Source organism: Vibrio gigantis (genome assembly GCF_024347515.1).
Taxonomy (GTDB): domain Bacteria; phylum Pseudomonadota; class Gammaproteobacteria; order Enterobacterales; family Vibrionaceae; genus Vibrio; species Vibrio gigantis.
In genome coordinates this window covers 1211097-1441782 of the sequence record NZ_AP025493.1, presented here as the reverse complement: position 1 = coordinate 1441782, position 230686 = coordinate 1211097, and the positions used below count along the sequence as shown (strand labels likewise).

Here is a 230686-nt window from a genome sequence, read left to right as displayed (position 1 = left end):
CAATGTTGACGAGTAAGATGCAAACAATGAAAACGAAAACAGAACTCGAAAAAATGCTATCCGGCGAGGTTTTTGATGGCGCAGACGATGAAATAGACCAAATGCGCACTCATGCTAGCAAGGCACTGTCAGATTTCAATCACTGTACAGATGCGTCTCAGCAGCCAAGCCTGCAAGCCAACCTGTTTGGTAAGGTAGGAAGCAGCATTGTCCGCCCTCCCTTTCACTGTGAGTTTGGTAAAACCATCGAGATTGGTGACGACACCTTCATCAACATGAATGTGGTGATGCTTGACGGCTCCAACATCAAAATAGGCAACAATGTATTGGTTGGGCCAAGTGTCCAGTTTTACACGGCCTCTCACTCGCTAAGCCACCTCAGTCGTCGTAAGTGGGAAACGTTTTGTCTACCTATCACAATCGAAGATGATGTCTGGATTGGTGGAAACTCTGTGATTAACCAAGGCGTGACGATTGGCGCTCGCTCTGTTATCGCAGCGAGCTCTGTGGTCAACAGTGATGTGCCTCCAGACTGCTTATACGGCGGCACACCAGCAAAGCTGATTCGACACTTGAATGCTGAACAGACAAACGACAACAGCTAGCGTCAGACTCGTAGCAACAAGCGAGACTATAGACAATAAAAAGGCGATGTTTATGATTCAACATCGCCTTTTTTTAATCGCTCTCTTCCCGGCTTTCAAATGGACTTTGATCCATGGCTTTTTCATACTCACTTTGCGGGGCATTCAAATACGTCGTTTTAACGAACTTCTCCCAATCAGAAAACAGGGACTCTAGCGGCTGTTCAGTAAGTTTTGAAACATCACCGTTGCTCTTAATAAGGTCTACAAACGCCCTGTTCCCCCATGAATGCTCAATAAACTCCCCTATCGTATAACCAACCTCATAAATCGCCGAACTGGTGTTAGGGTTAATGTATAGCTCCTGAATCAGCCCATCGAAACGGCGATTGATGGCATTTCTGTTACTCAAGTGAAACCAATAGTCTTCAGACTTGTAGATAGCGATAGCCTCCCACAGCCAACGCGGATTATTCGCAAAGTTGGGATTTACTTGCAACGTCAGCAAATGTACAAACTCATGCAAAGCGGTTTTATGAATTTCACCGCCAAAATAGAGCAGCCTGATTTCATTACTTTTAGGCTCGATATACCCGGTAGAAAACGCATATCGGTATCCAATACTTCGTTCTTGCTCGTCTAAATAAGCCTTTTGATCACGCCACACTCTAATGGTCACTGTCGGTATAGAATCAAGTTCGAACGTTTTCATCAAAGGAACTCGATTGAGCAACAGGGTGTTATGAATGCTTGGAATAACAGAGGGCGACGTTCCATTATAAAGGACATATTTAAACTGCCCTTTGTCTGATTCGTAGCAATCATCACACGTCTGCTCACCACGAATTTGAAGTACGGCAGCAACCACTAAAACCAGCACCGACAATGTTAAAAACAAAAATGTAACGATGGATTTAGATGGGTATCTTTTCATTTTCTACATCCTCAAGTTAAGAGATATTTCACCCAGTAGTCAGAGGTTCAAATTGACGCCAAGCGCTCGTAAACTATTTTCACACTGAACGGCATCTACAAACTGAATACCAGCCATACCCACGGCTTTCGCCCCTTCTACGTTATAAGGCATATCATCAATGAAGACCGTTTCTGAAGCCTCGAGATCATTGTTATTCAACAGCGCGCGGTAGATTTCGGGCTGTGGCTTGAGCATGCCAAGTTCAGCAGAAACCGCCGCACCATCAAATAACGGCCAAAATTCGTAGGTATTTTTTAGGTACTCAACAATCTCAACTACGTTGTCGGTAAGGGCGTAAACACCATAACCTGCAGACTTTACTCGCTTGATGAGATCGACAGTTCCATGCAGTAAGATCTGCGTTTTCTTAACGTAATAAAACAAGCGGTCACACTCTAATGGAGATAAATCGAGTTCTTGTTGATAACGAAGCTTAGCCTCATTTTCGGTCAAAAACCCTTTATTCAAATCCAGCCAAATAGCACTTTGAAAGATTGAACGCGCGCGAGTTTCCAGGTCGGCGATGCTTCCAAACGTAAGGTGAGTAATTTCTAAAGGTGACCAACGCACAATGACATTACCCACATCAAACACGACATTTTTGATTTGATTCGAACTCATACCTTACTCCTGAAATAGCCACGCAAAATAGAAACAACACAAACATTAAGTGCCGCACGTTAAAGTTCATAATATTGATTTACAAAATGAGGAGTGAAATCACAATATGTCACCGAGTAAACACAAAAAAGGCCATCATAAAGATGGCCTTTCTCAGTATTTTGTAAGCTTAAGTCATTAACACAAGTCAGCTTCAGACGACAAAATGGTGGGTGCGCCCGCAGAAGCATTCGAACGATAGATCACAACGCAAGTTTCGTTTTCTTGTGCATTTTCAAACGAATAGACAATGACTTCATTTGGAATAGCCTCAGTATGAGCACCTAGCTGCTTCCAATCGCTATTATCACTACTAAGCCCTTGAACCGCTGTTCCAATACCGCTTTCTGAAGCAGTTGGATAACCAAAATCGATTTCAACGCCATCCACTGTTGTGACTTGTCCACTTGAAGCTGGTAAATTTTCAACACCGGCTACAGCAGCTTTACCGTAAACAATTGCTGCAGCGCCTTCCATCGAACCTCTAAGCCCTTTTAACGCTGCCGCTCTGGCATCGGATTGAAGTCCTAAAAATTTTGGTGCTGCTACCACAGATAAAATGCCAAGGATCACAATAGCTACCACTAGCTCAATCAGAGTAAATCCACTTATTCTTTTCATAGTTAACATTTGAAGTTATAGAATGAGAGACAGTATATATTGAAGGGTTATGAATTTATACCATCAAGCATACCTTTATTACTCTTTCTCCACTGGTGCGGTGTTATTCCGTTCGCTCGCTTAAACGCTCTTATAAATTGTGAGGCATCTGCGTATCCCAAGTGAAGCGCAATATCTGAGACCGAATAATCTTGCTCAGCCATAACGCGCTTGGCGAATTCAAAAGACAAAGCCTCTTTGATGGTTCGGAAGGTCGTCCCCTCTTCACTAAGCGCCCTTTGGATTGTGCGCTTACCAATTCGGTTTATCTGACCAAACATCACCAAATCTACATCTACTCGGCCGATATAAGGAAGTAATGCTTGTGTCACCTTGAAGGCAGAAGTCGTAGCCGCTGACAGCGCTTTGATAGAACAATCTAGATCAATGGGGTTATACGAAATGCACGTCTCAGTTTGACCTAAGTACTGTGGCGTTTCCGTTTGTATTCTCAACTCATTTAACGTGCTCGCTGACACTGAAACTAAGTCGTAACGAATCGGCTTATCAATATCCGTCTGCTGAGCTTTAAAATAGGCGTGGCTATAAACGATCAAAAACAGTTCGGCTTCAATACAATTAAGCGAGCTATTAGATACTAGAAATGAAAGCTTTAATGACTGTGGAGACGATTCGACTGACCATTGTTCAAACGGGAAAAGGGAGAGAAAACCTTGATCTGATAGGTTGGAAAAATCGAGTTCAAGAGCAGCTCGTTGAGCGCTCTCCAACAACGAAGAAACAAATACATCAGATGGTAATACCTTCCTCAACCCCCCTAAGAACTGAGTAAACACATTGAACGAGACATATTGAGCAGGTGAGGTATCCATTGAGAATGGCATGCTCACTTGAACAGCGAGTGCTTCTATTCCGGCATAATCGAGCTCTAATGCCTTACCTTCTCGCAAGCACTGCTGAAAATGACTCACTACACTCTTCGCAATCAACGGTAACTCAAGCATCAGTTCACGATTCCTTTGTCTCGATTAAAACAGGTTAAATCCACAACTCAACCCCATGTCGACATCAATTTCTTCATCAATACTAGCTCTAAGCTCTGTGGCACAAAATGCACATTTTACTTTTCTAGCTTAGCTACTATTACCTCAAGTTAACAAGAGGCGCTTTAAGTTTTTAGCATTAAGGCAAAATCACAATTCAGGACGTAACGCTTTGATTACAAAGTATGACAGGGTTATCAATTTTAAATAACTCGACGATACCGTCAGGGTCTACTATTAAATCTAGGCATAAATATAAATGGACTTAAGCCCGTAATTGAGAGGTTTTCATGTTTAAAAAGATAACGTTAGTAGCAGCAAGCATTGCAATGAGTGTTGGTGTTGCACAGGCAAGTGTTGAGAGTAAGACCTGGCCTGCATCAGACAAGGCTAAAACATTTGTCCAAGACACCATTGTCATTGGTATGCTCGCGAGCCCTTATGGTGCAGGCTGGCAAGATGAGCAACAACTATTGGATTACTTCCAAGATGCTCGTGATGCAGGTATTACAGGGCATGAATACACTATTACCGCTGCTGACCACAACTTTGATGACTTCTTGTTTCACCATCATAAACACCGCTCTGCGATGGCAAAACAACCTGACAATTTCATCATCGCGCATTCTAATAATGACATTGAAAAAGCGCACACTGAAGGCAAAACCGCCGTGCTTTGGAACAGCCAAACTGCAACGATTTTGGAAGAAGATGTCACTAAGATGGCGATTCTAAAAGACATGGGCTTAAAAAGCATGATTTTGGCGTATAACGACATTTTCAGAACAGGTTCAGGACAGTTAGCAGCATTTAACGGTAGAGATATTGGCCTAACACCTTGGGGAGAGTCTGTTATTGATTCGATGGTCGAGTATCAGGTCATTCTCGATCTCAGCCACACAGGCTCAAAGACAGCAAATGACGCGATGGATTACATGGAAGAGAAGTATCCTGGGACCCCATTTGTTTACACGCACTCAGTGCCTGCCGGGCTTTATAAGAGTGAGCCCGATGCAACGCCACAAGGTTGCTACCGTGCTATTCCCGATGATGAAGCGATACGCGCGGCTAAATCAGGTGGTTACATTGCTCCAACCTTCACTGAATGGATGATGGATGGCGTGTGGCCTGAAGATATATCTCCTGTTCAAGCCGCGGATATGATCGATTACTACGTGAAATTGGTGGGCGTTGACCACGTAGGTATCGCAACTGATGATATGTTCTCTACAGCAATGGTTGTGGATTTCGCAACCAAGAACGCGAAAATGTACGACGATGGCGGCTACATGATTGAAGCGTTCAACAAAGGTGCTACCGGTAATGGTGAGTTATCGAAGATCCTAGCGGCGATTACTGATGAACTATGGAAACGTGGTTACAGCAACGATGATCTTGCTAAGATCTACGGCGGCAACAAGATGCGAGTTTACGCTCAAGTATCTGAAGGCGCAGACCCTGACGAATTCCAAAAAGAGTATGCAAAACGCCTTAAAGAACTCACCAATTTAAGAAATGAAAACTTAGCCATGTAGCTCGCGACTAAGAAAGCTCAAACATTCAAAGCACATCCTATTGGATGTGCTTTTTTCTTATCTGCTTGCAGACAATTTCGCCCTTCCCCCCTTCCGCCTATCAAGCCAAGAGAGAGAAACGTGAGATACCAAGTAAATTAAAGATCGAGTAATAAATAGGACAAATATATAGGAAGTTTAGGAAATAACTATATAATATGATTACGCTTCAATAATTACACTCTCCATTTAACTAACCTCCTTACTCCTTATAACAATATTTTTACTGGTCATCTCCTCAATAAAATACCAGTCAATCACGAATACTTTGTGATATCAATCTAGACTAAATTCCCAAGTACAACTTATTGATACTTCCCACCCAACAAATTAATCTCTCGTAAGAAAATTTTTACTAAAAACCACCATGAACTTAATTTTACGCATCAAAACAATTATACTCACCCCCATACTGATAATGAGTTAAACGTTAGTAATATTGAGTAAAACTTGTTCAATCAACAACAAATAAAATTTGCAAAACTCAACTCATAGTTAATATTGAAAATATTTGGAACCAAAATCACAAGAGTAGGATTCTCTTGAATTTATTATCAGGGATGCTGACAAAAATAGAACAGGCATTGTTAGATGAATAATTCTGCAACGTATTTACTTGCTGCTTTACGAGAAAAAATCAAAGAGAAGGGGATTTGTTATTCCGATCTCTCTGCTGGGATGGGAATTCCTCTCTCAACCATAAAAAGACAACTGCACAACACGTCTTTAGGGCTGGATAAAATACTCTCGTACGCGACTCATTTAGATACTGACTTAGTAGAATTATCTATGCGAGGCAAACAGTTACAGCAAGAGAACGAACAGTTTATTACTGATATAAATAGTGAAATATTCCATCAATATCCGTACTTGTTTGATTTTTTGTATCTATTGCGACGAAAAAAATGGTCACCACAAGATATTGCCAATAAATATCAACTGAGCCATACGTCTGTAGCCATATATTTTCGAGCATTAGAAATGATGGACTACGTTGAATTAAAAGGCGAAGACCAATACCGCTTCAAAGATCAAGGCCGTTTTATTTTTGAAGAAGGATCTAAGCTTGATACGTTGTTCGCTAAGCGCTTTCGAGATGAAGTATTCAGCCATGATGTGCGCCCTCCGATCTGTATAGGACGTATTGCTATTACTGAAGAGCAAGAAGAGAAGCTGGCGAACGAGGTGTACAACAAACTGATTGAGTTTGATGTACAAAACAAGAATGGAGAAGGCAGTGAACGGCTCAGAAATGTGTTAATGACCTACACACCAGGCAATCAGATATTTCTTTCTGATACGATTCCAAATATTGACGGTGAATTATTAAAAGCCATATCGATGGCAAACGAATAATGATTAACACGCACTAATAAGAAATTATATTTTATTGAGAAAGAATCTAGTCGTAATCCATCAAGGCTAAAATATTATTCAATAATTAATAACTTGTTATTTAAACAAGTTGAATAAATAAAGAAAAGACGCAAATAACGCTCTTTTCTCATACCAATAAGTGAAATAAATAAGGCTGAATCTTCTTCACGAAACTCGGCAGGGCATGTCTCGACCTTTTTTCGCCTGATCAGATTCAAAAACCAATAAATGAAGGATATAACATGCAGTTTAAAACGTCTTTATGTGCGATTGCTGTCGGGGTTGCTCTAACACTAAGCGGATGCAACAGTAGTGATAATAGCTCGAATGTGGATGCTCCACTTAAAGCAACCGAATTCCACAACACCATCGATCGTGCAGGTGTACCTGTGGCATTACGTGATTTACACGGCGGCCACCTGCGCTACATTCCAATGTTCGATAACGGCTCATGGCATGGCCACACGTTAGACACCAAAGGTGGTGAAATCACGCTAGGTGGTACAGCGCTATTGACCGAAGAATACGTATCATTCATGGCTGCACGTTTCGACCGTTTGGCTCTGACTGTCGACGGCCAGCCAATGCCGCTAGAACTGACAAACGCATACTCACAACCAGGTGCGTTGATTCAAACGTATACAGGCGATAACGGTATCGAAGCCGAGCTAGAAATGCGTTTTGTGACTAATCGTACTTCTCTTGTAAAAACCACCATCAAAAACCCAAATAAGCTAGATATTCAAGGTGAATGGGATGGTGAGTTGATGCAAAACTATCGTGCGGATGATGGCACGGCCTACAAGAATGAAGACAGCACAGTCCGTAGTGTTGAAGAAGCTTACCCAACTTACTCCCGTGAAATTGCAGCGACAGACAGTGGTGTAGAAATCTCTTTTGGCGCAGTTCGTGATTCATGGTCATTGTTGACATCTGGCGATTCAAAGTTCGAAGTGACGCGTTCTATCAAACCAGAAACTTCTACCATCAATGATGACAAAAAAGGGTTCGTGCAAACGGCCTCTCTAGGTGATGGCGAAGAGATCACGTTATACACGGCTTACACTCACGTTCAAAACACCAAAGAACAAGCGTCTGAGTTTGCAAAACTGGATAAAGTGATGGCCGATCCAAAAGGTTACATGCACGATTCAGCAATGCGTTGGGAAGAATACCTAGAAAACGGTCTCACCAACGATGCGGCTTCAAAAGAGCATGAGTTCGTTGCAGTAAAAGCAATGGAAACATTGAACGCGAACTGGCGTGGAGCTGCGGGTGCGATTGACCACGACACGGTAACCCCTTCCGTTACTGCTCCTTACTTCTCGGGCAACATGACATGGCCGTGGGATACATGGAAGCAAGCTTACGCAATGTCTCACTTCAACCCAGATGTAGCGATGGAAAACATTCGTACTGTATTCCAATACCAAGTGCAGTCTGATGATCCAGTCCGCCCTTGGGATGAAGGCTACCTACTTGATGTCGTGACTTACAACCTACCAGCAGAACGTTGGGAAGGCATGTCTGCGGAATACAAAAAAGTGTTCCCTCAAGCGACCGATGGCCTGAACTGGAACGAGCGTAATACTAAGCCATCACTGGCTGCATGGGCTGTTTGGGAAGTGTATACGGCACTGAAAGACGAACATAACCGTCCCGAAGAAGCACAGAAGTGGCTAGAAGAAATGTATCCGAAGCTAGTGGCATTCCACGATTGGTGGTTACGCGCTCGTGATACCAACAAGAACGGAATACCGGAATATGGCGCAGCGAAAGATCCAATTCATACCGTTTTCGAAGATGATGTGAATAACGGTTCTTGGGGACCAGATGCGTCTGTGGACGACATGAAGTTCCAATATAAAGACGAAGCGAATGGCGATACGTGGATCAAAGAAACGAGTATCGAGAAGTACAATGAATTACTGACTTCTGGTGAGTACACCGCGATGAGCATACCTGCGAAAGTTGCAGCGGGTTGGGAGTCAGGTCGTGATAACGCAGGCGTATTCGGCTTTATCGACACTATCGATAACCTACAAGGATTATCTGAACAACCGACACAAGAAAAAGCGGAAGAGATAGACCAAATGGGTCGCTACGCGCACGACACCAATGGCTTTGATAACACGTACAATATTGCAATGGGCGCAGACGGTTCGGTGGTGACCTACCTTGATAATTCGGTTGTGAACATGAACAAACTGGCCCTGGCGAAGAAAGACTGGGAGGTGAAGTTCAACGAAAACACGGATGATTCAAACAGCTTATCTGGTTACTCATTGATGCAAGAATCGGTAGACCAAGCGTCTTACTGGTACTCAGACAACTTATACCTATCGCAAATCGCCGATGTACTGGGTAAAGCAGACAAAGCGGCTGAGTTTGCAGAAAAAGCAGCGGACACCAAAGAGTACATCAACCGTTGTATGTACGATGAGTCAACGGGCTTCTACTACGATATCGAAGTGGTGCCAAATGGACTCCCTAACCAATGTGCAGGTCCGGTATTGGTGAAACGCGGTATGGGGCCTGAAGGTTGGTCACCGCTATTCAACAATGCAGCGACGCAAGAACACGCAGACAAAGTCGTGGAGAACATGCTAAATACCAGCAAGTTTAACTCACCTAAGATTCCGCTAGGTACGGCATCAATGGACAACCCAGCTTACGGCCCAGACATTTACTGGCGTGGTCGCGTGTGGCTGGATCAGTTCTACTTTGGTGTACGCGGTATGGACAACTATGGATACGGTGTAGAAGCGCGTCAAATGGTCGACAAGCTATTCCAAAATGCGCAAGGCCTAACAGAGGCGACCCCGATTCAGGAGAACTACAACCCAGAAACGGGCGAGGTTCAGGGCGCGAATAACTTCTCTTGGAGTGCCGCGCACCTTTACATGCTGTACAACGGTTTCGTGGGTAAATAACAGCGACTAATACACTAAGGTTGGCCGTTGCAGGTGACCCCCCTAGCACCTGCAATCGCTTAATCCACTTCATATTAGGCTCAATAAAATCAAGCCTACAGTGATCACTCCAATCAAAAAGCCACAGCAAATGCTGTGGCTTTTCTTTTATCGGGTTGAATCAATACCGCTAACTGTCCGTCGTCGTTAATGGTCTTTTCCCATCACATGCTCCTTTTTCAAGGTCGTATAGCGGGCTGGCTCCATGGCTGCTCCATCGGTGGTCTTCCCGAGCCAGTTTTCTATATTGAGTCGGCGTGACACCAATGTATGTTTGGAAGGTTTCATAGAATCGGCTACTTGAATTGAAGCCCACTGTGAGTGAGATATCGAGAATGGTTCTATCCGTATCGCTCAGCAAAGCACGTGCATGATTGATACGCATCGCAGTAATGTACTGCTTGATGGTCATCTGCATCGTTCTCTGAAACACATTCATCGCATAGTTGCTATGTAATCCAATATGTTCAGCGATATCTTTAACGGTCAATGGTTGATTATGGTGAGTGGCTATGTATTCCAACATTTGGCTTACATAGAATTGGGAATGTTTCGACACCCCTTTCTTGGTCGACTTATCCTGTCGATTTACCAGCAATTGTTGCCAGCCATCAAGGCAAATCCGTTTAAGCATTAGGCCAATTTCATCCATAGCCAATTGTTGGCGACTTTCTGACGAATGCTTTATCTCTTGTTCCCAGCGTGAGATTTCAAATTCACTGATCAACGAACAAGAATTCGATTGCAACACACTACCGTGAGTTATCTGATTCACTAAATCTCGACTGAGAGCCCATGACATAAAATGGTGAATCGGGATATTGATGATCCCCATATTATGGCATTGACCCGGATTCGTGAGTCGATGAGGCACAGATGCCCAAAACAAGCCAATCGATCCGCTTTTAACCACGACGGGGCTTCCGTTAATTATGTACTCCACATCATCGCCAAAAGGAATATTCACCTCAATTTGACCATGCCAATGATAACCAGGCATGGAATGAGGCGCTCTCAGTTCGATATCGATTTTCTCATAGGAAGAATAGAGGGAGAGCGGGCTTACCGATACGGTCTCGGACGAGTACTTGTCTAAAGTGATGATTCTCACCGTATCTGGGGCTGGTTGGGGCATGTCTCGCTCCTTAGGAAATCGTATACCAGACTTTTATCAGCTCCTCGATAATAAAACTCAGAAGGCGATCATAGAGCAGTAATAGCCCATTTCATAAGATCAGAACTCTGTGATTAGAGTTCAAACCTTGAGTGTAAAACTGACTTCATTGCACAACACCTCTCCTTAAAACCCAAGAAATTATCCCATTTCCTAAGATTTCCATTCACTAATTTAAAAATATTAGAAAACAGGAGAGCTATTAAGTTATCTGAGACGAATCGACATGGGTTCTAGGTGTAATTTATCAGCATCAACAAAGAACTCAGAGAGATAAAGGATTCCACTATGCAAAGCCCTAAAATCACATTCATTGGTGCAGGCTCCACCATTTTTGTAAAAAACATTCTTGGTGATGTTTTCCACCGTTCAGCTTTAAAAAATGCTCATGTCGCGTTAATGGACATTGATGAGGTTCGATTGGAAGAGTCTCATCTTGTCGTCAGTAAATTGATGGAATCATCCGGTGCGACTGGCTCGATTTCATGCCATTTAAATCAAAAAGAGGCACTGCAAGGCGCAGATTTTGTTGTCATTGCCTTTCAAATCGGTGGCTACGAGCCATGCACTGTCACAGATTTTGAAGTGTGTAAACGCCACGGTCTTGAACAAACAATTGCTGACACACTTGGCCCAGGTGGCATTATGCGTTCGCTTCGCACGATCCCGCACCTTTGGAGTGTCTGTGAAGACATGACTGAGGTTTGCCCGAACGCCACCATGCTCAACTATGTTAACCCAATGGCAATGAACACATGGGCGATGTACGAGAAATACCCGAACATTAAACAAGTGGGTTTATGTCACTCTGTACAAGGCACAGCTGAAGAGCTCGCACGAGACCTAGACTTAGATTACGCAGACCTTCGCTACACCTGTGCAGGCATCAACCACATGGCTTACTACCTCACACTTGAGAAGAAAACAGAAAGCGGTGAGTACGTTGATGTTTATCCAGACCTACTTGAAGCTTTTGAGAGTGGCAAAGCGCCTAAACCGGGCATCTATCACAATGGTCGCTGCACCAACTTAGTTCGCTATGAGATGTTTAAGAAGCTTGGTTACTTCGTGACAGAGTCTTCTGAACATTTTTCTGAATACACCCCCTACTTTATCAAGCCAAATCGTCCAGATTTAATCGAACGTTATAAAGTGCCACTCGATGAATACCCTAAACGTTGTGTCGAACAAATTGCAGATTGGAAGCGCGACCTTCAAGAGTTTAAAACAGCCGACAAGATCACCGTTGAGGAGTCTCACGAATACGCCAGCACCATCATGAACTCTATCTGGACAGGTATACCGAGCGTCATTTATGGAAACGTTAAAAACGAAGCCTTAATCGACAATTTACCTCAAGGTTGCTGTGTTGAAGTCGCCTGTTTAGTTGATGCTAATGGTGTTCAACCAATCAAAGCAGGGCGTCTACCAAACCACTTAGCTGCATTGATGCAAACCAACATTAATGTTCAGACTCTACTCACAGAAGCGATTCTCACCGAAAACCGTGACCGTATTTATCATGCTGCAATGCTTGACCCTCATACCGCGGCAGTACTTGGAATAGAAGAAATATACGCGCTGGTTGATGACTTGATTGCAGCACATGAAGGCTGGTTACCGGAGTGGGTTAATAAGTAATTTCATACTAATAAAAATACAATAACGTGAATATTAACGCCTTCTCAAAGAGGAGGCGTAAGGAGTGGCAATGAGTATATCTATGAATACCAAGCTAAGTTATGGCTTTGGGGCATTTGGTAAAGACTTCGCAATCACCATCGTCTACATGTATCTGATGTTTTACTACACGGATGTTGTCGGTATCTCTGCCGCAACAGTCGGAACCATTTTCCTCGTCGCACGCATCTGGGACGCGGTCAATGACCCCATCATGGGCTGGCTGGTCAACAATACGCGTACCCGTTGGGGAAAGTTCAAACCTTGGATCTTGATTGGCACACTCGCTAACTCTGTGGTTCTACTAATGGTGTTCAGTGCACACTACATCGAAGGTCCGTGGCTCATCGTATACGCCGCTGTGACTTACATCCTTTGGGGCATGACTTACACATTAATGGATATTCCTTTTTGGTCACTGGTTCCTACACTCACCCTAGACAAACGTGAACGTGAAGAGCTTGTGCCATACCCTCGATTTTTCGCGAGTCTTGCGTGGATAGTAACCGCTGCCATTGCAATGCCTTTTGTGAACTACGTAGGTGGGGACGATAAAGGATTCGGATTCCAGATTTTCACCCTCTTGTTGATCGCTTGTTTCTTAGTCTCTACTTTCATTACTTTGCGCAATGTAAAAGAGCGCTATTCAACGGCTAACCTCGACACAACACAACCGGAAGAAAAGGTTTCACTGAAAAAACTTCTGTCGCTTATCTACAAAAACGACCAGTTAACTAGCGTTTTGTGTATGGCGTTGTCTTATAACCTCGCGACCAACATTATTACCGCCTTTGCTGTTTACTACTTCACTTATGTTGTTGGTAATGAAGAACTCTTCCCTTACTACATGGCTTATGCGGGTATTGCCAACCTCATCACACTGGTGTTGTTCCCTAAACTTGCCCAGATGTTTTCACGCCGAGTTCTGTGGGCATGTGCATCCACTTTCCCTATCTTAGGCAGTGCGGTACTCATCTACGTTGGCATGTATGACACACAAAGCATTCTCCTGATATCAACGGCAGGCGTATTCTTACAAATCGGTACTGCTCTGTTCTGGGTACTTAACGTCATTATGGTTGCAGATACGGTTGATTACGGTGAATTTAAGCTAGGTGCTCGTTGTGAAAGTATCGCCTACTCCGTGCAAACTTTGGTCGTAAAAGCAGGCTCGGCATTTGCCGCTTTCTTTATCGGTATCGCGCTCACTGCCGTTGACTATGTGCCTAACGTAACGCAAAGCCCTGAAACAGTATTCGGCATGCAATGCATCATGGTCGGCCTACCTGCTTTCTTCTTTGCCATTGCGTTAATCATCTACTTCCGCTTCTACAAACTGAACGGTGCCTATCACCAAAAGATTCAAGATCACTTAACAGAGAAATACGACCACATTACAAACGAAGGCTCAAATAAAGGCGAAAACCACAAGCCAACAGAACCAGCACAAGTCGTTTAGCATCAAGTCACATCAAACAGTTCGCTTATACAATTAAAAGCACATACAACAAAGCCACAGTACATGCTGTGGCTTTTCTTTTGAAAATGTGATTAACCACAGCTCAAGAGCTTAAATTTATTAACTAATCCATAGCTAACTAGCTCATTGTTCAAGTAGCCAGTAGCTGACAGGGTTATCAGGGCATTGATAAGGTCCACACTCAACGAACGTAGCAAGGGCATTGAGCGCAACGACGACGATTGCCAATAAGCACGCAATACGCCCTAGATTACTCATTTTGTATGGTTCTTGAGACTCTGCCTTATTGGTCAGTATCAAAATAACAGAGACAGCAAATATAGTCGCAGTGAACAACACAAAAGCCCAAGTGTAGTAGTGCATCCCAAAGATAGGGCTACCGTAACCAGGAGTTCCGGGAATAACATGAAGGGAGACCTGCCTTAGCGATGTAGCAACACCGTACAAGGCACCAATCAGAATAACACCATAGTGGCGAGATTGAGGCCCATAAACCACATTCAACATGAAGCCAAACGCGACCATCACAAAGCCAATACGTTGCAATAAGCATAACGGGCAAGGCAACTCGTTAAGAGCAAACTGAAGAATAAAGCCGATCAACAGCACAGCTGTCATCCCTAGCAGCCCAAGAGTATTCAAGAGAGTTAACTGATTTCGATTCATGTTAACTCCTTACAATAAAATTGATAGTGGATCGGTGGCATGGTGGTTAAACCAATACAAACCAAGGATCACTGAGCTAGCAAAAAAGCCATAAGCAGCAGTCTTCTTGTCGAAAAAGGCGCATAGCATCGCCACAAGTAACAACAAAAACAGTAAAGACATCATAAGAGGTATTTCCTTTCTATTTATCCTGTTCATTCAGATTGAACGTCATAATGAATATCCACACCGATGCTCTTAGTCATTCAACTTCGGTAAATCTATGGATTACGAATTGAAAATCATCAACTTAATAGTTGTAAGTAAGGCCCAAGCTGTCAAGTTTGAAGCCACGCACTAAGTGCATACCGGCACGTTAAAGCACCTAACAAACCGATGAAGTTCGTTGATGTTGATGTTGATGTTGATGTCAGGCAGGCAGGGTTGGCGAATATATGAATGAAGTTAAGCTTGGGGAGTACTAGGGCTATTTTTACTGCTCCCAAAAGCAAAAAACCTAGCGAAAGGTCGCTAGGTTTCAAATATAAAATGAGGTAATACAAGCTCACTTCAGCGGATCATTGTCCGGTAATGCTTTATGAAGCCATAGTGCTAAACGCTTCTTGATGTTCGCGCCATCCAACTTACTTTCAGGCAAAGGCGTGATCTGGTTAACTTCGACTAAGAACAAATATACAGCTTTAACTTTTATCGGTTGAGATGAATTTGGCAAATCAAAACCTTGTAATTTTGCCATCTTAAAACCGACCTCGACTGCTTTTTTTACCAGTTTATCTTCATTAATGATCTTCGCGGTTTTCGACATATCATCTCCATAACCTTTATCGAACGAACATTAAGTATACCAAACAGAATCGCGGACAAGATTGCCGCGATCTCAATTCGAAAACTCTATTTGATAAATAAAACGAATCACCTATCTAAAGCCAATTTCAATCTGATTAATATTTTTTTGATGAATAGCAATAAGCAAACGATTTCTTAATAAAAGAATCAATAAATGAGATCCTCAGTCAAGAAACTAAAAACCGAACAATTTTTGACTTATCATTCCAAAGAATACGGAATACTATGATTCTCATTAAAATGATACACATTCTATAAGATACCAATAAGCTTCTGTTATTTAATCAGTTTTATACTAAAACGACTCAGATCATATTTACAGAAACCTGTAACAAAATATTATTTACAAAACACTCACTAAGAAAATAGAATAAACCCACTAATATTATACTGGTGTTAAAAATGCGTTACCTATGGGCTTCATTCTGTCATAAAAACCCAATTCCCGGACGAATCGTTCATATCTTTGTTATGTTGGTAGCGTTAGCTTCTATCGTTGTTCCATTGATTTCAAAAGACGCGACTACGATCTTAGTTTCACTATGTATCGCTTTAGTCTGTTTCGTGCTGTTTGTCTTCTTTGCTCTTGCCGACAAAATGCGTTCAGGTATGCACTAATTCGCTATACATCCGCCAAGCATTCTCTTTTCTAAACTTCATTATAAAATGCTGGTTATCAGATACGGAAAAGCCCAAAGTTATTAGCTTTGGGCTTTTCTTCTAGCGACTGTGGTTGATTACAACCGAGTGATACGACAACCGAGTCTTACAGCGTCATATGCAGAATTGGAAATGGTTTTCCCATATCATCAAGTGGTGAGCGTGATTCAATGTTGAACCCCATGTGCTGATAGAAACCTACCGCTTGGGGATTTTGTTCATTCACGTCAACTTTGGTGGCAGCTAACTGCTCAATCGCATGTTGCAACAACACCGTACCTATTCCCTGCCCTCGAACTTCATTCAAAACAAAAAGCATTTCAACCTTTGCTTGATGGACACCCACGAAACCAACAATCGAACCACTTTCATTTTTCACGCATTTCAAAGAAACCGCAGGGAACGCATGTTCCATGATGATGGGTTTAAAAAACTCAATATCTTCTTCTGTAATAAAGTCATGAGTTGCTCGGACTGAATTCTCCCAAACCTTAAGCATTTCTGCATAATCTTCAGGAAGCACATTTTCTATAGTCATAATTTTCTCTAGATTGAACTGAATATAAACATGTGCAGCCGCGAGCCCGTAGTTTAGCAGTGGTTAGAAAAACAAAACAACCGTCTTCCCTATGCGATTTACTGATTTCACAAGTTCTATCAGTCAGGCATTACCACAATACCCATAGTTTCAAGCAGTTGCTCTTGTTGCCAAGCGACAATTTTAATGCCCGATGTGTCGACCTTACGAGGATCTAACCCCTCCAATTCAGCGTGGCACAAGTTTGCTCCCTGCATACTGAACTGTCCCCATACATCTTCAGAGAATACTCCTCGGCTCAGATCCGACTCCTTCAATGACGCTCCTGCAAGGTAAGTCCCTATCCAACGGTTCTCAAACAGCTCACATTTTTCTAAACAAGTCTGTTCAAAGTTAGCATAAGACAAGTTACAGCCTGTGATATACGCAGAGCAAAAGTACATACGATTACTCACCTGGTTGGCAAAGTTCGTTCTCGTAAAGTTAGCCCCTTTCAAGTCACATTCACGTAGCTCAATCCCATAGCAATTGGCGTTAGTAAAATTCGCCATGGCGAGCTGGCAGTTCTGAAAACTTGCATCACGCAAATCTGCGATACCAAAGTGGCACCCTTCGATATCACCTTGCTCAATGAACTTACAATTGATAAAGGTCGTGTCACGTAGGTTACAACGCCTAAAGTCACAGCGAATGAAGGTACATGCTGTGAAAGTCATATCGGACAAATCTTGTTGAGAGAAATTGTGGTGATGATAAGTACTGTTATTAGTGTCCATTTAGCCCCCTGAAGAAAGTAAGCTAAGACTACCACTGAGATCTTTAGAAAACATCAAAATAAAAACCAACAAAAACAGCAACTTAAAATACCTGTTTTTAGCCAATTTAAGGCACCAAATAAGCAATTTAAGCAGGCTGTTTCCAGTTAATAGAACGCGCTTATTTTGAAAAAAGTTTCGCCCTCTGAAGGCGCTTACAGAAAGAAAAGGTAATGAGACGAGTTAGGCCTATTAAGGATGTAAGCCTACTCCTCTAGACTGGACGGTTGGTATGCTTCTCGCTACACTGTTTGTCATTCTCGGCATAAAGAGTAAGACCAATGAAAGACATGCGACAAGCTATGCTCGATGCAGGGTTTAGCCTTATTAATGAACACGGGTTCGCAGGCGTTGGCTTGATGAAAATCATCAACCAGGCAGAAGGTACTAAAGGTTCGTTTTACCATTACTTCAAATCTAAAGAACACTTCGGTGAAATTCTGCTGACTAACTACTTTGATGAGCATTTAACTAAGCTTGATGACTTTTTAAGTGATGAGTCACTTTCTCGTCGTGACCGTGTAAAAGCCTATTTTGACTTTTGGTGCGCATCGAAACTGACTAAAGACTTCAATATCCAGTGTCTTGTCGTCAAACTCGCTGGTGAAGTCTCAGGTTCAGAAAACCCATTGCAATCGACGATGGCGGAAGGAGCAGAGAAGATCATCCTACGTATGGCAAAGCTGTTCGAAGAAGGCAATCAAGCGGGTGATTTCGATATCGTAGAACCTGAAACGCTATCACGAACACTTTATGGTCTCTGGTTAGGATCAACCTTAATGGCGGCGATGCAAAGAAACCGTTCGATTCTCAGCAATGCGATGGAAGAAACTTTACTCGCACTGAGTTCAAAGGACTAATCAACGACAATGCTCAAAGGCTCGCATATTCCGCGAGCTTTTTTGTTTCTAGGCTCAAGGAACACTCTGCTTCGTTTTATCGACGGATAAATCACCTTGTACGCGGCAGCATTCCATTGGCTTTCAAAAGGGCATGAAGTGTAGGGTCGATATGTTTGAAAAACTTAAGCCAACCTTCACACAGGTAATTTAACCCAGCCTCACCGTCACGACTGGTAATGATTCGGTTCTTGGGGCACTCACCATGGCAAGCAAATTTAAACTCACAGGTTTGGCACTGTTTAGGTAGTGACTTTTGCTTCGCGAACCCAAAGGTTTGTTGAGCAGGTGAAAACGCCAATGTTGATAATGGTTTGTCGTGGATGTTACCCAACTTGAATTCTGGGTAAACATAATGGTCGCATGAATACACATCGCCATTGGGTTCAACCGCTAACCCCTTCCCACAAATTTCACTCAAGGTACACATGGTGCTGTCTCTTCCCATCCAAACACCGACAAAATTTTCAAAGTAAGGGATAAGTACTCGACCAAAATCATACTCGAACCACTCATCAAAAACGGCTTTAAGAAACTCTCCCCACTGTAAAAAACCAACACTCCAAGATTCGACCTCTCCCGAAACCGGAATGATCGCTTGCTGATGGGAAAGCCATTGGTTATTAGTGTGCGCTTCTCGTTTATCTACGACAGGAATGAACTGAAGCTGCTTTGAGCCCACTTCGTCACGTAGAAAACGATAAACCTCTATTGGGTGTTGGCTCGTTACATCGTTCACACAGGTTAAGGTTGCAAACTCAACGCCATGCTTCTTTAGAAAACCAATCCCTCGCATGGTTTGAGAGAAGGTCCCCTTGCCCGCTCGGTTGGTGCGGTAGTGATTATGCAAATGCTCGGGGCCATCAATGCTCACACCAATAATGAAGTGATTCTGCTTAAAAAATTCACACCATTCATCATTAAGTAAAGTGCCGTTGGTTTGCAGGTCATTACTGATTTTGCTGTAGCTTGGGCAATACTTGTTTTGCAGTTCGACCACCTTTCTAAAGTACTCAATCCCCAGTAAGGTAGGCTCGCCACCATGCCAAGAGAAGATAATTTCTGAAGTGTTTTGGCCTTCGATGTACTGCTTGATATACCGCTCTAGAAGTTCCTCATCCATCACATATTGAGTGCCCTTCAGGTATTCAAGCAGCTGTTGCTTTTCCAAGTAATAACAGTAGGTGCAACTGATATTGCATACCGCCCCAATCGGTTTTGCCAACGCTTGAAGCTTGCTGTGTGCTTTACCGTTGAATTGAGGAATAGCGCTTAGATTTGATAATGATAGTGCCGTCATGAAAAGTACCTCGATGTAAAAGTTATTGTATTTGCTAAAACAATCAGTAGTTCCTTTACACGGTATCTAGCGGCCAACTCAGCTTTATCGCGCTAAGTTGGCCAACTAATTCATTTCCCCTATTTCACGTTCTCAAACGGATTCCACGCTTCATCAACGGGCACAATATTTTGTGCTTTTTCGTACTCTTGATACTCAGCGACCATCTCATGGAACAGGTCAGGCAATTGCTCTCTCAAGTCGTGCTGTTCAGCAGGATCTTTCTTGGTGTTGTATAGATGCCACTCGCTATCACCACCCATGCCGGTAGAGATTCGAATGATCTTATAATCACCTTTGAGTAGAATCCCGCTGCCAAACAGTTCGAACGGAATCGAGTTATCTGAACTGTGAACCTTTGGTGTCTCTCCTTTGAAGTAAGGCACTAAGCTCACACCACTCATCGGGGCCACTTCTCTGCCCTGATACTCCGTTCCTGGGTGTTGTACCTCAGCAATTTCAAGAATGGTGGCAGCGATGTCTTTTACTTGTGACAAGTCATCAGTTTGAGTTCCCGGCTCCAATGCTTGCTCTCCCTCTAAGACAGCTTTCGCAGGTTTAACGATGAACGGAACTCGGATACCCCCTTCCGCGGTATAGGCTTTGTACCAAGACAAACCACCGGTAGACGCACTCGCCCACTCAGGACCAAGTGACACACTAGAGTTTGCTTTACCTAAGTTTTCAGTCGAGTTATCAAAGTGATGCGCCGTCCATGTTCGAATCAGATCACTGATATTTTCACCGGTAATATCTGCAGCTTCTGGGCCGTTATCTGCGAGATACATGATGTAGGTATTGTCGTATTCCCCGATCTCTTTTAGGTAATCGACAATTTGGCCAACTTGCTGGTCTTGCATTTCCATCATGCCCATCGCGACAGCCATTTTCTTGCCGTACCATTTTTGCTCTTTCTCAGAGAGTGAATCCCAAGGACGGCTTAATGAATTACGACCTGAAATATCCGCATCTTTAGGAATCACGCCCATCTCTTTCATACGTTGAAAACGGTCTTCTCGAACCGAGTCCCAACCATGCTCGACGTAATAATCAACCTTGTCTTGATATGCGGATTCTGGTGCTTGCAGTGGAAGATGAATTCCGGTGAATGGGACGTAGGCAAAGAAAGGCTTGCCGTCGTCTTTTTTGCTGTCGATCATCTTGATGATCTCGTTGGTATAAACCTGATCTGAGTATTCGCCTTTATATTTATCTTCGACGACTTCACCATTACGGTATGTTGGCTCAACTTCAACGCCTGGAATTTCACCTTTTTGAAGCGCATCAGCTGTCGCTGCATTTTTGGCAGGGAACATCATATCTCGATTAAAATGATTCGATCCGCCAGCTAAAATGCCATAACTTTCCGAGAAACCTCGGTCATCAGGTAAAAAACCATCTTCATGACCTAAATGCCATTTACCTGATAAGTAGGTGTTATAGCCATTGTCTTTTAGTAACGTAGCCACCGTTACGCCCTTTTTGGTGAGATAGCCTTCATAACCCGGCTTACCAATAGCCCCCGGATACACAGCGTAATCAAAGGTACCTAACCCAACTTCATGACTATTGGCACCAGTAAGCATCATTGAACGAGTCACTGATGAGGTTGGTGAAGCGTGAAAGTTAGTGAATTTCACCCCCTCTTCGGCCAACGCCATCAAATTAGGTGTATCGACTTCTGAACCATAAGGCTGGGTATCAGCAAAGCCAACATCATCGCCGACAATAACCACAATGTTCGGTTTTTCAGATTCGGCGGCAAAGACTGCGCTGCTTGCTGCTGCCATTGCGGTGAACAACACGGATTTCTTGAATGTCTGCATAAGACGTTCTCCAATTTCTAAGATTAACTTTTTCTGCAATTAATACAGGTTAGGATTTGAATTAGTGCGCGGCTTGAGACATCCAATGTAATAAGTCGAGCGCAGGGTCATAATCTTGAGCGGCTGCCATACCAATCCAGGTGACGGCTTCCGCTTGGCTCACTTCAACGCCACTACCAGAGAAATACATCAGGCCAAGCTGAGTTTGGGCTTCAGGGCTCCCCTGACTTGCTGCAGCATCGAACCACTCCGCCGCTTTATCATCGTTCTGTTCGACGCCCTCTCCGCTTAGGTATCGATAGGCAACAGAAAGTTGAGCGTCTAATTGACCTTGGTAAGCTTCATCCAACAATTGCACGACATCTTGATGCTGCTGCGATTGAGCTAAAACAACCTCACTCTCAAAGCTCTGTTTTCCAGCACTCGCTTTGGCAAACAGAAGGGCGGCCAAAACACTCGCCAGAGTCACGGTAGTAAAACGTTTATTGAACATTTATTTCCTCCTCGGGAATAAAGGTCACAACGTCCCTGTTGAATGAGTTAGGTGAAAAGTAGGAATGGCACGATGATGCACAAGCTCGATAGCAATACGTTTTCAATCTTCATGGTGAGTCCTCGGTGTACAATTAATGACTAAATCTTCTCAGCAACTAACTAGATGGATTTTTCTATAATCTGCTCAATCACTTGCTTTGAAATTGGGTAAAACTGGAAGCAGATATCTTTTTCAATCGCTTGGGCAATATTGCTCTTCTCTTGCGCGTCAAACTCCCAATGACTAAAGCGTTTCATCGCTCCAACACGGGTTTGGAAATCGTTTAAAAAGCCCAACACTCTCTGATAAATCATCTCGTCTGTACCCGTGCAATCAATCGAGAACGCTTGAGCTAATTTGAATGCATTTGGCATATAGAATTCAGGCAGAGCTTCAATCACAACCGGCATCAGTACCGTGTTGGCATCGCCATGAGGGATATGGCTAATCGCACCAAATGCATGAGCACAGTTGTGGATTGGGATACCGCCCAATGAAGAGTAGAACGCAGAGATCGCCATCGTACTCGCTTGAAGAAGATTGCCGCGTGCCGTGAGATTTTCAGGTTTCTCAAGTGCCACGGGTAAGTTTTCAACAATCAGTTTTGCAGCTTGGATGCCGTAAGCATCAGTAAAAGAATTGCTCATTGGCGAAACAATCGCTTCAACCGCATGAGTAAGTGCATCCATCGCAGTGGAGCGAGTAAGGTGAGCAGGTAATTTGGTCGTAACTGTAGGATCAAGAATCGCAATGTCAGCTTCTAAACCAGACGCCACCAAACTTGCCTTAATGTTTTCATGCTCGTTGTAAAAAACAGCAATTGGAGAAGCTTCCGCGCCAGTTCCCGCGGTTGTCGGTACGGCAATATGAGGAACTCGAATGTCTTCGTTGTTTGGCCACACTTCCATAAAGCCACCACCTGCAATCACAGTGCGGATATCATCGATCTGTTTATGAAGTGCGTATTTCACGCCTTTAGAAGCATCAATCACGCTGCCCCCACCCACAGACAAAATAGCGTCTGCATTCAAGTTGTTCGCAAACTCAATCGCAGAGTTAATGTTGTCGCACGTCGCATCTGGTGCAATATCGGTATACACACCGACGAGCTGCGCCGCATCTTGGCTAGCTTCCGGATTAACAAACAGTGCCGAGAATTGCTCAACGAAGCCCAATGATTCCAATCCCTTATCAGAAAAAAGCACGACGCGTTTTGCGCCTAATCGAGAGAATAAAGATGGGATATTTTCGATCCCGTTCTCTTGAGCGTGAACAATGGTTTTCAGTTGAAAGTTAAAATTATTGGTTGTCATGGTGTTTACCTCATTTCTATTTGATGACTAAACAATAACCAATACAAACCGGTCGGTCTAGGCCGCAAATGTCAAAGATATGTCAATTAAGATCCTTGAAGATCAATTTCGCACATACAAAAAAACCCGCAAATGCGGGCTTAGAAATATTTGATTCAATGAGTTAAACAACCGAGGTTAACGCAAGTGAGCGGGCACCTTGGTTTTGTCTCGATTGAGGTAGTAGTAGAGATAAACCAAAGAGTAGATGGTCACAAACGCATCAAGCGCAAATACACCACTCCAACCGTAGAACCACTCATAGTCATTAATACAAACGTTGTATAAGAAGATGCCAACAAACATCGACTTCTCAAACGCGCTGTAAATCATGGTCGAAGTACGTAATGACTTGTACTTGGCAGAGAACATCAATAGCACGCCAATACAACCAACCATTACACCCCAGTGCTGATAAGTACCTAACAGATACTCTTTGTTTTCCATCATGATCTCGTTGTAGGAAAACAGTGTCTGCATACTCCAGTCCGGTGCCAAAAAAGTGGAAAAAGCAGTGGCGGTCAACAACCCGGTGATCATCAAATACGACTTCATGGTTCTTTCAAAAAAACGTTCTAACATAAGTAACCTCTTAAATAATTTCTAAAATGAATAGCGTAATATCAGGTGTGATTTACTTGCCTAGCATGTTCATCACAGCCGTCTTTAATTCGTTGTCTTCTTTTGAAAACAGATGCTTAACGCGATGATCTAAGCCGGTTTCCAATACTGTTTTAGCGTGAGAGAAGGTGATAAACCCTTCTTTGCCGTGATAATTGCCCTGCCCTGATTCGCCAATGCCACCAAACGGCGCATCGTCGACCGCCAAATGAAAGACACAGTCGTTGATACACATCCCTCCCGAATGCACTTGATGCTTCACTTGAGACTGGAGGCTAGAGTTAAAGCTCATCAAGTACAGAGCTAAAGGCCTTGGTTTGCTATTGATGATCTGAAATGCTTCATCAATGTTTCGATAAGTGATCAACGGCAGTAACGGACCGAAAATCTCTTCGTTCATCACCTTAGAAGACAAGCTGGGTTCAACGATCAAGTGCGTCACTAATCGATGAGTATCTAGGTCCATAGCATCGTCATGGCACGCAACAATTCGTGTTCCTGCTTGCTGTTCGTCATTCAATAGGCCGACAATACGGTCACATTGGCGAGGGTTAATCAAAGAGGTCAAATTCTCGGAATAGATCCCTTCATCAAACAACAGTTGGTACTGTTTTTTGTACTCAAGAATAAACGCCTCGAGCTTATCTTCAGGAAGTAATACGTAATCCGGAGCAACGCACACTTGACCGTTATTGAGGCTCTTGCCATAAATGATTCGCTCAACAGCAATATCAACTGGCATATCTTCAGCCACAATCACCGGTGACTTACCACCAAGTTCAAGCGTGACAGGGGTTAACGTGTCAGCCGCAGACTTCATCACCTGACGTCCTACTTGAGTTGAACCCGTAAACAAAAGGTGGTCGAACGGCAGCGCAGAAAACGCAGCAGCAATTTCAACCTCACCTTCAACTAAACACACCTCATCGGCATTGAAGACTTCATCCAATAACTGTCTTAAAACGTGGTTGGTTGCTGGCGTAAATTCGCTCATCTTTATCATCGCGCGATTGCCCGCAGCCAACGCTGAGATCAGCGGACCAACCGACAACATGATAGGGAAATTCCACGGAGTAATAATTCCCACCACACCTTTTGGTTGATAAACCACTTCAACACGAGAAGTTGAAAGTAAAGGGCCGGAATGGCGAATGGAAGATGTCGACCAATGCGGCAAACACTCGATGGTGTGATCAATATTTCCTAAGCAAGGGAGTATGTCGGCCATCAAAGTATCTTGTCGGCTGCGGTGACCATAGTCCTCACTTACAGCGACACACAAACGGTCTGTGTAATCGATAAGAGCAGATTTCAGCGCAAGCAACTGTTCTCTTCTCACCGACACAGTGGGCATCGGATCATCTGCAAAAGCGTCCTGCATACTCTTCAACGTCGCTGTCATTTGTGTAGCCGTCAATTCATGTTTCATACATCACCTCGTGGTTAAGAGATGCACACAATAATACACAACAAACCGGTCGGTCTAGTGTTGTTTTGTCAGAGAATCGTCAATGCTGTCTGAAAGAAATGGCTAGATATTGAATAAATAAGAGATAGTAAATTTGAAAAAGTGGGAAGCAGAAAAGGATAAAGAAAAGACAAATCAGGCTGACATAACCAGAGAAATGGGGAGTAACAGGATCAAAAATGGCCGCTCAAAGCGACCATTAAATATCGTTATAATCAATTGTTTTTAAAACAATTAATTTATTGTTCTCATTAGCTTTTAGCTACGTTAGCAATGCCTTCAAGTTGCAGAACTGGAGCAGCGTCGATGTCTTCCGCATTCATCATTGACGACACGCGTTGCATCGAAGAAAGCAGTAAGCTTTGCTCCCACGGCTCCAAGTTTTGGAATTTTTTTACGAAGTTATCTTGCAGCGGCGGTGGCGCGTTGTTAAGCAATTCTTGGCCTTTATCAGTCAGATTTGCGTGTACTTTGCGTCGATCAGATTCACTGCGCACTCGTTGTACATAGCCATTCAGTTCCAAACGATCGATGATCGTCGTTGTGGTGGCTTGGCTTACATTGGTTTGGTTCGACAACTCTTTGATCGTCACATTACCCATTTCTTGGATTGCTCTCATTAAAATTAATTGAGGGCCAGTCAGACCATACTCTTTACTCAGCTTCTTCGAGTGTAAATCGATAGCGCGAATAATTTGTCGAATAGCGACTAGGATTTCGTCATGTTTGTCCAAGATACAGACCTTTGTACTAATATACTGTGAGTGATTTTACAGCGTCGAAGCTATGATATGTCCTGATTTATTAAGTCAGGCGCGCTCGAATTACACTGTAAATTGATAAATTACTTCATTGATTTTTCCGCATTGTACTGATGTTCATACTATTCTCAATCTTTTATATGCCTCTTAATTTGCGCGTGGCAACACTTTTACTCAAAGAGTGTCAATATTAAGGCTTATATCGGCTAACAAAGTAGAAAAACAGAAACATAGTAGGCAAATAAAAAGGCTGAATAGTCAAATAGGTAGCAAGCCCACTGCCGTCTCACTACCGATTTTCATTGCTTAGAGAACAAAATATCTCAACTCAAATTTTTAGGCGGCATTATTGAGCTGAAAGTTTCCCGTAAGTGCATTATAAAACTCGCTGTTATCTAGGATCCCAACCAATTTATTGTCTTCAACTAACAAAATAGGATGATTGCTGATCTGCTTAAGCTTAATTGCGTCACGCATGCCAATCTCTGGACTTGCCACTACCACACTCGACGCGTTGATCGCAGTTAGGTCGTCAGACTCGCCCCACTCTACAAGAGCCAATGTTGATTCACCTTTTACAGATAAAACACCTTCACTCTGTTCAATCCAGAGATCTTTTGAATCGCAGATCTGCCAGCTATCGTTATCTTGTGTCAGTGAACCAAGAGGCTGCATCAATGATCGGCCTTTAAGCACGTTCAATGGATTGGTGTGAGCGACAAAGTCCTTCACGTATTCCGTTTTAGGTGTGAGTACGATCTCTTCAGGTTTGCCATGTTGAATCAGTTTACCTGACTCCATAATCGCAATGTTATTACCGATTTTCAGAGCCTCATCCAGATCGTGGCTCACGAAAAGAATCGTTTTATTGAGCTTATTTTGCAAAGTGATCAGTTCATCTTGAAGCTGCGCGCGAATCAGTGGATCAAGCGCTGAAAACGGTTCATCCATCAAGAGAATATCAGTGTCCATCGCAAACGCTCTCGCCAAGCCAACACGTTGCTGCATGCCACCAGAGAGCTCATGAGGATATTTAGTTTCCCATTCCGCTAGGCCAACCATCTCCAGTTGCTCGCGAGCTTTAGCACGACGAACATCTTTAGCAACTCCTTGCATTTCAAGGCCAAACGCCACGTTATCCAGTACATTTAACCAAGGCATCAGGGCAAATTTTTGAAATACCATGGAAACGCGATGAGTACGAAGGTGACGCAGTGTCGCTTCATCGCATTGCTCACCTAAATCAACCAGCTTGTCTCCATCTTTGATCGCTAGCGTGCCACGACTGATTTCATTCAATCCGTTTACTGCACGAAGCAAAGAAGATTTACCCGAACCAGACAAACCCATCAATACACAGATTTCGCCTTCTTTAACCGTCAGCGACACATTGTCTACGCCGACGACTTGGCCGGTTTCATCAATAATCTCCTGACGAGTTTTACCTTGGTCAAGTAACTCAAGCGCTTGGTTAGGCTTGTCACCAAACACCACATCAAGGTTTTTAATGGTGATAGCGTCCTGCTCTAGAGACATAGCTTTATTTTCTTGAGACATAATCAAGCTTCCTTCTGGTTCGGTGTTTTGCACAAGCGGTCAAGGATGATTGCCACTAAAACAATCGCTAATCCGGCTTCAAAACCTTGTGAAATATTCACTGTGTTTAGCGCTCGAACAACAGGTTTACCAAGGCCGTCAGCACCTACAAGCGCCGCAATAACCACCATAGAAAGCGATAACATAATACACTGAGTGACACCTGCCATAATGCTTGGCAGAGCCGCCGGTAATTCAACTTTAAGTAGTAACTTCATGCGGCTAGCACCAAAGGCTTTACCCGCTTCAATCAACTCTTCAGGTACTTTTGTTACACCTAAGTAGGTCAGACGGATTGGAGCCGCTATCGCAAAGATAATCGTGGATATCAGACCCGGAACGATGCCTAAACCAAATAGAACCAATGTCGGGATAAGGTACACAAAAGTTGGGACCGTCTGCATCAAATCGAGAACCGGTCGAAGTAAGGTATACAACCAAGGACGATGAGCAGCCATGATGCCAACCGGCACGCCAATTAATACGGAAATCGTTGTCGCCGCAAAGACGAGAACAAAGGTTTCCAGCATTTCTTGCCAATAGCCAAGGTTGAGGATGGTCAGCAGCGCCGCGACAACAAAGACCACCAGCGACAATTTACGGTGTAAATACCAAGCAAGAGCAGCGGTGATAACAATTGGTAGCGCTGGCGGCATCCACTTAAATACATCGACTAAAAATAGAATAACGGTTTCTAAGAAGATAGAAATAGCATCAAAAAAGCCTGCTGCATTGATTGTTAACCAGTCAACACCAGCTTCCATCCATTGTCCGACAGGGATTTTGTTTTCCGTAATAAAATTCACAATATTGCCTTTTATTATGGGTGGGCTACTTCAAACCAATCGATAAATTGGCAAGCCCACCTTTTTTATTTATAGAGCTTTGATAAATAGATCGATAGCTAGGTAAAACTAAGCTTTTACTTGCTTTAAGTATTCAGTAACGGCTTGCGTCGCTGATTCACCTTTATGCGTTTTTACGTTATCTAACCAAGCTTCAACTTGCTGTGGGTTGTCGTTTAACCACTGTTGCGCCGCTTTTTCAGGCTTTACGTTTTGGTTGAGGATGTCTTCCATTAATTGGTTTTCCATCTCTAACGTAAACTCTAGGTTTTGTAGAAGCTGACCAACGTTTGAACATTCTGATAGGTAGTTTGAACGAACATTGGTGTAAACATTCGCACCGCCGTAGTTCGGGCCAAAGAAGTCGTCACCACCAGAAAGGTATTCCATCTCAACGTTGCTGTTCATTGGGTGCGGAGCCCAACCAAGATAAACGATCCATTGGCTACGACGTGCTGCGCGTGATACTTGAGACACCATGCCCGCTTCACTTGATTCCACTAGGCTGAAATCTTTCAAACCAAACGCGTCAGAATCAATCATTGATTGGATTAGGCGGTTACCATCGTTACCAGGTTCAATGCCGTAGATGCGGTCTTTAAACTTATCGGCATGCTTTGCTAGGTCTGAGAAGCTTTTAACCCCCGCGTCATACACGTATTTAGGTACAGCTAGCGTGTATTTCGCACCTTCAAGGTTGGCACGAACGGTTTCAACCGTACCCGCTTCACGATACTTAGCAATATCGCCTTCCATGGTTGGCATCCAGTTACCTAGGAATACATCAATGTCGCCATTGGCCATAGAAGAGTAAGTTACGGGTACTGAAAGCAGGTCTGTTTTGGTTTTGTAGCCAAGACCTTTCAGTAACTCAGAAGTGACTGCCGTCGTTGCGGTGATGTCAGTCCAACCGACATCGGCAAAGCGCACGTTTTCACATTGCTGTGGCTCAACAGAAGCGTTAGCCGCAAATGCAAATGAGCTGATAGCGAGTGTTGTTAACGTTTTTGTCGCCACGTTCTGAATATTTAGAGTCGTCATAATGGTTCCTTTTGATCTTTCCTTTTTCTGCTCTATCTCAAATGGATAGCGGCAGTACTGCTGACTTTTGACTTATGATTGGTGTTACTATTTTTGTTATTTTTTAAGCAGCAACAGAGGCTTAAGCTTCTCTCACTGGCTTATTGATTCTTTGTTTTTCTTCCCATTCAGGTGCAATCCATACAGGAACGTCTTGTTCTTTGAGCATTGGCTTACCCAAAATCAAATCGGAAGCACGCTCAGCGACCATGATGGTTGGCGCGTTTAAGTTTCCATTTGGAATGGTTGGGAAAACAGACGAGTCGACAACACGTAGATTATCAATGCCACGAACACGACACTCTTCATCAAGTACCGCCATTGGGTCGTGATCTGAACCCATTTTGCAGCCACAAGAAGGGTGATAAGCACTTTCAACGTTCTGCTTAACCCACTCGTCAATCGCTTCATCAGAGGTTACGTTCAAGCCCGGCTGAATCTCTTCACCACGGTAAACATCCATCGCAGGTTGCGACAGAATTTCACGCGTCAGACGAATACAATCACGCCAATCTTGACGATCTTGCTCAGTCGAGATGTAATTAAAAATGATCTCTGGCTTGGCATGCGGATCAGCCGAAGTGATCGCAACCGTACCGCGACTCTCTGGCTTGTTAGGTCCAACGTGTACTTGAAAACCGTGGCCATCAAAGGCCGCTTGGCCGTCGTAACGCATCGCTGCCGGTAGGAAATGGTATTGAATATTTGGCCACTTCAGTCCTTTGCGAGAACGAATAAACGCGCACGATTCAAAATGATTGGTTGCACCCAAGCCTTTACGAGTCAGAATCCATTCCGCGCCAATCATGCCCTTGCTGACTAAGCCAAGTTTGCTGTTAAGCGTGATAGGTTCGTTACAGTGGTATTGGAAGTACACTTCTAAGTGATCTTGCAGGTTTTCACCGACACCATTCAGTTCGTGTTTCAGCTCAACACCTGCCTTTTCAAGCACCGCTTTAGGACCGATACCAGAAAGCTGCAGCAGTTGAACCGAACCAATAGAGCCCGCGGAAGAGATCACTTCCTTGTTCGCCATAGCAGTTTGGATATTGCCTGACTTTTCAAACTCAACGCCAACGGCTTTCTTACTTTGGTCGGGTTGAACCTCGATCAAGAACTTACGAGCCACAATGCCTTTTTTCAAAGTAAGGTTTGGGCGCTTCAATGCACGACGTAGATAAGCGTTAGAGGTTGAGGCTCTAACACCTTTATCTACCGTCATGTGCATAATGCCGAAGCCTTCTTGCTGGTATCCGTTGTAGTCTTGAGTTTCTGGGTACCCAGCGTCTTTACCTGCATCGATGAACGCTTGGTAAAGTGGGTTGAGCTCCATATCGTTACCGTTACAAGTGCCTACAGGACCGTTATCGCCACGATATTCGTCACCACCCTTGCTCCACGACTCAGCACGGCGGAAGTAAGGCAAACACGCTTGGTAATTCCAACCGGCAGCGCCCTCTTCTTCCCATTGGTCGAAGTCACAAGCGTGGCCTCGCACATAAACCATGCCATTGATTGATGAACTGCCACCTAATACCTTGCCACGTGGGCAATGCAGTTCACGTCCATCAAGGCCCGGTTCTTGCTCTGTTTCAAATTGCCAAGCGTACTTTTCAGTATTCATTGGGTAAGAAAGTGCGGTTGGCATCTGGATAAAAATGCTCTTATCCGTGCCACCAGCTTCCAGTAATAAAACGCTATGTTCACCGCTTTCCGTTAGCCTATCCGCTAACACACAGCCGGCCGAACCCGCGCCGACGATAATATAATCGTAGCGTTGTTCCATGTTATCTATTCCCTGAGATGAGTCAGTGGGGCTAGCTACTTTAAGCTAGCCCATTAAATTGAATGTTACGCGTTAGGCATAAGGGCTGGCGTAGTCGCCAAGTTCAATGAGAATGCTCTTAGTCTGCGTATAGTGGAGTAGAGTCTCTGGTCCATTTTCACGGCCAATACCCGAAAGTTTGTAGCCACCAACAGGCATTTCTGCTGGTGAGTCACCCCACGTGTTCACCCAGCAAATACCCGCCTGCATTTGATGAATTACACGGTGAGCGCGAGAGAGGTTTTGCGTGAATACACCAGCAGCAAGGCCGTATTTGGTGTCATTAGCACGACGAATCACATCGTCTTCGTCAGTAAACTTCATTACCGACATCACAGGGCCAAAGATCTCTTGTTGAACATGAGGCATGTGGTCTTCGCATTCCACAAACACGGTTGGGATAACAAAGTTGCCGTTTTCAAGACCGTTGTCTGTCACTTGATAACCGCCCGTCAGCAGGGTTGCACCTGACTGTTTAGCTAGCTCAATCGCTTCAAGGACTTTTGAAAGGTGTTCTTTAGAAATCAACGCTCCGATCTGAGTTTCCATATCCATTGGGTTACCAATGATCAGTTTCTCAGTGCGTGTTTTAAGTTGGTCAATGAATGCGTCATAAATATTTTCGTGTACATAAACACGAGTACCATTGGTACACACTTCGCCTTGAGTGTAGAAGTTCGCGACCATCGAAGCGGAAACTGCATCATCCAATTTAGCGTCATCAAACACGATCATCGGTGACTTGCCACCTAGCTCCATAGTGACTGATTTCAGCGTTTTAGCGCTGTCAGCCATCACGGCTTTACCGGTACCGGTTTCACCCGTAAACGAGACTTTCGCGATATCTGGATGAGCCGTTAGCATTTGGCCCACACGGTAGTCACCTTGAACTACGTTGAACACGCCATCTGGAAGGCCAGCTTCGGTAAAGATTTCAGCAAGCTTTAGAGCTGTGAGAGGGGTTTCTTCAGACGGTTTGAAGATCATCGAGTTACCCGCGGCAAGTGCCGGAGCCGATTTCCACATCGCGATTTGAATTGGGTAGTTCCACGCGCCAATGCCTGCACAGATGCCAAGTGGTTCACGACGTGTGTAGAAGAATTGAGATTCGCTGAGCGGCTGTTGGTCACCTTGCAGCGTTGGAGCCAAGCCAGCAAAGTATTCAATAACATCAGCGCCAGATGCCACATCCACTTCAATCGCTTCTTGTAACGGCTTGCCCGTATCAACAACCTCAAGCTTTGCAAGGTCTTCATTTCGAGCTCTAAGTATTTCTACTGCCTTCAAAAGAATACGGCTGCGTTCCACAGCTGTCATTGCTGACCATACCGCAAACCCGCGCTTCGCAGATTCAATAGCATTGTCGACATCCGCTGAAGATGCTTGGCCTAACGTCGCGATAGGTTCACCGTTTGCAGGGTTAATGCTATCAAAGGTTTCACCAGAGGTTGCTTTAACCGCTGCGCCATCGATGTATAACGAGTTCATTTCCATTTGAGATTCTGACTTAATTATTGTTATTAGACTCTACTGGTCTATATGTGAGTATTGGGTGTAGATAGTGGTCGTTCTAGGTCTAGCGCTACCACTGCGATCTATCTGCTGTGACACGAATAGAACGTAAGTTGTTTATCTAGATAATCATTGATGATGGCACGCGCCTTTTTAGCATCGATACCATCAGGGTTTAGTGTGCCTCTGAGCCACAAACCATCGATTAGAGATGCGATCCCGTGAGCAACGAGATCCGCTTGTTCATGATTCAAAATGCCTTTCAACTCAAGGCGTAAGTGTGAAAGCAAACGTTTTTCATTCACGCGCTGGAGTCTTTTTAGTTTCTGGTCATGCATGGAATATGACCAAAATGCCAACCACGTCTTCGCGACCTTATTTTCTGCTTGATAACCTTCAAAGTTACCATCAATGATCGCATTAATTCTCTGCTGGTGAGCATCAGCAGGGAGCGCTTTGAGAGCAGTGGTAATGGTATTGGAGAGTTGGCGAAGGATTTCACGCATGGTCTCTTCAAGCAGGCCGTGCTTGCCACCAAAATAGTGATTAATAATGCCAGTGGAGACTCCCGCTTCTTTGCTGATCAACGCAATACTCGCGGCATGCAAACCCACTCGATCAATCACCGTCATGGTGGCTTGAACAAGCTGTGGTTTACGTATGTCAGGCATCCCAACCTTCGGCATTTCTTAGTCCTTTTATTTTTTATTGAACGTTCAGTTAAATATAAAATGACAGAAATTTAGTTAGGGTTCAAATGATTATTTAAAACAAATTCGTAACAACACACCATTCAAAAGGTCAAAACCCATCAAAAACAATAAGTTAAATATCATTTAGAGCACTAACGAAAACAATTAAAGATTTGAGGTGTGATAGTTATTGGTCAAATGTTTTTTATTGATTAGAACAAATATCAACCAATCATCTTATGTACCGAAACAAGGAGATACACAACTAACAAGCACCTTTATTTGTCTAGAAGAAGGTAGAGTTGATGAAGCGTAAAAATGAAAATCAGATATAACGAGAGCACCATAATCAAGTTAGGTGCTCTCATTTTTATTGCCAATTTTGAGATAATAAAACGTGGTTAGTTCAACTAAAAAGCCAAGTGGTAACTGTTGCTCGACTGATCGAGTTTGATGACCCAATTTTGCTCAAATTCACTGCTACTCATTGGCACCCAACGCGCATAAATTTGTTCCCAATTACCATTCACCTCTAACTCCACCACATCAGTGTGCGTTGGGTACACGGTTGTAATTCTAGAAAGAGGATCAGCCACCACATCACCGTTGCTCATCACATGCGCAGCTTTGGCGTACAAATGCAGTGCCCCCGAAGTTGTTCCGGTATAGTCCATCGACAAACTGATCTTCTCACCGACATCAAACGAAAATCCCTCTTGGGCGACGATATCTGCTGTACTGGTTATCGCTGCGACCGCTGGCGAAGCACTCGAGTTACCACCGCCGCCACCGCCACCTCCTCCACCGCCACAGGCACTGATGACTAATGAGAGAGATGTTAGGGTAATTAATTTGTTTATATTATTCATGGGGCTCTCCTACTCATCCGTTGCTGAAATAACTTTATTGGTGACTGATGCCTTGTACCATTCACCATCCGTCTCACCACTGCTGGTTACCCATGTAGGAAACGACAGATAAGCATCACTAATATCAATATACTCGATGGGGTGATCCCATTCGTCACGAATGTTAATGACCCAAGGCATGTTGTTGCTTGTTTTGAAAGATTCAGAGCCTGATGAGTTATCGTCATGAATGTTAAACAAGGCGTTATTCATATCACTGGTACCAGAAAACGGCTTGAGATGAGTTTGCCACGTCATACCAGGAGGAGTACCAACGAAATCACCGTGATATGTATGCTCAGAAGCAAAAATAAATGAATCGTAAGGTGGGTATCCGATGCCATCTCGAGAGACAGGATTAGTAAATTCAACAGACAGTTGATAGCTCAAAGCTCCAGCATTTTGCTGTGCTGCACAAGCGCTTTGAGTTCGATAAAATTCGCAGCTCTCATCAATTTCACCCAAGGTTTCTAAATCGAGTTTCAAATTTTCTGAGACAATTAGAACTGTTTCACTGTCGTCAGCTTTCAATATGGTGTGTTCAACAGCAACGCCGTTTCTCGTTAGCGTAGTAGAGGCAACATTACCAGGAAGCACATTGGGTAGCTGTACAGCGTAACCGTTCGAGTACCCAGCCCCCATTGCCTGTAACGTGTAATCAATCGTGATAGTTTTCAGTTCTCTTTGACCATTTAAAAGCTCTGTCACTCGGTAGCGCCATACAACGTCATTAAAATCGTAATCGCCTTTAAGAGGCCAATTATCCTCGAATGCGAGAGTAGCAAAAGTGTCTGAACTTGGATAAACCGATGTCACCGTCACATCATCATTGTTTTCTTGAACAAGCACTTCGTACTTAGAGTCTGTTGTGCCATCTTCATTAACACCATCAATAGCTTCGAATGGTGTCACCTCTACCGTAAAGATCAGATCATTAAAATCATTGTCTCCGCTAGGTCGGTAAATATCCTCAAAGCCAATCACTAGGAATTCATTCTCTGTATCGAGAAACGCAACATTGTGCCTTCTATTCTCAGCGGTTGCTTCAGGGTTAATTGCAGGGTAGCTATAAAAAGGCGTCCCCCAACTACTAAGGCTGTCAATATTGTTATAAGACCCCGACCACCCCCAACCATTAGAAATGATGAAGAAGGCCAGTGTTTGGCCAGCGGTAAGTTCAACACTTAAATCGATGGTGTCGCCCTCTTGCATCTCACCTGCACTCGCAACTGAAGTATTAGGAAACACAATCACATGTGCATTAATGTCATCTTTGGTGACCGGTGGATTGTTTGTATCAAATACGAAGTAACCAAGGGAGTTTCGATAACCAGCCCCTTCATTCAAGAAAGTGATTTTCGCCAATGCGTACTCCGCACCGTTCAACTCATCGTCAATATCAATACTCGAATAACGCTCGGGCGCAATAAATGCGCTGTTCACCGTACTTCCTTCAGGGAGCATCGAATACACATTGCTTAAGACATCTTGTGGGAGTGAATCAGCTATCGAATAAGTAATGTTGGGTTTACCTTTCGCTGAATAATTGGAGGCATCCGCACCAGATTCAAAGGTAAGATCAGCGGTAGTCAGTGCCATCGCAGCACAGGGGATTAGGCAACTAGGTAGTATGACTGAATTCCAATTTCTCATTATATTCCCTCTTTTAACTAGCCATAAGCGAGTAGAAAGGAATAGAGCAAATATAGTGCCGAAAATTAATTATTATTTAACAGTCAGTTAGGTGAATCTAAAAAGCCTTTCTCATATTGAGAATGAAGTTGATATAAAAGCCGCTATTTATATAACGGCTTAATCTTTAGATGGACAAAAGCTTCAAGAGAGCAATTTAAAGCGACTTGTTACCTTATAGCTTTTAGCTAATGATTTTGTTAGCTAATAACCGGCATCGATTGCCATGTCCTTTGGTGCAACATTTCACACCCAGATTCAGTAATAACGATGTTCTCCTCGTGCACCATCATACGATTTTTCGCAAATGCCATGCCCGGCTCAAGCGTTAGCACCATACCGGGTTTTAAGATCACATCACCGTTAGGGACATGTGATGGCCATTCGGTTAACTGCATACCCAACCCGTGCCCCATACGACCCACATCGTTGCCGAGTGCACCATTCTTTTCAAGCACCGACCACATGGCTTGCCACACGTCTCCGGTTGTTCGTCCCGGTTCAGCAATCGCTAGCCCTGCTTCTGTCGACTGATATACCGCGTCATAAGCCGCTATTGTATCTGGCTGCGCATATCCAAACGCATAGTTCCGGTCAAAGTCGCTAAAGTAGCCATCAAAGTTAGCACCCGTATCGATGATCAAAACATCTCCTTCAGAGAGCACGCGATCGGTTGGTCCCATGATGATGTTGTCATAACCACCTTGGCCGGATGCCGAGATCAGATAAGGACATGCATCAGCGCCCAAGCGTAGCACCTCTAAATGCATTGCTTTACACGCCTGTCGCTCTGTCATGCCTATTGTTAAATTTTGGCGAAGATACTCAAAACCCGCCGCCGTGACTTGGCACGCAAAGCGTACTTTATCGATTTCGGCTTGAGATTTAACACTGCGCAGATCGCGAATCATCAGCGACACATCCACCACACTATGTTGGCTTAGTTTCTGCTGTAACAATGCATAGTTAGTGGCTGGCATACGCAGATGTGTTTCTGGGCCGATCATCGAACCGATTCGACGAGAACCTTTGGAGACTTCAGATAGCGTAGCCGCTAGCAAAGAGATACCGTCGTCTTCTGGCCTTGGTGATGGCCAACTGCGCACATCGTCAATCCATGTATCATCAAAGCCAGCGACACCAATCTCTGGCACCACAGCGATAGGCTTACCAAACGCAGGCACAACCAAAAACCAAGGTCGAGTTGGGCTTTCCCAAAACTGCGATTTGAAGCCACTGAAGTAGCGAAATTCAGGCTCAGTAGTAAAAAATGCGGCATCGATGTTTTGAGCACGAAGCCGTTTTTGCAACTCAACGGTGCGCAGCTCTAATTCTGCTGATTCAAACCCTCTCTGTGGAGGTGTTAGCGGCAATATACTCATATCTCTATCCTTGATTGAATAACGGGTAGCTAGGCGTATTAATTGAATAAAATGTCTCTTGGTAACAGAGCGATACTTGGGAAGAAAATTAGCAATGCAGACATCAATATCAAGATAAGGAAAAACGGCAGTGTTCCGCGGATGACTTCCATATAAGGTCGCTCGAAAATCGCAATTGCGGTAAAGATGTCACAACCGAATGGCGGCGTTGCAGAACCTATCGCCATTTGTAACGTCACCATCACACCGACCAAGATTGGGTCGATACCTGCTGCATCAACAATCGGCATAAAGATCGGCGTTAAAATTAGCAAAACCACCAAAGAGTCCACAAACATGCAGCCGACAAAGAAAGTCAGTGCGATGACAAACAGAATGAATTCAGGTGAAGCATCTTCTAAATTAAGAGGAGCCAATAATTCCTGAGGAATTTGTTCAAACGAGATATACCAAGAGAACGCCTGACCGACACCCACCAGCACAAACACAACCGCGGTAATCAAGCCGGTATTTAACGCTGCATCACAGATGTCTTTTACGCCAAGTTTGCGATAGAAAATGCACTCAACGATGATTGCATACAACACTGCAAATGAGGCTGCTTCGGTAGGTGTGACTACGCCAGAATAGATACCACCGATGATCAAAGCGGGGAAACCAAGAGGAAGAATCGCTTTCTTAATCGCTTCAATGCGTTCTACAGTATTGGCTTTTTCAACCAAAGAGATGGTGTCACTGTGTTTCACGCTATAGGCATAGCTGTATAGGGAGAACAAGGTCGCGAGCACTAAACCTGGGCCGATACCTGCAATGAATAGCTCACCTACACTGGCATTGGCTAAGGTGCCGTAAAGAATCAGACCGATACTAGGTGGGATAAGAAACGCGATGTCACTGGCATTGATGATCAGAGCCATCACAAAACTGTCTTTGTACCCTGCTTGCAACAATTTCGGACGCATGATTTGACCAACCGACACCACGGTGGCTTGGGTCGAACCAGAAACAGATCCAAATAGAGTACAGCTAATGCAGGTGGTAATCGGCAGCCCGCCACGCAGATGCCCTACAAACGCTTGAATCAGACCCAGTAAGTTATACGCTGTGTGACCACGCGTCATAATATCCGCAGCCAAGATGAACATCGGCACCGCAATCAGTGCGTTAGGTGAGATACCTGTCACCATCTGCTGAATCAATACGCCGGGCTCAACCTGAGAGAAATGAATCAAGCCAATCAAAGCCCCAACCGCTAACGGCACAATCATAGGGAAGCTCAAAAACAGTAGAATCACCATCACAGAGACAAGGGTAAATGTAATGACATAAATATCTAATTCGCCCGCAATAATGTCCGAGAAAAACTGTGCAACATCGCTCATTCGAACTCACCTACTTTTGTATTTCTATTTTCAATCACGTCAAATGACACGTAGATATCTTTGTGCAGCAGGTTCATCAAGAAACTCATGCTGTATTGCAATCCGGCGATGAAAAAGCCGATAGGGATGATTGCGTATACCCAAAACACAGGGAATTGAAGAGCTGGGCTTAATCGATTGATGTCTTTCAACTCTTTGACGTAGAAGAACGCGTGGTAGGTGAGATAGAACATCAACATGGCAGTGAGTAGCGCAATAATGGTTGTGAGAACTTTTTGAGCTTTTGTGCTTAGTGAATCGTAGACCGCAGTCATGCGTATATTTCGCCCTTGGCGCACTGCATAAGCGAAGCCAATAAAGGTCACAGACACAATCAGAAATTGATTGAGCTCTTCTGAAAAAAACAGGCTTTTGTTAAAAGCATACCGACCAATCGCATTGGCCGTAGAGTTAATCATCATCGTAAGAATGGCGGTCATGATCAAAAAGCGCTCTAGCTTTTCCGTCACAACACTGATTTTATGTAGCAGTTCTTTCATAACAGGCAGTGCTCCATACTTCGTTCAGTGACAGGGGTCCAGTGCCACAAATTGGAGAAGGTGGGAATAAGCTACCCGCCGCCAATGAACAGCGGATAGCATTCATCCTTACTAACGCTTTTTATTGCGTTGCTGAAGCAGCCTTCACTTCACCTAGGATTTCTTCGAGAATGTTTTTCGCACCCTCACGAGCTTCACTCTGCTGACCTGCTGGGTAGGCATTTGCCACTACGTCATAGTAGGTGGTGTGCAGTTTTTGGCTGAGTGTTTTAAAACGCTCACGCTCTTCATCCGTCAACACAACCACTTGCATGCTTGGACGCTCTTTCAGGATCTTGTCCATGTTCTCTTTGTTGATGCGGATCTGGTAGTCATAAGCAGCTTGATCTGCGGCTTTGATCGCTTTGTCGACCATCGCTTGCTTCTCCTCTGACAAACCGTTGTACCACTTGCTGTTGGTCGAAACGGTGCTCACATAAGGTTGCTGACCTGGGAACATCAAGTAGTCTTGAACTTCATGCCACTTCGCGTTGTAGATGAAGTAGATAGGGTTAACCATGCTATCGATAGTCTTAAGTTGCAGTGAACCGTACACTTCACCCCAAGAAAGAGGAGTAGGTGTTGCACCAAACGCTTTGTAGGTTTCAACAGGAATGGTTGAAGTGAAAGTACGGATTTTCTGGTTAGCAAAGTCCTCAGGTGTACGGATAGGTTTGTTACCACCCCACACCATTTCGCCTTCCGACATCATCGACAATAGCTTTAGGTTTACGCTCTCAAACTTGGGTGCCAACTTGTTGTAAATGGTTGGGCTTTCCGTTAAGACCTTATGCGTAATCGCTTCGTTAGTACCCAGCACATAAGGTAAGCTCACTGCCTGAACCTCGGGAACATAAGACCCTAAGTGACCCGCACCTACAGACACGAATTGAATGGTGCCTTTAGCGGCCAATTCTACGATGTCGTTCTCTGTACCCAATTGTCCGTAGTAATAGATGCGAACACGGATATCGCCATCAGATTCCTTCTTAATCACTTCCGCAAATTTTTGCGCATAGATGTCTTGAACGTCTGTTTTGTCCTCTTCTGAAGCAAACTTCCATGTTTCGGCATGAACGCCAAAAACCATGCTCAAACTTAGCAGTGCTACGCCTAATCGTTTCATCCTGTCTTTCCTTTTATTATCCTAATTTCACGCTGATGACTTTGGCCAATTCACGCGCTTCAGTATTGGCTGTATCGACAATAAACTCCGTTTAAAGTCAGCCATCTTGCAGTGCCAAATGCGTCACTGCTGAATCTGTTTCTCTACTTGTTGCTTCTAATTGAGCCGTTTCTAAATTGATCTTGCTAAACGGTCGTTCACCAACTGAATCCAGTAGCTCGCACCGAGCTTTAAGATGCCGTCGTTAAAGTCGTATTTTGGGTTATGCAATGCGCAGCCACCGACCGATTCCGTGCCATTACCCAACAGCACATAACAGCCCGGTTTAACGCGTAACATGCTTGAGAAATCTTCCGAAATTGTCAGTGGATCGCAGGCGTCATTAACGTTCTCGACACCAAGCACCTTCTGCGCGGCGGCAACCGAATATTGGGTTTGTTGCTCACTATTGATGGTTGGGTAGAAGGTATTAATAAACTCAAATTCGTAGGTCGCACCTGCAGCCTGACAAATGCCCGCCACGATTCGCTCCATACTTTGCTTGATTCGGTCGAGAGAAGATTCAGTAAAACAACGGCAATCTCCCTTAATAATCACTTGGGTTGGGATAACGTTAACCGTACCGTCTGTAATAAACTCAGTTGCTGAAACCACAGCGGTATCGTGAATCGCGCTAAGATTGCGAGAGACAATGGTTTGCAGACCAAGGATTACTTGCGAGCCAACGACTAGAGGATCGACACCTTGATGCGGCAGAGCGGCATGCCCACCCACACCGTTGATCGTGATCTCAAAGCTGCTCTCACTGGCCATTAATGATCCAGGACGAACCATCAATTCACCTTCCGCTAAACCGGGAAAGTTATGTACGCCATACACTTCATCAATCGAAAATCGCTCAAACAGGCCATCATCAATCATCGCTTGTGCGCCGCAGCCATGCTCTTCATCGGGTTGAAAAATGAAATACACCGTGCCATCGAAGGTTGGGTTCCCTGCCAATAGGTTTTCGGCTAAATAACTTGCTGCGCCAAGCAGCATTGCAGAGTGTCCATCGTGGCCACAAGCGTGCATCTTTCCATCGTGTTGTGAGCAATGTGCGAAGCTGTTTTGTTCATGAATATGCAGAGCATCCATATCAGCTCTTAGGCCAATACTTGCTTCATTTGATCCCGAACGAAGTATCCCCACTAATCCTGTTTTACCGATGTTACGCACCACCTCTATTCCAAAACTGTGTAGTTGATTGGCGATGAAATCAGAGGTGAGATTCACGTCAAAGCCGCATTCAGGAAAGCGATGTAAGTGTTGACGCCATTCCGTCATGCTTTGAATAAGCTGCGAAGACAGTTGGTCTGGTTTTATCGAGAAAGTAGACGACATAGTAGTGATCCCAAAGTGTAATTCTTTGTATTAACGTTAAATGTAGAGTTAGCTTGGCTGCTGAATGTAAACGTGAAGCAAGCAGCTTTAATCAAAGGTCGTTACAACGACTGTGACCTTCGGCAATTATCTGAGGGTGGTTGAAAGTGATGCTCTAACAACATACCGAAGCCTTTGATAGGCGTGGGGTAATTCATCAACTGAAGCGAGTGCCAAGCCAATACCTGATTGCTGCTAACAACGGGCTTATCTAATTCCGCTTCAATGGTCTCGATGACTGATGCAGCTCGTAATGCAGTACAAGAGATAAACAGTAAATCGGCGTTCGGATCACAGACTTCAATCGCGGCTTGTTTAATGTCCTGTGGTGAAATGAACGTCATCGCGGTGTCATCTTCAAAGCCGAAGCCAGCAATGCTCAAAACCTCAATGCCTTGCGACTCAAAAAATGCGGCCACGTCTTGATTCACAGCTTCGGTATAAGGCGTTAATACCGAGATGCGCTTAGCTTTAAAGCTATCGAAAGCCGCTAAGGCAGCGGTCACAGGATTCGTTATCGCAGCGTTTGGGCGAGACTGATGAATAAGCTGGGTAATTCGCTCGCTTCCGATAACCACCGTGCCAGAGGTACATGCATAAATCACAACATCCAACTCTGTGCCCGGTAAGATAGTATCGGCACAATCGGCAATTCCCGGCTCCATTCTGCGTAAATTATCAATGGTCAAAGGATTGTAATTTCGAACACGGCTAGTAAAAGATTGCACATCACTTGGGTACAGTTGGGCGAGATCTCGCTCAATATTAAAGTCAGTTGCTAACGCGATCACACCGACGCGTCCTGCTGGTGCTAATGCTTCTAATTCAGACTGTAAAGTAGCGATTCCAGATCTCATACTTACCGATTCCTTGAACTCATTAAGTGTTAATAAAATGTGCATTCACAACTAACATCTTTGCCAATTGACTCTTTACATTTTGTTTACAAGGTTAATAATGCCTCGATAAGTTTAAGGATTATCATCAAATAACGTATTTATTGTGCAGAAATTCCGCATTTTTATTACGTTATAGTGATTTTTTGTTCTCATAGGTGGCTCACTCATTGCTAAGGAAAAATACCTTAATCTTGATCACACAATGATCTAAAAGTAACAATTCACTTACAAGCAAATATTGGGAAGCGTTGGTATGGCACAGCAACCGGAAATGACGGTCGACAGTTTTGACAGAAAGATCCTCAACATCGTACAAGACTCAAATCGAGCAACTTCGGACAACATCGCAGAAAAAGTGGGGCTCTCTCCCGCGGCTGTTCAGCGCCGTTTAAAACGCATGCGAACTCAAGGGGTCATTCAAGCGGATGTCTCGGTCATCAATCCAAAAGCGGTAGGGCATGCGATGACTTTTATCGTCCAAGTGACCTTGGAGCGTGAACGTGTTGATTTGATGCATAACTTCAAAAAAGAGATGAGTGCCAATCGATCTGTACAGCAGTGCTATTACGTGACGGGCAGTTCTGACTTTATCTTGATCGTCACTGCAGCAGATATGGAAGGGTACGACAATTTTACTCGTGAGGCTTTCTTCGATAATGCCAACATCAAAAGCTTTCAAACCAATGTGGTGATGGATAACGTCAAAGTCGGCCTGACCATTCCGATTGATGAGCAACGTGATTAGATAACGCAACACCTCGGAAAACGAAACAGAAATACAGAAATACAGAAATACAGAAATAAAAAAGACGGTATGAAGAAACCTTACATACCGCCAACTTTGGGGCTTACATTATTATGAGTTGTTAGCGATTAACTGTTAACTATGTACTTCTAGCTATTAGATTTTGTTGTCGATGATTTGTTGGTAGAGATCCGGGTCAGTTGCTCCTTCAGTACCAATAACCAACACTCGACTGTCTTCAGTTAAATTCAATTTGTCAGCGAATTTCGGTTCTTGTTTAGCGATGATCGCAGCAGCAAAACCAGGAACCGCAGACTCACCACCTTCAATCGCCACTTCCGCGTGTTCGCCACTCGCCAACATACGCATCGCTTGCGGAATGGCCTCTTCGCTCAGCGTCATAAAGTCATCCGCGCCATTTTGTAGAATTGTCCACGCCAAGCTTGAAACCTCACCGCATGCGAGCCCTGCCATCAGAGTCTCTAGATCGCCTGTAACTACCACGGGCTTGCCCGCTTGAGCACTCTTCTGAAGACAGTTTGCCTGTTCAGGTTCGACGATGACAAAACGTGGACGCTCAGCGCCCCACAGATCCCAGAAGTAACCACAAACAGCGGATGCCAAACCGCCCACACCGCCTTGTACGAAAACATGAGTGGGGATTTCACCATCCAATTGCTCGACAATTTCAGCCAACATCACGGTATATCCCAGAGCAACGTCTTTAGGTATTTCCATGTAGCCTTCGTAAGAGGTGTCCGACACGATCACGCGATTTTTCGCTCGCGCTTCTGAATCGGCCAAACGAACCGATTCATCGTAGTTACCGGTGATGCGAACCACTTCTGCGCCAAACGCTTCCATCGCTTGCTTACGCCCTTCCGACACATCGCGATGAATGTAAATCACACAGCCACAGCCGAACATTTGCGCTCCCCATGCTACCGAGCGCCCATGGTTTCCGTCTGTCGCACAGCTGACAACAATTTCAGCAACTTCTGATTTCCATTCCCCGTTGAGCAGCTCACTGATGGTTGGATTCTTCCCATAACGGTTGGCGATCTCAATCTGAAGCTGACGCGCAACCGCATAAGCGCCACCGAGTGCTTTAAAACTCTTTAGGCCAAATCGCTGCGATTCATCTTTGTACCAAAACTTGTTTACGCCGATCTCAGCAGAAATACGATTCAATTCATGCAAAGGGGTGACGGAATAACCCGGCCATTGTGAAATGTCCTTAATTGCCTGCTCAGAACTCGCAACACTTAGAATATCAAGTTGCTCACTTGAGTACTCCAATTCAGGGCGTGCTTGAGGGTTAGCATAGTGTGTCAGAGTGCCAGCCAGTAACTGCATAAATGATCGTCCTTATTAGTCATTCACATTGCTCCTTACATCACCAAGCATAATCGTCTTCGGCTTGTAAGGCTTGCGGATATTAAAGTTTATCGGCATCAAAGTGCTGTGATTGTGCTTTCTAAAAACCAAATCTGCAGAAATTAGTTGTTACTTAGCGAGTAAATGCGGTTTTTACTCACATCCATGTTCTCTCGTTGAATTTATGAGCATTACAAGCGGTACCACCTTCCATTCCAGAACAAAAAAAGGTTGGTAATGACAAAGCACAACCAACCTTTCAACATACACACCTAATTTTTAATGCGAGTCAAAGCTACTCAATACGAGTGATGAAACCATATTTATCTGAATCGGCCTTAGTCACCCAGTGCTCACCCGAAGCAGGCGCAGAGTCTAAAGTGAAGATATAGAAATCAATTCCTTTGTCTCCCATCACCTTTTTAAAGTAGGTCGCTTGCTTACGATGGCTTTCATTGGTGTATGGGAACTCTTTGGCTGTTTTATCACCCTCAGCCCAACTGTGCACACCAACCTGCTTATTAAGCTCAATAGCTTTGGTGGTATCAGCGCGTTGCAAAACTCGTGGATTACCTGCAGCAAACAGGTCCGTGCCGCCAGAGAACACCGAACCCGTAGGCGTTACGATCGTCGTCATGTTGTTATTGTGGATCATGCGACCGGTATACATATTAATATCATCGTCGGCACTACCACCAATATGGTTGGTAAACTTCAGCGTCATCTCACTGCCTTGATACAATTTCACAATATCAAACAGCTGAGAATAAGTTGATGCACCCAGAGTCGACTGAATTCGATCAACAGCGCCAGTCTCATTGAGCACATCGCGGTAAAAAGCATTGAAAGCAAACGACGTGGTGATCGTAACCTTGTTCCCACTTTTAGTTTTACTCAGGATTGTAGACCCTAGGCTAGTCACGTATTGGATCAGTTCATTGTGATACTCAAGCTCGACTTGTTTATTAGTATTCGTCGTCGTGTTAATTAACGTGCTGTCATTCCCAATTGAACGTTGAGCCGTGCCACAATCAAATGAATCAAACAAATCACCCTCGCGGTAAATAGCACAGTCATCGGCGCCAGCATCAGGGAGGTACAGATCCACACTTTGACCTAGGCTATCCGCAAGCCTAACCACTTTTTGTTCATCACTAATATCTTCAGCAAACAGAATTTTTTCATACTGAACCCCATCATAGGTCAGCTTCATTGCCTCTTGGAGCTCCTGTCGCTCTTGATACAACTCACCAAGCTTAGCCGATGAAAATACGTAATCCGCCTTAGGTTTCGCTTGCGCTTTAGTAGCAGGCTTATTCGAACTGGAACTTGAATTGCAGCCCGCTAAAAGAATCAAAGGTAACGCCAGTAATGCCTTTCGATAGTGGTTCATTGAATTATTCCCATCATGTTTTGATGGGAATGATTCTATTATTTAAAGACATACACATCTGTCTCATGAATGTATGAGAATGTAATTCTTTTTGAACGTTGTTTTTTATTTTCCCAAAAAGTCAAAATCATCATTGAACTGGCGTAGAAAGTGTTTAATCATTCACGTCAGGTATTTTACGTAAAGTATGGAAATTGGATATCTAGTAATAGCTAGCAATACCACAAGGCTCCCTCACGTAATCTCAATAAATGAAACGCACGATAAGGCTGATAATGGAATGACAAAACCTAAAATGATCATCGTAGAAGACGATTTAAAACTTCAGCGAATGCTAAAGGATTACTTTGTTACGCAGGATTTTGATGTCTCCACATTAGATGATGGTAGTGATGCTACGCAAACCATCCTTGCCGAACAGCCTGATATCGTGTTGTTAGATTTAATGCTCCCTGTAACCGATGGACTGACAATATGCCGACAGACGCGCAGCCTCTTTAAAGGTAAGATTTTAATGCTCACCGCCAGCGATGATGATTTCGACCACGTCGCAGGCTTAGAGACAGGCGCAGATGACTATGTCACCAAGCCAATCAAGCCAAGAGTTCTACTGGCAAGGGTTCGCTCGCTGCTACGACGTCAAGAAATCAGTACTCCTTTAGCTGATGACTCAGATAACCTTCATTTCGACCATCTGGTTCTGAAAAACACCTACAAGAAGTGCGAACTTGCAGGAAAGGTTTTGTCACTCACTGACAGCGAGTTTGACCTATTGTGGTTATTAGCAAGTAACCCTGATACTCCGCTATCACGTGACTATCTGACGCAAACGCTGCGTGGTATTGAGTACGACGGAATCGATCGAACAATTGATAATAAAATAGTGCGCCTAAGAAAAATTCTTGGCGACGACCACACACCAGCAGAAAAAATTCAGACCATTCGCGGGAAAGGTTACTTATTTGTTTCGACCGCCTGGCGTTAACCTCGCTCAATACGAGCGTAATAGAGAGAGCGATTATGCGACGTATCTTTTTGGAGTCCTTAACAGGGCTGTTAGTTTGCTTTATGGCCGGCCTTGTCGCCTACGAGATTAGCGTCTATCAGCTCAATACTGACTACGAATATGTACTGGAAGATTACGAAGCGAGTGCCCACCAGCAATTGATCGAAAATATCGCAAAGAATCAGGGGCTTGAAGCTGCTCATCAAGCGATAAACCAATTTGTAGAAACTACACGAAATAAACTGGTTACGTTCAGCCCAGACGATGAAATACCAGGCCCCGTTTCAGAGTTCTTCAGTACCAATCCGAATACCTTTATCTTTCACGATGATGAGCGTGACCTATGGTTTCGCTTAGCAAGCAGCGACAATACCTATCACTACCTTCCCAACAGTGAAGCGTTCGTTAGGCAAAAAATAGAGCTGGAGGATGACCTCATTTGGTTGTTCTTTTTAGCGAGCTTTATCTTATATGGCTTGTGTCATCTATTTATTATCTTCCGTCGAGTCAAAAAGCTTGAGTCTGCCACTCTGCGTTTTGCTGAAGGGGATCTCTCCACACGAGCCGAGACTTCAAGTGGTGTTGCGATTGGTTCACTGAACAAATCCTTCAACCTGATGGCCGACAGAATTCACCGCTTAGTTGAAAGTAATCGCTCACTCACTAATGCTGTCGCTCATGAACTGCGTACGCCAATATTCCGTATTCAGTGGCAAGCTGAAATGTTGAAAGACACTCAGCTAAACGAAGAGCAGGAGCGTACGATAGAGAGTATTGTCGAAGACACTGAAGAGATGGAAAAGATGGTCGATGAACTATTGTATTACGCCAAACTCGATAGCACTGACCTAGAGAACCTAAAAAAGCCATTAGAGATTCGAGACTTTCTCGACCACGCAATGACGCGTTGGAGTAAAGACACTCAACTCAACATCGACCTTTCACTACCAGCGCAACCTAGCTCAATACTTGCGGATGAAACACTACTCAACCGAGCACTAGATAACCTCGTGCGTAACGCAATGAAGTTCGCACGCTCGCAAGTGTCGATAGAAGCAAGCGTGCACCAAGATCAACTGAAAATTGCGGTACATGACGACGGTGATGGCGTTGCAGAGGAGCACCGAGCACATCTGTTCGATCCCTTTTATGTTGGCGACAAAGCACGTAATAAAGCTAAGAGTGGCCATGGGTTAGGGCTTTCTATCGTTGAGAAAATCTGTGCTCAACACGGCGCTAGCGTAGAGGTTGGTCAGAGCCAAACCTTAAAGGGTGCGGTATTCACCATAACCATTCAGCTATGTAATGATTCAGCTGACAAACCCATACAGTAACGACAAAACACCTCTGAAATAATGTTCAACATCGGTCGGGAGATACTGTCTTCCAATGAACTTAATGAGTCTAGATAAACATGACACTGCCTTTGTGACTTGCCATCTAGGTTCCAATCATTCTTAAGGTGTTTATATGAAAAAGTTATTAGTTGTTTTAGGTATTGTTTCTCTAGCTGGTTGTTCTGGTATTAGCCACAATGAAGAAGTTTACACAGCACACGCAGAGAGCTTCAACATTGTAGGATTCCAAGTTCCGGGTAATACTCAAGACCGCGCAATGGAATTAGTACCTGAAGGTGCAACAGTTGATACGATTCGTTCAACAAACTCTGATACGAGCTCAGTTCTGGGAATCATCAACCGTATTATCGGTATCGACTACGTTCAAGTTGGCGGTAAAAAGCAGTAACTCAAGTATATACCTAGATAAATACTTGAGTTACGTGCCTTTAATCAGTAGCCTGCGCACACTAAGTAAATCTGAGCCAGTGACCCCGTCGCTGGCTTTTTTGATCCAGAAAATTTTGTGCTCTGTGCCAAAGAAGCACCCAATGACACTCCCACTTTTAACTAACAATTCGAAAAATTAGCCTAAAAATCTCCAATTTCTCATCTAAATTGCACTCAAATTCACCGAATAACCTTCAACTCAAACTGACACTCCCAAATCGTTGATCCTTCTATCAACCCACAAGCCTTTAATTGAGGCACAGATCAATTTACACAAAAACCTTAATTTCCAAGAAAAATTAACACTTAATAAAAGTGTCACGATTTTATAAAAAAACAGGTAGGTGCGTTCAAAAATAAACAGAAACGATAACTATCTGTAAATACGAAAGATATAAGTTTCATGAATAAAAGAGATCGTTGCCATGCTACTAATTAATCTGATCGAATGATGTAAATTAGCCGTGAGAATTTTGTTACGTTTTCTTTGATTTTACATGGAAAGAGAAAATAACAATGAAAATAAGAAAGCGTTTAGTTGCCGTTGCTATAGCCAGTGCTATGTCTTTGTCAGTGCATGCAAATGAATCGGTTCAGATTGATCAACCCATCAACTTTACTAACTTTTCTGGGTTGAACGCCCAGTTAGGTGTTAGCAATGCTTCTAGCTTCAAGATGGTTAAAGAAGTGAACCTGAAAAAGCGTGGTATCTACAAAGTTAAGATCCAACAGAATATTTGGGGTACGCCAGTATGGGGGCACTACCTGAATGCAACCCAAAGCGTGCAAGGTGGCGCGCTTAAGTCCGTTCAAGGTCGCTACCTTAAAACAACAACCCTAGAGCGTTCTTTTGTTAAACCATCAATCAATAGCTCCCAAGCCGTTGAGCTTGCGAGTAAAGATCTTAAGATTCAAGGCTTAACCAGCAAATCTCTAGACAATGTCCAACATCAGCTATTTATCTATCAAGGTTCAGTGAAGCAAGGCGTCGGGCAACAAAGCGTAGATAAAACACGACTAGTATACGTTGTCTCGTACCTAGTAGAAGGCAGTGAGCAACCGACTCGACCGTTCACCATGCTAGACGCACACACAGGCGAAGTTATCGACCGCTGGGAAGGTATTGCCCACGCTCAGATCGGTACAGGCCCTGGTGGTAACGAAAAAACAGGCATGTACGAATACGGTACCGACTATCACTACCTTGATGTTCAAGAAAATGGCACAGAGTGTGTTATGGAGTCGGAAAATGTCGTTACCGTTGACCTAAATGGCGCGACAGATGGCGATACCACTTATAGCTATGAATGTCCTCGTAACGAACACAAAGCCGTGAACGGCGCATTCTCCCCACTGAACGATGCGCACTACTTCGGTAACATTGTGTTCGACATGTATAAAAACTGGTTCGACACAGCGCCACTCTCTTTCAAACTCATGATGCGTGTTCACTACGGTAACAACTACGAGAATGCGTTTTGGGATGGCAAAGCAATGACCTTTGGCGATGGTGAAAGCTTCTTCTACCCGCTTGTTAGCCTAGATGTATCTGCGCACGAAGTGAGTCACGGTTTCACAGAGCAAAACTCAGGTTTGATCTACGCAAACCAATCGGGCGGCATGAACGAAGCTTTCTCTGACATGGCTGGTGAAGCGGCTGAATACTACATGAAGGGTGCCAACGACTGGATGGTCGGCCGCAATATCTTCAAAGGCGAAGGCGCTCTACGTTATATGGACGATCCATCTCGTGATGGTTCTTCAATCAACAACGCATCTGAATACTACGATGGCTTGAACGTACACTACAGCTCGGGCGTGTTCAACAAAGCGTTCTACCATCTAGCAACCACACAAGGTTGGGACACCAAGAAAGCGTTCGAACTGTTCGTGTTAGCCAACCAAATCTATTGGTCTGAAAACAGTGATTTCTGGCAAGGCGCTTGTGGCGTGAAGAACTCAGCAACCGATCTTGGCTACAGTGCCGATGACGTGATTTCTGCATTCAACTTAGTGGGCGTATCACCTTGTGGCGAGCCGCCACTTCCGCCAGAGCCGGAATATCAACGTCTTGAGAATGGTGTTGAAGCTGCAGTTGCTGGTGAAACAGGCTCAAAAACTTACTTCGATATCGAAGTGCCAGAAGGTCAAGATAAGCTGACGATTAACCTTGCTGTCTCTACCGGTGACCCGGATATGTATGTCGGCCTAGATTACGCACCAAGCTCTCAAGAGAACATCTGTAAGAGTGAAACCGTGACCGATGAAGTGTGTGTGATTGAAAACCCAACCTCAGGTCGCTACACAGTGAACATTCTAGGATACTCAGATTACGCAGGTGCAAATCTAAAAGCATCGTACGAATCAGGCAACGCTAACGTACCGCCAGTTTCTTCTTTCGAGCACACGGTCGTAGGCAAAGAAGTAGAGCTGCGCAGCACAAGTTCGGATAGCGATGGCCAAATCGTTTCTTACCAATGGAACCTAGGCGATGGCAACACGCAAACAGGTGAAGTGACTCGTTATACCTATGCTGAAGCTGGCGACTACGTGGTAACCCTAACCGTGACTGACGATGCAGGTGTTGCGACCTCAACAAGCAAGTCGATCACGATTGAAGGTGATTCAGCGGAAGGCTTCCCACTAAAATTGAAGTTTGGTAACAAAAACCCGAACGGCAAGGCTCGCGTTAAACTGGCATGGGATTACGACACCAACGACTACTTTGTGATTAAGCGTAATGGCAAGAATGTTGGTGCGACAGACTTCAACTCATACGTCGACAAGTTCCGTCACAACGGCACAGTAGATGTGGAGTACCAAGTGTGTACCTCAAGCGATATCTGTTCAGAAACCAAGCACTACCGTTTCATTAAAGCACAGTAATCGATAGCAAATTCAGGGCTCCGCAAGGGGCCCTTTTCTCTATTGTCTGTTTATCGCATGAAACATCTACACAAAAACATCCACGCATTACACAAAAATCACACCCATCAACATAACAATACTCACCATAAAAAGGACGACAAATGGCTATTCAAAAAAGCATGCTAGCTTTAGCTGTACTCGGAGGTTCTCTAGCCTTAATCAACAGTACTTCGGCTTACGCATCCCTAGGCATCACACCACCAGCGAACGAAGAGGTTTGGATCACCACCGATGCTGACGCACAACATATAATGACTCAGCATGGCGCAACGGTTTACCCAAGCGTGACGAGAAACAAGCATTCCATCGTCGCGAAAATCAACGCAAAACAGCTAGCTAAACTCTCTAGCCACATGCATGAAGAAACCCACCGTTGTGGTGGCTACATGGTACACGAAGACAAAGCAAGTGCGCTCAAAGCCGCAGCGATGCCACTGACCATGAGCACCTTCGAAAAACCGGTGATCAGCCATCAAGACACGGTTAATGACCTCCTCGCTCAGGTCGAGCCAAACAACATGGTCACGACCATTGAAAATCTAACCAACTTCACCAACCGTTTTTATACTACTTCTACTGGTGTCGCTGCTTCAGATTGGCTTTTAGAGCGTTGGAAAACGGAAATTAAGGATGTGCCTTATGCGTCTGCCCGCCAAATCACGCATGCCGAGTATCCACAAAAATCCGTTGAAGTGACACTGCTAGGCGCGAAATACCCTGAAGAGATCGTCGTTGTTGGCGGACACCTTGATTCGACTGTTGGGTCTTGGACAAGCGAAGGCACCATCTCACCGGGAGCCGATGATGATGCGTCTGGCATTGCAACCGTTACTGAAGCACTGCGTCTGATGATCGCCAGCGGTATTCAGCCAGACAAAACTATCAAATTCTACGGCTATGCAGCGGAAGAAGTGGGGCTGCGCGGTTCACAAGATCTCGCCAATGCATTAAGGGATGAGCAAGCTAACGTTGTGTCAGTACTGCAATTAGACATGACCAACTACAACGGTTCAGCGCACGATATCACCTTCATTACAGACTATACCGACAGTAACCTCACCGCCTACCTCAGCGAGCTGATAGACACCTATGCCAGCGACATCAGTTACGGTTTCGATGATTGTGGCTACGCCTGTTCTGATCACGCCTCTTGGCACAATGTTGGCTACCCAGCCGCCATGCCATTCGAGAGCATGTTTAACGACTACAATCCAAGTATTCATACAGAGCACGACACGCTTGAGAACTCCGATCCAACCGCGACACATGCGACCAAGTTCGCCAAACTGGCGATTGCCTACCTTGTCGAAACTAGCCTTGATTCGCCCGTTGCAGGCCCTAAAGAGCTGCAAAATGACGTGCCTGTTGAAGGACTTGCTGCAGGATATGGTGAAGAGCAGTTCTTCACCTTTACGACTCAAAGTGCTGGTCAGTTAACGATAACATTAACAGGCCCTCGCAGTGGCGATGCTGACTTATACGTCAAATATAACGGTGTGGTATCAAAAGCAAACTTTGACTGCCGCCCATACCAGAACAGCAGCAACGAACAATGTGTATTGAACAAACCTGCGGGTGAATTTAGCATCATGGTGCGCGGCTATCGCAACTTCAGCGATGTCTCTATCGTAGCTAACTTTGTTCCTGATTCTCTCTAGGGCTGACTAGCTAAATTAATCCGATCGAGCTAGAACCAAAAATCCGCAAGACCTCATTCCTAATTGGATTAAAAACGAGATCTCGCGGATTTTATTATCTACTGTGTCTTAATAACCACTAGCACAACCAGCTAGTAGTCCATTCGCATGGCTATTAAGACGTTTTCTTCATCACCTTAGTACAGATATACTCACCAATCGGCATCGCAGAAGTTGCCGCAGGCGATGGAGCATTACACACGTGCAGGCTTCTTGGGCTTTCCGCAAACAGGAAGTCATGAACCAGGGTGCCATCTTTGAGTACCGCTTGGGCACGAATGCCTGCTGGATATGGTTTGAAATCTGACACCGTAATACTTGGGCAGTACTTATTAACCAACTTTAGATAGCCCGGCTTCCACCACGAGTTCTTAAACTCGACCAAACCGGTTTTCAGGTGATTCGCAGTCACCTTCCAAAAACCCGCAAAACTGAGCATCTGCAGCGTGTCCTTGAAACTAAAATTAAGCTTGCCATAACCTTCTCGCTTCCAGCCTTGAACTGCATTTGGCCCTACTGTTACGGAGCCATCAATCATACGTGTTAAATGCACGCCCAAGAATGGCAGTTCAGGGTCAGGGATCGGATAGATAAGATGATTCACCACTTGGTTGTGTTTGGCGTCCAACTGATAATACTCACCGCGATAAGGCACGATTTGGAAGTCGGTTTCAATGCCCAGCATGCTAGTCATTCTATCGGCCATCAAACCAGAACAAGTGATCAAAAATCGGCTGTTCAGTTGTAGAGTTTGACCATCTACTTTACACGTTAGCTGCACCTCATCTTCTTGCTCATCTGCCATAATCACTTCAGTGCCAAGGCTAAGTTTGCCACCCGCTTCAACAAACTCTTGAGCCATTACTTCGGTGACTTTTTTGTAGTCGACGATACTGGTGGTTTTGACATAAATCGCGCCCAAGCCCGTGATATTTGGCTCAGCAAGTTTCAGTTGCGCCTGATCCAAGAGATCGACATCAATGTCGTTATCATGACAACGTTGATAGAGCGCGTTCATGCGCTCCACTTCCTGCTGATTGGTCGCGACCAACAGCTTACCGCAGTTTTCGACGGGGATATCGTGTTGGCTGCAAAAGGCGATGGTGCGCTCGACGCCACGCTTACAAAAATCCGCCTTTAAACTGCCCGGAGCGTAGTAAACGCCAGCGTGAATCACACCACTGTTGTGACCGGTTTGGTGCTGCGCAAAGCCACGTTCCTTCTCGACTAAAAGGATGCTTTTATCTGGATGAGCTTGTTGAAGTTGCCATGCCGTCGACACACCAACAATGCCACCACCAACGATAATATAGTCGTATATTGAGTTCATAATATTCCTACATTCAGTCCTTTAAATTATAGGGAAGACGCGACAGTGTCAGGTTCGGTTTGAGGCAACGATTCTTGCTCATCGTCCGATTCTTTTTTCACTTGATTGATATCGTACTTACGACCGCTGTAGATGAAGATAGCGATAAACAGAGCCACACACACCAAGCGAATCACGATTGACACATCAGGCCAAACCAAAGCCACACCCAGTGCAATCAACACGGCACGAAGCGCGAGATTAATTTCACTCTCTAAGTAACCCTCAATCGCGGCAACAAACGCGTAAGTACCAATGATAGCAAAGCCACCTGTGACCAAAACCGAGGTCACATCCCAACTTACTAAGTTGGTGTAAGCGATAAGCAGTGGCACCAAGTACAAGCCTTTGGCAATCTTCCACGCCATTAAACCGGTTCTCATTGGCGGTGTTTTAGCAATAGTCGCGGCTGCAAATGCGGTTAAGCAAACTGGTGGTGTTACGTTGCTGTCTTGCGATAACCAGAAGATGATCAAGTGTGCAGAAAGCAGCGCAAGGCTGATCGCTTCCAAGCCCAAGCTTTGCTCAAGCAGGGTTTCCACAAAATCAGCAGGTACTAACGCAATCATCTCTTTGGCTGTTTCGAGTGCCATTGGCGCATTCAATAAATCTAATTTTTCGGGTGCCGCCAACATGAAGATCGCTTTCGCCTGTTCGGGTAACTGACCCGAAACCAACAAGTCGAGCAACTGGCTTTCAGCAATCAGTTTGTACAAGGCTGGAGCAGACAGAGTACCCAACACGATATAAGCCGCGGTTACTGGTAAGCCCATACCCAAAATCAAAGATGCCAGCGCGATTAAGGCTATCATCACCAACAAATCACCGTTCGCCCAACTGTTGATCATCAACGAGAAGGTGTTACCAATCCCGGTAGTGCTGATCACGTTGATAACGAGGCCAATACCTACTAGCAGTACCGCCGTGGTCGCCATATTTTTCGCACCTTGAGAAAGCGCTTCGATGATCGCCTTTGGTCCCATTTTGTGATTTTTAGAGAACCATGAAGCCACTACGACAGACAGAATCGAGATACCCGCTGCGTAAGTCGGTGTGAAGCCCTTCACCAACAGAGTCACCAACACCGCTAGTGGGATCAGGTTGTGCCAGCCCGACAGCAATACCTTCAATAGAGGTTCACAGCCAGAAGTGACTTTTTGCACGCCACTACGTTTGGCTTCAATACGCACGAAGAACGCTACCGACAAGAAGTAGATAAGCGCCGGTAAGAAGGAAACCGCAATGATATCTACATAAGGGATCTGCGTGTAAGACGCCATGATAAACGCACCCGCCCCCATCACTGGTGGCATCAACTGCCCGCCCGTCGATGCAGCCGCTTCAACACCTGCCGCGAAACGCGAAGGGAAGCCTGCCTTTTGCATCAAAGGGATACTGATCACGCCCGTCGATACTGTGTTTGCCACGCTAGAACCAGACACTGAACCCATTAAGCCTGAGCCAATTACCGCGATGAAACCGGGGCCACCAATCACTTTTCCAGCCGCTGCGCGAGACACATCAATGATGTAATCACCGACACCCGAACGCACTAAGAATGCGCCAAATAAGATGAACATGAATACAAAGGTCCAGCTGATTCTTGAGATAGAACCAAACATCCCTTCTGATGAGTAAAAGCTTCGATAAAGCAGAGTTTCAAGGCTCAAACCCGGGAAATGGAAGATGCCGCTGGTCCATTGCCCCCACAGCACCACATAGCTCAAACACACCAAGATAAGCACCGGAATAAACCAACCCATGGTGCGACGAATCAGCTCAATAACAATGGCAATTGCCAAGATAGAGAAGAACCAATCACTGGCGATAAACTTCACGCCTCGCTCATAAAGTGCATCTTCAGCAAAAGGAATGTAGATAAGACAAGCCAGAGCCGCCAAGGCGATCCCGATGTCCACAGCCAAAGCAATTTTGCTTCTTTTCAATGAAATATGGGCGGGATACCAAAGCGCACAAATGATCGCGAAACCGGCGAAGTGGGTCGCCGAGATCCAAAGTTCTGGCAAGGTAGATAAGGTGTTAAACCAAATGTGTAATAGAGAGAGTATCACTCCCATTGTTGTTATCGCTTTGCCTACCCAAGGAAAATCCGTTCGGGTCGGCAGTTCAAATTTTTTCAGTTCCTGCTGCAGCGAATCGCTCATAGAAAACTCCTGCTCTCCGCAGCAAACACGAAGAGAAAATCCATAAAGTAAGGAGGTGCACGAACACATTCTTGAGCGAACGTGCACCAAGCAATTAAGTCACGAAGGGGGTAGTTGATGGCAAACAGCTAGTTCGCGACAAACCGTGAGTTCACGAACTAATAGCTCATAACCAATAGTTACCTGACAACAGGTAAGCTAGTTAACGATCAACTCAGAAGGGACATCGATGCCCACTTCTTGGTAGTAACGTGCAGCGCCCGGGTGAAGTGGAACAGGCAGACCTGCGATCCCTTTCTCGAGAGCCATTGCTTTGGTTGCTTTGTGGATACCTTGTAGGAAAGGTAGGTTTTCATAGATAGCTTTAGTCAGCTGATAAACATCTTCTTCAGAGATGTCTTCACGAACCGCTAGGAAGTTAGGTTGTGCGATAGTGGTGATCGGCTTATCAACACCAGGGTAAGTGTTCGCTGGGATCTCGTACTTGGTCCAGATGTTGTAATCGCCGTTCGCTTGTTTGATTTGTGCATCGGTAAATGACAGGATTTGAATGTCTTCACCCAAGGCTGCAAAGGCTTGAGTTACCGCACCAACAGGCACACCAGCAGGCGTATTCATGCCATCAATGGTGCCATTTTGTAGTGCACTTGCACTGCCGCCGTAACCCATAAAGGCGAGTTTAAATTGTTCTGGGTTAACCGACAGGCCTTGCATGATCTGGCGTCCTGAATTCTCTGTACCTGAGTTCTTCTTACCGATAGAGAATTTTTTGCCGTTTAGATTTTCTAAATCACTCATGGTGCCCGTTTCTGTCAGATCAGAGCGCACAATAAAGTGTTCAACGTTTTGCCATAGCATAGAGACTGAACGCAGTTGTTTTTGACTGCCTGACTTCTCATATGGACCAAGCCCTTGCCACGCCCACGCGCCATACAAACCTTGCAGAATGGCAAACTGCGCTTCGTTCTCATTGAGAAGTTTCACGTTCTCGCCCGATCCCGCAGAGCTGATAGCCGCTAAAGAAAAGTGCTGCTTTGGCGCAAGCTTAACTTTACTCAATGTCGCTAAAGCCACCCCCACTGGATAGTAAGTACCACCCGTTGAGGCCGTCGCTAAAATGTAGCTGCGATCTTCTTGAGCTGAGGCGTTGCTGATAAGGCCAATAGAGGCCATTGCGATTGCTAAAGTTTTAACTAGCTTGTTGTATTTCATTGTTACTCTCCATGTAGAGTTATTCACGTTATATTTTTGTTAACAACAATCGTTAGATAGCAAGCGCAATGCCAGTTTTTAAATCACTGTTTTAATTGAATTTAATTCCAAGACTCATTTAAAATGAGCTATTTCTTGCTTATTTGACCACGAATCAATGAGCTATTTTTTGCTTATTCAAAGTAAGCTTTAACATCTATTTAAAGATAGCTAAGTCACACTGCGTCGTATTTATGTGATCAATGTTTATAAAGTAACAAATATGAGGTGAGCCATTTTTTGCTCATTGATTTATGACAGCACCTCTCATCTCCTCATCACTTACGAATCGACATAATCGCTTCGGTTCAACGCATAGCGCACCATTTTTTGATTCAATGTTCGGCGGGGTAAATCCAAGTCTTGCATCACATCATTGATGCGCCCTTGATAACGCACTAGCGCATCATGAATCACTTTTCGCTCAAAGCTCTGAACCTGAACCGCCAATGGGATGCCTGCCGTAGTTGATTCTGTTACTGAGTTAGGTCGACACGACAAAATATCGCCAACAGTGAGGCTTTCATCCAGTGCAAAACGAATCGCCACATTACGCAGCTCACGTACATTGCCCGGCCATGCATACGACAACAAGGCATAACGATCGGCCTCACTGGCAACTCGGGTTTCACTGTTCGCTTCTTGAGTGAAGTGTTCGAAAAGAATCAAAGCATCGTCTTCTCGTTCACTAAGGGGAGGTAAATGCAGTTGGGCAACGTTCAAACGATAGAAAAGATCTTGGCGAAAATCAGGATGATTAAGTAGATCGCTTTTCGAAGCAGAGACCACTCGTAGATCAACATGTTGTTGCTGATTACCACCCACGCGTTCTACAACATTATCTTGCAAGGTTCGCAGCACTTTTACCTGCATCGACAGCGGCATACTCTCTATTTCATCAAGAAACACCGTGCCTTTGTCGGCAAATTCAAGCTTACCAATGCGTCGCTTGGCGGCACCAGTAAACGCACCAGCTTCATGCCCAAATAACTCGCTTTCAAAGAGGTTTTCTGGGATCGCGCCACAATTGAGCGGTACAAAAGGGTGTCTTTTTCGCTCGCTAAACTCATGCAAACAAGAAGCAACCAGCTCTTTACCACAGCCGGTCTCACCATAAATGATCACGTTGGTGTCTATGGAAGCGACTTTCTGAATTTGCTCGCGTAGTTCACACATCACCTTACTGCGACCAATCAGCACCTGTTCAATGCCCTTAAGGTTATCCAGATAGTTCTGACGACTGTTTCTATCTTGGCCACTTTGATGTTTTTCAACCGCTTCCGATACCGTTTGAGATAGGCGCTCTGGGTCGAATGGCTTTTCAATGAAATCATACGCGCCTTGCTGTAGCGCTTTCACCGCCATATCAACATCACCGTGACCTGTAATCAAGATAACGGGCACATCTGGCACAAGGCTTTTAAAGCGTCTTAGCAGTTCAACACCATCAATATCAGGTAAGCGAACATCGGTGATGATGGTTTGGAAGTCCCCCAACTCTACGGCATTTAAAGCATCTTGCCCTACTTCAAATGCGGTGACATCAAAGCCCGCCAACTGTAACCATTGGCTGGTTGCTTGACGCACAATCGCGTCATCTTCAATTAAAGCAATACGTTGCATAGTTTGGTTCCGTCGCTTACATCTGGATAATGTCGCCCACGGTATGTAAAAAAGGCGCAGACGAAAAGGAGCTAGCTCCCACTTTGAATAACACTCCTTTAACAGTTTAATAATGTTTGTTAGCTTCGATTTGTCCCACTCTCCACCTTCCAAGCAATAAAACAGTGAAGCTTCGCATCTCATTAATTTGGATAGGCAACTCACTAATTTTAAAAGGATTTAATCAAGTATGATTAACAACAATCGATATTGGTTATTCCTGTGTGCCTGTTTATTGATTGGTTTGGTTCAGGTCACCACCAAGAATGGCATCAGCCAGTGGAAGCTTGAACAAGCCCAACGCTATGCCGAACAGCGCTTCCTTGGTTACATTGCTGAGGCAAGGCGAACCCTGAAGCGTTTCTATTATCTGCCCTATCTGGTAACCAATGATGAAACCACGGTGCGTTATATCGATGGTGAAGACAGCCTTGAAAAACGCATCAAGAAACAGCTGATTCAATTGGATAAAGCCGCTAATACCAAGGGTTGGTATCTGCTTTCTGGCGAAGGGGACTTGTTGGTATCGAGTGTCGAAAGAAGCAAACTGAGCAATAAAAACGCCAGCACGATTGTTTCTAAAATCCACCAGCAAGGTGGTGCGATTTCAGTGGTGACAAAAAACAAAGGCGTGACGCCCGATTACTTCATAGCCGCACCCGTTTATCGAGCGTCAGATGTGGTTGGCATTGTCGCAGTACAAATCGATTTGTCATTGTTAACCGATCAATGGTTTGCCGATGGTGAAGCGATATTGTTCCAAAACCCTCGAGATCAGTTCTTTCTCTCCAGTGACAACAAGCTAAGTGCCGATTGGTTCAATGACACCTTCAATTCTCAGCCGACAGCGACAAAGCGCGAGTTGTATGACCAAACCCACATTCGCGTGTGGCGACTGCAAGGTAAAGACTATCTAATTCAGTCGATCAAGTTAGACGACCTCAATTGGCGTTTAACCTACCTCACCCCATTAACTAGCCTCAATCAAACCACTAACTGGATCAGCTGGAGCGTCGCGGTAGGCTGTCTTTTCATCATGCTATTGCTGGTCATTCTCTACCAAAGACGCCAGAAGAAACTCAGCAACCTACGAATCCAAAAGCTGATTGAAGAGTCTGAAAAACGGTTGTCCGGAATGATCAACAAGACCCACGTTGGACTTGTGCTGATCGATAAACACGGTCACATCCACGACATTAATCTGATGGCGAAGAACTACTTCTGCCTATCCGATTCGATGATTAATAATATCAAGGCATGGCAGCTTTTTGAGGCCGGTAACCCGAACTCAACCACTTTGCAGTTGCTAAAGAACTTGGAACAACATCAGGAGCTAGCCGAGATCACCAGCGTCGAAACCATGGCAAGACGCAGCGATGGCAGCTACTTCCCGGTGTTGTTCTCTATTAGTGCCTTTCCTTGGCATGCCACGACCTATTACTTGTGTACCGTGATTGATATCAGTAAACGTAAGAAAGCGGAGATCGCAGTTCAGGAAGCCAATAAAACGCTGCAACTACGAGTAGAAGAGCGAACACAAGACCTCAAAGATGCACAGCAAGAGTTGGTCGAATCAAGCAAGCTTGCCGCACTAGGTCGCATGTCGAGTGCGATTACTCACGAGCTTAATCAGCCTCTTACTGGCCTAAAAACCCTGCTTTCAAGTAACCAGTTACTGATGGAGAGAGGCGAGACTAAGATGTTGAAAGCGAACATGGACTTGGTAATGACCCTCATCGACAGAATGGCTAACATGACCAGCCAGTTGAAGTCGTTCGCCTTCCAAAGACTAGAAAAACCTTACCCAGTTTCACTAACAGACGCACTGCAAGAAACCCTGCGTATTCACCAAGCACAATTAGAAAGCGTCGATATCCGCGTGCGTGTCGCCTCTAATATTTCGATGATAATGGGAGAAGAAGCGCGGCTAAGACAGGTACTTGGTAATCTCTTAAGAAATGCCATCGATGCCACGGAAAATCAGACGCCAGCGACCATTGTTATCAGCGCTCATACCGAACAACAACGTGTGATCATCAAGGTGCAAGATAACGGTTGTGGCGTATCCGAAGACCAACTCGAAACCATTTTCGAACCCTTCCACACCAACAAAAAAATGGGCGAAGGCTTGGGGTTAGGGCTAGCGATTACAGCCAACAATGTACGGGATATGCAAGGCACCTTGATAGCAAAGAACAACCCAGACCAAGGCATGACATTCTCATTAACGCTACAGAACATTGATAGTAAGTAGTCACTTACATAGAGCTTAGAATTCACATCCAATTGAGATGCTAAAACTAAAAACCGCCCACAGGGGCGGTTTTGATTCACTTTTTAGCGTATGACTTGTTAGCTAATCAGTTAACGGCTTACTCAGCCAACTGCTTCAACAATAACTCTGTAGGGCGAACAATCGCGATAATCGATTCGTCGTAGATTTTCGCTGAGTCAGACAGTATCGCTTGGTAAGCATTCACGTCTGCTTCTCTCACCTTTTCGCCTGCTTGCGCTTTAGCAATCAAGGTTAACGCTAAATCTGCGACTTCAACGGTTTTCTCTGCAACCACCACAGTCTCTACCGAAGATACGTTGCCAGCAAAGACAGTTTTAGCCACTAGTGCAGCCGATTTTGCTTGCTGATAATGCTCAGCAAGTTGCTCCAATGCCTGTTGATTGCCTGTCGCTACTTCATTGACCAAATCTTGCATCTCATACACCGCGTAGCTTTCTACCGGCAGAGCATCAACAAAGCGGTTTAGGCGCTCATATTGACTGTACAAAGTGCCTTTAGGCTCTGTTGAGTTCCACTTCTCCCAGTTACGTGCGTAGTACTGTGCTGGTTCGGTGTACTTCGCAAGCACGCGCAGGTCGTGAATATCTTGACCTTTCGCAATACGTTTTAACAGCATGTCGGCATCCGCATGATGACGAAGTCCAACAGACACTTCAGACCATGTATCCATCGCTTTCATTCGCTTGTACATGCTGCGTTCGTCCGTCAGTTCTGCATCCGACCAGAAACGTTCTGCAATCGCGTAGCTACGAGGCCATAGGTAGTTTTCAACCGTGAGGCTGTCTTTGTTCTCTAGCCACATGGTGATCTCGCCGCCCAAGATAAGCTCTTTTTCTTTATCTGTTAATTCCGCAGGGTAACCACCATTCGGTTCAGGAATCACGCTGCCTTCTACATCGCTGCTCGCAATCACTTCACCTGTGGTTGGCCAGCGCACGTTACCAATTAACTGATAGCTGCCTTCCGCAAACCCATTTGGATTTAGGTTCAGATTGAACTCGGTGTACGACATGAAGTTATCGAAGTGGCCGACAAAGGTTTTACCCGGCACATAATCAAGGATGTAGATCTCTTCACGAGACTTACCGTTGTAATCACTGAACGCGCGGAAAGTACCGTCTTTCGCTTCAATGATAGTCAGTGTTCCCTTACGTGGGCTGCCTTTAGAGCGAGGCTTTTGCCATTGGTAAGTCACAAACTTCTCACCACTGTGCAGCTTATCGTCAACCGTGATACCACTTGGCATTGGATCATTGCGGTAATGGTAGCTGGTTGGCTGAGGCTGATCTAAGTAGTAACCCGTAGAAAGAATACCTGGGTAACCTTCTTTTGCCGCACGACCAATACTGTCGTGTCCTTGCCAGCTTTGAATCACGATAGAAGTTGGCAGATCTTTATGCCAAATCTCATCCCAACCGGTCATCTTCTTGCCGCGTTCTTCCAGCATCTTTTCAACTTTTACGTTGAGGTAAGACTGCAAACCGCGCTCGCCATCGATATTGTTCTCTTCGATGAACTGTTGGTGCTTTTCGCTGTTTTTCCACTGCGCATAGTTCGGCTCATCTCCACCAATGTGGAAATACTCATCTGGGAATAGTTCTGTCACTTCGTCGAACACGTCGCCCAGCATTTCATAGAGCTCTGGGTTAAGTGGGTCCATCAATGGCTCAAATACACCCCAGCCACGTTCTTGTTCGTAGCTTTGACCTTCACCACCCGACATCAAGCGTGGGTAAGCGTGCGCCACTGCAGAAGAGTGACCCGGCAGAGAAACTTCAGGAATCACACGAATACCAAGGTTACGTGCATACTCAACTAGGTAACGAACTTGGTCTTTGGTGTAGTAATTACCATCAGCGGTTTCTGACCATAGACGCGGCCAAGATTCCGTTTGAATACGGATACCTTGGTCGTCCCAGAAGTGCCAATGAAAAACGTTCATCTTCGCCGATGCCATCGCATCTAACTGACGAATCAGCACATCGAATTCAATGAAATGACGCGAGGTATCATAAGAGACACCACGCCAACGGAAACGAGGCTCATCGACAATTGTTACGGCAGGAATATGGTAGCCAGTCGCTGTCGTTTCGACGAGCTGTAAAAGGGTTTCAATGCCGTGAATTGTGCCGTATGGGCTTGGTGAGCTCAGCGTGATTTGATCACCCTGAGTGGTAATTTTGTAGGACTCAACAGAATCGATGTTCTGTACTTCAGACTTTGGCGCCGCATCGATATCAATGATCAGGTTCGCTTCATCCGCGCTATCACCCTGCCAATTTAGAATCGGCACACCCGTCTGACGCTCAAGGCGATCAATAAAGCGTTTCGCTGTATATTCGACACGGTCAGAGTTAAAGCCTTTGATATAAACTTTAAAATTACCATCTACTTTCACTTGGCCAGATTTTAATTCCACAGTTTGTGGATAAGGCATTAAATTCAAGTCTGTATTTGGAGCCATTGCTAAAGCCATTGGAGAAACTACTGAACCGGATATCAATAGTGACAATATAGTTTTTTTCATTATTAATTTTCCTATATAACTTTCATTGTATTTTATTTATCAGAGCCTATTCACAAAAATAACTAGGCTATGTTGTTTTAGAATGAGAAATTAACACCAACTCGGAAACGCCAATCCGTTTTATCGTTTTCTGATTGCACCGTATCCGCATCAACTACTTCAGCGTATGGCCTCACTGTTGGTTTCCATTTGTAAACTGCTTTGACGGTATGCTCGCGGGCATTTAGATCGCCGGTTGCAAGCTCTGTCGTATGATGCGTAATCTGGTCAAAATACGTAAAGGCATACGAAATCATGTATTTATCTGTATTGTATCCCGTCCAAATATCATAACGGTTTCGCTTTGCTGTCTCTTCATCGCCATAGTCATTCACTAAAGCTTCGGTCGAAAAGTCATAACGATAACGGCCATGTACAAAGAGCCCATTGTCAAAGTTGTAATTAAGCTTTAGATAAGGCATCAAGAAGGTATTTGAGCCTTGAAAATTCATCACTACGCCAGGGTTCAGCATAAAACTGTCATTGATGGCATAGGTGTAATAATGGGTAAACTCGGTATTAATCACCTTCGTTTCGTCATACGCTCCCGCTGCATGTCGAACATTCGTCAGTGTTTCTAAACCATACCCATTATCAAAATGGTGACCAACAATAAAACGACTTCGATACTGATCTGTCGTACTTCGATACTCTGCCCTTAAATCGACATAACCCCCGGCAGTTGAGGTCATTGGTAATAATGCTAGTAGTGTTAATGGAAGTAATTTTTTCATAGTTCACCGATATTATGATTATAAAAACCCACCGCACATTGATATATGCAGAAAAGTGTAAATTCGGAGACTACCTTTTGATTTCTTATTAATTATTTTGATTGTATAAAGTGTATTTATAGCTACTGCTCATATTCAGTAGCTATTATTTATTTTAATAAATGCTTAATTTAGCTATTTCACCAATTCAACGGCTTCACGAACCAACACTGCGATCTCATCCCACTGCTCGTTCTCAATCATCTTCGGAGAAACCATCCACGTGCCACCACAACACACCACGCGATCCACCGCTAAGTAATCATTCACGTTATGCTTGCCGATACCACCTGTAGGCATTAGTGACACATCAACGTAAGGCGCTAGCAAAGATTTCACCATGTTGATGCCACCAGAGGCTTCCGCTGGGAAGAACTTCAAGAAATTAAGACCAAGCTCAAGCGCTTGCTCTACTTGGCTTGGGTTGTTTACGCCAGGAACGATTGGCATACCGATCTCTTGGCAACGCTTAACCGTGTTTGGGTTTAGGCCCGGCGCTACGATAAACTCACTGCCCGCTTCTTTTGCAAGGTCGATCTGTTCTGGTGTCAGTACTGTGCCTGCACCGATACACATCTCTGGGTAGGCGTCACGCATCGCATGAATTGAATCCGCTGCCGCTTCAGTACGGAAAGTCACCTCAGCAACTGGCAGGCCATTTTCTACTAACACTTTTGCTAGTGGAATCGCGTGTTCTACCTTGTTGATTTGAATAACAGGGATAACTTTAAATTGCTTAAGTGTGTTGATCATTTCTTGAGACATAATAATTCCGCTTTTTATTTTATTTTTTAATCAGTTGGCTCATAGCGCTCATAGGGATGATCGCGCCTGAGTATTGAATAACGATTGAAGCCAGTTGGTGGCCGAGTTCAGCGGCTTCGGTAGCACTCTCGCCAGTGAAGCGCGCGGCTAAATAGCCCGCTGCAAATGAATCGCCAGCAGCGCAGGTGTCGACCACGTTAGAAACACGAGCCGCTGAGACATAATTCTCAACAATGTTGCCCTGGTCAACTTGAACAACCTTGCATGGTTCGCAGCCACGTTTGATGACGATCTCTTGGCAACCCAAACGAAGGCAGCGTTGTTGAACGCTCTCTGAGCTCCCCCATACAAGCAGGTCATCGTCTTCGGTAATCAATGCGATATCCACCAACGGCAGTAGCTTGGCATACCAATGTTGTGCTTGTTCGGTTGTCCAAAGCTGTGGGCGATAGTTATTATCAAAAATCACCTTACCGCCTTGGTTTGAGAAAACGCTAATAGCTTTAAGCAAGCGCTCACGAGAAGCGTTATCCAGAATCGCGATACTAATACCGCTGATATAAACCGCATCAACTTGTTTCTCTGTCAGCGCGATTTCAAGCTTATTCAGATCATTCGCTTGGAAATAAGATTTGACTGCCGCGTCGTTACGCCAGTAGTGAAAGTGTCGTTCACCAGTCTCGTCGGTTTCGACCATGTACAAGCCGGGCAGCTTGTTTGGGATGCGCTCTACGAAATTGGTTTGAATACCTTCTAACTGCCAGCTATCAATCATATTTTGAGACAGTTCATCGCCACCAAGACCTGTCGCGTAATGCACTGATAGGTCTTTATTTTGAGTTAAGCGAGAAAGGTAAAGTGCGGTATTTAGCGTGTCACCGCCAAACTTTTTGGTTAATGGAGAGCCGCTGATTTCGACCATACATTCGCCAAAGAAAGCAATATTGAAGAGAGAAGATGCCGACATAGCCGCTCCTAAAAATAGAGGTAATTAACTTTAGAAAAGGCCCTACTGCTAAGCAGGGCCTGAATTAAGCAAACCAGTTGTGGAGACTAGGTTTAGCTTGTTTGATTTGCAGGACGTTGTGGTGCCGCTTCTTCTTCAAGTACACCTGATTCAGACATTTCCATCTCCATCAGAGCGCGCTCATCATCAAGAATCGCTTTTGCCATTTCTGGTGTTACTTGGTTAGCCGGAGTACATAGGCTCACTGCGACACCTGCTGCTAGAGCAAACAGACATGAAGGAATCACAGGGTTGCCCCAGAATGCTGTGTAGTCAGCGTTTAGCATTACTACGAATGAAGCCACAGAAGCACCCGCTAGCGTCGCAAGCGCACCTTGCCAGTTGTAGCGTTTCCAGAATTTACCCAACATACCGCACACGAACATGCCCGACATTACCGTTGAAATCATCTTAGTGATGTAGCCAATGATGTCGTTTGACGTAAGGGCGAACAGCAATGCAAAACCAATCACCACAACCAGAGCTAAGCGAGAGTAGTTCAGCATCGACTCTTTGTTTGGTACACGGCCTGTGAACATCACGTAAACGTCACGCAGTAGGATAGACACGCCCGCAATCGCATCAGAGCTTGCACTCGACATCGTTGCAGAAAGACCGGCGATAAGAACAATCATGCCAACGCCAACCGGAAGAACCGTTGCAGCTACGTAAGGGAATGAGTAGTTCGGGTTATCCAATGATGGGTCGATTGCGTGCGCAGCCATACCAATGATTGCAGGGATGATTGAGAAGAAAAGGTACAACACACCCGATGCAACGAAAGAACGACGAATGGTTTTAACGTCTTTGCCTGAATAGATACGTTGGCGGAATGAAGGCGTTGCAAGTACACCCACGCCGATAACCACAGCCAAAGAAACCGCAGGCAGAAGACCCAGTTTATCGATTGCTAAAAAGCTCGTAGCAGCAGGGTCCATCGCAGCGTAAAGGTTATCCATGCCACCGATGTGGTCTACAGACATGACCGCCATTAGGATGAAGCCAGCAAAAAGGATGATAGCTTGGATAGTATCGGTCCACACAACCGCTGTGTAACCACCGATCACTACGTAAATAGTGAATGCCGCAGCAATAATGATTTTCGCAAGGTTAAGGTCGATGTCAGCAATCCACGCTAGGTACATGCCACCGCCTAGAATGTGCGCACCCAACCAACCGATTGACGCGATAAAGATAAGCAGACCAACCACGTTTTTAACGATTCGGTTAGCGCCTACATAGTAAGCTAGCTCTTCACTCATGGTCATGAAGTTCAGTTTACGAACCGGAGCAAACCAAAGGGCTAGCAATAGGATGCCTATCGCACCACCAATGCCGTACAGAGCGCCAGCCCAGCCATTCGCGTAGCCGAAACCTACCGCACCCATACTTGAACCCGTACCGACCATCGTCGCAACGGTTGTACCGAGTACTAAGAATAATGGCAGGCCGCGACCGCCCAATAAGAAATCTTCGCCAGATTTTTGGTTACGCGAGACAAACCAGCCTAACCAAATTAAAAATAATACGTACACGCCGAAGCCTGTAAGAAAAAGTGTGCTGTTCATTTGACACCTCTCAGTGAAATATTAAGCTCATTCCTGAACTTTTATTTATGATTCATTCATTTTATATTTCATATAATTACTTTATTTGTTTTGTATATTTTAATTAAAGTAATTTTTATAAATGTAGGGTGAGAGTATTAAAAGATAATAACAGGGATGACTACCCTCTAATACTCTCTAAGTAGGTTATTGTGATTAGGTTATAACTAAACGCGATCAGCGCGGTAGCAAGTCACATCTACTTCAACTTTCACGTCTACGACTAGGTCACAGACCATGCAAATACGAGCTGGTGGGTTAGCACCGAAGAACTCTTTGAATACCTTATTAAAAGATTGGAAGTAACGAGAATCCGTTAGCACAACCTTTACGTGTACTACGTCTTCTAGGCCGTAGCCCGCTTCAGTCATGATATCGACACAGTTTTGGATCGCTAGGCGAGACTGGTCAACAATGCCACCCTCAACCACTTCACCATCTGTCATCGGTGTCTGGCCAGAAACGTACAGGAAACCACCCGCTTCAGTTGCGCGTGCAAATGGTAAATGTTGTCCGCCTGTACCTGTACCGCCTTCAACACCGTAACGTTTAATAGTCATTTTTTAACTCCACTTCTTTATAGATAATATTGGTTCTGTTCCAACATATTTAAATTAATTCGTCATTTTTATATTTACCGTAAATTTAATTTGATAATTAAACTTTAGTTTCGGTAAATAAAAACGCCTGAACGATTATCTTTTACTTTTCCTTGCTGGTAAGTTAACTCACCATTTACAAATACGCTTTCTATTCCCGCAGCAACTGAAATAGGATTTTCAAATGTTGCTGTATCTTTAATATTCTTTGGATCAAATAAAACTAAATCAGCAAAAGCACCACAGCGAACTTCACCTCGGCCCGCTAAGTTGTAACGCTGAGCGGACATTCCGGTCATTTTGTGAATCGCTTCTGGCAACGAGAACAGTTTTTCATCTCGGCAGTAGTGACCTAACACTTTCGGGAAAGTGCCCCACAACCTTGGGTGTGGATGCGGGTCATTAGGTAAACCGTCTGAACCAACCATAGTCAGTTTATATTTCAATACGCGCTTTACGTCGTTCTCATCCATGCAGTGGTAAACCGCACCCGCAGGTTGAAGCGCTTTTGCTGCATCCATCAAGGGTAGGTTCATTTCATCAGCAATTTGCTTCAGCGTTTTGCCTGCATGTTCTGGTTTTGCTTCAGACCAAGTAATGAAGATGTCGAAATCGTCGGTCACTTGTTTCAAGTCTAATGTCGAAGAACTCGCTGAATATGGGTAGCAGTCGCAGGACACATCTTGATGCTCAGAAACCTTGTCCATTAAGTCGAGTACTTCAACCGTTCTTCCCCAGTTGCCCGCACCTGCACATTTAAGGTGGGAGATAACCACTGGAACTTTCGCGTATTGTCCTGTCTCAAACGCTTCTTCCATCGCGCTTAAGATCTCTTCAAATTCGGTACGCATATGCGTGGTATAGATGCCGCCATGGCTAGACAGCACTTTGGCTAACTGCATCACTTCGTTGGCGTTCGCTTGTTTCGCACTTGCGTAAGCCAGGCCAGAGCTCAAACCTAATGCGCCTTGCTCCATCGCTAAATCAAGGTTGGTTTGCATCTCTGCGATTTCTTCTTCGCTTGCAGTGCGTTGCAGATCGTCCATCACTTGGTTACGCAGTGTGGTGTGACCCACTAACGCTGCTACGTTTACTGCGGGTTGAGCTTGCTCTACCGCTTGTGCATACGCCGCAAAGGTTGGGTATTTAAAATCAGCCTGTGCGCCTAAAAGGTTCATAGGATCAGGCGGGTCGCCAGCCAAAACCGTTGGCGATGCACTGATACCGCAGTTGCCAACAATTACGGTTGTGACACCTTGGCTGATCTTAGGTAGGCAGTCTGGGTAACGAATTACGTTGGTATCGTCATGTGTATGTACATCGATAAATCCAGGAGCCAATGCTAAGCCTGCTCCCTCAACCAATTGGCCACAATCTTCGTGATCGATCTGACCAATTTCGGCGATTTTTCCATCGCGGATTGCTACATCGGCACAAAACGATTGTTCGCCGGTGCCGTCAAACACCTCTACATTTTTGATTATCGTATCGAACAACATTTTTCACTCTCTCAATCCACTGTGTTGATGGAGCTATATTAAGAATCCAGCCGATTATTTTCAGTGACAAAACACACAGAATATTTTAATTTGTGTGATAGTTTCTATCAGAAAACAGATTGCAGATATATTTAAACATTAAATAACAACAACTTAAATCGTGTTAGGAATCAACAATGAAACATACCCCTGAACAAGAAAATGTTAGAAAGTATCAAAAAGAAGGTTTTATCTTGACTGAAAAAGGCCAAAAAGGGAGAGCAATGTCACAACCTGAGAACGATGTTTATCGACTGGTTGATGAAGATATCTCGCTTCCTGTTGCGGTTATCAAACAATCGGCATTAACCAATAACCTAAATTGGATGCAATCATTCGCCGAGCACCATCAGGTGAAATTATCACCACACGGCAAAACATCGATGACTCCTGACTTTTTCCGCCAACAGTTAGAAAATGGCGCTTGGGGAATTACTGTCGCGACACCAGCACAAGCAGAAATTGCGGCGATGGCTAGGGCAAAACGAATCATTATGGCCAATCAATTGGTGGGTAAAACCAACATGGCGATCATCGAACAACTTATTCGCGAGTTTGATGTCGATTTCTATTGTTGCGTGGATTCATCAGTCAACGTGCAGCAACTCAGCCAATATTTCTCCAACAAAAAGCAAACGCTAAAAGTTCTAATCGAGTTTGGTGTTCCGGGTGGTCGTTGTGGTTGTCGTTCACCGCAAGAGGTTCTAGAACTGGCTCAAACCATCCAGAACTCACCATCTCTTTCGCTAGCAGGAATTGAGGTGTATGAGGGGGTAATTCACGGTGATAACGCAGAGCAAGATATTCGTACCTTCTTAAATCAGGCACTAGCATCTGTCGAAAGCCTCACATCAGATGGACTGATTGCAGGGCAACCGATTATCACAGGTGCAGGTTCCGCTTGGTATGACGTGGTTGCGGAATGTTTGGCGAACCTAACCAATTACTTGGCAATCATCCGTCCTGGTTGTTACGCCATTCACGATACTGGGATCTACCTAGATGCCCAAAGCAAGGTGTTGCAACGCGCCCAAGTTAATCAAGGCTATGCGTGTGAATTGGGTGGTGATTTAGAATCGGCGCTTGAGGTGTGGGCATATGTAATCTCTCGCCCAGAGCCTACCAAGCTAGTGGTTGGGCTAGGCAAGCGTGATGTGGCCTTTGATGCGGGTTTACCGATTGCAGAACGTGGTTATCGCAACGGCGAATCTATCCCTGTAAAAGGGTTAACGGCTACAGCCGTGATGGATCAACATACTTTTGTGGAAACGGACGGTTCTTCAGAGATTGAAGTGGGCGACATGATTGCGTTCTCAACCTCGCACCCGTGTTTAACCTTCGACAAATGGCGCTACATTGCCATCAGCGATGACGAACATCAGGTGACCCACTGGGTAGAAACCTGCTTCTAGTTCGATTTTTCGATAAGCTAGAATCAGCGAAGCAATCAGATATACTAACGGGGCTAAGGCTGAGTTTTATATAGGTTAGTGCTCAATGGCTTAATGCTAAATAGCTAGGTTATTACGAGTTAGGTTATTAAAAACTAAGCCATAACGGTTAGCCCCATCAACAAAGGATCAGGATTCTTGAGTTTAGAAGTAGATATCATTTCACAGATAACAGAGCGTTTTCCCGCTCTTCGTGATGCAGAGAAGAAAGTGGCTAAGCTGATCATGGACGACATTGATTTTGCTGCCAATGCCAGCATCACAGAGCTTGCTGAAAGTGCTCAAGTGAGTGAAGCCACCATTACGCGTTTTGCTAAGGCTATCGGCTGCAGCAACGTACGTGATATGAAGATAAAGCTTGCTCAAACACTGACAGTCGGCCAGCGTTTTATTCTCGAACCTGTTGACCAAACGGGTTATCAAGGTATCTACGAATCGATCAAGCAGAGCCTAGACATCAACCGCACCTTGTTCAAAGAGCAAGACGTTGAAACCGCTGTCAGCTGGCTGCATAACGCCAGACAGATCATTGCTATCGGCATGGGTGGTGGCTCGACCATCGCTTCTCAAGAGCTGCAACATCGACTGTTCCGACTGGGCTACCCGGTGGTCTCTTATAACGATGGATTGATGTCACGTATGGTTGCCGCTACAGCAGATGCCAATGATGTGATGGTGATGATCTCAGCAACCGGTTTTACGCCAGTAATCACTGAAACGGCAGAACTGGCCAAGCAGTATGGCCTTAAGATCATTGCAATTACCCCACAAGATACACCGCTGGCAAAGATTGCCGACATATTGTTACCTATCAAGCATATGGAAACAGACTTCATCTACAAACCGTCGGCGTCTCGCTACGCAATGTTAGCCTTAGTGGATGTGCTTTCTATGGGGATAGCAGTCAATCATAAGAATCGATCTCGCGACAAACTACGCCGCTTGAAGGTTGCTTTAGACTCCTACCGAGGTGGCGGCGACCGACAACCTCTCGGTGATTAAACGTTACCGAGACTAAGCTTCCCACAGGTCAGTAAAAATTGAATCTAGATAGAAAAGCCCCGCATTAATCACTCAATCGAGTTGATACTGTTGGGCTTTTTTAGTTTGGATGTTTCCTGAAATCACTCATCTGAGTTAATGGAATTTAAAATGAACTCAACTCGTTCTTCAACAGAGCTCTTCGGCACTTCCACCAGCTGATAACCAAATCGGGTATAAGCTTCCACCATCTTTTCATGGGTAACGACAGCCTCTTCAAAATCCTGTTTACGCTCTTGGTCATTGACGAAAATCGCCTCCCAAGGTGGGAAAATAAACACCGTGGTGCTGTATTCAAGTTCATTGCAGAGATCTAACAAGGAATCTGGAATAGGCAGTGCTTCTAACAGGCTGTAGCCGTATGAATCGACAATGCATCTATCAAAGAAAACGGGCAGGTTACTCGCCTGAAACGCCTGATAATTGGCTAATTCTTCTCGCACCATCTCATCACGAAAGGCCACTTTATCTGACCAAGGCAAAGCACTCCCTTGTTGCTCGACTTGTTGTTGAATCACTTTACGGCCGACTTCTGGTGCACAACGATAACCCTGATTTTTCAACGCGTCGATGACCGAGGTTTTGCCAGATCCCGGCCCACCGGTAAATACGATTAGATTATTCAAATAGACCTCTTCATAGGGGAAAGTTAACGAATCAAAGATAGAATGGACTTGAATTCTGGTTCGCGGCAATCTTTCACTAGTTCGTATAAACTCATTTCCAGCCCTGTGATTTGGACGCCTGCTTCCCGCATTCGGCAAATAGCCAGGTCCTTGTTGAGCACCGTTCTAGAACTAATACAGTCGCTAACGACTTCAACCTTATAGCCAAGGTCCAACAGCCCCATTGCGGTTTGATAGACACAAATATGAGCCTCAATGCCACACACTAACCAAGTCTCTACATCCTTAGCTTGTTGCACCGCCTCAACAAATTTAGGTTCGTCGCACGCGTTGAACGTGAATTTAGGTATCGGCTTAATATCGTTCAATAAGCCATTTAGTTCGCTAACTGTCGGCCCCAACTTCTCTGGGTTCTGCTCCAAACTAATCGTTGGTAGACCCAATACCTGTGCGCCTTCGATCAACCTTTCACAGTTAGTAATCAGAACCTCGCTCTCATCAACAAGGCGTGCAAGCTTGCCCTGAACGTCCACAACCACCAAGCCTGTCTTTTGCCTCATTAGCATGTGTATTCCTTGTTTTTGGCAGCCTAACTCACTACGCAATCTGATGGGTACGTTTTCTACTATGTAACGATTTAGCTTACAAAGCCATACAGTAATAGGTATAAGACTACGGAATAATACTCACCAACGGTCGAAAGACCGCAAAACAAAAATTGATACCGGCATGACATTAAAGAGTGAGTAAGAACGATGAACAAATTAGCGAAATCAGCATTAGCACTGGGCTTAATCAGCGCGGTTTCTCTTCCAGCATTAGCAGCAGGTACTGACGGCGGCGCTTACATTGGTGGCGGACTTAGCATCTATCAAGACTCAGATACGGATGGTGCTCCTAGCCTAGATTCAGATGGCATGGGCTACAACCTGTACGGCGGTTACCAGTTCAACCGTATCGTTGGTGTAGAGCTAGGTTACACGGATTACGCAGACTACAAAAATGCTGGCCAAAAGCTGTCGCCGACGTCTATTTCTGTATCAGCAAACCTAGGTTACACATTCGACAATACAATCCGCCCATTCGTATTGGCTGGTTTAAGCTCTGTTGATCTACATGCGAATAGTGCTGCTATGTATGATGACGATAGCGGTACCGGTTTCCACTTTGGTGTTGGTGTTGAATACACGCCAATCGAACACCTAACACTACGCCTAATCTCGCAAGCAGATGCTGTCAGCGTAGAGAACGACTTCGGTTCGTATAAAAGCGATAACACACTGGCATTCAACAGCATTAGCTTCGGTGGTTCATACAACTTCTAATGTGATTGAACCATGTAGAATAAGCTGAACATACTAATTCACTTTGCTGTTCCACCTTGTCATGAAGGTCACTCAGTAAAGTGAATTTTTTGTTTATACACACCCTATCGCGTCATTTCACTTTAGCCGGTTTATCGCTCACCATCATCTATTTGAACTGTATACGTTAATATTAGAGCTTTCTTGGTAGCGAGGCTAAAATGAAGGGATAAGAGACGCGGGAAAACAAGACCTATGAATCTACCAAACTTAAACATGTCGATAAACAAGCTGCCTTTTGTGTTGGCCGTGTATTACCTGCTTGTCATCAACCTACCGCTCTCCCAAGAACTGTTTAGTATTGTTCAAGCATCGAAGTCTGAAAGCATTGCCTTTCTTATCTCCATTCCTATCTTTTTCCTTGCTGCCTTTAATTTCATCTTCCAAGTTTTCAACTGGCCTATCTTCTCTAAGCCGTTTTTCATCTTATTGCTGATCACGTCAACCTTAGTCAGTTACAGCATGTTTAATTACGGTATATTCGTCGACTACGGCATGATAGAGAATGTGTTTGAGACCAATAGCGGTGAAGCAGCAAGCTATATCAGTGGTCACTCGATCTTATGGCTACTTGCTATGGGTGGTATTCCGTCATTCATCCTGTTATTTACCAAACTTGATAAAGAGTCTTGGAAGGATTTCTTTGTCTGGAAATCGATTGGCTTACTTTCTTCTTTGATCGTCATTGCGATTATTGCCGGGCTTTTCTACAAAGATTACGTATCGTTTGGCCGCAATAACTCGCACATCAAAAAGATGATCATTCCGACCGAGTATGTGGCATCAACGGTGAAATACATCAATAACACCTACATCAAACAACCCATCCCATATCAAGAACTGGGCTTAGATGCTCAACTCAAACCACAAGCGAAAACGGCAAGCAAGCCGACCTTATTGGTGTTTGTACTTGGCGAGACTGCTCGCGTGTATAACTACCAGTATTATGGCTATGAGAGAGAAACCAACGCTCACACTAAGCCTTACAACCCGATATTTTTCTCTGATGTTCAGTCGTGCGGAACAGCCACCGCGGTTTCCGTGCCGTGTATGTTCTCGAACATGAATCGAAGCAACTACGACCGAGACAAAGCCTACAACCAAGACAACGTGGTCGATATTATGAATCGCGCGGGAATTCACTCTATCTGGCGAGAACACGATGGTGGAGACAAGGCGGTCGCACACAAAATCAAAGAGTTGACGCTCGTCGCCAAAGACAGCGACCCATTGTGTAATAAAGATGTGTGTTACGACACGGCGATGCTAGAGAACTTTGAACAAGATACTCAAGATCTTAAGCAAGATAGCATCATTTTCTATCATATTTCGGGTTCTCACGGCCCAACGTACTTTGAGCGTTACCCAGATGAACATAAGAAATTCACGCCAGACTGCGCTCGTGCAGATATTGAAAACTGCACCAAAGCAGAAGTGGTTAACACCTACGACAATACCATTCTGTACACGGATTTCTTTCTATCAGAGGCTATTCAGAAGCTAGAGAAACTTACTGATAAGTACAACGTTGCGCTGATGTATATTTCCGACCACGGTGAATCTTTAGGGGAAAACGGCGTCTACTTGCACGGCATGCCTTATTCATTGGCACCGAAAGAGCAAACCCACGTTCCTATGATCATGTGGATGTCTGATGGCTTTGCCGAACAGAAAGGAATAAACCAAACCTGCTTGAGAAAGGCAGGTAAAGAGCAGAGTTTCTCGCAAGACAACCTGTTCGACTCTTTACTCGGCTTGATGGACGTGCAAACCAAAGAATACCGAGAGAACCAAGATATCTTCGCTTCCTGTCGCTAGTTTGAAATAGTAATTCGTACATATTCCAACCAATGGGGCTCATTTATGAGCTCCTTTTTTGATCCAGAAAAAGTTGTCGTTTTTGTTCAATACCTGCCTAAAGCACTCGCCTACACTTGCTGCTATTGAAACAACAGGAATTAACGCGATGTTAGACATAAAAAAAATCACAACACTTAACGACTTAAGCGAACTTAAAACGGCTTACTTTGCTGATTCAACAGCCCCACTCGATGGGATGTGGCACTTCGGCTTTGTGCCAATGTCAGACCATTACGGCTTTTACGAAAACAACATACTTGTGGGCTACTGCGTGTTGAATGGTGAAGGCTACTTACTTCAGTTCTATCTAGCATCAACCGGCAACACCAATAGCGAAGACTTATTCACCTTAATCGTGGAGAACAACAGCTCTGTGATTGATGAGGTGAAAGGCGCATTCGTGAGCACGGCAGAGCCGCAATACTTATCACTATGCATGGATAACACCGGTTCATTTAAGGTGAATTCATTGATGTATCGCCAAGACCAAGAAGCTAACTCTAGTCGTAATTCGGGTCGTATTGAAGACATCGAGATGACTCTCGCGACGGAAGAACAACTAGAGCAATTAGTGGAATTTACTTCATCAGCGATTGGGGCACCTAAAGAGTGGCTAACTGGTTACTACTGCAACTTGATTGCTCGGCAAGAGCTGTGGGGCTACTGGGAAAATGACCGTATTCTCGCTACTGGAGAGTGCCGCAAGTTTGACGAGCATCAGACGCAGTTTGCTGACTTGGGTATGATTGTCGCGCAAGCAGAACGAGGAAAAGGCTTAGCAACACGCATCCTAAACTTTCTAACACAGCACGCCAACAGCCAAGGTTTGGAAGCGATGTGTTCAACAGAAAGCAGCAACATCGGCGCGCAGAAAGCGATCGCTCGTGCAGGTTTGTCATCGAAAAACCGAATCCTACAATTCGATTTTAGTGAGTTAAAGGAAACGGATTAACCTAGATTCGGATTACCAAACATCAATACTAAGTTCTGAGAGTAGATACAGATAAAAACTGTCACCTGCAGCGATATACACATATAGTTGTGGGTGGCAGTCATCTGAAATAGAAGGTCTAATGATCAATTGGTTACAGTCTCCAAAATCCCCTGAAGTCGCTCAGTTCATTGATTGCTACTGGCTGATCGAGAAGAAGCCCGACGCCCAAACTCATCAATTTCCTAAGCTCAACCCTGATCCTTCAGCGCATTTGATTCTATCTCCAAACGGCCAGCCTTATCACTACACGATAGAGCAACAGGTCGATCAAGGCGTTGGCTGTCATTTACTGCTGCCACACCATAAAGCCATCGAGCTGGATCACTCGAAGCCGTTTATCCACTTAGGTATCAAGTTCCACGTTGGATCTTTGTACTCGCTAACTATCCCTGACTGCCCGCATCCAAGCTTAGATCGCGTCAACACCATCGACCTTGCAGATCTGCTAAACAATCCAAACACCGGTGCAGCATCACTAATCAAGCTCGCTCAAACCGACTTTGAAGATTGTTGCCACCAATTGGATGAATTGCTGCTACCTTGGTTATCGACAGGTAAAATAGACAGACACAGCGAAATCACCCGCAAGGTGTTAGAAGTACTTGGTACAACACCAATTGCAGAGCTCGGCGACAAACTGTTTTGCTCGCAACGCACCTTGGAGAGAAGCTTCAACAAGGTTACCGGATTAACGTTGAAACAGTGTCAATCGATGAACAACCTCGAGGCGATGCTCGAATACTTGTATAAACGAAATTTTGAAGACATTGATTGGATAGACGTCGCCTACCAGTTTGGATTTAGCGACCAGCCACACCTGATTCGTTACCTTAAGAAAACTATTGGCTTAACGCCGAACACTTATGCCAAACAAGGTGGCTTAACCATTGATGTGTATGGTGGAGTGAGATCGGAATAACTCATTCTTTATCTATAACGCACATTCTTTCTACAGTGAATACTCTGCCTGTTGTGTCCCATTAGCTGCAAGTTTTATTGAGTTTAGATTTGCGACTAAATATACTGGAGACACCATCAGACGGAGGGCAAAAATGAATAATAAAAACAAACATATAGTTTTAATTCATGGTCTATATATGCCTGCGTTGATCATGCAATATCTGGATAGAAACTTCAAAAAACGCGGCTTTACAACTCACAAGTTTGCTTACAACTCACTGCGCTTCCCTTCTGCCGCTAAACGCCTCAACCGCTTCGTGAATGCACGCTTTGATGAACACGATGAGGTCTACTTCTTTGGTCACTCGCTCGGTGGCTTGCTGATTCGCCACTACTTTAAGTTCTACCAGCCCGACTTTGCCGACACCTGCATCATTACCGCGGGGACTCCACACAATGGCGCGACTATCGCTAAAACGCTGTCGAATCATGGCCTCGGATTTATCTTTGGTTCAAGCAAGATGATCTTAAGCGATGGCCTGGGTGACTACGATATTGATGTGCCAATTGGTGTCATCACCGGCACCTACGACGCTGGTGTAGGCCGCATTGTATTGGGCAGAAACCCGGGGGATGGTACCGTTACGCTTGAAGATGCCAACCTGCGAGGCGCAACAGACACCTGCGCGCTCAACCTAAACCACACCGCGCTTGTGTACTCTAAGGAAGTAGTCGCACTCTCAACTCAGTTCATCGAACACAGGGCTTTTAAGAACGCTTCATAGCTTATTTCAGTTAGCTTTTACGCGTTTACTCCTGTATCGAGCTCTTGTTCTCTTATTTGTGATGGATAAAAACAAAAATACCACTCTGCGATCGAGTGGTATTCAAAAGTTCATTACTGGAAGTGAGTGCTTGTTACAGACGGTTCACTCGCGTTGGTAAGAACACCTCCCCCAACATGCATCGCACCGAACCACCACCAATGTCTTCAATCGTTTTCACGTTAAATGGTAGCAACTTGCCGTGTGTAGAAAGCTGAGCTAATTGAGCTGGAGAAAACGCATCGTAAGCCGACTGAGACATGGCAATCACCTTGTCACCATTTACGGTTTCAAGTTGTAGGATGTTGCCACAGAATCGGTTCATCTGATCAATTGAGATAGAGATAACCTGCTTATCTTTAGCAAGCGACTTCACTACAAAACGGCGCTCAAACTCTGGGATCACTTCATCACAGATCACGCAGAAATTATCACCAATCGCCATCATCACATTGGTGTGGTAAATCGGCTGACCAGACGGCAGTGCGGTTTGGAATGAAACCACGCGAGAGTAACCAATACGCTTCGCATAGTCTTCTAACACTTCACGGTCACAACGCTGAGAAAGCGCTGCGTAAATGGTCTTATTGATATGGTCGATCACCATCACGCCAGTGCTCTCTAGGTAAGAACCTTGAGCGATGTAAGACTCTAGAGACTCGCTGTGGTTAACAATGCGACCAGATGCTTCAAGCGCTTCAATAAGGGCACTTGGCTTCACTTCATTTTGGCGGTTTTCACACGCCATAGGGAACGTAAATAAGCTTCCGTCACCACAGGTGCTGAACCAGTTGTTAGGGAATACCGCATCTGGGGTTTCCACACCAAGTTCTGGGTAGTCAAACTCTACAACTTGCACACCTTCTTTACGCAACGAAGCGACCATCGCCTTAAATTCGGCCATGGTTTCTAATTTTACCTCAGCTTCAGTCAGATTAACTCTGTGCTGAAACTCATTATCTTGTGCCGTTTCTTCATTAAATTTAAATTCTTTTGGCGGCACCATAACAACGCAATTGGCGTTTTGAACATTAGTAATGTGAAGTGATTTTTTGTGTAGGTTTAACATCTCAACCGTCCCTATCTTTTATTTACCTCAGAATTGTAAACAACTTGTTACGATAAGATTCACTGAAAAGAATAATGATTTGAATATTTATCCCAAACAATTACTGCAAAACTCAGTTTATTCGGTAAATTTTACTGCAAGATAACAGCACATCAGAAAGAACCAACTGTTTGCATATTAGATACAGAATTTGTTGAATAAATATCCGAGTTTCATTCTCTAGCTTGCTGCGGGTTTAGGTTACAATTTAATCCATTTAGCGTTAGGATTATCACCGTTGCATAACAATCAATTACGTTTGAAATAAGCTTAACTTTTCCTGTCCGATTCACTCTAAAATAGGCGTCATGAAAGACACTCTTTGGACCTTTCCTGCGGCATCGCTTAAACCAAAATCCATCGAATGACTTAATGCTTATAAGAACGAATTGGCACTTATATAATTTCAAACTAAGACTGTAAAATTTCAAATCAAACCTATAAAAACAAAGCTACACAGACGATGCAGTTGCTAATAGATGCATTCGTTTATAAAGGGAAATCTATGTACAAAAAATTTGAAGGCTTTACTGAAGCCTTTCCAAAGGGAGAGCCGATACAACCTCCTACTGGAATACTGGCATTTTGCCGCCATTACACTCGTGGTTTTGAAAAGCCGTTAATCTTGCTCGGCCTAATGAGCATGACCATCGCGATCATCGAAGTCGCGCTGTTCGGTTACATGGGTCAACTGGTTGATTGGCTATCAACCAGTAACCCAGAAACCTTCTTAGCAGATAACCAGTCCACTCTTATGGGTCTTGGTGTGCTGCTGTTGGTCGTGATGCCAATCTTGATCAGTGTTTACTCGCTTTTGCTTCACCAAACTTTGCTGGGCAACTACCCAATGTCGATTCGTTGGTTAGCGCACCGCTATCTTTTGAAGCAGAGCTTGTCATTCTATCAAGATGATTTTGCTGGCCGCGTCGCCACCAAAGTAATGCAAACATCGCTCGCAGTACGTGAAACTGTGACCAAGATGGTTGATGTGTTTGTCTACGTGACGGTTTACTTCACCGCGATGCTGTTCATGCTGGCTGAATCAGATTGGCGCTTAATGGCTCCGATGCTGATTTGGCTATTCGTTTACATCGGAATCCAACTGCACTTTGTACCAAAGCTAAAAGACGTTTCTTCAGAGCAAGCGGATGCGCGCTCATTGATGACAGGTCGTATTGTTGATAGCTACACCAATATCGCAACCGTGAAACTGTTCTCACACAGTAAAAGAGAAACTGAATACGCCGAAGAAGGCATGGAAGGTTTCTTAGATACGGTACATCGTCAAATGCGCTTAGTTACTGGCTTCAATATCTGCGTTGAATTCGCTAACTATCTGTTGGTGTTCAGCATTGCAGGTATCTCTATCTACTTATGGTTAGATAACGCAATCACCGTGGGTGCGATCGCGATTGCGGTCAGTTTGGCTCTGCGTATTAACGGCATGTCGAAATGGATCATGTGGGAAATCGGTGGTCTGTTTGAAAACCTAGGCACTGTGATTGATGGTATTAAAACCCTGTCTAAGCCCATCGCTATCGAAGACAAGAAAGACGCAAAGCCTTTGGACGTTCCACAAGGTGGTATCCATTTCGACAACGTGAGCTTTAACTACGGTGAGAATAAGGGCGTGATCAACAACCTTAACCTCAACATTAAGCCGGGTGAAAAAGTGGGCTTAGTGGGCCGTTCAGGTGCGGGTAAGTCTACCCTAGTGAACTTACTGCTGCGTTTCCACGATGTAGAGAGTGGTCGCATCCTGATTGACGGTCAAGAGATCTCAACAGTGACGCAAGATTCGCTACGCAGCAACATCGGTATGGTGACCCAAGATACTTCACTATTGCATCGTTCGATCAAAGACAACATTCTTTACGGTCGACCTGAAGCATCAGATGAAGAAGTTTACGCAGCCACCAAACAGGCTCACGCACATGAGTTTATCGAAACTCTAACCGACCCGTTTGGCAACGTGGGCTACGATGCTCAAGTAGGTGAACGTGGCGTTAAGCTATCTGGTGGTCAGCGTCAACGCGTCGCTATATCACGTGTTCTTCTGAAAAATGCTCCGTTACTTGTTCTCGATGAAGCAACTTCTGCACTCGATTCTGAGGTAGAAGCGGCCATTCAAGAGAGCTTGATTGAGCTAATGGAAGGCAAAACGGTTATCGCGATTGCACACCGCCTGTCGACCATTGCTGCGATGGACCGCCTGATCGTGCTTGATGCAGGCAATATCGTAGAAGAAGGCACGCACCAAGAGCTAGTTAATCAAAATGGCATCTATGCACAACTATGGAATCACCAAACAGGTGGCTTCATTGCCGATGATCTTGAGCAAGCTACGAGCACTTAATTTTTGTGCTATTTTAAAAGTGCGGCGTGATTCACACCAATTTGTTAATTAGCGGTAAATTACACGTGGCAGAATGTTATGTCGTAATTATATAATGACATTAATACCAAAGACGCCTCGCTTGCGCGTTCTGGAATAAGGCTAGACTTCGGGGGGAGGCTAGCCTTTTTTATGCCTGTTATTTGGCCCTCTTTACTACCTGTCCAATAAACTTCATCGATCCTTTTGTTTTTTTCTTGGCGTTTTTTTCTTAAAATGCGCGCAATATTCTTTCTAGAGATTAACCATGAACAAAAGTGTCTTAACTAACGTTATTGCGTTAGCACTGCTTGCTGGCGGCTATGCGACAGCAAACCAATATTTGCTTTATGCAGGTCTATTCGCATTTTCTGGTGCCATCACCAACTGGCTTGCGATTCACATGTTGTTCGAGAAAGTACCCGGTCTATACGGTTCTGGCGTTATTCCAGCACGCTTTGAAGAGTTCAAGGCTGCCATCAAGCAACTCATGATGGAACAGTTCTTTACTGAAAGTAACATCGACCGTTTCCTAAGCAGCGAGATGACAGGAAAGTCGCTCAATCTAGAGCCTGTAATTCAGAAGATCGACTTTAATCCAGCATTCGACTCGTTAGTAAACGTTATCGAGAATTCACAGTTTGGTGGCATGTTGGCAATGTTTGGTGGCACAGAAGCACTAGAGCCTATGAAAGCGCCATTTGTGGAGAAGATGCAAGAATCTGTGATTGAAATCAGCAAGAGCGATTCAGTGAAGAATGCCATCAAGGAAGAGCTGGAATCGCCAGCAATGATGGATGAAATCAAAGAGAACATCGAAGCTATCATTGATCAACGTTTGAATGAACTGACACCTAAACTGGTGAAAGAGATGGTTCAGACCATGATCAAGAAACACCTTGGCTGGTTGGTCGTCTGGGGCGGTGTATTCGGCGGTGTTATTGGTCTTATTTCAGCGGCGATTACACTGTAAAGCGCCTATGACTGCGCTTATCTGATTGTCCTTTCTGGCAGTCACAAAAAATGGAAGCTCATCAGCTTCCATTTTTTATATCTAGACAAGCATGATTGAAGTAAAAGCCAGCCCTATTTTAAGGTTGCCAATAACTCAGGGTTAACACCAAAGCCCTTCTTATGCTCTTCAATCACCACTTCACTACGTGTCTGAATCACACCAGGTAAGGTACCCAACTTAGTGGCCATAAATGCTTGGTACGCCTTCATGTCTTTCACTCGAACCTTAATCATGGTGTCGAAGTCTCCCGATAGTGAATAGCACTCTTCTACTTCGGGCATCATTTCCACGGCTTGAGCAAACTTATCAAAGATTGAAAAACTGGTTTGGTCAAGACGAATATGAATGAAGACTTGAACATCGAGTCCCAACTTCTCTGAGCACAGCTCAGCATGGTAACCCGTTATGTAGCCCTCTTTTTCCAATCGCTTGAGTCTATCAGAGCAAGGAGACGTGGTTAGGTTGACCTGCTTGGCCAACTCAACCACGGGTAAACGCCCTTTCATGTGCAGAATTCTTAGTATCTCTTTATCGATACGATCAAGTTGATGCTGAGACATAACATTCCTTAAACATTCTAAATTCTGCTCAGTATATTCCATACCTAGAGCAATCGAAGAAAACCCCGCTCACACATTTAAAAACTAAACGCACAAGTGACATTCATATCAAATATAAATCAATACAAACCGATAACACGCCTTATAAATCAAACCCTGGTTATTAACAAATTATTATAGGAATGACCCGATAAACAAATAAGTTGAGCCAGAAACGAAAGAAAGGATATATGGCAAAGTGAATAATAGAATTATCAAAGAGAAAGGATGACTCTATTATGAAAACACAAGAACTCGCATATAAGCCTTACGGTATTGGTTCATGGACACACGTAACGGTATCAAAAGATGTGGCTCAGGCACTAGCAAATGAGTACTCAAGCTATGGTTGGGATGTGAAGATTGATGGCGACGCCATTGACGCTGAGCTAGCACTCAAAGCCGCATAGAAACGCAAAAACCTCCTAAAGCGGAGGTTTATCGATCTAAGTTAGCAAGCACTTACTATAAGTTAAGCTAAACCAACTTGGGGTACAGTACTTCCTGTTTCGCAACGGCAATTACACGTTCGGCAAAAGTGCTGCGTTTCCATATCATAATATAAGTTGCCACTAAATAGCTTTGAGGTCCATTGCATCATACGGCCAGAGGCTGTCTCGGGCTCTGATTCACAACGTTTCATTATAGACTTATGTAGTGTTGTTTTTTTACATCCTTTGCAATAGAGATCAGGCATACCTTTGTCCTATAGGTCTTTAGTGGTTACTGACAATTGACACATCATGTCCAATTCGGTTCCACAATTCACCGAGCTAATAACAAAAGTGAGCGCCAAGTTCAAAAAATAGCCACTTTTCTATTTCATTTTTTGACATCACACGCCATTGAGTAAGTTGATCTTTCAGTTCTCACGCAAGATCCGGCCGCTTCGATTTACATTGTAAAACCCCAACAACCGCTCGTTCACGCCTGATTTCAACCTGATCTTAAATACGACAAACGTCGCACCCCCATAACCAAAGTGCAGATATAAATCGGTTATTCAAATTGCCGAATCAAAACTCATAACCTATACACCTTTGTATGACGCGATTAGAATACTCGGCTATCAATCAAACATGCCTGTTTAGTTCACGCTCTCGCAACCAATGAGGTAGAAATGCTCACCGTCACTCAAATTGCCAAGGCATATAACATATCTCGCACCACCATTTTGTACTATGAGCGAGCAGGGTTGCTTCTGCCTCATAGCCGCTCAGACAACGGTTATCGTTGGTATGGCGACAAAGAACAGACTCGTTTAGAGAGTATCATCTCTTACCGATCCTTTGGCCTGTCCATCCAAGAAATTGCCGCACTAATCGATCGCAAGGACGATGTGAAACAAGAGCAGACACTAGTGAACCAGTTCAACGCTTTAGAAAAGGAGATTCAGAACCTTCGCCAACAGCAGAAAGCAATTGTGATGTTATTGGAACAACCAGAGTTGCTAGAACAGAAGATACTGACAAAAGAGCGCTGGGTGCGGGTGATGGAGAACGCCGGGTTCGACGAAGAGGACATGAAAAACTGGCATAAGCAGTTTGAGAAGATGGAGCCAACCGCTCACCAAGAGTTTTTAGAGTCTTTGAATATCAACCAAGATGAGGTCAAGAGCATTAGGGAGTGGTCAAAAAAATAGAGCCACCGAAGTGACTCTATTTTTATAGTTAATATGTTTGCTAATTCATCAGAATTTTACAATGTAAATTCGTCTAGTTTTTCACCTAGACGAACTCCAACGGAACTAGTCTAGCTCAACTAGGTTCTTCTCGAACTCAGCGTGTTGCTTCTTAACTTCATCTTCTGGCTCACCAGTAATCAAGCTAACTACAACGATAGAAATCGTTGATAGGATGATTCCTGGTACGATTTCATACACATCGAACCAACCGCCCGTGAACTGCTTCCAAAGTACAATCGTAACACCACCAACCACGATGCCGGCTAGAGCGCCGTTACGGTTCATACGAGACCAGTACAGGCTCAATACGATAGCTGGACCGAATGCAGCACCAAAACCAGCCCATGCGTAAGATACAAGGCCAAGTACTGAACTGTCTGGCGTCATCGCTAACACAAGAGCAATCAGAGAGATTAGGATAACCGCGAAGCGGCCTACACGAACGATCTCTTCAGACGTCGCATCTTTCTTAAGCACTTGCTTGTACAAGTCTTCTGCCATTGCAGATGAAGAAACAAGAAGTTGTGAATCCGCAGTACTCATGATTGCCGCTAGGATTGCAGCAAGTAGGATACCTGCGATTACTGGGTGGAACATCGCGTTCACAAGAAGCATGAAGATCTTCTCGCCATCGTCTAACTTAGGTGCACCAGAGTTCGTCACGTAGATTAGACCAACAAGACCCACAAGCATTGCACCAATCATAGACAGTGCAGTCCATACCACCGCGATACGACGCGCTGTTGTTAAGTCTTTATTAGTACGTGTTGCTTTGAAACGAGCAAGGATGTGTGGTTGACCGAAGTAACCTAGACCCCATGCCGCTAGCGAGATGATCGCGATAGCAGAAAGCGGCTCACCTTTCGCATCATTCCATAGCGTTAGTAGCTCTGGGTTGATGTTGTGTAGGTCGCTAGATAGCTGACCAAGGCCGCCGTTCATTGCTGCGATTGGTACAATCAATAGCGCAGCAGACATTAGTAAACCTTGAACCAAGTCAGTCCAAGATACCGCAAGGAAACCACCAAACAGGGTGTACGAAACCACACATACCGTACCGATAATTACCGCCGTTGTGTAATCTAGGCCGAATACCGTTTCAAACAATTTACCACCAGCTACCAAGCCTGAACTTGTGTAGAAAAGGAAGAATAAAAGGATAAAGAAAGCAGAAATTGTTTGGATCAGCTTAGAGTTATCGTTGAAGCGACGAGATAGGAACTCAGGCAGCGTCAGTGATTCTGTCGTAATACTGTAAGTACGTAGGCGTTTAGCACTGATTAACCAGTTTGCCCAAGTACCAACAAGTAGGCCACCAGCAAGCCAAAATGCTTCAAAGCCAGCGGCGTAAGCGTAACCAGGCAGGCCAAGTAGCAACCAACCACTCATGTCTGATGCACCAGCAGAAAGTGCAGCAGGCCATGGGCCTAACGAACGACCACCTAGGAAGTAGTCAGTTGAGTTAGATGTACGTTTGTAAGCAATAACACCGATCGCTAGCATCATAATTAGATACGCAATGAACGTCGTCGTTATTGCAAAACTGTTTTCTATCATTTGATAGTCCTCATTTTGTAGAAAGCCTTCCATGCCTAATTCAATGCAAGACACTCACCGTAAAGGCAAGCGAGTGCATTGAGTTAGGTATTCAGGCTCCAAAGCACTATGGGTTAAATCCAAAAGTGGAAAAAACCAAAAGTGATTAGAGCCAATTTTACTGAAGGTTAGTGAGCTTCGCTTCCAAGTTCGAGCAAGGTCGCGTTACCGCCCACGGCTGTTATATTTATAGTTCGCGTGCGCTCGGTAATGAAGCGCAGCGATAGGTGTGGATCATTAGCAACATTCATTGCCGTCAGATCCGTTTCAGCGACTAAACCGACGATTGCACCGTCACGCTTAGCAAGCTGTAAATTGATAGCTTGTGCCGTTTGTGAATTACCCACATAACCTGCACTTCGTACATCGTAAGACAGCAACTGTTGAGCGGCGTCATACGAGGCAACCTGTACCAAGTTAGTTGGCAAATTCGCTTGTTTCGCAGCCTCAGAAATTAAGGTGTTGAACTGCACGTCATCACTGCACAATTGAACGCTGTTACCAGCCAATAGTGCAGCGGTAATCATTGCCATTGCGGTTTGCAGTGCCGGCACTTTCTCTTCACAATCATCAACAATCACTAAAGCCACACCACGACCTGCGGCATACAGCTCATTGGTTTCGCCCGTAGGGCCAGCCATTAGATGTTGTTCAGAAAGCAGCGCAGACGCTTGCTCTAGGTGATAAGTCGCCACCGCCGCCAAAGGCTTAGATTGACTCTCGATCTCTGATTTAAATGAAAGTACCTGAGCACTCTTATGATCAAAGTCGGTAAGATTCCATTGTTCCCACGCTAACAAAGCATCAGAAAAACCTGTCACTTGATGAACCATGATACTGCTCCTTATGCCTTGTCTTGTGATTGAGAAAAATGAACATCAGTAAAGCGATATAGGTAGTGAGGACCGCCCGCTTTAGGGCCTGTACCCGACAAACCTTGACCACCAAATGGTTGTACACCAACAACAGCGCCCACTTGGTCACGGTTGATGTAGCAGTTACCCACACGAACGTGTTTTTCGATCCAACGGTAAGTTGTTTCGTTACGGCTGTGGATACCCATGGTTAAACCAAAACCAGTTTGGTTAATTTGATCAACCACTTGCGCCAGTTCACTCGCTTTGAAGCGAACAATGTGCAGCACAGGGCCAAACTGTTCTTCTTTCAAGCAACTGATGTCATCAATTTCAAACGCACTTGGTGGGACAAAGTCACCATGTTCACAATCCGTACCTAGAGAAAGTTGAGCCACCTTCTTCTGGGTATTGGTCATGTTTTCTAAGTGAGCCAACAACTTCTGTTTCGCGTTTTGGTCGATAACAGGGCCAACATCGGTTTTATGAAGATGTGGAATGCCAACACTCAATTCGTCCATTGCACCATGAATCAATGCAATCACACGGTCTGCGATGTCTTCTTGGATGTAAAGCACACGCAGTGCAGAACAACGTTGACCTGCTGAAGCGAATGCAGAACGAATAACATCACGAACCACCTGTTCTGGCAGTGCGGTACTGTCGACGATCATTGCATTCTGACCACCGGTTTCCGCGATAAACGGAACAGGCTTAGCGTTACGACTCGCCAATGACACGTTGATACGTTGTGCTGTTGGTGTTGAACCCGTAAAGGCAACACCAGCAATTGCATCATGGCTGGTTAGTGCACTGCCGATCTCAGCGCCACGACCCGGTAGTAACTGAATCGTGCCAGCAGGGAAGCCTGCTTCATTCATCAGTTCAACCGCACGAGCTGCAATCAAGCTTGTTTGCTCTGCAGGTTTCGCCACAACCGTGTTACCTGCGACTAGTGCCGCTGTAATTTGGCCAAGGAAGATAGCGAGAGGGAAGTTCCAAGGGCTGATACAAACGAACACACCACGACCTTGTCGTGAAGCGATTCGAGTTTGACCGTCAAAACCTTTTAGTTCGAAACCTTGTAGGTTGTCCGCTTGTTTTGCGTAGTAACGACAGAAGTCGACTGCTTCACGTACTTCATCAATGCTATCGTGAATTGTCTTACCCGCTTCTTGATGACAAATCGCCACCAGCTCAGCTAGGTTGTCTTCCATTAGGTCAGCCAGCTTCTCAAGTGCAGCCGCTTTGGTTTCTACCGAAGTTGCGTTCCAATCAGCGAATGCCGCGTCTGCGCCAGTGATCGCTGCGGAAACATGATCAAGGTTAGCGAAAGCCACCTGACCCACGTTAATTCGACGATCGTAAGGTGCCGTCACTTGCTCAATATTCTGATCAGCCTTGATCATGCTTTCGGCAAGAGATTCACCGTTGATCACAGGGCCAGCAGTCCATTGATTGTTTAAGAAGCCTTTTACTTGCTCTTCAAACTGATGCGCTTCGCTTTCGATATCAATGTTCACACCGTAAGAGTTTTTACGCTCAGGGAATACTGCCGGTGGTAATGGAATCTTGGTGTTATGTAATGTATCGAATGCCAGAAGCATATCGACAGGGTGTTGAGTCAGCTCTGCCACTGGGCAACGTGCATCAACTAGACGGTGTACAAACGAGCTGTTTGCGCCATTTTCTAACAAGCGACGTACTAGGTATGGCAGTAGATCTTTATGGCTGCCAACAGGTGCGTAAATACGTACCGACTGTTGGTAAGCTTCCATTGCATGGTTATAAAGAGAATCACCCATGCCGTGTAAGCGTTGGAATTCAAAGTCTTTATGGTCAGTCATCACTGCAATAGCAGAAACGGTGTGAGCATTATGGCTCGCAAACTGCGGGAAGATATTGCCACGAACACTTGGGCTCAATAGGTAGCGTGCACAAGCAAGGTAAGCCACATCAGTCGCTTCTTTACGTGTGTAAACTGGGTAATCAGTAAAGCCCGCTTGTTGCGACCATTTGATCTCGCTGTCCCAGTACGCGCCTTTCACCAAGCGAAGCGGGATTAAATCACCCTGCTCTTTTGCTAGACGGTTTAGCCATACTAGAACCGGTAATGCACGCTTTGAGTAAGCCTGAATAACCAGACCAAACTTACCCCAACCTTTCACAAGGTCAGTGCGGTACAGTTTTTCGAATAATTTAAGAGATAACTCAAGGCGATCCGCTTCTTCAGCATCAATCGTAATCGCAACATCAAGCTCGACAGCACGGCGCAATAGCTGCTCTAGCGTGCCACAAAGTTCAGTCAGTACGCGGTCTTCGTTCGCCACTTCATAACGAGGGTGAAGCGCAGAAAGCTTAATCGATACCGATGGAGCTGGGCTCGATTTTGAAGAGACATACGTGTCTCGACCTACGGCTTCAATCGCCATTAGGTAATCTTTAAAGTACTTGTTTGCGTCAGCTGTGGTTAATGCTGCTTCACCGAGCATGTCGTATGAGTAGGTAAAGCCTTTGTCACGCATAGACTTACCGTTCTTTTGCGCTTCAGCAATACTGCGGCCAAGAACGAATTGGTGACCCATCACCTTCATGGCTTGGTGCATCGCTTTACGAATCACCGGCTCAGAAAGCTTGTTCACTAAGCGGTTCACGGCTTGACCGGCACTCTGCTCTTTAGATGAAAGCCCAACCACCTTACCTGTGAGCATTAAGCCCCAAGTGGATGCGTTAACAAACACTGAGTCAGAATTCTTTAGATGAGATTTCCAATCCGCAACACTTAACTTGTCGCGAATCAGTGCATCAGCGGTTGCTGAATCAGGAATACGCATCAAGGCTTCCGCCAGACACATCAGCAAGATGCCCTCTTGAGTATCTAAGCTGTATTCAAGCAACAGCGCATCGATCATCTGGATAGAAGTTTTATCCGCACGGATAGCTTCGATCAAAGAAGTCGTTTTGTCTGTGATTTGCTGCTTTTCAGACTCAGAAGGGGTAGCTAGTGGCAGAAGTTGCTCTAGCCATTGGGTTTCATCCACCATATATAATGGTGAGATAAGCGACCATAGATCAGCAAGCGACTGCTCATTGAATTCTGGCTTTAACACATCAGTAGCTGTAAACATGCGTTTTCCTTAATCTCACACCCGGAATTAGCCCGGGGATCTCTACAATGGCTGCAGTGTATTTAGAGTATATAAGGATTACTTGTCAAAAACTCCGAGTTTTTTGCTAAAAACTCGCTTTATTAACAAAACAAACACAACGTCACATATGAAACTTTAAAATAATATGCCGTTTTGTTTCACTATTTAACAGAAATTTTCTTTTTGTATTGAGATGGAGACATACCTTGAAGGCGTGAAAAGGTGTGAGTAAAGGAGGATTGACCGGAGAAACCAGCAAGCTCTGCGACCTGACCAAGGCTAAGATTACCTTGTTCAATTAAGCGGCGAGAGCGATCGATACGCTTACCAAGAACATACTGGTGAGGTGTAATACCCATTTGTTCTTTGAACAGCATATGAAACTGGCTTTCCCCCAAGAACACACTGCCAGCAAGCTGCGCGACCGAGATCTTATTCGCGAGGTGTTGCTCGATGTAGCGATCCAATGCTTCAAGATCAAAACGCGAGTCTTTAATCGAGGTTTCAAATGCCGAGATGTGTCTTTGCATTAACGCGATCACCGTGTCATTACAGGCACGGCTTAGCAATAGATCATCAGGGCTGGCCTGCATCTCTTGCACCAACATATGGATAAGCTTTTGAATTTGCGCATCTAATTGGAAGTAGACGCTCGATGATTCTAACTGGTTAATCTTCTCTAGCATTAGAGGGTCATCATCAGTTGGCACAGGCATGTTGAGCACTAGGATATCCGACTGACCGACCACACCACCGAAAGCATGATCAGAGCTCGCCGTTACCACACAACCTTGACCCGGCCCGATAAGATTACCTTTACCACAAACTTCAAATTCCGCCTGACCTTTCAAACCAATCACTACCTGCGAATAGTGGTGATCGTGACAATCCATATGCGAAGGCAAAGTAATGATCTCCGCAGGTCGAGGGCCAGTAAGGCCTAGCGGGGACAAGTCTAGGTTTGGAAAGGGTAAAGGTTTTGGCATGACAGCAAAGTACTCAGATCGACATAGTAAGAATAATACTCTGAAATCTGCATAAGATGAATTTGTAAATGATCATGAGAGTCATTTCCTGCCCCCAAAGGAAAGATCATCACGGCGATCATCTTGATCATGCCTCCGGAAAGATGATCAAGAGTGTATAAACTACGGGCATTGTAAAACCAATCGTTCCGGCGAGTTTAGGGACTTCACAAGCAATCACACAAACACGAAAAACCATGTCGTCAATAAATGCTTCATCGCCCCAACATAATGAATAAATTTTCTTATATAGCTCAAATAATTGGCTATAAACCTGTAAAAAGTGTATCCGAAGTACCGAAACTTGGCTTTTGAGTAGATTGGATAGCAATAAAACGGTATAAAGACGGGTACTGTGTTAATTGCTAATAACTAGTGACTCACAACTAGGAAGTAGACACTTTATTAACGAGCCAATTTCAATCTACAAGTTGCAGGGACCTATGACTAACTTTCGAATTTCAGCGCTTTTACTCGCGCTATCCCCACTTTGGGTATCTGCATCGGTATCCGCTGAAGAACTGAATCAAGTCGATCCCGTTTCAGCCATCGATGCAAAGCTAACAGAGAAAAACTCAGATATTGAGCGTATTTCAGCAACCAAAGTATCGGCGACTGAAAACCTAAAACAACTTCAAAATAAGAACAGCAAGTTGTTACGCGAAGGTGAAGAACTTAAGGCAAAACGTAACAGAGCTAAGTCTGTACTCGATAAACAGTACAGTCGTTTACTTGAAGATCCAGAAACGGATTTGGTCTCTTTCCAAAAAAGTTACCAAGACGCTTGGGCTGCAGTTAAAGAGAATCAATCGTCTCAGCTAGATAACGAACAAGCGATAAACGAGAGCGAAATTCACCTTTCTCAAATCAAACAAAAGCAAGCTCGTCTTAATAATGAGCTAGCAAACTTGAGAGAGTCAAAAGTTGAAGCTCGCGTAAAACGTATCGCAACAGAACTGCGTGAAAGTGCGGTTCTAGAAACCAGCTACACCACCACATGTTCATCAACAATGACACTAGGTGAGTGTACTGCTCAGGGTAAATACCTGACCAATCAAAAAGCCGTACAAACGTTCAAGAGCCAATTACTTGAGCAGCTCACAGAAAGCACACTAGCGAAGCAAAACTTACAAGGTGTTCAGCTGAATATCCATGTTCAAGACAGCCAAGCGATCAAGAGTGGTTTCTCTGGCAACAACTCTTACTTCATGCAGATGCAAGCTCAGCTTCAAGCAAAACCGGAAGCTGTCGCAGCATGTAACCTATTGAATGTTTCAACTCGCTACTGTTTAACGGGCAGTGACGCAGCGGTCGTTAAGAAGAGTGATAAACAGTGGGCTAACGTGACGGTGCGTTCTGATCAGTACAATGACTCAGTAACTATCAACGGCATTAAGTATGGCAGCACACCTCTTGAGGTTGCACTACCAAGTGGTCGTCACCAAGTAACCATTTCAAAACCAGGTTACGAGTCTTACAACCGCACAGTTACCATCAACGGCAGCGACACAATTTGGGTTAAGCTTCTTCCTAGTAAGCAAAGCTAAGTCGGGTATTGAATCTGATATAAACAGCTAAGCCCGTTGAGATTGAAATAGCCGTGCCTGTTTCACAAAGCTGAATGAATACTCGCCATTTTGTTGATAGTTATAAAAAGTAGCTGCAGACGAAATGGCGTTTTCGTTTAGAATATTCGATTAACCTAAATTACGATTGAAGTAGCCCATCATGCGCCAAGGTCTTCCTACTCTACTATTTGCACTTGCTCCCTGCCTAATGACTCCTGCTGTTTTCGCTGAGGCAACACCACCAGCGATCGCGCCTTCTGTCACCGATATTGAAAGCTCACTATTCGAAAAGCATGCCGACTTAATGGCTGTTGAGAAGAAACTGGCTGACAAACAAAATGAAGTCGACAATCAGGCGCAGCAAACGGCACGTCTAGCTGAATTATCGGCTCAGGCAGATCAAACACTCGCAAAAGCAAAAGCCAGTCTAGAGCAAGATTACACACGCATGATTGATGAGCCCGATTTCGATATCTCACCCGCTCAAAATCGCTTCCAAGACGCCTGGCAAACCGTGAAAGAAGGCAAGCTTGCGATTTCAGATTCAGAACAGAAGCAGCAAGGCTTGGTTATCGAACTTGAGGCTATTCAGACCGAGAAAGAGATGGCAGAAGCTTCAATCGCAAACCTAAACCAAGACAAGCTAAGAGCAAGAGCCGAGCGACTAAGAAACGAGATCACTCAGACGGAAGAACAAACCGTTAGCTTCACCAACCGTTGCAGCAACGACATGACACTGGCGCAGTGCTCTGACCAAACGGTGACCTTGGCACTTCAAAAAGCGGTAAAACAATTCCAACACAGCCTTGTAGACAACGCGACTGAATCGAAAACAGTAAAAGAGCACTTGGCGTCTGCTTCACTGAACATTCACGTTCTGCAGCACAAGGTGAAATCCTCAGGTTTTTCTGAGGATAATCGTTACCGAGCGGTGATTGCGGCGAATCTAGAAACTCGACCAAATAAAAACACACCTTGTCGCCTGCTGGGTATTCAGTCATCAAACTGTTTCACGCAAAGCGAGCAACAAGCCAACGACCAGCAAAAAGAAGTCGCTTGGGTTAACTTGGTGGTTCGTTCCAATCAATACAACGACAATGTTTCCATCAACGGCGTAAACTATGGCAGCACACCGGTTGAAGTGATGTTACCGACGGGCCAACACATGGTCACGATCGAAAAAGAAGGCTACCTTTCTTTCCATCAAGAGCTGAAAATAGCCCGCGATCACAACCTACGAGCCGTATTACAAGCCAAGCAAAACTCACTGAATGTCGGTACTAAATTTGCCGATCCGATGGGGAACGACATTCAGAGCCCTGAAATGATTGTTGTCGGATCAGGTCGCTACCTACTGGGTGAAAACAACGCACAACAAGTGACGATCAAACAACCATTTGCATTAGCAGCAACACCAACACGTGTTCAAGACTTTAAAGCATTTGTTAAAAGCACAGGCTACCAGACAGACGCAGAGCTGATGAACACCTGCGATACGTTCGTCAATGCAGAAATCACAACGGTTTCAGACAATGACTGGCAGAACCCAGGCTTTAAGCAAGCTGATAACTCACCGGTAGTTTGTGTTAGCCAAAACGATGCGAAGGCTTATACTCGTTGGTTATCTAAAAACACAGGCTTCACTTACCGTTTACCAACACCACAAGAGTGGGAAGCCGCAGCAAGAGCAGGCCAAGACACCAACTTCTGGTGGGGCAATGAATTCCGTTCAGGCAAGGCCAACACAGGCTGGGCTGGTACACCTTGGTCAAACGTTAGTACATCCCCAGTTAAGTCATTCCAGCCAACGCCAACAGGCTTCTACGACATGGTAGGTAACGTCTGGGAATGGACAACCATTCAGAAAGGCCTAGCTAAAGGTGGCGCGTGGAGCTTCTCTCCAGAAGAAGCGAAAGTGTATAACGAACTGTACGTACCGCCTTCAACGGCAGCAAACTATCTAGGATTCCGAGTAGTACGAGAGCTATAGGCTCCCAATCACTCGCTCAGAATCTAAAATATTTACTCTAGGTTCTCAATTATTACATTGAGCAGCGTTTATAGGGGATTTCCCCCCTTATGCATAAGCACTCCTAGGAGTAGATTCGTCGATAGAGTAGTAAGTCACTCTGGGTATCAAATTGATGCCTCAGTTTAATTTACCTGACCCTCGTAAATTAGACTGAAAATCTTCTACATGTCGACAAGGCATATCTTGTCTTTAGCCAGCCCCTCTTCAGGCTGGCTTTTTTTTGCTTGTTTAACACCCTCTATGCCCATAGATTCCCCGCGATTAATACAGTTAATCAGCAGTTCGCTCAACGGTCATTCACCCTGGTTTTTTCGTGAAAAATTCAAACTCTAATTGCCATTGCAGCGCTATAAGAAACTGATATCATTGATATACCTCTTCTTACGAGATAAAACCTTGCCAGAATCACTAAACCCCATACATCGTTCTTTATTCGAACAACTTCCAGGCTGCTGGGGCTGCAAAGATACTGATTCGGTCTTCGTGTACGCCAACCTTGCTTACAACCAATTAATTGGCTTAAAACCCAATGAGACTTGTACTGGCTTGACCGACTTCGACATGCCCAGTCAAACTACGGAGTGCGCACAAGACTTCAGAGCTCAAGACAAGCATGTGATGGATACACGCAGTACCCTTAAGATCCTCGATATTCACCCCTATCCAGACGGACGCTGGCACGCCCATATCTTTACCAAAACCCCTTGGCTTGATGAGAACGACAACGTACAAGGCACAATCTTCTATGGGCAAGAACTAACAGATACGGCGATTCTAGAGGTGGGTCACTGGGTATGTCAGGCGACTTGTGCCAAAGACAACCAAGCATCGATTGCGGGCTCAACTCCTCGCGTATCAAAATTGCAAAAGAAGCTAACATCACGCGAGTCAGAGGTACTTTTTTTACTGCTCTTCGGTAAGAAACCTCAATACATTGCATTGACGTTGAACATTTCAATCAAGACAGTCGAAGGTCATGTCGCTAGATTGAAACAGAAATTCGATGCGCGCAGTAAAAGCCAATTGATTGAGTATGCGTTGGACTCGGGATTGGGCTCAGTGATCCCAGAAACTCTGCTCACTAAACAGATCTCAGTTGTTCTACATAGCGACTGATTGACGGTTCTGCACGCTCGTGCCTATATAAAAGTACAGACAAAAAAATACCGTTGATGTGAATAAACACAAAATCAACGGTATCTTCTTAATTTTACTGTCTTTAATACTTAGTCTAGCAGACTCAAACTATGGCGCTAGGCGGTCAATGTCCCAGCTGTTGTCTTGGCGTGAGAACAAGAAACGGTCATGCAAGCGGTGTTCTCCCCCCTGCCAGAACTCAATACTATCCACACGAACTCGGAAGCCGCCCCAGAAAGAAGGTACTGGAATCTCTCCTTTCGCAAACTTCTGTTTAAGCTCTAAATACTTGCCTTCTAAAATGCCACGAGCTGAGATACGGCTACTTTGTTTACTTGCGATAGCCGCCAACTGGCTCTCTTTTGGACGTGACGAGAAGTACTTCATGTTTTCCATAGCTGTCAGCTTTTCAGCCGTGCCCGTAATATGAACTTGTCGCTCAAGAGGGTGCCAAGGGAAGTGCAAACTAATTTTACTATTGTGCTCAAGCTGGTGCGCCTTACGGCTACCTAAGTTGGTGTAAAAAACGAAACCGTCTTTATCAACATTCTTCAGCAGAACAATTCTTTGGAAGGGCTGACCATTTTCATCAACCGTAGCAACTGTCATGGCAGTAGGGTCCGTCAACTTAGCTTCAATGGCTTGCTCTAGCCATAGATTGAATTGCTCAATCGGGTCTGCGGCCAAGTCTTTACGTCTCAATCCACCCTTAGCGTATTCGCGACGAATATCTGTCAGTTCCATTTAGTTGCTCCTTTCAATTTTTTTGTGATTTTGCGCTGTAATCCTTTGAAACACAAGTCTCAACCAAGGTTTTGTCTCACAGAAGGTGCTCTGTGTTAACAAGATCTCGGTACTCTATCCATCATATTGATAATCTTTATACAAACCGATTACAAGCTGAGAACCGAGTGACTAAAAGACTGCCTAACCTAATGACACCCTTCGTTTTATTCTCATTGCTATTGGGAGTAGCTGGGCTGACTGCAACCCATTTTATGGCAGTACAATTCCAAGAAAAAATCGTCACTCAGCAACTCAATGAAGCGGCCAATAAAGCCAATCTACAAATTGATTCTGAACTGGATAAATTCAAACAGATCCCGGACTTACTCAGTCATGACCCACGTCTGCTCTCTTATTTTGACTCATCACCAAAAGCAGACAACATTTCCGTTGCGCAGCTCAATCAATTGCTATTTGAATGGTCGAATCAAAGCCAGGCGGACACCATCTACATTCATGATCCAAGTGGAACTGTGGTCGCTTCCAGTAATTACCAAAAGCCTCGCACCTTTGTGGGTGAGAACTTCTCGTTTCGCCCTTACTTTGCTTCAGCCATTCAAGGCAACAACACACAGTATGTCGCGCTAGGCGCTCGCTCGAATGTACGCGGTTATTTTCTATCTTCGCCTCTGTATATAGACGAAGAAATCGTCGGGGTTATCACGGTAAAAGTGAGCTTAGAAAACCTAGAAAACATCCTGACCAGCGATGATTTTGAGATCGTGGTACTCGACTCTAACCAAGTGGTCTTTCTATCGAGCCAAGCACCGTGGCTTTACCATTCATTGTTGCCCTTAACTCAGCAACAACAAACGGATATCGCACTTCAACGCCAATACGGTCAAAGCGAAATTTCGATCATCGAAGCCTTTCGTTCTTTCAAATCTAAACAAGAAACTAGCAGCGTCGAGCAGCCCAACGAAATTCAACCTAATAAAGCACAAAAAGAACTCACAGCTAACCAATTATTTAAACTCGGGACCTTCAACCTCTACCCAGCAACTGTCAGCAACAACCAGTACCAAGTTGTAGCACTAAAAGACAGCAGAGTTGAGCTTGTTAAAGTCTTGCAGATCGATGTCATCTTCGTCGTAATTTACATATTGGTGGTGTTAATTGCTTGGTCGTGGCGCCAGACTTATCTCGCGAAAGTGGCGTTGACTCGCCTCAACCAAAACCTAGAGCAAACCGTTGATAAACGCACTCACTACTTGAAGCAATCCAATCAACAGCTTCAACAAACCATTTTTCAATACCAAGAGTCACAGTTGAAGCTAAAACAGACAGAACAAGAGCTGACGCAAACCGCAAAATTAGCGGTACTCGGTGAGCTGTCAGCCAGTATTAACCACGAAATCAACCAACCGCTTGCAGCTCTCCGAACCTACAGTGAGAACAGCCTAAAACTGCTTGAAATGGAACGAACCGATTTGGTGAAAAGCAATCTTGAGAAAATGATAGGCCTAAACAACACCATTACCGACATCATCGCGCGACTTAAAGTCTTTACTCGCAAGGTCACCAAGCAGGAGCACCATGTGGCGAACCTGCACCAAGCGATCAACAACGCGACCAGTATTCTCAGTGCGCTGATGATCAAGCAAGGCATTACACTAAGACTAAGTACGGTGCCAGATAACATCAATATTGCAATTCACCCAACCGAACTCGAACAAGTGCTGGTGAATCTGATTCACAATGCCACTCAGGCACTTCAACAACAAACTATGGCTCAAAATGCTTTAGGTCACCAAGCCTTAGCCCAACAAACGAGCCCTCAAATTGGGGTGGAATGGCAACTGCATGATGACATTTGTCAGCTGATCATTTGGGATAACGGAATTGGCATGCAGGATGACAAACTAGAACAGTTATTCGACCCGTTTTTTACTACCAAACCAGAAGGCTTAGGACTGGGGCTTTCAATATCGAAACGGATTATTGAAGCGTATCACGGCACGATCAGCGCGAACCAGTTAGAGCCCTCAGGCATGGTATTCTCGCTAAATATCCCGTTATATAACGATAAGAGCTAACGCGCCGCTATTATCGCGATTAGAAAACGAATTTTACATGACCGCTAATCTCACATACTGCTAAGGACTCAACTTTTGCACTCTATGCCTAAACTCTATTTCGTCGACGATGAACCCGCCATCCGAGACTCCGTAGAACAAGCCATGCTAATTGAAGGCATCGATATCGTGTGCTTTCCCAATGCTATTGAGGCACTAAAGAAGATAAATACCGCGCAAGCCGGAATTGTCATCACCGATATTCACATGCCGGTTATGGATGGCATTCAATTAACGCAAAAGTTACTCAACCAAAACCCTCATTTTCAGGTCATCGTACTTACCGGACATGGTGACGTGCAAACAGCGGTATCCGCAATGAAAGCCGGCGCTTACGATTTTCTGGAAAAGCCATTTGTGGTCGATGCCCTACTCACTGCCGTTAAAAAAGCGGCGGATAAACTCGCACTGGTTGAAGAGAACAACCTATTGCGTAAAGAGTTGGCTATGCAAAATCAGGTTGGGCCAAAACTGATTGGTCAATCGCCATCGATGCAAAAATTACGCAGAGAATTGATCACTCTAGATACCAAAACCAACCCACTTCTATTATTTGTTGGTGATTTAGGGACGGGGAAAAGGGTCACAGCACAATACACCCATGATTTACACAGCCATCAAACTGCGGAGCTTTGCCCTGTCGCAGCGTTTAATTTGCCACGCAGTGACGAAGCGACATTTCATCAGTTTATTTTGCAACTGTTCTTAAAACATCAGGGTGGAACACTCTATATCCATGAAACAGAAGCATTAACTCAAGAGCAATGGCTGTGGTTAGCGAACCTAAAACCGACTTTACTTCGTGAAAACTCATGCAAGACAAATGCAACTTGTATCATTATCGCAACTACAGTAGTTCCTACTACAATTACAGGTGAACTGCGCCGATTTAATTTACTACCCTTGGCGCAAAGAACGGAAGATATTGGCTCTTTGTTCAAACACTTTGCTCGCGGTGCAGCAAGTCGCTATCAGCTACCGCCGCCCGTCATCACGGAAAAAGAGATTCAACGACTCATTGCAACGCATTGGACTGAGAACATTCGCCAGCTTCGCCAACATGCCGAACTCAGAGTGTTGACCCAAGTGAAGCAACCGTCACTCGACAGTGATAACAATGAGCAAAACGACGAAAGCCAACTTGATGTAAGCATTGAAGAGCAACAACAGTCTTTAAACCAACGCACCGATAGCTTTGAGCAGATTATCTTGATAGAAGCACTACACCGCCATCAAGGGCGCTTAAAAGAAGTACAACAAGAGCTGCAGGTGTCGCGAAAAACACTGTATGACAAACTAAGAAAGCACCAACTCGATAAAACGGATTTCAAGAATCGATAAGTATTAAGAAATATATATAAATTCAAAGATTTAAAGGAACAAAATCTTAACATTTATCAGAAGTAAGAATACACTCAATAGGCTTGCACTTTTATTTAGCGAACAAGGACTGTTATGAGTCAGAAAAATTTCAGCAAATTGAACGAGACCGAGCTCGAGTATGTCGATGATAAAACAGCGGCACTGCTCCTCAATACGCCTACCAGTGCGCGTATTATGTTGTGGGTGATCGTTCTGTTTTTTATTGCTGCTATTGGGTGGTCTGCTTGGGCAGAAATCGACAAGGTTACCGTTGGCCAAGGCAAAGTGATCCCTTCCTCTCAGATCCAAGTGGTCCAAAACCTAGAAGGTGGCTTGGTTAAAGAGATCTTAGTTAAAGAAGGTCAGCGCGTTCAAAAAGGCCAACAACTACTGTTAATCGATGACACACGATTCCGTTCTGACTTCCGCGAACGTGAACAACAAGTAGCGAACTTAACCGCCAGCGTATTGATGTTGTCCGCTTCATTGACTAGTGTCGTCATTAACGAAGAGTTCTCGGTAGAAGAGTGGAAAAAGAGTGTGCTGCTTGATTACGGTAAACTCGCTTTCCCACCAAAATTCTATGAACTTCAACCTAAACTGGTTAGTCGCCAAAAAGCCGAATATCGTCAAGATCTGAATAACCTAAAAAACCAGCTTTCCGTTTTTGATCAACAAGTTGAACAAAAGCAACAAGACCTTATTGAAATTAAGGCTCGTGTTCGTAACCTAAAACAGAGTTACCAATTTGCTCGCCAAGAGCTGGATATCACCAAACCTCTCGCCGATGAAGGGGTGGTACCAAGAATCGAATTACTTAAGCTACAAAGACAAGTCAACGACACTCGCCGAGAAATGACCTCGAGCGAACTCAAAATCCCTCTCCTACGCTCAGCAATCAAAGAATCTATGCTCAGCCGTATTGATGCCGCACTGAACTTCCGTTCAGAACAACAAGAAAAGCTCAATCAAGCACAAGATAAGCTCTCTGCAATGACCGAATCGGCGGTTGGCCTTGAAGACCGAGTAAACCGTACTGTGGTGGTTTCTCCGGTAACTGGCACCGTAAAAACACTTGGTATTAATACTGTCGGTGGTGTTATCCAACCGGGTATGGATATCGTTGAAATTGTACCGACCGAAGACTCTCTATTGGTCGAAGCCAAAATCGCCCCGCAAGATATCGCTTTCCTACGCCCAGAATTGACTGCGATCGTTAAATTCAGTGCCTATGACTTCACTAAATACGGTGGCCTAGAAGGCGTGTTAGAGCACATCAGTGCCGATACCACTCAAGATGAAGAGGGCAACAGCTTCTACATCGTGCGTGTACGCACCGAAAAGCACAATTTTGGACAAAACGAAGAACTACCGATCATTCCGGGTATGACCGCCTCTGTCGATATCATCACGGGTAAAAGAACCGTGCTTGAGTACATGTTGAAGCCACTGTTAAGCGCTCAAAACAATGCACTAAAAGAGTAAGGACGTTTGATGTTTGATAGCGCCTTTCAATACACAGCAAATAGACAAGAGCAGAGACTATGAAGTCTCGGATTTCGCTGTTGTTGCTGATCCTCACCTCTTTTACCTCTGTGGCGCTCAACAAGAGCGACCAACGGTGGATAGATGCGGTGACCAAAACCTACGGCGATAGAGCCGGAAAGCGAGTTGCGACGTGGCGTTCAAATATGACGTCATACGATGGATTAAGTGAAAACGAGAAACTCAGGTCGGTGAACCAGTTCTTCAACCAAATGTATTTTGTCGATGACAACATACTTTGGGGAAAGAATGACTACTGGGCGACACCACTAGAGTTTTTAGGCAGCAACGCGGGTGATTGTGAAGACTTTACTATCGCAAAATACTTCTCTTTGCTTGAGCTTGGCGTCCCAGATAAGAAATTACGATTAGTGTACGTAAAAGCACTTGAGCTAAACCAGTTCCACATGGTGTTGGCCTACTACTCCACACCGAGTGCAGAACCATTAATTTTGGACAACTTAAACCCTGAAATTAAACGCGGCTCCAAACGCCCGGATCTACGACCAATTTACAGTTTCAACGGTAAGAACCTTTGGCTGATCAAGTCGGCAGCCGGCAGCGGTAAGTTAGCAGGGAAATCTTCAAGATTGAGCTTATGGAACGACTTACGTTCCCGTGAGCGCTCTCTAAAATTAAACAAACCCATTATCAATTACGATGAGTAGGTACAATGACTTTATATAAACAGCTTGTGGTCGGGATGGTTGCGGTGTTCATACTGCTGATGACGTCAGTTTTTATGATCGAATTCAATACTACCCGTGGATACTTAGAGGAGCAGCAACGCTCTGAGGTAAGTAATACCATTAATACTGTTGGACTGGCTCTCGCCCCTTATCTAGAAGAAAAGGACAAGGTGGCAGTAGAGTCTGTTATCAACGCCCTGTTTGATGGCAGTTCTTACTCCGTCGTTCGATTGATATTTCTCGACAGCGGTGAAGACATTCTCCGCTCATACCCTGTAAAGCCAACCGGTGTACCAGAGTGGTTTACCAACCTAAACCTGTTCGAGCCTGTTCATGACCGCCGTGTGATCACCAGTGGCTGGATGCAATTGGCAGAAGTCGAGATCGTAAGTCACCCTGGCCCTGCCTACGATCAACTTTGGCATGCATTCATTCGCTTACTGAGTATCTTTGGCACGATCTTCTTGCTAGGTTTGGTGTCTATCTCTTGGATCCTTAAGCGCGCATTGCGCCCTCTTTCTTTGATCATTACAAAGATGGATCAGATCGCCAAGAATCAGTTTGGCGAACCACTGGCTCGTCCGAAGACAAAAGATCTAACTTTAGTTGTCGATGGTATCAACCACATGTCGACTCAAGTTGAACTGGCATTTAAGAACCAAGCGAAAGAAGCTCAAAAATTACGTGAAAGAGCGTATATCGACCCAGTATCTCAGCTAGGTAACCGTGCTTACTATATGTCTCAGTTAACTCAGTGGTTAGAAGAGTCCAGCTTAGGTGGTTTAGCGGTGCTTAAAGCCGAGTTTATTAGTGAAGAATACGATGAAAAAGGCTATCAAGAGGGTGATGCCTTGGTTCACCAGCTAGCTGAGCAGCTGCAGGCTTCAATTTCATCACCAGACATCACTATTGCCCGCATTTCTAGTGACGAGTTCGGCTTCATTATGCCAAACATTGATGAGAGCGAACTTAAACTTGTAGCAAGCAGCATCGTAAACTGTATACAAAGCCTAGGTTCAGACCCAACAGGCACTGCAAATCCACATATTGCTCTTGGTGTGACCTACAGCAACAAGCGCAAGACCAGTACTGAAATCATGTCGCTGGTGGATAACGCTCTTTCAAGTGCTAAGGCAAACCGAGAGCTTTCTTACGGCTACGTAACTGCAGACGATCACGGCGCTGTTATGGGCAAACAACAATGGCGCATGTTGGTCGAAGAAGCGATCATCAACGACCTCATTACCTTCCGTCTTCAAGCTGCAAACAATGCCTTTGGCAAAACCTATCACCAAGAGGTGTTCTCTGCGATTGAAAAAGATGGCGTACGTTACGGTGCCAACCAGTACTTATACGCACTAGAACAGCTTGAAATGAGCCACATTCTCGACCAATACGTTATCGAGAAGATGATTGAAAAGCTGAATGCAAAAGAAGTAACGAGCCCTGTTGCTATCAACATCTCACCAAGCAGTATTTCTCAACCAAGCTTCATTCGCTGGATTGGAAAAACACTTGAACAAAACGCTTCAATCGCTCACCTATTGCACTTTGAGATTCCTGAAAACTGTTTCATCAACGTTCCGCACTACACGGCTCTCTTGTGTAACACCATTCGCAATGCTGAAGCGGTGTTTGGTGTCGACAACTACGGACGTAACTTCCAATCACTGGATTACATCAACGAATACCGTCCAAGCTATGTGAAGCTAGACTACCTATTCACACATAACCTTGATGATGAAAAACAAAAGTTCACCTTAACGTCGATCTCTAGAACCGCTCACAACCTAGGCATAACGACCATCGCGTCTCGAATAGAAACTCAGACTCAGCTAGATATCCTGTCTGATAACTACGTAGAAGTGTTCCAAGGCTTCATTGTTGATAAATAGTTGTAAGGGTTAATATCACATGCAAGATCCACTATTGAACTCACTGATCTACGTTAGCCGATATTACGGCTTAGCTAACTCGCCCGAGGCGTTGATCAATGGGCTACCACTATCAGATGGAAAGCTAAGCCCTTTCTTATTCCCTCGTTCTGCGGAGCGAGCGGGATTAGTGGCGAAAGAAAACCGTTCCGACTTAGAAAAGATCCCCCACCTGATTCTGCCTGCAGTTCTACTGCTTAAACAAGGCGAGGCGTGCGTTCTCAACAGTATCGATTTAGAGAAACAAGAAGCGGAAATCATTACCGCAGAAAGCGGAATGGTGCCAATTATCATTCCTGTCGAAGAGCTGAAAGAACAATTCATCGGCCGCTACTTCTTGGTAAAGAAACAGTTCCGTTATGATGAACGTTCACCAGAAGTTCTAAAAACACGCAAAGGTCACTGGTTTTGGAGCACTATTTGGGAATCTAAAAACATCTATCGAGACGTATTGATTGCGTCTATTCTGATCAACATTTTCGCCATTGCAGCGCCAATGTTCACACGCTTGGTGTACGACAAAGTCGTGCCAAACCTCGCCTTCGAAACCTTGTGGGTGCTGGCAAGTGGTATCTTTGTCGTGTTCCTATTCGATTTGCTGCTCAAATTGATGCGAAGCTACTTCATTGATGTTGCCGGTAAGAAATCCGATATCCTGATTTCATCCAAACTGTTCAGCAAAGTGCTGGGTATTCGCATGGAAGCCAAGCCTGCTTCTGTCGGTGCTTTCGCTAAAAATTTGCAAGAGTTCGAATCCATTCGAGAGTTCTTTACCTCCGCAACCATTGGCTCGCTAATTGACCTGCCCTTCGCGCTGATGTTTTTGGCGCTCATTTGGTTAATGGCCGGAAACCTTGTGTTTGTTCCCGTAGTTGGCGTCGTTATTCTGATCATCTACGCACTGTTAATTCAAGGGCCATTGCGTCGAACCATTGAAGAAGGTTCGCGTCTTGCTTCGCAGAAATACGCAAACTTAATCGAGAGTTTGGCGGGTCTAGAAACCGTTAAGCTATTCAGTGCGCAAAGCCAATTCCAATTCCGTTGGGAAGAAGCCGTTGCTCACATGGCGAATTGGAATATCAAAAGTCGACGTATTACCGATAGCATCCAAAATACTGCAGGCTTTGTTCAGCAAAGTACCAACGTGGGTATGATCATCTTTGGTGTGTATCTGATTGCGGAAGGTGAACTGACTATGGGTGGCTTAATTGCTGCGACCATGCTGAGCGGCCGAGCGATTGGTCCTCTTGTTCAGCTGTCGCTGCTTTCGACTCGTTACAACCAAGCGAAGTCATCAATGACTCTGATTGAGCAAGTAATGTCGATGCCCGATGAACAGGAAGAAGGTAAACGCTACATCCACCGTCCGATTATTCAAGGGCATATCTCGTTAGATAAGGTAACATTCCACTATCCGGATTCACCGGTCGCTTCTATCAGAGATTTAACCCTACATATTAAACCTGGTGAAAAAGTGGCGATCATAGGACGCATCGGTTCAGGTAAAACCACACTAGAACGTCTGATTATGGGCCTGTACAAGCCCACAGAGGGCCATGTGCGCATTGATGACACCGATATGGAGCAACTGCATCATGTCGACGTACGACGCAATATAGGCTGTGTGCCGCAAGACAGTAACTTGTTCTACGGTTCAGTAAGAGACAACATCACTTTAGGTCGCCCTTTGGTGGATGATCGTGACGTGATGGATGCAGCAAACCGTGCAGGCGTAACCGCGTTTACTCAGCAAGACCCTGCAGGCTTAGAGCGTCAAGTAGGTGAAGGTGGTGCTTTACTTTCTGGTGGTCAACGTCAGTCGATTGCCATTGCCAGAGCCTTCTTAGGCCGCCCACCAGTGCTGTTGATGGATGAACCAACCAGTGCCATGGATAATCGTTCAGAGATGCACATCAAGCACCAGCTTAACCAGTTGCTTCCGAGCGAGACGTTAATTCTGATTACGCACAAAACATCGATGCTAGATATTGTCGACCGAGTGATCGTAATGGAGAAAGGCTGCATCATTGCCGACGGTCCAAAGGCGCAAGTTCTGTCAGATCTCAAACAAGGTAAAGTAAGAGCGGTTAGCTAACTCAAACAGCCTATATTATGGAAACCCCAAAAGGGGGAGCATAAGCTCCCCCTTTTTTATTCCCTTAAAACGCGACAAAAGAGGAACAAAGTAACCGAACATTTTCTTATTTTCTCGAAGTTAAGTTGAGTAAAATACCAAGCTATCCATTAACAAAGGGCTCTTAGTGTCTAATCTCAACTTGCTTAGGTATTATCAGCGACTCGCACCCATTGGTGTCGGCAGCGAAATGAAAACCACAGTACAGGAAGTGGCTGATTTACTGTGTACTTCTCCTCGACATGCCCGCAACCTTTTATCGCAAATGCAAGAGCTAACGTGGTTAACCTGGCAACCTAAAGCCGGTCGAAACCAACGCTCGGCGCTACTGTTGAACATTGAACTCAACGCACTCAAAGAGAGCCTTGCTCTCGAGCGAATCCAACAAGGTAAGTATGAGAAAGCTTTGGCTATTCTTGATGAAGACGAAGCAGCGTTTGGCCGCTTACTGAAAACCACCTCAGGGGCTTCTGTGCAGGAAGGTCGAGTGAACATTCAACTCACATACAAACGGATGTTCGAGCGCATTGTTCCACACCAATTACACCGTTGCAGCGAGCGCTTCTTCTTGCGCCAGGTGTATTGCTGTTTAGTATCCAGTCATGACAATGGCGTTATCAAACCTGAACTTGCTCACCACTGGCGTTATGATGAAGCTAGCTATCAATGGACGTTCCACCTTCGTCCCGGACTTACATTTCACAACGACGAACCAATCGACGCTGATACAATTGTGAGCCTCTTTACTAAACTCAGTGCCCTTCCCTATTATCAAAAAGAGCTCGCACACGTTACAGATATCTGCGCACCACATCCATTGAAAGTTGTGTTTACATTAAGCAAACCAGATCAAGGATTTGCAGGGCTTGTCTCTGGTGTCAAATACGGTATTCAGCCAGCAAGCCAAGTGAATGTTGCAAACAACAACTCTGTGATTGGGAGTGGCCCATTCTCAGTGGTAGAGCACGATAAAAATAAACTCAAGTTACAAGCGTTCGATGGCTACTATTCGTGTCGCGTTTTGGTCGATTTAGTCACCATTTGGATCGTCAACGATGAGAAAATGGAGAACCCATCGCTATCCAGTAATGCACCGATCCAAGTATCTGAAACGACAAGCGGTATTGAAGTCTCAATACAAGCACCCAATGCTTCTCACGCAAGTCAACACAGTCGAACTGAAGACGGTTGCTTGTTCGCGTTATTCAACCACCATGCAAAGCATCCGCTAACACGCGTTCAGCGCTGTTACATTACGGAATTGATTCAACCGCAGCGATTACTCGAAGTATTCCAGAAAAAGAAGGTTCATTACGGCAGTGTCGTAGCCAACAACTTATTGCCTGTTTGGAACCCCGTTTTACTCCCTTTTGGTGAATTCAGCGCGCTACCAAAAACCATTACCATTGCTGGATACAACTACACGGCACTGCGTCGATGTGCTCGGGCTATTTCTTCAGTACTTGCCGAACACAATTGTGTGGTTGAAATGGTGATGTATTCCTATCGAGAGTTGAGTGAGAAAGCGAACAACGGCACACTCAATGAGACGCTGATCTTAACGAATATCAATTTAGACGATAACCGTCATGCTTCAGCATTTTCTAATTTCTACTGTAACAACGTGCTGTACCACACTTTAGGGGAAACCAATGCGAATTGGCTTGATCAGCAATTGGAAAACCTACGAGCGTGCACCCCGCTTGAAGATTACCTAACGGCGTTAGAGCCGATAGCTTCAACGTTAGTCAGTGAGTACTGGATTGCCCCGATGTTCCATCACACGCAAACACTACGCTTTCAAGGTGTCTTAGAAGATGTAGCACTCACCAACTGGGGATGGCCAGATATTCGTTCCGTTTGGTCTTCTGATTAAAGAGGGGGTGTGATGAGGAACTTTTTGATAGCGGCGCCGTAAACAGGCGCCACTTATAATGAAATGTCTTCTTGTTCCATCTTGAACGAGCATTGAATCTCGTATTGGTTGAATGAGAAAACACTTCCCCCGTGGGTTCGCTTAGTTGTGACAGTTTCATCACCAAATTGAATCGTCACTCGGGTATACACTTTTTCATGTACCTCAACAGTGCATTCAGCAAGATTGGTTTCAAATTCTGCTTCTAGTGTATCTAGCTGGGACTTAGTATTTTCAATCGCTTGATTGTTCTTTTCTCTCTGTTGCTCTATTTCCAAGGCTTGCTCTTCGCTTCTCTCGGCTTTTGGTCGCTTCTTAAATTCGAGTTCTTGGCGAATCACATCCATGGTTTGCTCTTGAGCATGTTTATAGGTTTCTTTCAGCTCGGATATTTTTTGTCGGAAGCCATCGAAGCGCGCAAAACCATGTACCTTGGTTGCGGTGTCTCCCTCTACACCTAAGAAGACACATTCGACCTTTCCACCAACTTTGGCTTCGCCACCACTGAGAGTGCCGTGCTTCTTGAGTGAGTCCATCACAATAAGGTTGTTACCACAGCGAATTTCGTTACTCATGCTGTGCACGCCAAGGCGAATATCGCCCGCCGTCTGTAATTCGGCGTTTTGAGCATAGCTTGCCGTAATAGAACCTTTGCTAAATACCTTACAGCTTTTCGCTTCGCCCTCTTTGGTCGTGTGACCGATAATGCCTTTCGCGACTTTTATATCCCCTTGCGCTTGAACTTCTGCCGATTCGATAAAACCACCAACCGTTACACTTCCGGTCGCCTTGACGATCATTCCCGATTCGATGTTTCCAGAGACAAATACGTTACCTTTAAATTTAACGTGTCCAGTTGAGACATCGACGTTACTAACACACAAGGCGTCATCCACTTCGATGGTTCGATCTTTAATGATGGGTAATCCAGGGTATGAGGCGAGTAGTAAGTTTGGGTCATCAGGGGAAATGTAGGTGCCCTTTCCCGGCTTGATTAAACTGTCTTGTCCTGGGAGTGGTGGGATAATTCGACCTTGGACGGTAAAACCAGCGATACCTTTGGTTGCGGGAGTACGTTTCATTAAGTGGTCATTTTGGCCAACGGTAATGGTTTGCCCTAAGTCTCGCATATCGATCTTGCCTTCGTCTTTACTGCGAGGCTTCAAGACTTGGCGAGTAATGTCTTCAACCAAGGCGGCAAACTTAGCGTCTTTACCTTTTACTGGTTGTGTCCCCTTAGCAACAGGCTGAATAAACTTTTCGCCGGGCTTAAGTTTGCTACTCATCATCAGAACTTTTCTGAGCGCTAACTTATTAATTCCTTTTGTTATATGAGCTTGGGATAAACAATGGATGATGTCGCTGCCGCGCAGTGGACGTCCATTATATGGCCCAGTGACAACAAGACTCGCGAGCATCTCATCATCCGACAATTCGACCGTAACACTGGCATTTCGAACTTCGGCAATCAAGATTCCTTCATAAGCTTCACCTTTACCTTCTTTAGCAAGAGTGATGAAACGCAAAACCTCTTCTTCGAAAATAAAATAGTTTGATGCATTCAAAGCTTCCAAGGTCGGTGGCAGTGTCTTGTTATCAAAGCTTGCGTCGACCACAAACCCAGTTGGCAGACATGCCATCACTTGCTGCTTGTCTTCCGACAGTGTAACGATGTTATCCCACATTCGAATTGAGTATCCCTAATGACTCAGTTGTTATTCAGTCTATATAATTCGTTCTGCGCTTAGAATCACATTATTGGAATAATCAGCGTCACATCACTTACTTTTGATCCTGCAAACATGACTCATAAATAAGACTTAACTATTTTATGATCCGCTTCACCTTTACAAATATAAAGGTGAACTGTTTCAGCATTTCCCACGCGAGTGAACGTTGATTCTATGTGATATCAAAATGACAGTAACGAATAAGTTTAGAAGATTAGGGGCTGTGTTTAAGCTAGCGAAGGAAAAATTGGACTTCGATATGGAGTTTCAGTTTACAGTGTAAATCGAATATTCCAATTTACACTGTAAACTGAAACTCCAAAAACGGGTGGGAAACCAAACTACCTATTTACAGTGTAAATTTGATAATAGGAAATCGACATCTTGTCGGAACTGAACCTCAGCTTGTTTTCGACCAACGAGATTAAACTGTTCGACACAGGCAACCCACTCTTTCTGCTGGACCACCTTTGCGATAAGTAAGTCAGAAATACTGGCTTCTCGAGCATTACTGTGCAAAATCAAATTCAATACACTGAAGCTAATCGCATCATAACTGTTGCCGCCATTCACATAACTTCTGACTAACTGAATTTCAAACTCGCTAACGGCTTGTAGACTGTTTGGCAGCAGTACGCGCACCATATCGGTTTCAAGGGAAGCCAAAGAACCAGAAACAAGAAAACAGAAACTATGCTCGAAATGATTTTGAATTTGTTTCAGCCAGCTTTGAGAGGATGAGTTAAGCGCCTTAACCATAAGAACCGAGTGACAGCCACTCGCCTGATCTCGCTGGTGGCCGATATGCACAGCTTCGAATTCACTACCATTCCAAAAAGAAATCAATTCGCTGGTCGCGCCAAAGCTTGTCGCCAAATAATCTGCTTGCTCTGTTTGTACAGCTTCCTCAGACAACCGCTCTAACATCCAACGGCCAATACCCAAACCTTGACGGCGTATCGAGACAGCAATGCGCATCACTCGTAGACAACGGCTAGTTGCCGCTTCAACAGAACCGAGCTGGTTAGCTAAAAGGACAGGAGCTAGGTGACCTTGTGGACGACGTTTTCCAACTTGAACTTGTGCAATCAGCTCTTTATCTAAACCGCCCTCCTCTGTCACCAACATACAACCAAGACATTCGTCTTGCTGCCAAGCGGCAAACAAATGAATAGCCGAGTTATTAAGGAACTGCATTAAGTCATTTGGAGACGTCTGATAATGAGCATCGACTAAAAGAGAAAAACATTGTTGGAGTTTTTGAGGATTAACCAAACAGTCTGCTTTTGACAACTCAACCAAGCTAAGTAGGTTGAGTGCACCATCAGGAAGTTCTTCCAACTCATCAACCGCTGATGCGCTCGGAGACACATCATCACCAAGAAGGAAACAATCAAACAGCCAGCACTCGAGTGGGTCGTTGTTATTCCAACGGATAGGTTGTTCAAGCTTGTAGCCCTTCCATCCAGGGCGATGTTCAGAAAGCCAAGCTTCAAATTTGATTCCAAATCCTCGTCCACTGCCTTCATAACCATGAACTGTGGTTGAAAAAACCATGCGGTGATAGCTACCAGCCATAGATTTAAGCATTGGGATTGGAATGGCAGCGGCTTCATCAACCAACAACAGATCACAATCAGGCTTAGATTTAAGTAATTCATCTGGCGCGACAAATCTTAAACTTCCACCTTGAGAACCAATGTAAGTCGCGTTAATTACTTCACACGTATCGAGTCGCTGTAACGCATGACTAAACACGGGCTCAATTGCTTTGACAGAGGGAGCGGTAACTATAATATTTAAGCCCTGTCGCTCAGCCAAAAGCTGCGCTGCTGCAATACCCAAAGTTGAGCTTTTACCTCGGCCTCTGTCTGCAGTTAAAATCAGTGGGCGTTTTCGATGTCCCGTGACGACTTTCTTAACTAACTCAACCGCTGTTTTTTGCTGTTCAAATCGGTCAGTCGAGCTGTCGTGATTAAGTTTTTGAGGAAGCGAATTAACCGCTTCAACCACACTCACCTGTTCGTCACTTTGCGAAATAGAAAGCAGTTTATCAAAATGTAGCTTTAACCAACGTTGACCAAAGCTCTCGCTATTTTTAGAGTCATCAACTTTTGGCAGCAACACCAACAACAGCCCGCCACCGACTAACGACCCCAGCGCAGCACTAAAACTGTTTGCATCAAACTGTTCTCTAAAATCACAAACAAGAAGTTGGCATTCACGACCAAGAAGTTGTTGGCCCTTTTTTACAGGCGCGTAAATCGCCCCTTCAAACGAAGTACCGCCAATCTGGAAAACGGTTTGAGAATCTGCATCTTGAAGGAAAGTTGTAACAGCGGAGTTTTGCCAATCGAAATCGCCATCAAAGACAACACCATAACGGTGGTCGTTATGCTGAGCGATATTAGAAAGTGTGTGTAGAAAAGTGTTGGTTGGGTTTGTCATAGTTAGTGTCCAGATTCGTCTAAACACAGTTTATCACAGCCAAATAAAAAGCCGCATAAAGCGGCTTTAGAGTAGTAATGAAAAACTGTCGACTTAGTCGAGCTTCGATTGAACGAAGGCTAGAATTTCTTCCATCGTCGCATCATCAACTTTCTTAAGATTCAACGCTAAATTTGAACCTTTGCGGCTGTATGAAGCGCGGCCTTTAATTAGCTCAACTTTTGGAGACGCTTTCTTCGCTGGTGCAGGTGCCAGTTCAAGAATCCAACCTTCTAAGGTTTCGGTAACGTCTTTGGTCAAGCGAGTTACGCCTTGAGCTTCACTACGCTGCCATACAAAACCTTCTGAAGCATCACACTTAGTCAGTAGTGTTTGTTGCTGTTCGCTCGTTAGGCCACCAAATTGTTTGTGTAGTTTAACAATCGTTGGACGACCAAGGTCACTCACATTTGGGTAAGCTTGTAGTAATTCAAGTGGCAAAGCCGCCGCTTTTAATGCGCCACTCACCAAAGCTTCACTGCACTGGAACATTTTCGCGAGTGCTTTTTGATCTTCAGCTTCGCCTTTATCCAGCTTCGCTTGCATCTCTTTGCCCTTCTCATACAGAGAAAGTGGTTTGTGAGCGTTTGCAACATCAGATAAGAACTTAGCGTGTTCGCCGTTAATGTTTTCGGCAACGTAGATAAGGAACTCTTTGTCGGCCAAAATACATGACATGCGACGACGGCTACCATCGAGAACTTCAATCTTGCCGTCTTTGTTCTTACGACCAACCGCTGGGTATTGCTGGCCGCGTTCTTTTAACGTAGTCAGTACGTCTGAAAGCGCGTGTTCATTTAAGAAAGATTGCTCACGTGCATTCTCTTCAAAAACAACCGTTCGAGTCGCCACTTCAGAAGCAGGAATTCGAACCAATTCAAATGAAACCAATTCTTCGCCCGCAACTGAAAGTTCAATCACTTGAGCCTGTTCTTTAGCAGCAGTTTGCGCCTCTTGAGGCGTTGCTACACGACGTTTGTTTGCTTTACCAAATAGCTTTGCATTTAAGTCAGATGTTTTAATTGCCATTGTTGTTATCCCTGATTAAGTGAAGGCCAGTTGCTGTGTAATACACGCTCTAATTCTAGAGCACTTTTTTGTACTGCGTCTTGAGCGACAGCCAGAGTTTTCTTACCACCTTCGAAGTCGCTAACCGTGAGATCGAAAACCGTGCTGTAGGTATCGGCGCAGGTTTCAAAAGCACGGCTTCTTGGAATCGTCGCCATCATAACTTGGTCATTCAGCAGGTAGTTCATTTCAGTGAGAACCGAAACCTGCTTCTTGTTGTCATCTTCGAACATGGTTGGCATAAGGCGAACAAACTCAAGCCCTTTCCAATCGTCCGGGAACATCTCGTACACCGTTGGTAAGTGCTGGAAGAAGTTAACCGTTGAAGCCCAGTCCAAACGCTTTGCAGCACATGGAATCAGAAGAGCGTTCGACGCGTACATTGCGTTCCACACTAGTGGATCTACGTGTGGGCCGGTATCAATCATAATCACATCAAAATCATCGGCGATTTTGTCGATAAGCTTCTCTTTAAGAAGACGAACGATATCAAGTGACTGATCTTGAGACAGGCTTTGCCACGCTTCCGCGTTAAACATCGCATCTTCTGGGAATGCAGAGATTGTCTTCAGATTTGGATACTGAGTTGGCAAGAGTACATTTTTTCGAAGAAACTCTAGGTCAACGTCCTGCCCTTCGGGCACGTTGTCCAACATGATATCAACGGCAGAATAAATACTGTCGTGCTCTGCACCACTGATTTGTGGGTTTAAGAACAGACGTAATGAACCTTGTGGATCCAAGTCAATCAGACAAATTCGGTAGCGCTTATCTAAATTTAGAGACAAACAAGCCGCTAGGTGAACCGCGGTCATTGATTTACCGGTACCGCCCTTCTGGTTTTGTACGTTGATAATCCAAGGCTTGTTGTCTGCATGCTGTTTGCGTTGGTGGAACTTTGGCACTTCCGCCGCGTCCATCAGCATGTGAGCTTCAGTCAATGAAATCGAGTAATGATTGGCGTTGTTCTTTGTGAACTGGTGACCATCCGCTTCAAGCTTGGTAATCGCCTCATCCAATTTTCGACGAGTTAAGCCAGAACGAGTCTCCATCATAGCTTTAGACATTGGAGGGAAATGTTCATCACTTCGCTCTTCCAGAATAATCTCAATTCGGTCAGCCTGAACTTGTTGAGTTTGTTCGGCCAGCTGATAGAGCTTATCAATCGTTTGTTCTCTTTTCATTGCCAGTTTCCGTAATGATTAACTAAGTACAAATTGTACAGCGATTAACAACAAACACAACAAAAACATGAACATACATTTATGAGTAAAATCACATAAAATAGACTGTATTTTTACAGTTTGATGAAACAATGGCTAAGACAAACACAAAAAATGACCGTTTTTGTTATGTATAACCATGCTATTTCTGGATTACATTTAAAATGTTACAGCATCACTTATTTACAATGTAAATGCACTTTCATCAAAAAACCTTCGGAACGATTGAAATACAAGCATAGATTACGGTTCGTGTGATTTGCATTCGAAATTGTGAGCTTTTCAACCGAGAAGTAGTCAAAACCCCAAAATAGCATCGCAAATACGAAACCACGACGAGGTGAAGCATCACTAGTTAAAAGAGAGTTGAACCTAACACGGAAGAATGATCATGGAATACATCACGCGTAAGAGAATTGATAAGGCTCTATTATGAAGCATGATCAAGGTGTAAACTCATCAATATTGATCCGCACGAGTGACTGTTCGAAATGATCAACTTCCGGAAAAATGATCAAGTAAATATAGTTCCGGAAGCATATAATTTAGGAGCTAAGTTACGGACAAATGCTTTTGCAATGGGGATTCAAGGCCTATAAGGCCCCATTACTTGGAAATTCAATCTGCACAGACTCAGAATACAGAAACATGACAATTTCGTGATCATGCTTCCTAGATAATGCGCGCCCGCTTTAATGACATCCAAGCCAGCCGTTAACACTAGCTTCAGAACAAATTTTGCACGTAATAGGGTAGGAACGTTAGAAAAGCGCACTTACTTGATCATTGTTCCGATAGATAAGCGATTAAAACTATCCACATTGACGAGTTAGAAGTGACTCAACAAACCATGTTCAATTATGGACTGTGGATAAGCTGTACAAGTATAATGATCATGCTTTCGAACCAATAATGATCATGCTTACAATAGCTTAATGATCATCGTTCTGACGCCCTGTGATCATGCTTTCTTCTGTTTAATGATCATACTTTCGGACTCTTTATGATCATGCTTTCCAAACGACTTTTTTTTTATGCTTTAAATTCAGCATCTTAAACGCAAACCCACGTTCAGATCATTAGATCACTTAATCATTTAAGATCATATTAATCAAAAAGATCAGTTATTTAAAAGCCAATAAATTCTCTTTATTTATGATCATTCTTTCTTTATCATTCAGGAACTATAGTGAAATTACGGTTAGTGTGATACGGATCAAAAATGAAACCAGAAGAGAAATTGTTAATTAAGGCACGAAGCCACAAAGATGGTCATTTATTTGAGGTATCTGAAACAGCCGTTGAATGGATAGAACAATATCAACACTTCAAAGGTGTCACCAAAAGCATAGTTGAGCTTCTTAACCTAATTTCACTTCGTGGATTTAGCAGCAAAGACGGATATGTTTCAACCACCGAGATTATCGAATCAACCGATGGCCAAGTCACTCGTGCGGCCTTACAGCAAAGGCTAAGAGCCGCTGTAAATATTGGATTGTTCAAACAAATCCCCGTTCGCTTTGAAGAAGGCCTTGCTGGTAAAACCATGTTGCATCGCTTTGTGAACCCAAACCAATTGATATCGGTACTGGGTGCCACCAGCTTGGTGACAGAAAGCGTGAAGCAAAATGAAAAGCAAAAGCGCTCTAAAGCCCTAGCTCAAACTAAAGTAAACAAACGCTTACTCAATGAGCATGGACTTAATACTCCCCCGACGATGAAAGATGAAGCGGATCAATTCATTGTTTCGCCAACCAATTGGGCGGGGATTATTGATCAAGCGTTAGCGCCACCAAGAACTCGCAAGAGCTATCAAAAATCCATGGTATCGATCTCTGGCACTCGAGCTGTGATCGAGACACGATCTTCTAAAAATATCATGACAGTTGACGATCTGATGACGCTATTCGCGTTATTCACACTCACGGTTCAATATCATGATCATCACCAAGATGATTACCATCTGGATGCGAAGCACACACCAAACAAAACACCACTCTACATCACTGATATTTTGTCTTTACGCGGCAAGAAAGACAGTGGTCCAGCACGTGATTCGATCCGCGACAGTATTGATCGTATCGAGTTTACGGATTTCCAACTGCATGAGCTTACTGGCCGCTGGCTTAGTGAGAACATGCCAGAGGGCTTTAAGAGTGATCGTTTCCGATTCTTAGCTAGAACCATTACCGCATCGGAAGAGGCCCCTACAGAGGGCTCTGACGGCGAAATTCGCATTAAACCAAACCTATACATCCTGGTTTGGGAACCTTCGTTCTACGAAGAGCTACTGACACGTGATTATTTCTTCCTATTTCCGCCAGAAATTCTGAAACAACATACCTTGGTCTTCCAAATGTATTCGTACTTTAGAAGCCGTATGGCACGCCGTCATTCAGATTGCATGCTGTTAAGTGAACTTAATCAGAAGTTGGCTCGCAACATCGATTGGCGTCGATTCTCAATGGATCTGATCCGTGAATTGAGAAAGCTCGGCGAAGCTGGGGATCAAGAAGATACCTTCCTGGTTAACCTGTGGGGTTACCATTTGACGATCACAGCTTTGATCGAGAAAGGGAAAACTACAGACTATCAAGTTGATATTAAATGTAACGTGGAAGAAGTATTGCGTTACTCGAGAGCCCGTACCACCAACGCCGGCAAACGTAATATGGCACCAACTCTGCCGAACCCACTTCGTAACGAAATGGTATCGAAGCAAAAGCTGGAAGAGCTGTCCGAGATTATCGATGGTGAGTTTGAGCCCATTCAGCGCAAAGCACCGTCGCCAAGAGGTAAATTGGGACGTCGAGTTAAGCAGCGCAAACACTCTGTTGAGATCAATGCTGACGAGATCATGATTACTCTCTCCAAATATACCTCTGCAGAGGCGCTAGAACGCAGTATAACGGCTTTATCCGCTATGACAGGGCACTCACATGCTTCAATCAAAGAAGAGTGTTCAGAGCTCATTGAGAAGCTTGATTGGTTGAGAGTAGGGGAGGACGTTATCCCATACGAAACACTGAGTCGCTTGATTGAGCTTTATAACGACCGTGATAGCACCAGCAATCGCCACCTGTCCATTGAACGTTTGATATCTGGTTTAGCTGTGCGTCGTAAAGTGTGTAAACAAGTTCACGAAGGTCATCTAGACGAAAATGTGTTCCTTGCGCTCGACGAAATGGCGATTGGCCACTAGTCATTATCCTGTCGCGATGAGCCTGTATTTACCATCGCTGAATGGATAGTTTGAACACATTAGGTGCTGATTAAAATCGCACCTAACGCTGACAAAGTGATGACAATGTAGCGCATCCAGTTGATTAGTATTTGTCCCGAATAGACAACCTTTGTCCTTTCTTATGATTAATAGATTGGCTCATATTTTGTTACATCATACTGAATAGATTTTTGCGAGTTCCTAAGGGACTCGCTTTTTTTTGCCTGAAATTTGCCTGGTCATTACAATTCAATAGTTTACAGGATTAAATCCCGAAGCATGATCAAGGCTAGATCGTGCTTCTATGGATCAAACTTTGATGAGACTCTGGTTTTAATTTTTGATCGAGAAGGCGTGGATCAGTGGATCAGGCGTTGAATACTACCTTGATCATCGTTTCGGGGATGGGTAGCCATAAAGCGCACATGCGATTCGATCAATTTTTCAGACTCTGCTTTCCAACGTAGTTCTTTCTGTTGGTTCGTAAACTCCAAAGCTAATACACACAAGTGTTGTAGTCGCTGTGTGCACCACTCTTGTAATCCTAGTTCTGATTTTGGATCACATGACACGGCTTGCAGCTTGCTATAGGCAAACATCAGGTATTGGTAAGCTTTTTCTTGATGGCTTGAGTTACTGGCCTCCTGCGAAGCTAGCCTCGGATTCGATGAATCCGAGAGGTGGCGATAGAAAGTAAAGATTCTCAGGCATCCGTCTAGCCAACATGCGATGCCTTTGCTCTGCTCATCCGTGATCAACGGCCCCCAGAGTGCATCTGGAGGCGTTAAGATCAAAGGTTCTAACCGGTCCACTTGATCATGCTTTCGGTTTTTGTACCAATCTCCGATCCGCTCTAACCAAATGTCTAGTTCATTCATGCAACGTTATCCCACTGTTTTACAAAGTGATTATCAGAAATTTGTTTGATTTCATGCTGTATTTCACAGCTTTGCTCTCGAATTCGATCTGCGTTTATTGAATAGTTTGGCTCATTTTTGACGAGTTCGCCAAATGGCAGATCGGGATCGGGAACGGCAGAGATCAACAGCTTAGTGTACGGATGTTGTGGGTTGGTTAAGATCGACTGTGTTGATCCCCATTCGACGATCTGCCCTTTGTACATTACCGCCGTCTCTTCTGCGATGTAATGTGCCGTAGCAAGATCGTGAGTTATGTACAAAAAGCCAATCCCTAACTCTTTCTTCATTTTTTGCATCAGGTTTAACACGCCAAGTCGAATCGAAACATCCAGCATCGAGGTTGGTTCATCAGCAAGAATAACCTCAGCACCAACGGCCAGTGCTCTGGCTAGGTTAACCCTCTGCCTTTGGCCGCCACTGAGCTCGTGCGGGTATTTGGTAAGAGTTTCGATGGGTAACTCCACCAGCGTTAATAACTCGTTGAGGCGCTCTTTGAGAGCCCGATTATTGTCAACTTGCTTATGAATCTTAAGTGGGCGCGTTAAATGGTGCTCAATGGTGTGAGTTGGATTGAGTGAACCGAAGGGATCTTGAAACACCATCTGCACACGGCTTCGATAGTCCAAGATATCTTTACGACTTTTAAGTGTAGAAATGTCTCTGCCTTTGAACAGTATCTCTCCCTCTGTCGCAGGGTAAACCTTGGTCATCAATCGTGCGCAGGTGCTTTTCCCGCAGCCTGATTCACCAACCAGTGCCAGTGTTTTACCCGCATGTAAGTCAAAACTCACCCCATGCAGTGCTCTAAAGATCTCTTCTTTACCAAATCCACCACCAACAGTGAATTCTTTAACGAGGTTTTTTACTTGGAAAATTGGTTGTGACATAGAGTTCTCCTAGCACGCCGTCGCGTGAGCATGTTCATGAATATTAGGGAAAGAACTCCATAGCTTTTGAGTGTAGGAGTGTTGTGGGTTGTTGCGAATCTCATGGGCTTTGTTGATCTCGACAATCTGGCCGTGGCGCATGATGGCAATGCGATCACACAATTGGCTCATTAGGGCGAGGTCGTGGGTTATGAACAATATTGAGAAACCAAACTCTTCTCTGAGCTGGTGTATTTGCTGCAGAATCTCGCGTTGTACAACCACATCCAGTGCAGTGGTTGGCTCGTCCATGATGATCAGCTTCGGGTTGAGGGCGAGAGCGATGGCAATCACTAAACGTTGACGCATTCCGCCACTGAACTGATGCGGGTATTCAGTTAGACGATTACGTGGAATATTCACAAGGTCGAGCAGTTTCTCGGCACGATCTTTAGCCTGTTCATTGCTCATGCCTTTGTGGTGACGTAGTACATCGGCAAACTGCTCTTCGATGGTTAATACAGGGTTGAGCGAGTTCATTGCGCTCTGGAACACCATGGCGATCTCACTCCAGCGCAGCGTGTTGAGGTGGCTATCGGATAGGCTCAAGAGGTCTTGTCCGTTAAAAAGAATTTGGCCGCCCGAGATGAAGGCGGGCGGCTTATGCAGGCGGTTAATGGCAAATGCGATGGTGCTTTTACCACAACCTGATTCTCCCGCTAAGCCGAAAATCTCGCCTTGGCCTATGCTAAAACTGACGGACTTGACCGCATTAAAGTCACCGTCATCGGTGATGTAGTCGACACATAGATTCTTCACTTCGAGAAGTGGTTTATCTGAATTTCCCACAGACATGATAAATACTCATTTATGATATTGATAACCATTATCATTAACATGTGTTGAGTTTAGTGAAAGCGATGAGCACGAAAAGGATGAAGTGCCTCGAAAATTATCTTGGGTTATTTCACGAATTTTCAGCAGAAAAGAAGCACTGACAGAGTAGAAAATGAGAGTTGGATCAAACCACATTTCTTATGGGGAATCTTTTAAATGTAATTGCAGAAAATGGCTTTGGCAAAGTTTAAATGAGGCATTTATTAATTAGCTTTGTGAAGCGTCGGAATCATCACACTTCAGTACAGAATTTCTTAACAAGCGAAAAAGCATTTGCTACAGATTACCTGTCCATTACATGGTGCTTTTCGGAGGAAAACATGTCCATTAATTCTATCAACCATGATGAAATGACAAATATTGCAAACAAGTGGGATGCTGAAGAAGAAGTATCTTTCAAACCGGAAAAGAAAATGAAGTCTGCTGAAGCTCGTCGTCGTATCGAGACTCTAAGAGAAATTAGAGAAAGCGGTTTGAGTTTGGAAGAAGCGAGGGAGCTAGGTCTTATTCATTAACAATCCCTATTATATTTAGAAGGGTGGCATAATGTCACCCTTTGATTTATAAGTACTTTTTCATGACTCCTATCTAGACCAAATCAACATATTAATGCTTTACCTCACTGTACCTAATCGCTGTTCCCTTTTGATATTACGCTTTTAAGATGAAAAACACGCACATGACATACTCTTGAACTAAGTTGTTTGACAGTAATATGCAACGCCACTAATTTTAAAGTTAAAGCAAAAATATGCGATATCGTTGGTAAGGAGAAGGCTATGTCTAATTCTGTGGGTCAAGATAAAGAAGTGCTGTTTTACGAACCTGAAGATCCGAACGGATACCTGTCAAATTTTGCCGCTTGTCCCATCAAAGTCGATGATCAAGTATGGGCAACCAGCGAACATTATTATCAAGCAATGAAGTTTGGTTCTGAAGCGCTACGTAATACCATTTTGGAAGCCAGTACACCTGCTGAAGCGTTCTCTTTGAGCCGTGACTACGAAGACCAAGTTCGAGAAGATTGGTATGACATTCGTGTGGAAGTGATGCAGTTTATTGTTACGGAGAAGTTCAGACAGAATCCGCAGTTTGCGTTGTTTCTTACCAATACCGGAGATTCGGTGATCAAAGAACATTCTCACAAAGACCACTTTTGGGGCGATGGCGGTGATGGAACTGGTGAAAACCATTTAGGTAAGATTCTGATGACAGTGCGTCAACAGCTTCGTACTCAGCAACTGCATTTGATTGCTTCACATTGATTAGTTGATTCAGATCTCGGGTACATTTGTCCCTAAAGATATATTAAAAGGCCGCCCTGCAATTTAAACAGGGCGGCCTTTTGAGTTTTTAAAAATTGGGTATCGGAGATAGTTAAAGTGCGTTACTAAGCTATTTGTTTTAAGTGATAGGTTAGCTAGCTATAAGTAACTCTGTACGATGTCGTCGAGTTGACCATCACCTTTCATTTGGTCGAGACGTTGGTTAATGAAGCTTTGCAGCTTAGGATCCATCTCAGGGTCAAACGCCAGGTGGATAGGATAGTTATTGATTACAGAACCAAAATCTTGCATCTGGTAGTCATCAATATTTAACTTCTGTTCGTTTAGGTTGTATTTGATTCTCGACTCCATTTCCACAAACACGGTATCGCCGGGCGTGCGGTTCAGGACTCGAAATGCAGCAGTGTAATCTTTAACTCGAATCTCGTTGAGCTTGCCTTGCTGGATGTAAGGTTCCAAGTTCGGATACTCAAACCCTACCAGCAATACCACTGCTTTTCCGTCTAGATCATCGATTGTGTTGAACTCAAATGGCTTTTTACCGCTACTCAGTAACACGTGTTTTACATTGTAAATCGGATCTTTAGACAGGTTCACAGATTGGATGTTTCCCCAACTAGGGCTGCCGTAGGTAACCCAGTTCGGGTTTTCTCTTGCATCGAGCTTATCGATCATTCGATTAAAAGGGTAGGTGTGGTAGTTGATCTCATATTGGCTGTCATCAAATACTGCTTCCACAATATCTGAAACCATTCCTCTGTGAGATGACCCGTCAGTTTCGATCTGAAAAGGTTGCGCTTGGCTCGCAATAATGTAGTAGTGAAGAGGCTCGCTTGCAAAAGCATAACTGCTTGAAAACAAACTGACTATGGATGCAAAGATAAGATGTTTTTTCATAACCTTCCCTAGTTATTTGATGAATGACTACTATTATACTAGTTGAGTAATGGTAGTTTGCTAAGATAACAATAATGGTAATTTGTATATGGTGACAAAAGGAAAACGCTACATTGGACTCTCCCGACAGTTGATTGGGACGATAATAGCGATCAGTACCTTATTCACAGTTATAGTGACAGGTCTCGGGTTGTATGTAGAGTACCAAAGTCGAGTTTCTTTTATCAGTTCTCAGATCGAACAGGTCAAGGCTGGCTACCTTTCTGGTTTAACGGCCAGTTTGTGGGTTGAAGATAGAGAGCAATTGTTTGTGCAAGCCGAAGGTATCTCCCGCCTTCCCTCGGTCAGTTACCTTCTCATTGAAAGCCCCGATGAAAAAATCCTAGAGTTAGGTCAAAAGACCGAAGGCCAGTCCTATTCTCAGTCTTGGGAAATGGTGCATCAGATGGGCGGCACAGACTTCCCATTGGCGACACTCACGGTGCAATCCGACTTGAGTATGATCCTCAATGACTTTGAAGAACGAGTGCTACTGTTGCTCGCCTTCGAAGCCGTCAAAATATTCTTACTGTCTCTGGTGTGTTTAACCATCGTCTATCGCCTCGTGGTGAAACGCTTAATGACCATGTCTTCTCAGATTAACCTACAGCAGGTCGAAGACAAAAAACCTCGATTCTTAACGCCAACCGATTCGACTTACAAAGATGAGATCTCGACACTAGAGAGCAGCTATAACCAATCGGTTGAACGTATTCGTCAACAATACCAAGAACTGGAAAAAGCCAAAGACGTTGCTGAGGTGGCCAACCGCAATAAAAGTGAATTCCTTGCCAATATGAGTCACGAAATTCGTACCCCAATGAATGGGATTATCGGGTTGTCGTCTTTGCTTTCTGAAATGGATATGCCGAAAGAGCAAAAAGAGTACATCAACATGCTCAATACCTCTTCGCTTACGCTGCTCGACTTAATCAATGACATTCTCGACTACTCGAAGATCGAAGCGGGGCGATTAGAGCTTCAGCAAGAGCCGATGAAAATGATGGGCATTGCGGCCGACGTTGAATCGACCTTCCGAGTGAAAGCCGAACAGAAAGGGCTTCGATTCCAATTGGCGATAGATCCTAAGATTCCAACCATGGTGATTGGCGACGGTACTCAATTAAGACAAGTCCTAAATAACTTAGTGGGTAACGCTATCAAGTTTACCGAGCGTGGCCATGTCACGCTCTCGCTTCGTTTGGAAGAAGTGGTTGAACCGGAGCAAAAGCTCAGAGTCAAATTCGAGGTTATAGACACTGGTATCGGCATTGCAGAAGACAAACAGAAATCGGTGTTCGATAAATTTCAACAAGCCGACGGCAGTACCACGCGTATTTACGGGGGCACAGGGCTTGGCCTCACGATATGCGAGAAGATCGTGACCTTAATGGGCAGCAAACTTGAATTAACCAGTGTCGAAGGCAAGGGCAGTACATTCTATTTTACTGCTGACTTTGATCCGTGTTTAGAAGCTGACGAAAGCAATATCGATTTCAATAGGGTTTCGGTTCTGCTAGTGGATGATAGCCAGTTGAACATGCGTATAACATCGACACAGCTGCAATCGTTTGGCGTGTCTTCTAAATGTTGCGAAACCGCAGCCCAAGCGTTAGAGCTCGTTTCAGAATCTGTCGAAAACGATGCGCCTTACGACTTGGTGTTGATTGACAAAGTCATGCCTTCCATCGATGGATTTCAGCTTGCAAGAAACCTGATAGAACGTTTCGGCAAAGCCTGCCCTAAGCTAGTCATGATCTCTGCCGACCCTCGTAAGCAAGACGAAATGCACGCCAAGCAGGTGGGCTTTGTTGCTTACATCGCTCGCCCGTATCAAGATAACCAGCTTAAATGGACCATCAGTGAGGTGCTTGCGAGAGCGGCCGATACTTCAGTCTTCACCTATTCCAACAGAGGTGAGGTTGCGTTTAAAGATAATGAACCGGTGCCGTTAGCCAAACCTTCGATGGTTGTTAAATCTACGTCAACTGTCTCTGTTAACGCCACACAATCCGATAAACAAGCTCCAACTCAAGCCGAGTCAAAACCAGTCACAGTTGCCGGAGAATTTAGTGGTACGGTATTGGTTGTTGAGGACTCTCGAGTGAACCAACAAGTCGCCAAAATGATGCTTAAAAAGCTTGGGTTTGAGGTTGATATTGCCGATAACGGTGAAATTGGTGTCGAGAAATTCAAGGCTAACGAATACGAGATGATTTTTATGGATTGCCAGATGCCGGTTCTCGACGGATTTGAAGCGACCAAGCAAATCCGAGCGTTAGAAGAGGGGTCTTCAAAGCACATTCCAATTGTTGCGCTAACGGCCAACGTCGTGCAGCGAGACAAACACTTGTGCTTTGATGTGGGTATGGACGAGTTTTTACCTAAACCGGTTAACCAAGGCAAACTGAGAGAGATCGTGGCGAGTTTTTTGTCTGATAAGAGCAAATTAACGGACGAAAGTGAGCAGAAGATTGTTTAGCTCGGATGTCATTAAATCCAATCGTTAAATCCCAAACTCCGACTTAATCAGTCGGAGTTTTTGTATGTATTCAATAAGTGGCTGCCTTTCTACCCTTTATCATTTTTGCAAAAATGGAGTAGGCTTGATTGTCATCTTCACGAAACATAACTGCCACAGAAATGCGCTCTAATTGTCATGCATTCGCTATAGCATTCAGCCAACTTGAAAGAGTGCTTTATCCGAGTGGGTATTAAACCTTAACGAAATTCAACCAGTGAGAGCCTAAGATGTTCAAACCTTTGTATGTATTTGATATGGATGAAACGCTGATCAATGCCGATGCTGCGATGCTCTGGAATGAATTCTTGGTTGAAAAGGGCATTGCTACAGCACCGAACTTTATTGAAGAAGACCAGCGCTTAATGGGCTTGTATTCGGAAGGTAAGCTGAACATGGAAGACTACCTTGAGTTTGCTATGGAGCCACTGGCTGACATGCCAACTGAGCAAATCAGCGCTTTGGTTGAAGAGTGTGTTGAGCAGCATATTTTACCTAAGCAGTTCAAACAGTCGAAACCCCTGATAGAGCAGCTGGAGCGTGATGATATCGACATGTTGATCATCTCGGCGAGCGTCACTTTTTTAGTAGAAGCAGTGGGTCGTAAGATTGGTATCGAGAATGCACTCGGTATCGATTTGGTCGAAAACCAAGGCCGTTTTACTTCTCAAATATTAGGCGTGCCGAGCTACCGAGAAGGCAAAGTGACGCGTTTAAAAGAGTGGTTAGACAATCAAGAAACCAACTACTCAGACATTCACTTTTATACGGATTCAATCAATGATTTACCTTTGTGTGAACACGCTGATTTTACCTATCTGGTGAATCCATGTCCGCGTTTGAAAGCGTTAGCCGATCAACCGAACTGGTCGATTCTCAACTGGGATTAAAGCGGCTCCCTGATTGGAATAACTTTACTTCAAAACTTATCAAGCCGCTGACTACAGCGGCTTTTTTGCGTCATCAGTCTAATGTTCGATTTATCACCTTAGCTGACAAAAGCACGTCTGTAACAATTCAATAACATCCATTCCTCAGCTGTAAATCAAACCACCACCTTTCAATCCCTTGATAGCACTCACTTTCTTGCCTTAATCATCCGCGTGTAACAAATTTTTTACAAATTGACGGGTTTTTACTGTGATTGTCCATTTTATTTCATGCATTCCATTATCTTCGCTTGTGGGCCAAATTTAATTAAGAATAAAAAACACACAACATAAAACCAAATGGTACAAGGAGAAAGTTCATGGTGGAGTCATACAACCCGCTTGGTACGGATGGATTCGAGTTTGTTGAATACACGGCCGTTGACCACAAGGGAATTGAGCAACTTAAAGCGCTGTTTGTGTCACTTGGTTTTGCTGAGATCGCCAAGCACCGTTCAAAAGAGGCTTGGCTGTATCGACAAGGTGACATTAACTTTATCGTCAATGAACAACCACACAGCCAAGCGGAAGCGTTCGCTAAAGTGCATGGTCCATCGGTGTGTGGCATGGCTTTTCGTGTTAACGAAGCAACCGCTGCTATGGAGCAAGCGTTCAAGGGTGGTGGTGAAGAGTATAAAACAGAAATAGGGCCGATGGAGCTGAGCATTCCAGCCATTTACGGCATCGGTGAAAGCCTGCTCTATTTTGTGGATCGCTATGGCAAGCAGAGCATCTACGACGTCGATTTCCGATTCTACGATGATGCAGAGGAGCGCATGGCCGAAGCCAATGTTGGTTTGTATGAAATTGACCATCTGACGCACAACGTTAAGCAAGGCAACATGGATGTGTGGTCTGGGTTCTATGAGCGTCTTGGTAACTTCCGTGAGATTCGCTACTTCGATATTGAAGGTAAACTGACTGGCCTTGTGAGCCGCGCTATGACTTCACCTTGCGGTAAGATTCGAATCCCAATCAATGAGTCTTCCGACGACAAATCACAAATCGAAGAGTTCATTCGTGAATACAACGGCGAAGGCATTCAACACATCGCACTTGCAACGGATGACATCTACAAAACCGTCAAAACCCTGCGTGATCGTGGCATGGACTTTATGCCAACTCCTGATACTTATTACGAGAAAGTTGACGATCGTGTGAAAGGCCACGGAGAAGACACTGATCTGCTGCGCGAGCTACGAGTTCTGATTGATGGTGCGCCGACTAAAGACGGCATCTTGCTGCAGATCTTTACACAGACCGTAATTGGGCCAGTGTTCTTTGAAATCATTCAGCGTAAAGGCAACGAAGGCTTTGGCGAAGGTAACTTCAAGGCGTTGTTCGAATCGATTGAAGAAGACCAGATTCGTCGAGGAGTATTAGACGATGCATAAATGGATCTCGTTTCCTCATCGGGAGGGTGTGTGCTCTAAACAAGCGCATGCCGACTTCCCCGAAGAGGCCATCTATGAGCGCGAAGCGGGTCGGAGTGGTTTCTTCGGCCCTGCGGCTCACTTTCATCATCAACACGCCCCAACAGGTTGGTCTGAGTGGGAGGGCGATTTACGTCCTCGTGCTTTTGATTTTACGCTGGTGGACAAAGCCAGTCAGATAACCCCTTGGGCTGTGCCTCATCTTTTGCACAACGCGGACTGCAAAATCCGTGTATGGCGCATGGACGAGAAGATGGATTTCTTGGTACGTAACTCCGATGGCGATGAGCTATTGTTCATTCACCAAGGCAGCGCTGATCTCTATTGTGACTATGGTCATTTAGAAGTGAGTGAAGGGGATTACGTGATGATCCCGCGCTCGACCAATTGGCGCTTGGAACCCAGTGAGCCGATGTTCATCTTGATGATTGAGAACACTGATGCGGCTTACTCCTTGCCGGAGAAAGGCATGGTCGGTAATCACGCTGTGTTTGATCCGGCAGTACTCGATATTCCTTCGATCAATGATCAATTCCGTGCTCAGTATTCAGAACACCAGACTCAGGTTCAGGTAAAACGCCACGACAAAGTCAGCGTGATCACCTATCCGTTCAATCCATTGGATGCGATTGGTTGGCATGGCGACTTAGCGGTAGTGAAAGTGAATTGGCGTGATATCAGGCCGCTGATGTCACATCGCTATCACTTGCCACCTTCTGCACACACAACGTTTGTGGGCGCTGGGTTTGTCGTATGTACTTTTGTACCACGCCCGATTGAGAGCGACCCAGGTGCGCTGAAAGTGCCGTTCTATCACAACAATGATGATTATGACGAAGTGCTTTTCTATCACGCAGGGGACTTTTTCAGTCGCGACAATATTGAAGCGGGCATGGTGACTTTCCACCCTGCGGGTTTCACTCATGGGCCTCACCCGAAAGCCTTTAAGGCTGGGCAAGCGTATAAGAAAAAGTTCACCGATGAAGTGGCTGTGATGATTGATACCCGCCATGCACTGCAGTTTTCTGATGAACTCGATAGCGTTGAGAACAAAGAATATGTCTACAGTTGGCAAGAGAAGTAAGGGGCAACAAGGATGAAATTAGCAACCAAGAAAAATGGTACTCGCGATGGTCTGTTGATGGTCGTGAGTAGAGATCTCAAACAGTGTGTGCCAGCGACGGAGATTTTCCACGCGATGCATCTGACGCCAACTATGCAAGTCGCCCTGGATAACTGGGACAGCGTTGCACCTCAATTAGAGGAGCTATACACCTCGCTCAATACCGGCCATGTGACGGGTAGTGAAGTGTTTGCGCCTCAATATTGTGAATCGCCTCTGCCGCGCGCTTATCAATGGGCAGATGGCAGCGCGTATGTAAACCATGTTGAGCTGGTGCGTAAGGCTCGTGGTGCTGAAATGCCAGAAAGCTTCTGGGTTGACCCGCTCATGTATCAAGGCGGCTCAGATGCCTTTATTGGTCCACGTGACAATATTGAATTTGCTAGTGACGAATGGGGTATCGATTTCGAGGGCGAAGTCGCCGTTGTCACCGGTGACGTACCTATGGGCGCGAGTGCCAAACAGGCGCATGATTCGATTCGCCTACTTATGCTAGTCAATGATGTGTCGCTGCGCGGCTTGATTCCTGCTGAGCTCGCGAAGGGCTTTGGCTTCTTCCAATCTAAACCGTCTTCGGCGTCCTCTCCTGTGGCGGTAACACCCGATGAGCTTGGCGAACAGTGGAAAGGCAGCAAGGTGCATTTACCGCTGGTATCGACCTATAACGACCAGCCTTTTGGTTGCCCGAATGCGGGTGTCGATATGACCTTCAATTTCGCTGAGCTGATTGTCCATGCAGCAAAGACTCGTCCCCTGTCGGCTGGTGCGATCATTGGCTCGGGCACGGTATCGAATAAGCAAGGCACTGACCACGGCACCTCCATTTCGGAAGGTGGTGTGGGCTATTCCTGCATTGCTGAAGTGCGCATGATAGAGACGATTCGTGATGGTAAGCCGTCGACTCAATTCATGTCGTTTGGTGATTCGATTCGTCTAGAGATGTTCGATACCGCGGGTGACTCGATCTTTGGCGCGATTGACCAAAAAGTGAGTCAATATCGTCCACGCTAGTGATAACGACAAGAGTATAGCGACAGAGAGGCACAATGAATCAGATGAACAAGAAGATCACACTCTATGGTTACTGGCGCTCGTCTGCAGCCTATCGAGTGCGTATTGGATTGAACCTAAAGCAACTTAACTATGAGTCTAAATCTGTGCACTTGGTGCGTAACGGCGGCGAGCAGCATGATCCACAATATCGCGAGCTCAATGCTAGTGAATTAGTGCCGGTGCTGGTGGATGGTGAAGTTCAGCTCAATCAGTCACTGACGATTTTGCAATACTTGGACGAAATCTACGCAGACACCTTGTTGATTCCTGAGCAAACACCACTGCGCTATCAAGCGTTGGCGATGGCTCAGGATATTGCGATGGAAATTCACCCTCTCAATAACCTGCGCGTGTTGCAGTATTTGGAGGGAGAATTATCGTGCGAACAAGGGGCGAAAATGGATTGGCTGCACTATTGGATGAGCCAGGGTTTCCATGCTCTAGAAGAGAAGCTAGCGAAGCACAGAAAAGCGCACGGTGACTCGGTGTATAGCCTCACAGATTCGCCATGTATCGTAGATATTTGCTTAGTGCCGCAAGTCTACAATGCGTTGCGCTTTGATGTTGATATGTCACCTTATCCGTTGATTAACTCGATTGTCGAAGCGTGCAATCAGTTACCCGCTTTTATTGATGCGATGCCAGAAAATCAAGCGGATGCGAATGAGCCCATGTAGATTCACTGATGTCAACGCAAATACTCGTCCCTTGCGCGACCAAAACCGTTTCTTGAAAGAAGCGGTTTTCAAAATTAAACATTAGCAACTAGTGAATAAATATAGGTATGGAAAGCTATTCTTTTAGTGCTCATAACTGCCAAATATGGAGCACAAAATTCGTTTTTATAATGTTAATTAAATATATAAAATGCAGTAAGTATATGAATATTTATCCCGTTCATCACTAATATGGCTCTAATAAAAAAGCCTCGTTATTAAATAAGAGGCTTTAACCAAAGATTTTATATTGGTGGTAATTCTCATTCGAGAATATTAATAATAAACAATGCCTTCGCCTTTCGTAATCAGAGTACCAGATTCATTGGTAATTATTTTATCTAAATCAAATAATGAACCAATCGCCGCATTACCTAATCCAGCTTCAACGAATTTACAAACGGCATCAATTTTTGGCCCCATAGAACCAGCAGGGAATGAAAATTCTGCTAAACCAGCAGGCGTTGCTTGCTTCATTTCTGCTTGGTCTTCTTTACCATAGTTACGGAAAATCGAACCATCGGTTAAGATAATAAATAAGTCGGCATGGATTTTTTCAGCCAGTAATTCAGCCGTAAGATCTTTGTCAATTACGCACTCTACGCCGGTGCTCTTACCCTGTTCAATACTCACGGGAACACCGCCGCCGCCACAAGCGATAACAAGGTTTTCTGTATCTAGAAGTGTTTCAATTTGCTGAATTTCAACAATGTTTTTTGGCATAGGAGAAGGCACAACGCGACGGTAGTACTCGCCATCAGCTTTAAACTGCATTGTGCTTTGAGCCATTAACTCTTTAGCTCGTTGTTCTGTATATACAGGGCCAACAAATTTAGTCGGATTAGAAAACGCAGGGTCTTTTTTGCATACTTCAGTTTGCGTGACTAGCGTAGCTACGTCTAATTCAGGGTCAATGTTTCTTAGCTCTTGTTGTAACATGTAGCCCACCATGCCACAGGTTTGAGATCCGAGTACATCCATTGGGTACGGGGTCGTCTCTGGCGAATATTCGCTATAAGCTGCGTTTTGTTCCATCAATAAACCTACTTGTGGGCCATTACCATGAACGATAACAATCTCATGCTCGCGTGCGATCGCGGCAATACTCGCCGCTGATTTGATTATATTTTCACGTTGGTTCTCAGCCGTTAATGCTTGGCCTCTTGCTAAAAGAGCGTTACCGCCTAGAGCTAATACTATTCGCATGATAATGTCTCCGATCATTTAATAATGATTTTATTTTACGTAGGGATTCACCGCTTGTTATTTCTAATTGAATTCAAGATTATTAATATCAATGGTTAGGTTTTGGTAATTACCCTTAAGTAATTAACATTCCGAGATAGTATGGGAAAATAATCGTTCTAAATGTGATAGCTATCAAATTATCATTTCACTAGAAATGGGTCTGTGTAAACGGAAATTATTATAATTCGATTAAATATCCATAAGCTTGGATACAACCCTGTGGTGGACTCTTTTTTTGTATAAATGATTCGTCTTTAGTGAATATTATCTCAGGCTATAAAATGATTAATTTTCTATTTTTGTTTTAAATATGATGAGCAGATCGCATTAAGAGCTTTAGAAAAGGTTCGGGGCCATACTAAGACGGGGATTCACGAGCTTAAATAGTCGTTTAGATTCGGTTTTTATCGGCCAATCAAGGACTGCTTAAAGTGTTCAGTATTTAATGCTTCTCCCGTTGCTTGTTTCACTCAGTCATCGGTTTTCAATCGGCTGCCTTTACTCCAGATGTTATCTGACAGCCAAGAGAAAATTGGAGATAGTTAGCCGCTTTCTAAGGCTCAACGTTAGAGCGAAACAACGCGTTTTATCTCTTCTAAGACTTCGGCGTTAGCAATAGCCCCGAGGTTCTCGACGGGTTTACCATTCACTATCTGTTTCACTGCCAATTCCACCAGTTTTCCTGAGCGTGTTTTTGGCACATCGCTGATAGTAAAAATTTGGCTCGGCACATGCCTTGGTGAGCAAGATGACTTGAGTTTGTTCTTAATTGTTGTCACCAACTGGTCATCCAACGCTATGCCTTGCTGCAACTGAACAAACAGCCATATCTGCTCATTGCGGTCGACATCTTTACCAACGGCGATGGAATCGATGATGCCCTCAATGGTGTTCACTTGCTGGTAGATCTCGGCAGTACCAATTCTTACCCCACCAGGGTTAAGTGTGGTGTCGCCTCGTCCATAGAACAGATAGCCGCCATGTACGCTCTGTGCGACCTCGTCCCCGTGATGCCACACATTATCGAACCTATCCCAATAAGTGCTGTGATAGCGCTCTCCGGTGTCATTCCAGAAGCCAACAGGGAAGTTGGGGAGGGAGTTGGTACACACCAGTTCGCCACGTTCGTGATTGACTTTATAACCAGTCGAATTGAACACCTTTATGTCGACTCCGAGCCCTGCCTGTTGGCACTCACCGCGATACACTGGCGAGATTGGGTTACCCAACACAAAGCATCCACAAATATCCGTGCCGCCAGAAATGGACGCTAAATGCAGGTCTTGTTTGATGTGTTTGTAGACGTAATCGAACTGCTCTGGATAAAGCACAGAACCCGTCGAGCACAGCGTTCTTAAGTGAGGAAGAGAATGGCTTTCGGTTGGCGAGAGTTCTGACTTCTCAATCGCTTCTAGATACTTGGCTGAGGTACCAAACAGCGACACATCGGTACGCTGTGCCAAGTCCCACAGTACATTGGGTTGCGGGTAAACTGGGCTGCCATCAAAGATCACCAAACAAGCGCCGCTAGCGAGCGCAGATACGTGCCAGTTCCACATCATCCAACCACATGTGGTGTAGTAGAACACGCGATCGTTTGGCTTAACATCGCAATGAAGTTGATGCTCTTTTAGGTGGTTGATGGTAGTGCCGCCAACAGAGTGGACAATACATTTAGGCTTGCCTGTGGTGCCGGAAGAGTAGAGCACAAACAATGGTTCATTGAAGCCGACACGCACAAATTGCACAGGTTTTGGCTGATAGTGATTAATGATGCTGTGCCAGCTTTGGGTCGACACATCATTTTCAAAGTCATTCTTCTCTAAATCACGAGTCGGTTTCAAATAACCGATCTGACACACCTGTTTTAGCGCGTTTAAGTGCTCGATGATTTCACTATTCTTGTCCGTCATATCGAACGTTTTGCCATTGAAGGTATAGCCATCACAGGTGAACAACACCTTGGGTTTCACTTGGCCAAACCGCTCAATCACACTCTCAACGCCAAAATCAGGCGAGGTTGACGTCCAGATCGCCCCTAAGCTGGTGGTAGCGAGCATGGCTATTACGGTTTGTGGCAGGTAGGGGGTATACGCGGCAACCACATCCCCTTGACCCACACCGCTATCGACAAGCCATTGTTGAACGCTAGAAACTGCCTCACACAAGGTTTTCCATGTATAACTCTGCTGTTCGCCACGCTCATTCTCAAACCAAATAGCGCGCTCATCAGGCATGGTTTGCGCCAAGCGCAGCAAGTTCTCGGCATAGTTTACTTGCGCATTCGAAAACCAAACCGCATCACGATTTGATTTCAGCTGCTGCCAACGGCTCTCACCTTGAATTTTGGTGTCATCTCCTTGCGCCCCGACCATTCCACAAAACTGCCATGCGTTCTGCCAAAACGACTCTGGATGTTCTACAGACCATTGATGGAGATCCGTGTAGTTTTGTAATTCCCGCCCGAGTACGCCCTGCTGATCAAGGCTATTCATGAATTGGGTTAAGTTGGCGTTTGCGATGCGCTGCTCGCTAGGCTGCCAAATGGGCTTATTGCTTTCGTGCATTCCTTTACCTTTAACAAAAAGTTAACGTTTTCAGTCTGGTATTTAGGTTTTACAAAGTCAAAAGATCAGCAAAATAAGGGATTGGGTGAACCGTGTAAATAAAATGTTACACGAACGCTTATTTCGAAAAATTGCGCAAATTGGCGGATATAAGGAGTGGAGATAGGCTTAAAGGGAGACATTCGAAAGGAGGTGTGTAATGACTCAATATCATTCTAAGCCCGTGAGCCAAGAGGGATGGGTTGAGTGGAGCCTCGAAGAAGATGCCATTTGGCACGACTTGGTGAAAAGGCAACTGGACGTCATTAGTGACCGCGCTTGTGATGCCTATTTGCACGGTCTGACCCTGCTGGATCTGCCATTAGCCAGAGTTCCGCAGCTTCCAGAGATAAACAAAGTGCTAATGGAAACAACAGGTTGGCAGGTACAGCCTGTTCCAGCGTTAATCGATTTCGACCGTTTCTTCGATTTGCTCGCCAATAAGAAATTCCCAGTTGCGACATTTTTGAGAACTCGAGACGAGTTCGATTACTTACAAGAGCCTGATTTCTTTCATGAAATTTTCGGCCACTGTGCCATGCTCACTAATTCTGATTTCGCAGCATTCACTGAGCATTATGGAAAACTAGGCCAAGCGGCGACATCCAAACAGCGCGCTTATCTTGCCCGTTTGTATTGGTTTACGGTCGAGTTCGGTTTAGTAAAAGAAGGCCAACAACTGAAAATCTATGGCGGTGGCATTCTTTCGTCTCCAGCGGAAACTATGTATGCGTTGGGAGGGGATTTGGCCGTTCGCGAGCGGTTTGATCTGCAAACGGTTTTAAGAACGCCTTATCGCATCGACATTATGCAGCCGAAATACTATGTGATCGATGAGCTGTCTGAGCTATTTGAAATCAGTCAGGAAAATCTATTACAGCAAGCAGATCTCGCGATTGAAGCGGGGTTACTACCACCACTTTTTGAACCCAAGGAACCCACACATGTTGAATGAACAAAAATGCGAAGCCTGCAGTATTGACGCGATTGCTTTAAGTAAAGATGAGCAACACTCATTACTTTTGGAGTTGTCTGATTGGCAGATCATCGAAAGAGACGGCATCCCGCAGCTTGAGAAGGTGTTTAAGTTTAAGAACTACAAACAAGCGTGGGCATTCAGCAATAAAGTGTCAGAACTGGCAGAAGAAGAATTCCATCACCCTTCGATCTTATTGGAGTGGGGCAAAGTCACCGTCACTTGGTGGAGTCACTCAATTAAAGGTCTACACAAGAATGATTTCATCTGCGCCTCACGCTGTGATGTGTTAGCGGTGAGTGAATAGTCTTTTTGGGCTGAGAAGCTTTCTACAGCCCTTGCGATGCAATTACCTTATTATTCGGCTCATTCGGTGAGTCGAATAAGTGATACTTTCTCATCAAGGGAGATAAGTTCTCCCAAACTAGCTTGACCTGCATCAGTGACTTGCTTGGTTTCTTGTCTCATAAACCCTTTCTGTTACTCATAGTATTGGTTTTATGAGCCTGCTCTATGATATATTTCTCGGCCAAGTGTATTACAGACGAAGGCTAATAATGTCTATCAACCTTTCACTCCTTCCACCCAGCGAGAAAAATAAAATCGAACTGGATAAGCAAGCATCGTTTCTTGTATGGAAACTGAAGCAAGCGAAATGTGGCCCTGAAGCCATTGTTGAAGAAGCAATGAAGCTAGGTGACCCAGATGAAAAGGTGTGGTTTGAACAGTCTGTAGAAAAATACAAACGGGTAATGGGTGTCGCATAAACGCAGACAAACCTTGCCCAGCAGTGCTGTAGAATTGAAATGACACAGTAATTTGCTAGAATTTGCACCGTTAATTGAATCAGAGAGAAGATCCCGATGGGAAGAAGTTTTGAAGTGCGCAAGGCCTCAATGGCGAAAACTGCAGGCGCAAAAATTAAAGTTTATTCTAAATACGGTAAAGAGATTTACGTACTGGCTAAGAACGGCAGCTCTGACCCAGACATGAACCTACCTCTTAAGCACCTGATTGCTAAAGCGAAGAAAGACCAAGTACCAGCACACGTTATCGAAAAAGCGATCGATAAAGCGAATGGCGGCGGTGGTGAAGACTTCCAACCAGCTCGTTACGAAGGTTTTGGCCCAGGTGGTACAAGTGTAATCGTTGACTGTCTAACTGATAACGGCAACCGTACTTTCCAAGACGTTCGTCAATGTTTCGTTAAGACTGGCGCGAAAATCGGTGTTGAGGGTACTGTTTCTCACATGTTCGCTCACCAAGCTGTATTCCAGTTCAAAGGCGAAGATGACGAGATCATCCTAGAAACGCTGATGATGGAAGACGTAGACGTGACAGACGTTGAGCTAGAAGACGGTGTAATCACTGTATTCGCTCCAACGACTGAGTTCTTCAAAACGAAGACTGCACTAAACACTGCGTTCCCAGAGCTAACTCTAGACGTTGAGGAAATCACTTTCGTTCCTCAAACAACTACACCAGTAGCTGAAGAAGATTCTGAGAAGTTCCAGAAGTTCTTAGACATGCTTGACGACTGTGATGATGTTCAGCAGGTTTACCATAACGCTGAGCTGTAATCTTTACAGTAACAACAGTTATAAAAAACCGAGCCTAGTGCTCGGTTTTTTTATGGTTGTAATTCAGGCGTTTATCCATGAACAGAGCTTTTTGATCGTAGCTCTTTGATGATGGAACTTAGATCTTAGCTCCTTGATCATTGTTCCGTGATCTCAGGTTCGCAAAGCGTTCTCGGGCGACAAATCCATGCTGAGAGTTTTCTGATCAAAGGAAGCAAGGTGAGGTTAAGGGTGATTGCACATGGCCAAGCAATGAAGAAGCTCTGCATCCAGATGGGTGGCCACTCGGGGCTGAAGCCCATTTTGTAGCCAGAAATTAACCCAGACATGATTGCTGCCATGGTCAGAGAGGATAAAATCGCGGTTACCCAAAATTGTTTGTTGTTCATACTGTGTTTCTCCCGTGATTTTCTGTTGTTGATGGGATAAGGTTACTTCTATCCATTAATGAGAAAAATAGGCACATATAGAAGTATGAATTCCATATTTGGAAACATTGATGATTTGTTCTTATTCTGTGCAGTGGTTGAAGAGGGTTCTTTGTTATCGGCCTCGAAACGGCTGCAATTGCCTGTGTCGACAATGTCGCGTCGGTTAACCGCATTGGAAGAGCGCCTGAATATCCGACTTTTGGAAAAGAAAGGTCGTGAACTGGTGGCCACCAAAGACGGTGAGGCAGCCTTTGCTGCGCTGAGTAGCGGCATGGAGTCGATTCATCACGGCTTTAATAGCTTGCTTGAAGAGCGTGATGCTATCCAAGGCAAGATAAAGCTCGCAGTGCCTCATAACTTCTATAGTGGCTTTCTACGGTCGACGGTAGAACAATTCCTCACTCAATATCCGAACGTTCAGCTCGACCTTACCTTGAGCCAACAGCAGCTCATTCCGCAGACCGATCGTGATTTACTGATCACGTTTAAGATCTCGGACATGGAAGGCATGATTGCTCGGCCACTTTTTAAAGCTAAACATGGGTTTTTCGCGAGTCGAGAATACTTAGATTCACGTGAGATAATTAAAAATCCGGACGATTTAGAGCTTCAAGACTGGATTAACGTCGATGATGTGTTTGATATACCGCTCTACAAATCTGACCGCTTAGAGCAGATGATCACGATAAAACCCAAGTTCATCGTTAACGATATTCATGCAGTGGCGGCCGCGGCGCAAAAAGGCTTGGGGCTTGCCTCATTGCCTTTTCGTCATGTATCCCCTGAGATGAATCTAGTTCAAGTGCTCCCTGAGTATCATCGGGGTGATCGCCAAGCGTATTTAGTGTACAAAGAAAGAAAATATCAGCCAAAGGCTTTGACCCTGCTTATTGATGCATTGATTGAGAGTGTTCGATCTTTTCATAGCGATGACTTGGTCAAATAAAAGGAGAAAGAAATGAAAGTAAGTTTTATCGGGTTAGGCGTTATGGGTTTCCCAATGGCCGGCCACCTAGTCAAAGCCGGTTTTGAAGTAACGGTATTCAACCGTACTCACAGCAAAGCATTAGACTGGGCTGATAAACACCAAGGTAAAGCCGCAGAAACTGTGGCTGAGTGTGTCGCTGAAGCTGATGTAGTATTGGTTTGTGTTGGCAACGACGACGACGTGCGCAGCATGACGACTAGCGAAACAGGCGCATTGGCCGCTATGAAGCCAAACGCGATTCTTGTCGACCACACAACAACGTCTGCAATCCTGTCTGAAGAGCTGGAAGTGGCTGCAAAGGAAGCAGGTGTTCGCTTTATGGATGCACCAGTGTCTGGTGGTCAAGCGGGCGCAGAAAACGGCGTACTAACTATCATGTGTGGTGGTGAGCAAGAGCTATTTAACGACCTTCAACCTGTATTTGAAGCTTACGGCAAGTCGTCAGTTCTAATGGGTAAAGTCGGCCAAGGCCAACGTGCGAAAATGGTTAACCAGATCTGCATCGCGGGCGTATTGAATGGCCTTTCTGAAGGTTTGGTACTTGCTGAAAAATCAGGTTTGGATATCCCAACTCTGGTTGATTGTCTTAAAAACGGCGCAGCTGGCTCATGGCAGATGGAAAACCGTGCTACCACAATGGCGCAAGACAAGTTTGATTTCGGCTTTGCAATTGATTGGATGATCAAAGACTTAGGCTTCTGTTTAGATGAAGCTGAGCGCCAAGGAATCCAACTTCCACTGACTGAAAAAACCAACAACGCATACAAGGCTCTGTCTGCTGAAGGACAAGGCCGCATGGATACATCAGTATTGATGAAAGCGGTAGTTGAAGAGACTAAAAAATAGAAGAAACGAAGAAATAGTCGCAGCGTAGAAGCAGTAAAAGCTTTGCTTAGATAATTAAAAATAGCCGCTGATTAGCGGCTATTTTTGTTTGTATGAAACGATAACGAGCCTTTTTAAATCCTTTCAGAGCACTAACTATTTAGATTAAAGCCTATATAGATTGAAGCATGACCCTTTTAATCACGTCATGAACTGTAAGGTTTAGAGGGCTTTGACGATCGACAAGGCGCATGCAGGAGACAAGATTTAGATCAATTCTAAGCTCTTTGGGAGGCTCGATGGTGTTAAGTGAAGCGTCCTTCCAACTGTCGCTTAATACGCAGGCGTGATCACCCTGCTCTAGGATTTGCCTCGCAACTGAAAAATTGTCCACCGTGATACTGATATGGGGATCAATACCGCTACTTCTCAACATTTCTAAATATCGGTAACGTTCTTCATTCCAACCTTGGCTTCGGATCTTGATAAAAGGCAGCTGCAACGCTTCTTCCCATGTTAGTCGCCCCAATGACTTTGATACGGCGATCACCAGTTGGTCGGCCATGATGCGTTTCTGAAAGACATTGGTACTGCGGTCTTCGTTTAGAAAGTGCACACCTAAGGTGATATCACCGTCTTCTAGTTTTTGCTCTGTATCTGATGTCCAAGTTTTCAGCTCAATTTGTGCTTTGGGAAATGTTTTCGAGAGCTCCCTAAACAAACTAACGCCTGAGAACTCTAGTGTGTAGGCGAAGAAAGCAAGGGTGATAGGCCCTTCATAGGTAGATGGATTGAATGTTATTGGTGAGGTAGCGGAGTGCATTAACGACAGAGCTTGCTCAATGTTGGGCAAAATAGATTTGCTGTAATGCGTTGGTCTCAACCCTTCCGTGGTGCGTTCGAAAAGTGGGTGTCCTAATTGTTCTCTTAGCTTGGTCATTTGCTTGCTGACTGCGCTCTCTGAGATCCCCAGCTTCATCCCAGCCCTTTTTAGGCTATTCGACTGACACAGCAATACAAAAGTACGCAACAAGTTCAAGTCTACGCTTTCCATTTCGGCAAGTCCTATTTTCCACGCTTTCCACCTTGGAAGTATAAAGTGATCACTGTCGGCAGAGCAAATAATACTCTTCCAAATGACATTCACTTTGAAATATAAAGGTCGCTACTATGAAAACACTATTTCCCCTTACTGCTGTCGCTTTATTCTCAACCAGCGTTATTGCAGCGCCAACTATTGTCACGGAAGATAATTTTGCTCAGGCATACACGAATATGCGTCTTGGCGCGGTGGTAGAGAAAGCGGGTGGTATCAATACATTCTTTGAGATGCCAGTACCGAGCAGCGTTCCAGAAGAGCAGTTCGTTGTGCGAATGAATCGAGACACCTTTTACTCTGTTTCTGTCATCGATATGTCGAACGATGATGTCTATGTGACAGTTCCAGAAACTGACCAATATGTGTCACTGCAAGTCGTTGATGAAAACCACGAGACACAACCAATGATCTACGGTTCAGGTCGCCATAAAATCAGTGCAAAAACCGACCACGCATTTGTGATTGTCCGTGCGCTTGAAGATGATGCTCGCCGTAACCTGAAAATTGAAACAGGCAGTGAAAAACCGTTTGAAGTAAAAGAGTGGGACATGGCGTCATTTAAGGCTACGGATAAAGCGGGCAACATCGACTTCAGTGACGGATATGACCAATCAAAGGCGTTTGGTAACAAAGAAAGCGGCCAAACTGATTATATGAATTACGTTGGTGCAGCTGGCGGTTGGGGTGGTGCAATGGTCGAAGACAACATCTACCAAACCAGCCAGTATTTCGATGCGAATGCATGTTATGAGACGACTTTCAAAGATCCGAAGGCAGGGTCATTTTGGTCTGCAACCGTATATAACGCAGATGGGCGCATGTTTAATGATAAAGCCAATATTTCGAGTGAAATGGCACCCGTAATGAACAGCGATGGAACTTACACTCTCCGTTTTGGATGTGAAGGTCAGCCAAACAACATTCCAACTATGGACGGTAATAACACGGGTAAATTTAATGTGCTTATGCGCCATTACAACCCTAGCGAACCAGTTAGCAAAGGCGAGAAAGGTTACAACCCAGCGACGATGATTAAGAAAGTCGGTTAATTTAAGTCGTCAAATTGATGCTACTAAACGTAGTTAACTAGTGAATCAATTAAAAGCTACGTGATACTGAGTAAGCAAAGGTGCTTCGAAGGTATCGCGGGCTTTTTCTTTTTGCACTTCCGTTCTCCCACTCACACCCTCTCCAAACCATTCACTCCTCATTACTACCATTCGTCGCATCGGTAAAACTGCACGACAAATTCTAGTTAACCTTTCATCGTCAACATTTGAAAGGGATTACACATCATGACTGCTTCAAACACTTCAAACTCATTTACTGCTCTGTTTCGTCGTTCACTTTTAATTGGGTTAGCTTCAATCGCTCCTACGCTGGCGCTAGCTAATCCAAGTTCAGATGTGCTGGATATTTACAACCAAGCCGCGCAAGGCAATGAAGAGCTAGTCGAGGTGGCTTATGAGCGTCTCAATGACACGCTGCAAAAAGACGGTGCGACACCACTGACTTTGGTTTATCTAGGCAGCACAGAAACCTTAATGGGGCGTGATGCGTTCTTACCTTGGAATAAGATGAAGTATGTGGAAAAGGGTTTATCGACCATCGATAAATCACTGGTTCTGCTTAAAGACGAAGACCAACCGATTCATGAGCAACCTCGTGTTCAAGGGCTACCAGATTCGTACCTAACTCGCGCTATGGCTGCGGTGACTTACACCTCTCTACCAGACATGTTTAATCACTTTGATCGCGGTTATGACCTGTTCCTTTCGTTACTCACTGAAGAGGACTTTCAGCAACAGCACTTCTCTGCAACTTCATGGATTTATCGCTACGCAATTACCGCTTCGATTCGTGCTGAAGACTTCGAGCAAGCACAGGTGTGGCTAGAACAAATGGAAACCGCCGATGCTGGCAATATCGAAACTATGACTGCGAAGGCCCTAATAGCGAAAGCAAAGTAACAGCAGCGAACGCTAAAGAATGATGGGTAATCAGAGGACAATGAAATGATTGAATTTAAAGGTATCGGCAAAGCGTATGTGACTGGCGGTCAACGTGTTGATGCATTAAGCGGGGTCGATGGACACATCCAACGCGGTGAAATGGTGGCGTTGTGTGGCCCTTCTGGGTCAGGGAAAAGCACGCTGTTGAACATTCTTGGTTTGTTGGATATGGACTATCAAGGCGAGATAAACATTGATGGTAAAGCGTATCCGACTGAGCAAATTGCCGCTGCGCGTTTTCGTCGCGGGTCACTGGGTTTTGTATTTCAGCGCTTCAATCTGGTTCCTGTAATGACTGCGCTTGAAAACGTCGCTTATCCATTGATGTTGAACCAATGTTCGAAACAAGAACAGCAGACCAGAGCGCAAGAGATGTTAGAGCGTGTTGGGCTAGGAGATTACGTTCATCACCGCCCAGACAACCTTTCAGGCGGTCAGCAACAACGTGTCGCGATAGCCAGAGCACTGATCCACAACCCAAGCTTAGTGATTGCCGATGAGCCGACCGCGAGCTTAGACAGTCATACCGCAAACCTTGTGATCGACATTATGAAAGAGCTTGGCCACGAAATGGGCACTACCTTTATTGTCGCAACGCACGACCCAAGAATGGCGCAGCGCTGCGACCGAGTGATTGAACTTATCGACGGCCAACTGGCACCACAAATCACAGCAACGGAGGCGATCTCATGGGCAAGTTAACACAAAGAATGAGCACGTTTTTACTTCCAACTTCGGTGCGTTTGGCGTGGCTTAATCTATTAAGAAATGGTCGCCGCAGTCTGCTTTCTGTATTGATCATCGCCATTGCCGTATTTGCGTTGACGTCGGCAGGAGGCTATGGGCTTTACACCTACGAATCCTTGAGAGAATCGACCGCGCGCGATACTGGCCACCTTACCTTGAGCACGCCGGGTTATTTTGAGCAAGATGAAGACATGCCGCTGAGCAATGGTCTGGATAACGTTCAAGCGCTAACCAAGAGCATTATTGGCGACAGCGACGTGCGTGGTGTTCAGCCAAGAGTCTACTTCAGCGGTTTGGTTTCTAACGGCAGTAAGTCGACCATCTTCATGGGAACGGGCGTTAATGAGCGCGAGTTCGACATGAAAGGGCCGTTCCTTGATGTGCGCAGCGGTCAAACCCTCTCGGATGTGAAATCACCAAGATACGACAGCCAAGAGCCACAAGTGATGCTCGGAACCGACCTTGCTCGTAACCTCAAAGTGGCCGTTGGTGATTGGGTCACATTGCTTGCGACGACCAGTGATGGCGCATTGAATGCCTTTGATTTTAAGGTGCAGGGCATTTACTCGACTGGCGTGCCTGAGTTGGATAAGCGTCAGTTGTACGTACACATCACGACAGCTCAAGAGCTTTTAGCTTCAGACAAAGTTAGTACCTTGTCGGTATTCCTTTTTGAAACCAACAAGACATCGACGGTTCAACAACGTATTCGAATGGCTTTGGACAAGCAAGATGCTCAACAAGGTTCTGAAATAGAGATCACCCCATGGCAAGATCGCGCGTTTTTCTACACCAAGGTTAAAGATCTTTATGACCGGATCTTCGGCATTATGGGCGCGGTGATGGCATTGGTAGTGTTCGTGTCGCTGTTTAACACCATGACCATGTCGGTGACGGAGCGCACTCGTGAAATTGGCACCTTGTCGGCTCTTGGTAGTTACCCTTCTGAAATCGTCGCAGGCTTCTTAAAAGAGGCGGGATTACTGGCGGTAATTGGCAGTGCGATAGGCGCACTAGTGAGCGGTTTAGTGTCGGTGTTGTTACTGGTAGTCGATATACAAATGCCACCACCTCCGGGTCGAACCGAAGGTTACCCACTCAACATTTACTTCTCATTAGAATTGGTTGGTTACGCGACGTTAGGTGTGCTGACGATATGTTTGCTGGCTGCTTATTTCTCTGCTCGTAAAGGCGTGAATAAGCCAATCACGGAGGCGCTGGTTTATGTGTAAATTAACTCGTTCATTCAATACCTTGGCTTTCGCGTTGGGCTCTGTTTTAGCTTTGGTTCTAGTATCGACACCAAGCTGGGCAGTCGATTCACAGCAAGTTACCGAGATGATAGCCAAGGCAGACAGCTACCGTTTGAACAGCGAACAGGCGTCGAAAGTGGTTTCTCTGGTGGCGTTATATCAAGACGAACAACTCGATAAAACACGTGAGTACAACGTCTACACAAGACCCAATCGAGAGTCGTTAGTGGTGTTCAAGTCGGCTGTCGAGGCGGGTCAAAAGATGCTGATGATAGAAGACAACTATTGGTTATTGATGCCGAAATCTCGTCGTCCAATTCGTATTACCCCGATGCAAAAATTGCTTGGTGAAGCTTCGGTTGGTGATATCTCAACGCTCACTTGGAGCGAAGATTACCAAGGTGAGTGGGTTGTCGAACAACAGGTTGAGGTGTCAAGTGGTGATCTGCTTGATACCCATCACTTAAAACTCACCGCAAAAACTAAGGGCGCGAGTTATCAATCCATCGATCTGTGGTTAACGACAGAGCGCGCATTTCCAGTTAAAGCGGATTTGTATTTGCGTTCAGGAAAACTAGCCAAGCAAGCGTGGTTTACTGAAGGCGTGCGTGATGGCTTGCCGAGTGTAGTGTCAATGACCTTACTTGATAAGATTCAACCAAGTAAGAAGACCGTGATTGAGTACCGCGAAGTAAGCGAACAAGCCTTGGCAGACAAATACTACAACCCAGCTTACTTATCGCGTAATAGCGTATCTGGGCTTTAGGTGGATGCCATGAAAGCTTCTAGTCGTAAGCCTTACATCAAGTATTCAGCTGCTATTTTGCTTGCTTTGTCTTGTGTGAGTAACACGATTCAGGCAGATGAATTGAGCCTAGCGTGGGATTGGCAACTGAGTGCCGAAGCCGTTGAGTCGAGAGAGTCGCCATTCAGCCCTTTAGCGTCTGATAATCGTCAGTCATTCAATGGCTTGCTGGATCTAGAGGTTGGATATGGTAATTGGCTTGGTCTGTTCGCAGTGAAAGCCAACGATATTCTAAGCAACAACCCTCAAGGACAAGAGGCGAGCTTTGAGTCTGAATTCATTGTGCGTGAGTTGTTTTGGCAAGGTGGTGTTGAGGTGTCTAATTCTATAGTCGGAGATCACTATCTTGATGTCACGCTCGGCAAGGTTCGTCTCGATTGGGGCGTGGGCTATGGCTACCGGCCACTAGACATTATCAAGCCTTACCGACAAAACCCAGTAGGCATTGTCGCAGAAGAGGGGGCGGGTGTGGCGTCGGCGTCACTGTTCGATATGACGGGCGAGTGGACACTGCTTTACAGCGATTCATCATGGACTTCCCAAGATGTGAATGAGTTCGAAAAGCAGAATCAACAACAAGGCGTTGGCTTACGTCGTTACAACCTGATTGGCGACCACGAATATCAATGGGTCGCTTATTACGACGACGTGCGCCACGGCTTGCTTGGAGCGAGTTTGGTTTCGGTCTTAAACCTTGCATGGGAGTTTCATGGTTCGGTGGTCTATCAACGACAAAGCCTTGGCTACAGTCAGCCGGATTCAATGCTTAAACCGGTTTATCTTGAAGAGCAGGGCGAAGCTTATCAAGCGTTAGCAGGACTAACATGGGCCAATGACACGGGCCACAATGTGGTGTTGGAATACTGGTTTGATAGCCGAGCGTGGAGTGACTCTGAGTGGCAAAGCGCAATAGAAAGTGCCGAGCCTTTGTCAGTTAATCCGATGACAGCATTGTTGGCAGGCTCTTACGCGCAAGGTTATCAGCACGCCAATTTGGTTCAACACAACATCATGTTTCACTGGTCTTTGGATTCGACACATGGCTGGCTTGAAGATATCACGCCAACATTTGATGTGATGTTGTCTCCACAAGACGGTGGTTTTATTGCTACTCAGTGGCTCAACTATCAGGCGTTAGATAATGGTGATTCATCGTTGGAATTGGAACTTGCTGCACGCTTTCTAGGCGGTAAAAGTGATTCTGCTTACGCCAACTTACCCGATAGTCATATGATTCTTATAAATATCAAAGGACGATTTTAATGAACACTTCTTCAAACAGTCGGTTTTCATGGATCAAAAGCTTTGCGTTCACCACGCTATTTTGTGTTCTTATTGCGATTACAACCCATACGATTTGGGGCGGCGGATTAACGGTTAATCTAGCAATCAGTTTTGGCTTTGGCTACAGCGCGGTGGGTTCTTCTTTCATCTTGGTTAAGTTGTTCAAGAGAACATCCCGCACGCTTGAAGTGGGTATATCAATGGTGATCGCGATGACCTTTGGTACCTTGAACGCGCACTATTGGTTGAACGGGTATTTTGGGTCCAATATCTCGGACCTTAAATCTGTCGTGTTGCTTGGTGTGATCTTCTGTTCGGTTTGCTATTACTATTTCTACGCACGAGAGCAGCAGTTACGTGCCGATAACGAATTAGAAGTGGCCAAGCGCCGTCAGGCCGATCAAGAGAAGGTGGTGGTGCTGAGTCAGCTTAAACAACTACAGAGCCAAATTGAACCGCACTTCTTGTTCAACACGCTTGCGACCATCAATGTATTGATTGAGAGTGACAGCGCGAAAGCCAAGTTGATGCTCGAAAAACTGACCGACTTGTTGCGTGTGACTTTGAAGAATAGCCGCACTGAGCAATCGACCATCGCACAAGAGGTCGACTTGCTGGATGCTTATCTTAACATCCAGAAAATTCGTTTAGATGAGCGCTTAGCCTTCTCGATTGAAACGAACAACATTAGCGATCAGCAAGTGATTCCGCCCTTCTTAATTCAACCCTTGGTTGAGAACGCATTAACTCACGGTATTGAGCCAAAAGCCGCAGGTGGCGAAGTGAATATCCGTATTACCCAGCAAGCTGAACAGTTGAAGATTGAAGTGTCAGACAGTGGTGCTGGGTTGAAAACGCCCTCTGCGAATACGGGGCACGGTGTTGGGTTAAGCAATATTCGTCAAAGAATCGAAACCCTTTATGGTGATAAGGCGAGTCTAACTATTACTGAACAGACTGAGGGCGGGGTAGTGTCGACGATCCTGTTACCGCTGACTGACGCAGTTGTCTAGAACTACGCACCAGAAAGTACAGAACAGTGACGAAAAATAGACGATTTACAGTGTGAATTTAAAGGATTAACCATGAACAACCCAGCAATACAGCCGAGCGTAACGGCGATTATCGCAGATGATGAAGCACTGTTAAGGCATCACTTAGACAAGAGCTTGGCTGAGGTTTGGCCGGAGCTAGAGATCGTCAGCAAGGCACAAAACGGTTTGGAGGCGATGCAAAGTATTCAGCAGCTTAAGCCCGACGTGGCGTTTCTCGATATTCGTATGCCTGAGCTGGATGGAATCTCACTAGCGAAACAACTCAACAAGCTAGATTCGCCGCCATTGATTGTGTTCATTACGGCTTATGATGAATACGCAGTTAAAGCCTTTGAACACAATGCGATGGATTACCTGCTTAAGCCAATCAATGAAGAGCGCCTACTTGCTACCTGTCAGAAGGTGCAAGCGCGTCTGTCGAGTAACCAATCGCAAATAGGTAACCTCCCCGAACAACCTGATATCACGGCGTTAATGGCTCAGCTTCAACTGCTATCCCAATCGACCTCACAACAAGTTCAGCCTCCTTATCTATCGCAGAAAAAGTATCTCACGTGGCTCAAAGCCAGTGTTGGGGAAGACATTCACCTAATCGCCGTCGATGATGTGGCGTATTTTAAAGCAGAAGATAAGTACGTATCGATATTTAAGAAAGGGCAGGGTGGGCTATTAGAGGAGTTTATTCTTCGTGTATCTCTAAAGGAGTTACTCGCTCAACTTAATCCAGATGAGTTTTGGCAGATCCATCGTTCAGTGGTAGTGAAAGTGTCGGCTATTGATAAGGTCAAAAAAGGACTATCCGGCCAGATGTCGGCGTATGTATCCGGTGAGAAGTTGCCAATCAGCCGTGCCTCGCAAGCGCTGTTTAAAGGCATGTAGCGAACAAAAGGCGCTACATATCGGCTCTTCAATTAATTCATGTAATTTATAAATCAAACACTTTCATAGTTATATCGAGTGACTCTAAAATTTTAGTCGTTTGATTTAATGTAGAATTATTACACTTTTGCGATCGGATATATTGGGGTAAAGCCCTTCAAAGAGATCGTTATGAAAGCAAACTATTTAGTCATCGTATTGAGCTCCACATTGCTAGGTTGCACTTCTACTCCTCAGCAACAGACGTTATTGAAATCTGACCCATACTGGGTCACAGGCGAATTAGACAACGGCTTAACCTACCATGTTTACCCTGACCGAGAACAACCAGTATCGGTACGCTTACTGGTGCATGCTGGCTCTTTTCAAGAGAGCCAGCAGCAAAAAGGTTATGCCCATTTTGTCGAGCATATGGCGTTTAATGGCAGCAAAAATTTTTCAGGAAACGATGTAGTAGCGTTGTTTGAGCAGTCTGGTGCTAGTTTTGGTGCTGACTTGAATGCTTATACCTCTTATCAAGAAACCCTCTATAAGTTAGATCTACCCGACAATAAGAATCTAGATAAAGCGTTGGCATGGTTTAGAGATATTGGCGATGGTTTACTGCTGTCAGGAGATGAGATCGAAAAAGAGAAAGGAGTGATATTAGGGGAGTTTCGACACACACGAGTTGAAGATAAACCTCTCTCATTTAAGTTCTACGATCACATGGTTGAGGGCACGAATTACCAAAGCAACGATCCCATTGGTAATAAAGAATCCGTTTCTAATGCGAATATTCAAGAACTAAATAACTTTTACCAAACGTGGTATCAACCCCAGTTAACCGAGGTGATTGTCTCTGGTGATATCACACTGGCAGAAGTGATCCCTTTGATTGAAGAAAGTTTCTCTGGCTGGCAAAGAGGTACAACACCGTTACCCGTGAAAAACCAGTCAACGGATTACAATACTCAAGATTTTGTGGCGTATGGAGCTGGGAGCGAGCCACCGAGCATCGGGATAGTGATTGAGCGTGGGCAAAGAGTGACACAGAGCCATGAGCAACAACATCAGCTTTGGCTAGATGATATTGCTCAACAACTCATCCAACAAAGGTTGAATTCAGATTTTGTTGACGCTGCATTGCCAGTGCAATGGGTTGCTTCGACTCCCTATTTCTTAGATTACCAACGGTATTCCCTTACTACGGTTGGCTTTCCTGTCGATAGTCGAGAGCAAAGCCAACAGCAGTTTATTTCTACTCTTGCCTCATTGCGTGATCATGGTGTGAGCGAATATGAGTTTACGAGTGTGATACAGCAATACCAAGCGAACCTTGATGACATTCAGGCTAACTGGGCGAGAATGGACGCAGTAGCTCATGCTGACGGTAAGTCGACGGCGCTGGTGATCAACCAGACGGTTCAATCACAGCTTGATTATAAATCGAGTTTGAAAGCGTTTCTTTCGAGTACGGATCTGGAAGCCGTAAATGATAATTTAGATGATTTACTTTCTAGCCCATATATTTTGGGGTTAGGTTTATCTTCTAAAGAAGACTTGCAGGCTATGAATAACGAGCTAAAAGGTGTCAGAAAAGCCTACAAAAAGACAGGTAACAGGCCATTGCTCGTTACCGCAAGCTCGGCGTTTAGTGTGCCAGCGTCTCAAGGCGAAATTGTAAAGCAAGTTCAGGTGAGTGACGATCCTAATTTGAAGCAATGGACATTGAGCAATGGCATTGAAGTTTTGTATCTCCGTAACTCTGAGGCTGGTAATAGTGTTGGGGTCTACTATGCAAGTGAGGGGGGGAAAGCGGCGTTGGATCCTTCACTGTTTCCAGCTGTAGAGATTGCCCTGCCAGCTTCGATTCGTAGCGGTGTTGGTAAATTTAGCGGTTCGGAGTTAACTGCTCATTTGAGACGCGAAGACATTGAAATCTATCCTTTCATCAACTTTACTCATCATGGCTTTGAGATAAGCGCTAAGAAAAAGACGCTCGCAGAGGGTTTAGCTGCGCTGCACACCATTATAACCGAACCTAAAATAGACAGTGATCAGCTTGAGGCTGTGAAGTCTGAATTTGCTCAAGATCGTACAGCATATTTAGAAACGCCAGTTGGTCAGTTTATTCAGATGGTTAATCGAAATAGCTATCAAACAAGCAGCCGCCACATGATGCTTGAAAGTGACGATATTAAGGCTGTTACGTCGCAAGATATACTTGACGTTCAGCATCAACTCTTCCAAAAGTTAAGAGACAACACATTGGTTATTGTTGCTGATATTAATCCAGCTGAAATTAAGCCTCTTGTGCGTCAATATGTTGCTTCACTGCCATTAGAAGCCGCTGTGTCTCCTCAGTATCAGGTGGCTTATAGTACTGATTCGAAAGAACGAATGGATATATCCATCAATAATGAAGACAGCAGTCAGTATTTATTGCGTGTGATTTCCCAGCAAGCTCGGGATAAAACCGCAAAAGATGTGTTTATGGACGATATGCTTCAGCGTGTATTGTCGAGCCGTCTAACAGCGTATGTTCGTGAAGAGTTAGGTTTGGATTATGCGCCTTATGTGTACTCGGTCTCACAAGACAGTGAGCCTAGTTATGACTGGTTAATAGGCTCTTCAACTGCTCCAGAAAACTCAGATAAAATTGAGCAGGCGATTGATGAGATCATTGTTGAAGCCGCAAAAGGGATTTCTGAAGATGAGACTCGAACGGCAGCTAAGCAGCTTGTGGCGGACCTTACTCCACTAAAATATAAGCCCACTCAGCAAGCTTGGTTTATTTCTCGTTATTTCATTCATGACTATGGTTTTGAGGCGTTGTTTGATCTACAGGGAACGGCAGACTCAATTTCTAGTCAAGATATGACAGAGTACGCGAAAGAAATTTTTGGTGATAACAGCTATCAGTTGAAGAATTTGTTGAGACCACAAAGTTAAATCTAGTTAGGTGAGTGGTTTTTCTTGAAAGCCGCTTCTACCCTTTATATGTGAATTCACTTAGAAGCCAAATGTTCAAGCATTTGGCTTTTTTATTGCGCTGAATCTTGATGAGTTTTGGCAAAACCACTCAGAAACAGTGCCTCGCAAGCGCTGTTTAAGGGGATGTAGAGAACTAGCTTAAAGGGATGTGATAGGTTCTTATTAAAACGCTAATTCAAATGAATACAGTGATCTTACATATCGCTCGATAATTTATAAAATAAAGATCCAGATCACAAAGATACTCACCCGGTTCAATATTAAATAATAATCATTAACTCAATCTGTATATTGTCGATGAATGACATTAAGAGGTTGTTATGAAAACATATTATTTAGCGACGGCTCTATGCCTAACTTTGGTTGGCTGTAGCTCAACACCAAAAAACACCGAAAACTTAATCCAGCCGGATCCGGCATGGAGATCAGGCCAGCTAGAAAATGGCCTTACCTATCATGTTTATCCAGATCATGAAGCATCGGTATCTGTACGTTTAGTCGTTCACGCGGGTTCGATTCAAGAGACTGATCAGCAAGAAGGCTACGCGCACTTCTTGGAACACATGGCATTCAATGGCAGTAAGAACTTCTCTGAAAATGATGTGATTCGTCTATTCGAAGATGCAGGTGCTAGCTTTGGTGCTGATATTAACGCTTACACCTCTTATGAAGAGACGGTCTACCAGTTAGATTTGCCAGATAACATCCAATTGCAGTCTGCTCTAACGTGGATGCGTGACATTGGTGATGGTCTGGATCTATCAAGTTCAGAAGTTGAAAAAGAGAAAGGCGTGGTTCTTGGAGAGTTTCGTATGGCTCGCCTCGATGATAAGTCATTTGGAGAGATATTTTATGATCACTTCATTGAAGGAGGTCCGTACGAATCTCAAGATGCATTAGGGACTAAATCGTCGATTATTAATGCCACTCCTCAAGGTATCACTAACTTTTATCAGACTTGGTACCAACCTCAAATAGTCGAGCTGGTCGTTTCTGGTGATGTGGACATCAAAACCGTGATTCCACTCATTGAAGAAAAGTTTTCTAGTTGGGAGCGTGGCGACACGCCGAGACCAGAGAAACAGAAAGTGACCTCGTTCAATGAAGGTAATTATGTTGAGTATGCAGGAAGAGAAGCACCAAGCATTACTTTAACGTTTAACCGAGGTTTAAATAGAGTTGAAAATCATGCTCAGCAGCATCAACGCTGGTTGGATGAAACTGCTCAACAATTGATTCGACAAAGATTAGAAGCGGTATTCAATGATGCCGCACTGCCGACTCAATGGATAGCGTCTGATAGCTATCGAATGGGCTCTTTGAACTATTCGTCAATAAGTGTTGGGTTTCCGGCTGGCGGTCGTGAAGTTATCCAACAAGAGTTACTCTCTACATTGGCATCACTGCGTGACTTTGGCGTGTCGAAAACGGATATCGTCGGCGAGCAGCATTACTACCAAGACTTGTTGGATAACATCGAGCATGATTGGGATAAAATGGACAGCGTTGAACACGCGAACTACAAAGCGAGTACGCTTGTGACTGAGCGAATTGTCCAATCACAGAAAGATTATCAAGCGAGTTTGGAAACCTTCATTGCAAACCTAAACCTTGAAGCGATTAACGACAACATCCAAAACTTGCTCTCTGATGATTACTTCCTTGTTATTGGCATGGACGACTCTGAAGATCGAACTGCGGTCGTCAACTCTCTCGATAGTTTTAGAACCACGTATAATGAGGCGGGAATTCCGCCGATCGCGATTGGAACAGCCAGTGCTTTTGCTGTCCCTAGTTCGCAAGGTGAGGTTGTACTTGCTGAACAAATGTCCGTAGACCCATACATCCAAAAGTGGACGTTAAGTAATGGTATCGACATGTGGTACTTGCGTGACTATGTTGCAGGTGATGATGTTGGTGTGATGTACATGAGCCTTGGTGGAAAAGCCGCGTTGGATCCGAGCTTATACCCCGCCGTTGAGGTTGCGTTACCTACGTTCGCTCGAAGTGGTGTCGGTGAATTTACGGGATCTGAACTTCTAGCGTATTTTGACCGTGAAGATATTCGAGCGGATTCTTTTATTGGCAATACTCGCCATGGTATCGAATTTAATATTAAAAAAGATGGGCTTAAAGATACGTTTGCTGCGCTTTATACCTTTATCACTGCACCTAAAATTAATCCCGAGCAGTTAGAGGCAGTCAAGCAAGAGTTTGTACAGGGACAAGAATCTTTATTGAGTAGCCCCGTCGGTCAGTTTGAGCGCGCAATAAATCAAAATATCTACAGTCCGGACAGTAGTCACCTTTTTGTTGATAAAGAGCGTGTTGAAGCGGTTTCAGTGGAAGATGTCGATAACCTTCATCAGCAGCTGTTTGGTCAAATGAGACACAACCAACTAGTGATCGTGGGTGACATCGACCCAAGTGTATTGAAGCCTTTGGTTCAGCAGTACTTGGCTTCTATTCCATTGAAAAAAGCGGCGGTACCTGAGTTTAAAGTGGCTTACAACGAGCCATTAGAGTCACGTATTGATTTAGCGATTAACAATGTGAATAGCGCAGAGTACGTCTTACGAGTTATCTCTGAGTCTAATATTGAAGTTAAAATGTCGGCAAAAGATGTTTTCATGGAAGATTTACTGCAACGTTTGCTAGCGACTCGTTTAGATACTTATATTCGTGAAGAGTTGAGCTTGGATTACTCGCCTTATACGTATTCGGCGTCTACAGACAGCGAGTTGAGTAATGAATGGGTTATTGGTGCGATGATAGCGCCAGAAAATGTCGATCAAGTCGAGGTGGCGATTGATAAGGTGATTGCAGACCTCCTACAAGGCGTTTCTGAAAAGGAAATGCAAGCAGCAGTGAAGCAGTTTGAAGCTGACTTCACGCCTCTTGAGATGAGCTCTATCGACCAAGCGTGGTATGTGTCTCGTTATCTACTTCATGGTTACGATATCGAAGCTTTGTCTCAAGTTGAGCGAGTGGCGAGATCAATTTCAACAGAACAGATGAATGAGTTAGTACAACGTATCTTTGGTGAAAATAGCCGTAAGGTTAAGAACATCATGCGACCTGAAGTTTAATCGCTTTGATACTGTGTAATAGCTATAAAACGTCATAACGATAAGAGTTGGACGCATACGTAATTGAAAGCCAAGCCTTGTTGCTTGGCTTTTTCTTTTCTTTAGAACGATGACGCTTAATCGGTTGCATCGAATCATTTTCTAAAAAAATGTTTTAAATCAAGACAGCGTTTCATTTGTATTGTAGATTGACGATCTACGAGAATGTTGTTTGGATATTAGATTGCTTAAACTGGGTACCCGATTAGTCTTAATGTTGTTTTTACTGAGCTTTGGCTTAGTGAATTCTAACGGCTATTCGTTTCCTTCTAAGCCATTTCAAATCTACTCGGCTCAAGAGCAATCTTCACAGAGTGACCTGTGTAAACAAGCCGCTACGGATAATCCGTCGAGCTACTTAGAGTGCGATAAGGCTCAGTTTGGCACTGTTCCTTCTGGTGACAGTTCTAACTATCACGATACTGAGTCTAGCCTTCAAGCAGTAAACTTCAGACGTATGCTCAGTAATGAACAAGAAAGCGTGCCCGATCTTGAGCCTGCTTATCATCTACTGATTGACTTCTCTCCCCCTTCACTACTGGCCTCTCTGCTTTTCAATACACCGTTGTTGGATTCCAAGCAGCACTGGACCAGTATTGTGAGCTCTCCGTCCTCCCGGCTTTCGGGGTGGAAAGAGGGCAACATCCAATACTCGCATTTCCGAGAACTTCTTAGCTAATCGTTTGACCCTGATTGGTCGCATCGACGATCCCTTGTATCCGTTGCTCTAGCCAATCCCAAAAACAATTCGCGAATGTACTCTGCTGCCGTTCAATCAGTTTGGTCTGGTTGCGGTTAGCTATCGTTCGCGTTCGCAAAACTTAGTTAAAATAAGAGATCTTGACTGTGAAAAAACGCATTCCAAGAAAACAAATTAACCACTACTCAAAGTGGAAATACGTGGTACTTATCGCCACTATCATCATCATGGTTCTGAGTGCTTTACCTTCTTGGTATGGCGAGAATGCATCGGTTCAAATTAACAATCGTTCTGAACAGACCATCGATGCAAGCCAAATTACCCAATACCTTGCGAGCGAAGGCATCCAAGCTAAATCTGCATTTCAAAAAGACAACCGTTTAGTGGTGATCTTGGAAGATGCAGAACAGCAAGCGAAGGCCAAGGAAGTGCTTAACGAACGTCTTCTAGACAAGGCAACGGTAGCGCTAGCAATGGAGCCTGCAGCACCAAAATGGCTGACTGACATGGGCTTCGCGCCGATTCAGCTCGGCCTTGACTTACGTGGTGGTGTGCAGTTCCTACTCGAAGTAGACATGGAACCGGTTTACCACGCACAAGCTCAATCTGTGGTGGACGAGATCACCAGCCAAGTACGCTATGCACGCGGCAAAGTGGTGAACAACCAAGTTCAGTTTGACTTCCGCACAGACGCTGATTTCGATAAAACACAAAAACTGATTCGTGAAGAGTTCCCACTATGGCAACGTGACCGTTCAGATAAATCGCTAACGTTAACTCAGTCTGAAGAAGAGCAAAGAACGCTACGTAACCTAACGGTTCAACAAAACCTGCAAATCATGCGTAGCCGTATTGAAGAACTAGGTATCACAGAAGCGTCGATTCAACGCCAAGGTGAAAGCCGTATTCGTATCGAACTTCCGGGTGTACAAGACCCAGCAGCCGCGAAAGACGTGATTGGTGCAACGGCATCATTGGCGTTCTACTCTGTTTACGATAACGCTACGCGTAACACTCAAACGCTAAAAGATACCGATGGCAACCGTGTGGTTGTTGCTCGCAAAGCAGTGCTGAGCGGCGAACACATTATCGATGCTCGTAGTGGCATTGGTGAGATGGGTAGCGCAGAAGTAAACATCACGCTGGACTCCGCTGGTGGTAAGAAAATGTCTGAGTTTTCTCGTCATAACATCGGTAAGCCAATGGCGACTGTTTACAGCGAATACAGCCGTGACAGAGCCGGTAACAGCGAAAAAACCAGTGAAGTAATCAGTGTTGCGAACATCCAATCTCAATTGGGTAGCCGCTTCAGAATCACAGGTGCAGGCAGCATGGCGGAAGCACAAGAACTTGCTCTACTGCTGCGTGCAGGTTCATTAACCGCGCCTGTTACCATCATTGAAGAGCGTACCATTGGCCCGTCTCTGGGGGCAGAAAACGTAACTAACGGTTTTGCTGCTTTGGCTCTTGGCCTTGGTCTTACTCTCACGTTTATGGCGCTATGGTACCGCCGTCTTGGTTGGGTCGCGAACTGTGCGTTGGTGGTTAACATGACCACATTGTTTGGCTTGATTGCCCTGTTGCCGGGTGCGGTATTAACTCTGCCAGGTATTGCTGGCTTGGTACTGACTGTCGGTATGGCGGTAGACACTAACGTGCTTATCTTCGAGCGTATTCGAGACAAGATGAAAGAAGGACGAAGCTTTGCTAGCTCTATCGATCGTGGTTTCGATAGCGCCTTCTCGTCAATTTTCGATGCTAACGTCACCACCATGATCGTTGCTGTGGCTCTGTATACCATTGGTAATGGACCAATTCAGGGCTTCGCTCTGACACTGGGCCTAGGCCTTCTAACCAGTATGTTTACGGGTATTTTTGCTTCACGAGCAATCATCAACTTGGTTTGGGGGCGCGACCAGCGCCATGATGTAAGGATTTAAGCATGAGTATTTCAAATATGACTATTTCAGACAGCAATATGACTCGCCTTCGCAAGGTGATGTCTGTGATTTCTATTGTGCTGTTCATGAGCTCTGTGATGCTTGTGGCAGTGAAAGGTTTCAACTGGGGCTTGGACTTTACTGGCGGTGTGGTTGCCGAAGTTCAGCTTTCTGACCAAGTAACTAAAGACGATTTAAAAACAAAACTTGATGCCGCTTTCCAACAAGACGTGCAAGTGGTTGGTATGGCAGAACAAGACCGCTGGACACTGCGTTACAGCCAATTGACGGATGCACCTCAGCCTAACCTAGTGGATGTTTTGTCATCGGTGAGCGACCAAGTACAAGTGCTTAACAGCAGCGTGGTTGGCCCTCAAGTGGGTCAAGACATGGTTGACCAAGGTGGCTTGGCGGTATTGGTGTGTTTCTTAATGATCATGCTGTATCTGAGTGTTCGATTTGAATGGCGTTTGGCACTCGGTGCTCTGGCGGCGATCATTTACGACGTTACGATTATCTTGGGTTTGTTCGCTTTTACTCAGTTCGAGTTCAATCTGACCGTATTGGCGGCCGTGTTAGCCATTCTCGGTTATTCACTCAATGACTCGATCATCATTGCTGACCGAGTGCGTGAAATGCTACGTGGTAATCCAAACGGTGATACAGATAACCTGCTTAACGAATCAGTTAAAGCGACCTTCTCACGCACCATGGTGACTTCAGGTACAACGCTAATCACTGTATCAGCGCTTTGGCTACTTGGTGGCGCGGCACTGCAAGGGTTCGCTATTGCACTGGTGGTTGGTATTGTCAGCGGTACGTGGTCTTCAGTTTCTGTCGGCATCACACTGCCTAAGTTACTTGGCCTACAGCCTTGTCACTACCAAGTTAAGCCAGTAGTCGAAGTTGAGGGCGAATACCCTTAGATTTATCTTATTAGATAGCACCAAAACTCAGTGATTGAGCCCAATAAAGCCTTTCGTTTGTAATAAAACGAGGGGCTTTATTTTTATATAAGAGTCAATAAGTTAGAGAAAAGAGAGTCTATTTCAAAAAACGATGGATTGAATAGGCAACAGCGTGTGATATGAAGTATGTTTATATGACGTTAGTAGAAATGAGGCAAGGGAATGGAATATCGACATCAATGTCATGTAGGCGATCATGGGGATGCACTCAAGCATCCAGTATTGAGTGCACTTGTTAAATCATTAATGCAGCAACACTCACGCCTCAATGTTATCGACACACACTCAGGTACAGGGTGTTATGACCTAACCACTGCGCCAAGTAACCATGCGGGTGAGTTTGCAGAAGGGGTTGGGTACTTATGGCGAAATAAGGCTTACTTGCCAGAGTCATTTTCTTCTTTTATGTCGGTGCTGGAATACTACAACCCTAATCAACTTATCACGCTGTATCCCGGCTCGGCAGCCATTACCTATCAACAAGGCCGCAGCCAAGATAGCTTCTATTTTTCAGATATTCAGCAAGATGAAGCCGATTTATTGCAAGCCAATATTGAGAAGTTGCAACGCGATCTTGATGTCTCAAGCAAGCTCACTATTACTGCGGGTGACGGGCTTAAAGCGCTACCAGATGATGTGGCAAAACACGATAATCATCATCTGATTGTTATCGACCCACCCTATGAAACCGATGCTGAATATCTCGCAGTGATTGATGCTTTGGTTAAGGCGTATCAGCAGTCGGAGAAAGTGTCTGCTCTGATTTGGTACCCGCTCTACACGGATGATAAGAGCTCGCTTATTCTCAATCATTGCGTGACAGCAGTGAAAGATGGCTTGCTACCAAGCCCAATTAAGTCGGAGCTTCGACTTCGCGATCCTAAAGGGGATGACCGCTTAATCGGCAGCGGTTTGTTGTTATTCAACCCACCACAAGGCATTGCAGGAACGGTCGCGGATACGCTCGATTACTTACACCGTCAACTCGCAACTAATGGTGAAGGTTATTGGCAAATGAGAAGTCTATAGATCTGATTTATATGGGGATTATGGCGATTTTCTAGACAGTACTCACTAAACCACTGTTATTTATGTGGTTTAAATTGACAAAACGTTAACTTTTATCGATTGATTAATTGCAGTGAATCATTTAAAAATAGAATATCAATGCGCACAAGTGCATACTGGCTCATAAGTTAAATAATTAGTCCCAAATTAATATCAGATTGTGGTTTACCCCCTAAACTGCATAAGGCTCGCACTAGTCACGCGAGCCTTTCTTTTGCCTGTAGGAAATTTTTACAACAGTTGCTCTTCAATCTTTAGTGCTTTCTCGATGAGTTTCGCATTGAAATCTGCAGCTTCCACTGAGTAGTGGGCTTCACGGTGGCAGGTCGGACAAAGTGCGATCACATTTTCTGGGCAATCAGCCCCACCATCAGCTAACCGTGTAAGGTGATGAACTTCGAGGTAGGGACCTGACTTGGTCTCAAAAGGCGAGGGTACTCCACAACCTTCACAAATCCCATTTGCTCGTTTCTTTGCGTAGAGCTTAATTGCTTCACTGCGGTATTTCACATGCGTAAGTTGTTCTTTGGGGTCAGCTTGAAGTGGCGTTGAAGCTAAAGCGATGTCTCGTAATTGCTTCAATGATTTACTTTTAGTTGGCTTGGTAAGGTATGAAGCTTTTGGTGTTTGAATGGTATTGCCGACACTTTGCGGGACGATATCTAGATGGAAAACTATTGCATTACGGAGTTGGTCATTTTTGTCTGGGCGTTGTTCGATATGATGACAGATGTAGTTGCATACACCGACGAATCTTACAAAACCAGTTGAGACAGATTCAAATAAGAGTATCTCTTTGAGGTTTTTTTGGTGTTCAAAGATGGCCAAGTTTCCTTTAACCATTTTCATATCACCTTCTTGCCCTTCTCCTGTATATCGGAAAGTGCCGTCTGCACTAAAACCATCAGCGTAGCCAAATTCTTCTCCTGCATCGCTAGTGAAGATAAATACATATGGGTGAGCAGTCGGCGTAGCAATACCACCATATTGCTGACCTTTGTAATGACCGTGTATATCTGCGCGTCGATTGTAAACCTGTCCTACGTTGAACAATGGAGAGTCCTCATTTATCCGTTTAAATTGGAACTATTATTGATGTTTTTGTAATTTATTTTTCATGTAAAGTTCAAATATAACAGTGGTTTAAATGAAAATGTGCAAGTGGATTTTTGAGTGTGGAAAGGTATCGATTCGATCACGTTTCTAGACATTAAAGCCTGCAGAGATCATGCAGGCTTGATGTTTGTTTAGTGCTTGGTAACTACAACGTTGGATAATCGATATAACCTTTTTCGTTGCCGCCAAACAGAGTCGCGCCATCGAGTTCTGATAGTTCGCTGCCGTTTTGTAGACGCGATACGAGATCCGGGTTTGCTACGAATGGGCGACCGAAAGCGACGAGATCCGCATAGCCCTTATTTAATACTTCTTCGGCGCGTTCTGGCGTGTAGCTACCTGCGACGATGATGGTGTTAGAGAATAACTCTCTTAGTTCGATGCGGAAGCTTTCTGGGATAACAGGTGCGTCATCCCAATCGGCTTCTGATAGGTGCAGATAAGCAACGTCTCGCTCTTGCAGTGCTTTTGAAGCTTCTAAAATTGTTGGCACGATATCTGGGCAGTTCATGTCTTTGAAGGTGATGAATGGAGCCAAACGCACACCCACCTTATCCGCACCAATCGCTTCAATCACGGCATCTACTACTTCAATCAGAAAGCGAAGTCGATTCTTACGACTGCCACCGTAGTTGTCGGTGCGCTTGTTTGAGTTGGTTCTTAAGAATTGATCAATGAGGTAGCCATTGCCGCCGTGGATCTCGACACCATTAAAGCCAGCCTCTACCGCTTTTTTCGCTGAGTGGGCAAAATCTTGAACCACACGATCGATGTCAGCTTGAGTCATTTCTCTTGGCTGAATGCAGTCGACCATATTACCGTTGCCATTCTCATCAGAAATCCAAACCTGAGTTTCTATTGGTGCCAAAGCTGACGGTGCAATCGGCAGTTCGCCCTTTTGGAAGGTAGGGTGAGACACTCTACCGACATGCCATAGTTGGCAGAATATCGCGGCGCCTTGTTCTTTAGCGGCTGTTGTTACCCCTTTCCAACCTTCGATTTGTGCATCGGTATAAACGCCGGGTGTGAATGAGTAGCCTTGAGAGTCATCTGATATTTGCGTTGCTTCGGTGATGATTAGTCCTGCACTGGCGCGTTGCTGGTAGTAGGTCGCCATCATATCGTTTGGCACATTGCCAGGTTGGCTAGTACGAGCGCGTGTCATAGGTGCCATAACGACACGGTTTTGCAGTTCTAGGCCTTTTAGTTCTGATGTTTCGAATAATTTGTTCATGGTATCTACCTTGTTGGAATCATGTGGTCTTAATGGTTTTGGTTTTAGCTATAAGCAGAATTACTTACTTTCCGCTGGGCTGAAGATCGAGTTGCTCTGTGGTTTTTCAGCTTTGTTGGCTTTCGCAATAAGCAGCAAGCCAATAACAGGGACAACAACGGCTGCGAATGGAATCATTCCTGCGCCTAGTTGGCTGTCGAGTACCATGCCGCCAAGGAATCCACCGAAGGCATTGGCTAAGTTAAACGCTGAAATATTGGCTGTTGCTGCGAGCTCTTGCCCTTCGCCACCGTGGTTCATTACTCGAAGTTGCATGGCAGGAACGTTCGCAAATGATGCAATACCAAAGACAAATGCAGCTGCAACGAAGAGGATTTTGTTGTCTATTACAAGGCCAACCACAACTAATGAAGCGATCATCGCGACAGCCCAAAACATTGAAGCTTTGCCTAGGTTTTTATCTGAAGAGCGTCCGCCCAAGGTGTTACCGATGATTAAGCCGACACCCACAATCACTAAGATCCAAGTCACTGATTCTTGACTGTAACCTGTGATGTGCATGGCGATTGGCGCAAGGTAGCCGTAAAGCGTCATGAAGCCAGACCAAGCAAAAGCGGTGATCGCTAAGCTAATCAGTAGCATTGGATTTTTGAATGCTAAAAGCTGAGTTTTGATGTCTTTCGCTTCACTGTGACCCGTAGATTTAATTGATGTCAGGATAGAAATCATTGCGATGGTGCCAAGCGCTGCCACGGTAAAGAAGGTGGTGTGCCAACCGAATTGCAAGCTAACCCATGTACCAGCGGGAACGCCAAGAACGTTGGCGAGTGTTAAGCCTGCAAACATTTGGCCAACGGCTCGGCCTGCCATTTTTTCAGACACTAAGTTGGTTGCGACAACCGCACCGATACCATAGAAAGGACCTTGAACTAAGCCTGCGATAACACGACTTGCCAGTAGTAATGGGTAGCTTGGCGCTAAGGCCGACAACACGTTACCGATGATGAACAGTGCCATTAGCCCAATCAGCACCATCTTCTTATTAAAGCGAGCAAGGTAGATGGTTAAGATTGGTCCACCGATAACGATAGCCAACGCGTAGGCACTGATTAGGTATCCGGCTTGACCTTCGGTGATCGAAAGGGAGGTCGCAATTTGTGGAAGAATGCCTGCGATAACAAATTCAGCGGTGCCAATGGCAAAAGCTGCGAGTGTCAGTATCCAAACTTGGAATGGAATCTTTTCTTGGTGGACGTTTTCTTGTTTCATAGTGAAGTACCTGTGTTAATTCTGTTTGTTAGGGCGTTTCGATATACGCCCTAACGATTGTTCTTAGTGTCTCTGCGGGGGTTCTAACCGAGCTGCGCACCGCCATCGATATCGATGATTGAGCCAGTCACGTATGGGTTATTAATCGCAAACAGGTAACCCATAGCGATCTCTGAAGGCTCGCCCACTTTGCCTGCGGGTAGGTTGTTTTTGGCGTTGTCGTACATGGTTGTGCGAGCTGACTCGTCCATGTTTTTGTATGCCTCTGTCATGGTTAAGCCGGGGCTGACTGCATTAACTCGAATCGGTGATAGCTCTTTCGCAAGCACTTTAGTCACGCTTTCTAGCGCGGCGTTGATGGCGGTTTTAACGTAAGTGCCTGCAACGACTTTGCGTGACAACATGCCAGTGGTGAGCGTGATAGAACCGTTTGGTGTCATGTAACGTGCAGCGTGCTTAGCAACGTTTAGGCTGCCCCAAAACTTGGTATCAAATGCTGTTTTTGCATCTTCGATAGCAACGTCGGTCACTTTTCCTGCCGGAGCGTATGAGCCTGCAGTCATGATTAAATGATCAAAAGCACCAATCGATTCGAAGTAATCACAGAGCGACTTCTCGTTAGTGATATCGACACCGGTATGTCGGCTAGCAATGTGTACCGTGTTGCTCTCGTTTCTTAGTTGCATCGCTAGTGCCTTACCGATACCAGACGTGCCACCAATGATGACGAAAGTGTTCTTTTCTTGGTTTGTAAGCTCGTTGTTCATGTTCTGAATTCCTGCGTGTTCTGCTGATGGTTGTCATTATATTTATTCGACTAAATTTGATAATTGGCTAAAATATAAATTCATTATTCGGTTTAAATGAACAATAGAGCGAGAGCACGAATAGCATGGATAAGTTTTCAGACATGGCGATGTTTGTCAGCATTGTGAAACATCAAGGTTTAGCGGCGGCAGGGCGAGAGTTGGGGCTTTCTCCTGCGACCATGACAGCAAGACTTCAGGCGCTTGAAGAACGATATGGTGTGAAGTTGTTAAATCGAAGTACTCGACATGTGTCTTTGACTGACTCAGGCGAGCTGTATCACAAGGCGTGTCTGGAGATCTTAGATAATGTCAGTGAGGCTGAAAACCTGATTCAAAATGGCGTCAAAGAGGTCAAAGGCCCATTAAAAATCGCCGCGCCAAAAGACATCGGCAAGCAATACATCCTGCCAATCTTGTCTGAGTTTTGTCAGCAGTACCCAGACGTTATCCCTTACCTATATTTGAACGATAATCTCTCGAATATTGCAGAATCCGGCATGGATATCGTGATCCGTTATGGCGAGTTGGTCGACAGTAGTTTGATATCCAGACGCTTATCACCAAGTCGCCGCGTGTTGTGTGCCTCGCCTGAATACCTCGCCAAACACGGGACGCCGTTGACGCCACAAGACTTGGTTGAGCACGACTGTTTGGCAATGCTGCGTAGCAATGAAGAACTCAAGACATGGCACTTCCAAGATCATGACATGAAGAAGTCTATCACTGTTGTGCCAAAGCGATTCTCAGACGACGGTGAAGTGATTCGCTACTGGGCACTGAAAGGCGAGGGTATTGCGCTTAAATCGGTGTTGGATGTGCAGGACGACATCAATAACCAACGCCTTGTGACTCTGCTTAATGGCTACATGAAGAACTTTAATAGTTCGATGAGCGTATCGAGTGCTGATTTGAATGTGGTGTACATCAGCAAGAAGTACCAGCCGAAGCGTATTCGCTTGTTCTTAGATTTTCTGTTTGAGCGGTTTGATACGATGACGGAGAGATAAGTTACTTTGAGCTATGTGCTCGGTATTGAGCGTAGATAGATCTCTACTCCCGTTATGAGAAGCTTTTATCTGCCAGAGATTAATTATTGTTAATAAAACGAAAATGAAATATCAATGCCAATGCACACATACTAAAGCTGAAGCTCTATCGTGAGCACCGAACATTACTACCGAATTGCGATTTACCCCCTAAATCGCATCTGGCTCGCATTAGTCATGCGAGCCTTTCTTTTTTCTGACGATCGGATTTTCGTTTACGGTAAAATTTAGCGTCGATAAAGAGGGATATCAGTGAAAATACTTATCATCGAAGATGACACCACCACGAGAGAATTTGTTGCTAAAGGTCTTGAAGAGCATGGCTATGCGGTTGATCAAGCTGAAGATGGCAAAAAGGGCTTAATGATGGCCTTGAGCTCAGAGTATCAACTGGTGATTCTGGATCGTATGTTGCCGTATCTAGACGGCATGAAAGTTCTATCTGCTATTAAAGCGACAGAAGAGCATTTACCCGTGCTGATACTCAGCGCCATGGACAGCGTAGAAGACCGTGTGAACGGTTTACAGGCTGGTAGCGATGACTACTTGATTAAACCTTTCGCTCTTGCCGAGCTTATCGCCCGCGTCGACATTATTATTAATCGAACTCAAAGGCAGCCTTCTAACGACAATACCTTGGCTTATGATTGCTTAGAAATTGATTTACGAGCACATCGAGTAACATGCAAAAACCAAGAGCTTTTGCTGCAACCTAAAGAGTTTAAACTGATTCAATATTTTGTTGAGCATAGCGAGCAAGTGGTATCGAGAATGCGCTTGTTTGAGGCTATTTGGAGTTATCATTTTGATCCTAAGACCAATGTGATTGATGTTCATGTCGCTAATCTCAGGCGCAAATTAGAAGACGCCGGTTGTCCTGATTTACTTCACACCGTGAGAGGGGCAGGTTATGTCCTTCGTCGATGATTACTCTCTTACTCGCTCTTCCGTATTTAAAACTCTAGTTGGGTTGTTTGTTCTGGTTACAGTGATTAACGTTATTGTGATCAGACAGGTTTATAAGAACTCGGATGCTTTTCACCGCGAACAACTGGTCAAGCAGTTGCAAGATGAGTCTTCGGAATTTAGCTATGTTGCCCAACAGAGCAAAGCTGACGTTGAAAAGCTGCTCGCGGCTAAGCGAACCTCAAATACGCAATTTTATTACCATCTGACAGAGCGCGCTGCTCCTTCTACTGCAACATCTACTTATCCAGTAGCAAAATATACCTTGTCAGAGACCACCGACATTCTTGTTGGTGACTCGCATCGTCTTGTCATTGGTATCGACCCCAAAGCGGTTGAAGAGTATCGAAATACCCTTATTCCCATTGTTTTTTCGGGCATTGTCCTGCCTATCGCGGTGATGTTGATTGCGGCGCTGTTTTTTACTGTGCTGATATCAAAACGCTTGGAGCGGGTAAACCAAGCGATGAATCGTGTTCTATGTGGCGAAAGAGAGGTCAAAATAGCGGTCTCTAAACAAGATGACGAATTCGATATTCTCGCTATCCACCTTAATTTCATGATCGAGCAGATGGCTAAAAATGAAGAGTCATTGAAGTCGCTGACTGTTGGGATGGCTCATGACATGCGCACTCCCATGGCTCGTTTGAAGTTGCGATTAGAGGAAGTCTTATCGGATTCCAACTTAACGGCCGAACATCAGGAGCAGTTTTCCGCTTGTCATGATGAACTTGAACTTATTTTGTCGCTGTTTAATAGCATGCTTGAGATCGCCAAGTTAAATAGCGGGCAGATGGCGATAGCGACCGAGCGGGTGGATCTTGGAAAAATCGCCCAAGATGCGATTGAATTTGTTAGCCCATTGGCAGAAATGAAGCAACAAAAACTGACTTTTAGGCAAGACCAAGCGTGTGAAGTTGTGGGAGATAAAAGTTTGCTGTTCAGGGCGGTATTCAACTTAGTTGAAAATGCGGTGAAGTACACCCCTGATAAGGGGGAAATTGACGTGGTGATTGATCTGTTTGGCGTGTCGGTATCAGACAATGGAATTGGTATTTCTGACAGCGATAAAGTGAATGTATGCCGTCCTATGTATCGTGCAGACAAGAGTCGGACCGAGTTTGGTAATGGGTTGGGGTTATCCTTAGTGGACGCTGTAGTGAAGCGCCATCATGCGCACCTGATCATGAGAGACAATAACCCTGGGTTACGAGCTCGCCTTTACTTTTCCCGTTAAGCCAAACTTGGCTTTCACTGTCTAATTATCGAATTAAATCGCTCTAGTTGCGGTACCGCAGAAAGATGAAAATCAACGAGCCCTTTATCGAAAAAGGCCAAAGCATCGTGCTTTGGCCTTTGTATTTTCTGCTTTCTAGAACTTACCGATAACTGGATAGTTTAGCTTGGTAGAGCTACTTCATTTAAGTCTTGGTTCGCAGGAATTTGCTTCATTGCGTGAGCAACCTCTTCGGCTTCTGTGCCAATAATCACTTGAAGGTTGTTCGCTCCAATTTTCACGACGCCCATAGCGCCGATGGCTTTGAGTGCTGCTTCATCGACAATGCTTACGTCCTCAAGTGATAGGCGCAGTCGAGTGATGCATGAATCGATGCTGGTTAGGTTGGCGTGTCCACCAAGAGCCTTAAGATACAGAGCTGCTTTCTCGTTAGAGGTTACGTTGCTTACTTCAGCAACTTCTGCGTCTTCACGCCCCGGCGTTTTCAAGTCAAACTTTAGAATCGCAAAACGGAAAACTGAGTAGTAAATCGCTGAGAAACACAGGCCTTGTAGTACTAGCATGTATGGTTTCATAGCGAGAGGAAGGTTGTACGACAATACAAAGTCAATTAAACCGCCACTGAAGGTAAAGCCAGCAATCCACTGCATACTTGCTGCGATGTAAAGTGAAAGTGCAGCCAAGAGCGCGTGGATAACGTAAAGCACGGGAGCCACAAACATGAAGGCAAATTCAATCGGTTCAGTTACACCGGTTAAAATAGCCGTCAGTGCCGATGCACCTAAGATTCCGCCTACTTTCTTTTTGTTTTCTGGTTTCGCACAGTGGTACATAGCCAGACAAGCCGCTGGTAAGCCATAACCCATAATAGGGAAGAAGCCACCTTGGTAGATGCCCGTTACACCGAGTTCACCCGTACCCGACCAGAATTTAGAAATATCGTTGATGCCAACTAGGTCGAAAATGAATACTTGGTTTAAAGCGTGATGAAGACCAACAGGAATCAGCAATCGGTTAAAGAAGCCGTATAGACCAGCGCCGGCTGCCCCCATTTCCGAGATAGCGATACCAAAGTCGACAAGTGCGCCATAAACGGCTGGCCACACGTACACCATGACTAAGCTGATTGAGATAGCGGCAAGAGACGTGACAATTGGAACAAAGCGTTTTCCGCCAAAGAAGCCAAGCACTGCAGGCAGCTTGATTGTGTGGAACCGGTTATATAATGCAGCAGCCACCAAGCCCATGATAATGCCTGTAAATGCACTCACCGAGGCTTCTGAAGCAATGATCTCCGAGCTTGTCATTTGCTCGACAGGGACCCCAGTAATCTGTGAAATTACCGCGACATTGCCCACAATCATTTCGATAATCAGTAGTCCGAGAAGCCCAGAAAGCGCCGCTGCACCGTTGTTATCTTTCGCTAAACCATAAGCCACACCCACTGCAAATAACCAAGCTTGGTTATCCATGATGCCTTTGCCTCCATACACCAATATGGTGGCAAGTGCGCTATTGGCTCCCCAACCTGTTGGGTCTATTGCATACCCTAGCCCTAGCATCAAACCACCTGCAGGGAGAACGGCAATCGGCACCATGAGTGCTTTGCCTATTTTTTGTAAATATCCCAGTATGTTCACTTTAAATCCTCTTCCGATTTTTAATTAATGGAACGAGCTTACTGGCATAAGGATTAAGGGCGGGTTGTGCTTAGATTAAGGATTATTAATGTACGGGGAAGGTGCACTTAGGCATTGGATTTTATTGATATTAGGTGCTTTCTTTGGCCCTCGTTCTTTTCACGATCGAGTAAATGTTGTTAGCTTATTGATGCATTTCAAGCAATTGTTCATTCTAAAAGCTAGGTTACGGACACGTTTCTTGGATCTCGCTATGCTAGCTCTAAAACAAGGACGTGATTGGAGAGAACAATGAAAGTAGTCGGTAACACGGTTATCCAACCTTTGCACAAGGCAACTTGTCACTGCGGTGCGGTGGAACTTGAGCTCAGTTTACCTAACGGCATCGAAAAGCCACGCCGTTGCGATTGCTCCATTTGTCGTCGTAAAGGCGCGATAGTCGGCTCTGTGGCCTTAGATGGGATCAAGATCGTGAAAGGTGAAGAGCATCTCAAGCTTTATCAATTCAACACCAATACTGCGAAGCATTACTTCTGTTCGAACTGCGGTATTTATACTCATCATCAGCGCCGTTCAAGTCCAAATGAATATGGATTTAACATTGGTTGTTTGGAAGGGGTAAACCCTTTTGATATTGGCGGTGTGGTCACCAACGACGGTGTTAATCACCCTGCTGACCGTTAATTTATTGAGCATTAAAAAGGAAATGTTTATGTCTGAATATGGTGCGGTCATTCGCTGGCAAAAAGCGGAAGATGAAGCTTTTAGCGACAATCAATACAGCCGCGGCCACACATGGGAATTCGATGGTGGTGTTACTGTACCTGCTTCGTCTTCTCCTCATGTTGTGCCACTACCGCTGTCGGTTGAAGCGAATGTTGATCCAGAAGAAGCCTTTATCGCGGCACTTTCTAGCTGCCACATGCTGACTTTTTTGGGCATTGCGGCTAAGCAGAAGTACGTGATCGACTCTTATGTGGATGATGCGATTGGTGTGCTTGAGGAAGATGAGTCAGGCCGTTCATCCGTAACTACAGTGACACTGCGCCCTAAGATTGTGTTTATTGGTAGCAAGGTTCCAACCCGTGCTCAACTCGACAAGCTGCACCACTTAGCACACAAGAATTGCTTTATCGCTAATTCGGTCAAGACGGAGATAAAGGTAGAGATATGAGATTAATTTGTATTGTTCAGATTATTTTCTAAAAGTTTCGTCTTTTTGATTTTGCCATCGTCTTAAGGGTATTCATGCAGTCTAGTTGATTGCAAAAAAGACCGAACAACCTATTGAGGGCTCCTCCATGACAGCGTTTAAGAGTACATCTAACTACGGTGAGAATGCGTTTATCAAAAGCAAACCGCAGATGTTACAGAACATTTATAACACCACAGATGTATTCCCATACTGGGTTGCCGATATGGATTTTCAGGTAGCGGAACCGATCACTCAAGAGCTTAATCGTTTGGTTGAACGTGGTGTGTACTCTTATGAGTTTCATGAGCAAGCGGTGTTTGAGGCCCTTTCTCAATGGTACTCAAAGCGTCATGGTTTGAACCTTTCGGCTGATAAGTTCGTGCAGGTGCCGGGTGTGCTTTCTGGCATCGCGTTGCTACTGCGCCAATTCACCAACGAAGGCGATGGTGTGCTTATTCATACGCCGGCGTATCACCAGTTTTCTAACTTAGTGAACAAAGCTAACCGCAAGGTCGTGAAGAGCCCACTTATTAAGGATGAGCAAGGTTACCGCATTGATTTCGACGGCATGGAACAACAGATCATCGAACAAAAAGTGAAGACGATGATTTTCTGTAACCCGCACAACCCAACAGGTCGCGTGTGGACACATCAAGAAATTGAGCAAGTTATCGAGATCGCTAAGCGCCATGATGTGTTGATCATCAGTGATGAGGTCCACTCAGACATTATCTTTGAAGGCCACTCTTTCACGAGTTTGACCAGCTTTGATTACGACAAGGTCATCACCTTGATTGGCTCTCCGGCGAAAACCTTCGGCATGCACAGCATCTCAAATGGCTATGTGTACACCAACAACAATGAGCTATTTGAAGCGTTTAAAGCCAACGTGGCGGCGATGTATCTTGACCATGGTAATGCTTTAACGACGTTTGCGACGATTGCTGCCTTTGAACAGGGTGAAGAATGGCTAGACGAAATGTTGGTGTATCTACAAGACACGATTAAGTGGGTCACTCAATTTGCCGAGCAACGTATTCCTCAATTGAAAGTGATCCAACCACAAGGGACTTACCAAGTATGGTTTGATTTCTCAGAGTTAGGTTTCTCGGAAGAAGAGCTAAAGAATGTGGTGTTTGAGCAGGCTAAGATGGGGTTAACGCCGGGCGGTTGGTTTGGTGCTGAAAGTTATCATTTTATGCGAATGAACATCGCCACTTCGCGAGACAATATAGAGCGGTCATTTACTGCTTTAGCGAACGCAATTGATGGTTTTACGCGAGGAAACCAAGTTAGTTCAACTTGTTGTGATAGCAGCGCGTCAAAAAGCTGCTGCTGATATCGAGCGTTAGGCTCTACAGAACGAAAAACCGCGAGGCTGCTTAGTGCATCACTGGCGGTTTTTTTGTGTCTGTGTAATCCTACTCACGGTTTTATTGAGTTGTGATTGAAGTGCTGAGTGACGAGCAATTAGTGTTTCAATGATTGATAGAGGTTGGTTGGCAGAGAGTTATGTTTAGCGTCCCATTGAATAGTTTTGTACATCGTGTGAGTGATAAAAGCCAAGTGATGGCGAATGCTGCGGAATGTGGATGTCAGTTGAAACGAGTTCGTCGTTCGCGTAATTGGTTACTGGTCGCTCAAGATCATCAACTTATTGAATTTAAAGCCTTGCTCACCCATGAAAAAGACGGTTGGATCGCCATTGCGATAGACAAGGTACTGCCTAAGCCGGTGGTATGTTTGGCATCGCTGTTGGTTGCGACACCCTCGATGACGGTCGCTCAGTTGGTGATGGAGTCTGGGTGTTCAATGGCCGAAGCAAGACGTGCGATTGATGAACATGAAGGGTTATAAACGTGAGCCTTAAGTAAGCCAGTCGTGTTGTAAAAAGAGAATCGCGAGCAGCAAAAAGCCCGTAACGATATTATGCTTTTTCAGCGGAATATCGTTACGGGCTTTATCATCTGTGCTGCATTAAGCTAAGCCACGTGGCTTATGAAGCGTGGCTCGATTAAGAGTTCGCTACTTTTACACGAATCGTGTTTTTGCCAAGCTTAGTCATGTTCAGCTTGTTTAGTGCCGCTTTAGCTTCTTCGTGCTCTGGCATTTCAACAAAAGCAAAGCCTTTTGAGTCGCCAGTTTCTTGGTCTAAAACTAGGCTGCACTCTTTTACTGAGCCAAACTCAGAAAATAGCACACGGATGTCTTGCTCAGAAGTAGAGCGCGATAGGTTACGAACTAGAAGTTTCATAATAAACCTTGAATATGAATTTACGCCGAGCATTGTCGCACACTTTCATGCTCACCCTCACAAATAATTAGCTGAATAGTTCTGTTTACCTGTTCGCAGCTCTCTTTAACCGTTAACCGCGGTTTATCGTGATATCAGATACGAATCCATGCTCTGTGCTGGTTAATGCCTGTTGCAGCATCTGAGCGGCTTCTTGAGCGGTCATAAAGCTTGAGGTATCCATCGCTTTGCCACTTGTTCCCCAAAACTCGGTCGCCATTCCGCCGGGATAGACGGCAACGATTTTCATCGGGTAACCTTTTAACTCCAATCTTACTGATTCGATGAAGCCTCTCACGGCCCATTTAGCAGCGCAATAGGTGGACTCTTCCGCTTTAGCGCCTTGGGCGGCAGTCGACATGACCACAGCAATGGTGACAGGTTGATCTTTGTAGCGCTGCACAAGCTCGCGAATCAAAAAGATGGAAGACTCGATGTTGTTTTTCAGCATGTCACTGATGGCTGCAGGGTCCTGTTGTTCTATCTTACCGAAGTAGCCACTGCCAGCACTGTGAATCACCAGCTTGGGTGTTTCAGGCAATGCATCAAGCATCTCGCTCACTGAGTACGGGTCACAGAGGTCCGACACTTGGCTAATGGTATTCGTTGGGAGCTTTTTCGCTACCTCTGCTAAACGTTGTGCGTTGCGACCTGTAATGGCTATGCGTTGAGCGTCTGTTGCCGTGTTAGCGTATTGTGTCGCGAGCGCTGCGCCTAAACCGCTGCTTGATCCGGTAATTAAAATCATATTGTCTTAAATTTGTAGAGTTGATTCGAGATAGTAAGGGGCTGAGTCGAGTTTTTCTGAGATCTATGGCTAAAGTTGATGGATGGCTTGAGAGATAGGCTGAGCTGTAGGGCTGAGAGCGGTGAAAGGGTAAATGAATTCGTATCGAGAGAGGGAAGTTCGTAAGAAAGTAAAAGCGCCGGCTTTGAGCCAGCGCTTCTAAGTAATCATAAGTGATTATTCGTCGTCGAACTGTTTGATCGTGAACGCGTCTTCGATTCGATTAAGCTCTTCTTGTTCTTTAACTCGCTTCTCTTCTTGAAGAGTCGCTTTCGTTTCGTTGAAACGTTTTTTCTCTGACTTAGTCAGGAATTTTACAGCTTTTTTGTTAGTCAGCGCGTAAGCAACTACGTCTTCACCTTTTTCTCTGCGGTCATTTACGCGTTGTGAGAAACGTTCATTGTCGCGAGCTTTACGCTCCGCTGAGGTTAACTTGCTCATGCTTTAAAGCCTTTTCAATTATTCATGGTAGGGATTCTACACTTAGCGAAACAAACAGGGACTGTTGAGTATGAGTCTAGCCCATTTGTATGCTGGTGGCGCATCTTAGCACAGAGGGTCGAGCATGCAGGTATGCTATTCGAAGGATTCAACAAAACAGCCCACAATTTTCGTTGTGGGCTGCTTAGTTGGTACTGTCGTTGTTGATTTGAAATGGAGGATCAGAAACGGAAGCTCAATCAAATTTTCTCTATGTACAAGATGACCTCACCGACCTTAAAGCCGAACTTGGACATCTCAGTCTTGTTGAACAATCGTTTATCGTCCATCAAGAACATCCAGTCATCGAGTACCACTTCATAGGTGCTGCCATCTACTTCGATTTCTAGGTTGTACTTCCAGTACAGAGCAGAGCCTTGAGTCTCCCCATAAGCCGTTCCAATCACATCATTAGCGGTGCCTGAGTAGGTGTTGTCGCCGGTTTTTATCAAGTTCCAAACTCGGGTTGAGCGTTCACCATCGGCAAATGAGAACCACTCTTTGATTTCACCATTATTGCCTTCCCACGTAGCGATGAGTTTGGCATCGAAGCGCCTTAACAAGTTGCCAGAGCGGTCGAGCACCATACCGTAAGCCATTAGCTCTCCATCAAAGAAGGTTTCGAGCTTGAGTTCTGGCGTAGTGTCTACGTGGTTCTCTAGATTTGCAGAGCCACAACCGACTAACCAAGTGAGAGAAAGCATCGACAGAACGAACTTTAACTGTGTTGTTTTTGGATTCATTTGTTCAAACCTAAAAGTTGTTTGCGTAGGTCAGGCTCGGATGTGTTTTCAGAAAGCCAGATAGCAAGGAAAGCATCGCCGAATTGTTTGTCTTGGATGACACCAATAGGTTGCTCATCAAAGTAGAAACGGCTTACATTATCTTCAGCGACACGGATGGTGAGCGTGCTTCCTTCTTCTACATTTGGCCACATTGAGTAGAGCGGCTCTAACCAACGTTTAATATTGCTATTAGGGTAGCCAAGCTTATTCCATTGATCTTCAGTAGCTTCGACCAAATCTTTACTCTCTATCGCTCGGTAGTACTCTATTTTCAAAGCACGTTCTGAAGTCGAGGGTGCGGTATAGAACTCGGCTGAGTAGAGAGTCCAAAACAGGTAACTCATTTCACCCTGACCACGCTTGTGTAAATCATCGACAGCTGAAGCTTTGGTGTTTCCGGAAAATAACAGAGCAGTAAAAACTAACGAGAGAGTGACGAAGCCTAAAAGTGTGTTTTTTGCTTGCTGGTGAGCGCTAACAGTACCGCTCTTAGGTTTGAACGTTTGTGTCGGGTTGCGTGAATAAGCCATAAGTCACCTCGTTGTCCTTGCCATTTCAGGTTGTACTAAGTTGGAATAGGCGGCCACCAGTAAGGGCAACAATATCCCCCAACTCATTGCAAGGGCAGCAATTACCGATGCATCTGGCCAAGTAGTAAGGAGGGCGCCTGCTTTGATGCCTCCCCAATAACTACTAGTACCTGCTACGAACCCTATGGCAAACAAGATCACTTTCGAGCATTTTAAAAGCCAATTAAGGCTGTGGTTGAAGCTAATCAAAAACATGATCCATAGGCAGATGAGCCAAACGGGAAACCATGATTGATTGGCAACTTCAGAATCGACGGCAAACACGCCGAAGTGAAGCATGAGGCTATCAAGTAATAGCCCCAATGGAAGTAAACAGAGTATTTTCAGGTCGCTATTGCGAGTTGGAGAGAGAAAGAAATGCATGGCCACAATCAGTGGCGCGATGAACGGGGCTTGAGCGGTAAAGAATGCACTGCAAACCCAGGTCGCTTGAAACAGAACGAGATTAATAATCCAAAACCGTTTCATCTTTCGCTCCAAAGTAACGAGGTTTTCTTGCGACTAAATGGTGAGTACTGATCACTCGCTCTTTGAATGCACCTTCACAGTAGCAGAAATAGAAGGTCCAAAGGCGTTTGAACTCTTCTGAATAACCCAGTGATTCCAAATCTTCCCAGTTGTTTTCAAAGGCAACGTTCCAGTCGTTGAGTGTGCGAGCATAGTGCAGGCCAATATCATCAATTTCTTGAACCACAAGGTCTGTGCTGGTCGCAAGATGTTGGGTCATCACTGACACTGAAGGTAAACAGCCCCCCGGGAAGATGTACTTCTGGATAAAGTCGATACCTTTGCGGTACTTCTCATAACGGCTGTCAGCAATGGTGATCGCTTGAATCAGCATCTTGCCGGAAGGCTTCAACAATGAAGAACATTTCGCAAAGAAGGTTTGCAGGTACTCATGTCCCACCGCTTCTATCATCTCGATGGAAACCAACTTATCGTATTCACCAGTGAGGTTGCGATAGTCCTCTTTGAGCAAGGTAACCTTGTCGGTTAAGCCAAGCGCTTTCACTCGTTGTTCAGCAAGCTCGTGCTGTGCGTCTGAAATCGTAGTGGTGGTGACGTGGCAGCCGTAATGTTGGGCCATGTATATCGCCAAGCCACCCCAGCCAGTACCAATCTCAACGACTTTGTCTGTTTCAGACAGCTCTAAGCGCTCACAGATGGTTTTCATTTTGTTTTGTTGAGCTTTAGAAAGGGTTAACGCGTCCTCGCTGTAGATAGCCGATGAGTACTGCATTGAGCTGTCCAGGAATCGCTCATACAATTCATTACCGATATCGTAATGAGCGAGAATGTTGCGTTTAGACCCTTGCTCGGTATTAGCATTCTTACGTCGCAAAAGCAGATTTTTGATTCGAGAGAGCCACTGTGTTTTATCGTCCAATTCGTCTAGTTGCGCTTGGTTGCGCGCCATGATTTGGATAACACGAGTCAGGTCTGGACTGGTCCATTTACCATCAATGTAAGCTTCGGATGCCCCAATACTGCCGTTGATAACAACATCTCTAAAAAAGGTCGCATCATGAATCGCGATTCGACCTTTCAAGTCAGCTTCTCGATCACCAAATACTGAATGTTGGTCTCGCTCGATAATTTCCAACGTCGCAAATTGCAGGCGCTCTAGGACCTTAAAGATTAAAGCTCGATATTTACAGTTGCTTGAAACAGCAACGGCTCTAGCTTGTTGTTCAATGTTGTTGTTTTGTTTGGCAAGCTGTTCCATGTCAACCTCGCTGAGAATTCATTCTAACTTTTTTGCCAACTAAGTTGGGTGGCATTCGTTGGTTTGAGCACACTCACAACATAATTGAGTATTGGTTTCGGCGCTTAAGGTGTTGAGTCTGGGTGCGCCACAAACGGTACTTTTTTCAGGAATAATTTGAGAGCCTGATAATAAATTCCCATCACGACTTTTATCGTCATCGCCGGAATCTTGCATACCGTTCGTCTAATGTTTTTCTTGGTCACAGACTGCTTGGTCAGTGCCAGTGTCGCATCGAAAATTTTGTCGCTTCTGCGGCTCTCGATGTGAACGAGTGTTCGTTTCGCTGGTGGCTTAATCTTCCAAAAATAGGTCATGTTTAAGTCCATGAACGGCGAAACGTGAAACTCTTTCTTTACCTTCAGCTCTTGGTGCATGTCGATGAGGTAGTAGTGTCTTTCTCGCCAAGGCGTATTACTCACTTCAGCCAACATGTATTTGCAATCGCCTGTTTCGTCATAACAGAAGAAACAGTTTATCGGGCTGAAATAAATACCTAAACAACGGCACTGTGCCAGCATCGTCACACGGTTTGAATCAGACCAAACCCCACCAAGTTGTTGCACTTTGGAAGCTATACGTTGCTTAAGTGACTTTGGTTCATCAATACTGGTGTCTTCTTTTTTTTCAGCAAGATAATCCGACTCTACAAAGCGAATCGGGTTGTACCATCGAGTTCCGAATAGCGCACTACGCGCTGTGGTTTGGGGCAGTTCATCAAGGTCCAGCCCCATCATGTAAAGCTGATAGCTAAACTCATGGGTGATGTCGCCAAAGCGGCGATGTCTGACGTTACCCCAATAGATACCGCTGAGTTCTTCACTCTTTTCGGATGCGATCCCCATTTCGGATGTCAGAGTTTGGCTGTTCATAGTTCTGAACTCGTACTCAAATCTAAACCGAAGCGTTTAGTCACATCGAGTGCACTGTGGACGCCGTCTTCATGGAACCCGTTGTACCAATACGCGCCTGCAAAATGTGTATTATTCTTGCCACAGATTCGGTCGCGCTGTTGTTGTGCGTTGACCGTGTTGGAGTTCAATACTGGGTGGTGATACACAAAGCTTCGAATGATTTTTTCCGGATCGATGGCGTCGCTCTGATTCAAGGTGACGCAGAAGGTGTCTTGGCTTTCGATGCCTTGCAGAATGTTCATGTTGTAAGTGACACAGGCAGGACGTTTACCGTCTCCATCCAACATGTAGTTCCAGCTCGCCCAAGCCAGCTTTCTATCTGGGAGCAATCGAGTATCGGTATGAAGAACCACTTCATTGCGGCTATATGGAATTTCGCCCAGTACCTGTTGCTCCTGTTCTGTCGCGTCACCAAGCAGACGTAATGCTTGGTCTGAGTGACAGGCAAAGATTACTTCGTCGAAGTTTTGCGCGCCGCCATCTTCAAATTCAATTGTAATGCCCGTTTCTTTGCGGGTGACCTGTTTGATTGATGTGTTCAACGCGGCCGGCTTGTTCAAACGTGAAAGGATGACCTCAACATAAGAGCGAGAACCTTTAGGAATTACATACCACTGCGGGCGGTTGGCAATGTCTAGCAGGCCGTGGTTGTAGAAGAACTGTATGAAGAACTTGAGTTCGAACTCTTCCATCTCTTCAAGGCTTGTTGACCAAATAGCCGCACCCATTGGCAGAATGTAGTGTTGACTAAAGAAGTCAGAAAATCGGTTGTCACGTAGGAAACTGCCAAGGGTAACGTCAGGTGTGAAGCGGTTACTTTCGAATTGAGCCTTGCACAACTTGTTGAATTTCAGAATGTCAGAGATTAATGACCAGAACTGCGGCTTGAAGATGTTACTCCTCTGCGCGAATAGCGAGTTAATGCAGTGACCATTGTATTCAAACTGAGTGGTTGTGTTGTGAACACTGAAGCTCATCTCGGTCGGTTGTCGTTCAACGCCCAACTGTTCGAGGAGCTGGTTGAAATTTGGATAGGTTCGATCGTTGAATACGATGAAGCCAGTATCTATCGAAAAAGCCGAGCCTTGATGTTCAATATCGACGGTGGCGGTGTGCCCCCCAACGTAATCATTTTTTTCGAATACCGTTACGTCGTGGTGCTTATCTAATATGTGCGCGCAAGTGAGTCCAGAGATGCCTGAACCAATAATGGCTATCTTCTTCATTGTTCGACCATCCTTGAAGCGAGTTTTTGCCAAACCGGAGTTGGAAGCATTCTTAATAGCTTCATCAACATGATGAATCGTCTTGGGAAATCGATCTCACTCTTTCCTTGAGCAATACCGTTTACGATTCGCTGAATTGCGGCCTCACTGCTAATAATCATAGGCATAGCGAACGTGTTTCGCTCGGTTAAAGGGGTCTCAACGAAGCCTGGATGCACAATGGAGACATGGATATCGTGCTTTGCGAGATCAACCGAAAGCGTTCTTCCTAAGTAAGTGAGTGCTGCCTTTGAAGCACCATAAGCTTCGGCTCTAGGCAAAGGCAAAAAGCTGGCGCTGGAGCTTACTAAAACCAAGCGACCGCCGGGTTTAATGTTTTTCAACCAAGACTTTAGAGCGTAACCAATAGAGATTAAGTTAATGTTGATGACTCGCTCAAAAAGCTCCGCATCAAAGTTGACTGGGTCATCGATGTATTCACAGTCGCCCGCATTGAGAATCAGAAGGTCAAGTGGTTTGTCTTGGTCAAGCTCCGGGAAGTTGTGATAATCGGTCAAGTTAAAGCACAGAGGTGTGATGGACGAATCCGCTATGTCTGTCTCGTGAGAATCAACTAACGATTGCAGCTTGTCTGGGTTACGGCCACAAGCAATCACCTGATGTCCTTGTTGAGCGTAGTCTTTAGCAAGGGCTTGGCCGATACCTGAGGTCGCGCCTGTAATCATAATGTGCATTATCGGCTCGCTCTTTTCTTGATGGACTTGATGGCGCAGCCCAATACCGGAATATGTTCATACAACATAGAGCCAACATCGAGATAATCTCTGTGGTAAATCACTTGATCATCAAGCATTTTTAGGTGGCTGTGACCTTGAACTTCGATAGGCTTCTGCCCGTTCAACTGTTTGTGAGCAAATTGCATTGTCCAATAAACTGATGCTTCGTTGTTCGCTTCGAACGTGTGTTCGATGTGGAAGTAACAGCTCGTAACCTGCGTGTAGAGATTCTCGAAGTAGTGGGTAAGTGCCGAAATGCCGTTGACATGATGCAACGGATCTTGGAATTCAATATCAGGGTGATAAACCGTCTTTAGCACGTCGAAATTGTCGGTTCCGAGTTCTCGATACATGTTGAGAAAGTTATTAAGCCATAGAGAGTTATCCATAATATTCACTCTAATTATTTGAAGAAGGCTAAGGCTCTCAATCGTGCTTCTTTATGCTCAACGATGGGGCGCCAGTATTCGCTGTCTATTCCATGTTTAGCGATAAAATCATGTGGGAAATGCACATGCTTATCTGGGATGTTTTGCAGCTCTGGTATGTACTTACGAATGAAAATTCCTTTTGGATCAAATTTTTCACTCTGAGTGATTGGATTGAAAATTCGGAAGTAAGGTTGAGCATCACAGCCAGTACTTGAAGCCCATTGCCAGCCACCATTGTTGGCACTAAAGTCACCGTCGATCAGGTGCGACATAAAGAAACGTTCGCCCCAACGCCAGTCAATAAGCAGGTGCTTGGTCAGGAAGCTGGCCACGACCATTCTTAGCCTGTTGTGCATCCAGCCCGTTTCAACCAGTTGACGCATTGCTGCATCAACCAATGGATATCCTGTTCTTCCTTCGCACCAAGCTTTGAAGCTAGGATGATCGTGATACCAGTCTAAGCCGTTGTATTTTTGCTGAAAGTTCGCACCTTTAACCAGTTTAGGATGATGAAACATCAAATGCTTATAAAAATCTCGCCAAATCAATTCATTGAGCCAAGAAAAGGCCGGTAGTTGCGTATCAAATAATAGTTCGGGCTGGTGCTGAATCAATTGAATCGCTAACCAACGTGGGCTCACTGCGCCAATCGCTAAATAAGGCGATAAACCTGAGGTCCCCTTTACTGAAGGGATGTCTCTCAGGTGAGCGTAGTCGTTGACCTTGTTGGCCAGGAAGTTAGGTATCACATTGCCAAGTACGTCTTGGCTTAACGGCCAACGGCTCGAATCAACACGAGGAAAGTCGAAATCATACTCAGCGGAGATTCTTAAAGCTCTTAAGTCGTTAGAAAGCTCTTCTTGTGAACGTTGAGTTTGTTGAAGCTTAGCGGGTGCGACAAGAGCAGGACTACAGGTGATGCCTTTCGCCTGAACTTCTTTTAGCCACGCGTTCTTAAAGGGCGTGAAAACCTTGAACATCTCGCCTTGTTTGTTGAGAACGCTACCGAGTGGCAGCATAACGTCACAGTCACTTATCTTCAGGTTTAGGCCACTTGAAATCAGCTTTTGATCGCGCGCTTGTTCATCGACTTCAGGCTCTGAATTTGTGAACACACACTGAGCATCAAGTTGCCTGCACAAGTCAACGAGCTGTCTGGATTGGTCGTCAAAATCGGTCGCTTTTAGGTGCAGCAATATGATCCCAAACTCGGCGAGCTGGGATTCAAGCTGTTTTAGGTGACGATAGATGAAATCAGCTTTGATTGGTGCAAGGTGGTGTTGCTGCCATTGCTGTGGTGTTGAAATAAAAACGGCGACAGAGACGCCGTTTTTAATTGCTGCGACGAGTGCCGGGTTATCGTGAATCCTCAGGTCTCGTCGTATCCATAGAATGTCGCTCAATATCCGTATCTCAGTTTAAGTTCTTGAGGGTGAGGGTTTAGGTAGACCTGCGATTCTAAGTACTCGTTTGGGTACTCCATTAGATAGTGATTGATCAGTGTCAGCGGTACGAGTAGTGGAATCACGCCCTCTCTAAATGAAGCGATCTGGTTGGTGAGTTCTTGTTTGTGGCTGCTACTCAGTTGCTTCTTAAAGTAACCTTGCAAGTGGTGCAGAGTATTGGCGTGACTGCCTCGATTAGCGTGATGTGATAACGCCTTCATCAAGCCTTCGATGTATTGAGCTGCCAAATCATCGATTTCTAGGTCGTTACCCCCTAGAAGCTTTCCTAAATTTTTGTACCCCTCTACATGGTGACACATCACTAAGTATTTGTGGGCACTGTGGAATTGAATCAGCTTGTGTTTAGTAATACCTTCATCAACAAGGTCGAGCCATTTTTGGTAAGTGAATACTCGAGTCATAAAGTTTTCACGCAAAATGGGATCGTTGAGGCGACCGTTTTCTTCAACCGGAAGCAGTGGATTGCCTTCCATTATTTGCTTAGTGAACATGCCAATACCTGTTGATTCAGAACCGCGCCCATGGTGGTGGTAGACTTTGACGCGCTCCATACCGCAGGTTGGGCTTTTTTGACACACAATAAAGCCAGCAATGTGTTGGTTGTTCTTTGAATAGTTTTGACCGAACTCGATCAGTTCGTTGGTCACATCACCTGAACCATCTGGGCGAGAAACATGAATGATGTCATCCAACATTCTTGTTTGACGAATGGTTGGGCGAGGAGTTGGAAGGCCAACGCCCATTTCTGGACAAACTGGTTCCAACTCAACGTAATCTGCTAGGTCGTCTGTGCAGAAGCGAGAACGTTTGTGGCCAGTATCGAACCGAACTTTATGACCGGCGACACATGCACTAATGCCTATTTTTATTTTTTTATCCATTGGTCAATTCCTTACGATCATTGCTCATCGTTATTCTTATATTGTGTATTCTGTTGCTTATTTCAAATGACTTTAATTCGGATATTGCTTTTCTATCTAGCCAACTATGCGAACCTTGTGACGAACTCAGTCAATGCCCCAATCTAGTAAATGTATTTACCTAATGGGTTGAACAGTTGGCTCACACCTTTAGTGAAATACAAGGCATCACTTGAAACGGTTAAACATACACAACCTTCTTTGGTTGCTGGTTGATGAGTGTGGTTGCCATCCAACCAGATGAAGTCGCCTTTGTTGTATACGCCCATTTCGTCTTCGAAGCTGCCTTCTAGAAGAAGCGTTATCTCGAAGCCTTTGTGGGTGTGACAAGGCACTTGCCCATCTTTGTCGATGTGCAACAAGCTGGTGTGGTGGGCTTCGTCATCAAAATCGAGTCTTGCGCGTGAAATTTTGCCTAGGTTCATCCAGTCTTTTCTCGCCACTGAACTTAGAGCGCGAGGGATAGTGAATGTGGTGTCTGCAACGGTAACTTGTTCTACCTTTGACTCAACTTCCACTGCTTGAGATAAATCAGCAGTGATTTGATCAATCGCGTCGAAATCAAAGCCCATATCGTCCATTGAGAAGCTATTTAGGTCATCGCTTGAAAATACTGAATCCGCGTCGAATACGTTATTCGCCGCCTCAGCGGTAAGCTGCTTAACTTGCTGTTGGCAGTGTTCACACAGTTCTACGTGACTAGAAACAATCAAAGAAACAGAGTCTGCGAGCGTGCCATCGACAAAATCTTTCAAAATTTCAGCATTTGGGTGATGTTTAATCATGACTTTGTTCCCCCATATGAACCTTAAGTTTGGCTAAAGCAAGTCTTAGACGTGATTTCACGGTTCCAAGTGGGACGCCAAGTTGCTGAGCGAGTTGCTCTTGAGAGAGCTCTTGAAAGTAAACACCTTTGACAATAGTTTTCTGGGCCAGAGGCAGCTTCTCTATTTGGGTCATTACGTGTCGGCTCATCAAATGATCGCCAAACGGTAATTGATCACTCTGAGATTCCGCAACCATCGCGTCGATAGGCCAGATGTCGTCTGCGATTGTTTGTTCAGCCTTTGCTTTTACTTTGCGCAACATATCAAAAGCAGCGTTTCGCATGACCGTGTAGACCCAAGTCGTCGCAGCGCCTTTGTCTTCTTTATACAGATGAGCTTTCTTCCAAACGTTGGTCATGGTGTCTTGAACTAGCTCGTTTGCAGCAGCTTCACCACCTAACTTGCTAATTCCGAAACGCTTTATCTTGGGAGCAAAGAACTTGAACAAACAGGTAAATGCCTGCTTGTCTCTGTCTGTACCAACCAAGATCAACCAGCTTGAAAGCTCTGCTGGAACCTTGGATTCGGTCGTTGTTTTTTTGTCTGGGATAATGACATGCTCCTTGCCTTTCCCTGAACTTCTACTTTCGACTTGCATAGTAAATAACCATCATGCGAATTTGAGAGGCACTACGTGTAAGTTGAAGGTCGGGATCACTTAAATTTAAATTAATTTCCACTATACAAAATTATAGTGAAGAAAAATGCTTATTGCCCCGTGATGATTTGATTCAAAAAAGGAACTAGAGACGGAAAACTAGCAGGCTCAGTAAATTCTGTTTTCTTTTCCAATGGGATAGGCATCATTTCGAGCAATCGTGCACAGATCCATTGAGGACTCTCGAAATCTGGAGTGGGATAGAGTGTTCTTATCGAATCGTGGTCGCGAAACAACTGAACCAAAAATGCGGTAAACACGTTTGGCACTTGATATTCATGGGCTGGCCAGTGGGGCAACGAGCTGAACTTGCTTTTAATTAAGTCATCATTGTCTCGAAACGAGTCATGAAGTTGCACCAACTTTTCGCCTTCGACATCAATTTCCAATATCTGGTCATCCGACATATTGAAGTCGACGATGTTCACCTTTGTTCCCCAAGAACTGAGATGATCAGGGTTCGAGTTGTCTTGAGTGGAGATAATGAAACCATCGCTCTGCGCTGCGTGAGCAACCATCGCGAGATACTTTGGCTCAAAAATGCGCAGTCTTTGTCTACCTCCTGGGAGAAGGAAGATAGGGAGAGGAAACACAGCGAGCTCTAGAGAAGACTCTATGGGTGTTTCTGGTTCGGCGTCTGCCCACGTGGTCTTCCTCGGTGAATTCGGCACATAGCACTCCTTAGTTCAAATGTGATTCGAGAAGATATACGCGGGGAGGGTGGTGTTCGATCAATTCGCTTCGGCTTATGTTTGCAAAGGGATAGGTATTTTGTTGCACCTGTTCATAAATTCATTGTTTTTACCTTTTCTCATACGCGTCATTAGGTAATATGTGTACAAATAGTAAGCGAATGGGTGGTCGCAAGACGATGCTTCTATCTGACGTTCTTCTATACCTAACATTGCATCAAAGGAATGGTCATGATTGTTATTTATGGTATCAAAGAGTGCTTAAATCCAATTAAGTTGCAGCTCTCTAATGTGTTGCAGCAGTGCTTGAACAGTGAGATGGGTTTACCCGATGACAAGCGAGCACATCGATTTGTGCCATTGGAACGAGATGACTTCTTTTACCCGGAAGGAAGAACAGAAGCCTATACCGTCATTGAGATCAACATGATGGAAGGTCGGGCGGTAAACACCAAAAAGCGCTTAATCAAGAAGATATTTTCTGAGATAGAGAAGCAGTTAGCTATCTCTCCAATTGATATCGAAATCACCATTAAGGAACAGCCATCGCACTGCTGGGGATTTCGAGGCATGACAGGCGATGAAGCTCAAGATCTGAAATATAAAGTGAAGGTCTAGGGTTTAAACTCTTAACTCTTAACACGTAAGACTTAAGCCAACCTATCAGGTTACGGCTTTGGAATTTGATGCCAAAGCCGTTTTGTCTCGTTCTCGACACTAACCTCTAAGCATCTAAGCATCTAAGCATCTACGTATCGTCACTCTCTTTTAAATACTGATGCCAATTTTCATTGATCACGTCAAAGTGCTCGACACAGAACTCTTTCCTATCTTTCAAATAGTCGTTTTCCACTTCATCGAGCAAGTTTTTATAAGCATCGGGGTCGCTGCCATACACCAAGCATAACGTGGAGAAGTAACGCTGCAGATCGAAACTGTGCTCGTCGATGTATTCCCCCAAGTCGTAATACTCCGGGCGGTCTTCTGACTCGAAAGCGAACATGTCTGCTGCGCTGATCGCGGCATCGGCGCCATGTTCCACATAGTTAAGTAATAGGATGGTTGCTAGGTTGTCTACCGCATCTTCCTCTTTGCCCAAGATGGCAATCTTTTGGTCTTCAATATAAGCATGCCCAGCTTCGTGTAGCAGGGTGTGTAGCAAGGTATCAATAGCGCCGGTTTGCGCAGATTTGCCATACTCTTTTTCATATTGGTTCTGCTCAAAGTAATTGAGTGACTCAGCGTAAAAGCGGTAAGGGATCAGCACTTGATGGGTTTGTGGATCGTACAGCGGCCCTTCTTCCCCGCCGTATTGAATGGTTAATGGCTTTTCAAACATGAAGAGCTGGTTTGAAAGGTCGATCACGGTGTCATTAACGCCACTGCTTTGAATCTCGCGTTTGAGTTGTTTTTCTTCGGCATTTTTCGGAGCAGAAAACTCGACGACTAGGTTGCTTTGGGCTATTTGTTCACTAGATGCATAAGTTGCGGCAAACATTGAACTCAGGGCTAGGCTGTAGGTCAGTGTTCGTTTCAATAATGTCATCGGCTATCCTTGTGATTATGCTGAAAGTTAGAGTTGCTGTTAGGGTGAGCACACCAAGTTATTTAAGGCGTTAGAGTATAAGTTTAGACGGAATTTTGATGTATCGAAGACAGCAATTTTTGAAGAAGACGCTATCCTATCAATGAAAAACCGTTTAGATATTCGCCATAAAGGATAGGTGGGTTGAATGAGTGGTATTCATGAGATTCGTTTTTGTTGGTGATTCACAGATAAATTTCGGTTCAAGTGAACCCTTGTGCTATACTCCGCGCCCCAATCCGAATTGGCTTGTTAAATCTTAGGAAATTATTATGAGTGTTAAAAACGAACTTCAACAAATTAACAACCGTCTAGACAAGTGTCGTCACAAGTTAGATGCTGCTAAAACTCGTAATGATCGTCCTGTTGTTCGTCAATTTGAAGACGAAATCAAAAAGCTAACTAAGAAAATTGCCCAGCTTAAACACAAAGAAAGCTACGATGTGAATCAAGAGCGTAAGTCTCTGGTTGATATGCCATTTAGCCGTGAAATTACTAAGGCTGAGCAAGCGGATATGGGTAAACTTAAAAAGTCTGTTAAAGGGCTCGTAATTGTTCACCCAATGACGAAGATTGGTAAAGAACTTCGCATTGAGGTTATGACTGGTTACGCACCGAAAAAATTCTAATTACCAGCGATGGTGATGAAAGAGGAGCTAGAAATAGCTCCTTTTTGCTTTTTTAGGTATTAAGAAAGCAGAGTCAGCGGCAAAGATACTCACGCCGTTTTCAACTTTTTGGAGGTGATTGTTGTCACAAATCCTTTTATCTCCTATAAAAGTTAACGTGCTACTAACATGGCACTAAGCGACCGCAGTAATGTGTTCGTTTTCTAATCCACAATTTCTCTCCAGTTTGCAATAAATATAGGTAGAGCAGCACAAATAATTACAGATAAAACTAGACTCATTAAGGAAGATGAGAACGTAAAAAAATAGAGGTTATATGAATCAATTAATTTCAATTGGACCACTAGAATCCTTCCTAATCGCGATTAGTGTTTTGTTTCTAGGTCATTTTGTAAACGCAAAGCTTCCGGTTCTCAAAAAGTACAATATCCCAGAGCCCATTGTCGGCGGCTTGATTGTCGCTTTTGCTATTACAGCCCTACACTTTAACGGCCTTGATCTTGAGTTTTCCTTGCCCCTGCAGAACACATTTATGTTGATGTTCTTTGCAACGGTTGGCCTTGCGGCTAACTACACGCAGCTGATAAAAGGTGGTGCCAAGGTATTCCTATTTTTAGGCGTTGCTTCGGTTTACATCATTATCCAAAACGGTGTAGGTGTCACACTTGCAACGGCACTAGGGCTTGAACCATTGATGGGTTTGATTGCTGGCTCAATCACGCTATCCGGTGGCCATGGCACAGGCGCGGCTTGGTCTCAAACTTTTGCAGACACATTTGGCATTGCAAACACGCTAGAAATCGCGATGGCTTCTGCGACCTTTGGTTTGATTATCGGTGGTATTATCGGTAGCCCAGTAGCGCAAAAGCTGATTGATAAAAACCAACTTGAATCTGAGTATGGCACTGGTACACAAACGCACGAACGCTTCCCTGAACTGGTTACTTATAACGAGTATGAAGAAGACAAAGTGACGGCGAAGAAGGTGATTGAAGTTTTGTTCATTCTTCTTATCTGTATTACTGGTGCGAGATACTTAGAAGAGTGGGTGGCGACTTTTGAAATTTCTTGGTTGATGATTCCTGACTTCGTTTACGCGTTGTTTATCGGCGTATTCATCACTAACGTGTTTGAAGTGACTAAGCTGCATAAGACTGACAGCGAAACAGTCGATATTCTGGGTACTGTGTCATTGTCACTGTTCCTAGCGATGGCGTTAATGAGCCTGAAACTGTGGAACATCTTTGACCTTGCGATTCCGTTCTTGGTCATCCTTGCAGTTCAGGCCGTTGTGTTAGGTATCTTCTCTTACTTTGTGACGTTCAAAGTGATGGGGTCGAACTACGATGCTGCGGTTATGGCGGGTGGTCACTGTGGTTTCGGACTAGGTGCAACACCAACAGCGGTAATGAACATGGGCTCTTTGGTGAACCGTTTCGGTCCGTCACCACAAGCCTTCATGGTGGTACCAATTGTTGGCGCGTTCTTCATTGATATTGTTAACTTGATTATCCTGCAAGGGTACATATCGTTTATCGGTTAATGTGAACGCCACATTTTGCTTACAAGAAAGCCAGTCTATTGACTGGCTTTTTTATTGCTTGCATCTACTAGAGTTGTTCTAGTAGATGCATCAAATTTTCCCGAATTTGATGTGCATTTTCGTGTTGAATACAGTCGACCTATATAATGCGTCGACTGCTTTTACAGCTTTGTGCTTATGATGGTGAACTTGTCTGCAACTCCTTCAGTAGAGGAAATGCGGTTTTGATGTGCTCTCCCGTGACAATGAACCCAACCAACTGATTATCTTCATTGAAGCCTTTCGCGATAATGCCTTTAGGGTCAAAGCGAGTTTCCCAGCTTTGAGCGGTTTGCAGATCGCGACCTGCAAGCTGAATGGGGTAGCTTGGGGTCTTCACCTTGGTGATGATATGAGGCAACTTGAGTTTTATGTCAGCTGCCACGGGCATTTCATCATTCGCAATGAGCTGCTTTGCCAACACGTTAGCAGACAAAATCGCGGGTTGTAGATAAGCCATCACACGCCCCTCAATTTCTGCGCAGTCACCAATCGCATACACATTATTAGCACTGGTTTTCATGGTTTGGTCGACAACGATCCCCTTGTTGACGGTGATTCCGGCCTGTGTCGCTAATGTCGTGTTTGGTTTCAGCCCTGCAGCTGCAATCACTGCATCCGTTCGTAACAATCGAGAAGAGGTAGTTTGTAACCTTATATCCTCTTTTAGGTAAGTCGCTCGACAAACGGCAGAGTCCGTTTCAACGGTCACCCCTGCTTTTCTTAACACTTGCTCCAATTCTAGAGAAACGAAAGGCGGCACCAAGCTGCTTAATAGATAGCTAGCAGGCTCGATGATCGTGACATCTTTCCCTGCGGTTTGGAGGTCAAAGGCAAGCTCGACTCCGATCAGGCCGCCACCAATCACAGTGACACGCTGTGCGTCATCGATCTGCGCTTTGTGCTTCTCAAACTCCTCCAGGCTATTGAGCGTAATAGTCGAACTGCGTTTTAGCCCTTTTGCTGGTGGAATAAATGGTGTGGCCCCCGTTGCTAACACTAACTTTGTGTAGTGAATTGGTTGGCCATCGACACGAATATACTGTTGCTCAATATCTATTTCGCTGACAAGCGCTTTAGTTTTAATAACCACGTTGTACTGCTCAGCTAACTGCTGAGCGTTATGTACGGTGAGTGTTTCGGGCGTTTGCTCCTGACTGAACGCATGCGAAAGGTTCGGCTTACTATACTCAACCCCCGAATCTGCCGTGATCATGGTGATCACGATATCTTGGTCGAGTTTACGTACCATCTTGATAGTTTGTAGGGCAGCGAAACCACCACCCACAATCACAATGTTCGACATGTTACTTCTCCACAAATACTTCTTTGCCTAAATGACACTCAGGGCAAAGGAAGTCGTCAGGTACTTGTGCCCATGGTGTTCCTGGTTCAACACCTTGGTACGGTTCACCTAGTTGTGGGTCGTATACCCATTCACACACTGTACAACGCCAGCACGTGCAGTCTGCCGTGTGTACTGAGTTATCTTGAGCTACTTCTGTTTCCTGCTCTGTCGTGTCTTGGAGTACGGCACTGTTTTCTGCAGGTACAGGTGTGGTTTCAAGCAGTGTTACATTGCGTGATACTTGTTTCGGTGCGCTTACTTCGTCTGCTTCTACACGCCAAACCTCGGCCAGTGTCATGCCGTAATCAATGCATTGACGAAGGGCATCTGTGTCTGGTTTCCAGTGGATGTGTTGTGGTGCACTAACCTCGAAGTTCGCTTCACGTAGGCGAGCATCAATGCGTTTTACAGCACCACCAGTCCAACCTGAAGACCCGAAGGCTGCTGCTCTTTTACCTGCAAAGCGTAATCCGTGTATCTCTTCAAGTAAGGCTGCGATCTGCGGCATCATCACATTGTTCATGGTCGATGAACCAACGAGCACGCCTTTTGAGCGGAAGACATTGGCAAGGATGTCATTTTTATCGTGCTTAGAAATATTGAACACTTTGATTGCCGTTTCTGGGCTGCCTTTACGGATCCCCTTAGCTATCGCATCGGCCATCATACGAGTGTTGTTTGACATGGTGTCGTAGACAATCGTGATGCGGTCTTCTTTGTAGGCTTTTGACCATTCGTAGTATTGCTCAACGATCTGAGTCGCGTTGTCGCGCCAAATACAACCATGAGAAGTGGCAATCACATCGATTGGTACACCTAAACTCAAGACTTCTTCGATCTTGGCTTTTACCAGCGGTGCAAACGGCGTCAGGATATTTGAGAAATAACGTAGGCATTGCTCGTGCAATTCAACTTGATCTAATTGGTCGTTGAACAGGTTCTCGTCACAGTAGTGTTGGCCAAAGGCATCGTTGCTAAACAGAATCTCGTCGCCTGTTAGGTAAGTTGCCATTGAATCTGGCCAGTGCAGCATTTTCATCTCAACAAAGATAAGTTGCTTGCCGTTACCGATATCCAGTGTGTCGCCGGTTTTTACGGTTCTGAAGTTCCAGTCTGGCTGGTGATGATGGCCGACAATCGAGTTCACCCCCGCTTCTGTGCAGTAGACTGGCGTATTAGGGATTTTAGCGAGTAGTGCGGCAAGAGCGCCGGAGTGGTCTTCTTCGGCATGCTGACAAATGATGTAGTCGATGTCGTTGATGTCGATTTCCATCTCAAGGTTTGCAAGAAATTGCTCAGTAAAGCGATGATCGACAGTATCGACAAGTACAGTCTTCTCTTCACGGATCAGGTACGAGTTATAGCTAGTACCTTTGTTCATGTGGTATTCCTTACCGTGGAAGTGTTCGGTTTCCCAATCATGGACGCCGACCCAGTGAACATTTGATTTAACGTGAATAGTCATAATGATAATACCTTATTGAAATATCTAAGGCCATCATTGCACTAGTCGTGCCATGTTTTTAAATTGTTGTTTTTGAAAGGTTTGTTTGATTCTTGAGCTTGCCTTTGTGTCTTTATGACACTATTGGTTTTGTGATCAAAATGAATCTAAAGTGTCTATTTGACTTGGTCGGTTTTCAATGCTGATTAATAGCCAAAAGACGCGCATAAAAAAGGCCAGACAAGAGTCTGGCCAAATAAAGCAGTGCGATTTGTTTGTTAGTTTTTAAAGCGTAGTCACGACTTCATCAAGCGCTAGACGCGCTTTTGGTTTACCGTGGTTGTAGTCTTCGCCGTCTTTGTGGTAGCCGATAGCGAGTGCAACATCAACAACGTGACCTTCTAGTTCGTCAGCAAATTCTTCGCTGATCATAGCCGCGTCTACGCCTTCCATAGGAGTTGAAGCGATACCAAGGCGAGCAAGCGTGTGCAGCGTGTTACCCAGTGCAATGTACACTTGAGACTTAGTCCAGTTACCGTTGAAACCTGCTTCGTCTGTGTTCATTTCTGCGAATGCGTAAGCACCTAGGAATTGCTCGTACATTTCAGCTGGCAGGTGACCTGAGCTTACTTCTGTATCGGCACGCTTCGCGAATTTCTCTTTAGTGTACTTAGGATCATGAGCAAACAGGATTGTGTGTGACGCTTCTTTCGCATGTGGTTGGTTAAACTGGAACATGTTCTCGAAAGTGTTGTGGAAACGCTGTTTTGCTTCGTCGCTCTCAATGATGATGAATTTCCAAGGCTGAGAGTTGATAGAAGAAGCTGACAAACGAAGTGCTTCTTTGATTACTTCCATGTCTTCCGCAGAGATGCGTTTTTCTGCATCGTATTTTTTAGCTGTGTAACGAGTGTTTAGATCAGTAATGATTGGATGAGTCATGTTGAATCCTAATATCTATCAATAATAAATGTTGTCGGGTGTTATGTTCGGTAACGTCAACAATAAACGGATAACGTGTTTGGGCTTAGTCTCTAATACCATTGGTCTCTTAAACAACGGATCTCTAAGCAAGCGCTCAAACGGTCATCGAACATGCCCCAATAAATCGAGTATCTGCGGTAGCTCAAGTCGATGGGTGTAAGATAATAGAAGAATGACGTGGGAAAAATAGCGAACACATCAAATCACTATGGTAAATAATATCCATAATGATTCGATAAGTGTGATCTTAATGGGTATGAAATGTCTAGATTCAGTCGTTTAGTACGCCTTGATGCCGTATTGGCGCAATAATGGCGGAAGGACGCTGTCTAGATTTGGGATATCTTCCGGTGTGATTTCGATTAAGCCAAAACCATGCTCTTCATAGATTTTTCTCGTGGTTTCACGTTTTTCATCGGCGATTGGCGCAGAATCGGTTCCCCAAAACAGGATGTACACTTTGCCGCTTGGTAGATAAAAATCACTGATGACTTCTTTTGATATTGGCAGCGGACGTTCGTACGCATGAACCACTCCAGCCATATAAAGCCAGTTATCGATGATCAGCTCTCCTTTTGAACGCACATAATGTCCATCTAAGCTTCGGTGCTTGGCCTCGAACTTTTGGCGGAAGCTAGAAAATGACACATCCGTTGAGTGGCTTTCTGCATCGTGCCCTAAGAACTCAATAACTGATTGCTTCAAACGTTTATTGCGGACTAATGAATCGTGCCACACCACGAATAGATTTTGTGTGGCTTTATCTTCTCTCTGTTCACCACCGGCCTTCAAACCTGTCGAGGTGACGTGCCAACCGTCTTCTTCTCTTGTGATCCAACCAAGCTCATTGAGCAGTAAGTTGATTTTCTTTGCGCTGAGTTGAAAGGAATTGCCGAGCTGAGTTGCGGTTAGTGTTTGCCCTGAGAAGGTGTCCAAGTCGATAAGCAGCTTCTCTGGCCATACAATGAAGACACCAAACTTTTTGTGTTCGACATATTCCCCACCAAAGCTTTCCCCTCGTTCGGTCAGTACCCATCGATCCTGTGAACGTACGATATAGCCTGCCGTTTTTAGGTCACTGAATAGAGTTTTAGCGTCTATATCTCTCTGTTTAGCGAGAGCCGATGTGGAGATCTTGTCTGACATAGTCTTCTCTTAAGTCGTTATTGGGCTACTGGATAACGTTGGGATAGGAGTTACTAGAATAACACATCTATTTTACGCAATTTCGCTCCTTCATTGTTCATGTATTTTGAGGTTTGGGCGCTAGGAGAATCAGAATATTGAAAGATAGGCTTTAGTTTTCTTTTTGTAATTAAATTACAAAATGATGAGTTTAATTCATCTAAGCGCATAGAAAACACACTTAGAATGGCGTTCTTTCATACGTGTTTTATAGTTTCTAGGGTGTATCTTTTATTAAGTGTGATTTTGATCACTATTTATTTTTTATGGTCACGAATGAAAATGTGATCTTGATCGCGTGTTAATGAGAGTTATTCTCACTAATTTTGCTTTGTAATTTAAATTCATGACATTTTTGTGATCTAAAGCGTTACTGTTAACCCCAAAGTGTTTTTTGTGTGTGATGTTTATCACGAAAGTTGGGCTGGGGTGCATTTTGGAAATGTTGTGATACATTTTAATCAACTTTTGAGCACACACTTTCGGTCATTTGACCAACCAATACACTACGGGGTTCTACCTATGTTATCACCAGAAGCAAAGATCAAGGTTCAAAACTTTGGTCGTTTCTTATCTAATATGGTAATGCCAAACATCGGCGCATTCATTGCGTGGGGTTTCATTACTGCACTATTCATCCCAACAGGTTGGTGGCCTAACGAAACGTTAGCATCAATGGTTGGTCCTATGATTACATACCTTCTACCACTATTGATCGGTTACACCGGTGGTAAAATGGTTGGTGGTGACCGCGGTGCGGTAGTCGGCGCTATCACAACAATGGGTGTTATCGTTGGTACTGATATCCCAATGTTCATGGGTGCAATGATTGTAGGTCCACTAGGTGGTATCGCAATTAAGAAATTCGATGAAGCTGTTCACGGTAAAGTGAAGAGTGGTTTCGAAATGCTAGTGAACAACTTCTCTGCTGGTATCATCGGTATGATCTGCGCAATCATCGCGTTCATCGTGATTGGTCCTGCAGTTAAAGTCCTGTCTTCTGGCTTAGCGGCTGGCGTTAACGTGATGGTTGAAGCAGGTGCACTACCTCTTGCATCTATCTTTGTTGAACCTGCGAAAATCCTATTCCTAAACAACGCAATCAACCACGGTATCTTCTCTCCACTAGGTATCCAGCAATCTGAAGAAATTGGTCGTTCAATCTTCTTCCTAATCGAAGCGAACCCAGGTCCTGGTTTTGGTCTTCTACTTGCTTACATGGTGTTTGGTAAAGGTAGCGCGAAGCAATCTGCTGCTGGTGCTTCTATCATCCACTTCCTAGGTGGTATCCACGAAATTTACTTCCCTTACGTTCTAATGAACCCACGTCTAATCCTTGCTGTAATCGCAGGTGGTATGGCGGGTGTATTCACTAACGTAGTGTTCGATTCTGGCCTTATCTCTCCAGCATCTCCAGGTTCTATCTTCGCAGTATTGTTGATGACACCTAAAGGCTCTTACATCGGTGTGGTTCTTTCGGTTATCGCTGCAACGGCTGTGTCTTTCATCGTAGCTTCAATCCTACTTAAGACTTCAGCTCAAGGTGACGACGAAGATTCACTAGAAAAAGCCTCTGCTCAAATGAAAGACATGAAAGCGTCTTCTAAAGGTGCAGCTGCAGAAGCAAACGTAAACCTAGCGGATGTAAAAGCAGTCTACGTAGCGTGTGATGCGGGTATGGGTTCAAGTGCGATGGGTGCAGGTCTGCTACGTAAGAAAGTAGAAACAGCTGGCCTAGATATCGTGGTAACCAACTACGCAATCAACAACCTACCTGCTGATTCGCAAATCGTTATTACGCATAAAGACTTAACAGACCGTGCACGCAAAACCGTTCCAGGTGCAATGCATATGTCTCTGAACAACTTCCTAGACGGTGGTGTATACGACCAGCTAGTTGCTGAGCTTACAGACGCTCAAAGTGGTGAAGCGAAAGTAGAAGCTCCGGCTCCTGCAGCGGCTCCAGCACAAGAAGGCAACAAGCTTGCACTGACTGACGACAGCATCTTCCTTGGCCTAAAAGCGACTCAAAAAGAAGACGCAATCAAGTTCGCTGGCGACCAACTGGTAAAACTTGGCAATGTATCACCTGAATACGTATCTGGCATGTTTGCTCGTGAAGAGCTTGTGTCTACCTACCTAGGTGAGTCTATCGCAGTACCACACGGCACAATCGAAGCGAAACAATACGTACAAAAAACCGGCATCGTTTTCTGTCAGTACCCTGAAGGTATTCAGTGGGGCGAAGACGAAGATGATATCGCTAAGATGGTTATCGGTATTGCCGCACAAGGCGATGAGCACAACATGGTGCTGATGGCTATTACCAATTCACTTGATGATGAAGAAGCTGTGGAATGCCTACAGAACACAACAAACCCTGCTGATGTTCTACGTATTCTCAACGGAAACTAAAAAGCTCTAGTCAAGCTCCTGAGTGAAGGAGGCCAGTATCCCCCTACTGGCCTCATTTTCGGTCTTAATCTCTCTAAGAAGATTCAGTCTGAATAGCTTACTGCTTAATGCCTAGGGCACATCGTCAAGGCATGTTGTTGAGCAGTTAGCTATCTAGATTCAAATATTTATAAGGTCAAAATTATGAAAGCGTTACATTTTGGTGCAGGTAATATCGGTCGTGGTTTCATTGGTAAGCTTCTTTCTGACGCTGGTATGAAGGTTACGTTTGCTGACGTAAATGAAACGGTTGTAAATGCGTTAATTGAACGCCAAGAATACCCAGTTAAGATTGTTGGCGAAGAGTGTGTTGTTGAAGTTGTTAAGAACGTGACAGCAGTAAACTCGGCAACAAGCGCAGTGGTAGATTGCATTGCTGAGTCTGACATTGTGACAACAGCAGTAGGTCCTACTGTTCTTAAAATCATCTCTAAGTCTATCGCTCAAGGCATTGAAAAGCGTGCAGCAGCAAACAACACTGCGCCAATGAACATCATCGCGGCAGAGAACATGGTTCGCGGTACTAGCCAATTAAAAGCAGCGGTTCTAGAGCACCTTTCTGATGAAATGAAAGCCTTCACTGAACAGCACATTGGTTTTGTTGATTCAGCGGTTGACCGTATTGTTCCACCGGCAGAAGCTGGCGAAACAGACCCACTAGCAGTAACGGTTGAAACGTTCAGCGAGTGGATCGTAGACCAAACACAATTTAAAGGTGAGATTCCAAACATCCCAGGTATGGAATGTACGGATAACCTAATGGCTTTCGTTGAGCGTAAATTGTTCACGCTAAACACAGGTCACTTGGTAACGGCATACCTTGGTGTGCTTGCAGGTCACGAGACAATCAAAGACTCTATCGAAGACGACAAAATCCGCGCTGAAGTAACAGCAACGATGGAAGAGAGCGGTGCAGTTTTGATCAAGCGTTACGGCTTCGATCCTGAAGCACACGCGGCATACATCCAGAAAATTCTTGGTCGTTTTGCGAACCCGTACCTACGTGATGAAGTGGATCGTGTTGGCCGTCAGCCTATCCGTAAGCTGAGCCCACAAGATCGTCTAGTCAAGCCATTGAACGGTACGCTAGAATACGGTCTTCCTAATGCGCACCTAGTAAAAGCGATCGCAGCTGCGTTCCATTACAAGAATGAAGATGACCCACAAGCGGTTGAACTTCAGGCAATGTTCGCAGAAAAAGGTTTTGCTGAGACATTAGCGCATTATTCTGAGCTGAATATCGATTCAGAAGTTGTTAAACTAGCGGAACAAGCTTATCTAGCATTGAAATGATAAATCATCAAAGTGCCACCCCGGTGGCACTTTCTTATTGCCGAGCCGTTATGCCAATACAAACTAGCCATGAAACTGAATTACTTGAAGCCCTATCAGAAGCTGAGAGTGCTGGCGCCTGCCTAATGGCTGCTTACGATGCATTGGATGACACGGTCGATGCCGTATTAAAGAATATCTTCAAGAAAGACGATACTGCAATTAAGTTTGTTGTAGAACCTCTTCTTAACAGCGGTGGCCCGCTAGGCGAGATTATGATTCGCGCTAAGCTACTATTAGGGCTTGGTGTTATCAGTAAAGAGCTTTATGACGATTTAGAGGTTTTCGTTACCTTGAAAGAGTGGGCGAAAATACAGGGCGAAGACACCAGTTTCACCGAAGTCGACATTATATTTGAGCTTAATAAGGTACACGCGATCCAGCGTATTATGCCAATCGAATATGATGCGGAGATGGTGGAGACCATGTCTGGTCCAATGCTTGAAATGTTCTTGGGGCGACATAATCAAAAAGTGAAGTCGACGATCGTTTTAGCGATCACTGACATTATCACTACCTTGTGCCGAGATAACGCGCTGAGTTCTTAGCTTTCTACTTTTCGTTCACTGTGTCGAGCCTTCACATACTTATCTAGCATTTGCTCGTTTGTTTTATTCCAAAACTTAAATTGATGGCGGTTTCTCTAGCTTGAGAAATCGCTTTTTTGTATTCACTCCAGCTCTCCTATCTCTTCCAAGCTAAGCATGACACGAATTGACGATTATTGTGTCGATTACTATCTGCACCTTTTGTTTTAATCGCTGGGTAGTTTTGTACCTTGACCGCGAATTTCAGGTACAAAAAAAGCCACATTATGTGGCTTTTTGTTTCAACAAAACCTGAGATTATAGGTCTTGGATGTTCTCAGCTTCTAGCTCTTGGAAGTAACGTAGAGTCTTAACTTTTAGCTCTTGTTGAGCAGGCTCATCAGCAACGATGATCGCTTTACGGTGCATCTGTAGAGCTGTAACAGTCCACATGTGGTTTACAGAACCTTCGATAGCCATTTGAAGCGCTTGAGCTTTGTTGTGGCCTAGAGAAAGGATCATTACTTCTTCCGAATCTAGAAGAGTAGCAACACCGATAGTTAGTGCGTATTTAGGAACTTGGTTGATGTCGCCATCGAAGAAACGAGAGTTCGCGATACGAGTGTCTTCAGTTAACGTTTTGATACGAGTGCGTGAAGATAGAGAAGAACCAGGTTCGTTGAATGCGATGTGACCGTCGATGCCTACGCCGCCCATGAACAGGTTGATTTTGCCGTATGAACGGATTTTCTCTTCGTATGCTGCACAGTGAGCATCGATGTCTTCAGCTTGACCGTCTAGCAGGTTGATGTTTTCTGCTTGGATATCAACGTGGTTGAAGAAGTTCTCGTGCATGAAAGTGCGGTAAGACTCTGGGTGGTTAGGGTCGATACCAACGTACTCATCCATGTTGAATGTTACAACGTGCTTGAAGCTAACTTCGCCAGCTTTGTAAAGTTCAATTAGCTCAGCGTAAGTAGTTAGAGGTGTGCTACCAGTAGGAAGACCTAGTACAAATGGACGCTCAGCAGTTGGAGCGAATTTGTTGATCGAATCTGCGATATGACGAGCAGCCCATTTACCTACTTTTGCTTTGTTGCTTAATGGAATAAGTCTCATTGATTTTGCCCCTAGAAATAAAATTTTATTGTGTTCTGAAACATTAATTCGCATTATAAAATAAGTTATCCAGTTCCGCTATTGTTTTAGGTCAAGTTTTTGCTTTTTTCGTCATATGTGTGACTGGAACTCTCAAAATTGCACAATTATTGTATGGATATTTAGTAACGTTAAACAAGATTAATACGTTTGTCATATAGAGCAATATTGATCCAATTCAGCGCCTGAAAGGGATGGTGTTTCTACGTATTAATAGGTATTGAGGTTTTGACATACTTCGGCGTATTAACAAGCTTTGAAAGTATAGTTGAGGCTAGAAAATAATGATGGCAATGAGGTGCTATCGTGATGAAAGACGGGAGCGGGATAAAGAACGATGAATCTCATTGGGATGAATCCCTAGGATATTGAGTAAGAGCCGTATTTTATTCACGCTATCGCTATGAATTTTATATAAATATTGGTAAAAGTGGACAGTTTGGCTAAACTTATCAATTACAATGAAGATGTGTGTTTGAAGGCAAAAAAAAGCCCAAAGTGATGAGGTATCACTTTGAGCGGTTTTACTAATCTTCTAACACTAACTCACTTTCGTATTCTTCCCTAGGCACTTCGCCGCGTTTGCAGCCGTTTAGGGTATGAAAGCGACGGCGTCCACGAGCCAGTTGAATGTACTTCAACCAAACACGCTCTAACTTGGACTTTGCCTTATGAGGGTGAGACAACACTTTAATGAAGTGTTTTTCTTCTGCATTGATTGGTGCTAGCTCACCAGTCTCAAGTGCAAGCATAGTGTCACCAAACAAGGTTAGGATTTCCTCTTCTGAAAGAGTAAAATCACCCGACTTAGCGAACCCTCGTGGGAATTTAATGGTGTCATAAAAACGTTTTTTTCCGTGACGGAATTCGGTCTCAGACATATCAGCCTCAGTAATGTGGTTAGATAGAAATTAGTGTTTATTGCTCACGCGAAAATATTGTTAAAAGGCTAAAATAGGAAACAAAACGTTTTTGCCTTTACGATAAACAATCCTAGATCGGCTAGTTAGCAGATTTATTACAGAGATGTATTTGATGGATGTGAAAGTATTTAGAACCTTTCTTGAGGTTGCAAGGGTGCGCCATTTTGGGCGTGCAGCTGAAAACTTGTATTTAACGCAAGCGGCGGTGAGTGCGCGAATCAAACAGCTTGAAGGCTATTTTGATACTCAACTTTTCATTCGTGACCGCAATAACATCAAGCTCACGTCTTCCGGTGAGCGTTTGATTGGTTATGCTGAAGTGATGGTTTCCACCTTACAACAAGCGAAATTTGAACTGTCGTTAGAGAGCGGGAAGGCCTTGCAGTTAACTCTGGGCGGTACGCCGAATATTTGGGATGCGTATCTGCAAAACTGTTTAAGTGTGGTAACTGACTCTTTTGGCGGTTATGGCTTTATGGCAGAGGTGATGGGGCGCGAGCAACTGAACCGTAATTTGTTAGAACGAACCTTAGATATGGCTTTCGCGTTCGATCAGATCAAAGCAGAAGAACTGAACTGTAAAAAAGTCGCTGATCTTGTGTTGGTCTTGGTATCAACACAACCTGATGATTTAGAATCCGTGTTTCAGCATAAGTACGTTTATGTGGATTGGGGAACGCGTTTTGGTTCTGAGCACGCAGAACGTCATCCAAAAGTGCCAGCACCTTATCTTCGTACCTCTACAGCCCGTATCGCCCTCGATTTCATTTTAGAGAAAGGCGGTAGTGCGTATCTTCCTGTGTCTCTAGTCGAACCTTTTATCGATTCAGGTCAGCTGCATAAGGTGAAAGGGGTTGAAGACTGGTATCGTCCAATTTACCTAAGCTACCGTAAAAGCAGTACCTCGGTGGATGCGATTATGCAGGTTGAGAAATTGGTTAATGAGATTGACCCATCGACTGCTTACACATTGCAACAAGCCGCTGAACAAGCTCCAGAGTAACGACATTCGCTGTAAGCAATTGCTTTGTTGATTAGATCCAATAAAAAATGGCTCCTAACTAGTTATATAGTTGGGAGCCATTTTTGTTTTAAACCAGAGATATTCATACTGCCCAAGTTAGAGAAAGCTCTAAGTCGGAAAACCGTTTAAGCCTGGTATGTGAAGCTTCTTTAAAAAAGCTCTCTTTCTTAAAAGCCTTATAGGTTCATTAGATTCTCAATAGACTCCTCGAGAGAGTGTGACATGTACGAATGGATTTGATAGCCATCCGTTGCATCAATCTCAATCATAGAAATCCCGTTGTCCGCTTTGTCTTCAAGAAAGCTCAGAGACTGCTCGACTGATCGACTGGTGAGAACCTGTTGGTTTGATAAAACAATACGACACGTGTGAAGAACCATAGCCATTTCCTTTTTATATTCGATAGGTCTTTGCATCTTGGCGTGCTAAGTACCGATCGTTGACGTTGTGAGAAGAATGCCCTCTCTAGGTTAAATTTAGTCGAATTGAATAAAATTAAAACCTTTTTTGTGATTTATCTAACCTTCACTTCCGAAAGTGGCTAGCGACGATGCTGGTTCACGGTAAACTTTTAGTTATCGGAGCAAAAGCTATGGCAAATGGGAAGAGCACAGAATGTCGGAAAATATTCATCACAACAGTACCTTAACGAGTGAGCAGTGCCATTTGGCTCGATATGCGCGAGATGCTCGCTTTGATGGTATGTTTTTTACAGCGGTGAAAACGACAGGGATTTTTTGTCGTCCGATTTGCCCAGCAAGCCCGCCCAAAGAAGAAAACGTCGAATATTTTTCTCATCAAGCTCAAGCATTGAAAGCGGGTTATCGTCCTTGTTTGCGTTGCCGACCAGACAGTGCGCCTTTCTCTCCGGCATGGAAGGGCGTTGAAACCACTTTTTTACGTGCGATGCAGTTGATTGATAACGGCGCGCTGAATTCAGGATCTATCGTTGACCTTGCAACGCGGTTAGGTATTTCCGATCGTTACTTACGGACCTTATTCAACAATTACATCGGTGTGTCACCCAAGCAGTACAGCCTTTATAGCCAATTGATGTTCGCCAAACAGTTGCTACATACCAGCAGTATGAGCATTACTGATGTCGGCTTTGCGAGTGGCTTTAATAGCACACGTCGCTTTAACGATGCTTTCCAAAAAGAGTTGCAGCTTTCGCCGAGCCAAATTCGACGAACGAAACCAAGTGACACACTGAGTAATCATATTCAGCTTGGTTTTAATGGGCCTTTAGACTGGAAGCACTTGTTGGGTTTTTATCGACGAAGAATGATTGAAGGCTTAGAAGAGGTTGGCGAAGATTGTTATAAGCGCACGGTGAATGTGAACGGGGCGAAGGGGTGGTTCAAGGCGACTTTAGCCAAAGAGAACCGCTTAGATATTGAGTTTGAGTTGGATGATATAAGCCAATTAAGAAGCTTGATTACGAATATACGACGTATGTTCGATCTTGATGTCGATATTGTAAAGGTCGAGGCTTTCTTTGCGACGATCGATCCTAACTTGGTGGCTAAGAGTGGTATCCGTATTCCTGGCGTGTGGAGTGCTTGGGAAGCCGGAGTGAGAGCGATTTTGGGGCAGCAAGTCTCGGTAACCGCTGCAATTGGTCAGCTCAATTTATTGGTCAAAGAGCTTTCTGAAGCACATGAGGAGGTTAGCTTTCCCATGCCGCAACAGATAGCGGAGGCTGATTTGAGCTTCTTGAGAATGCCGGGAAGCCGCAAAGAGACCTTAAAGCGTTTTGCTGAATACATGGTCGACAATGAAGCGGAGCATCCTTCTAAATGGATTGCGCTAAAAGGTATTGGGCCTTGGACGATTCAATATGCACTGCTTCGTGGTTTAAGTGAGCCTAACCATCTGTTGGTTGGCGATTTAGTGGTGAAGAAGTTTATTGAGCATCGTCCCACCATCAATATAGAGAGTGTTTCGCCTTGGGGTAGTTACGCGACGTTCCACTGTTGGAATCAGTCTTAATAGAAATAGCTATCCACGAACATCAGCAATCCACAAACATCTGCAATACCAAGCTAGGAGATATTATGGCTAACCGATTTACTTATTATGAGAGCCCGTTGGGAACCGTGACTTTACAGGCGAACGATCAAGGGTTGCTAGGCCTATGGTTTGAAACACACACCACTAAGCCGGAACAGTTGGGTGTTCAAGATGATAGCTTTCCGATCTTTCTAGTGGCAATCGAGCAGCTTAATCGCTATTTCTCAGGTGAAACTATCCAATTTTCTGTGCCTATCGCAGCCAAGGGTACGCCATTTCAGCAGTCGGTTTGGCAGGCGCTGACGACCATTCCTTATGGAGAGACTTGGAGCTATGCACAACTGGCTGATGCAATAGGTAATCCGAAAGCTGTTCGTGCTGTGGGTTTGGCGAATGGTAAAAATCCGGTTTCAGTGATTGTGCCGTGCCACCGTGTGATTGGTAAAAATGGCAAGCTGACGGGTTATGCGGGTGGCGTGGAGCGTAAACAGCGCTTATTGGTGATAGAGGGGAGAGAACAAGACTAGAAAGCGGTTTAGCCAGCGACTTGAAGTGTTGCGTTGTTCTTTGGGATAAGGTTGAAGAGTTTGTAGAACTCAAGAGCGAACCTTAAGGGCTCTCAAACTGTGACTTTGCAATAAAATTTGGGCTTGCTGGAAAATACTTGTTTGGTTGCATATTCTTTAATCATGTTCTCTAGGCAAGGATGCCCAAATGAATAGTCATCACTCTTTGATAATTGGCTGCAGTAGCGCGCTATTGCTAGCCGGTTGTTTAACCGATACCAGTCGTCCCTTCGAAGTACCACAGCTTGTTCTGTTCAAAGGTATGTATGAGAACGCAGATAATGACAGTTTTCTAGTTTTTGAATCTGGGCAAGTGACCTATCAAACAACGGATAATTCCGTGACTCGAACCTATAGTGTCGAAGGTGATTTGCTCAACATTAAGTTGAATTCAGCGAATAGCCGATCAGATTCTGGACTGGTGATGCGAATACAACACGAAGGCGAGGTGCTAACCTGCAATCGGTGTCCAGCAATGCAGTTAAGCAATGTCTGGACACGCGTTGAACAACCTTTGAAAGGAGCATCGAATTAGAAAAGCCCACCATTTAACCATAAGTGGGCGGCGATACTGACGGCATATCCAATCATGATTACTGGCATCCATTTCAAGTGGCCAAAAAAGGTGTATTTACCATGCGCCGCTCCCATTAATGCGACACCTGCTGCACTACCAATAGATAACAAGCTGCCGCCAACGCCTGCAGTTAAGGTGATCAGTAGCCAGTTGCCCATCGACATTTGCGGCTCCATGGATAACACGGCAAACATCACCGGAATGTTGTCGACAATCGCAGATAAGATCCCCACCATGATATTGGCCCAAATAGGATCCCATTGGCTATACATCACGCCAGAGGCAAGTTCCAAGTATCCAAGCAGACTCAAACCACCGACACACATCACCACACCGTAGAAGAACAACAGCGTGTCCCATTCGGCATGCGATACTCTTCGAAAGACATCAAATGGCACAACAGAACCGAGTCTCTTTAATGCCCCCTCATCATTATTGGCAATCGCCACCGCTTTTTTCTTGGCCAGTGAATTAGGTAAGGTCTTACGCAAGAAATACCCAAAGAACTGTAGATACGCCAGCCCCATCATCATCCCCATGACCGGAGGGAAGTGGAGTACGGCATGGAAAGCAACCGCAGTGGCTATCGTCATGATGAACAAGAACACGATGCGTCTTGCACCACGTTTTAATTCAACGTGTTGATGCACCGTATCGGGTTGGGTTGTTGGAACAAAGTAAGACATGATCAGTGCAGGGACGAGGTAATTCATCACTGAAGGAATAAATAAGGGAATGAACTCACTGAAGCTCACATAACCAGCTTGCCACACCATCAGTGTTGTGATGTCGCCGAATGGGCTGAATGCGCCGCCAGCGTTAGCGGCTATTACGATATTTACACAGGCTAAGTTAACGAATTTAGGGTTGGATCCTGCGACTTTCAGAACCACGGCACACATCAATAGAGCTGTCGTGAGGTTGTCTGCGATAGGTGAGATAAAGAAGGCCAGAATACCGGTTAGCCAGAACAGAGATCGGAAGTTAAAGCCTTTGCCGACCATCCAAGCTTGCAACGCATCAAACAGTCTTCTCTCTTCCATTGCGCTGATGTAAGTCATAGCGACGAGCAGGAAAAGTAATAGCTCGGCGTATTCAAGTAAGTTGTGTTCGAGCGCTTGTTTAGCGACTTCAACGAGGTTGTGTTCTTGGTAGGTAAAACCAATGATTATCCAAATCAGTCCAGCCGCAAGTAGCACAGGCTTGGATTTTCGGAGCTTTAGGTACTCTTCCATCATCACTACAATGTAGGCGATAACGAAAATGGTCAGTGATAGGTAGCCGACAAATGAGTTAGTTAGCTTGAGAGGCTCCCCTAATTGAGAGGTAGCCGCGCCTGCTACTGAAGAAAAGAAGAATAAAAAGAGAACAGCAGGAAGCTGGATACCTAACATGAATTACGCTCCAAAGTTAATAAGTTATTAACACGCGTAAAAGCGTAGACCTAAATAACCATGTGGAGTGTGATAGATATCTTAATAATTCAATAGATTATAGTGAAAGCAATAGACTGTGATGTGAACGAAATACGGTCTTACATGCTCAAAATTACTGTCTTGAGAACTCAAAGTCTAAAGAAAAAGCCCTACCGGATTCACGGCCGATAGAGCTTATTCGAAATTGCCAATATTATGCTGCATTGAGATCAAACGTCAGTGTTTGCTCTGCAGCACATACTTCAACAGGCCAGCCGTAGGATTGGTATTCCAGCGCCAGTTTGTCCGCTACTGCGCGAGATACCGTTGCAGTGATCCACATGCCCTTGCCCATTACCTGATATTTGAGTGTTCTCATTTCCATCGTAATCACCGTTCTCCTTCTATATTGGCTGCGCGAAGTCTATAGCACCTCTAAGAACTGAAATTTCAAATTAAGCTCAAATGCTTTATAAAATGGCTCACTGTTTGGGCTTGGCTCAAAACTCAATCAACTACGGGCAAACGATTGTATTTTGGAAGGAAGATCACCTTATAAGTCTCTGTATTATAATTGAATTAAAATTGGACAAAAAAACAATGTAAGAGATCTCTTACAGCATTATCAGAGATCGTATTAGGTAAAAACCTCTCACTAGAAGCCAGACTTGTGTGGCGATTGTGTGCGTTTTTGGTTGCGCTGTTGAAGCAATATTTGTTTAGTTTTGTATGTGAAATATTCTAATTTATTTAGCGTATGGTCCCACTTTTAAACCCAAATCACAGTTTTATATGTTGCTGTGTTTCTTTTATTCAAACCGATACGCTATTTGATTTTGGTCATTAACCTTTCGCTCATTAGTTTGCACTATCTATACGTGTTCTGTTCCACATAAACGAGATGTATAGAGGTCCTTATGACTAATCCAACCAAAACCGATCGTAAAGTCACGATCGGCAGCTATATCGCACTCGCATTCGCGATTGTGTTCTTTTCTGGCTTAATGCAGTCCAATGAATGGTATGGAGTGTTCGACTTTACAACACTCAATGGCTCATTCGGTAAAGTTGCTTACGATGTAAGTGAATCCGCTGATGGTATCCAAGCGGCAACCACCTCTTTGCGTGGTAAAGGCGGTAGTGGTGCGCGTGACGGTTTCATTTTTGCTTTGACACTTATTCCGACCGTGATGTTTGCATTGGGCATGATCAACGTGCTTGAGCACTACGGTGCACTTGATGCGGCTCGTAAACTGCTGACACCTCTACTTCGCCCTCTGATGGGTATTCCGGGTAACTCAGGCTTGGCACTGATCGCTTCCTTGCAAAGTACCGATGCTGGCGCAGCGATGACACGTCAGTTAAAAGATGAAGGGCACCTGACTAAGCGTGAAACCGATGTATTCACTATGTTTCAGTTTACGGCTGGTGCAGCGATCGTTAACTTTTTCTCGTCTGGCGCGGTGTTGTTCACTCTAACTGCGATGGATGGCTCTTTAGCGGTGACATCGTCAATTGGTCTTGCGGTAGCTGTGATGTTCATCTTTAAGTTTGTCGGTGCGAACCTGTTCCGTATTTACCTCAATATAACTGAAGGCAAAGAAGACAAACCAAAATCAGACAAAGAACAAAAACTGGAAGAGGAAGTAGCATAATGAGCGAAGTTAAAGCAAAGAAACCAATGGTTACTGATATATTCGTTGAAGGTGCTAAGAAAGGCTGGGTTATTGCAACTACCTCTACGGTACCAAATGTTCTAATGGCGTTTGTGATCATCAAGGCATTGCAGATCACAGGTGCGCTGGATTTGATGGGCAGTGTGTTTGCTCCAATCATGGCGGTATTTGGTTTACCTGGTGAAGCGGCAGCGGTATTGATTGGCGCGTGGATGTCGATGGGTGGCGCAGTGGGCGTGGTAATCACGCTGTTTGACCAAGGTATCCTAAACGGCAACCATATTGCAATCTTGGCGCCGGCTATCTACTTGATGGGCTCTCAGGTGCAATACATGGGCCGTATCATGGGGCCAATCGGAACTGAAGGTCGTTACATCCCGGTGATGATCGCCATCTCGGTATTGAATGCCTTTGGTGCGATGTTCCTGATGAACATTATTCTATAGCCTGACTTCTGAAACTTTTTAGGCTTTAGAAAAAGGAAACCCCGTTTGGCTTTCACCAAACGGGGTCTATTCTTTTCGTAGCCATCCTGCTACTGCGCGTTACTTATCTTTCAATAGGCAACTGGTGCTCCCTGCATCATTCCTTGACGTAGCTAAATCCTTTAACCTATCCAATTCATCGCCTTCCTAGCGGTGTCCTTGCTAACTCATCATCCTGATGAGTGACTCTATCCTAGAGCAAAACTTCCTTGCTGATAACTCATCCTAAGCCATCAAATCTTCATCCTGAAGATACCTAATCCGTTAGGGTTTTTCCTGTTCCTGCCAACTCCCTGTCGACACGTACATTAAACACTTTCTGGGTTATGCCGACAATTGACTTCAAGAAATTAATCTAAGGGTCCAGCTAAAGAAAACTGTGCGGACTCATACAAAACAAGGGCTTGGGTTTGTATTTTAGGAGTTTTCTGCGAAGCTTGATTGTGATCTCTTACGTTCGGTGTGAGAGATCTCTTACAAGCGCTCGGGCGCGATTATTATTTTATCTTGGCGGTTATGGTCGAACAGATAAAAAGAACACTGAGTAAACACAAATTAATAGGGAAATATGATGGTTACAGCACTTTATGCAGCCTTGCTGACGGTTGTAATGATTTGGTTAGCGATTGAGGTGATTAAGCAAAGGCGAATCAATCTTGTTGCTCATGCTGACGGTGGTGTTGAGTCGTTACAGGTAGCACGTTCGGCGCAAAGTAACGCAATGGATTACATCCCAATTACGGTGATTTTGATGGGATTGTTAGAAATGAATGGTGCCGGTGTGTGGCTGATTCATGTACTTGGTGTGGCGTTTATTCTAGGGCGAGTTATTCATGCAAAAGGCATTTTGGCAAAGAATTTCAAAGGTCGAAAAGCAGGTATGGTTATAACGCTTATCTGCATGATCTCTTTGATTGTCCTAAACTTAGCTTATCTACCTTTTGATAAAATGTTCTAGGGAGCATTATGGCGTTGCGCCTTCCTCCTGCTTGGGCAATTGTCCTCGCAGGCTTGATACTCAATATCATGGCGATTGTCATGTCGAGCTTAGTGCTCGATGAAATTGAAGCTGAGAAAGCGGAATACAACGATCGAAAATACGGCAATGTTTACTCAATACAACTCGCTTGGAATACGATCGAAACCCTAGAGCGCAAGCGTGAAGCGATTCTGATTCACCTTGATAAACCGGAAACAGTGCAGCCAGCAGGGGTTCTCGATGAAGCATTGCGCGGGCAGCTTAGGCGTTGGGTAAATAGCGAAGTGCCAAATATTTCTTTGGCTAACTTACCGAAACTGATGATGTTGATAAACAGTGCTCAAGAAGCGCAACGAACTCGAATCGATGACTACTATTTAGATAACCTGACCTTGGTTGAGTTAATCCAAAAGATTGATGAGAAAATGGATTTTTATAAGAACATAGCCCTGTTTCTTCAGGTGTTTGGTTTGGCGCTTATCCTAGCTCGTGACCTCGCGAGAAGACCTTAGTCTTTTATCTTATTTCCTACTTATTCAACTTTTCCCGTTAGCGAGACTCATTTGGTAGGTTAGGGTGCTGTTGCTCTTGGTACGTTGGAAGCTGGTCTTTAAGCTTTTTGAAGGTACTGAACGCGTTGTTGGCTGATAAGCGATTCATTAACCAGTCAGGCAAGATACCGCCCGCGTTCGCATATGCCGTATAGGTGATGTGGGTCAGGCCATTAGTTAGAGGCTGTAAAACCCAAAGCGCATCGACCTCGTTGATTCGAATATACCCCGACTCTTTAGCCAAGTAATTAGATGCATCTTTAATGGTTAAGGTGAATTGACCGTCTTCTACTTCATATTTCGAATATGTCACCATATCTCGGTCGCGAGCAGGCCAAGGAGCTTTGAACTGTGTGTAGACGATATTCTCATTGCTAGAGATTTGCATTAATACTTCACTGTGCGACACATTGTCGATCCAATTCGGCACGTTATCGCTGTCTTCCAATAATAATAGAAAACCTGAGTAGCTCGTTTCGACCTGCATTTGGGCTCGAACTTCAACAAGACCATTCCCATGATTACGCTTATGAATGGTGATGCCATCTCCACTTTTAACGAACTGCCACGGAGTCGCATAAGAGAGCGTTGAAAATAGACAGAGTCCGAGTGCCAAAATCCTAGGTAATATCATTATTCTTCCATGAAATGAAAAGCTTATCTTCCATGAGTATAGAGTAAAAATAGGTTGGGTTCGCGTTAATTGATGACCTGTTTTGCTTTGATCTGAGCGCGGTAGTGGCGCTGAATATAATGCTGATGATGGTAGAAGATTGTCTGTATTTAGTCAGTTCAAATGAAAACGGAAGCATTGGTTGCTTCCGTTTTGTTTGTGGGCAATGGATAAACGTTGAAGGCTAAAACTTAGAGCTTGTAGGCTTCTACGGTTTTGATGGTTGTCCAGTTACTGTTAGCGTCTTGGATGAACTCTTGTGTATTCTCTAGCCAGCGTTTCTGAACCGATTTATCTAGGTTCAAATACAGCTTCCCATCTTCCACCTTCCAAGCGAGAGGGTCGGTTTCAAATTTCTTACCCATTGCCACTCCAAAGGCACAGTATCCACCATATTGAGGTGCATAGGCTTCTGGATTGGCTCGAAATTCATCTCTGTTTTCACTACTCGCAAAGTTATAGATCGCATTCTTATAGGTCGCAGTGAACTCAGGTGTGCCTTTAACGGGTCCTTCATTGGCAAAGTAAGCGACAGGGTCATAACCTTTAATCGCGAGGTCATTGCTGTCGACGCTCATATCGAGGTCGGCTGCCATGATGGAAAAGCTGGCACCTAATAACGCGGTCATTAGAGTGATTTTTTGACTGGTCGATTTCAAATGTGACATATCAAGTTCCTTGTCAGTATTAGTTAACTTGTATGAAATAAATTAGCCGACTGCTCCGGTCTATAGAGGGACAAAAGAACTAAAAAGTAAGCGAATCGTTCGGAGGATGCATGGATCTGCTTTCACAATTAATGGAACACTTCTCGATACGTACAGGCGTTTTCTATTCAGGGAACTTGTGTGGGGTGTCGTCATTTAACGCGCAACAAGGTAAAGAGGGGCACCTTCATGTACTGAGTGCGGGGGAGTTGAGCTTGTCTAGTGCTCACACAGAACACAGGCAACTGTCGCAACCTTGTATTGTTTATCTGCCGAATAGCACACCACATGCGATTGAAGGTGTGGGAGACGGTGCGGAGGTCGTATGTGCGAACGTAGAGTATCGCTCAGGGCAGATGAACCCATTATTGTCTGCGCTTCCTGATGTGATAGTGATTCCGTTTGCGGACGCACCTAACTTAATGCCAGTGATCGAAGTGTTATCTAACGAGTCGAGCCAAGACTCGTCGGGGCAGCAGTACTTAATGGACAAGTTGAGTGACGCTTTGATGGCTTTGATTTTTCGTCATCTTATTGAGCAACAGAAAATTGATAGCGGTGTTTTCTCGGCTCTTGCACACCCTCGATTGGCTTCTGTGGTGACGGCCATTCATCGATTACCCGCTCGTCATTACTCGATTGCCGAAATGGCGTCATTGGCCGCGATGTCTCGTACTCAGTTTATTGAAGCATTTAAACGAGAAGTGGGTGAAACGCCGGGAGATTATGTGCAAAAGTGGCGAGTATCAGTGGCTCAATCGCTGTTATTGCAAAATAAGCCCATCAATTGGGTTGCCGATGAAGTGGGTTACAATAGCTACTCAGGATTCTCACGTGCCTTTCAACATGTTGCGGGTGTGTCGCCGCGCCTTTGGCTAAAGCAAAATGTGTCGTGAAGCGCCAGGCACTCCCCCACTCGGTTTATGGCTATTCGCATCAGGCTGGTCTATGTTTTAGCGGAAATTGTATGTAGTTTGTTCTTTTATCTGAACAGGGTGTAAAAAGGTGGACTTTATAAGCTCGTTGTAACATCCTGCCCGTCCTATTTTATCTAGACACCAATGAGACGAAGTGCCTGCTGAACATTATTCAGCCTCCCGTATCTCATTAAAGTATTAAGGAGTTCAACTTGAACCTATTTGTAAGAGACCTTACCGTTATCGATTCTTCATACATCTGTGAGCACAGAGGGGTCGTAGGAGATAGTTGGATTTTAGATGTCACCATGTCTGGTGAACTTAATGAAATGAGCATGGTGCTGGATTTTAGTAAGGTCAAAAAGCAGATCAAACAGCTGGTTGATCAACATGTTGACCACCGCTTACTGCTGCCAATGAAAAGCGCAGCAATCGTGCATCAGGCGAGCAAAGCCGGTTACTCTATGGTGGATGTGTTGCGTGGTGACAAGAGTCTTCACCTACATTGCCCTGACGAAGCATATTGCCTGATTGATGCTGAAGCGATCACTATCGAGAGTGTGACCGCTCATGTTTACGATATTCTTCGCAACAACCTTCCAAGTAATGTCACAGGGTTAGAGATCACCCTTCGCCATGAAAACATTAATGGTGCGTTTTACCACTATACCCATGGCTTGAAAAAGCATGACGGTAACTGCCAGCGTATCGCACATGGTCACCGTTCTCCTGTCGAAATTTTGGTTGATGGTCAACGTGATGAACAACGCGAGCAGGCGTTTGCTCAGCGCTGGGAAGATATCTATTTAGGTTCTAAAGAAGACCAAGTTTCGGTCTCTTCACTGAACCTGAGTGAACACGCACAAAGCGTTAATGATGAAAGTCACTATGGTTTCCGCTACACAGCGCCACAAGGTGAATTTGAGCTAGCGATTGCTAAGAGTGAAACGGAAATCTTACCAACCGATACCACGGTTGAATTACTGGCAGGCTATATTGCGGATCAAGTTGCCCCAAGTTTGACAGAAAACCAATCACTACAAATTGTGGCGTATGAAGGGGTAGGTAAAGGCGCGATGGCGTTCCTATAACACTTCAACAAATGATACAGTCTCGTTGCTGACATGATGAAATAAGGGCAAGATAATCCGTTATCTTGCCCTTATTTTTTGTTGCTCTTCAATACTGAGCTAACCAATAGTTTTAGGAAAAAACATTAACGAAGTAGCACGTGTCGTAATGGCGTTTTCTCGATCCCAACAACCAACCCGAAGCTCAACAATACGGTGCCAAAAAATACCGTAACGTCTTTTGTCAGTTCCGTAATGCCCAATACACCACAGACATTGAACAGCAAGATGATGATTAATAGATGACTAACGTAGATACCCAGCATGCGATTTGAGATGGCACGAACCCATGCGTAATTGCCGATGTTTGGATTAGCTAAAAGCCACATAAACACGCCCATTCCCCATAGTGCCGTACCAAACAAGAAATCATGCATGTTGAATCCGACGTCGAACGTAGTTAGCCATACCGCCTCAGCAAAGTGAATGAGCATGCCTAACGCCAATAACCCCAACGCTTTAGTTGAGGACACTTTCCACTGATGCTGACGAATAAGGAAGCCTAAGGTCACCATTAACGTGCTAAAGAACGGACCATTGCGCGTGAAAAATGGAGCGCTTAGATCGGTTAAGCTCGCGTAACTGCCCGCTAAAACACCATAGACGTAGAGTAGAATAGCCGCTGGCAATAGCAGCTTGTCGAGTTTCATTTCGACCATCAAAGCGATAATTAAAACGGCACAAACCAGAGCAGGAATAAACCATAAATGCACCAATCCCCCCTCTAAGAAAGAGTTGAGGGGTGTGCTCATTAAAAAGCCCCAGTAACCTTGGCGTTCGCCTAAGTAACCTAACTCTTCAACCTTCGCGAGATTGAATGGCATGACTAGGCAAATGATGCTCCATACCACCCAAACCTTGAGCAGCGGTTTCGAGTAATTGATGACGGTCTGCCACGGGGATGCAGTCAACTTGGGCTGAATAAGGTAACCGGAGATTAGGAAGAACAAAGGTACCGCAAAACGAGCGGTTTGGTTGAGCACATAACCGATCCAAGGCACTTCATCTATTTGCCAATAAGTGAGTGCCATTTGGCCGTGTAAACCAATGATCGCCAAAATAGCAATCACTCGGCCAAACTCGATACTGGCGATGTGTTGTGAAGGCGTATGTTGAACGGAAGACATATCAGATCTCTTAGTAAAATTTTTACGAAATCTAGCAGCCTTTACGTCTAACCCGTTAGTCCTAAATCAAGGCTTACGACCTTTGTTTCAAGGCTTGTGTCGGTTTTTTGAAGCCTGTCGCAGCTATATCAAATCCATTGCAGTAAGTACAAAAATACCGAGTGTACAAGTGATAAGCGAACCCATAGTTGTGAGTGCGATAATATTGGCAGCAAGCGTTGCATTTCCGCCCATTGCACGTGCCATTACATAGCTCGCGGCAGCGGTTGGTGCTGCACTCATTAGGAAGATAAGTCCAAGATCGAGCCCGTTAAAGCCTAAGAGCAATGCTGCAAATGTGATAAGTAACGGCGAAACAATGAGTCTGTAACTTGAGGCAAACCAAGTCGCGAGTTTCTCTTGTTTGAGAGAGCTGATATCCAACGAACCACCGGTACACAGTAAGGCCAAGGGCAAGGTCATTTTTGCTAAGTATTGCCCTGCATCAGTGATCATTTTGGGGATGGGAATAGACAATGCGTAACAGAAAACGCCGAGAAAAATGGCGATAATCAGAGGGTTCTTGGTTATCGACTTTGCTATCGCTTGAATGGCTTTATCGCCCGTGTCTTTGCCCTTAGGGGTTAAGGCAATCACGGCTTGTATATTGTAGAGCACAGTAATTGATGCAACATAGATAGCCGCAAGCGCCACGCCTTGGTTGCCGTAGATATTGGCGACATACGCTAAACCTATTATACCCGTATTAGCCCGAAATCCACCTTGGATGATGACGCCTTGATCCTTTGACTCTTTAAATAATAGCTTGGTTGAGAGAGTGGCAATTAGGAAAAAGCCGAAATTAGCAACCAGAGCAAACAGGACTAACGTGCTGCTTGCAGAGAAGTTATGGTCAGATTGGACGATGCTCAAAAACAACATCGCAGGTAAGGTGATCTGAAAAACAATCTTAGAAGCGACATCAATGAAGTTGTCATTGATCAAGCCGATTCGCTTGAGCATCACGCCAAGAAACAGCATTAAACAGATGGGGCCTGTTACTGACGCTGAAAACGCAAACTGTTCCCAAAGTGTGTTCATTCTTTTCCCTTTGTTAGTCGATTTCAATTCCTTTGAATACTGTCGCATTTTTCCACAATTCTTTGAGAAGAGAAATTGAATCCCAATAGATAAGTAAAAATCTTTTAAAAAAAGAACGAACGTGCTAAAAATAACGTATCAGATTTATTGTTGGTGAATAATGAGTAAGGGAAAGATAACTAAAGAGTATATTTTGAGCCATGCATTCGCGCTTGCGAGTGAGAATGGACTTGAGAGTTTGACCATTGGCGAGTTAGCCAAGCAGTGTGGCATGTCTAAGAGTGGCTTGTTTGCGCACTTCAACTCTAAAGAGAATCTACAACTCTCTGTACTTGAGTACTCCAATGCTATCTTTACCGATCGAGTCATCATTCCAGCAAGAGAGCTTGGTGATGCTGACATTGAAGCGAAATTAAAACAGCTGCTCGATAACTGGTTAGGGTGGAACCACTCATTCCAAGGCAGTTGCATGTTTATAGATGCATGGAAAGACGCTGGCAGTGAAACGTCAGTGATTCAGAAGGCGCTGCAGAAAACCATTTCGGTTTGGATTGATTACTTGACGATTCAAGTAGCCAAAGCGGTTGAGAGCAAACAGTTTAGATCCGATTTAGATCCTAAGCAGGCGACTTTTGAATTGTATGGGCTCTACTTGAGCGCGAACTTGTTCTATTCATTACGAGGCCAACAAGCGAGCCATACCCATTTTTGGAGTGGCGTAGAGCGCTTAATCGCCAGCTGGAAAGCGGTTTAACGAGTAAGCCATTTAGTTCGAAACCAGTTAGTTCGCGAACTACTTAGCTCGTAAACTTAAAGTTAAAAAAGCATATGAGCTTTGCTTATGTGAGGCCTAAAAATTTAAGAGAAGTGGCGGCAAGCGTGCATAAACAGCATTATCGCCATTTTTTATACCAACAAATAGCACGGTCGTTCGTTTTTAGTGGCCGAGCTCGATCCGTCCGTGAATACGGCGACATAAGGAACGGTCATGAGTGATAAAATCTATTTTAATACATCGAATAAATTCAGCTTCAAGCGTAGTCTGATTGGTGCAACCACCAATCTGCATTACATCATAGCACCGAGCCATGCGAAGAAAACCGCGCGTAAATTGCTACTCACTCCGATGCGAACTGAGCAGAAAAATGCTGATCCTCAAGGGCTTATTAAGAGTGAAATCAAAGGTCGTGATGGCGTTTTAAAAACGTATTCTCTGGGGACTGGCCCCGTTTGGGTGCTAACTCACGGTTGGTCGGGTACCGCGAGTCAGTTCTTCCCTTTGATGGAGTATATTGCCGCTAAAGGCTTTACCGCGATGGCTTACGATCATCCTGCTCATGGTGGCAGCGATGGTGTACATGGTCATATTCCTGCGTTTGTGAACGGTCTTGAAGCCATTCTTGATTCGGTGGGGGAGGTAGCAGGTTTGGTCGGTCACAGTATGGGTACGGCTTCTGCGTTGGAATGTAAGCACGTTAAATTGGAAAACAAACCGCTGTTGCTGATTGCTCCAGTGCTGGATTATCTCGAAAACCTATTTGGCAGTGTTGCGCGTTCAGGTTACTCAATGAAACTATTCGAGGCGGTAGTCGGAGAAGTAGAAGAGCAGTTTAACTACCCAATTCAGTCTGTTGATCCTTATGGCAAGCTAGCGCTTCGTCAGTCTCAGACCATCATTGTGCATGACGAGCAAGATAAGTTTACTAAGTTTGATGTGTCTCAGCGTGCTGCGAATGAAATGGATCGCGTTACCTTGATTGCCACTCAAGGCCAAGGCCATGGTCGAGTAATGAAATGTCCACAAGTGTTTGAGAGCTTTGATAACTTGGTTGAGTTTAGCTAATCAAGTTAGTAGAACTTAAGTTAAGAATACAAACAATCAAAAGGCCAACCAGAGTTTATCCGGTTGGCCTTTGCTTTTAGGTGCTGTTAGTTCGTGTTTAACTAAAAACTATTTTTAGTTAGCACAGCTTGCTGGGCCGATCTCTTTCCATACGCCCCACTCACCAGAGTTAACTGGGTCGTCACCTTTAGTCCACCATTTCGCTTCCCAAACTTTACCGCCTTGGGTTACTTGGTCGCCACCAGTGTAGACCGCACTTGAATCCCAAGCGTTAGTACATGTACCGCCGCCTGTCGTTTTCTTAAGAACTTTCACAGAAGTAGCCGCTACCGACGTCTCTGTGCCATCACTTACCGTTACAGAGAAGTTCAGCGTGGTATCTTGCGTGTATTCTGCTGCGACAAAGCTCACTGAAGAACCTTGAACTGTTGCATCAATACCAGCAGGTACATCCCAGGTGAAGGTCAATGTGTCTTGGTCTGCATCATTCGAAGCCGAAGCATCAACCACGACTACATCACCCGCATTAACTTCAGCTGGAGCTGAAACAACCGCAACGGGTGCTGTATTCACTGGGCCCGTGTCTTTAGGGGTTATCGTTACAACAACCGTGTCAGTTGAAGTAGCACCTTCGTTGTCCGTTACCGTTAGGCTGAAGGTTAGTGTTTCTTGCTGAGCGACTTCAACAACATCGAAGCTTGCAACCGCAGCACTCGCGTTAGCCAGTGTTACTGCTGTACCGCTCACTTGAGACCAAGCGTAACTAGCAATTGTGCCATCAGTGTCTTTTGAAGCGCTGCCGTCTAGAGAAACAGAAGCTGGGCCTTCAACAGATTGGTCTGCACCTGCTGATGCGGTTGGTTTCTTGTTCACAGGCTCTGTAGTGCCACCTGCTAAACCTTCGTGCATTGCATTTAGGATGTCGCCGTTATCCGCATCAATTTCCCAAGAGAACAGACCCGCAAGGCCAAGGCTACGCACGTACGCGCCTTTTGCTTTAACAGATCGGTCGTCATCAAATGTGATTAGCTGACCTGAAGTGCGGTTCCAAACGTAAGGCGCTTCCGCCATCTCGTCGTAACCATATTCAAAGCCGTTGATGCCTTGGTTGTTTGCACCAAGCATGTTCGCTTTAATGCCTTTGTAATCGATAACGCCATCTTCCCATACACCTTGTGCAGAACTGCCTTTCAGCTTGCCGTTACCTACGCCTGTCATAGGGTCGCTAGGATCAGACAGTGATGATGGTAATACGCCTTCCCAACCACGACCGTACATGGCTGTACCAACAACAAGTTTGTTTGCAGGGACGCCTTGCTGAAGCAGTAATTGGATACCGTTGTCAGTGGTGTAAGCTGGACCAGTGTACTGTTCGCCATTTTCATCAAGCCCAGTGCCATCACATTGACCAGGACGCATGAAGTTACCGCAGTTGAGCGCTGTTTGGTGACCCAACACGTTGTTCCAACCGCCGTAGAAGTCGTAAGTCATTGCGAAGATGTAATCCATGTACTGGATAGCATCACCGTAGTTCACGTCTTCAATCTTATCGTGACCCACACCGATTGCTGATGTTAGCTCGTAAGTACGGCCGTTCTCAGCTTCTAGCTCATCTAGCATCACGCGCAGTTCTGCCATCAGTGCAATGTAAGCAGGGCCATCGTTCACAGGGTCACCAAGTTCGGGAGCTGCACCACCTCCACCAGGGAATTCCCAATCGATATCTACACCGTCGTAGAATTTCCATGTGTTGAGGAATTTCTTAACCGATGCAACGAACGTGTCGCGGTTGGCTTTTGTAGTGAAATCGAAGAACGGGTCAGACAGTGTCCAACCACCAATAGATGGGATGATTTTCAAATCAGGATTACGCTGTTTGAGCGCCATCATCATTGCGTAGTTACCCTTGATAGGTGAGCTGTACTCGTGACCGGCTTGAGGGAAACTTTTCTGGAAAGCTGCCCATGGGTCATGAATCACCACTTCGTAATCGTTAACGCCCTGACAAGCAGTCATGAGTGCGTTGTAGCTGTTACCGCCAACAGACTTCACTGATTCATTAGGACCACAAATTGGGATGAAGCCATAAAGGATATGGGTCAAGTTGTCAGCGGGTAGGTTATCAACGGTGTAATCACGGCCATAGATGCCCCATTCAACAAAGTAAGTACCCACTACTGTGTTTGGGTCTGTATTGTATGACTTGTTGTTTGGATCAATGTTCATCGCAAGTGGTGCTAAGTGTGAGCCATCGGTATCGGCGATGGTGATCTGAGCGGGAGCACTCTTGCTACAGCCTGTTTCATCACAAGCCTCGATTTCCATTTCGAATAAGCCGCCTTGACCATATTCGAAGGAAGCCGTGGTTTGGCTGCCAGTGATTGGGCCTGTGGCCACTTTCACGCCATCAAAGTAGATGTTGTAAGTGTTTCCTGACGTTCCGCTCCATTGGTTGAATTTAACGTCGACCTTTGCGTTGTCGTGATATTTAACCATCTGGTTGTAGCCAGAAGTTGTTTCCATCGCGAGTTCAATTTTAGAAAATTGCAGGTTGTTGGAACCGTACATGTCGATGCTAGGTGCTGTTGGTGCAGCTAATGCTGTACCTGATAGCGCTAGAGCAATGCTTGCCGCACAGGTATTAATACGAATCATACTATTTCTCTCATTCCTTGAAGGTTACGAGAACCAAATGGCCCCATAAGCGGCTCCAATCAGTTTTGAAGGAGCTTCCCTGTCAGTATTCGAGAGAGTTTTAATTTCATAACTGAAAATAAATCCGTTTTCGATGGACAACTAAGAAATTGTATCTTGTTACAATTCTGTTGCTTAATGAATGAGAGGCTGAGTCCATGTTTTATAAAATAAAACCTCCATCAGTAGGAAAATCTCATAAGTAAAAATTAACGACATGAAGTTATGAAAAGGTGCGACAAACTATAAGAAAATATTGCCGAATTGCAGTGTTTTGGATGAGCGGGGAAGAACGAGAGTAAGCATAAGGATTAATGCCGCTGGGAGTACGGAGAAGTGAGGGGGTTATCTTTTGAATTGCTCAGCTAAGGAAGCGCGTCGTTGTTGCATGACACTATGGGTATCACCAGTCGCAGTATCTTCGTAGCCTTCTTTAATAAATTGTTGAGATGGCATGCTTGGCTCTAGTCGCTTTAAGCGAGGCGAGTCGTAGGTTCCACTGACCGTGTAAACGGTGGTTCCAGAGCCTGTGTTGATCGTGACTATCTTACCGTCAAAGTCGAACGAGGTAGTGATGAGGCGATGATTCATCATCACACCTTTCTCTGAAAGTGTAAGAATGTCGGTGTTGTAAGGTGGAGCCGCAATCTCTATCCATGTGCCATAAACGTTACTTGGGCTGACAGATTGCTGGTGGGCTTGATAAGCAAAATAGCCAGCGGTGAGGGCAATGATAAAGCCAGCTAATAGGAAGCCGTAGAGTAACGAGTTGGCAAATAAATCTCTGCTTTTAGTCGGCTTTTTTGCCATTATCTCTTCATTTTTCGGCTGATATTGTTTTAAATTCTATTCACTAAAATCTTAGTTTGCAAAAATTGTTATAAGAGTTAGAAGCAGGATCGGATGTTCTAATAAATTTGGTTGCGTTAGTGGTTTTTAGCCTTGCTCCTCAGTATTTACTTCATCAATGAAAGTGAATTCCAGAAATGCTTAAGCTATGCGTATTTATTTCTTGTAGGAAAGCCTCGAATTGGTTAAAACAATTATCACCTAAATTTACGCATAGGCTTACTTGGTGAGCTCAATAATTGCAATTTTAAGATAACAAGGAAGTACAATGATTAAAGAAAACACATACTTTGAAGGTGGCGTTAAGTCTTTAGCGTTTAATCAGTCAGGTGCTGACGTGAGTGTTGGTGTAATGGCGGCTGGTGAGTACACGTTTGGTACTGCGGCTCCAGAAAAGATGACCGTAGTTAAAGGTGCTTTGATCGTAAAGCGTGTTGGCGATGATGACTGGACGACATACCAATCTGGAGAGTCTTTTGACGTTGCAGGTGACTCTTCATTCGACCTACAGGTAAAAGAAGCGACGGCTTACCTGTGTGAGTACTTATAACCAAGTCTAAATTCGCTCAATCAGGGCATCGTTTGTTTCTGATTTAATTGAAAAAAACCACGCTCTAGGAGCGTGGTTAAATAAGTGATAGTAACCGGCAGTGGATAGTGTCACTTGTTTTTGTAGTCATCAAAGGGACGACCAAATCGTTGTTCGTTGCAAAGTATCTTCAATCTTCAAAACTCAACTCAAAGCTAAGACATCAGTAAGTCTCAAAAACGCCGTTGTTGTAGTCTTGAATTGTTTGTTCAATCTCTTCCATCGAGTTCATGACAAACGGACCGTAGTGCACAACAGGTTCATTAATCGGCTCACCAGAAAAAATCAGTACACCTGAATCTTCCAAGCTATCCAAAGACAGCAAGTCAGCTTTGGTGAGCAGGGCAAGTTGACCTTGGTTGATCACTTTGTCGCCGATTTTAATACTGCCTCGGTACACGTAAGTCATGGCATTGTGATTAACATTTGTTCCTAACGTGACTTTGTGCCCAGAATGAGACCGCCAATCCGCAACGCTCAATGGCACGCCTGTTTTCTGTAATGGACCTTGCACTCGTAAAGCCTCTGAATCATCGTCAGTTTGGTTGTGCAGTTCAAACCCTCCGGCTACTACTCTTAACAAACCACTTTGATCACTAAGATGTTCCGTGATGCTTTCATTTTGGAAATCGTGATATTGCGCTGGCTGCATTTTGTGTGCCGCAGGTTGGTTTATCCAAATCTGAAAACCATGCAGCGCGCCTTCTTCCATCATTGGCATTTCGCTGTGAATGACGCCACGACCTGCGGCCATCCACTGCGCGCCACCGCTGCGTAGCTCTCCAACATTCCCCATATGGTCTTTGTGTTGGAAGTGACCTTGGAGCATGTAAGTGAGTGTTTCTATCCCACGGTGAGGATGTGGAGGAAAGCCGCCAACATAGTCTTTGCTTTCATCTGACTTGAGTTCATCAATCATCAAAAATGGAGAGAAGCGCGTGTTATTAAAACCTGCAACTCTTTGGATTTTGACGCCATCGCCATCGGAGGTGGCATGGGCTGAGATTACATGATCTACGGTTCTTACATTCGACATATTGAAACCCTCATAAACTTGAATAGCCTTAGTTTATGGAATTTAATTTATAAAGAAGATGGTGCTGCGTTGAGTGACTTATTCGAAAATTTTGAACAGGTAACAATATGAAATTAAGTCTATACTCAATATAGATTAGATCGCCAAGGAGGCCGCTATGGCAGTACAACAAAAACATGGCGAAAGGCAGGGTCGAATGGGCTTTGATAATGATTTTACAACGGAGCAAGGTCAGCGTTTTACTGAGGTAGCGAATAACGCCGTTAAGCGACGGGGAAAAAAGCGTGAGATAGAAGCGGCTTTTGTGCATTCGGCAAAACAAGTCGCTTTTAAGCCAGTTGCTAGGTCCAAACGTATTAACCCGGATCGTACTCGACAAGTTGTATGGATTATTGTTATTGGGCTAGTAAGCCTTTGGGTTATGTATATGGCCGGCTAACGTTGACGTGTTTTTAACAGCGTTACATTGTTCCCTTCCACTTTCGTTTCAAGACAATCTACAAGCTCAGAAGAATTCGATTCTGAGCAAGATAGATTCGTCGGTAATTCTTCTATCAATGTAGAGACTGGGTTGTCGTGATAATAAGCATATCGGTTTTTTCCTGAATGCTTGGCCACGTACATGGCTTTGTCGGCACATCTTGTTAATTCATGCAATTCTGTCGCATCTTGTGGGTATAAAGACACCCCCACGCTGAGTGTCAGTTCTTTTATTCTTTCGTTTGTCTGGCAACCGCTCTCAAATAAACCACATATTCTATCGAGAATACCGTCGAGGTCTTTTCGAGTTGGAATATCGTAGAGCATCAGAACAAACTCATCCCCAGCAAAGCGCGCAATTGAATAATCGTATTCGTGACTATTTCGATCTCGGGTTCGAATGTTGTTGCTCAAGCGATTGGCAAAGTGCTGCAAGACGCTGTCGCCTACATCGTGCCCGTAGCTGTCGTTAATGCCTTTAAAGTCATCAATATCCAAAAAGACCAATGCCGTAAGTGATCGCTCACTATCCACTGTCGCTAGCTTTTCTGTCGCCCAGCGTTCAAAGCTCCAACGGTTTGCCAAGCCTGTGAGTTGGTCTCTATAGGCTAAGTCTTCAATCCCTTCTTTGTACAAACGCTGAATATAGCTCACTGCTTGTGTGTAATAGTAAGCGGATGTATGGCAAACCAAACTCATGGTAAATAAGCTAAGAACAAATCTGTGTGTACTGTTAAATGGCAAAGAGAAGTTGTTGGGCATTGCTGTAATCAAGGTACTGATAAACAGGCAAAACGAGGTGCTTAAGATAATGCCAATTCTGAAGTCATTGATAAAAATGACCGCAGCTAAAATAGGGTATAGCCAAAGAACTCGGTCGGGAATGGCGTAGCTGTACAAGAATAGGATGACGCCTTGTATTAGAAGAACACCACTTAAAATCAATTCTGAATACTCAGGATTGACGACTTTTCTTACGTAAAGCGCATTAGAAATGGCAATAATGGCGAAGCACAATTCGAAAATTGATAGCGTGTAATGTTGGCCTTGGAAGTAAGCCCAAGTGTAGAAAATGAATAACGCAGCGGCAGTCAGTGAAAAAGAGTGGACAATTTTTTGCTTGCGGGTGGAACGTATGTCCGCCATTTCTTCTAGGTGCCTGCCGACGAGCCTTTTCATGTGATTTGTGCCAAAGATTTTGATAATGGTGTTAATAGTAGATTAAATAATAGTCATTACGGAGTGTTGGTGGCCTTTTTAGTGTGACTACTATCAAGGTTTCATATTAAAAAATAAGTAACCCATAATAAATAGTGATGTGTATCACGGACGGTGTAGACCCGCCCCACAACTGGCCATCCAATGAGCAGGTTGGGAGAAGCGATTTGGCTATTATCTACTTGCTTTCCAGTGAGTTACTCAACATAGTTTGCAGATAACCAAAATCAAGAGAGGCTCATAATGTTAATTACTTTTAGTTGCAAGGTTCATGCTAGCGTCACGATGTTTGGTGACGTCGGTCTTCAGTTCATTAAGATGCTTGGACACAGCGGCGCTATCCCTGGCGCTATGGATGCTTCAGAGGTTCCTCAAGCTCTGGATAATTTACGTGCTGCGATCGCAGCAGAGCAGAGTAAACCCGTAGAGCAAGAGAATACTGATGACGACAATGAAGAAGAGGTTGTTGAAGCGCCTGTTAATATTGGTAGCCGAGCGTTTCCACTGGTTGAACTATTAAAAGCCGCCATCAAGGACGAATGCGAAGTGATGTGGGAAGACGGCAGCGGTAAACGACTGTAGTACGATTCGCAGCAAGCCTATTGAATCTATTTTAATAGGTATGAATGTTGAGCCAGTATTGGTCACCCCCCTGGAGTTTGGTGGTGATTAATCGATACTGGCGCTTTGTTTGTTGCGAAGTGTTTGGCTTGTGTCTGTTCGTTTACAAAGTTCATCAGCTTTGAAATGAGTTACTTTTGTTATCGTAATATCAATACATAACACGCCGTAAACAAAGTGATACTGTTCACGCTTTCTAGACTCCCAATTCTGAACTAAGAATTTTTCCTAGTTATTCTAAGACCCTCTCTCATGCGGTCGATTTTTAGACTCCTTATTATTTCACGGTCAAATAACAAAGAATGCATGGTCGCAATTATGCCGTGCAGACCTCATAAATAATAAGAGAGTTCACAATGTTAAAGTTCCTAGATCAGGTTCGAAAACCGACGCTGGATCTTCCGGTCGAAACTAGAAGAAAAATGTGGTTTAAACCATTCCTACAATCTTACCTTGTCGTGTTCATTGGTTATCTAACCATGTATTTGATCCGTAAGAACTTCAATGTCGCGCAAAACGACATGATTTCTACTTATGGATTATCGATGACGGATCTAGGTCTTATCGGTCTTGGTTTCTCTATCACTTACGGTATCGGTAAAACCGTTGTTTCCTATTACGCTGATGGGAAAAACACTAAGCAGTTCCTGCCATTCATGCTTGTTCTTTCTGGTATTGCTATGTTGGGCTTCAGCTTCAGTATGGGCGGCGGCAGTGCTAGCTTATTTTTGATGGTAGCCTTCTACGCGTTGAGTGGTTTCTTCCAAAGTACAGGTGGCCCTTCAAGTTACTCAACCATCACTAAATGGACGCCTCGTAATAAGCGTGGTTCTTATTTAGGCCTGTGGAATATGTCACACAACGTGGGTGGCGCAGGTGCTGCTGGTGTGGCTCTGTTCGGTGCCAACTACCTATTTGATGGCAACGTGATCGGTATGTTCGTGTTCCCGTCAATCATCGCGATTGTGGTTGGTTTCATTGGGATGCGTTTTGGTAACGATTCTCCAGAAGCATACGGCCTAGGTACGGTTGAAGAGTTGTTTGATGAAGAAGTCAGTGAAGAAGATACGGCCGCTGAAGAAAATCAAATGACTAAGAAAGAGATCTTTGTTGAATACATTCTGAAAAACAAAGTGATCTGGTTGCTCTGCTTCGCGAATATCTTTTTGTACATTGTTCGTATTGGTATCGATCAATGGTCTACCGTTTATGCGTATCAAGAGCTAGGTTTATCAAAAGAAACGGCTATTTCAGGCTTTACTCTGTTTGAAGTGGGTGCACTGGTCGGCACGTTAATGTGGGGCTATTTATCAGACCTTGCGAACGGACGTCGCGCTTTAGTTGCTTGTGTCTCGCTAGCGTTGATTATCGTTTCTCTAGAGTTCTACCAGCATGCAACGAGTGAGTTCATGTACCTCGCATCACTGTTTGTACTTGGTTTCCTAGTGTTCGGTCCTCAGTTGCTGATTGGTGTTGCTGCAGTAGGCTTCGTGCCTAAGAAAGCAATCAGCGTTGCGGATGGTGTTAAAGGCACATTTGCTTATCTAATTGGTGACAGCTTTGCCAAACTTGGTCTAGGTATGATCGCGGATGGAACGCCTATTTTCGGCTTAACAGGTTGGAAAGGAACGTTCGCAGCCCTGGATACGTCAGCTGCCATTTGTATCGTTTTACTGCTATTTGTAGCGGTTGCGGAAGAGAAGAAAATTCGCCACGCTAAGAAAATGCACTTAGCGGCTCAAAACGCGTAGCGAGTCTGGTGAGCCTGTGCTTGTGTATTTGTCCTCGCAGCATAGTTTCGGGTAGATAGTCTCACGTGATTTATTGGTTAAAGCACGTGAGATCATACCAATCGTTAGTTCGATTCAGTATCATCTCTATAAATAAACTTAATTCTATATAGCTCCTGTTGGGGCTATTTTTCTTTCTTACTTTTAATTTTGGTTAATATCATGATTAATGTTGCGCTTGTTGATGACCACGTCATTGTTCGATCGGGCTTTGCTCAATTACTCAGTCTTGAAGCTGATATCACGGTCGTGGGTGAATTCAACTCTGCGGCAGAAGCTCGCCTCGGACTGCCAAGTTGTCACCCTGATGTCGTGATCTTGGATATCTCAATGCAAGACGAAAGTGGTTTGAGCTTATTGGAAGAGATCCCATCAGGCATTGCCAGCATTATGTTGAGCGTTCATGATTCTCCGGCGATGGTTGAGAAATCATTGGAGTTAGGAGCCAAAGGTTATCTCAGCAAGCGCTGCAGCCCCGATGAGCTAATCCAAGCCGTTCACACGAGCGCAAAAGGGGGCTGTTATCTCACGCCTGATATCGCTATAAAGCTTGCGACACCAATGAAAAATAAAGCCTCTTTAAATCAATTAACCCGCAGAGAAAGTGAAGTGTGTCAGTTATTGGCAACAGGGCTCGATGTAAAGTCTATCGCTGTTGAGTTAGGGGTTAGCCATAAAACGGTGCATGTGCACCGTGCCAATGCGATGGACAAACTTAATGTTAAAAACAACGTTGAGTTAGCCAAACTATTCACTCAAGAACAGTACTAATGCGTTCCTATCTAGCCACCTCCTTGTGTGGGGTTTTTATGGCTGGTTGTGCATGGTTCTGTCTGTGGGTTATTGCCTTCTATTTCATTAATGACCCTGAGTTAGCCATTCTGCTTTTCCCATTTTCACTTCGACTGGGAATGACGCTGCACACTCGCACTCATTATTGGCCTGCTATCTACATTGCAGAGTGGGGGCTCGCGATCGCTTTAGCTCTACTACTTGATGAACCTCAATGGCTGACGATACTCATCGCCAGTGGATTGAGTATTCCTGCCACTCTCATTGCCAGGCGTTATTACTATGGTGACCAGAATCGTCACTTGTTGGTGATGGCGAGCTTAATCATGGTCACAGGGTTGATCAACGTTGCCGTGGTAGGTTCTCATGTTCCAGCCGTTTACATGGTGTGGTTGGTGAGTATCACTGGCGGATTGATGTTGGTGCCAATGTGTTATCTAGTCTGGAACTATCTATTCCAAAACAAGTGGGCGCCACTGGGTTCTTACTTAATCAACAATGTCGTTGAGTTCAAAATCCGTCACATCGCTTTATACAGTGTGTTGTTGGTGGCCAGTATTTTGATACAAACCAGTTTGCCTGATGAGCTAAGGCGCTTCGCTCCGTTCTGTATGGCTATCCCTATTATCTTGCTTGCGGTTCGTTACGGGTGGCAAGGTGCTTTGTTAGCGACCCTGTTAAACAGTGTCGCGTTGATTGCTGCTCACAGTGGAACATCTAAACTCGAAATTACCGACTTACTCTTGTCTCTATCTGCTCAGACTATCACAGGTATTTTGCTTGGCCTTGCGGTTCAAAAACAAAAAGATCTCAATGCGAAATTACGAAGTGAGCTCTCCAGAAATCAAAACCTTTCACGCCAGTTAGTCACCGCTGAAGAATCGGTTCGTCGTGATATTGCTCGTGAGCTGCACGATGAAATCGGTCAGAACATCACGGCAATTCGCACTCAAGCAAGCATTATTAAGCGTGTCGATGCCGCCGAAATGAGTGTTCGTTGTGCGGGCACGATTGAGTCATTGTCT

The 230686-nt window shown here is 44.7% G+C and carries 200 protein-coding genes and 1 pseudogene (1 of these 201 running past the window's edge); 96 read left to right on the top strand and 105 right to left on the bottom strand.

What is annotated here, in order from left to right; genetic code table 11:
• The first annotated feature begins 26 nt into the window (after window positions 1-26).
• Window positions 27-605: a sugar O-acetyltransferase gene (locus OCV56_RS22475; protein ID WP_086714737.1), complete on the top strand. Its 579-nt coding sequence runs from the start codon at window positions 27-29 to the stop codon at window positions 603-605.
• 73 nt (window positions 606-678) lie between these two features.
• Here the strand turns inward: OCV56_RS22475 and OCV56_RS22470 are convergent, their stop codons facing one another.
• The 4 genes from OCV56_RS22470 to OCV56_RS22455 all read right to left on the bottom strand — a co-directional run bounded on the left by OCV56_RS22470 (window position 679) and on the right by OCV56_RS22455 (window position 3845).
• A complete protein-coding gene (locus OCV56_RS22470) occupies window positions 679-1518 on the bottom strand; it encodes a hypothetical protein (RefSeq protein WP_086714736.1) in 840 nt (279 codons plus the stop codon).
• Between the two features lie 39 nt (window positions 1519-1557).
• Window positions 1558-2181, bottom strand: a complete 624-nt coding sequence (locus OCV56_RS22465) for an HAD family hydrolase (RefSeq protein ID WP_086714735.1) — start codon at window positions 2179-2181, stop codon at window positions 1558-1560.
• A gap of 177 nt (window positions 2182-2358) precedes the next feature.
• Window positions 2359-2841, bottom strand: a complete 483-nt coding sequence (locus tag OCV56_RS22460) for a type II secretion system protein (protein ID WP_086714734.1) — start codon at window positions 2839-2841, stop codon at window positions 2359-2361.
• A 47-nt stretch (window positions 2842-2888) separates the two neighbouring features.
• A complete protein-coding gene (locus OCV56_RS22455; protein WP_086714733.1) occupies window positions 2889-3845 on the bottom strand; it encodes a helix-turn-helix domain-containing protein in 957 nt (318 codons plus the stop codon).
• Between the two features lie 329 nt (window positions 3846-4174).
• On the opposite strand from OCV56_RS22455, the gene OCV56_RS22450 reads away from it, so the two are divergent.
• The 3 genes from OCV56_RS22450 (at window position 4175) to ygjK (ending at window position 9768) form a co-directional block, all read left to right on the top strand.
• A complete protein-coding gene (locus OCV56_RS22450; RefSeq protein WP_086714732.1) occupies window positions 4175-5419 on the top strand; it encodes a membrane dipeptidase in 1245 nt (414 codons plus the stop codon).
• 630 nt (window positions 5420-6049) lie between these two features.
• On the top strand, window positions 6050-6814 hold the full coding sequence (locus OCV56_RS22445; protein ID WP_086714731.1) for a transcriptional regulator: 765 nt from the start codon (window positions 6050-6052) through the stop codon (window positions 6812-6814).
• Window positions 6815-7077: 263 nt separating this feature from the next.
• Window positions 7078-9768, top strand: coding sequence for an alpha-glucosidase (gene ygjK / locus OCV56_RS22440; RefSeq protein ID WP_086714730.1), 2691 nt, complete (start codon window positions 7078-7080; stop codon window positions 9766-9768).
• A 169-nt stretch (window positions 9769-9937) separates the two neighbouring features.
• Here ygjK and melR read toward each other — a convergent pair whose 3' ends face one another.
• Window positions 9938-10942 carry a transcriptional regulator MelR gene (gene melR / locus OCV56_RS22435; protein ID WP_086714729.1) on the bottom strand — a complete coding sequence of 335 codons (1005 nt, stop codon included), beginning with the start codon at window positions 10940-10942 and terminating at the stop codon, window positions 9938-9940.
• Window positions 10943-11269: 327 nt separating this feature from the next.
• Between melR and melA the strand changes: the two genes are divergently transcribed.
• Together melA and melB are read left to right on the top strand one after the other, a co-directional pair.
• Entirely contained in the window at window positions 11270-12622 is a 1353-nt protein-coding gene (gene melA, locus OCV56_RS22430; RefSeq protein ID WP_086714728.1) for an alpha-glucosidase/alpha-galactosidase, read from the top strand.
• Window positions 12623-12692: 70 nt separating this feature from the next.
• Window positions 12693-14120: a melibiose:sodium transporter MelB gene (gene melB / locus OCV56_RS22425; RefSeq protein WP_086714727.1), complete on the top strand. Its 1428-nt coding sequence runs from the start codon at window positions 12693-12695 to the stop codon at window positions 14118-14120.
• Between the two features lie 144 nt (window positions 14121-14264).
• On the opposite strand, the gene OCV56_RS22420 is transcribed toward melB, so the two are convergent.
• From OCV56_RS22420 to OCV56_RS22410, 3 genes are all read right to left on the bottom strand, one after another.
• Entirely contained in the window at window positions 14265-14807 is a 543-nt protein-coding gene (locus tag OCV56_RS22420; protein ID WP_086714726.1) for a disulfide bond formation protein B, read from the bottom strand.
• A gap of 9 nt (window positions 14808-14816) precedes the next feature.
• On the bottom strand, window positions 14817-14972 hold the full coding sequence (locus tag OCV56_RS22415; protein WP_017061085.1) for a DUF5993 family protein: 156 nt from the start codon (window positions 14970-14972) through the stop codon (window positions 14817-14819).
• Window positions 14973-15351: 379 nt separating this feature from the next.
• Complete coding sequence (locus OCV56_RS22410; protein ID WP_086714725.1) at window positions 15352-15612, bottom strand: DUF5062 family protein; 261 nt, start codon at window positions 15610-15612, stop codon at window positions 15352-15354.
• Window positions 15613-16055: 443 nt separating this feature from the next.
• Here OCV56_RS22410 and OCV56_RS22405 point away from each other — a divergent pair, with 443 nt between their 5' ends.
• Window positions 16056-16271 (top strand): hypothetical protein, encoded by a 216-nt coding sequence (locus OCV56_RS22405; protein WP_086714724.1) that lies wholly within the window; start codon window positions 16056-16058, stop codon window positions 16269-16271.
• 148 nt (window positions 16272-16419) lie between these two features.
• Here the strand turns inward: OCV56_RS22405 and OCV56_RS22400 are convergent, their stop codons facing one another.
• Both OCV56_RS22400 and OCV56_RS22395 read right to left on the bottom strand, forming a co-directional pair.
• The gene (locus OCV56_RS22400; protein WP_086714723.1) at window positions 16420-16851 is read right to left on the bottom strand and encodes a GNAT family N-acetyltransferase; all 432 of its coding nucleotides are present in this window, start codon (window positions 16849-16851) and stop codon (window positions 16420-16422) included.
• A gap of 119 nt (window positions 16852-16970) precedes the next feature.
• On the bottom strand, window positions 16971-17627 hold the full coding sequence (locus OCV56_RS22395) for a QnrS family quinolone resistance pentapeptide repeat protein (protein ID WP_086714722.1): 657 nt from the start codon (window positions 17625-17627) through the stop codon (window positions 16971-16973).
• 320 nt (window positions 17628-17947) lie between these two features.
• Here OCV56_RS22395 and OCV56_RS22390 point away from each other — a divergent pair, with 320 nt between their 5' ends.
• On the top strand, window positions 17948-18526 hold the full coding sequence (locus OCV56_RS22390) for a TetR/AcrR family transcriptional regulator (protein ID WP_086714721.1): 579 nt from the start codon (window positions 17948-17950) through the stop codon (window positions 18524-18526).
• 91 nt (window positions 18527-18617) lie between these two features.
• Here the strand turns inward: OCV56_RS22390 and OCV56_RS22385 are convergent, their stop codons facing one another.
• From OCV56_RS22385 to OCV56_RS22285, 21 genes are all read right to left on the bottom strand, one after another.
• Entirely contained in the window at window positions 18618-19865 is a 1248-nt protein-coding gene (locus tag OCV56_RS22385) for an anaerobic sulfatase maturase (protein ID WP_086714720.1), read from the bottom strand.
• Between the two features lie 119 nt (window positions 19866-19984).
• Window positions 19985-21730 carry an arylsulfatase gene (locus tag OCV56_RS22380; protein WP_086714719.1) on the bottom strand — a complete coding sequence of 582 codons (1746 nt, stop codon included), beginning with the start codon at window positions 21728-21730 and terminating at the stop codon, window positions 19985-19987.
• Window positions 21731-21791: 61 nt separating this feature from the next.
• Complete coding sequence (locus OCV56_RS22375) at window positions 21792-22223, bottom strand: tetratricopeptide repeat protein (protein ID WP_086714718.1); 432 nt, start codon at window positions 22221-22223, stop codon at window positions 21792-21794.
• Window positions 22224-22384: 161 nt separating this feature from the next.
• Window positions 22385-23578 carry an iron-containing alcohol dehydrogenase gene (locus tag OCV56_RS22370; RefSeq protein ID WP_086714717.1) on the bottom strand — a complete coding sequence of 398 codons (1194 nt, stop codon included), beginning with the start codon at window positions 23576-23578 and terminating at the stop codon, window positions 22385-22387.
• 177 nt (window positions 23579-23755) lie between these two features.
• On the bottom strand, window positions 23756-24199 hold the full coding sequence (locus tag OCV56_RS22365) for a hypothetical protein (protein ID WP_086714716.1): 444 nt from the start codon (window positions 24197-24199) through the stop codon (window positions 23756-23758).
• 52 nt (window positions 24200-24251) lie between these two features.
• Window positions 24252-25667 carry a coniferyl aldehyde dehydrogenase gene (locus OCV56_RS22360; protein ID WP_086714715.1) on the bottom strand — a complete coding sequence of 472 codons (1416 nt, stop codon included), beginning with the start codon at window positions 25665-25667 and terminating at the stop codon, window positions 24252-24254.
• Window positions 25668-25957: 290 nt separating this feature from the next.
• Window positions 25958-26440, bottom strand: coding sequence for a MarR family winged helix-turn-helix transcriptional regulator (locus tag OCV56_RS22355; protein ID WP_086714714.1), 483 nt, complete (start codon window positions 26438-26440; stop codon window positions 25958-25960).
• 363 nt (window positions 26441-26803) lie between these two features.
• Window positions 26804-28024, bottom strand: coding sequence for a choline ABC transporter ATP-binding protein (gene choV, locus OCV56_RS22350; RefSeq protein ID WP_086714713.1), 1221 nt, complete (start codon window positions 28022-28024; stop codon window positions 26804-26806).
• A 2-nt stretch (window positions 28025-28026) separates the two neighbouring features.
• A complete protein-coding gene (choW, locus tag OCV56_RS22345; protein ID WP_086714712.1) occupies window positions 28027-28869 on the bottom strand; it encodes a choline ABC transporter permease subunit in 843 nt (280 codons plus the stop codon).
• 108 nt (window positions 28870-28977) lie between these two features.
• On the bottom strand, window positions 28978-29949 hold the full coding sequence (locus OCV56_RS22340; protein ID WP_086714711.1) for a choline ABC transporter substrate-binding protein: 972 nt from the start codon (window positions 29947-29949) through the stop codon (window positions 28978-28980).
• Window positions 29950-30070: 121 nt separating this feature from the next.
• Window positions 30071-31774: a choline dehydrogenase gene (gene betA / locus OCV56_RS22335; RefSeq protein WP_086714710.1), complete on the bottom strand. Its 1704-nt coding sequence runs from the start codon at window positions 31772-31774 to the stop codon at window positions 30071-30073.
• 72 nt (window positions 31775-31846) lie between these two features.
• A complete protein-coding gene (betB, locus tag OCV56_RS22330) occupies window positions 31847-33307 on the bottom strand; it encodes a betaine-aldehyde dehydrogenase (protein ID WP_086714709.1) in 1461 nt (486 codons plus the stop codon).
• A gap of 101 nt (window positions 33308-33408) precedes the next feature.
• Window positions 33409-34011 (bottom strand): transcriptional regulator BetI, encoded by a 603-nt coding sequence (gene betI, locus OCV56_RS22325; RefSeq protein ID WP_086714708.1) that lies wholly within the window; start codon window positions 34009-34011, stop codon window positions 33409-33411.
• 416 nt (window positions 34012-34427) lie between these two features.
• Window positions 34428-34886 carry a hypothetical protein gene (locus tag OCV56_RS22320; RefSeq protein ID WP_086714707.1) on the bottom strand — a complete coding sequence of 153 codons (459 nt, stop codon included), beginning with the start codon at window positions 34884-34886 and terminating at the stop codon, window positions 34428-34430.
• 9 nt (window positions 34887-34895) lie between these two features.
• Window positions 34896-36578, bottom strand: coding sequence for an LruC domain-containing protein (locus OCV56_RS22315; protein ID WP_086714706.1), 1683 nt, complete (start codon window positions 36576-36578; stop codon window positions 34896-34898).
• A 239-nt stretch (window positions 36579-36817) separates the two neighbouring features.
• Window positions 36818-37999 carry a M24 family metallopeptidase gene (locus OCV56_RS22310; protein WP_086714705.1) on the bottom strand — a complete coding sequence of 394 codons (1182 nt, stop codon included), beginning with the start codon at window positions 37997-37999 and terminating at the stop codon, window positions 36818-36820.
• A 38-nt stretch (window positions 38000-38037) separates the two neighbouring features.
• Window positions 38038-39381, bottom strand: a complete 1344-nt coding sequence (locus OCV56_RS22305) for a TRAP transporter large permease (protein ID WP_086714704.1) — start codon at window positions 39379-39381, stop codon at window positions 38038-38040.
• On the bottom strand, window positions 39378-39920 hold the full coding sequence (locus tag OCV56_RS22300) for a TRAP transporter small permease (protein ID WP_086714703.1): 543 nt from the start codon (window positions 39918-39920) through the stop codon (window positions 39378-39380). The genes OCV56_RS22305 and OCV56_RS22300 overlap by 4 nt, the downstream gene beginning before the upstream one ends.
• Before the next feature lie 121 nt (window positions 39921-40041).
• Window positions 40042-41085: a TRAP transporter substrate-binding protein gene (locus tag OCV56_RS22295; RefSeq protein ID WP_086714702.1), complete on the bottom strand. Its 1044-nt coding sequence runs from the start codon at window positions 41083-41085 to the stop codon at window positions 40042-40044.
• Window positions 41086-41256: 171 nt separating this feature from the next.
• The gene (locus OCV56_RS22290; RefSeq protein ID WP_086714701.1) at window positions 41257-42468 is read right to left on the bottom strand and encodes a M20 aminoacylase family protein; all 1212 of its coding nucleotides are present in this window, start codon (window positions 42466-42468) and stop codon (window positions 41257-41259) included.
• A gap of 101 nt (window positions 42469-42569) precedes the next feature.
• Window positions 42570-43364, bottom strand: coding sequence for a maleate cis-trans isomerase family protein (locus OCV56_RS22285; RefSeq protein WP_086714700.1), 795 nt, complete (start codon window positions 43362-43364; stop codon window positions 42570-42572).
• A 295-nt stretch (window positions 43365-43659) separates the two neighbouring features.
• Here OCV56_RS22285 and OCV56_RS22280 point away from each other — a divergent pair, with 295 nt between their 5' ends.
• Window positions 43660-44151: an Lrp/AsnC family transcriptional regulator gene (locus OCV56_RS22280; protein ID WP_086714699.1), complete on the top strand. Its 492-nt coding sequence runs from the start codon at window positions 43660-43662 to the stop codon at window positions 44149-44151.
• A gap of 156 nt (window positions 44152-44307) precedes the next feature.
• Here the strand turns inward: OCV56_RS22280 and OCV56_RS22275 are convergent, their stop codons facing one another.
• Together OCV56_RS22275 and OCV56_RS22270 are read right to left on the bottom strand one after the other, a co-directional pair.
• A complete protein-coding gene (locus OCV56_RS22275; RefSeq protein WP_086714698.1) occupies window positions 44308-45507 on the bottom strand; it encodes a diaminopropionate ammonia-lyase in 1200 nt (399 codons plus the stop codon).
• Between the two features lie 316 nt (window positions 45508-45823).
• The gene (locus tag OCV56_RS22270) at window positions 45824-46921 is read right to left on the bottom strand and encodes an alpha/beta hydrolase (RefSeq protein WP_086714697.1); all 1098 of its coding nucleotides are present in this window, start codon (window positions 46919-46921) and stop codon (window positions 45824-45826) included.
• A 280-nt stretch (window positions 46922-47201) separates the two neighbouring features.
• Here OCV56_RS22270 and OCV56_RS22265 point away from each other — a divergent pair, with 280 nt between their 5' ends.
• From OCV56_RS22265 to OCV56_RS22245, 5 genes are all read left to right on the top strand, one after another.
• Window positions 47202-47906 carry a response regulator gene (locus OCV56_RS22265; RefSeq protein ID WP_086714696.1) on the top strand — a complete coding sequence of 235 codons (705 nt, stop codon included), beginning with the start codon at window positions 47202-47204 and terminating at the stop codon, window positions 47904-47906.
• A gap of 35 nt (window positions 47907-47941) precedes the next feature.
• Complete coding sequence (locus OCV56_RS22260) at window positions 47942-49261, top strand: sensor histidine kinase (RefSeq protein WP_086714695.1); 1320 nt, start codon at window positions 47942-47944, stop codon at window positions 49259-49261.
• 136 nt (window positions 49262-49397) lie between these two features.
• The gene (locus OCV56_RS22255; RefSeq protein ID WP_017065177.1) at window positions 49398-49673 is read left to right on the top strand and encodes a hypothetical protein; all 276 of its coding nucleotides are present in this window, start codon (window positions 49398-49400) and stop codon (window positions 49671-49673) included.
• A 557-nt stretch (window positions 49674-50230) separates the two neighbouring features.
• Window positions 50231-52600: a M4 family metallopeptidase gene (locus tag OCV56_RS22250; RefSeq protein ID WP_086714694.1), complete on the top strand. Its 2370-nt coding sequence runs from the start codon at window positions 50231-50233 to the stop codon at window positions 52598-52600.
• Between the two features lie 143 nt (window positions 52601-52743).
• Window positions 52744-54300, top strand: coding sequence for a M28 family metallopeptidase (locus tag OCV56_RS22245; RefSeq protein WP_086714693.1), 1557 nt, complete (start codon window positions 52744-52746; stop codon window positions 54298-54300).
• 154 nt (window positions 54301-54454) lie between these two features.
• Here OCV56_RS22245 and lhgO read toward each other — a convergent pair whose 3' ends face one another.
• The 4 genes from lhgO to OCV56_RS22225 all read right to left on the bottom strand — a co-directional run bounded on the left by lhgO (window position 54455) and on the right by OCV56_RS22225 (window position 60747).
• A complete protein-coding gene (lhgO, locus tag OCV56_RS22240; protein WP_086714692.1) occupies window positions 54455-55669 on the bottom strand; it encodes an L-2-hydroxyglutarate oxidase in 1215 nt (404 codons plus the stop codon).
• Window positions 55670-55695: 26 nt separating this feature from the next.
• Window positions 55696-57873: a TRAP transporter permease gene (locus tag OCV56_RS22235; RefSeq protein WP_086714691.1), complete on the bottom strand. Its 2178-nt coding sequence runs from the start codon at window positions 57871-57873 to the stop codon at window positions 55696-55698.
• Between the two features lie 198 nt (window positions 57874-58071).
• On the bottom strand, window positions 58072-59085 hold the full coding sequence (locus OCV56_RS22230; RefSeq protein WP_048610053.1) for a TAXI family TRAP transporter solute-binding subunit: 1014 nt from the start codon (window positions 59083-59085) through the stop codon (window positions 58072-58074).
• A gap of 321 nt (window positions 59086-59406) precedes the next feature.
• On the bottom strand, window positions 59407-60747 hold the full coding sequence (locus OCV56_RS22225; protein WP_086714690.1) for a sigma-54-dependent transcriptional regulator: 1341 nt from the start codon (window positions 60745-60747) through the stop codon (window positions 59407-59409).
• A 229-nt stretch (window positions 60748-60976) separates the two neighbouring features.
• Here OCV56_RS22225 and OCV56_RS22220 point away from each other — a divergent pair, with 229 nt between their 5' ends.
• The gene (locus OCV56_RS22220) at window positions 60977-63040 is read left to right on the top strand and encodes an ATP-binding protein (RefSeq protein ID WP_086714689.1); all 2064 of its coding nucleotides are present in this window, start codon (window positions 60977-60979) and stop codon (window positions 63038-63040) included.
• 118 nt (window positions 63041-63158) lie between these two features.
• Here the strand turns inward: OCV56_RS22220 and OCV56_RS22215 are convergent, their stop codons facing one another.
• The 7 genes from OCV56_RS22215 to OCV56_RS22185 all read right to left on the bottom strand — a co-directional run bounded on the left by OCV56_RS22215 (window position 63159) and on the right by OCV56_RS22185 (window position 71897).
• Entirely contained in the window at window positions 63159-65609 is a 2451-nt protein-coding gene (locus OCV56_RS22215) for a family 20 glycosylhydrolase (protein ID WP_086714688.1), read from the bottom strand.
• A 77-nt stretch (window positions 65610-65686) separates the two neighbouring features.
• The gene (locus tag OCV56_RS22210; RefSeq protein WP_086714687.1) at window positions 65687-66382 is read right to left on the bottom strand and encodes an oligogalacturonate-specific porin KdgM family protein; all 696 of its coding nucleotides are present in this window, start codon (window positions 66380-66382) and stop codon (window positions 65687-65689) included.
• 174 nt (window positions 66383-66556) lie between these two features.
• A complete protein-coding gene (locus tag OCV56_RS22205) occupies window positions 66557-67186 on the bottom strand; it encodes a bifunctional 4-hydroxy-2-oxoglutarate aldolase/2-dehydro-3-deoxy-phosphogluconate aldolase (RefSeq protein WP_086714686.1) in 630 nt (209 codons plus the stop codon).
• Between the two features lie 19 nt (window positions 67187-67205).
• Window positions 67206-68153: a sugar kinase gene (locus OCV56_RS22200; protein ID WP_086714685.1), complete on the bottom strand. Its 948-nt coding sequence runs from the start codon at window positions 68151-68153 to the stop codon at window positions 67206-67208.
• Window positions 68154-68245: 92 nt separating this feature from the next.
• Window positions 68246-69760, bottom strand: a complete 1515-nt coding sequence (locus OCV56_RS22195) for a sodium:solute symporter family protein (RefSeq protein ID WP_086714684.1) — start codon at window positions 69758-69760, stop codon at window positions 68246-68248.
• Window positions 69761-69966: 206 nt separating this feature from the next.
• Window positions 69967-70359, bottom strand: a complete 393-nt coding sequence (locus OCV56_RS22190; protein WP_061016111.1) for a RidA family protein — start codon at window positions 70357-70359, stop codon at window positions 69967-69969.
• A gap of 104 nt (window positions 70360-70463) precedes the next feature.
• The gene (locus OCV56_RS22185) at window positions 70464-71897 is read right to left on the bottom strand and encodes an N-acyl-D-amino-acid deacylase family protein (RefSeq protein ID WP_086714683.1); all 1434 of its coding nucleotides are present in this window, start codon (window positions 71895-71897) and stop codon (window positions 70464-70466) included.
• Window positions 71898-72073: 176 nt separating this feature from the next.
• Between OCV56_RS22185 and OCV56_RS22180 the strand changes: the two genes are divergently transcribed.
• Window positions 72074-73348, top strand: a complete 1275-nt coding sequence (locus OCV56_RS22180) for an amino acid deaminase (RefSeq protein ID WP_086714682.1) — start codon at window positions 72074-72076, stop codon at window positions 73346-73348.
• 177 nt (window positions 73349-73525) lie between these two features.
• Window positions 73526-74389 carry a MurR/RpiR family transcriptional regulator gene (locus OCV56_RS22175; protein WP_017062019.1) on the top strand — a complete coding sequence of 288 codons (864 nt, stop codon included), beginning with the start codon at window positions 73526-73528 and terminating at the stop codon, window positions 74387-74389.
• A gap of 122 nt (window positions 74390-74511) precedes the next feature.
• Here the strand turns inward: OCV56_RS22175 and OCV56_RS22170 are convergent, their stop codons facing one another.
• Together OCV56_RS22170 and OCV56_RS22165 are read right to left on the bottom strand one after the other, a co-directional pair.
• Window positions 74512-75054, bottom strand: a complete 543-nt coding sequence (locus OCV56_RS22170; RefSeq protein WP_086714681.1) for an AAA family ATPase — start codon at window positions 75052-75054, stop codon at window positions 74512-74514.
• A 23-nt stretch (window positions 75055-75077) separates the two neighbouring features.
• Entirely contained in the window at window positions 75078-75620 is a 543-nt protein-coding gene (locus OCV56_RS22165; RefSeq protein ID WP_086714680.1) for a hydrolase, read from the bottom strand.
• 189 nt (window positions 75621-75809) lie between these two features.
• Here OCV56_RS22165 and OCV56_RS22160 point away from each other — a divergent pair, with 189 nt between their 5' ends.
• The 5 genes from OCV56_RS22160 to OCV56_RS22140 all read left to right on the top strand — a co-directional run bounded on the left by OCV56_RS22160 (window position 75810) and on the right by OCV56_RS22140 (window position 80957).
• Window positions 75810-76379 carry a porin family protein gene (locus tag OCV56_RS22160; RefSeq protein WP_086714679.1) on the top strand — a complete coding sequence of 190 codons (570 nt, stop codon included), beginning with the start codon at window positions 75810-75812 and terminating at the stop codon, window positions 76377-76379.
• A 234-nt stretch (window positions 76380-76613) separates the two neighbouring features.
• On the top strand, window positions 76614-78236 hold the full coding sequence (locus tag OCV56_RS22155; protein WP_086714678.1) for a phosphoethanolamine transferase: 1623 nt from the start codon (window positions 76614-76616) through the stop codon (window positions 78234-78236).
• Between the two features lie 148 nt (window positions 78237-78384).
• Window positions 78385-79230: a GNAT family N-acetyltransferase gene (locus OCV56_RS22150; RefSeq protein WP_086714677.1), complete on the top strand. Its 846-nt coding sequence runs from the start codon at window positions 78385-78387 to the stop codon at window positions 79228-79230.
• 121 nt (window positions 79231-79351) lie between these two features.
• Window positions 79352-80191, top strand: coding sequence for a helix-turn-helix domain-containing protein (locus tag OCV56_RS22145; RefSeq protein ID WP_086714676.1), 840 nt, complete (start codon window positions 79352-79354; stop codon window positions 80189-80191).
• A gap of 133 nt (window positions 80192-80324) precedes the next feature.
• Complete coding sequence (locus OCV56_RS22140) at window positions 80325-80957, top strand: esterase/lipase family protein (RefSeq protein WP_086714675.1); 633 nt, start codon at window positions 80325-80327, stop codon at window positions 80955-80957.
• Between the two features lie 133 nt (window positions 80958-81090).
• Here the strand turns inward: OCV56_RS22140 and OCV56_RS22135 are convergent, their stop codons facing one another.
• On the bottom strand, window positions 81091-82065 hold the full coding sequence (locus OCV56_RS22135; protein WP_086714674.1) for an arginine deiminase-related protein: 975 nt from the start codon (window positions 82063-82065) through the stop codon (window positions 81091-81093).
• Window positions 82066-82609: 544 nt separating this feature from the next.
• Between OCV56_RS22135 and OCV56_RS22130 the strand changes: the two genes are divergently transcribed.
• Window positions 82610-84460 carry an ABC transporter ATP-binding protein gene (locus OCV56_RS22130; protein ID WP_086714673.1) on the top strand — a complete coding sequence of 617 codons (1851 nt, stop codon included), beginning with the start codon at window positions 82610-82612 and terminating at the stop codon, window positions 84458-84460.
• A gap of 286 nt (window positions 84461-84746) precedes the next feature.
• Window positions 84747-85451, top strand: a complete 705-nt coding sequence (locus OCV56_RS22125) for a DUF445 family protein (RefSeq protein ID WP_086714672.1) — start codon at window positions 84747-84749, stop codon at window positions 85449-85451.
• Between the two features lie 113 nt (window positions 85452-85564).
• Here the strand turns inward: OCV56_RS22125 and OCV56_RS22120 are convergent, their stop codons facing one another.
• A complete protein-coding gene (locus tag OCV56_RS22120; RefSeq protein WP_004732526.1) occupies window positions 85565-86053 on the bottom strand; it encodes an Lrp/AsnC family transcriptional regulator in 489 nt (162 codons plus the stop codon).
• Window positions 86054-86331: 278 nt separating this feature from the next.
• Between OCV56_RS22120 and OCV56_RS22115 the strand changes: the two genes are divergently transcribed.
• Entirely contained in the window at window positions 86332-86502 is a 171-nt protein-coding gene (locus tag OCV56_RS22115; protein WP_086714671.1) for a hypothetical protein, read from the top strand.
• 710 nt (window positions 86503-87212) lie between these two features.
• Window positions 87213-87734 (top strand): MerR family transcriptional regulator, encoded by a 522-nt coding sequence (locus OCV56_RS22105; protein WP_086714670.1) that lies wholly within the window; start codon window positions 87213-87215, stop codon window positions 87732-87734.
• A gap of 105 nt (window positions 87735-87839) precedes the next feature.
• On the opposite strand, the gene putP is transcribed toward OCV56_RS22105, so the two are convergent.
• The 4 genes from putP to OCV56_RS22085 form a co-directional block, all read right to left on the bottom strand.
• The gene (gene putP / locus OCV56_RS22100; RefSeq protein ID WP_170926838.1) at window positions 87840-89366 is read right to left on the bottom strand and encodes a sodium/proline symporter PutP; all 1527 of its coding nucleotides are present in this window, start codon (window positions 89364-89366) and stop codon (window positions 87840-87842) included.
• Window positions 89367-89500: 134 nt separating this feature from the next.
• Complete coding sequence (locus tag OCV56_RS22095; RefSeq protein ID WP_086714669.1) at window positions 89501-90205, bottom strand: 1-pyrroline-5-carboxylate dehydrogenase; 705 nt, start codon at window positions 90203-90205, stop codon at window positions 89501-89503.
• Window positions 90206-90216: 11 nt separating this feature from the next.
• On the bottom strand, window positions 90217-93354 hold the full coding sequence (gene putA / locus OCV56_RS22090) for a bifunctional proline dehydrogenase/L-glutamate gamma-semialdehyde dehydrogenase PutA (protein ID WP_086714668.1): 3138 nt from the start codon (window positions 93352-93354) through the stop codon (window positions 90217-90219).
• A gap of 182 nt (window positions 93355-93536) precedes the next feature.
• A complete protein-coding gene (locus OCV56_RS22085; protein ID WP_086714667.1) occupies window positions 93537-94361 on the bottom strand; it encodes an AraC family transcriptional regulator in 825 nt (274 codons plus the stop codon).
• A 482-nt stretch (window positions 94362-94843) separates the two neighbouring features.
• Here OCV56_RS22085 and OCV56_RS22080 point away from each other — a divergent pair, with 482 nt between their 5' ends.
• The 3 genes from OCV56_RS22080 (at window position 94844) to OCV56_RS22070 (ending at window position 99116) form a co-directional block, all read left to right on the top strand.
• On the top strand, window positions 94844-95947 hold the full coding sequence (locus tag OCV56_RS22080; RefSeq protein ID WP_086714666.1) for a PEGA domain-containing protein: 1104 nt from the start codon (window positions 94844-94846) through the stop codon (window positions 95945-95947).
• A 181-nt stretch (window positions 95948-96128) separates the two neighbouring features.
• Window positions 96129-97958, top strand: a complete 1830-nt coding sequence (locus tag OCV56_RS22075) for an SUMF1/EgtB/PvdO family nonheme iron enzyme (protein ID WP_086714665.1) — start codon at window positions 96129-96131, stop codon at window positions 97956-97958.
• Window positions 97959-98333: 375 nt separating this feature from the next.
• A complete protein-coding gene (locus OCV56_RS22070; protein WP_086714664.1) occupies window positions 98334-99116 on the top strand; it encodes a helix-turn-helix transcriptional regulator in 783 nt (260 codons plus the stop codon).
• A 129-nt stretch (window positions 99117-99245) separates the two neighbouring features.
• Here OCV56_RS22070 and pdxH read toward each other — a convergent pair whose 3' ends face one another.
• A complete protein-coding gene (gene pdxH, locus OCV56_RS22065; protein WP_017061203.1) occupies window positions 99246-99881 on the bottom strand; it encodes a pyridoxamine 5'-phosphate oxidase in 636 nt (211 codons plus the stop codon).
• A gap of 167 nt (window positions 99882-100048) precedes the next feature.
• Between pdxH and OCV56_RS22060 the strand changes: the two genes are divergently transcribed.
• The 7 genes from OCV56_RS22060 (at window position 100049) to OCV56_RS22030 (ending at window position 111538) form a co-directional block, all read left to right on the top strand.
• Complete coding sequence (locus tag OCV56_RS22060; RefSeq protein WP_086714663.1) at window positions 100049-101959, top strand: sensor histidine kinase; 1911 nt, start codon at window positions 100049-100051, stop codon at window positions 101957-101959.
• 84 nt (window positions 101960-102043) lie between these two features.
• Window positions 102044-103339: a sigma-54-dependent transcriptional regulator gene (locus OCV56_RS22055; protein WP_086714662.1), complete on the top strand. Its 1296-nt coding sequence runs from the start codon at window positions 102044-102046 to the stop codon at window positions 103337-103339.
• 114 nt (window positions 103340-103453) lie between these two features.
• Entirely contained in the window at window positions 103454-104845 is a 1392-nt protein-coding gene (locus OCV56_RS22050) for an HlyD family type I secretion periplasmic adaptor subunit (protein ID WP_086714661.1), read from the top strand.
• Between the two features lie 59 nt (window positions 104846-104904).
• Window positions 104905-105573: a transglutaminase-like cysteine peptidase gene (locus OCV56_RS22045; protein ID WP_086714660.1), complete on the top strand. Its 669-nt coding sequence runs from the start codon at window positions 104905-104907 to the stop codon at window positions 105571-105573.
• A gap of 5 nt (window positions 105574-105578) precedes the next feature.
• Window positions 105579-107489, top strand: a complete 1911-nt coding sequence (locus OCV56_RS22040; RefSeq protein WP_086714659.1) for a bifunctional diguanylate cyclase/phosphodiesterase — start codon at window positions 105579-105581, stop codon at window positions 107487-107489.
• Between the two features lie 19 nt (window positions 107490-107508).
• Window positions 107509-109623, top strand: coding sequence for a type I secretion system permease/ATPase (locus OCV56_RS22035; RefSeq protein ID WP_086714658.1), 2115 nt, complete (start codon window positions 107509-107511; stop codon window positions 109621-109623).
• 166 nt (window positions 109624-109789) lie between these two features.
• Window positions 109790-111538, top strand: a complete 1749-nt coding sequence (locus OCV56_RS22030; protein WP_086714657.1) for an SgrR family transcriptional regulator — start codon at window positions 109790-109792, stop codon at window positions 111536-111538.
• Window positions 111539-111591: 53 nt separating this feature from the next.
• Here OCV56_RS22030 and OCV56_RS22025 read toward each other — a convergent pair whose 3' ends face one another.
• The 4 genes from OCV56_RS22025 to OCV56_RS22010 all read right to left on the bottom strand — a co-directional run bounded on the left by OCV56_RS22025 (window position 111592) and on the right by OCV56_RS22010 (window position 118046).
• The gene (locus OCV56_RS22025) at window positions 111592-113262 is read right to left on the bottom strand and encodes a FapA family protein (protein ID WP_086714656.1); all 1671 of its coding nucleotides are present in this window, start codon (window positions 113260-113262) and stop codon (window positions 111592-111594) included.
• A 390-nt stretch (window positions 113263-113652) separates the two neighbouring features.
• Window positions 113653-115755, bottom strand: a complete 2103-nt coding sequence (locus tag OCV56_RS22020) for a GNAT family N-acetyltransferase (protein WP_086714655.1) — start codon at window positions 115753-115755, stop codon at window positions 113653-113655.
• Window positions 115756-115848: 93 nt separating this feature from the next.
• On the bottom strand, window positions 115849-116823 hold the full coding sequence (locus tag OCV56_RS22015; protein ID WP_086714654.1) for a ParB/RepB/Spo0J family partition protein: 975 nt from the start codon (window positions 116821-116823) through the stop codon (window positions 115849-115851).
• A gap of 5 nt (window positions 116824-116828) precedes the next feature.
• Window positions 116829-118046 (bottom strand): ParA family protein, encoded by a 1218-nt coding sequence (locus OCV56_RS22010; RefSeq protein WP_048660527.1) that lies wholly within the window; start codon window positions 118044-118046, stop codon window positions 116829-116831.
• Between the two features lie 1261 nt (window positions 118047-119307).
• Between OCV56_RS22010 and OCV56_RS22005 the strand changes: the two genes are divergently transcribed.
• Window positions 119308-121287, top strand: a complete 1980-nt coding sequence (locus tag OCV56_RS22005) for a replication initiator protein RctB domain-containing protein (RefSeq protein ID WP_086714653.1) — start codon at window positions 119308-119310, stop codon at window positions 121285-121287.
• Window positions 121288-121667: 380 nt separating this feature from the next.
• Here OCV56_RS22005 and OCV56_RS22000 read toward each other — a convergent pair whose 3' ends face one another.
• Genes OCV56_RS22000 through OCV56_RS21990 form a run of 3 tightly spaced genes read right to left on the bottom strand, consistent with a single transcriptional unit; the run spans window position 121668 to window position 123949 of the window.
• Complete coding sequence (locus OCV56_RS22000) at window positions 121668-122186, bottom strand: transcriptional regulator (protein WP_086714652.1); 519 nt, start codon at window positions 122184-122186, stop codon at window positions 121668-121670.
• Window positions 122183-123115: an ATP-binding cassette domain-containing protein gene (locus tag OCV56_RS21995; protein WP_086714651.1), complete on the bottom strand. Its 933-nt coding sequence runs from the start codon at window positions 123113-123115 to the stop codon at window positions 122183-122185. The genes OCV56_RS22000 and OCV56_RS21995 overlap by 4 nt, the downstream gene beginning before the upstream one ends.
• A 9-nt stretch (window positions 123116-123124) precedes the next feature.
• On the bottom strand, window positions 123125-123949 hold the full coding sequence (locus OCV56_RS21990) for an ABC transporter ATP-binding protein (RefSeq protein ID WP_086714650.1): 825 nt from the start codon (window positions 123947-123949) through the stop codon (window positions 123125-123127).
• 362 nt (window positions 123950-124311) lie between these two features.
• Between OCV56_RS21990 and OCV56_RS21985 the strand changes: the two genes are divergently transcribed.
• Together OCV56_RS21985 and OCV56_RS21980 are read left to right on the top strand one after the other, a co-directional pair.
• Window positions 124312-124506 (top strand): hypothetical protein, encoded by a 195-nt coding sequence (locus tag OCV56_RS21985; protein WP_017061218.1) that lies wholly within the window; start codon window positions 124312-124314, stop codon window positions 124504-124506.
• 189 nt (window positions 124507-124695) lie between these two features.
• Entirely contained in the window at window positions 124696-125256 is a 561-nt protein-coding gene (locus tag OCV56_RS21980; protein ID WP_086714649.1) for an NADAR family protein, read from the top strand.
• Window positions 125257-125415: 159 nt separating this feature from the next.
• On the opposite strand, the gene OCV56_RS21975 is transcribed toward OCV56_RS21980, so the two are convergent.
• The gene (locus tag OCV56_RS21975) at window positions 125416-126174 is read right to left on the bottom strand and encodes a substrate-binding periplasmic protein (protein WP_086714648.1); all 759 of its coding nucleotides are present in this window, start codon (window positions 126172-126174) and stop codon (window positions 125416-125418) included.
• Between the two features lie 88 nt (window positions 126175-126262).
• On the opposite strand from OCV56_RS21975, the gene OCV56_RS21970 reads away from it, so the two are divergent.
• The 6 genes from OCV56_RS21970 (at window position 126263) to maiA (ending at window position 133949) form a co-directional block, all read left to right on the top strand.
• A complete protein-coding gene (locus OCV56_RS21970) occupies window positions 126263-128695 on the top strand; it encodes a response regulator (protein WP_086714647.1) in 2433 nt (810 codons plus the stop codon).
• Window positions 128696-128964: 269 nt separating this feature from the next.
• Window positions 128965-129624 (top strand): HAD family hydrolase, encoded by a 660-nt coding sequence (locus OCV56_RS21965; RefSeq protein ID WP_086714646.1) that lies wholly within the window; start codon window positions 128965-128967, stop codon window positions 129622-129624.
• 359 nt (window positions 129625-129983) lie between these two features.
• A complete protein-coding gene (gene hppD, locus OCV56_RS21960; RefSeq protein WP_086714645.1) occupies window positions 129984-131057 on the top strand; it encodes a 4-hydroxyphenylpyruvate dioxygenase in 1074 nt (357 codons plus the stop codon).
• On the top strand, window positions 131050-132180 hold the full coding sequence (locus tag OCV56_RS21955; RefSeq protein WP_086714644.1) for a homogentisate 1,2-dioxygenase: 1131 nt from the start codon (window positions 131050-131052) through the stop codon (window positions 132178-132180). The genes hppD and OCV56_RS21955 overlap by 8 nt, the downstream gene beginning before the upstream one ends.
• A 12-nt stretch (window positions 132181-132192) precedes the next feature.
• Window positions 132193-133230 carry a fumarylacetoacetate hydrolase family protein gene (locus OCV56_RS21950; protein ID WP_086714643.1) on the top strand — a complete coding sequence of 346 codons (1038 nt, stop codon included), beginning with the start codon at window positions 132193-132195 and terminating at the stop codon, window positions 133228-133230.
• A gap of 44 nt (window positions 133231-133274) precedes the next feature.
• Window positions 133275-133949, top strand: coding sequence for a maleylacetoacetate isomerase (gene maiA, locus OCV56_RS21945; protein ID WP_390903688.1), 675 nt, complete (start codon window positions 133275-133277; stop codon window positions 133947-133949).
• Window positions 133950-134264: 315 nt separating this feature from the next.
• Here the strand turns inward: maiA and OCV56_RS21940 are convergent, their stop codons facing one another.
• The 3 genes and pseudogenes from OCV56_RS21940 to OCV56_RS21935 form a co-directional block, all read right to left on the bottom strand.
• Window positions 134265-135194, bottom strand: a complete 930-nt coding sequence (locus OCV56_RS21940) for a carbamate kinase (RefSeq protein ID WP_086714641.1) — start codon at window positions 135192-135194, stop codon at window positions 134265-134267.
• A gap of 446 nt (window positions 135195-135640) precedes the next feature.
• Window positions 135641-135778 (bottom strand): annotated as a pseudogene (locus OCV56_RS26175) (carboxypeptidase); the annotation flags it as partial.
• 24 nt (window positions 135779-135802) lie between these two features.
• Complete coding sequence (locus OCV56_RS21935; RefSeq protein WP_086714640.1) at window positions 135803-137803, bottom strand: acetoacetate--CoA ligase; 2001 nt, start codon at window positions 137801-137803, stop codon at window positions 135803-135805.
• Window positions 137804-138002: 199 nt separating this feature from the next.
• Between OCV56_RS21935 and phhA the strand changes: the two genes are divergently transcribed.
• The 4 genes from phhA to OCV56_RS21915 all read left to right on the top strand — a co-directional run bounded on the left by phhA (window position 138003) and on the right by OCV56_RS21915 (window position 140398).
• Window positions 138003-138797 carry a phenylalanine 4-monooxygenase gene (gene phhA / locus OCV56_RS21930; RefSeq protein ID WP_086714639.1) on the top strand — a complete coding sequence of 265 codons (795 nt, stop codon included), beginning with the start codon at window positions 138003-138005 and terminating at the stop codon, window positions 138795-138797.
• Window positions 138787-139125 (top strand): 4a-hydroxytetrahydrobiopterin dehydratase, encoded by a 339-nt coding sequence (locus OCV56_RS21925; protein WP_086714638.1) that lies wholly within the window; start codon window positions 138787-138789, stop codon window positions 139123-139125. Before phhA ends, OCV56_RS21925 begins: the two co-directional genes overlap by 11 nt.
• Before the next feature lie 250 nt (window positions 139126-139375).
• Window positions 139376-139585 (top strand): DUF3283 family protein, encoded by a 210-nt coding sequence (locus tag OCV56_RS21920; protein ID WP_008216860.1) that lies wholly within the window; start codon window positions 139376-139378, stop codon window positions 139583-139585.
• Between the two features lie 96 nt (window positions 139586-139681).
• On the top strand, window positions 139682-140398 hold the full coding sequence (locus tag OCV56_RS21915; RefSeq protein ID WP_010432326.1) for a YebC/PmpR family DNA-binding transcriptional regulator: 717 nt from the start codon (window positions 139682-139684) through the stop codon (window positions 140396-140398).
• A 137-nt stretch (window positions 140399-140535) separates the two neighbouring features.
• On the opposite strand, the gene OCV56_RS21910 is transcribed toward OCV56_RS21915, so the two are convergent.
• Entirely contained in the window at window positions 140536-140787 is a 252-nt protein-coding gene (locus tag OCV56_RS21910; RefSeq protein ID WP_086714637.1) for a DUF2798 domain-containing protein, read from the bottom strand.
• Window positions 140788-140872: 85 nt separating this feature from the next.
• Here OCV56_RS21910 and OCV56_RS21905 point away from each other — a divergent pair, with 85 nt between their 5' ends.
• On the top strand, window positions 140873-141775 hold the full coding sequence (locus OCV56_RS21905) for a LysR family transcriptional regulator (RefSeq protein WP_086714636.1): 903 nt from the start codon (window positions 140873-140875) through the stop codon (window positions 141773-141775).
• Window positions 141776-141787: 12 nt separating this feature from the next.
• Window positions 141788-142663 (top strand): NAD(P)-dependent oxidoreductase, encoded by an 876-nt coding sequence (locus tag OCV56_RS21900; RefSeq protein WP_086714635.1) that lies wholly within the window; start codon window positions 141788-141790, stop codon window positions 142661-142663.
• Between the two features lie 151 nt (window positions 142664-142814).
• On the opposite strand, the gene OCV56_RS21895 is transcribed toward OCV56_RS21900, so the two are convergent.
• Window positions 142815-143696 (bottom strand): LysR family transcriptional regulator, encoded by an 882-nt coding sequence (locus tag OCV56_RS21895; protein WP_228761163.1) that lies wholly within the window; start codon window positions 143694-143696, stop codon window positions 142815-142817.
• A 116-nt stretch (window positions 143697-143812) separates the two neighbouring features.
• Between OCV56_RS21895 and OCV56_RS21890 the strand changes: the two genes are divergently transcribed.
• The 14 genes from OCV56_RS21890 (at window position 143813) to rlmJ (ending at window position 162517) form a co-directional block, all read left to right on the top strand.
• Window positions 143813-144790, top strand: coding sequence for a DUF1254 domain-containing protein (locus tag OCV56_RS21890; protein ID WP_086714633.1), 978 nt, complete (start codon window positions 143813-143815; stop codon window positions 144788-144790).
• A gap of 246 nt (window positions 144791-145036) precedes the next feature.
• Complete coding sequence (locus tag OCV56_RS21885) at window positions 145037-145711, top strand: hypothetical protein (RefSeq protein WP_086714632.1); 675 nt, start codon at window positions 145037-145039, stop codon at window positions 145709-145711.
• A 45-nt stretch (window positions 145712-145756) separates the two neighbouring features.
• Window positions 145757-146455, top strand: a complete 699-nt coding sequence (locus OCV56_RS21880) for an ABC transporter ATP-binding protein (RefSeq protein ID WP_086714631.1) — start codon at window positions 145757-145759, stop codon at window positions 146453-146455.
• The gene (locus OCV56_RS21875) at window positions 146443-147732 is read left to right on the top strand and encodes an ABC transporter permease (RefSeq protein ID WP_055319237.1); all 1290 of its coding nucleotides are present in this window, start codon (window positions 146443-146445) and stop codon (window positions 147730-147732) included. The genes OCV56_RS21880 and OCV56_RS21875 overlap by 13 nt, the downstream gene beginning before the upstream one ends.
• Complete coding sequence (locus OCV56_RS21870) at window positions 147725-148519, top strand: outer membrane lipoprotein-sorting protein (protein WP_057622713.1); 795 nt, start codon at window positions 147725-147727, stop codon at window positions 148517-148519. The genes OCV56_RS21875 and OCV56_RS21870 overlap by 8 nt, the downstream gene beginning before the upstream one ends.
• A gap of 9 nt (window positions 148520-148528) precedes the next feature.
• The gene (locus OCV56_RS21865) at window positions 148529-149821 is read left to right on the top strand and encodes a hypothetical protein (protein ID WP_086714630.1); all 1293 of its coding nucleotides are present in this window, start codon (window positions 148529-148531) and stop codon (window positions 149819-149821) included.
• Window positions 149821-150855, top strand: coding sequence for a sensor histidine kinase (locus tag OCV56_RS21860; protein WP_086714629.1), 1035 nt, complete (start codon window positions 149821-149823; stop codon window positions 150853-150855). The genes OCV56_RS21865 and OCV56_RS21860 overlap by 1 nt, the downstream gene beginning before the upstream one ends.
• A 72-nt stretch (window positions 150856-150927) precedes the next feature.
• Entirely contained in the window at window positions 150928-151776 is an 849-nt protein-coding gene (locus OCV56_RS21855) for a LytR/AlgR family response regulator transcription factor (RefSeq protein WP_086714628.1), read from the top strand.
• Window positions 151777-151947: 171 nt separating this feature from the next.
• On the top strand, window positions 151948-154710 hold the full coding sequence (locus tag OCV56_RS21850; RefSeq protein ID WP_086714627.1) for a M16 family metallopeptidase: 2763 nt from the start codon (window positions 151948-151950) through the stop codon (window positions 154708-154710).
• 362 nt (window positions 154711-155072) lie between these two features.
• On the top strand, window positions 155073-157841 hold the full coding sequence (locus OCV56_RS21845) for a M16 family metallopeptidase (RefSeq protein WP_086714626.1): 2769 nt from the start codon (window positions 155073-155075) through the stop codon (window positions 157839-157841).
• Between the two features lie 253 nt (window positions 157842-158094).
• The gene (locus tag OCV56_RS21840) at window positions 158095-158559 is read left to right on the top strand and encodes a hypothetical protein (protein ID WP_086714625.1); all 465 of its coding nucleotides are present in this window, start codon (window positions 158095-158097) and stop codon (window positions 158557-158559) included.
• Between the two features lie 161 nt (window positions 158560-158720).
• Complete coding sequence (gene secD, locus OCV56_RS21835) at window positions 158721-160520, top strand: protein translocase subunit SecD (RefSeq protein ID WP_086714624.1); 1800 nt, start codon at window positions 158721-158723, stop codon at window positions 160518-160520.
• Window positions 160521-160522: 2 nt separating this feature from the next.
• Window positions 160523-161446, top strand: coding sequence for a protein translocase subunit SecF (gene secF / locus OCV56_RS21830; protein WP_086714623.1), 924 nt, complete (start codon window positions 160523-160525; stop codon window positions 161444-161446).
• Between the two features lie 204 nt (window positions 161447-161650).
• Window positions 161651-162517, top strand: coding sequence for a 23S rRNA (adenine(2030)-N(6))-methyltransferase RlmJ (gene rlmJ, locus OCV56_RS21825; protein ID WP_086714622.1), 867 nt, complete (start codon window positions 161651-161653; stop codon window positions 162515-162517).
• A 270-nt stretch (window positions 162518-162787) separates the two neighbouring features.
• On the opposite strand, the gene OCV56_RS21820 is transcribed toward rlmJ, so the two are convergent.
• The 4 genes from OCV56_RS21820 to OCV56_RS21805 all read right to left on the bottom strand — a co-directional run bounded on the left by OCV56_RS21820 (window position 162788) and on the right by OCV56_RS21805 (window position 166942).
• Window positions 162788-163609: an HNH endonuclease gene (locus OCV56_RS21820; protein ID WP_086714621.1), complete on the bottom strand. Its 822-nt coding sequence runs from the start codon at window positions 163607-163609 to the stop codon at window positions 162788-162790.
• Window positions 163610-163817: 208 nt separating this feature from the next.
• Window positions 163818-164906 (bottom strand): alkene reductase, encoded by a 1089-nt coding sequence (locus tag OCV56_RS21815; RefSeq protein ID WP_086714620.1) that lies wholly within the window; start codon window positions 164904-164906, stop codon window positions 163818-163820.
• A gap of 60 nt (window positions 164907-164966) precedes the next feature.
• Window positions 164967-166175, bottom strand: a complete 1209-nt coding sequence (locus tag OCV56_RS21810; RefSeq protein ID WP_086714619.1) for an MFS transporter — start codon at window positions 166173-166175, stop codon at window positions 164967-164969.
• Window positions 166176-166258: 83 nt separating this feature from the next.
• Window positions 166259-166942: an SDR family oxidoreductase gene (locus OCV56_RS21805; RefSeq protein ID WP_086714618.1), complete on the bottom strand. Its 684-nt coding sequence runs from the start codon at window positions 166940-166942 to the stop codon at window positions 166259-166261.
• A gap of 125 nt (window positions 166943-167067) precedes the next feature.
• Here OCV56_RS21805 and OCV56_RS21800 point away from each other — a divergent pair, with 125 nt between their 5' ends.
• The 3 genes from OCV56_RS21800 (at window position 167068) to OCV56_RS21790 (ending at window position 170233) form a co-directional block, all read left to right on the top strand.
• A complete protein-coding gene (locus tag OCV56_RS21800; RefSeq protein ID WP_086714617.1) occupies window positions 167068-167991 on the top strand; it encodes a LysR family transcriptional regulator in 924 nt (307 codons plus the stop codon).
• 291 nt (window positions 167992-168282) lie between these two features.
• On the top strand, window positions 168283-168957 hold the full coding sequence (locus OCV56_RS21795) for a response regulator transcription factor (RefSeq protein ID WP_086714616.1): 675 nt from the start codon (window positions 168283-168285) through the stop codon (window positions 168955-168957).
• Complete coding sequence (locus OCV56_RS21790) at window positions 168941-170233, top strand: sensor histidine kinase (RefSeq protein WP_086714615.1); 1293 nt, start codon at window positions 168941-168943, stop codon at window positions 170231-170233. Before OCV56_RS21795 ends, OCV56_RS21790 begins: the two co-directional genes overlap by 17 nt.
• A 161-nt stretch (window positions 170234-170394) precedes the next feature.
• On the opposite strand, the gene nagE is transcribed toward OCV56_RS21790, so the two are convergent.
• A complete protein-coding gene (gene nagE, locus OCV56_RS21785) occupies window positions 170395-171873 on the bottom strand; it encodes an N-acetylglucosamine-specific PTS transporter subunit IIBC (protein WP_086714614.1) in 1479 nt (492 codons plus the stop codon).
• A gap of 291 nt (window positions 171874-172164) precedes the next feature.
• Between nagE and OCV56_RS21780 the strand changes: the two genes are divergently transcribed.
• The 4 genes from OCV56_RS21780 to OCV56_RS21765 all read left to right on the top strand — a co-directional run bounded on the left by OCV56_RS21780 (window position 172165) and on the right by OCV56_RS21765 (window position 174925).
• Window positions 172165-172557, top strand: coding sequence for a GFA family protein (locus tag OCV56_RS21780; RefSeq protein WP_086714612.1), 393 nt, complete (start codon window positions 172165-172167; stop codon window positions 172555-172557).
• 28 nt (window positions 172558-172585) lie between these two features.
• Window positions 172586-173047 (top strand): OsmC family protein, encoded by a 462-nt coding sequence (locus OCV56_RS21775; RefSeq protein WP_086714611.1) that lies wholly within the window; start codon window positions 172586-172588, stop codon window positions 173045-173047.
• A gap of 127 nt (window positions 173048-173174) precedes the next feature.
• Entirely contained in the window at window positions 173175-174407 is a 1233-nt protein-coding gene (locus tag OCV56_RS21770; RefSeq protein WP_086714610.1) for a MalY/PatB family protein, read from the top strand.
• A gap of 173 nt (window positions 174408-174580) precedes the next feature.
• Window positions 174581-174925, top strand: a complete 345-nt coding sequence (locus OCV56_RS21765; protein WP_086714609.1) for a ribosome recycling factor family protein — start codon at window positions 174581-174583, stop codon at window positions 174923-174925.
• Window positions 174926-175082: 157 nt separating this feature from the next.
• On the opposite strand, the gene OCV56_RS21760 is transcribed toward OCV56_RS21765, so the two are convergent.
• From OCV56_RS21760 to OCV56_RS21685, 16 genes are all read right to left on the bottom strand, one after another.
• On the bottom strand, window positions 175083-175322 hold the full coding sequence (locus OCV56_RS21760) for an RNA recognition motif domain-containing protein (RefSeq protein WP_017057644.1): 240 nt from the start codon (window positions 175320-175322) through the stop codon (window positions 175083-175085).
• A 112-nt stretch (window positions 175323-175434) separates the two neighbouring features.
• Window positions 175435-176109, bottom strand: coding sequence for an SDR family NAD(P)-dependent oxidoreductase (locus OCV56_RS21755; protein ID WP_086714608.1), 675 nt, complete (start codon window positions 176107-176109; stop codon window positions 175435-175437).
• A gap of 216 nt (window positions 176110-176325) precedes the next feature.
• Complete coding sequence (locus tag OCV56_RS21750) at window positions 176326-176589, bottom strand: DNA polymerase III subunit epsilon (protein WP_086714607.1); 264 nt, start codon at window positions 176587-176589, stop codon at window positions 176326-176328.
• Between the two features lie 239 nt (window positions 176590-176828).
• Window positions 176829-177371: a DUF3833 domain-containing protein gene (locus tag OCV56_RS21745; protein ID WP_086714605.1), complete on the bottom strand. Its 543-nt coding sequence runs from the start codon at window positions 177369-177371 to the stop codon at window positions 176829-176831.
• Window positions 177368-177943, bottom strand: coding sequence for a chalcone isomerase family protein (locus OCV56_RS21740; RefSeq protein WP_086714604.1), 576 nt, complete (start codon window positions 177941-177943; stop codon window positions 177368-177370). The genes OCV56_RS21745 and OCV56_RS21740 overlap by 4 nt, the downstream gene beginning before the upstream one ends.
• Window positions 177944-177946: 3 nt before the next feature.
• Window positions 177947-178471, bottom strand: coding sequence for a DUF2878 domain-containing protein (locus OCV56_RS21735; RefSeq protein ID WP_086714603.1), 525 nt, complete (start codon window positions 178469-178471; stop codon window positions 177947-177949).
• Window positions 178449-179729: an SAM-dependent methyltransferase gene (locus OCV56_RS21730; RefSeq protein WP_086714602.1), complete on the bottom strand. Its 1281-nt coding sequence runs from the start codon at window positions 179727-179729 to the stop codon at window positions 178449-178451. Before OCV56_RS21730 ends, OCV56_RS21735 begins: the two co-directional genes overlap by 23 nt.
• Before the next feature lie 104 nt (window positions 179730-179833).
• A complete protein-coding gene (locus OCV56_RS21725; protein WP_086714601.1) occupies window positions 179834-180640 on the bottom strand; it encodes a DUF1365 domain-containing protein in 807 nt (268 codons plus the stop codon).
• Window positions 180637-181908: an NAD(P)/FAD-dependent oxidoreductase gene (locus tag OCV56_RS21720; protein WP_086714600.1), complete on the bottom strand. Its 1272-nt coding sequence runs from the start codon at window positions 181906-181908 to the stop codon at window positions 180637-180639. The genes OCV56_RS21725 and OCV56_RS21720 overlap by 4 nt, the downstream gene beginning before the upstream one ends.
• Window positions 181905-182642 carry an SDR family NAD(P)-dependent oxidoreductase gene (locus OCV56_RS21715; protein ID WP_086714599.1) on the bottom strand — a complete coding sequence of 246 codons (738 nt, stop codon included), beginning with the start codon at window positions 182640-182642 and terminating at the stop codon, window positions 181905-181907. The genes OCV56_RS21720 and OCV56_RS21715 overlap by 4 nt, the downstream gene beginning before the upstream one ends.
• Window positions 182642-183073 carry a nuclear transport factor 2 family protein gene (locus OCV56_RS21710; RefSeq protein ID WP_086714598.1) on the bottom strand — a complete coding sequence of 144 codons (432 nt, stop codon included), beginning with the start codon at window positions 183071-183073 and terminating at the stop codon, window positions 182642-182644. Before OCV56_RS21710 ends, OCV56_RS21715 begins: the two co-directional genes overlap by 1 nt.
• Window positions 183074-183087: 14 nt before the next feature.
• Window positions 183088-184518, bottom strand: coding sequence for a deoxyribodipyrimidine photo-lyase (phrB, locus tag OCV56_RS21705; protein WP_086714597.1), 1431 nt, complete (start codon window positions 184516-184518; stop codon window positions 183088-183090).
• A complete protein-coding gene (locus OCV56_RS21700; protein WP_086714596.1) occupies window positions 184515-185462 on the bottom strand; it encodes a YbgA family protein in 948 nt (315 codons plus the stop codon). Before OCV56_RS21700 ends, phrB begins: the two co-directional genes overlap by 4 nt.
• A gap of 143 nt (window positions 185463-185605) precedes the next feature.
• A complete protein-coding gene (locus tag OCV56_RS21695; RefSeq protein WP_086714595.1) occupies window positions 185606-186286 on the bottom strand; it encodes a ChrR family anti-sigma-E factor in 681 nt (226 codons plus the stop codon).
• Window positions 186279-186926, bottom strand: a complete 648-nt coding sequence (locus OCV56_RS21690) for a sigma-70 family RNA polymerase sigma factor (protein WP_086714594.1) — start codon at window positions 186924-186926, stop codon at window positions 186279-186281. Before OCV56_RS21690 ends, OCV56_RS21695 begins: the two co-directional genes overlap by 8 nt.
• Before the next feature lie 110 nt (window positions 186927-187036).
• Window positions 187037-187657, bottom strand: a complete 621-nt coding sequence (locus OCV56_RS21685) for an LON peptidase substrate-binding domain-containing protein (RefSeq protein ID WP_086714593.1) — start codon at window positions 187655-187657, stop codon at window positions 187037-187039.
• Between the two features lie 252 nt (window positions 187658-187909).
• Here OCV56_RS21685 and OCV56_RS21680 point away from each other — a divergent pair, with 252 nt between their 5' ends.
• Entirely contained in the window at window positions 187910-188296 is a 387-nt protein-coding gene (locus OCV56_RS21680; RefSeq protein WP_017070218.1) for a tautomerase family protein, read from the top strand.
• A gap of 130 nt (window positions 188297-188426) precedes the next feature.
• On the opposite strand, the gene OCV56_RS21675 is transcribed toward OCV56_RS21680, so the two are convergent.
• Window positions 188427-189224, bottom strand: coding sequence for a DUF4344 domain-containing metallopeptidase (locus OCV56_RS21675; protein WP_086714592.1), 798 nt, complete (start codon window positions 189222-189224; stop codon window positions 188427-188429).
• 311 nt (window positions 189225-189535) lie between these two features.
• Here OCV56_RS21675 and OCV56_RS21670 point away from each other — a divergent pair, with 311 nt between their 5' ends.
• Both OCV56_RS21670 and gltS read left to right on the top strand, forming a co-directional pair.
• Window positions 189536-189892: a YibL family ribosome-associated protein gene (locus tag OCV56_RS21670; protein WP_086714591.1), complete on the top strand. Its 357-nt coding sequence runs from the start codon at window positions 189536-189538 to the stop codon at window positions 189890-189892.
• A gap of 316 nt (window positions 189893-190208) precedes the next feature.
• Window positions 190209-191435: a sodium/glutamate symporter gene (gltS, locus tag OCV56_RS21665; protein WP_086714590.1), complete on the top strand. Its 1227-nt coding sequence runs from the start codon at window positions 190209-190211 to the stop codon at window positions 191433-191435.
• A gap of 175 nt (window positions 191436-191610) precedes the next feature.
• Here the strand turns inward: gltS and norW are convergent, their stop codons facing one another.
• From norW to OCV56_RS21645, 4 genes are all read right to left on the bottom strand, one after another.
• A complete protein-coding gene (norW, locus tag OCV56_RS21660; RefSeq protein WP_086714589.1) occupies window positions 191611-192780 on the bottom strand; it encodes an NADH:flavorubredoxin reductase NorW in 1170 nt (389 codons plus the stop codon).
• 1 nt (window position 192781) lies between these two features.
• Complete coding sequence (gene norV / locus OCV56_RS21655; protein WP_086714588.1) at window positions 192782-194287, bottom strand: anaerobic nitric oxide reductase flavorubredoxin; 1506 nt, start codon at window positions 194285-194287, stop codon at window positions 192782-192784.
• Window positions 194288-194551: 264 nt separating this feature from the next.
• Window positions 194552-195208 carry an NAD(P)H-dependent oxidoreductase gene (locus OCV56_RS21650; protein WP_086714587.1) on the bottom strand — a complete coding sequence of 219 codons (657 nt, stop codon included), beginning with the start codon at window positions 195206-195208 and terminating at the stop codon, window positions 194552-194554.
• A gap of 321 nt (window positions 195209-195529) precedes the next feature.
• Window positions 195530-196396, bottom strand: coding sequence for a glycerol kinase (locus tag OCV56_RS21645; RefSeq protein WP_086714586.1), 867 nt, complete (start codon window positions 196394-196396; stop codon window positions 195530-195532).
• A gap of 561 nt (window positions 196397-196957) precedes the next feature.
• On the opposite strand from OCV56_RS21645, the gene OCV56_RS21640 reads away from it, so the two are divergent.
• The 3 genes from OCV56_RS21640 to OCV56_RS21630 all read left to right on the top strand — a co-directional run bounded on the left by OCV56_RS21640 (window position 196958) and on the right by OCV56_RS21630 (window position 200769).
• Window positions 196958-198850 (top strand): PTS mannitol transporter subunit IICBA, encoded by a 1893-nt coding sequence (locus OCV56_RS21640; protein WP_086714585.1) that lies wholly within the window; start codon window positions 196958-196960, stop codon window positions 198848-198850.
• Between the two features lie 183 nt (window positions 198851-199033).
• Complete coding sequence (locus tag OCV56_RS21635; RefSeq protein ID WP_086714584.1) at window positions 199034-200182, top strand: mannitol-1-phosphate 5-dehydrogenase; 1149 nt, start codon at window positions 199034-199036, stop codon at window positions 200180-200182.
• 50 nt (window positions 200183-200232) lie between these two features.
• Window positions 200233-200769, top strand: coding sequence for an MltR family transcriptional regulator (locus OCV56_RS21630; protein WP_190960443.1), 537 nt, complete (start codon window positions 200233-200235; stop codon window positions 200767-200769).
• Window positions 200770-201066: 297 nt separating this feature from the next.
• On the opposite strand, the gene nagB is transcribed toward OCV56_RS21630, so the two are convergent.
• Together nagB and OCV56_RS21620 are read right to left on the bottom strand one after the other, a co-directional pair.
• On the bottom strand, window positions 201067-201867 hold the full coding sequence (nagB, locus tag OCV56_RS21625; RefSeq protein WP_008216780.1) for a glucosamine-6-phosphate deaminase: 801 nt from the start codon (window positions 201865-201867) through the stop codon (window positions 201067-201069).
• A gap of 566 nt (window positions 201868-202433) precedes the next feature.
• Entirely contained in the window at window positions 202434-202787 is a 354-nt protein-coding gene (locus OCV56_RS21620) for a DUF413 domain-containing protein (RefSeq protein WP_019819999.1), read from the bottom strand.
• A gap of 154 nt (window positions 202788-202941) precedes the next feature.
• On the opposite strand from OCV56_RS21620, the gene OCV56_RS21615 reads away from it, so the two are divergent.
• On the top strand, window positions 202942-203832 hold the full coding sequence (locus tag OCV56_RS21615; RefSeq protein WP_086714583.1) for a LysR family transcriptional regulator: 891 nt from the start codon (window positions 202942-202944) through the stop codon (window positions 203830-203832).
• A 197-nt stretch (window positions 203833-204029) separates the two neighbouring features.
• Here OCV56_RS21615 and OCV56_RS21610 read toward each other — a convergent pair whose 3' ends face one another.
• Window positions 204030-204233, bottom strand: a complete 204-nt coding sequence (locus tag OCV56_RS21610; protein ID WP_086714582.1) for a hypothetical protein — start codon at window positions 204231-204233, stop codon at window positions 204030-204032.
• A gap of 235 nt (window positions 204234-204468) precedes the next feature.
• On the opposite strand from OCV56_RS21610, the gene OCV56_RS21605 reads away from it, so the two are divergent.
• The 3 genes from OCV56_RS21605 to OCV56_RS21595 all read left to right on the top strand — a co-directional run bounded on the left by OCV56_RS21605 (window position 204469) and on the right by OCV56_RS21595 (window position 206967).
• Window positions 204469-205845: an AlkA N-terminal domain-containing protein gene (locus OCV56_RS21605; RefSeq protein ID WP_086714581.1), complete on the top strand. Its 1377-nt coding sequence runs from the start codon at window positions 204469-204471 to the stop codon at window positions 205843-205845.
• Between the two features lie 65 nt (window positions 205846-205910).
• On the top strand, window positions 205911-206393 hold the full coding sequence (locus tag OCV56_RS21600) for a methylated-DNA--[protein]-cysteine S-methyltransferase (RefSeq protein WP_086714580.1): 483 nt from the start codon (window positions 205911-205913) through the stop codon (window positions 206391-206393).
• A gap of 187 nt (window positions 206394-206580) precedes the next feature.
• Window positions 206581-206967, top strand: coding sequence for a hypothetical protein (locus OCV56_RS21595; protein WP_086714579.1), 387 nt, complete (start codon window positions 206581-206583; stop codon window positions 206965-206967).
• Here OCV56_RS21595 and nhaD read toward each other — a convergent pair.
• Both nhaD and OCV56_RS21585 read right to left on the bottom strand, forming a co-directional pair.
• Window positions 206964-208403 carry a sodium:proton antiporter NhaD gene (gene nhaD / locus OCV56_RS21590; protein ID WP_048663927.1) on the bottom strand — a complete coding sequence of 480 codons (1440 nt, stop codon included), beginning with the start codon at window positions 208401-208403 and terminating at the stop codon, window positions 206964-206966. The genes OCV56_RS21595 and nhaD overlap by 4 nt on opposite strands.
• Window positions 208404-208638: 235 nt before the next feature.
• Complete coding sequence (locus OCV56_RS21585) at window positions 208639-208809, bottom strand: hypothetical protein (protein ID WP_167373185.1); 171 nt, start codon at window positions 208807-208809, stop codon at window positions 208639-208641.
• Between the two features lie 532 nt (window positions 208810-209341).
• Between OCV56_RS21585 and OCV56_RS21580 the strand changes: the two genes are divergently transcribed.
• The 4 genes from OCV56_RS21580 to OCV56_RS21565 all read left to right on the top strand — a co-directional run bounded on the left by OCV56_RS21580 (window position 209342) and on the right by OCV56_RS21565 (window position 212076).
• Entirely contained in the window at window positions 209342-210079 is a 738-nt protein-coding gene (locus OCV56_RS21580; RefSeq protein WP_017632374.1) for a nucleoside recognition domain-containing protein, read from the top strand.
• A complete protein-coding gene (locus tag OCV56_RS21575) occupies window positions 210079-210546 on the top strand; it encodes a YjiG family protein (RefSeq protein WP_004737023.1) in 468 nt (155 codons plus the stop codon). The genes OCV56_RS21580 and OCV56_RS21575 overlap by 1 nt, the downstream gene beginning before the upstream one ends.
• A gap of 610 nt (window positions 210547-211156) precedes the next feature.
• Window positions 211157-211543, top strand: coding sequence for an MAPEG family protein (locus tag OCV56_RS21570; protein ID WP_086714577.1), 387 nt, complete (start codon window positions 211157-211159; stop codon window positions 211541-211543).
• An 8-nt stretch (window positions 211544-211551) separates the two neighbouring features.
• On the top strand, window positions 211552-212076 hold the full coding sequence (locus OCV56_RS21565; RefSeq protein WP_086714576.1) for a DNA mismatch repair protein: 525 nt from the start codon (window positions 211552-211554) through the stop codon (window positions 212074-212076).
• A gap of 37 nt (window positions 212077-212113) precedes the next feature.
• On the opposite strand, the gene OCV56_RS21560 is transcribed toward OCV56_RS21565, so the two are convergent.
• Window positions 212114-212749 carry an START domain-containing protein gene (locus tag OCV56_RS21560; protein ID WP_086714575.1) on the bottom strand — a complete coding sequence of 212 codons (636 nt, stop codon included), beginning with the start codon at window positions 212747-212749 and terminating at the stop codon, window positions 212114-212116.
• A 230-nt stretch (window positions 212750-212979) separates the two neighbouring features.
• Window positions 212980-213456, bottom strand: coding sequence for a YHS domain-containing (seleno)protein (locus OCV56_RS21555; protein ID WP_086714574.1), 477 nt, complete (start codon window positions 213454-213456; stop codon window positions 212980-212982).
• Window positions 213457-213566: 110 nt separating this feature from the next.
• On the opposite strand from OCV56_RS21555, the gene OCV56_RS21550 reads away from it, so the two are divergent.
• Both OCV56_RS21550 and OCV56_RS21545 read left to right on the top strand, forming a co-directional pair.
• On the top strand, window positions 213567-214391 hold the full coding sequence (locus OCV56_RS21550; protein WP_086714573.1) for an AraC family transcriptional regulator: 825 nt from the start codon (window positions 213567-213569) through the stop codon (window positions 214389-214391).
• A gap of 233 nt (window positions 214392-214624) precedes the next feature.
• Complete coding sequence (locus OCV56_RS21545; RefSeq protein ID WP_086714572.1) at window positions 214625-215503, top strand: 6-pyruvoyl trahydropterin synthase family protein; 879 nt, start codon at window positions 214625-214627, stop codon at window positions 215501-215503.
• 125 nt (window positions 215504-215628) lie between these two features.
• On the opposite strand, the gene OCV56_RS21540 is transcribed toward OCV56_RS21545, so the two are convergent.
• Together OCV56_RS21540 and OCV56_RS21535 are read right to left on the bottom strand one after the other, a co-directional pair.
• Complete coding sequence (locus OCV56_RS21540; RefSeq protein WP_086714571.1) at window positions 215629-216669, bottom strand: acyltransferase; 1041 nt, start codon at window positions 216667-216669, stop codon at window positions 215629-215631.
• 123 nt (window positions 216670-216792) lie between these two features.
• The gene (locus tag OCV56_RS21535; RefSeq protein WP_086714570.1) at window positions 216793-217749 is read right to left on the bottom strand and encodes an AEC family transporter; all 957 of its coding nucleotides are present in this window, start codon (window positions 217747-217749) and stop codon (window positions 216793-216795) included.
• Window positions 217750-217909: 160 nt separating this feature from the next.
• Between OCV56_RS21535 and OCV56_RS21530 the strand changes: the two genes are divergently transcribed.
• Window positions 217910-218503, top strand: coding sequence for a TetR/AcrR family transcriptional regulator (locus OCV56_RS21530; RefSeq protein ID WP_086714569.1), 594 nt, complete (start codon window positions 217910-217912; stop codon window positions 218501-218503).
• 234 nt (window positions 218504-218737) lie between these two features.
• Entirely contained in the window at window positions 218738-219592 is an 855-nt protein-coding gene (locus tag OCV56_RS21525; protein WP_086714568.1) for an alpha/beta hydrolase, read from the top strand.
• Window positions 219593-219706: 114 nt separating this feature from the next.
• Here the strand turns inward: OCV56_RS21525 and OCV56_RS21520 are convergent, their stop codons facing one another.
• Both OCV56_RS21520 and OCV56_RS21515 read right to left on the bottom strand, forming a co-directional pair.
• Window positions 219707-222247 carry a glycosyl hydrolase family 18 protein gene (locus tag OCV56_RS21520; protein ID WP_086714567.1) on the bottom strand — a complete coding sequence of 847 codons (2541 nt, stop codon included), beginning with the start codon at window positions 222245-222247 and terminating at the stop codon, window positions 219707-219709.
• Window positions 222248-222631: 384 nt separating this feature from the next.
• Window positions 222632-223096 carry a DUF2850 domain-containing protein gene (locus OCV56_RS21515; RefSeq protein ID WP_086714566.1) on the bottom strand — a complete coding sequence of 155 codons (465 nt, stop codon included), beginning with the start codon at window positions 223094-223096 and terminating at the stop codon, window positions 222632-222634.
• Between the two features lie 307 nt (window positions 223097-223403).
• On the opposite strand from OCV56_RS21515, the gene ppnP reads away from it, so the two are divergent.
• Entirely contained in the window at window positions 223404-223685 is a 282-nt protein-coding gene (ppnP, locus tag OCV56_RS21510) for a pyrimidine/purine nucleoside phosphorylase (protein WP_017057600.1), read from the top strand.
• A 202-nt stretch (window positions 223686-223887) separates the two neighbouring features.
• Here the strand turns inward: ppnP and OCV56_RS21505 are convergent, their stop codons facing one another.
• Window positions 223888-224760: a pirin family protein gene (locus tag OCV56_RS21505; protein ID WP_086714565.1), complete on the bottom strand. Its 873-nt coding sequence runs from the start codon at window positions 224758-224760 to the stop codon at window positions 223888-223890.
• A 157-nt stretch (window positions 224761-224917) separates the two neighbouring features.
• On the opposite strand from OCV56_RS21505, the gene OCV56_RS21500 reads away from it, so the two are divergent.
• Window positions 224918-225199: a hypothetical protein gene (locus tag OCV56_RS21500; RefSeq protein ID WP_086714564.1), complete on the top strand. Its 282-nt coding sequence runs from the start codon at window positions 224918-224920 to the stop codon at window positions 225197-225199.
• On the opposite strand, the gene OCV56_RS21495 is transcribed toward OCV56_RS21500, so the two are convergent.
• Window positions 225196-226386, bottom strand: coding sequence for a GGDEF domain-containing protein (locus OCV56_RS21495; RefSeq protein WP_086714897.1), 1191 nt, complete (start codon window positions 226384-226386; stop codon window positions 225196-225198). The two genes, OCV56_RS21500 and OCV56_RS21495, sit on opposite strands and share 4 nt — an antisense overlap.
• Window positions 226387-226701: 315 nt before the next feature.
• Here OCV56_RS21495 and OCV56_RS21490 point away from each other — a divergent pair, with 315 nt between their 5' ends.
• The 4 genes from OCV56_RS21490 to uhpB form a co-directional block, all read left to right on the top strand.
• A complete protein-coding gene (locus OCV56_RS21490) occupies window positions 226702-227040 on the top strand; it encodes a DUF1840 domain-containing protein (protein ID WP_086714563.1) in 339 nt (112 codons plus the stop codon).
• A 395-nt stretch (window positions 227041-227435) separates the two neighbouring features.
• On the top strand, window positions 227436-228830 hold the full coding sequence (gene uhpT, locus OCV56_RS21485; protein ID WP_086714562.1) for a hexose-6-phosphate:phosphate antiporter: 1395 nt from the start codon (window positions 227436-227438) through the stop codon (window positions 228828-228830).
• Between the two features lie 201 nt (window positions 228831-229031).
• Complete coding sequence (uhpA, locus tag OCV56_RS21480) at window positions 229032-229640, top strand: transcriptional regulator UhpA (protein WP_086714561.1); 609 nt, start codon at window positions 229032-229034, stop codon at window positions 229638-229640.
• A 38-nt stretch (window positions 229641-229678) separates the two neighbouring features.
• Window positions 229679-230686 carry the 5' portion of a signal transduction histidine-protein kinase/phosphatase UhpB gene (uhpB, locus tag OCV56_RS21475; protein WP_228761164.1) on the top strand. Its footprint extends 450 nt past the window's final position, so 1008 of the gene's 1458 nt are visible here — the first part of the coding sequence; it begins with the start codon at window positions 229679-229681; the stop codon falls past the right edge of the window.

Bases quoted from the DNA above. Each gene is read 5' to 3' on its own strand.
- OCV56_RS22475 (WP_086714737.1), top strand. From the start codon at position 27: ATGAAAACGAAAACAGAACTCGAAAAAATGCTATCCGGCGAGGTTTTT.
- OCV56_RS22470 (WP_086714736.1), bottom strand. From the start codon at position 1,518: ATGAAAAGATACCCATCTAAATCCATCGTTACATTTTTGTTTTTAACA.
- OCV56_RS22465 (WP_086714735.1), bottom strand. From the start codon at position 2,181: ATGAGTTCGAATCAAATCAAAAATGTCGTGTTTGATGTGGGTAATGTC.
- OCV56_RS22460 (WP_086714734.1), bottom strand. From the start codon at position 2,841: ATGAAAAGAATAAGTGGATTTACTCTGATTGAGCTAGTGGTAGCTATT.
- OCV56_RS22455 (WP_086714733.1), bottom strand. From the start codon at position 3,845: ATGCTTGAGTTACCGTTGATTGCGAAGAGTGTAGTGAGTCATTTTCAG.
- OCV56_RS22450 (WP_086714732.1), top strand. From the start codon at position 4,175: ATGTTTAAAAAGATAACGTTAGTAGCAGCAAGCATTGCAATGAGTGTT.
- OCV56_RS22445 (WP_086714731.1), top strand. From the start codon at position 6,050: ATGAATAATTCTGCAACGTATTTACTTGCTGCTTTACGAGAAAAAATC.
- ygjK (WP_086714730.1), top strand. From the start codon at position 7,078: ATGCAGTTTAAAACGTCTTTATGTGCGATTGCTGTCGGGGTTGCTCTA.
- melR (WP_086714729.1), bottom strand. From the start codon at position 10,942: ATGCCCCAACCAGCCCCAGATACGGTGAGAATCATCACTTTAGACAAG.
- melA (WP_086714728.1), top strand. From the start codon at position 11,270: ATGCAAAGCCCTAAAATCACATTCATTGGTGCAGGCTCCACCATTTTT.
- melB (WP_086714727.1), top strand. From the start codon at position 12,693: ATGAGTATATCTATGAATACCAAGCTAAGTTATGGCTTTGGGGCATTT.
- OCV56_RS22420 (WP_086714726.1), bottom strand. From the start codon at position 14,807: ATGAATCGAAATCAGTTAACTCTCTTGAATACTCTTGGGCTGCTAGGG.
- OCV56_RS22415 (WP_017061085.1), bottom strand. From the start codon at position 14,972: ATGATGTCTTTACTGTTTTTGTTGTTACTTGTGGCGATGCTATGCGCC.
- OCV56_RS22410 (WP_086714725.1), bottom strand. From the start codon at position 15,612: ATGTCGAAAACCGCGAAGATCATTAATGAAGATAAACTGGTAAAAAAA.
- OCV56_RS22405 (WP_086714724.1), top strand. From the start codon at position 16,056: ATGCGTTACCTATGGGCTTCATTCTGTCATAAAAACCCAATTCCCGGA.
- OCV56_RS22400 (WP_086714723.1), bottom strand. From the start codon at position 16,851: ATGACTATAGAAAATGTGCTTCCTGAAGATTATGCAGAAATGCTTAAG.
- OCV56_RS22395 (WP_086714722.1), bottom strand. From the start codon at position 17,627: ATGGACACTAATAACAGTACTTATCATCACCACAATTTCTCTCAACAA.
- OCV56_RS22390 (WP_086714721.1), top strand. From the start codon at position 17,948: ATGAAAGACATGCGACAAGCTATGCTCGATGCAGGGTTTAGCCTTATT.
- OCV56_RS22385 (WP_086714720.1), bottom strand. From the start codon at position 19,865: ATGACGGCACTATCATTATCAAATCTAAGCGCTATTCCTCAATTCAAC.
- OCV56_RS22380 (WP_086714719.1), bottom strand. From the start codon at position 21,730: ATGCAGACATTCAAGAAATCCGTGTTGTTCACCGCAATGGCAGCAGCA.
- OCV56_RS22375 (WP_086714718.1), bottom strand. From the start codon at position 22,223: ATGTTCAATAAACGTTTTACTACCGTGACTCTGGCGAGTGTTTTGGCC.
- OCV56_RS22370 (WP_086714717.1), bottom strand. From the start codon at position 23,578: ATGACAACCAATAATTTTAACTTTCAACTGAAAACCATTGTTCACGCT.
- OCV56_RS22365 (WP_086714716.1), bottom strand. From the start codon at position 24,199: ATGTTAGAACGTTTTTTTGAAAGAACCATGAAGTCGTATTTGATGATC.
- OCV56_RS22360 (WP_086714715.1), bottom strand. From the start codon at position 25,667: ATGAAACATGAATTGACGGCTACACAAATGACAGCGACGTTGAAGAGT.
- choV (WP_086714713.1), bottom strand. From the start codon at position 28,024: ATGTCTCAAGAAAATAAAGCTATGTCTCTAGAGCAGGACGCTATCACC.
- OCV56_RS22340 (WP_086714711.1), bottom strand. From the start codon at position 29,949: ATGACGACTCTAAATATTCAGAACGTGGCGACAAAAACGTTAACAACA.
- betA (WP_086714710.1), bottom strand. From the start codon at position 31,774: ATGGAACAACGCTACGATTATATTATCGTCGGCGCGGGTTCGGCCGGC.
- betB (WP_086714709.1), bottom strand. From the start codon at position 33,307: ATGGAAATGAACTCGTTATACATCGATGGCGCAGCGGTTAAAGCAACC.
- betI (WP_086714708.1), bottom strand. From the start codon at position 34,011: ATGCCGAAGGTTGGGATGCCTGACATACGTAAACCACAGCTTGTTCAA.
- OCV56_RS22320 (WP_086714707.1), bottom strand. From the start codon at position 34,886: ATGAATAATATAAACAAATTAATTACCCTAACATCTCTCTCATTAGTC.
- OCV56_RS22315 (WP_086714706.1), bottom strand. From the start codon at position 36,578: ATGAGAAATTGGAATTCAGTCATACTACCTAGTTGCCTAATCCCCTGT.
- OCV56_RS22310 (WP_086714705.1), bottom strand. From the start codon at position 37,999: ATGAGTATATTGCCGCTAACACCTCCACAGAGAGGGTTTGAATCAGCA.
- OCV56_RS22305 (WP_086714704.1), bottom strand. From the start codon at position 39,381: ATGAGCGATGTTGCACAGTTTTTCTCGGACATTATTGCGGGCGAATTA.
- OCV56_RS22300 (WP_086714703.1), bottom strand. From the start codon at position 39,920: ATGAAAGAACTGCTACATAAAATCAGTGTTGTGACGGAAAAGCTAGAG.
- OCV56_RS22295 (WP_086714702.1), bottom strand. From the start codon at position 41,085: ATGAAACGATTAGGCGTAGCACTGCTAAGTTTGAGCATGGTTTTTGGC.
- OCV56_RS22290 (WP_086714701.1), bottom strand. From the start codon at position 42,468: ATGTCGTCTACTTTCTCGATAAAACCAGACCAACTGTCTTCGCAGCTT.
- OCV56_RS22285 (WP_086714700.1), bottom strand. From the start codon at position 43,364: ATGAGATCTGGAATCGCTACTTTACAGTCTGAATTAGAAGCATTAGCA.
- OCV56_RS22280 (WP_086714699.1), top strand. From the start codon at position 43,660: ATGGCACAGCAACCGGAAATGACGGTCGACAGTTTTGACAGAAAGATC.
- OCV56_RS22275 (WP_086714698.1), bottom strand. From the start codon at position 45,507: ATGCAGTTACTGGCTGGCACTCTGACACACTATGCTAACCCTCAAGCA.
- OCV56_RS22270 (WP_086714697.1), bottom strand. From the start codon at position 46,921: ATGAACCACTATCGAAAGGCATTACTGGCGTTACCTTTGATTCTTTTA.
- OCV56_RS22265 (WP_086714696.1), top strand. From the start codon at position 47,202: ATGACAAAACCTAAAATGATCATCGTAGAAGACGATTTAAAACTTCAG.
- OCV56_RS22260 (WP_086714695.1), top strand. From the start codon at position 47,942: ATGCGACGTATCTTTTTGGAGTCCTTAACAGGGCTGTTAGTTTGCTTT.
- OCV56_RS22255 (WP_017065177.1), top strand. From the start codon at position 49,398: ATGAAAAAGTTATTAGTTGTTTTAGGTATTGTTTCTCTAGCTGGTTGT.
- OCV56_RS22250 (WP_086714694.1), top strand. From the start codon at position 50,231: ATGAAAATAAGAAAGCGTTTAGTTGCCGTTGCTATAGCCAGTGCTATG.
- OCV56_RS22245 (WP_086714693.1), top strand. From the start codon at position 52,744: ATGGCTATTCAAAAAAGCATGCTAGCTTTAGCTGTACTCGGAGGTTCT.
- lhgO (WP_086714692.1), bottom strand. From the start codon at position 55,669: ATGAACTCAATATACGACTATATTATCGTTGGTGGTGGCATTGTTGGT.
- OCV56_RS22235 (WP_086714691.1), bottom strand. From the start codon at position 57,873: ATGAGCGATTCGCTGCAGCAGGAACTGAAAAAATTTGAACTGCCGACC.
- OCV56_RS22230 (WP_048610053.1), bottom strand. From the start codon at position 59,085: ATGAAATACAACAAGCTAGTTAAAACTTTAGCAATCGCAATGGCCTCT.
- OCV56_RS22225 (WP_086714690.1), bottom strand. From the start codon at position 60,747: ATGCAACGTATTGCTTTAATTGAAGATGACGCGATTGTGCGTCAAGCA.
- OCV56_RS22220 (WP_086714689.1), top strand. From the start codon at position 60,977: ATGATTAACAACAATCGATATTGGTTATTCCTGTGTGCCTGTTTATTG.
- OCV56_RS22215 (WP_086714688.1), bottom strand. From the start codon at position 65,609: ATGAAAAAAACTATATTGTCACTATTGATATCCGGTTCAGTAGTTTCT.
- OCV56_RS22210 (WP_086714687.1), bottom strand. From the start codon at position 66,382: ATGAAAAAATTACTTCCATTAACACTACTAGCATTATTACCAATGACC.
- OCV56_RS22205 (WP_086714686.1), bottom strand. From the start codon at position 67,186: ATGTCTCAAGAAATGATCAACACACTTAAGCAATTTAAAGTTATCCCT.
- OCV56_RS22200 (WP_086714685.1), bottom strand. From the start codon at position 68,153: ATGTCGGCATCTTCTCTCTTCAATATTGCTTTCTTTGGCGAATGTATG.
- OCV56_RS22195 (WP_086714684.1), bottom strand. From the start codon at position 69,760: ATGAACAGCACACTTTTTCTTACAGGCTTCGGCGTGTACGTATTATTT.
- OCV56_RS22190 (WP_061016111.1), bottom strand. From the start codon at position 70,359: ATGACTATTAAACGTTACGGTGTTGAAGGCGGTACAGGTACAGGCGGA.
- OCV56_RS22185 (WP_086714683.1), bottom strand. From the start codon at position 71,897: ATGTTGTTCGATACGATAATCAAAAATGTAGAGGTGTTTGACGGCACC.
- OCV56_RS22180 (WP_086714682.1), top strand. From the start codon at position 72,074: ATGAAACATACCCCTGAACAAGAAAATGTTAGAAAGTATCAAAAAGAA.
- OCV56_RS22165 (WP_086714680.1), bottom strand. From the start codon at position 75,620: ATGCTAATGAGGCAAAAGACAGGCTTGGTGGTTGTGGACGTTCAGGGC.
- OCV56_RS22160 (WP_086714679.1), top strand. From the start codon at position 75,810: ATGAACAAATTAGCGAAATCAGCATTAGCACTGGGCTTAATCAGCGCG.
- OCV56_RS22155 (WP_086714678.1), top strand. From the start codon at position 76,614: ATGAATCTACCAAACTTAAACATGTCGATAAACAAGCTGCCTTTTGTG.
- OCV56_RS22150 (WP_086714677.1), top strand. From the start codon at position 78,385: ATGTTAGACATAAAAAAAATCACAACACTTAACGACTTAAGCGAACTT.
- OCV56_RS22145 (WP_086714676.1), top strand. From the start codon at position 79,352: ATGATCAATTGGTTACAGTCTCCAAAATCCCCTGAAGTCGCTCAGTTC.
- OCV56_RS22140 (WP_086714675.1), top strand. From the start codon at position 80,325: ATGAATAATAAAAACAAACATATAGTTTTAATTCATGGTCTATATATG.
- OCV56_RS22135 (WP_086714674.1), bottom strand. From the start codon at position 82,065: ATGTTAAACCTACACAAAAAATCACTTCACATTACTAATGTTCAAAAC.
- OCV56_RS22130 (WP_086714673.1), top strand. From the start codon at position 82,610: ATGTACAAAAAATTTGAAGGCTTTACTGAAGCCTTTCCAAAGGGAGAG.
- OCV56_RS22125 (WP_086714672.1), top strand. From the start codon at position 84,747: ATGAACAAAAGTGTCTTAACTAACGTTATTGCGTTAGCACTGCTTGCT.
- OCV56_RS22120 (WP_004732526.1), bottom strand. From the start codon at position 86,053: ATGTCTCAGCATCAACTTGATCGTATCGATAAAGAGATACTAAGAATT.
- OCV56_RS22115 (WP_086714671.1), top strand. From the start codon at position 86,332: ATGAAAACACAAGAACTCGCATATAAGCCTTACGGTATTGGTTCATGG.
- OCV56_RS22105 (WP_086714670.1), top strand. From the start codon at position 87,213: ATGCTCACCGTCACTCAAATTGCCAAGGCATATAACATATCTCGCACC.
- putP (WP_170926838.1), bottom strand. From the start codon at position 89,366: ATGGAAGGCTTTCTACAAAATGAGGACTATCAAATGATAGAAAACAGT.
- OCV56_RS22095 (WP_086714669.1), bottom strand. From the start codon at position 90,205: ATGGTTCATCAAGTGACAGGTTTTTCTGATGCTTTGTTAGCGTGGGAA.
- putA (WP_086714668.1), bottom strand. From the start codon at position 93,354: ATGTTTACAGCTACTGATGTGTTAAAGCCAGAATTCAATGAGCAGTCG.
- OCV56_RS22085 (WP_086714667.1), bottom strand. From the start codon at position 94,361: ATGCCAAAACCTTTACCCTTTCCAAACCTAGACTTGTCCCCGCTAGGC.
- OCV56_RS22080 (WP_086714666.1), top strand. From the start codon at position 94,844: ATGACTAACTTTCGAATTTCAGCGCTTTTACTCGCGCTATCCCCACTT.
- OCV56_RS22075 (WP_086714665.1), top strand. From the start codon at position 96,129: ATGCGCCAAGGTCTTCCTACTCTACTATTTGCACTTGCTCCCTGCCTA.
- pdxH (WP_017061203.1), bottom strand. From the start codon at position 99,881: ATGGAACTGACAGATATTCGTCGCGAATACGCTAAGGGTGGATTGAGA.
- OCV56_RS22055 (WP_086714662.1), top strand. From the start codon at position 102,044: ATGCCTAAACTCTATTTCGTCGACGATGAACCCGCCATCCGAGACTCC.
- OCV56_RS22050 (WP_086714661.1), top strand. From the start codon at position 103,454: ATGAGTCAGAAAAATTTCAGCAAATTGAACGAGACCGAGCTCGAGTAT.
- OCV56_RS22045 (WP_086714660.1), top strand. From the start codon at position 104,905: ATGAAGTCTCGGATTTCGCTGTTGTTGCTGATCCTCACCTCTTTTACC.
- OCV56_RS22040 (WP_086714659.1), top strand. From the start codon at position 105,579: ATGACTTTATATAAACAGCTTGTGGTCGGGATGGTTGCGGTGTTCATA.
- OCV56_RS22035 (WP_086714658.1), top strand. From the start codon at position 107,509: ATGCAAGATCCACTATTGAACTCACTGATCTACGTTAGCCGATATTAC.
- OCV56_RS22025 (WP_086714656.1), bottom strand. From the start codon at position 113,262: ATGTGGGATAACATCGTTACACTGTCGGAAGACAAGCAGCAAGTGATG.
- OCV56_RS22020 (WP_086714655.1), bottom strand. From the start codon at position 115,755: ATGACAAACCCAACCAACACTTTTCTACACACACTTTCTAATATCGCT.
- OCV56_RS22015 (WP_086714654.1), bottom strand. From the start codon at position 116,823: ATGGCAATTAAAACATCTGACTTAAATGCAAAGCTATTTGGTAAAGCA.
- OCV56_RS22010 (WP_048660527.1), bottom strand. From the start codon at position 118,046: ATGAAAAGAGAACAAACGATTGATAAGCTCTATCAGCTGGCCGAACAA.
- OCV56_RS22005 (WP_086714653.1), top strand. From the start codon at position 119,308: ATGAAACCAGAAGAGAAATTGTTAATTAAGGCACGAAGCCACAAAGAT.
- OCV56_RS22000 (WP_086714652.1), bottom strand. From the start codon at position 122,186: ATGAATGAACTAGACATTTGGTTAGAGCGGATCGGAGATTGGTACAAA.
- OCV56_RS21995 (WP_086714651.1), bottom strand. From the start codon at position 123,115: ATGTCACAACCAATTTTCCAAGTAAAAAACCTCGTTAAAGAATTCACT.
- OCV56_RS21990 (WP_086714650.1), bottom strand. From the start codon at position 123,949: ATGTCTGTGGGAAATTCAGATAAACCACTTCTCGAAGTGAAGAATCTA.
- OCV56_RS21985 (WP_017061218.1), top strand. From the start codon at position 124,312: ATGTCCATTAATTCTATCAACCATGATGAAATGACAAATATTGCAAAC.
- OCV56_RS21975 (WP_086714648.1), bottom strand. From the start codon at position 126,174: ATGAAAAAACATCTTATCTTTGCATCCATAGTCAGTTTGTTTTCAAGC.
- OCV56_RS21970 (WP_086714647.1), top strand. From the start codon at position 126,263: ATGGTGACAAAAGGAAAACGCTACATTGGACTCTCCCGACAGTTGATT.
- OCV56_RS21965 (WP_086714646.1), top strand. From the start codon at position 128,965: ATGTTCAAACCTTTGTATGTATTTGATATGGATGAAACGCTGATCAAT.
- hppD (WP_086714645.1), top strand. From the start codon at position 129,984: ATGGTGGAGTCATACAACCCGCTTGGTACGGATGGATTCGAGTTTGTT.
- OCV56_RS21955 (WP_086714644.1), top strand. From the start codon at position 131,050: ATGCATAAATGGATCTCGTTTCCTCATCGGGAGGGTGTGTGCTCTAAA.
- OCV56_RS21950 (WP_086714643.1), top strand. From the start codon at position 132,193: ATGAAATTAGCAACCAAGAAAAATGGTACTCGCGATGGTCTGTTGATG.
- maiA (WP_390903688.1), top strand. From the start codon at position 133,275: ATGAACAAGAAGATCACACTCTATGGTTACTGGCGCTCGTCTGCAGCC.
- OCV56_RS21940 (WP_086714641.1), bottom strand. From the start codon at position 135,194: ATGCGAATAGTATTAGCTCTAGGCGGTAACGCTCTTTTAGCAAGAGGC.
- OCV56_RS21935 (WP_086714640.1), bottom strand. From the start codon at position 137,803: ATGCACGAAAGCAATAAGCCCATTTGGCAGCCTAGCGAGCAGCGCATC.
- phhA (WP_086714639.1), top strand. From the start codon at position 138,003: ATGACTCAATATCATTCTAAGCCCGTGAGCCAAGAGGGATGGGTTGAG.
- OCV56_RS21925 (WP_086714638.1), top strand. From the start codon at position 138,787: ATGTTGAATGAACAAAAATGCGAAGCCTGCAGTATTGACGCGATTGCT.
- OCV56_RS21920 (WP_008216860.1), top strand. From the start codon at position 139,376: ATGTCTATCAACCTTTCACTCCTTCCACCCAGCGAGAAAAATAAAATC.
- OCV56_RS21915 (WP_010432326.1), top strand. From the start codon at position 139,682: ATGGGAAGAAGTTTTGAAGTGCGCAAGGCCTCAATGGCGAAAACTGCA.
- OCV56_RS21910 (WP_086714637.1), bottom strand. From the start codon at position 140,787: ATGAACAACAAACAATTTTGGGTAACCGCGATTTTATCCTCTCTGACC.
- OCV56_RS21905 (WP_086714636.1), top strand. From the start codon at position 140,873: ATGAATTCCATATTTGGAAACATTGATGATTTGTTCTTATTCTGTGCA.
- OCV56_RS21900 (WP_086714635.1), top strand. From the start codon at position 141,788: ATGAAAGTAAGTTTTATCGGGTTAGGCGTTATGGGTTTCCCAATGGCC.
- OCV56_RS21895 (WP_228761163.1), bottom strand. From the start codon at position 143,696: ATGGAAAGCGTAGACTTGAACTTGTTGCGTACTTTTGTATTGCTGTGT.
- OCV56_RS21890 (WP_086714633.1), top strand. From the start codon at position 143,813: ATGAAAACACTATTTCCCCTTACTGCTGTCGCTTTATTCTCAACCAGC.
- OCV56_RS21885 (WP_086714632.1), top strand. From the start codon at position 145,037: ATGACTGCTTCAAACACTTCAAACTCATTTACTGCTCTGTTTCGTCGT.
- OCV56_RS21880 (WP_086714631.1), top strand. From the start codon at position 145,757: ATGATTGAATTTAAAGGTATCGGCAAAGCGTATGTGACTGGCGGTCAA.
- OCV56_RS21875 (WP_055319237.1), top strand. From the start codon at position 146,443: ATGGGCAAGTTAACACAAAGAATGAGCACGTTTTTACTTCCAACTTCG.
- OCV56_RS21870 (WP_057622713.1), top strand. From the start codon at position 147,725: ATGTGTAAATTAACTCGTTCATTCAATACCTTGGCTTTCGCGTTGGGC.
- OCV56_RS21865 (WP_086714630.1), top strand. From the start codon at position 148,529: ATGAAAGCTTCTAGTCGTAAGCCTTACATCAAGTATTCAGCTGCTATT.
- OCV56_RS21860 (WP_086714629.1), top strand. From the start codon at position 149,821: ATGAACACTTCTTCAAACAGTCGGTTTTCATGGATCAAAAGCTTTGCG.
- OCV56_RS21855 (WP_086714628.1), top strand. From the start codon at position 150,928: ATGAACAACCCAGCAATACAGCCGAGCGTAACGGCGATTATCGCAGAT.
- OCV56_RS21850 (WP_086714627.1), top strand. From the start codon at position 151,948: ATGAAAGCAAACTATTTAGTCATCGTATTGAGCTCCACATTGCTAGGT.
- OCV56_RS21845 (WP_086714626.1), top strand. From the start codon at position 155,073: ATGAAAACATATTATTTAGCGACGGCTCTATGCCTAACTTTGGTTGGC.
- OCV56_RS21840 (WP_086714625.1), top strand. From the start codon at position 158,095: ATGTTGTTTTTACTGAGCTTTGGCTTAGTGAATTCTAACGGCTATTCG.
- secF (WP_086714623.1), top strand. From the start codon at position 160,523: ATGAGTATTTCAAATATGACTATTTCAGACAGCAATATGACTCGCCTT.
- rlmJ (WP_086714622.1), top strand. From the start codon at position 161,651: ATGGAATATCGACATCAATGTCATGTAGGCGATCATGGGGATGCACTC.
- OCV56_RS21815 (WP_086714620.1), bottom strand. From the start codon at position 164,906: ATGAACAAATTATTCGAAACATCAGAACTAAAAGGCCTAGAACTGCAA.
- OCV56_RS21810 (WP_086714619.1), bottom strand. From the start codon at position 166,175: ATGAAACAAGAAAACGTCCACCAAGAAAAGATTCCATTCCAAGTTTGG.
- OCV56_RS21805 (WP_086714618.1), bottom strand. From the start codon at position 166,942: ATGAACAACGAGCTTACAAACCAAGAAAAGAACACTTTCGTCATCATT.
- OCV56_RS21800 (WP_086714617.1), top strand. From the start codon at position 167,068: ATGGATAAGTTTTCAGACATGGCGATGTTTGTCAGCATTGTGAAACAT.
- OCV56_RS21790 (WP_086714615.1), top strand. From the start codon at position 168,941: ATGTCCTTCGTCGATGATTACTCTCTTACTCGCTCTTCCGTATTTAAA.
- OCV56_RS21780 (WP_086714612.1), top strand. From the start codon at position 172,165: ATGAAAGTAGTCGGTAACACGGTTATCCAACCTTTGCACAAGGCAACT.
- OCV56_RS21775 (WP_086714611.1), top strand. From the start codon at position 172,586: ATGTCTGAATATGGTGCGGTCATTCGCTGGCAAAAAGCGGAAGATGAA.
- OCV56_RS21770 (WP_086714610.1), top strand. From the start codon at position 173,175: ATGACAGCGTTTAAGAGTACATCTAACTACGGTGAGAATGCGTTTATC.
- OCV56_RS21765 (WP_086714609.1), top strand. From the start codon at position 174,581: ATGTTTAGCGTCCCATTGAATAGTTTTGTACATCGTGTGAGTGATAAA.
- OCV56_RS21760 (WP_017057644.1), bottom strand. From the start codon at position 175,322: ATGAAACTTCTAGTTCGTAACCTATCGCGCTCTACTTCTGAGCAAGAC.
- OCV56_RS21755 (WP_086714608.1), bottom strand. From the start codon at position 176,109: ATGATTTTAATTACCGGATCAAGCAGCGGTTTAGGCGCAGCGCTCGCG.
- OCV56_RS21750 (WP_086714607.1), bottom strand. From the start codon at position 176,589: ATGAGCAAGTTAACCTCAGCGGAGCGTAAAGCTCGCGACAATGAACGT.
- OCV56_RS21745 (WP_086714605.1), bottom strand. From the start codon at position 177,371: ATGAATCCAAAAACAACACAGTTAAAGTTCGTTCTGTCGATGCTTTCT.
- OCV56_RS21740 (WP_086714604.1), bottom strand. From the start codon at position 177,943: ATGGCTTATTCACGCAACCCGACACAAACGTTCAAACCTAAGAGCGGT.
- OCV56_RS21735 (WP_086714603.1), bottom strand. From the start codon at position 178,471: ATGAAACGGTTTTGGATTATTAATCTCGTTCTGTTTCAAGCGACCTGG.
- OCV56_RS21730 (WP_086714602.1), bottom strand. From the start codon at position 179,729: ATGGAACAGCTTGCCAAACAAAACAACAACATTGAACAACAAGCTAGA.
- OCV56_RS21725 (WP_086714601.1), bottom strand. From the start codon at position 180,640: ATGAACAGCCAAACTCTGACATCCGAAATGGGGATCGCATCCGAAAAG.
- OCV56_RS21720 (WP_086714600.1), bottom strand. From the start codon at position 181,908: ATGAAGAAGATAGCCATTATTGGTTCAGGCATCTCTGGACTCACTTGC.
- OCV56_RS21715 (WP_086714599.1), bottom strand. From the start codon at position 182,642: ATGCACATTATGATTACAGGCGCGACCTCAGGTATCGGCCAAGCCCTT.
- OCV56_RS21710 (WP_086714598.1), bottom strand. From the start codon at position 183,073: ATGGATAACTCTCTATGGCTTAATAACTTTCTCAACATGTATCGAGAA.
- OCV56_RS21700 (WP_086714596.1), bottom strand. From the start codon at position 185,462: ATGGATAAAAAAATAAAAATAGGCATTAGTGCATGTGTCGCCGGTCAT.
- OCV56_RS21695 (WP_086714595.1), bottom strand. From the start codon at position 186,286: ATGATTAAACATCACCCAAATGCTGAAATTTTGAAAGATTTTGTCGAT.
- OCV56_RS21690 (WP_086714594.1), bottom strand. From the start codon at position 186,926: ATGCAAGTCGAAAGTAGAAGTTCAGGGAAAGGCAAGGAGCATGTCATT.
- OCV56_RS21680 (WP_017070218.1), top strand. From the start codon at position 187,910: ATGATTGTTATTTATGGTATCAAAGAGTGCTTAAATCCAATTAAGTTG.
- OCV56_RS21675 (WP_086714592.1), bottom strand. From the start codon at position 189,224: ATGACATTATTGAAACGAACACTGACCTACAGCCTAGCCCTGAGTTCA.
- OCV56_RS21670 (WP_086714591.1), top strand. From the start codon at position 189,536: ATGAGTGTTAAAAACGAACTTCAACAAATTAACAACCGTCTAGACAAG.
- gltS (WP_086714590.1), top strand. From the start codon at position 190,209: ATGAATCAATTAATTTCAATTGGACCACTAGAATCCTTCCTAATCGCG.
- norW (WP_086714589.1), bottom strand. From the start codon at position 192,780: ATGTCGAACATTGTGATTGTGGGTGGTGGTTTCGCTGCCCTACAAACT.
- norV (WP_086714588.1), bottom strand. From the start codon at position 194,287: ATGACTATTCACGTTAAATCAAATGTTCACTGGGTCGGCGTCCATGAT.
- OCV56_RS21650 (WP_086714587.1), bottom strand. From the start codon at position 195,208: ATGACTCATCCAATCATTACTGATCTAAACACTCGTTACACAGCTAAA.
- OCV56_RS21645 (WP_086714586.1), bottom strand. From the start codon at position 196,396: ATGTCAGACAAGATCTCCACATCGGCTCTCGCTAAACAGAGAGATATA.
- OCV56_RS21640 (WP_086714585.1), top strand. From the start codon at position 196,958: ATGTTATCACCAGAAGCAAAGATCAAGGTTCAAAACTTTGGTCGTTTC.
- OCV56_RS21635 (WP_086714584.1), top strand. From the start codon at position 199,034: ATGAAAGCGTTACATTTTGGTGCAGGTAATATCGGTCGTGGTTTCATT.
- OCV56_RS21630 (WP_190960443.1), top strand. From the start codon at position 200,233: ATGCCAATACAAACTAGCCATGAAACTGAATTACTTGAAGCCCTATCA.
- nagB (WP_008216780.1), bottom strand. From the start codon at position 201,867: ATGAGACTTATTCCATTAAGCAACAAAGCAAAAGTAGGTAAATGGGCT.
- OCV56_RS21620 (WP_019819999.1), bottom strand. From the start codon at position 202,787: ATGTCTGAGACCGAATTCCGTCACGGAAAAAAACGTTTTTATGACACC.
- OCV56_RS21615 (WP_086714583.1), top strand. From the start codon at position 202,942: ATGGATGTGAAAGTATTTAGAACCTTTCTTGAGGTTGCAAGGGTGCGC.
- OCV56_RS21610 (WP_086714582.1), bottom strand. From the start codon at position 204,233: ATGGTTCTTCACACGTGTCGTATTGTTTTATCAAACCAACAGGTTCTC.
- OCV56_RS21605 (WP_086714581.1), top strand. From the start codon at position 204,469: ATGTCGGAAAATATTCATCACAACAGTACCTTAACGAGTGAGCAGTGC.
- OCV56_RS21600 (WP_086714580.1), top strand. From the start codon at position 205,911: ATGGCTAACCGATTTACTTATTATGAGAGCCCGTTGGGAACCGTGACT.
- OCV56_RS21595 (WP_086714579.1), top strand. From the start codon at position 206,581: ATGAATAGTCATCACTCTTTGATAATTGGCTGCAGTAGCGCGCTATTG.
- nhaD (WP_048663927.1), bottom strand. From the start codon at position 208,403: ATGTTAGGTATCCAGCTTCCTGCTGTTCTCTTTTTATTCTTCTTTTCT.
- OCV56_RS21585 (WP_167373185.1), bottom strand. From the start codon at position 208,809: ATGGAAATGAGAACACTCAAATATCAGGTAATGGGCAAGGGCATGTGG.
- OCV56_RS21580 (WP_017632374.1), top strand. From the start codon at position 209,342: ATGACTAATCCAACCAAAACCGATCGTAAAGTCACGATCGGCAGCTAT.
- OCV56_RS21575 (WP_004737023.1), top strand. From the start codon at position 210,079: ATGAGCGAAGTTAAAGCAAAGAAACCAATGGTTACTGATATATTCGTT.
- OCV56_RS21570 (WP_086714577.1), top strand. From the start codon at position 211,157: ATGGTTACAGCACTTTATGCAGCCTTGCTGACGGTTGTAATGATTTGG.
- OCV56_RS21565 (WP_086714576.1), top strand. From the start codon at position 211,552: ATGGCGTTGCGCCTTCCTCCTGCTTGGGCAATTGTCCTCGCAGGCTTG.
- OCV56_RS21560 (WP_086714575.1), bottom strand. From the start codon at position 212,749: ATGATATTACCTAGGATTTTGGCACTCGGACTCTGTCTATTTTCAACG.
- OCV56_RS21555 (WP_086714574.1), bottom strand. From the start codon at position 213,456: ATGTCACATTTGAAATCGACCAGTCAAAAAATCACTCTAATGACCGCG.
- OCV56_RS21550 (WP_086714573.1), top strand. From the start codon at position 213,567: ATGGATCTGCTTTCACAATTAATGGAACACTTCTCGATACGTACAGGC.
- OCV56_RS21540 (WP_086714571.1), bottom strand. From the start codon at position 216,669: ATGTCTTCCGTTCAACATACGCCTTCACAACACATCGCCAGTATCGAG.
- OCV56_RS21535 (WP_086714570.1), bottom strand. From the start codon at position 217,749: ATGAACACACTTTGGGAACAGTTTGCGTTTTCAGCGTCAGTAACAGGC.
- OCV56_RS21530 (WP_086714569.1), top strand. From the start codon at position 217,910: ATGAGTAAGGGAAAGATAACTAAAGAGTATATTTTGAGCCATGCATTC.
- OCV56_RS21525 (WP_086714568.1), top strand. From the start codon at position 218,738: ATGAGTGATAAAATCTATTTTAATACATCGAATAAATTCAGCTTCAAG.
- OCV56_RS21520 (WP_086714567.1), bottom strand. From the start codon at position 222,247: ATGATTCGTATTAATACCTGTGCGGCAAGCATTGCTCTAGCGCTATCA.
- OCV56_RS21515 (WP_086714566.1), bottom strand. From the start codon at position 223,096: ATGGCAAAAAAGCCGACTAAAAGCAGAGATTTATTTGCCAACTCGTTA.
- ppnP (WP_017057600.1), top strand. From the start codon at position 223,404: ATGATTAAAGAAAACACATACTTTGAAGGTGGCGTTAAGTCTTTAGCG.
- OCV56_RS21505 (WP_086714565.1), bottom strand. From the start codon at position 224,760: ATGTCGAATGTAAGAACCGTAGATCATGTAATCTCAGCCCATGCCACC.
- OCV56_RS21500 (WP_086714564.1), top strand. From the start codon at position 224,918: ATGGCAGTACAACAAAAACATGGCGAAAGGCAGGGTCGAATGGGCTTT.
- OCV56_RS21495 (WP_086714897.1), bottom strand. From the start codon at position 226,386: ATGGCGGACATACGTTCCACCCGCAAGCAAAAAATTGTCCACTCTTTT.
- OCV56_RS21490 (WP_086714563.1), top strand. From the start codon at position 226,702: ATGTTAATTACTTTTAGTTGCAAGGTTCATGCTAGCGTCACGATGTTT.
- uhpT (WP_086714562.1), top strand. From the start codon at position 227,436: ATGTTAAAGTTCCTAGATCAGGTTCGAAAACCGACGCTGGATCTTCCG.
- uhpA (WP_086714561.1), top strand. From the start codon at position 229,032: ATGATTAATGTTGCGCTTGTTGATGACCACGTCATTGTTCGATCGGGC.